The sequence below is a fragment of the Massilia sp. BKSP1R2A-1 genome, from assembly GCF_050586525.1.
Lineage (GTDB): Bacteria > Pseudomonadota > Gammaproteobacteria > Burkholderiales > Burkholderiaceae_D > Telluria.
Genome location: NZ_JBOBRE010000007.1, coordinates 1 through 226417 on the forward strand (window position 1 = coordinate 1; position 226417 = coordinate 226417).

Annotated in this window: 204 protein-coding genes, 2 tRNA genes and 2 pseudogenes (1 of these 208 cut by a window edge); 113 read left to right on the forward strand and 95 right to left on the reverse strand. The window is 64.3% G+C overall.

The annotated features are described in order from the left end of the window. Positions 1-485: 485 nt before the first annotated feature. Positions 486-2315 (reverse strand): glutamine--fructose-6-phosphate transaminase (isomerizing), encoded by a 1830-nt coding sequence (gene glmS, locus ACQ7JA_RS12100; protein ID WP_258827200.1) that lies wholly within the window; start codon positions 2313-2315, stop codon positions 486-488. A gap of 157 nt (positions 2316-2472) precedes the next feature. On the opposite strand from glmS, the gene ACQ7JA_RS12105 reads away from it, so the two are divergent. Further along, positions 2473-2943, forward strand: a complete 471-nt coding sequence (locus tag ACQ7JA_RS12105) for an Lrp/AsnC family transcriptional regulator (RefSeq protein ID WP_430897955.1) — start codon at positions 2473-2475, stop codon at positions 2941-2943. 122 nt (positions 2944-3065) lie between these two features. Here the strand turns inward: ACQ7JA_RS12105 and glmU are convergent, their stop codons facing one another. Next, complete coding sequence (gene glmU, locus ACQ7JA_RS12110) at positions 3066-4442, reverse strand: bifunctional UDP-N-acetylglucosamine diphosphorylase/glucosamine-1-phosphate N-acetyltransferase GlmU (RefSeq protein ID WP_430897957.1); 1377 nt, start codon at positions 4440-4442, stop codon at positions 3066-3068. 25 nt (positions 4443-4467) lie between these two features. Here glmU and ACQ7JA_RS12115 point away from each other — a divergent pair, with 25 nt between their 5' ends. From ACQ7JA_RS12115 to ACQ7JA_RS12135, 5 genes are all read left to right on the forward strand, one after another. Further along, entirely contained in the window at positions 4468-5361 is an 894-nt protein-coding gene (locus tag ACQ7JA_RS12115) for a DUF6279 family lipoprotein (protein WP_430897959.1), read from the forward strand. Between the two features lie 43 nt (positions 5362-5404). Next, positions 5405-6040: a 16S rRNA (guanine(966)-N(2))-methyltransferase RsmD gene (rsmD, locus tag ACQ7JA_RS12120; protein ID WP_430897961.1), complete on the forward strand. Its 636-nt coding sequence runs from the start codon at positions 5405-5407 to the stop codon at positions 6038-6040. Between the two features lie 120 nt (positions 6041-6160). Next, positions 6161-6661, forward strand: a complete 501-nt coding sequence (coaD, locus tag ACQ7JA_RS12125) for a pantetheine-phosphate adenylyltransferase (RefSeq protein ID WP_369091240.1) — start codon at positions 6161-6163, stop codon at positions 6659-6661. A 22-nt stretch (positions 6662-6683) separates the two neighbouring features. Then, positions 6684-6944 (forward strand): YfhL family 4Fe-4S dicluster ferredoxin, encoded by a 261-nt coding sequence (locus ACQ7JA_RS12130; RefSeq protein ID WP_430897963.1) that lies wholly within the window; start codon positions 6684-6686, stop codon positions 6942-6944. A 104-nt stretch (positions 6945-7048) separates the two neighbouring features. Next, positions 7049-7600, forward strand: a complete 552-nt coding sequence (locus ACQ7JA_RS12135; protein ID WP_430897965.1) for a DUF1003 domain-containing protein — start codon at positions 7049-7051, stop codon at positions 7598-7600. Positions 7601-8150: 550 nt separating this feature from the next. Here ACQ7JA_RS12135 and ACQ7JA_RS12140 read toward each other — a convergent pair. After that, the gene (locus ACQ7JA_RS12140) at positions 8151-8345 is read right to left on the reverse strand and encodes a hypothetical protein (protein ID WP_430897967.1); all 195 of its coding nucleotides are present in this window, start codon (positions 8343-8345) and stop codon (positions 8151-8153) included. A gap of 138 nt (positions 8346-8483) precedes the next feature. Here ACQ7JA_RS12140 and ACQ7JA_RS12145 point away from each other — a divergent pair, with 138 nt between their 5' ends. Next, positions 8484-9440 (forward strand): LysR family transcriptional regulator, encoded by a 957-nt coding sequence (locus ACQ7JA_RS12145; RefSeq protein ID WP_430897969.1) that lies wholly within the window; start codon positions 8484-8486, stop codon positions 9438-9440. Positions 9441-9482: 42 nt separating this feature from the next. On the opposite strand, the gene ACQ7JA_RS12150 is transcribed toward ACQ7JA_RS12145, so the two are convergent. After that, on the reverse strand, positions 9483-9938 hold the full coding sequence (locus ACQ7JA_RS12150) for an Lrp/AsnC ligand binding domain-containing protein (protein WP_005664065.1): 456 nt from the start codon (positions 9936-9938) through the stop codon (positions 9483-9485). A 224-nt stretch (positions 9939-10162) separates the two neighbouring features. Here ACQ7JA_RS12150 and putA point away from each other — a divergent pair, with 224 nt between their 5' ends. Together putA and ald are read left to right on the forward strand one after the other, a co-directional pair. Then, positions 10163-13834 (forward strand): trifunctional transcriptional regulator/proline dehydrogenase/L-glutamate gamma-semialdehyde dehydrogenase, encoded by a 3672-nt coding sequence (putA, locus tag ACQ7JA_RS12155; RefSeq protein ID WP_430897971.1) that lies wholly within the window; start codon positions 10163-10165, stop codon positions 13832-13834. A 96-nt stretch (positions 13835-13930) separates the two neighbouring features. Continuing rightward, complete coding sequence (gene ald, locus ACQ7JA_RS12160; protein WP_430897973.1) at positions 13931-15046, forward strand: alanine dehydrogenase; 1116 nt, start codon at positions 13931-13933, stop codon at positions 15044-15046. On the opposite strand, the gene ACQ7JA_RS12165 is transcribed toward ald, so the two are convergent. Both ACQ7JA_RS12165 and ACQ7JA_RS12170 read right to left on the reverse strand, forming a co-directional pair. Next, positions 15016-15810, reverse strand: a complete 795-nt coding sequence (locus ACQ7JA_RS12165) for a 5'-methylthioadenosine/adenosylhomocysteine nucleosidase (RefSeq protein ID WP_430897975.1) — start codon at positions 15808-15810, stop codon at positions 15016-15018. The genes ald and ACQ7JA_RS12165 overlap by 31 nt on opposite strands. After that, on the reverse strand, positions 15801-16160 hold the full coding sequence (locus tag ACQ7JA_RS12170) for a hypothetical protein (RefSeq protein ID WP_430897977.1): 360 nt from the start codon (positions 16158-16160) through the stop codon (positions 15801-15803). Before ACQ7JA_RS12170 ends, ACQ7JA_RS12165 begins: the two co-directional genes overlap by 10 nt. Before the next feature lie 1382 nt (positions 16161-17542). On the opposite strand from ACQ7JA_RS12170, the gene ACQ7JA_RS12175 reads away from it, so the two are divergent. The 4 genes and pseudogenes from ACQ7JA_RS12175 (at position 17543) to ACQ7JA_RS12190 (ending at position 20950) form a co-directional block, all read left to right on the forward strand. Beyond that, on the forward strand, positions 17543-19168 hold the full coding sequence (locus ACQ7JA_RS12175; RefSeq protein ID WP_430897979.1) for a GMC family oxidoreductase: 1626 nt from the start codon (positions 17543-17545) through the stop codon (positions 19166-19168). Between the two features lie 159 nt (positions 19169-19327). After that, positions 19328-19441 (forward strand): annotated as a pseudogene (locus tag ACQ7JA_RS12180) (ABC transporter ATP-binding protein); the annotation flags it as partial. A gap of 5 nt (positions 19442-19446) precedes the next feature. Then, positions 19447-20091, forward strand: a pseudogene (locus ACQ7JA_RS12185) (branched-chain amino acid ABC transporter permease); the annotation flags it as partial. A 25-nt stretch (positions 20092-20116) separates the two neighbouring features. After that, positions 20117-20950, forward strand: coding sequence for an alpha/beta fold hydrolase (locus tag ACQ7JA_RS12190; RefSeq protein ID WP_430897981.1), 834 nt, complete (start codon positions 20117-20119; stop codon positions 20948-20950). On the opposite strand, the gene ACQ7JA_RS12195 is transcribed toward ACQ7JA_RS12190, so the two are convergent. Further along, positions 20932-22089 carry an iron-containing alcohol dehydrogenase gene (locus tag ACQ7JA_RS12195; protein WP_430897983.1) on the reverse strand — a complete coding sequence of 386 codons (1158 nt, stop codon included), beginning with the start codon at positions 22087-22089 and terminating at the stop codon, positions 20932-20934. The two genes, ACQ7JA_RS12190 and ACQ7JA_RS12195, sit on opposite strands and share 19 nt — an antisense overlap. A 111-nt stretch (positions 22090-22200) precedes the next feature. On the opposite strand from ACQ7JA_RS12195, the gene ACQ7JA_RS12200 reads away from it, so the two are divergent. The 17 genes from ACQ7JA_RS12200 to ACQ7JA_RS12280 all read left to right on the forward strand — a co-directional run bounded on the left by ACQ7JA_RS12200 (position 22201) and on the right by ACQ7JA_RS12280 (position 39017). Continuing rightward, entirely contained in the window at positions 22201-22971 is a 771-nt protein-coding gene (locus ACQ7JA_RS12200; RefSeq protein ID WP_430897985.1) for a sulfite exporter TauE/SafE family protein, read from the forward strand. 190 nt (positions 22972-23161) lie between these two features. Then, entirely contained in the window at positions 23162-25093 is a 1932-nt protein-coding gene (gene mnmG / locus ACQ7JA_RS12205; RefSeq protein WP_430897987.1) for a tRNA uridine-5-carboxymethylaminomethyl(34) synthesis enzyme MnmG, read from the forward strand. Continuing rightward, positions 25090-25737, forward strand: coding sequence for a 16S rRNA (guanine(527)-N(7))-methyltransferase RsmG (gene rsmG, locus ACQ7JA_RS12210; protein WP_430897989.1), 648 nt, complete (start codon positions 25090-25092; stop codon positions 25735-25737). Before mnmG ends, rsmG begins: the two co-directional genes overlap by 4 nt. Positions 25738-25860: 123 nt before the next feature. Beyond that, positions 25861-26631, forward strand: a complete 771-nt coding sequence (locus ACQ7JA_RS12215; RefSeq protein ID WP_430897991.1) for a ParA family protein — start codon at positions 25861-25863, stop codon at positions 26629-26631. Between the two features lie 20 nt (positions 26632-26651). After that, entirely contained in the window at positions 26652-27524 is an 873-nt protein-coding gene (locus ACQ7JA_RS12220; protein ID WP_430897994.1) for a ParB/RepB/Spo0J family partition protein, read from the forward strand. Positions 27525-27851: 327 nt separating this feature from the next. Then, the gene (locus ACQ7JA_RS12225) at positions 27852-28190 is read left to right on the forward strand and encodes an ATP synthase subunit I (protein WP_430897996.1); all 339 of its coding nucleotides are present in this window, start codon (positions 27852-27854) and stop codon (positions 28188-28190) included. 1 nt (position 28191) lies between these two features. Beyond that, positions 28192-29043 carry a F0F1 ATP synthase subunit A gene (gene atpB, locus ACQ7JA_RS12230; protein ID WP_430897998.1) on the forward strand — a complete coding sequence of 284 codons (852 nt, stop codon included), beginning with the start codon at positions 28192-28194 and terminating at the stop codon, positions 29041-29043. An 86-nt stretch (positions 29044-29129) separates the two neighbouring features. Continuing rightward, positions 29130-29369 (forward strand): F0F1 ATP synthase subunit C, encoded by a 240-nt coding sequence (gene atpE, locus ACQ7JA_RS12235; protein WP_056340707.1) that lies wholly within the window; start codon positions 29130-29132, stop codon positions 29367-29369. A gap of 75 nt (positions 29370-29444) precedes the next feature. Beyond that, complete coding sequence (locus tag ACQ7JA_RS12240; protein WP_430898000.1) at positions 29445-29915, forward strand: F0F1 ATP synthase subunit B; 471 nt, start codon at positions 29445-29447, stop codon at positions 29913-29915. A 2-nt stretch (positions 29916-29917) separates the two neighbouring features. Further along, complete coding sequence (locus tag ACQ7JA_RS12245) at positions 29918-30451, forward strand: F0F1 ATP synthase subunit delta (RefSeq protein WP_430898002.1); 534 nt, start codon at positions 29918-29920, stop codon at positions 30449-30451. 75 nt (positions 30452-30526) lie between these two features. Beyond that, a complete protein-coding gene (gene atpA / locus ACQ7JA_RS12250) occupies positions 30527-32068 on the forward strand; it encodes a F0F1 ATP synthase subunit alpha (protein ID WP_258827167.1) in 1542 nt (513 codons plus the stop codon). A gap of 56 nt (positions 32069-32124) precedes the next feature. After that, positions 32125-33000 carry a F0F1 ATP synthase subunit gamma gene (gene atpG, locus ACQ7JA_RS12255; protein ID WP_430898004.1) on the forward strand — a complete coding sequence of 292 codons (876 nt, stop codon included), beginning with the start codon at positions 32125-32127 and terminating at the stop codon, positions 32998-33000. Between the two features lie 55 nt (positions 33001-33055). Beyond that, on the forward strand, positions 33056-34459 hold the full coding sequence (gene atpD / locus ACQ7JA_RS12260; RefSeq protein WP_159699287.1) for a F0F1 ATP synthase subunit beta: 1404 nt from the start codon (positions 33056-33058) through the stop codon (positions 34457-34459). Positions 34460-34486: 27 nt separating this feature from the next. After that, a complete protein-coding gene (locus ACQ7JA_RS12265) occupies positions 34487-34909 on the forward strand; it encodes a F0F1 ATP synthase subunit epsilon (protein ID WP_231059068.1) in 423 nt (140 codons plus the stop codon). A 180-nt stretch (positions 34910-35089) separates the two neighbouring features. After that, entirely contained in the window at positions 35090-35452 is a 363-nt protein-coding gene (locus ACQ7JA_RS12270; protein WP_430898007.1) for a hypothetical protein, read from the forward strand. A gap of 129 nt (positions 35453-35581) precedes the next feature. After that, positions 35582-37252, forward strand: a complete 1671-nt coding sequence (locus ACQ7JA_RS12275) for a serine hydrolase domain-containing protein (RefSeq protein ID WP_430898009.1) — start codon at positions 35582-35584, stop codon at positions 37250-37252. A gap of 103 nt (positions 37253-37355) precedes the next feature. After that, on the forward strand, positions 37356-39017 hold the full coding sequence (locus ACQ7JA_RS12280; RefSeq protein WP_430898011.1) for a serine hydrolase: 1662 nt from the start codon (positions 37356-37358) through the stop codon (positions 39015-39017). Between the two features lie 6 nt (positions 39018-39023). On the opposite strand, the gene ACQ7JA_RS12285 is transcribed toward ACQ7JA_RS12280, so the two are convergent. After that, positions 39024-39635, reverse strand: a complete 612-nt coding sequence (locus ACQ7JA_RS12285; protein ID WP_430898013.1) for a peptidoglycan recognition protein family protein — start codon at positions 39633-39635, stop codon at positions 39024-39026. A 109-nt stretch (positions 39636-39744) separates the two neighbouring features. Between ACQ7JA_RS12285 and ACQ7JA_RS12290 the strand changes: the two genes are divergently transcribed. From ACQ7JA_RS12290 to ACQ7JA_RS12300, 3 genes are all read left to right on the forward strand, one after another. Continuing rightward, positions 39745-40167, forward strand: coding sequence for a CoA-binding protein (locus ACQ7JA_RS12290; protein WP_430898015.1), 423 nt, complete (start codon positions 39745-39747; stop codon positions 40165-40167). An 83-nt stretch (positions 40168-40250) separates the two neighbouring features. After that, a complete protein-coding gene (locus ACQ7JA_RS12295; protein ID WP_430898017.1) occupies positions 40251-40841 on the forward strand; it encodes a glutathione peroxidase in 591 nt (196 codons plus the stop codon). A gap of 108 nt (positions 40842-40949) precedes the next feature. After that, positions 40950-41561 carry an OmpW/AlkL family protein gene (locus tag ACQ7JA_RS12300; protein ID WP_430898019.1) on the forward strand — a complete coding sequence of 204 codons (612 nt, stop codon included), beginning with the start codon at positions 40950-40952 and terminating at the stop codon, positions 41559-41561. 12 nt (positions 41562-41573) lie between these two features. Here ACQ7JA_RS12300 and pabB read toward each other — a convergent pair whose 3' ends face one another. Genes pabB through ACQ7JA_RS12315 form a run of 3 tightly spaced genes read right to left on the reverse strand, consistent with a single transcriptional unit; the run spans position 41574 to position 44768 of the window. Beyond that, a complete protein-coding gene (pabB, locus tag ACQ7JA_RS12305; RefSeq protein WP_430898021.1) occupies positions 41574-43418 on the reverse strand; it encodes an aminodeoxychorismate synthase component I in 1845 nt (614 codons plus the stop codon). Positions 43419-43435: 17 nt separating this feature from the next. Next, the gene (gene slmA / locus ACQ7JA_RS12310) at positions 43436-44014 is read right to left on the reverse strand and encodes a nucleoid occlusion factor SlmA (RefSeq protein WP_430898023.1); all 579 of its coding nucleotides are present in this window, start codon (positions 44012-44014) and stop codon (positions 43436-43438) included. Positions 44015-44039: 25 nt separating this feature from the next. After that, positions 44040-44768 (reverse strand): HAD-IA family hydrolase, encoded by a 729-nt coding sequence (locus ACQ7JA_RS12315; protein WP_430898025.1) that lies wholly within the window; start codon positions 44766-44768, stop codon positions 44040-44042. A gap of 42 nt (positions 44769-44810) precedes the next feature. Between ACQ7JA_RS12315 and ACQ7JA_RS12320 the strand changes: the two genes are divergently transcribed. Continuing rightward, positions 44811-45701 carry a TraB/GumN family protein gene (locus ACQ7JA_RS12320; protein ID WP_430898027.1) on the forward strand — a complete coding sequence of 297 codons (891 nt, stop codon included), beginning with the start codon at positions 44811-44813 and terminating at the stop codon, positions 45699-45701. A 24-nt stretch (positions 45702-45725) separates the two neighbouring features. Here the strand turns inward: ACQ7JA_RS12320 and ACQ7JA_RS12325 are convergent. Then, positions 45726-45800, reverse strand: a tRNA-Thr gene (locus tag ACQ7JA_RS12325). Positions 45801-45843: 43 nt separating this feature from the next. Then, positions 45844-46773 (reverse strand): acetylglutamate kinase, encoded by a 930-nt coding sequence (gene argB, locus ACQ7JA_RS12330; RefSeq protein ID WP_430898029.1) that lies wholly within the window; start codon positions 46771-46773, stop codon positions 45844-45846. A 137-nt stretch (positions 46774-46910) separates the two neighbouring features. Between argB and ACQ7JA_RS12335 the strand changes: the two genes are divergently transcribed. Then, positions 46911-47087, forward strand: coding sequence for a cysteine-rich CWC family protein (locus ACQ7JA_RS12335; protein WP_430898478.1), 177 nt, complete (start codon positions 46911-46913; stop codon positions 47085-47087). Positions 47088-47213: 126 nt separating this feature from the next. On the opposite strand, the gene ACQ7JA_RS12340 is transcribed toward ACQ7JA_RS12335, so the two are convergent. Both ACQ7JA_RS12340 and ACQ7JA_RS12345 read right to left on the reverse strand, forming a co-directional pair. Then, the gene (locus ACQ7JA_RS12340; RefSeq protein ID WP_430898031.1) at positions 47214-48380 is read right to left on the reverse strand and encodes an extracellular catalytic domain type 1 short-chain-length polyhydroxyalkanoate depolymerase; all 1167 of its coding nucleotides are present in this window, start codon (positions 48378-48380) and stop codon (positions 47214-47216) included. 21 nt (positions 48381-48401) lie between these two features. Then, on the reverse strand, positions 48402-48812 hold the full coding sequence (locus ACQ7JA_RS12345) for a CopG family transcriptional regulator (protein WP_430898033.1): 411 nt from the start codon (positions 48810-48812) through the stop codon (positions 48402-48404). Positions 48813-48935: 123 nt separating this feature from the next. Between ACQ7JA_RS12345 and ACQ7JA_RS12350 the strand changes: the two genes are divergently transcribed. The 5 genes from ACQ7JA_RS12350 to ACQ7JA_RS12370 all read left to right on the forward strand — a co-directional run bounded on the left by ACQ7JA_RS12350 (position 48936) and on the right by ACQ7JA_RS12370 (position 53067). Next, on the forward strand, positions 48936-49394 hold the full coding sequence (locus tag ACQ7JA_RS12350) for a thioesterase family protein (protein ID WP_430898035.1): 459 nt from the start codon (positions 48936-48938) through the stop codon (positions 49392-49394). 45 nt (positions 49395-49439) lie between these two features. Further along, positions 49440-50912, forward strand: a complete 1473-nt coding sequence (locus ACQ7JA_RS12355) for a UbiA family prenyltransferase (RefSeq protein ID WP_430898037.1) — start codon at positions 49440-49442, stop codon at positions 50910-50912. Positions 50913-50923: 11 nt separating this feature from the next. Next, on the forward strand, positions 50924-51118 hold the full coding sequence (locus ACQ7JA_RS12360; RefSeq protein WP_430898039.1) for a DUF1289 domain-containing protein: 195 nt from the start codon (positions 50924-50926) through the stop codon (positions 51116-51118). Between the two features lies 1 nt (position 51119). Then, the gene (locus ACQ7JA_RS12365) at positions 51120-52031 is read left to right on the forward strand and encodes an MBL fold metallo-hydrolase (RefSeq protein ID WP_430898041.1); all 912 of its coding nucleotides are present in this window, start codon (positions 51120-51122) and stop codon (positions 52029-52031) included. 85 nt (positions 52032-52116) lie between these two features. Next, the gene (locus ACQ7JA_RS12370) at positions 52117-53067 is read left to right on the forward strand and encodes an NAD(P)H-dependent flavin oxidoreductase (protein ID WP_430898043.1); all 951 of its coding nucleotides are present in this window, start codon (positions 52117-52119) and stop codon (positions 53065-53067) included. 114 nt (positions 53068-53181) lie between these two features. Here the strand turns inward: ACQ7JA_RS12370 and ACQ7JA_RS12375 are convergent, their stop codons facing one another. Continuing rightward, positions 53182-53802, reverse strand: coding sequence for a hypoxanthine-guanine phosphoribosyltransferase (locus ACQ7JA_RS12375; protein WP_430898045.1), 621 nt, complete (start codon positions 53800-53802; stop codon positions 53182-53184). Positions 53803-53883: 81 nt separating this feature from the next. Continuing rightward, on the reverse strand, positions 53884-54231 hold the full coding sequence (locus ACQ7JA_RS12380; RefSeq protein ID WP_430898047.1) for an MmcQ/YjbR family DNA-binding protein: 348 nt from the start codon (positions 54229-54231) through the stop codon (positions 53884-53886). Between the two features lie 123 nt (positions 54232-54354). Here ACQ7JA_RS12380 and ACQ7JA_RS12385 point away from each other — a divergent pair, with 123 nt between their 5' ends. The 7 genes from ACQ7JA_RS12385 to ACQ7JA_RS12415 all read left to right on the forward strand — a co-directional run bounded on the left by ACQ7JA_RS12385 (position 54355) and on the right by ACQ7JA_RS12415 (position 59542). Continuing rightward, complete coding sequence (locus tag ACQ7JA_RS12385; protein ID WP_430898049.1) at positions 54355-56199, forward strand: aminopeptidase P family protein; 1845 nt, start codon at positions 54355-54357, stop codon at positions 56197-56199. Continuing rightward, positions 56199-56465 (forward strand): hypothetical protein, encoded by a 267-nt coding sequence (locus tag ACQ7JA_RS12390; protein ID WP_430898051.1) that lies wholly within the window; start codon positions 56199-56201, stop codon positions 56463-56465. Before ACQ7JA_RS12385 ends, ACQ7JA_RS12390 begins: the two co-directional genes overlap by 1 nt. Before the next feature lie 8 nt (positions 56466-56473). After that, complete coding sequence (locus ACQ7JA_RS12395; RefSeq protein WP_430898053.1) at positions 56474-57217, forward strand: MgtC/SapB family protein; 744 nt, start codon at positions 56474-56476, stop codon at positions 57215-57217. A gap of 32 nt (positions 57218-57249) precedes the next feature. Beyond that, positions 57250-57828 (forward strand): DUF924 family protein, encoded by a 579-nt coding sequence (locus ACQ7JA_RS12400; protein WP_430898055.1) that lies wholly within the window; start codon positions 57250-57252, stop codon positions 57826-57828. A gap of 1 nt (position 57829) precedes the next feature. Then, positions 57830-58657: a Rossmann-like and DUF2520 domain-containing protein gene (locus ACQ7JA_RS12405; RefSeq protein ID WP_430898057.1), complete on the forward strand. Its 828-nt coding sequence runs from the start codon at positions 57830-57832 to the stop codon at positions 58655-58657. Positions 58658-58677: 20 nt separating this feature from the next. Next, positions 58678-59055 (forward strand): MAPEG family protein, encoded by a 378-nt coding sequence (locus tag ACQ7JA_RS12410; RefSeq protein WP_430898059.1) that lies wholly within the window; start codon positions 58678-58680, stop codon positions 59053-59055. A gap of 124 nt (positions 59056-59179) precedes the next feature. After that, positions 59180-59542, forward strand: a complete 363-nt coding sequence (locus ACQ7JA_RS12415) for a hypothetical protein (RefSeq protein ID WP_430898061.1) — start codon at positions 59180-59182, stop codon at positions 59540-59542. A gap of 12 nt (positions 59543-59554) precedes the next feature. Here ACQ7JA_RS12415 and ACQ7JA_RS12420 read toward each other — a convergent pair whose 3' ends face one another. Then, a complete protein-coding gene (locus ACQ7JA_RS12420; protein ID WP_430898063.1) occupies positions 59555-60133 on the reverse strand; it encodes a molybdopterin-dependent oxidoreductase in 579 nt (192 codons plus the stop codon). A 52-nt stretch (positions 60134-60185) separates the two neighbouring features. Here ACQ7JA_RS12420 and ACQ7JA_RS12425 point away from each other — a divergent pair, with 52 nt between their 5' ends. Next, positions 60186-60782 carry an alpha-ketoglutarate-dependent dioxygenase AlkB family protein gene (locus ACQ7JA_RS12425; protein WP_430898065.1) on the forward strand — a complete coding sequence of 199 codons (597 nt, stop codon included), beginning with the start codon at positions 60186-60188 and terminating at the stop codon, positions 60780-60782. Positions 60783-60953: 171 nt separating this feature from the next. Then, a complete protein-coding gene (locus ACQ7JA_RS12430; protein WP_430898067.1) occupies positions 60954-61526 on the forward strand; it encodes a porin family protein in 573 nt (190 codons plus the stop codon). A 60-nt stretch (positions 61527-61586) separates the two neighbouring features. On the opposite strand, the gene ACQ7JA_RS12435 is transcribed toward ACQ7JA_RS12430, so the two are convergent. The 5 genes from ACQ7JA_RS12435 to rarD all read right to left on the reverse strand — a co-directional run bounded on the left by ACQ7JA_RS12435 (position 61587) and on the right by rarD (position 66161). Then, positions 61587-61925: a hypothetical protein gene (locus ACQ7JA_RS12435; protein WP_430898069.1), complete on the reverse strand. Its 339-nt coding sequence runs from the start codon at positions 61923-61925 to the stop codon at positions 61587-61589. A 6-nt stretch (positions 61926-61931) separates the two neighbouring features. Further along, on the reverse strand, positions 61932-62732 hold the full coding sequence (locus ACQ7JA_RS12440) for an acyltransferase family protein (RefSeq protein WP_430898071.1): 801 nt from the start codon (positions 62730-62732) through the stop codon (positions 61932-61934). A gap of 104 nt (positions 62733-62836) precedes the next feature. Continuing rightward, positions 62837-63370: an REP-associated tyrosine transposase gene (locus ACQ7JA_RS12445; protein WP_430898073.1), complete on the reverse strand. Its 534-nt coding sequence runs from the start codon at positions 63368-63370 to the stop codon at positions 62837-62839. A gap of 177 nt (positions 63371-63547) precedes the next feature. Continuing rightward, positions 63548-65215: an energy-dependent translational throttle protein EttA gene (ettA, locus tag ACQ7JA_RS12450; RefSeq protein ID WP_430898075.1), complete on the reverse strand. Its 1668-nt coding sequence runs from the start codon at positions 65213-65215 to the stop codon at positions 63548-63550. Between the two features lie 67 nt (positions 65216-65282). Further along, complete coding sequence (gene rarD, locus ACQ7JA_RS12455; protein ID WP_430898077.1) at positions 65283-66161, reverse strand: EamA family transporter RarD; 879 nt, start codon at positions 66159-66161, stop codon at positions 65283-65285. Between the two features lie 165 nt (positions 66162-66326). Between rarD and ACQ7JA_RS12460 the strand changes: the two genes are divergently transcribed. The 3 genes from ACQ7JA_RS12460 (at position 66327) to ACQ7JA_RS12470 (ending at position 69071) form a co-directional block, all read left to right on the forward strand. Continuing rightward, a complete protein-coding gene (locus tag ACQ7JA_RS12460; protein WP_430898079.1) occupies positions 66327-68204 on the forward strand; it encodes a potassium transporter Kup in 1878 nt (625 codons plus the stop codon). A gap of 118 nt (positions 68205-68322) precedes the next feature. Continuing rightward, on the forward strand, positions 68323-68763 hold the full coding sequence (locus tag ACQ7JA_RS12465; RefSeq protein ID WP_430898080.1) for an FKBP-type peptidyl-prolyl cis-trans isomerase: 441 nt from the start codon (positions 68323-68325) through the stop codon (positions 68761-68763). Between the two features lie 170 nt (positions 68764-68933). Further along, entirely contained in the window at positions 68934-69071 is a 138-nt protein-coding gene (locus ACQ7JA_RS12470; protein ID WP_430898082.1) for a hypothetical protein, read from the forward strand. 10 nt (positions 69072-69081) lie between these two features. Here the strand turns inward: ACQ7JA_RS12470 and ACQ7JA_RS12475 are convergent, their stop codons facing one another. The 9 genes from ACQ7JA_RS12475 to ACQ7JA_RS12515 all read right to left on the reverse strand — a co-directional run bounded on the left by ACQ7JA_RS12475 (position 69082) and on the right by ACQ7JA_RS12515 (position 78820). Continuing rightward, positions 69082-69534, reverse strand: a complete 453-nt coding sequence (locus ACQ7JA_RS12475; RefSeq protein WP_430898084.1) for a GNAT family N-acetyltransferase — start codon at positions 69532-69534, stop codon at positions 69082-69084. Between the two features lie 40 nt (positions 69535-69574). Continuing rightward, complete coding sequence (locus ACQ7JA_RS12480; protein WP_430898086.1) at positions 69575-70567, reverse strand: histone deacetylase family protein; 993 nt, start codon at positions 70565-70567, stop codon at positions 69575-69577. A gap of 23 nt (positions 70568-70590) precedes the next feature. Beyond that, positions 70591-72189: a glutamate--cysteine ligase gene (gshA, locus tag ACQ7JA_RS12485; RefSeq protein ID WP_430898088.1), complete on the reverse strand. Its 1599-nt coding sequence runs from the start codon at positions 72187-72189 to the stop codon at positions 70591-70593. Between the two features lie 78 nt (positions 72190-72267). Next, entirely contained in the window at positions 72268-74037 is a 1770-nt protein-coding gene (locus ACQ7JA_RS12490) for a DUF885 domain-containing protein (RefSeq protein WP_430898090.1), read from the reverse strand. A gap of 72 nt (positions 74038-74109) precedes the next feature. After that, positions 74110-74937 (reverse strand): peptide chain release factor N(5)-glutamine methyltransferase, encoded by an 828-nt coding sequence (gene prmC / locus ACQ7JA_RS12495; protein WP_430898092.1) that lies wholly within the window; start codon positions 74935-74937, stop codon positions 74110-74112. Beyond that, entirely contained in the window at positions 74934-75410 is a 477-nt protein-coding gene (locus ACQ7JA_RS12500; protein WP_430898094.1) for a disulfide bond formation protein B, read from the reverse strand. The genes prmC and ACQ7JA_RS12500 overlap by 4 nt, the downstream gene beginning before the upstream one ends. Before the next feature lie 187 nt (positions 75411-75597). Beyond that, the gene (gene prfA / locus ACQ7JA_RS12505; protein ID WP_430898096.1) at positions 75598-76674 is read right to left on the reverse strand and encodes a peptide chain release factor 1; all 1077 of its coding nucleotides are present in this window, start codon (positions 76672-76674) and stop codon (positions 75598-75600) included. An 84-nt stretch (positions 76675-76758) separates the two neighbouring features. Beyond that, positions 76759-78036 carry a glutamyl-tRNA reductase gene (gene hemA / locus ACQ7JA_RS12510; RefSeq protein ID WP_430898098.1) on the reverse strand — a complete coding sequence of 426 codons (1278 nt, stop codon included), beginning with the start codon at positions 78034-78036 and terminating at the stop codon, positions 76759-76761. Positions 78037-78130: 94 nt separating this feature from the next. Then, positions 78131-78820: a response regulator transcription factor gene (locus ACQ7JA_RS12515; RefSeq protein ID WP_430898100.1), complete on the reverse strand. Its 690-nt coding sequence runs from the start codon at positions 78818-78820 to the stop codon at positions 78131-78133. Between the two features lie 188 nt (positions 78821-79008). Here ACQ7JA_RS12515 and ACQ7JA_RS12520 point away from each other — a divergent pair, with 188 nt between their 5' ends. After that, positions 79009-79557, forward strand: coding sequence for a hypothetical protein (locus ACQ7JA_RS12520; protein ID WP_430898102.1), 549 nt, complete (start codon positions 79009-79011; stop codon positions 79555-79557). Positions 79558-79604: 47 nt separating this feature from the next. Here ACQ7JA_RS12520 and minE read toward each other — a convergent pair whose 3' ends face one another. From minE to minC, 3 genes are read right to left on the reverse strand one after another with little or no spacing between them, the layout of a single operon-like run. Continuing rightward, a complete protein-coding gene (gene minE / locus ACQ7JA_RS12525) occupies positions 79605-79856 on the reverse strand; it encodes a cell division topological specificity factor MinE (protein ID WP_430898104.1) in 252 nt (83 codons plus the stop codon). A 1-nt stretch (position 79857) separates the two neighbouring features. Beyond that, a complete protein-coding gene (gene minD / locus ACQ7JA_RS12530) occupies positions 79858-80673 on the reverse strand; it encodes a septum site-determining protein MinD (protein WP_430898106.1) in 816 nt (271 codons plus the stop codon). A gap of 36 nt (positions 80674-80709) precedes the next feature. Then, entirely contained in the window at positions 80710-81498 is a 789-nt protein-coding gene (minC, locus tag ACQ7JA_RS12535) for a septum site-determining protein MinC (protein WP_430898108.1), read from the reverse strand. Positions 81499-81769: 271 nt separating this feature from the next. On the opposite strand from minC, the gene ACQ7JA_RS12540 reads away from it, so the two are divergent. Beyond that, a complete protein-coding gene (locus tag ACQ7JA_RS12540) occupies positions 81770-82948 on the forward strand; it encodes an acetyl-CoA C-acetyltransferase (RefSeq protein ID WP_430898110.1) in 1179 nt (392 codons plus the stop codon). 84 nt (positions 82949-83032) lie between these two features. Continuing rightward, positions 83033-83773 carry an acetoacetyl-CoA reductase gene (gene phbB / locus ACQ7JA_RS12545; protein WP_430898112.1) on the forward strand — a complete coding sequence of 247 codons (741 nt, stop codon included), beginning with the start codon at positions 83033-83035 and terminating at the stop codon, positions 83771-83773. A gap of 93 nt (positions 83774-83866) precedes the next feature. Here phbB and ACQ7JA_RS12550 read toward each other — a convergent pair whose 3' ends face one another. From ACQ7JA_RS12550 to ACQ7JA_RS12565, 4 genes are all read right to left on the reverse strand, one after another. Further along, positions 83867-86011: a peptidase domain-containing ABC transporter gene (locus ACQ7JA_RS12550; RefSeq protein WP_430898114.1), complete on the reverse strand. Its 2145-nt coding sequence runs from the start codon at positions 86009-86011 to the stop codon at positions 83867-83869. A 52-nt stretch (positions 86012-86063) separates the two neighbouring features. Beyond that, positions 86064-87356, reverse strand: a complete 1293-nt coding sequence (locus ACQ7JA_RS12555; protein WP_430898116.1) for an HlyD family secretion protein — start codon at positions 87354-87356, stop codon at positions 86064-86066. A 63-nt stretch (positions 87357-87419) separates the two neighbouring features. Beyond that, a complete protein-coding gene (locus ACQ7JA_RS12560; RefSeq protein ID WP_430898118.1) occupies positions 87420-88079 on the reverse strand; it encodes a rhomboid family intramembrane serine protease in 660 nt (219 codons plus the stop codon). Between the two features lie 555 nt (positions 88080-88634). Then, on the reverse strand, positions 88635-88889 hold the full coding sequence (locus ACQ7JA_RS12565) for a hypothetical protein (RefSeq protein ID WP_430898120.1): 255 nt from the start codon (positions 88887-88889) through the stop codon (positions 88635-88637). A 374-nt stretch (positions 88890-89263) separates the two neighbouring features. Between ACQ7JA_RS12565 and ACQ7JA_RS12570 the strand changes: the two genes are divergently transcribed. The 5 genes from ACQ7JA_RS12570 (at position 89264) to ACQ7JA_RS12590 (ending at position 94679) form a co-directional block, all read left to right on the forward strand. Beyond that, a complete protein-coding gene (locus ACQ7JA_RS12570) occupies positions 89264-90583 on the forward strand; it encodes an amino acid deaminase (protein WP_430898122.1) in 1320 nt (439 codons plus the stop codon). A gap of 55 nt (positions 90584-90638) precedes the next feature. After that, complete coding sequence (pip, locus tag ACQ7JA_RS12575; RefSeq protein ID WP_430898124.1) at positions 90639-91595, forward strand: prolyl aminopeptidase; 957 nt, start codon at positions 90639-90641, stop codon at positions 91593-91595. Between the two features lie 70 nt (positions 91596-91665). Further along, a complete protein-coding gene (locus tag ACQ7JA_RS12580) occupies positions 91666-92112 on the forward strand; it encodes a DUF2721 domain-containing protein (RefSeq protein WP_430898126.1) in 447 nt (148 codons plus the stop codon). Between the two features lie 36 nt (positions 92113-92148). Next, a complete protein-coding gene (locus tag ACQ7JA_RS12585; protein WP_258826710.1) occupies positions 92149-92601 on the forward strand; it encodes a hypothetical protein in 453 nt (150 codons plus the stop codon). A 44-nt stretch (positions 92602-92645) separates the two neighbouring features. Continuing rightward, on the forward strand, positions 92646-94679 hold the full coding sequence (locus ACQ7JA_RS12590; RefSeq protein WP_430898129.1) for an FAD-dependent oxidoreductase: 2034 nt from the start codon (positions 92646-92648) through the stop codon (positions 94677-94679). A 113-nt stretch (positions 94680-94792) separates the two neighbouring features. On the opposite strand, the gene ACQ7JA_RS12595 is transcribed toward ACQ7JA_RS12590, so the two are convergent. Together ACQ7JA_RS12595 and ACQ7JA_RS12600 are read right to left on the reverse strand one after the other, a co-directional pair. Further along, positions 94793-95914 carry a beta-ketoacyl-ACP synthase III gene (locus ACQ7JA_RS12595; RefSeq protein ID WP_430898131.1) on the reverse strand — a complete coding sequence of 374 codons (1122 nt, stop codon included), beginning with the start codon at positions 95912-95914 and terminating at the stop codon, positions 94793-94795. 127 nt (positions 95915-96041) lie between these two features. Continuing rightward, on the reverse strand, positions 96042-97469 hold the full coding sequence (locus ACQ7JA_RS12600; protein WP_430898133.1) for a S41 family peptidase: 1428 nt from the start codon (positions 97467-97469) through the stop codon (positions 96042-96044). A 469-nt stretch (positions 97470-97938) separates the two neighbouring features. Here ACQ7JA_RS12600 and ACQ7JA_RS12605 point away from each other — a divergent pair, with 469 nt between their 5' ends. The 3 genes from ACQ7JA_RS12605 (at position 97939) to ACQ7JA_RS12615 (ending at position 102337) form a co-directional block, all read left to right on the forward strand. Next, positions 97939-98130: a hypothetical protein gene (locus ACQ7JA_RS12605; protein WP_430898135.1), complete on the forward strand. Its 192-nt coding sequence runs from the start codon at positions 97939-97941 to the stop codon at positions 98128-98130. Between the two features lie 14 nt (positions 98131-98144). After that, positions 98145-100196, forward strand: coding sequence for a M13 family metallopeptidase (locus tag ACQ7JA_RS12610; RefSeq protein ID WP_430898137.1), 2052 nt, complete (start codon positions 98145-98147; stop codon positions 100194-100196). Positions 100197-100273: 77 nt separating this feature from the next. After that, positions 100274-102337, forward strand: a complete 2064-nt coding sequence (locus ACQ7JA_RS12615) for a M13 family metallopeptidase (RefSeq protein WP_430898139.1) — start codon at positions 100274-100276, stop codon at positions 102335-102337. 68 nt (positions 102338-102405) lie between these two features. Here the strand turns inward: ACQ7JA_RS12615 and ACQ7JA_RS12620 are convergent, their stop codons facing one another. Next, the gene (locus ACQ7JA_RS12620) at positions 102406-103587 is read right to left on the reverse strand and encodes a hypothetical protein (protein WP_430898141.1); all 1182 of its coding nucleotides are present in this window, start codon (positions 103585-103587) and stop codon (positions 102406-102408) included. 267 nt (positions 103588-103854) lie between these two features. On the opposite strand from ACQ7JA_RS12620, the gene ACQ7JA_RS12625 reads away from it, so the two are divergent. After that, complete coding sequence (locus ACQ7JA_RS12625; RefSeq protein ID WP_430898143.1) at positions 103855-104874, forward strand: glycosyltransferase family 2 protein; 1020 nt, start codon at positions 103855-103857, stop codon at positions 104872-104874. A gap of 81 nt (positions 104875-104955) precedes the next feature. Here ACQ7JA_RS12625 and ACQ7JA_RS12630 read toward each other — a convergent pair whose 3' ends face one another. Both ACQ7JA_RS12630 and ACQ7JA_RS12635 read right to left on the reverse strand, forming a co-directional pair. After that, complete coding sequence (locus ACQ7JA_RS12630; protein ID WP_430898145.1) at positions 104956-107160, reverse strand: hypothetical protein; 2205 nt, start codon at positions 107158-107160, stop codon at positions 104956-104958. 266 nt (positions 107161-107426) lie between these two features. Continuing rightward, positions 107427-108293: a c-type cytochrome gene (locus ACQ7JA_RS12635; protein WP_430898147.1), complete on the reverse strand. Its 867-nt coding sequence runs from the start codon at positions 108291-108293 to the stop codon at positions 107427-107429. A gap of 189 nt (positions 108294-108482) precedes the next feature. On the opposite strand from ACQ7JA_RS12635, the gene ACQ7JA_RS12640 reads away from it, so the two are divergent. Next, a tRNA-Arg gene (locus tag ACQ7JA_RS12640) sits at positions 108483-108558 on the forward strand. A 169-nt stretch (positions 108559-108727) separates the two neighbouring features. On the opposite strand, the gene ACQ7JA_RS12645 is transcribed toward ACQ7JA_RS12640, so the two are convergent. After that, positions 108728-109198: a hypothetical protein gene (locus ACQ7JA_RS12645; RefSeq protein WP_430898149.1), complete on the reverse strand. Its 471-nt coding sequence runs from the start codon at positions 109196-109198 to the stop codon at positions 108728-108730. Between the two features lie 917 nt (positions 109199-110115). On the opposite strand from ACQ7JA_RS12645, the gene ACQ7JA_RS12650 reads away from it, so the two are divergent. The 8 genes from ACQ7JA_RS12650 to ACQ7JA_RS12685 all read left to right on the forward strand — a co-directional run bounded on the left by ACQ7JA_RS12650 (position 110116) and on the right by ACQ7JA_RS12685 (position 116954). Then, a complete protein-coding gene (locus ACQ7JA_RS12650) occupies positions 110116-111306 on the forward strand; it encodes a phage/plasmid replication protein, II/X family (RefSeq protein WP_430898151.1) in 1191 nt (396 codons plus the stop codon). Positions 111307-111335: 29 nt separating this feature from the next. Beyond that, a complete protein-coding gene (locus ACQ7JA_RS12655) occupies positions 111336-111653 on the forward strand; it encodes a single-stranded DNA-binding protein (RefSeq protein WP_430898153.1) in 318 nt (105 codons plus the stop codon). A 312-nt stretch (positions 111654-111965) separates the two neighbouring features. Further along, positions 111966-112196, forward strand: a complete 231-nt coding sequence (locus tag ACQ7JA_RS12660) for a hypothetical protein (protein ID WP_430898155.1) — start codon at positions 111966-111968, stop codon at positions 112194-112196. Between the two features lie 190 nt (positions 112197-112386). Further along, a complete protein-coding gene (locus ACQ7JA_RS12665; protein ID WP_430898157.1) occupies positions 112387-112623 on the forward strand; it encodes a hypothetical protein in 237 nt (78 codons plus the stop codon). 2 nt (positions 112624-112625) lie between these two features. Beyond that, positions 112626-114272, forward strand: a complete 1647-nt coding sequence (locus ACQ7JA_RS12670; RefSeq protein WP_430898159.1) for a hypothetical protein — start codon at positions 112626-112628, stop codon at positions 114270-114272. A gap of 9 nt (positions 114273-114281) precedes the next feature. Further along, positions 114282-114569 carry a DUF2523 family protein gene (locus tag ACQ7JA_RS12675; RefSeq protein ID WP_430898161.1) on the forward strand — a complete coding sequence of 96 codons (288 nt, stop codon included), beginning with the start codon at positions 114282-114284 and terminating at the stop codon, positions 114567-114569. A 4-nt stretch (positions 114570-114573) separates the two neighbouring features. Then, positions 114574-115707, forward strand: coding sequence for a zonular occludens toxin domain-containing protein (locus ACQ7JA_RS12680; protein ID WP_430898163.1), 1134 nt, complete (start codon positions 114574-114576; stop codon positions 115705-115707). Further along, positions 115704-116954, forward strand: a complete 1251-nt coding sequence (locus tag ACQ7JA_RS12685; protein WP_430898165.1) for a type II secretion system protein GspD — start codon at positions 115704-115706, stop codon at positions 116952-116954. The genes ACQ7JA_RS12680 and ACQ7JA_RS12685 overlap by 4 nt, the downstream gene beginning before the upstream one ends. Positions 116955-117423: 469 nt before the next feature. On the opposite strand, the gene ACQ7JA_RS12690 is transcribed toward ACQ7JA_RS12685, so the two are convergent. After that, the gene (locus ACQ7JA_RS12690; RefSeq protein WP_430898167.1) at positions 117424-117732 is read right to left on the reverse strand and encodes a hypothetical protein; all 309 of its coding nucleotides are present in this window, start codon (positions 117730-117732) and stop codon (positions 117424-117426) included. A 200-nt stretch (positions 117733-117932) separates the two neighbouring features. Between ACQ7JA_RS12690 and ACQ7JA_RS12695 the strand changes: the two genes are divergently transcribed. Together ACQ7JA_RS12695 and ACQ7JA_RS12700 are read left to right on the forward strand one after the other, a co-directional pair. After that, positions 117933-118943: a DNA-binding protein gene (locus ACQ7JA_RS12695; protein WP_430898169.1), complete on the forward strand. Its 1011-nt coding sequence runs from the start codon at positions 117933-117935 to the stop codon at positions 118941-118943. 2 nt (positions 118944-118945) lie between these two features. After that, positions 118946-119410: a type II toxin-antitoxin system death-on-curing family toxin gene (locus tag ACQ7JA_RS12700; RefSeq protein WP_430898171.1), complete on the forward strand. Its 465-nt coding sequence runs from the start codon at positions 118946-118948 to the stop codon at positions 119408-119410. Here ACQ7JA_RS12700 and ACQ7JA_RS12705 read toward each other — a convergent pair. After that, positions 119403-120383, reverse strand: a complete 981-nt coding sequence (locus ACQ7JA_RS12705) for a tyrosine-type recombinase/integrase (protein WP_430898174.1) — start codon at positions 120381-120383, stop codon at positions 119403-119405. The two genes, ACQ7JA_RS12700 and ACQ7JA_RS12705, sit on opposite strands and share 8 nt — an antisense overlap. Before the next feature lie 239 nt (positions 120384-120622). Continuing rightward, a complete protein-coding gene (locus tag ACQ7JA_RS12710) occupies positions 120623-121678 on the reverse strand; it encodes an acyltransferase family protein (protein WP_430898176.1) in 1056 nt (351 codons plus the stop codon). 430 nt (positions 121679-122108) lie between these two features. On the opposite strand from ACQ7JA_RS12710, the gene ACQ7JA_RS12715 reads away from it, so the two are divergent. From ACQ7JA_RS12715 to ACQ7JA_RS12740, 6 genes are all read left to right on the forward strand, one after another. Continuing rightward, positions 122109-123398 (forward strand): nucleotide sugar dehydrogenase, encoded by a 1290-nt coding sequence (locus tag ACQ7JA_RS12715; protein WP_430898178.1) that lies wholly within the window; start codon positions 122109-122111, stop codon positions 123396-123398. Between the two features lie 85 nt (positions 123399-123483). Further along, entirely contained in the window at positions 123484-124545 is a 1062-nt protein-coding gene (locus ACQ7JA_RS12720) for an SDR family oxidoreductase (RefSeq protein WP_430898180.1), read from the forward strand. Positions 124546-124562: 17 nt separating this feature from the next. Next, a complete protein-coding gene (locus ACQ7JA_RS12725; protein ID WP_430898182.1) occupies positions 124563-125966 on the forward strand; it encodes a TIGR03013 family XrtA/PEP-CTERM system glycosyltransferase in 1404 nt (467 codons plus the stop codon). 85 nt (positions 125967-126051) lie between these two features. Beyond that, positions 126052-128151: an XrtA/PEP-CTERM system histidine kinase PrsK gene (prsK, locus tag ACQ7JA_RS12730; protein WP_430898184.1), complete on the forward strand. Its 2100-nt coding sequence runs from the start codon at positions 126052-126054 to the stop codon at positions 128149-128151. A 24-nt stretch (positions 128152-128175) separates the two neighbouring features. Further along, positions 128176-129537: a PEP-CTERM-box response regulator transcription factor gene (prsR, locus tag ACQ7JA_RS12735; RefSeq protein ID WP_430898186.1), complete on the forward strand. Its 1362-nt coding sequence runs from the start codon at positions 128176-128178 to the stop codon at positions 129535-129537. After that, positions 129534-130997, forward strand: coding sequence for a right-handed parallel beta-helix repeat-containing protein (locus ACQ7JA_RS12740; RefSeq protein WP_430898188.1), 1464 nt, complete (start codon positions 129534-129536; stop codon positions 130995-130997). The genes prsR and ACQ7JA_RS12740 overlap by 4 nt, the downstream gene beginning before the upstream one ends. A 4-nt stretch (positions 130998-131001) precedes the next feature. Here ACQ7JA_RS12740 and ACQ7JA_RS12745 read toward each other — a convergent pair whose 3' ends face one another. From ACQ7JA_RS12745 to ACQ7JA_RS12765, 5 genes are all read right to left on the reverse strand, one after another. Continuing rightward, positions 131002-132150: an acyltransferase family protein gene (locus ACQ7JA_RS12745; RefSeq protein ID WP_430898190.1), complete on the reverse strand. Its 1149-nt coding sequence runs from the start codon at positions 132148-132150 to the stop codon at positions 131002-131004. Positions 132151-132350: 200 nt separating this feature from the next. Then, a complete protein-coding gene (locus ACQ7JA_RS12750; RefSeq protein ID WP_430898192.1) occupies positions 132351-134108 on the reverse strand; it encodes a hydrolase 1, exosortase A system-associated in 1758 nt (585 codons plus the stop codon). A 3-nt stretch (positions 134109-134111) separates the two neighbouring features. Continuing rightward, positions 134112-134357: an acyl carrier protein gene (locus ACQ7JA_RS12755; protein ID WP_258826678.1), complete on the reverse strand. Its 246-nt coding sequence runs from the start codon at positions 134355-134357 to the stop codon at positions 134112-134114. Further along, a complete protein-coding gene (locus ACQ7JA_RS12760) occupies positions 134339-135424 on the reverse strand; it encodes a GNAT family N-acetyltransferase (protein WP_430898194.1) in 1086 nt (361 codons plus the stop codon). The genes ACQ7JA_RS12755 and ACQ7JA_RS12760 overlap by 19 nt, the downstream gene beginning before the upstream one ends. Beyond that, positions 135421-136596 carry a DegT/DnrJ/EryC1/StrS family aminotransferase gene (locus ACQ7JA_RS12765; RefSeq protein WP_430898196.1) on the reverse strand — a complete coding sequence of 392 codons (1176 nt, stop codon included), beginning with the start codon at positions 136594-136596 and terminating at the stop codon, positions 135421-135423. Before ACQ7JA_RS12765 ends, ACQ7JA_RS12760 begins: the two co-directional genes overlap by 4 nt. 142 nt (positions 136597-136738) lie before the next feature. Between ACQ7JA_RS12765 and ACQ7JA_RS12770 the strand changes: the two genes are divergently transcribed. After that, a complete protein-coding gene (locus ACQ7JA_RS12770; protein WP_430898198.1) occupies positions 136739-138322 on the forward strand; it encodes an acyl-CoA ligase (AMP-forming), exosortase A system-associated in 1584 nt (527 codons plus the stop codon). Positions 138323-138325: 3 nt separating this feature from the next. After that, complete coding sequence (locus ACQ7JA_RS12775; protein ID WP_430898200.1) at positions 138326-139564, forward strand: pyridoxal-dependent decarboxylase, exosortase A system-associated; 1239 nt, start codon at positions 138326-138328, stop codon at positions 139562-139564. 6 nt (positions 139565-139570) lie between these two features. Here ACQ7JA_RS12775 and ACQ7JA_RS12780 read toward each other — a convergent pair whose 3' ends face one another. From ACQ7JA_RS12780 to ACQ7JA_RS12860, 17 genes are all read right to left on the reverse strand, one after another. Continuing rightward, positions 139571-141082 carry a lipopolysaccharide biosynthesis protein gene (locus ACQ7JA_RS12780; RefSeq protein WP_430898202.1) on the reverse strand — a complete coding sequence of 504 codons (1512 nt, stop codon included), beginning with the start codon at positions 141080-141082 and terminating at the stop codon, positions 139571-139573. Continuing rightward, positions 141079-142326: a glycosyltransferase gene (locus tag ACQ7JA_RS12785; RefSeq protein WP_430898207.1), complete on the reverse strand. Its 1248-nt coding sequence runs from the start codon at positions 142324-142326 to the stop codon at positions 141079-141081. The genes ACQ7JA_RS12780 and ACQ7JA_RS12785 overlap by 4 nt, the downstream gene beginning before the upstream one ends. A gap of 36 nt (positions 142327-142362) precedes the next feature. Continuing rightward, the gene (locus tag ACQ7JA_RS12790) at positions 142363-143343 is read right to left on the reverse strand and encodes a polysaccharide deacetylase family protein (RefSeq protein ID WP_430898210.1); all 981 of its coding nucleotides are present in this window, start codon (positions 143341-143343) and stop codon (positions 142363-142365) included. Continuing rightward, on the reverse strand, positions 143340-144419 hold the full coding sequence (locus ACQ7JA_RS12795; protein ID WP_430898212.1) for an acyltransferase family protein: 1080 nt from the start codon (positions 144417-144419) through the stop codon (positions 143340-143342). The genes ACQ7JA_RS12790 and ACQ7JA_RS12795 overlap by 4 nt, the downstream gene beginning before the upstream one ends. Continuing rightward, on the reverse strand, positions 144416-145726 hold the full coding sequence (locus tag ACQ7JA_RS12800) for a putative O-glycosylation ligase, exosortase A system-associated (protein ID WP_430898214.1): 1311 nt from the start codon (positions 145724-145726) through the stop codon (positions 144416-144418). Before ACQ7JA_RS12800 ends, ACQ7JA_RS12795 begins: the two co-directional genes overlap by 4 nt. Positions 145727-145875: 149 nt before the next feature. After that, on the reverse strand, positions 145876-147060 hold the full coding sequence (locus ACQ7JA_RS12805) for a glycosyltransferase family 4 protein (protein ID WP_430898216.1): 1185 nt from the start codon (positions 147058-147060) through the stop codon (positions 145876-145878). Continuing rightward, positions 147057-148283 (reverse strand): TIGR04063 family PEP-CTERM/XrtA system glycosyltransferase, encoded by a 1227-nt coding sequence (locus ACQ7JA_RS12810; protein ID WP_430898218.1) that lies wholly within the window; start codon positions 148281-148283, stop codon positions 147057-147059. The genes ACQ7JA_RS12805 and ACQ7JA_RS12810 overlap by 4 nt, the downstream gene beginning before the upstream one ends. 45 nt (positions 148284-148328) lie before the next feature. Beyond that, positions 148329-150260, reverse strand: a complete 1932-nt coding sequence (locus ACQ7JA_RS12815) for an XrtA/PEP-CTERM system amidotransferase (RefSeq protein ID WP_430898220.1) — start codon at positions 150258-150260, stop codon at positions 148329-148331. Further along, positions 150248-151435 carry a TIGR03088 family PEP-CTERM/XrtA system glycosyltransferase gene (locus ACQ7JA_RS12820; protein WP_430898222.1) on the reverse strand — a complete coding sequence of 396 codons (1188 nt, stop codon included), beginning with the start codon at positions 151433-151435 and terminating at the stop codon, positions 150248-150250. The genes ACQ7JA_RS12815 and ACQ7JA_RS12820 overlap by 13 nt, the downstream gene beginning before the upstream one ends. 1 nt (position 151436) lies before the next feature. Next, positions 151437-153002: an exosortase A gene (gene xrtA / locus ACQ7JA_RS12825; RefSeq protein WP_430898224.1), complete on the reverse strand. Its 1566-nt coding sequence runs from the start codon at positions 153000-153002 to the stop codon at positions 151437-151439. Continuing rightward, the gene (locus ACQ7JA_RS12830) at positions 152993-154186 is read right to left on the reverse strand and encodes a TIGR03087 family PEP-CTERM/XrtA system glycosyltransferase (protein ID WP_430898226.1); all 1194 of its coding nucleotides are present in this window, start codon (positions 154184-154186) and stop codon (positions 152993-152995) included. The genes xrtA and ACQ7JA_RS12830 overlap by 10 nt, the downstream gene beginning before the upstream one ends. Before the next feature lie 3 nt (positions 154187-154189). Further along, positions 154190-155287: a FemAB family XrtA/PEP-CTERM system-associated protein gene (locus ACQ7JA_RS12835; RefSeq protein WP_430898228.1), complete on the reverse strand. Its 1098-nt coding sequence runs from the start codon at positions 155285-155287 to the stop codon at positions 154190-154192. Positions 155288-155317: 30 nt separating this feature from the next. After that, positions 155318-156202 carry an XrtA system polysaccharide deacetylase gene (locus tag ACQ7JA_RS12840; RefSeq protein ID WP_430898230.1) on the reverse strand — a complete coding sequence of 295 codons (885 nt, stop codon included), beginning with the start codon at positions 156200-156202 and terminating at the stop codon, positions 155318-155320. Further along, positions 156199-157230, reverse strand: a complete 1032-nt coding sequence (locus ACQ7JA_RS12845) for an XrtA/PEP-CTERM system-associated ATPase (RefSeq protein WP_430898232.1) — start codon at positions 157228-157230, stop codon at positions 156199-156201. Before ACQ7JA_RS12845 ends, ACQ7JA_RS12840 begins: the two co-directional genes overlap by 4 nt. 15 nt (positions 157231-157245) lie before the next feature. Next, positions 157246-158817: a TIGR03016 family PEP-CTERM system-associated outer membrane protein gene (locus ACQ7JA_RS12850; RefSeq protein WP_430898234.1), complete on the reverse strand. Its 1572-nt coding sequence runs from the start codon at positions 158815-158817 to the stop codon at positions 157246-157248. Further along, positions 158798-159763: an XrtA-associated tyrosine autokinase gene (locus tag ACQ7JA_RS12855; protein ID WP_430898236.1), complete on the reverse strand. Its 966-nt coding sequence runs from the start codon at positions 159761-159763 to the stop codon at positions 158798-158800. The genes ACQ7JA_RS12850 and ACQ7JA_RS12855 overlap by 20 nt, the downstream gene beginning before the upstream one ends. A gap of 22 nt (positions 159764-159785) precedes the next feature. Then, positions 159786-161318, reverse strand: a complete 1533-nt coding sequence (locus tag ACQ7JA_RS12860; RefSeq protein ID WP_430898238.1) for an XrtA system polysaccharide chain length determinant — start codon at positions 161316-161318, stop codon at positions 159786-159788. Between the two features lie 382 nt (positions 161319-161700). Between ACQ7JA_RS12860 and ACQ7JA_RS12865 the strand changes: the two genes are divergently transcribed. The 10 genes from ACQ7JA_RS12865 to pepA all read left to right on the forward strand — a co-directional run bounded on the left by ACQ7JA_RS12865 (position 161701) and on the right by pepA (position 169840). Then, the gene (locus ACQ7JA_RS12865; RefSeq protein WP_430898240.1) at positions 161701-162480 is read left to right on the forward strand and encodes a S1 family peptidase; all 780 of its coding nucleotides are present in this window, start codon (positions 161701-161703) and stop codon (positions 162478-162480) included. Between the two features lie 107 nt (positions 162481-162587). Then, positions 162588-163199 carry an XrtA/PEP-CTERM system exopolysaccharide export protein gene (locus ACQ7JA_RS12870; protein WP_430898242.1) on the forward strand — a complete coding sequence of 204 codons (612 nt, stop codon included), beginning with the start codon at positions 162588-162590 and terminating at the stop codon, positions 163197-163199. Positions 163200-163377: 178 nt separating this feature from the next. Then, positions 163378-163974 (forward strand): hypothetical protein, encoded by a 597-nt coding sequence (locus ACQ7JA_RS12875; protein ID WP_430898244.1) that lies wholly within the window; start codon positions 163378-163380, stop codon positions 163972-163974. 9 nt (positions 163975-163983) lie between these two features. After that, on the forward strand, positions 163984-164253 hold the full coding sequence (locus ACQ7JA_RS12880) for an HPr-rel-A system PqqD family peptide chaperone (RefSeq protein ID WP_430898246.1): 270 nt from the start codon (positions 163984-163986) through the stop codon (positions 164251-164253). Beyond that, positions 164250-165164: an HprK-related kinase A gene (locus ACQ7JA_RS12885; RefSeq protein WP_430898248.1), complete on the forward strand. Its 915-nt coding sequence runs from the start codon at positions 164250-164252 to the stop codon at positions 165162-165164. The genes ACQ7JA_RS12880 and ACQ7JA_RS12885 overlap by 4 nt, the downstream gene beginning before the upstream one ends. Further along, positions 165161-166252 (forward strand): nucleotidyltransferase domain-containing protein, encoded by a 1092-nt coding sequence (locus tag ACQ7JA_RS12890; RefSeq protein ID WP_430898250.1) that lies wholly within the window; start codon positions 165161-165163, stop codon positions 166250-166252. The genes ACQ7JA_RS12885 and ACQ7JA_RS12890 overlap by 4 nt, the downstream gene beginning before the upstream one ends. Before the next feature lie 76 nt (positions 166253-166328). Next, positions 166329-167081 carry a GAF domain-containing protein gene (locus tag ACQ7JA_RS12895; RefSeq protein WP_430898252.1) on the forward strand — a complete coding sequence of 251 codons (753 nt, stop codon included), beginning with the start codon at positions 166329-166331 and terminating at the stop codon, positions 167079-167081. A 240-nt stretch (positions 167082-167321) separates the two neighbouring features. Then, positions 167322-168056, forward strand: a complete 735-nt coding sequence (locus ACQ7JA_RS12900; protein WP_430898254.1) for a GNAT family N-acetyltransferase — start codon at positions 167322-167324, stop codon at positions 168054-168056. 116 nt (positions 168057-168172) lie between these two features. Then, positions 168173-168841, forward strand: coding sequence for a class I SAM-dependent methyltransferase (locus tag ACQ7JA_RS12905; protein ID WP_430898256.1), 669 nt, complete (start codon positions 168173-168175; stop codon positions 168839-168841). A 150-nt stretch (positions 168842-168991) separates the two neighbouring features. Beyond that, the gene (pepA, locus tag ACQ7JA_RS12910; protein ID WP_430898258.1) at positions 168992-169840 is read left to right on the forward strand and encodes a flocculation-associated PEP-CTERM protein PepA; all 849 of its coding nucleotides are present in this window, start codon (positions 168992-168994) and stop codon (positions 169838-169840) included. Positions 169841-169922: 82 nt separating this feature from the next. Here pepA and ACQ7JA_RS12915 read toward each other — a convergent pair whose 3' ends face one another. The 9 genes from ACQ7JA_RS12915 to ACQ7JA_RS12955 form a co-directional block, all read right to left on the reverse strand. Beyond that, complete coding sequence (locus ACQ7JA_RS12915) at positions 169923-170792, reverse strand: ThiF family adenylyltransferase (RefSeq protein ID WP_430898260.1); 870 nt, start codon at positions 170790-170792, stop codon at positions 169923-169925. An 83-nt stretch (positions 170793-170875) separates the two neighbouring features. Next, on the reverse strand, positions 170876-171547 hold the full coding sequence (locus ACQ7JA_RS12920) for an N-acyl amino acid synthase FeeM domain-containing protein (RefSeq protein ID WP_430898262.1): 672 nt from the start codon (positions 171545-171547) through the stop codon (positions 170876-170878). A 301-nt stretch (positions 171548-171848) separates the two neighbouring features. Beyond that, positions 171849-174626, reverse strand: coding sequence for an XrtA/PEP-CTERM system TPR-repeat protein PrsT (gene prsT / locus ACQ7JA_RS12925; protein ID WP_430898264.1), 2778 nt, complete (start codon positions 174624-174626; stop codon positions 171849-171851). A gap of 171 nt (positions 174627-174797) precedes the next feature. Beyond that, on the reverse strand, positions 174798-175112 hold the full coding sequence (locus tag ACQ7JA_RS12930; RefSeq protein WP_430898266.1) for a hypothetical protein: 315 nt from the start codon (positions 175110-175112) through the stop codon (positions 174798-174800). A gap of 41 nt (positions 175113-175153) precedes the next feature. After that, positions 175154-176431 carry a hypothetical protein gene (locus ACQ7JA_RS12935; RefSeq protein WP_430898268.1) on the reverse strand — a complete coding sequence of 426 codons (1278 nt, stop codon included), beginning with the start codon at positions 176429-176431 and terminating at the stop codon, positions 175154-175156. Between the two features lie 11 nt (positions 176432-176442). Next, entirely contained in the window at positions 176443-177465 is a 1023-nt protein-coding gene (locus ACQ7JA_RS12940; protein ID WP_430898270.1) for a polysaccharide deacetylase family protein, read from the reverse strand. A gap of 170 nt (positions 177466-177635) precedes the next feature. Further along, positions 177636-180923 (reverse strand): fused isobutyryl-CoA mutase/GTPase IcmF, encoded by a 3288-nt coding sequence (gene icmF, locus ACQ7JA_RS12945; protein WP_430898272.1) that lies wholly within the window; start codon positions 180921-180923, stop codon positions 177636-177638. 237 nt (positions 180924-181160) lie between these two features. After that, positions 181161-184718, reverse strand: a complete 3558-nt coding sequence (locus ACQ7JA_RS12950; RefSeq protein WP_430898274.1) for an indolepyruvate ferredoxin oxidoreductase family protein — start codon at positions 184716-184718, stop codon at positions 181161-181163. A 139-nt stretch (positions 184719-184857) separates the two neighbouring features. After that, positions 184858-185790, reverse strand: a complete 933-nt coding sequence (locus ACQ7JA_RS12955; protein ID WP_430898276.1) for a LysR substrate-binding domain-containing protein — start codon at positions 185788-185790, stop codon at positions 184858-184860. A gap of 120 nt (positions 185791-185910) precedes the next feature. Here ACQ7JA_RS12955 and ACQ7JA_RS12960 point away from each other — a divergent pair, with 120 nt between their 5' ends. Then, the gene (locus tag ACQ7JA_RS12960; protein ID WP_430898278.1) at positions 185911-187131 is read left to right on the forward strand and encodes an HD-GYP domain-containing protein; all 1221 of its coding nucleotides are present in this window, start codon (positions 185911-185913) and stop codon (positions 187129-187131) included. A 7-nt stretch (positions 187132-187138) separates the two neighbouring features. Here the strand turns inward: ACQ7JA_RS12960 and ACQ7JA_RS12965 are convergent, their stop codons facing one another. Then, the gene (locus ACQ7JA_RS12965; protein ID WP_430898280.1) at positions 187139-187909 is read right to left on the reverse strand and encodes an SDR family oxidoreductase; all 771 of its coding nucleotides are present in this window, start codon (positions 187907-187909) and stop codon (positions 187139-187141) included. Between the two features lie 26 nt (positions 187910-187935). Between ACQ7JA_RS12965 and ACQ7JA_RS12970 the strand changes: the two genes are divergently transcribed. Further along, positions 187936-188532: a 2-hydroxychromene-2-carboxylate isomerase gene (locus ACQ7JA_RS12970; protein WP_430898282.1), complete on the forward strand. Its 597-nt coding sequence runs from the start codon at positions 187936-187938 to the stop codon at positions 188530-188532. Positions 188533-188541: 9 nt separating this feature from the next. On the opposite strand, the gene ACQ7JA_RS12975 is transcribed toward ACQ7JA_RS12970, so the two are convergent. Next, complete coding sequence (locus ACQ7JA_RS12975; RefSeq protein ID WP_430898284.1) at positions 188542-189576, reverse strand: GGDEF domain-containing protein; 1035 nt, start codon at positions 189574-189576, stop codon at positions 188542-188544. 347 nt (positions 189577-189923) lie between these two features. Here ACQ7JA_RS12975 and ACQ7JA_RS12980 point away from each other — a divergent pair, with 347 nt between their 5' ends. From ACQ7JA_RS12980 to ACQ7JA_RS13035, 12 genes are all read left to right on the forward strand, one after another. Further along, the gene (locus tag ACQ7JA_RS12980; RefSeq protein ID WP_430898286.1) at positions 189924-190115 is read left to right on the forward strand and encodes a Flp family type IVb pilin; all 192 of its coding nucleotides are present in this window, start codon (positions 189924-189926) and stop codon (positions 190113-190115) included. Positions 190116-190175: 60 nt separating this feature from the next. Next, positions 190176-190697, forward strand: a complete 522-nt coding sequence (locus ACQ7JA_RS12985) for an A24 family peptidase (protein ID WP_430898288.1) — start codon at positions 190176-190178, stop codon at positions 190695-190697. Between the two features lie 188 nt (positions 190698-190885). Next, on the forward strand, positions 190886-192289 hold the full coding sequence (locus ACQ7JA_RS12990) for an ATP-binding protein (protein ID WP_430898290.1): 1404 nt from the start codon (positions 190886-190888) through the stop codon (positions 192287-192289). Continuing rightward, entirely contained in the window at positions 192286-193134 is an 849-nt protein-coding gene (gene cpaB, locus ACQ7JA_RS12995) for a Flp pilus assembly protein CpaB (protein ID WP_430898292.1), read from the forward strand. The genes ACQ7JA_RS12990 and cpaB overlap by 4 nt, the downstream gene beginning before the upstream one ends. Positions 193135-193156: 22 nt before the next feature. Then, complete coding sequence (locus ACQ7JA_RS13000; RefSeq protein WP_430898294.1) at positions 193157-194785, forward strand: type II and III secretion system protein family protein; 1629 nt, start codon at positions 193157-193159, stop codon at positions 194783-194785. Between the two features lie 8 nt (positions 194786-194793). Further along, entirely contained in the window at positions 194794-195069 is a 276-nt protein-coding gene (locus tag ACQ7JA_RS13005; RefSeq protein ID WP_430898296.1) for a hypothetical protein, read from the forward strand. 37 nt (positions 195070-195106) lie between these two features. After that, complete coding sequence (locus tag ACQ7JA_RS13010; protein WP_430898298.1) at positions 195107-196273, forward strand: AAA family ATPase; 1167 nt, start codon at positions 195107-195109, stop codon at positions 196271-196273. Between the two features lie 18 nt (positions 196274-196291). Then, complete coding sequence (locus tag ACQ7JA_RS13015) at positions 196292-197638, forward strand: CpaF family protein (protein WP_430898300.1); 1347 nt, start codon at positions 196292-196294, stop codon at positions 197636-197638. Positions 197639-197653: 15 nt separating this feature from the next. Further along, the gene (locus ACQ7JA_RS13020; protein ID WP_430898302.1) at positions 197654-198631 is read left to right on the forward strand and encodes a type II secretion system F family protein; all 978 of its coding nucleotides are present in this window, start codon (positions 197654-197656) and stop codon (positions 198629-198631) included. 13 nt (positions 198632-198644) lie between these two features. Beyond that, positions 198645-199586 carry a type II secretion system F family protein gene (locus tag ACQ7JA_RS13025; protein ID WP_430898304.1) on the forward strand — a complete coding sequence of 314 codons (942 nt, stop codon included), beginning with the start codon at positions 198645-198647 and terminating at the stop codon, positions 199584-199586. A 16-nt stretch (positions 199587-199602) separates the two neighbouring features. Beyond that, positions 199603-200703 (forward strand): tetratricopeptide repeat protein, encoded by a 1101-nt coding sequence (locus tag ACQ7JA_RS13030; protein ID WP_430898306.1) that lies wholly within the window; start codon positions 199603-199605, stop codon positions 200701-200703. A gap of 89 nt (positions 200704-200792) precedes the next feature. After that, positions 200793-201131 carry a BON domain-containing protein gene (locus ACQ7JA_RS13035; RefSeq protein WP_430898308.1) on the forward strand — a complete coding sequence of 113 codons (339 nt, stop codon included), beginning with the start codon at positions 200793-200795 and terminating at the stop codon, positions 201129-201131. Between the two features lie 6 nt (positions 201132-201137). Here ACQ7JA_RS13035 and ACQ7JA_RS13040 read toward each other — a convergent pair whose 3' ends face one another. From ACQ7JA_RS13040 to ACQ7JA_RS13050, 3 genes are all read right to left on the reverse strand, one after another. Next, positions 201138-201905: a GIN domain-containing protein gene (locus tag ACQ7JA_RS13040; RefSeq protein ID WP_430898310.1), complete on the reverse strand. Its 768-nt coding sequence runs from the start codon at positions 201903-201905 to the stop codon at positions 201138-201140. 122 nt (positions 201906-202027) lie between these two features. Continuing rightward, the gene (locus ACQ7JA_RS13045; protein WP_430898312.1) at positions 202028-202852 is read right to left on the reverse strand and encodes a glycoside hydrolase family 16 protein; all 825 of its coding nucleotides are present in this window, start codon (positions 202850-202852) and stop codon (positions 202028-202030) included. Continuing rightward, positions 202849-203709, reverse strand: coding sequence for a polysaccharide deacetylase family protein (locus ACQ7JA_RS13050; protein ID WP_430898314.1), 861 nt, complete (start codon positions 203707-203709; stop codon positions 202849-202851). The genes ACQ7JA_RS13045 and ACQ7JA_RS13050 overlap by 4 nt, the downstream gene beginning before the upstream one ends. A 602-nt stretch (positions 203710-204311) precedes the next feature. On the opposite strand from ACQ7JA_RS13050, the gene ACQ7JA_RS13055 reads away from it, so the two are divergent. The 5 genes from ACQ7JA_RS13055 (at position 204312) to ACQ7JA_RS13075 (ending at position 212274) form a co-directional block, all read left to right on the forward strand. Next, on the forward strand, positions 204312-207320 hold the full coding sequence (locus ACQ7JA_RS13055; RefSeq protein WP_430898315.1) for a TonB-dependent receptor: 3009 nt from the start codon (positions 204312-204314) through the stop codon (positions 207318-207320). 117 nt (positions 207321-207437) lie between these two features. Continuing rightward, positions 207438-209006, forward strand: coding sequence for a tryptophan halogenase family protein (locus ACQ7JA_RS13060; RefSeq protein ID WP_430898317.1), 1569 nt, complete (start codon positions 207438-207440; stop codon positions 209004-209006). A gap of 41 nt (positions 209007-209047) precedes the next feature. Beyond that, complete coding sequence (locus ACQ7JA_RS13065; protein WP_430898319.1) at positions 209048-209755, forward strand: SapC family protein; 708 nt, start codon at positions 209048-209050, stop codon at positions 209753-209755. Beyond that, positions 209739-210752, forward strand: coding sequence for a cupin-like domain-containing protein (locus ACQ7JA_RS13070; RefSeq protein WP_430898321.1), 1014 nt, complete (start codon positions 209739-209741; stop codon positions 210750-210752). Before ACQ7JA_RS13065 ends, ACQ7JA_RS13070 begins: the two co-directional genes overlap by 17 nt. 10 nt (positions 210753-210762) lie before the next feature. Then, positions 210763-212274, forward strand: a complete 1512-nt coding sequence (locus ACQ7JA_RS13075; protein WP_430898323.1) for a tryptophan halogenase family protein — start codon at positions 210763-210765, stop codon at positions 212272-212274. On the opposite strand, the gene ACQ7JA_RS13080 is transcribed toward ACQ7JA_RS13075, so the two are convergent. Further along, the gene (locus ACQ7JA_RS13080; RefSeq protein ID WP_430898325.1) at positions 212253-212864 is read right to left on the reverse strand and encodes a TetR/AcrR family transcriptional regulator; all 612 of its coding nucleotides are present in this window, start codon (positions 212862-212864) and stop codon (positions 212253-212255) included. The two genes, ACQ7JA_RS13075 and ACQ7JA_RS13080, sit on opposite strands and share 22 nt — an antisense overlap. An 82-nt stretch (positions 212865-212946) precedes the next feature. Here ACQ7JA_RS13080 and ACQ7JA_RS13085 point away from each other — a divergent pair, with 82 nt between their 5' ends. After that, positions 212947-214017, forward strand: a complete 1071-nt coding sequence (locus ACQ7JA_RS13085) for an MBL fold metallo-hydrolase (protein ID WP_430898327.1) — start codon at positions 212947-212949, stop codon at positions 214015-214017. Here ACQ7JA_RS13085 and ACQ7JA_RS13090 read toward each other — a convergent pair whose 3' ends face one another. The 10 genes from ACQ7JA_RS13090 to ACQ7JA_RS13135 all read right to left on the reverse strand — a co-directional run. Beyond that, on the reverse strand, positions 214018-215325 hold the full coding sequence (locus tag ACQ7JA_RS13090) for a sugar MFS transporter (protein WP_430898329.1): 1308 nt from the start codon (positions 215323-215325) through the stop codon (positions 214018-214020). 15 nt (positions 215326-215340) lie between these two features. Next, a complete protein-coding gene (locus ACQ7JA_RS13095) occupies positions 215341-216303 on the reverse strand; it encodes a glucokinase (RefSeq protein ID WP_430898331.1) in 963 nt (320 codons plus the stop codon). After that, complete coding sequence (locus ACQ7JA_RS13100; RefSeq protein ID WP_430898333.1) at positions 216300-218804, reverse strand: glycoside hydrolase family 3 N-terminal domain-containing protein; 2505 nt, start codon at positions 218802-218804, stop codon at positions 216300-216302. Before ACQ7JA_RS13100 ends, ACQ7JA_RS13095 begins: the two co-directional genes overlap by 4 nt. Positions 218805-218847: 43 nt before the next feature. Then, positions 218848-220215: a GH1 family beta-glucosidase gene (locus ACQ7JA_RS13105; protein WP_430898335.1), complete on the reverse strand. Its 1368-nt coding sequence runs from the start codon at positions 220213-220215 to the stop codon at positions 218848-218850. A gap of 97 nt (positions 220216-220312) precedes the next feature. Next, the gene (locus ACQ7JA_RS13110; protein ID WP_430898337.1) at positions 220313-221347 is read right to left on the reverse strand and encodes a LacI family DNA-binding transcriptional regulator; all 1035 of its coding nucleotides are present in this window, start codon (positions 221345-221347) and stop codon (positions 220313-220315) included. A 77-nt stretch (positions 221348-221424) separates the two neighbouring features. Continuing rightward, positions 221425-222489 (reverse strand): ABC transporter ATP-binding protein, encoded by a 1065-nt coding sequence (locus ACQ7JA_RS13115; protein ID WP_430898339.1) that lies wholly within the window; start codon positions 222487-222489, stop codon positions 221425-221427. A gap of 4 nt (positions 222490-222493) precedes the next feature. After that, a complete protein-coding gene (locus ACQ7JA_RS13120; RefSeq protein ID WP_430898480.1) occupies positions 222494-223360 on the reverse strand; it encodes a carbohydrate ABC transporter permease in 867 nt (288 codons plus the stop codon). Between the two features lie 32 nt (positions 223361-223392). Beyond that, positions 223393-224268, reverse strand: coding sequence for a carbohydrate ABC transporter permease (locus tag ACQ7JA_RS13125; protein WP_430898341.1), 876 nt, complete (start codon positions 224266-224268; stop codon positions 223393-223395). Positions 224269-224274: 6 nt separating this feature from the next. Continuing rightward, on the reverse strand, positions 224275-225525 hold the full coding sequence (locus ACQ7JA_RS13130) for an ABC transporter substrate-binding protein (RefSeq protein ID WP_430898343.1): 1251 nt from the start codon (positions 225523-225525) through the stop codon (positions 224275-224277). Between the two features lie 184 nt (positions 225526-225709). Further along, positions 225710-226417 carry the 3' portion of an OmpA family protein gene (locus tag ACQ7JA_RS13135; protein WP_430898345.1) on the reverse strand. The gene runs 882 nt beyond the window's last position, so 708 of the gene's 1590 nt are visible here — the last part of the coding sequence; its start codon lies beyond the right edge, outside the window; it ends in the stop codon at positions 225710-225712.

A 226417-nucleotide genomic window follows, 5' to 3' on the forward strand; every position in this document is an offset into this window, starting at 1 on the left:
ATTGGATGAACTGGACGTGCTGGAATTCGTGAAGACAGTCCACAACGAGACGCTAGTGAAGGTCTTCCACCTCTACATGCACGCCTACAACGCGGTCAAGAAATGAGAACGCCCACCACATTCGCAAACTGGTAGCGCGTCAAACACCGTCGAGAAAAGCAGAGGTGGTTCATCACATCGCCTACTGACAACGCCAGCCACAGTTCAGAAGTCCGTTGTTCATAGTCCATTTAGGGCCGGACAGCGGAGAGTCAGTATACCCCAGTGTGCGGTGCTGTTTTCTCGGGACGAACAACAGGTTCTGTTCGCGTTCCTAATTTACAGCTTCGACCAAGACAGGGTCGCGCCCACCGTGGCTTGCAAAAAGGCAGCCTCAGCACTTGGCGCTGAGGCTACTATCAAACTTTATTAGTTACTATCAGACTTTATTAGCTACTATCAAACTTTATTAGTCGGTGACATCTCGCTCGCCGGACAGGGGGGTCTTATTCCACCGTCACCGACTTCGCCAGGTTGCGCGGCTTGTCCACATCGGTGCCGCGTGCCAGCGCGGTGTGGTAGGCCAGCAGCTGCAGCGCGGCCACGTGCAGGATCGGCGACAGGTCGCCATAGTGTTCCGGCAGGCGGATCACGTGCAGGCCGTCGCCCGAGGTGATGCGCGAGTCGACGTCGGCGAACACATACAGCTGGCCGCCGCGCGCACGCACTTCCTGCATGTTCGACTTCAGCTTCTCCAGCAGGGCGTCGTTCGGGGCGATCGTCACCACCGGCATCTCTTCGGTCACCAGGGCCAGCGGGCCGTGCTTGAGCTCGCCCGCCGGATAGGCTTCGGCGTGGATGTAGGAGATCTCCTTGAGCTTCAGCGCGCCTTCCAGGGCGATCGGGTAGTGCATGCCGCGGCCCAGGAAGAGGGCGTTTTCCTTGCGTGCAAACTCTTCCGCCCAGGCGATGATCTGCGGCTCCAGCGCCAGCACCGAGCTCAATGCGACCGGCAGGTGGCGCATCATCTTGAGGTGCTCGGCTTCTTCCTCGTCGGTGAGGCGGCCGTTCACTTGTGCCAGGGTCAGGGTCAGCAGGAACAGGGCAGCCAGCTGGGTGGTGAAGGCCTTGGTCGAGGCCACGCCCACTTCCACGCCGGCGCGGGTGATGTAGGCGAGCTTGCATTCGCGCACCATGGCGCTGGTGGAGACGTTGCAGATGGTCAGGGTATGCGGCATGCCCAGGCTGCGCGCATGCTTCAGGGCGGCCAGGGTGTCGGCGGTTTCGCCGGACTGCGAGATCGTCACGACCAGGGTCTGCGGGTGCGGCACGCTGTCGCGGTAGCGGTATTCGCTGGCGATCTCGACGTTGACCGGCACCTTGGCGATGCATTCGATCCAGTACTTCGCGGTCAGGCCGGCGTAATAGCTGGTGCCGCAGGCCAGGATCAGCACGCGGTCGATTTCCTTGAACACGCCGTAGGCGCCGTCGCCGAACAGTTCCGGCATGATGCCGGTCACGCCCTCCAGGGTGTCGCCGATCACGCGCGGCTGCTCGAAGATTTCCTTCTGCATGTAATGGCGGTAAGGGCCGAGCTCGGCCGCGCCGGTGTGGGCGTGCACGGTCTTGACCTCGCGCTCGACCGGACGGCCTTCGCTATCGACGATCCAGTAGCGCGCCAGTTGCAGGTCGACGACGTCGCCTTCTTCCAGGTAGATGATCTGGTTGGTGGTGCCGGCCAGGGCCATGGCGTCCGAGGCGACGAAGTTCTCGTTCTCGCCCACGCCGACGATCAGCGGGGAGCCCTGGCGCGCGGCCACGACGCGGTGCGGTTCCTCGCGCGAGAACACGGCGATGGCGTAGGCGCCGTGCAGGCGCTTGACGGCCTGCTGGACGGTGTCGAACAGGTCGCCGTTGTACATGTGGTCGACCAGGTGGGCGATGACTTCGGTGTCGGTCTGGCTGGTGAATTCGTAGCCGAGGCCTTTCAGCTCGCTGCGCAGCTCGTCGTGGTTCTCGATGATGCCGTTGTGGACAAGTGCGATGCGCGCGTTCTCTTCGTTCGGCGAAAAGTGCGGGTGGGCATTGTGCGAGGCCGGGGCGCCGTGGGTGGCCCAACGGGTATGGGCGATGCCGGTGAAGCCGTCCAGGCGGGCTTCGCGCACCTGCGATTCGAGGTCGGCCACGCGCGAGGTGCTGCGCGAACGGGTCAGTTTGCCGTCCAGGTGCACGGCCACGCCGCAGGAGTCATAGCCCCGGTACTCGAGACGTTTCAGGCCCTCGATCAGGACTGGCGTGATGACGCGCTTGGCGACTGCACCGACGATACCGCACATGGTTGACCTCTTTAATGATTAGCAATGCAAACTATCGTAGAGCAACTACGATGAAATAAGCTTTCAGTTTCCGTAATAATTTGAAAGAATATTTCATGATTAAAGAGAGATGAAATATAATTTCAAATAATTCTCGAAAATTCTCAGTTATTTCATCATGTCAGAACGATATCCCGTCGACGATCTGGATCGTCGCATCCTGAACACGCTGCAAACTGATGCATCGCATACGAATGCCGAATTGGCTGAACTCGTCCACGTGTCACCACCCACTTGTTTGCGCAGGGTGAAACAACTGACGGACAGCGGCGTCATCGAACGCCAGGTGGCGATCGTGGCGCCGGAGAAAATCGACGCGCGCCTGACGGCCATCGTCGAGATCACCCTGGACGTGCAGGCGGCCGAGCGCATGGGCGAGTTCGAGGCCCTGGTGGCCGAAGAGGGCGCCGTGCTGCAGTGCTACCGCGTGGCGCCGGGCCCGGACTTCGTGCTGGTCGTGCAGGTGGCGGACATGCCGGCCTACCACGAACTCGCCCACCGCCTGTTCACCTCGCATGCGAACGTGCGCAATGTGAAAGCCTATTTTTCGACCCACCGCAGCAAGTTCGATACGCGCATCGCTCTGTAAATGCCTGTCGAACTTGTGGATAACTTTGTGGAATACCGGCCGGAAAAACACAGGATAAGCATGTGATTACCCTGTGTTTTTCCTGTTCTTAAGCTGTTACCAAGCTGTCGATTTCCAGTGGATTACTTCTTCACCTTCACTGGGCGGCTCCAGCCTTCGATGGTCAATTGCTTGGGACGGGAGATGGTCAGCTTGCCCGCCGGCGCGTTCTTGGTGAGGGTCGTGCCCGCTCCCAGGGTCGCGCCCTTGCCCACGGTAACCGGGGCCACCAGCTGGCTGTCGCTGCCGATGAAGGCTTCGTCTTCAATCACGGTGCGGAACTTGTTCGCGCCGTCGTAGTTGCAGGTAATGACGCCGGCGCCGATGTTCACGCGCGAGCCGACCGTGGCGTCGCCGACATAGGCGAGGTGGTTGGCCTTGCTGTGCGCGGCGACCTGGCTGTTCTTGATCTCGACGAAGTTACCCACATGGACGTCCTCGCCCAGCTCGGTGCCCGGGCGCAGGCGCGCATAGGGACCGATCTGCGACTTGTCGCCCACCACGGCCTCTTCGATGTGGCAGAAGGGCTTGATCTGGGCGCCGGCGCCGATCTTCGCATTCACCAGCACGCAGTGCGGCCCGACCGTCACGCCGTCCGCCAGTTCGACGCGGCCTTCGAACACGCAGCCGACGTCGATCGTCACGTCACGGCCGCAGATGAGTTCACCACGCACGTCGATGCGGGCCGGATCCATCAGGGTCACGCCTTTTTCCAGCAGGGCATTGGCAATGTTCAGTTGATGACGGCGCTCAAGCTCGGCCAGCTGCACCTTGCTGTTGACGCCAGCCACTTCCCATTCGGCCGACGGTTGGGCCGAGACTACCGGCACGCCGTCCGCCACCGCCTGGGCCACGATATCGGTCAGGTAGTACTCGCCTTGCGCATTGTTGTTCGACAAGGCGGCCAGCCACTTCTTGAGGTGGACGGTCGGGATGCACATGATGCCGCTATTGATCTCGCGGATCGCGCGCTCGGCCTCGCTCGCGTCCTTTTCTTCCACGATGCGCACGATCTTGCCGTTCTCGCGCACGATGCGGCCCAGGCCGAAGGGATTGGCCTGCTCGACGGTCAGGATGGCCAGTTTATCGGTGCCTGCGACCTCGACCAGGCGGCCGAGCGAAGCGGCGGTGGTCAGGGGCACGTCGCCATACAGCACCAGGGTCGGCACGCTCTCGTCGAGCTGCGGCACCGCCTGCATGACGGCATGGCCGGTACCCAGCTGAGGCTGCTGCAGGGCGGTGTCGATCGACGTGCCGGTCGCTTCGGCCAGCTTGCCGAGCATCTCAGGCACCGCTGCGCCCCCGTGGCCATAAATCACGCATAATTTACTTAAAGATAAGCTGCGGGCGGTATCGATGACGTGCTGCAACAGCGGCTTCCCCGCCAGTGGATGCAGGACTTTCGGCAAGGCGGACTGCATGCGCTTTCCCATGCCGGCGGCGAGGATCACAACGTTCATATGCGGTTCTCAAAAAGTTGATAATATGAAAAAGTTTAACACGCCAGACACCTTGTTCCAGCGCACTATTGCGCTCTGCCTGGTCGCGCTATTCGCCCTTCTTGCCGCTTGCAGCTCGGTGCGTTTTACGTACAACCAGGGCGATACCTTACTGTATTGGTGGTTGGATTCCTACGCCGATCTGGAAGGCCAACAGGCTGACATCGCCAAGCGCGACATCGATAAACTGTTCCAGTGGCATCGCCAGACCCAGTTGCGCGATTACGCGGCCCTGCTCGGGACCATGCAGCGTGAACTGGCCGGCAATCCCACCCAGGCCGACCTGATCAATATTTACAAAGAAATCCGTGTTCGCGGCGAGCGCCTGGCCGCCCGCGCCGTGCCGGAAATGACCACCCTGGCACTGTCCATCAAACCGGACCAGATCGCCGATATCGAAAGCAAATTCAACGCGAAAAACAAGGAATATCGCGAGAAATTTATCGAAGGTAGTGTGGAAAAGCGCCAGCGCGCCCGCTTCAAGAAGGCCATGGACCAGCTCGAGCTGTGGTTCGGCCGTTTCAGCAATGAACAGGAAGACGCCCTGCGCCGCACCATGAACGCGCGTCCGCTCGACAACGACGTCTGGCTGGAAGAGCGCATGTGGCGCCAGCGCCGCATCCTGGCCCTGCTGCGCAAGTTCCAGCAGGAGAAACCGCACCGCGAGCAGGCGGCAGCCCAGATCACGGCCATGCAGCGCGAACTGTTCGGACGCATGGAATCCCCCGAGCGCAAGGCCTTCTACGATACGAGCCTCGATCAGACCACGAAGTTCATCCTGGCCGCGATCCGCATCGCCACCCCGGCGCAGAAGAAGCATGCCCAGGAGCGCATGCAAGGCTGGATCAACGACTTCCAGGCACTGGCGGCAGGCAAGTAGAGCAGCGAAAGGGCGGCAGGATGCCCATGCTATAGTGCCGCCCATGCAAAAGAAGTCCTCCCCCAAGCCCCACGGGGCTCCGCGCCTGGCCCCGCGCCAGGTCCGCATCATCGGCGGCATGTGGAAACGTGCCCTGCTGCCGGTCCTCGACGCCGAAGGCCTGCGCCCGACCCCGGACCGGGTACGCGAGACCGTTTTCAACTGGATCAACCACCAGCTCGGCAGCGACTGGGACAACGCCACCTTCCTCGACCTGTTCGCCGGCTCCGGCGCCCTCGGCTTCGAAGCGGCCAGCCGCGGCGCGGCTTCCGTCACCATGGTGGACAGCCATGGCCCGGCGGCGCGCCAGCTGGAAGCGAACCGCGACAAACTGAAGGCCGGCAACGTTACCGTGCTGCGCGCCGACGCCATGACCCTGGTGCGCGACCTGGCCACCCGCGGCCAGCGTTTCGACGTGATCTTCCTCGATCCACCCTACCAGCTCGGCCTGCTTACCCAGATCCTGCCGCTGTGCCGGGCGCTGCTGAAGGACGACGGCATGGTCTATGCGGAGACTGGCGAAGCCCTGCCCTTCGAAGGCGAGGCGCCCGACTGGCTGGTCGGCTGGGACGCCATTCGCGAGGACAAGGCGGGCATGGTCTACTATTACCTGTTGGAACCGCAGGCGAGCGCGGCATAAGCGAGACATATAACGCCTGTCCTGCACAAGGATTGGGCAAAGACCGCCCCAAGCTGGGGCGGCTGCCGGATTTTCAGGCATAATGCGCGTTCTGACAGGGTGATCTCCAAGGGAGCCGCAATGGTTGTAGCCGTATATCCAGGTACTTTCGATCCGCTCACGCGCGGGCACGAGGACTTAGTGCGCCGTGCATCGGGCCTGTTCGACCGCCTGGTGGTGGGCGTGGCCGACAGCAAGAACAAGAAACCGTTCTTCTCGCTCGACGAGCGCCTGGAAATCGCCAACGAAGTGCTGGGCCATTATCCGAACGTGCAGGTCGAGAGTTTCTCGGGCCTGCTGAAGGATTTCGTGCGCCAGCACGATGCGCGCGTGATCGTGCGCGGCCTGCGCGCCGTGTCCGACTTCGAGTACGAGTTCCAGATGGCGGGCATGAACCGTTACCTGCTGCCCGATGTCGAAACCCTGTTCCTGACCCCGTCCGACCAGTACCAGTTCATCTCCGGCACCATCGTGCGCGAGATCGCGATGCTGGGTGGCGACGTGTCGAAATTCGTATTCCCCTCGGTGGACCGCTGGCTGCAAAAGAAGATTGCGGCGATCAAGGCGGCCCCGGCAGCTTGAAAGCAGTAGAAGCGAGACCAGCATGGCTCTGATGATTACCGACGATTGCATCAACTGCGACGTCTGCGAACCCGAATGCCCTAACGACGCGATTTCGATGGGCCTTGAGATCTACGAAATCGACCCGCACAAGTGCACCGAATGCGTCGGCCACTTCGAAGAGCCGACCTGCGCAGTGCTGTGCCCGGTCGCCTGCATTCCTCTGAACCCGGCCTGGCGCGAATCGCGCGAAGAACTGCAGGCCAAGTACGAACGTCTCACCGCCGCCAAGGCGGGCGCCTGACCCCCGAGCCGGCTGTCCAGCCGGCTTTTTTTATTCCTTTTTTCCATCCAGGCTGCGTGCGTGCCCGCACCTTGGCAGCCTGCCGCTGCGGCTATGCTGCCTCCATGGATGCGAAAAACGATACGGAAGAGGTGATTCCTTCTTCCGTGCATGAGCATGTCAGCACCTTGTCCGAGTTCTATGCCCGGCACGAGGAGGAACTCACGCCTGCGCAGCGCTTTGTCGAGCGGATCAGCGTCTTCCTCGGCAGTCCCGGCTATGTCGCCGGCAACCTGCTGTTTGTCGTGCTCTGGATCGCCTGGAACCTGGCAGCGCCCGAGCTCGGCTTCGACCAGTGGGACGAGCCTCCCTTCTTCTGGCTGCAGGGCCTCATTGCCATGAACGCCTTCGTCATCTCGACCACCGTGCTGATCCGCCAGAATCGCATGTCCACCCTTGCCAGCCAGCACGCCCACCTCGACCTGCAGGTGAACCTGCTGGCGGACGAAAAGACCAGCAAGATCATCCAGATGCTCGAAGAACTGCGGCGCGACCTGCCCCAGGTCGCCGACCGGGTCGACCCCGAGGCCGAGGAGCTGGCCAGGCCCACCGATACCGAGGCCGTCCTGTCCATCATCGAGGAGTCGTCCGAGCGGCTCAACTGCGAGAAGAAATGATTTTCTGACGAGCTGCTGCATGCCCGGCCTTTTTCCGGGCCTGGCTCCATACGCTCGCCTCATCTACCAACAATCCCATTGATTGGCCGCTACAATGTGAACTTCGTGGAATAACACACATTCCTCAGCAATAGGCGTTCTTTCTCCAGACATCTGCATTCATCCATATATGGAATTACGTCCCGCTGGCGAACTACAGTTCATCTGTCATACTTCATGTAACACCGCTCTTTTTTGATTTATATTCAGGTTATTTTCATTCATCATGCATTCTTCACCTCTCCTGATAAATTAAAGAGTGACTTCCCTTAGTGACTCTTTGTGATATTTGTTAAATCAAAGGAGCGAGAAAATCCGGGTGACGAAGAGTCACGAGCGACAACGCGCCAGCGGGTCAATGCGGGGCTGAACGAGGGGTGGAAATGGGATGGGGGCGGGCAATCGCCTCCCCGAAGCCGGAGACGCCTGGGAAACGGGCGAAAAAAAACGCGGCGTCCGGAACGGAGGCCGCGTCAATGGAGGAAGACGGCTGTTAGGACATTGTCCTGAATCAGAAGCGTTCGCCCAGCTGCACCTTGGGCGGGCGCGGGCGGATGGTCAAGACTGCGGCGCGGCCAATACCGACGAGCAGCGGACGGAAGAACATGGCCACGCCACCTGCCAGCGCCAGTCCCGTCGCGGTACGCAGGACATCGCCGACCGGGATGGCGGCTACGGTGGTCTGGAGGAGGGCAAGCACGTTCATGATGTGTTCGGTGTTGAGATGGCACGACTATAGTGCGATGCAACATATAAATCTAATTTTGTTCACTGATGACGATTATCCATTTCATGAATAGTTGAGGTACACTCTTGGCAACGTCCGTATTGCTAATACCTGCCCATGAGCTTCCTGACGCTTGACCTGAACCTGCTGCGCGTATTCGACGCAGTCATGACCGAGCAAAACCTCACCCGCGCCGCCGGCCACCTGGCGATGACCCAGCCGGCGGTCTCGAACGCCATCAAGCGCCTGCGCGAGAGCCTCGGCGACGAACTCCTGATCCGCACCGCCTACGGCGTCAAGCCGACCCCGCGGGCGGAAGCGCTGTGGCCGGCCGTGCGCCAGGCCCTGGCTGCGCTGGAAGCGGCGGTGATGCCGGAAACCTTCGACGTCTCCAAGGCCCAGGCGACCTTCCGGATGGCGATGGCCGACGCGACCGCGGCCCTGTGGCTGCCTTCCCTGATGCGATCGATCGAGCGCGAGGCGCCGGGCGTGAACATCCGCATGGTGCCCCTGACCACGCGCGAGCCGCGTCCCATGCTGCTGCGTGGCGACATCGACCTGGCGGTCGGCTTCTTCCCGGGCGTGGCGGCGCAACTGTCGTATGAAACCGGCTCGCCGATCCGCCATGAGCGCCTGTATTCCGGCGTCTATGTCTGCGTGATGCGCAAGGACCACCCGCTGGCCAAGGAAAAGCTGGACCTCGACACCTACTGCAAGGCCAACCACCTCCTGGTGAGCTTCTCGGGCCGCGCCCACGGCCTGGTCGACGAGGCCCTGGCCCAGATCGGCCGCGAACGCCGCATCCTCCTGACCGTGAACCAGTTCTTCACAGCAGGGCGGGTGGTGGCGAACTCCGACCTGATCACGGTGCTGCCGAAGCACCTGATGGTCTCGACCGGCATGACCGATGCGCTGGTATGGCGCGAACTGCCCTTCCAGCTGCCGGCCGTGCACCTGGACATGCTCTGGCACGAGCGCGACGGCCGCAGCCCGGCGCACCGCTGGCTGCGCAAGAACCTTGAAGCCATGGCGGAAAGCGCGGCGCCGAAGACGGGCGCGCGCAAGGTGGTGTGATCCGGAGCGGTTGGCGGAGGGTGTTCGGCTGTGCCGAACACCCTACCTGATCGGCAGCTTGGTGGTGTTCTTGACTTCTTCCATGACCGCATAGGTGTGCGTCTCACGCACACCTTTCTGCAGCAGGGTCTTGCCGAGGAATTCACGGTAGGCGGCCATGTCCTTCACGCGCGCCTTGACCAGATAGTCGAAGCCGCCCGCCACCATGTGGCATTCCAGCACTTCCGGGATCATCTGCACGCTCTGTTTGAATGCATCGAAGACCTCGGGAGTGGTACGATCGAGCACCACCTCGATGAACACCAGCAGCGACACATCGAGCAGCTGGGGATTGAGCTGGGCCGTGTAGCCCATGATGTAGCCGGACTCGTGCAGCTTGCGCACGCGTTCCAGGCAGGCGGCGGGAGACAGGTTGACGCGTGCAGCCAACTCGACGTTGCTGATTCGCCCGTCGTTCTGCAGTTCCGCGAGAATTTTCTTGCTGATCTTGTCGAGCATGGTCTGTCTCCTGCCATGTAAACATTATTCGGCCAGATTGTCGCACCAAAAACTATCTTTTGCTAGTCTGTCTTAAAAACAGAATTAATCCAGAAGATTTCCTTCTACAATCGAATCATTCCAACGTGTTCCACAGCACGCCGGCCGCTTGCAATGCGGTGCGGCGCTTTTTGCTGCGCGGCGCACGTCAGGCGAACCTTGATTCCTTTTTCTGAAGAGACACCATGCAGATTGCCGCAGCTCCGGCTTCGACCGCTTCGACGTCGACCCCGGTTTCCACTTTCGTTCCCTTCGATGCACTCAGGAGCGAAATCAAGCGCGAACAGACCCCGCTGCGCGCGGCCATCACCGCCGCCTACCGCCGCGACGAAACCGAAGCAGTGCAATGGCTGCTGGCGCAGGGCGCCAGCGCCAACGGCGATGCCTATATGCTGGCCCACCGCCTGGTCTCGAGCGTGCGCGAAAAGCGAACCCGCGCCTCGGGCGTGGACGCGCTGATGCACGAGTTCTCCCTGTCCTCGGAAGAAGGCGTGGCGCTGATGTGCCTGGCCGAAGCGCTGCTGCGCATCCCGGACAGCGAAACCGCCGACCGCCTGATCGCCGACAAGATCAGCCGCGGCGACTGGAAGAAGCACCTGGGCGAGTCGCCTTCGCTGTTCGTGAACGCGGCCACCTGGGGCCTGCTGATCACCGGCAAGCTGGTCTCGACCAATAGCGAAAAGAACCTGGGCTCGGCCCTCACCCGCCTGATCGCCAAGGGCGGCGAGCCGCTGATCCGCAAGGGCGTCGACATGGCCATGCGCATGCTGGGCAACCAGTTCGTCACCGGCCAGACCATCGAGGAAGCCCTCAAGAACAGCCGCGAGAACGAGACCCGCGGCTACCGCTACTCCTACGACATGCTGGGCGAAGCGGCGCTGACCGAGCAGGATGCGAAGAATTACTATGCCTCCTACGAGACCGCGATCCACGCGATCGGCAAGGCCTCGAACGGCCGCGGCATCAAGGACGGCCCGGGCATCTCGATCAAGCTGTCGGCCCTGCACCCGCGCTACAGCCGCGCTCAGTACGGGCGTGTGATGGGCGAGCTGCTGCCGCGCGTGCGCAGCCTGGTCCTGCTGGCCAAGCGCTACAACATCGGCATCAACATCGACGCCGAGGAAGCCGACCGCCTCGAGATCTCGCTCGACATGCTGGAATCGCTCGCCTTCGACAAGGAGCTCGACGGCTTCGAAGGCATCGGCCTGGTGGTGCAGGCCTATCAGAAGCGCTGCCCCTTCGTGATCGACTACCTGGTCGACCTGGCCAAGCGCAGCGGCCGCAAGTTCATGGTGCGCCTGGTGAAGGGCGCCTACTGGGACGCCGAGATCAAGCGCGCCCAGGTCGAGGGCATGCCGGGCTATCCGGTCTACACCCGCAAGGTCTACACCGACGTGTCGTATCTGACCTGCGCGCGCAAGCTGCTGGCGGCCAGCGACATCCTGTATCCGCAGTTCGCCACCCACAACGCGCACTCGCTGTCGGTGATCTACACCTGGGCCAAGGCCGATGGCGTCAGCAATTACGAGTTCCAGTGCCTGCACGGCATGGGCGAAACCCTGTACGACCAGGTCGTCGGCCCGCGCAAGCTCGATAAGGCCTGCCGCATCTACGCACCGGTGGGTTCGCACGAAACCCTGCTGGCCTACCTGGTGCGCCGCCTGCTGGAAAACGGCGCCAACTCCTCCTTCGTGAACCAGATCGTGGACGAGAACGTGGCGATCGACAGCCTGCTGGCCGATCCGTTCGAGCAGGCGCGCGCCTCGGCTGGCCGCCCGCACCCGGCGATCGCCCTGCCGCTGCAGATGTTCGGCGACGAGCGCAAGAACTCGGCCGGCCTGGACCTCGTCAACGAGAACATCCTGGCTACCCTCGCCGACGGCCTCGCCCGGCAGCGCCAGCACCTGGCCAATCCCCTGATCGCCGGCCCGGTCGAGGCCAGCGAACGTGCGGACGTCATCAACCCGGCCATGTCGAGCGACGTCGTCGGCCAGGTGGTCGAAGCGACCCGCGTCGACGTCGAGACCGCCCTCTCGGCAGCCAGCGCTTTTGCCGGCGAATGGGAAGCCACCAGCGTCGAGACCCGCGCCACCATCCTGGAACGCACCGCCGACCTGTTCGAACAGAACGGCACCGAACTGATGGCGCTGGCCGTGCGCGAAGCCGGCAAGTCGCTGCCGAACGCGATCGCCGAACTGCGCGAAGCGGTCGACTTCCTGCGCTACTACGCGGTGCAGATCCGCGATGCCAAAGCTGACGGCGCGCTCGGTCCCGTCACCTGCATCTCGCCATGGAACTTCCCGCTCGCGATCTTCACCGGCCAGGTGGCCGCCGCCCTGGTTGCCGGCAACGTCGTGCTGGCCAAGCCGGCCGAGCAGACCCCGCTGATCGCACACCGCGCCGTGGAACTCTTCCATGAGGCAGGCACCCCGCGCGCCGCGCTGCAGCTGCTGCCGGGCCGCGGCGAAGTGGTGGGGGCCGCCCTCACCTCGGACTCGCGCATCAAGGGCGTGATCTTCACCGGCTCCACCGAAGTGGCGCAGCTGATCAACCGTACCCTGGCAACGCGCGCCGAACAGGAAGGCATCGACATTCCGCTGGTGGCCGAAACCGGCGGCCAGAACGCGCTGATCGTGGATTCCTCGGCGCTGCCGGAGCAGGTGGTGCAGGACGTGCTGTCCTCGGCCTTCGACTCGGCCGGCCAGCGCTGCTCGGCGCTGCGCGTGCTCTTCCTGCAGGAAGACATCGCCGACAAGACCATCAAGATGCTCAAGGGCGCGATGCTGGAACTGCGCGTGGGCGCGCCGGACCGCCTGGCCACCGACATCGGCCCCGTCATCGATGCCGAAGCCCAGCGCAACCTGCTGGCCCACATCGAACGCATGCGCGCCACCGCGCGCAGCCACTATGCGCTCGAGCTGCCGGACAGCGTGACGAAGAGCGGCACCTTCGTCCCGCCGACCGTGCTGGAAATCGGCTCGCTGGCGGAACTCAAGCACGAGGTCTTCGGCCCGGTGCTGCACATCGTGCGCTACCGCCGCGCGGACCTGCCGAAGGTGATCGACACCATCAACGCCACCGGCTACGGCCTGACCCTGGGCGTGCACTCGCGCATCGACGAGACCATCGACTTCATCGTCGAGCGCGCGCACGTGGGCAACATCTACGTGAACCGCAACATCGTCGGTGCAGTCGTCGGCGTGCAGCCTTTCGGCGGCGAGGGCAAGTCCGGCACCGGTCCGAAGGCCGGCGGTCCGCTCTACCTCAAGCGCCTGCAGCGCAATGCGGCGCCCCTGATGGAGCACAGCCGCGTATTCGACGCGGGCCTGGATGCGCTGCTCGGCTGGATGCGCGACAAGGGCCACACCGAGCTGGCGACCCTGGCCCAGGGCTACGGCCGCACCGCGCTGACCCATGTCGAAGTCGCCCTGCCGGGTCCGACCGGCGAGCGCAATACCCTGGCCTTCACGGAGCGCGGCACCGTGCTGTGTGCGCCGAAAACGGCTGCCGGCCTGCTCAACCAGCTGGCCGCCGCCCTGGCGACCGGCAACCGCGCCCTCGTACTGGCCGAGCCGGGCCTGATCCCGGCCGAGCTGCCGGCGCTGGTGAAGGAGCGCGTGCGCTTCGTCGGCCAGGACGAAATCGATGCGAGCGAATTCCAGATCGCCCTGCTGGAAACGGGCCTTGCCGGCTCGCTGCGCGCCAGGCTGGCCGCCCGCACGGGCGCCATCGTCGGCATCGTCGACACCACGGCGCATGAAGGGGTGGCGCTGTGGCGCCTGGTGGCCGAACGGGCCGTCTGCGTCAACACGACGGCGGCTGGCGGCAACGCAAGCCTGATGACCTTGGGCGTGTAATGATGAACGGGGAGCGCAAGCTCCCCGTTTTGTTTTGATCGATGTAATGGAAGTTCGTAGCAGCAGCAGACACATTCTTATAAAACGGAGGTAGACATGCTGGTTGGCGTACCAAAGGAAATCAAGAATCACGAGTACCGCGTCGGGCTGACCCCGCCCTCGGTGCGCGAACTGACCTCGCGCGGCATCGAGGTCGTCGTGCAGCAGGGCGCCGGGGAGCAGATCGGGCTGTCGGACGAGCAGTACACGGCGGCCGGCGCCACCCTCGCCGGCTCGGCCAGGGACGTCTTCGGGCGCGCCGACATGATCGTCAAGGTCAAGGAACCGCAGCCGGCCGAGTGCGCCATGCTGCGCGAAGGGCAGATCCTCTACACCTACCTGCACCTGGCGCCCGATCCCGAGCAGACCGCGGCGCTGGTGAAGTCGGGCGCCGTCTGCATCGCCTACGAGACCATCACCGGGCCAGGGGGCGGCCTGCCGCTGCTCGCGCCGATGAGCGAAGTCGCCGGCCGCATGGCGATCCAGGCCGGCGCCGCCCATCTCGAAAAGTCCAAGGGCGGCATGGGCCTGCTGCTGGGCGGCGTGCCGGGCGTGGCGGCCGGCCACGTGGTCATCATCGGCGCGGGCGTGGTCGGCACCAATGCGCTGCAGATGGCGGTCGGCACCGGCGCGAGGGTGACGGTGCTCGACAAGAACATCGACCGCCTGCGCCAGCTGGACCTCGTCTACGGCAACCGCATCTCCACGCTGTATTCCAATGCGCACGCGATCGAGGAAGCGGTGCTGGATGCCGACCTGGTGATCGGCGGCGTGCTGGTGCCGGGCGCCGCGGCGCCGAAGCTGGTGACCCGCGACATGATCTCGCGCATGAAAAAGGGCGCGGTGGTGGTCGACGTCGCGATCGACCAGGGCGGCTGCTTCGAAACCTCGCACCCGACCACCCATGCCGACCCGACTTTCGTGGTCGACGGCGTGATCCACTACTGCGTGGCGAACATGCCGGGCGCCGTGGCGCGCACTTCTACTTTTGCGCTCAACAACGCGACCATCGGCCATGCCGTGGCGCTCGCCACCAAGGGCTGGCGACAAGCGCTATCCGACGACGTCCATCTGCGCAACGGCCTGAACGTCTGCCAGGGCAAGCTTACTTACCAGGCGGTGGCCAGGGATCTCGGCTATGACTACGTGCCGGCGGAGTCCCTGCTGGCTTGAAGCGGCATGTCCGCAAGATCCCGGCACATGCGCCGGGTGATGTGGAAAGCGTATTGCGCGGCCACCGATTTCACGAAACGCATGAAATCGATGGCCGCGTGTTCATTGGCATTGTCCGAAATCGTGCGCAGCACGGCGCAGGGCACGCCCAGCTCGTAGCACACCTGCGCCACCGCGGCGCCTTCCATTTCGACCGCTACCAGGCCGGGAAGGGCGTCGTTGAGGCTATTCACGTGCGCGCCATCGTTGACGAACCGGTCGCCGCTCGCCACCAGGCCGCGGTGCACACGCGGCTGGACCAGCCGGAAAGCCTGCCGTTCGCCATCCTGGATCGCTTCGAGGAAGTCGCGTTCCAGGAAGTCGTGGGCGGCGCGCGAGAGGCGCAGGGACAGGTTCTGGTCGGGCTGGAAGTGCGTCTGGCCGGTCAGCGGCACCTCGAAGCGGGGAAACAGGGGGCTGGCATCCATATCGTGCTGGACCAGCGCTTCGGCAACCACGATATCCCCGACCTGCACGCTTGCATCCCCGGCGCCGGCCACGCCCGTAAAAAGGATGTGGGTAACTCCGAACTTCTCCACAAGCGTTGTGGCGGTCATGGCGGCAGCAACCTTGCCAATTCGCGATAAAACGCACACAGCGTCGATTTCCCACAGTGTTCCTGCCCAGTACTCGCGCATGCCATGGATGAGCTTGGCGGGGCCTCTCATGGCTTCCACAAGCCCCAGCTGTTCTTCGGCCAAGGCGCTGATGATCCCTAAACGCATGTTTTTCCTGTCTTTTTAATCACTGGTCTTGCTTGTCGACGGGCTTTCGGAAGTCGACCACACGCTCCGTTTTCTCGAATCGAGGTGCATCGATGCCAACAGCCGGCCTTCCAGGAAAGCGGGCGGCGAGGAGTCGGTGCGTTCCCATCATCGCTGCGCAGGGCGATTTCCACCAGTCCCTTGGGCTCGCCACGGCTTGAATACGCCAGCAACTGTGCATAAGGAGCGGTTTGTGCACAGAGGCCGCGCGTTTCTTCGAGATATTCGTGGCGTTCTGCAGGCCGAAGTGTCATGCGCAGCGCCGGCCAGCCGGCTTGTTCAACACTTGTACAGCGTTTGATCGAGGTCATCCGTACGCCTTCGCCGAGCAGTCGCGCTTCTATTTTGCTTGTCTCAGGAGGGAGAGGCCAGAGAAAGCCGCTGCCGTAGGCCTTTTCGGCCGCGAAGTTCCAGCTTCTTGGTTAACTAAAGTATGTATACAAAGCTAGTAGTAGATAGTAAACGCGCATCTTTCTGTTGATAAGTCCGGTTTACTCCACAAGATCAACGATTTGCAGACGCGTTTACCGGCTGAACAAAGCTTGTGCGGAGCTTGAACGGAACTTGGACAAATTTTTGGCAGGCCAGGAAAGACATCGTTCTGCACATCCGGTCCTGTGGATATTCATTGGCTTTTCCACAGTTCAGCCGGGAATTTGCTGCGTCAACGCGGATTCTTCAGGTCGAGAGAAACGACAGGAGGCGGTCGCCAAGGTGCTGACAGCCGTACCTGGCGTCCCGCTGGGTGCCTGAATCTGTCTTCAGCGACGGTCGAGGTCTTCAAGTTTGTTGGCGAGCATGGTTTCTGAACGTGCTGCAGGCCAGGCAACGGGTTCGCGAATGCGTTCCTGTTTTTGTTGTTGTAGTAAACAAGTTTGTATACAAACTGGTAGTAATAGTAAACGTGCACTCCTCTGTGGATAAGGCGGGTTTTCTCCACAACGTCAACGGTTTACGGTCGCGTTAACCTGCTGGACAAGGCTTGTTTTTGAGTTGGAGGAAACTTGAACAGATTTTCGGGCTGCTAGTAGATGATCACGTTCTGCACATTCGATTCTGTGGATATCCCATCTGTTTTCCACAGGAACATGCGGGCACGCGCCGTTTTTCTACTGACCTCGGTCTGCAATGCGTGGAAACGAGCAGTCAGGCGAGCTCCTCGTTTGCTTCCAGCGTCTGTCGGTTTGATACGACGCGTCGGCAAAATTTTTTTTAAAAGAAGCACATCGAGGTTTACAAACAAAGTTTGTATACAAGGATAGTAGTAGTGGTTAACGGCCCCTCCTTCCTGTGGAAAAGATCTTGGAGGCTTTACAAATCAAGCACTTGAGCGAAGAATAAGGCGGTGCACTGCCGGCCTGGGTTCGCTTTCGAAAAAGGGGACAAGAATCGCGACCCCGCCAAAACAGGGCCGTTTTGCACAAACCGCACCTGTGGATATCCAGAACGTTATCCACAGATGGGCTCTGGGCAGGCGTTTACGATCTGGTAAGCTTGCCTCAACGAATGACGAACGAAGGGGTTTGATGGATCTCGACGCGCTGTTTCGCATGCCCATGACACGCAGGCCGAAGGACGGCGGTTTGCGTCCATTCGCTTGCGGTCCTGGCGCCGGAGCGCAGCCTTCCGAACGCTTTGGCGGCGAAGCGTGCAGGGTTTGCCTCGTCAGCGACCTGGCCGCGGGACGCTAGCCTTGGAGTCCGCTGGCGAGTACGACTACATCATCGTCGGCGCCGGCACCTCGGGCTGCGTGCTGGCGAACCGCCTGACCCGCAACCGCGACATGAACGTGCTGCTGCTGGAAGCCGGCGGCAAGGACGACTACCTGTGGATCCACATCCCGGTCGGCTACCTGCGCTGCATCGGCAATCCGCGCACGGACTGGCTGTTCCGCACCGAAGCCGATCCCGGCCTGCATGGACGCTCGCTGATCTACCCGCGTGGCAAGGTGCTGGGCGGGAGTTCCTCGATCAACGGCATGATCTACATGCGCGGCCAGCCCGTCGACTACGAGCGCTGGGCCGAGGTGGCGGGAGACGATTCCTGGCGCTGGGAGCGGGTGCTGCCGCTGTTCAAGCGCAGCGAAGACCATTATCTCGGCGCCAGCGAACTGCATGGCGCCGGCGGCGAATGGCGGGTGGAAAAGCAGCGGCTGTCCTGGGCGATCCTGGACGCCTTCCGTGAAGCGGCGCTTGAAACCGGCATCCCGAAACTCGAGGACCTGAACGCCGGCCGGGGTGAGGGATCGGCCTATTTCGAGGTCAACCAGCGCCGCGGCATCCGCCTGAATACGGCGAAGGCCTTCCTGAAGCCGGCCTCCGGCAGGCCGAACCTGACCATCATGACCGGCTGCCACGTCGAGCGCCTGCTGTTCGAGGAGACGCCCCAGGGCAAGGCCTGCACCGGCGTCCAGTTCACCGGCGGCGGCCGCGCCTTCACCGCCACGGCGCATCGGGAAACCTTGCTGGCGGCAGGGGCGGTGGGCTCGCCGCAGATCCTGCAGCTGTCCGGCATCGGCGCAGCGAGCCAATTGCAGCGCCACGGCATCGATCCGGTGGCCGATGTGCCGGGTGTCGGAGAGAATTTGCAGGACCATCTTCAGCTGCGCATGGTCTTCAAGGTACAGGGCGCGCCCACCCTGAATACCCGGGCCACCAGGCCATTCGGCAAATTCCTGATCGGGCTCGAATACGCGCTGTTCCAGAGCGGCCCGATGTCGATGGCGCCCTCGCAGCTGGGCGCCTTCGCCCGTTCCTCGCCGCAGCAGCAGGCGCCGGATCTGCAGTACCACGTGCAGCCCTTGTCGCTGGACAAGTTCGGCGACCCGCTGCACCGGTTTCCGGCCTTTACCGCCAGCGTCTGCAACCTGCAGCCGACCTCGCGCGGGCATGTGCGGATCGGGTCCGCGGACAGCTACGCGCCGCCGAAGATCACCCCGAACTACCTCAGCACCGAGCAGGACCGCCGCACCGCCGCCAGCGCCCTGCGCCTGACGCGGCGCATCGTGGCCGCGCCGGCGCTCGCGAAATACTGCCCGGAAGAGGTCATGCCGGGCCCGCAATTCCAGAGCGAGGAAGAACTGGCCCATGCGGCGGGCCTGGTCGGCACCACGATTTTCCATCCGGTCGGCACCTGCCGCATGGGGAAAGCGGACGATCCGCTGGCCGTGGTCGACGGCCGCCTGCGTGTGCGCGGCGTCGACAGGCTGCGCGTGGTGGACGCCTCGATCATGCCCTTCATCACCTCCGGCAATACGAATTCACCGACGATCATGATCGCGGAAAAGGCGGCGCAAGACATCCTGGCAGGGCAGGCCTAGGCTGGCCGTGCAAGAGCGCACAAGCGTCGTGCGCCCATGCCGCGGCTCCGGCGCGCGTACGGTAAGCCGGCCGGTTTGTGACGGCCTGGCCTTGTATGTATGATCTGGCAAGCAGTCCCCCGGTTCGGTTGAACGCAGCACCACGTGTCTGGAGAGTCAATGGCGGATGTCATCCTGGAGACAAGGCAGCTCACCAAGGAGTTCAAGGGATTCACGGCAGTCAGCGGCGTCGACCTGCGGGTCGAACGCGGCCATATCCACGTCTTGATCGGGCAGCAGCCGTTCGCTGGATGGTGTACTTCGCCGCCCTGCGTTCGCCCTTCACCCATGGCGAGGACGGCCTGCAGGGCGTGCCGCGCGGAACGCTGTTCGGCCTGGACCTGTCGGACGACCTGGCCATGTACTACCTGGTGCTGGCGATCGCCATCGGCGGCTTCGCGCTGGTGGTGCGCACCGTGCATTCGCCCTTCGGCCAGGTGCTGAAGGCGATCAAGGACAACGAGGCGCGCGCCGTGTCGCTGGGCTGCGAGGTCGACCGCTACAAGCTGCTCGCTTTTGTCCGCTCCGCCGGCCTGGCAGGGCTCGCAGGAGCCACCAAAACGGTCGTGCTGGGCTTCGAGACGCTCACCGAAGTGCACTGGACCATGTCGGGCCTGGTGGTCCTGATGACGCTCGTAGGCGGCATGGGGACGATGGCCGGCCCGGTGCTGGGCGCCTTTATCGTGGTAGCACTGGAAAACAAGCTGGGCGACGTGGGCGGCTGGCTGGCCGAACGCTCCGGCATTGCCTGGTTCGGCACCCTGGGCGAGTCGATCGGCATGGTGACGGGCCTGATTTTTATTGTCTGTGTTCTCTTGTTCCGTCGTGGTATTGTGGGGGAAATAGCTTCAAAGCTAGTGCGCGGCCGCAAGCAGGCCGCCTGAAGCGCCTTCTGCCAGTGGAGCGGACATGAACCTCGAATCCCATTTCGTCGACGTGCACGGCCTGCGCATGCATTACGTCTGCGCGGGCGATGGTCCCACCGTGATCCTGATGCACGGTTTTCCCGATACCCACGAGATCTGGCGCCACCAGATCCCCGCGCTGGCCCGGGCCGGCTACCGGGTGATCGCGCCGGACATGCGCGGCTACGGCAAGACCGACGCGCCCGAAAGCACGGGCGCCTATGCGATCGAATTCCTGTGCGCCGACATCCTCGGCCTCATGGATGCGCTGGGCGTGGAGAAGGCGGCGCTCGTCGGGCACGACTGGGGCGGCCTGGTCGGCTGGCAGCTGTGCATGAACGCGCCGCAGCGCTTCGAGCGTTTCGTCGCGATGTCGACCGGTCACCCGGCCGCGATCGCCAATGCCGGCGTGACCCAGCAGATGCGTTTCTGGTACATCCTCGGCTTCCTGATGCCGGTGGTGGCGGAACATGCGATCCGCGCCAACGACTGGTTCTTCCTGCGCCAGATGACGCGCCGCAAGGAGCAGCTGGCGATCTGGCGCGCGGCGCTGGAGCCGGAAGGGCGCCTCACCGCGGCGCTGAACTATTACCGCGCGAACATCAAATTGGGCCGGCCCCACCACTGGCGCCCGGTCGAGGTGTCCGTGATGGGCATCTGGAGCGACCGCGACCCGGCCCTCGGTGAAAAGCAGATGCTGGATTCGGCTCACCACTGCCGCGCGGGCTTTCGCTATGAAGCGCTGAGCGGGGCGGGGCACTGGATGCAGTTGTCCGCCACCGAGCGCCTGAACGCCCTGCTGCTCGACTTCCTGCCGCCCTACAAAGCCGCGGCGTAGATCGCGCGCGCATCCGCCTGCGTAAGCTCTCTCGGGTTGTTGCCGAGCAGCCGGGTCTGCAGCATGGCGTCCGCCGCCAGCCTGTCGAGGTCGGACTCCCTGATGCCGACCTGGCTGAGCATCGTCTCGATTCCGGCGATCTTCGCAATCTGCTGCATTGCAACAATCAGCGCTTCCGTGCGCGCTTCTTCGCTGCCGCTCGCATGCGGGACGACGATCGCCGCCAGCTCCGCATAGAGTCGGGCCGCTGCCGGCATATTGAAGCGCAGTACATGCGGCAGCACCAGGGAGTTCGACAGGCCGTGCGGCACGTGGAAGATGCCGCCGATGGGATAGGCCAGAGCGTGCACGGCCGCCACCGGCGCGTTCGAGAAGGCTTGGCCGGCAAGGCAGGCGCCCAGCAGCATCGCTTGGCGCGCCTCCAGGTCTTGCCCGTGCTCGCAGGCCTTGACCAGGTTGCGGGACAGCAGGCGCAACGCTTCCCGGGCCAGCGCATCCGACATCGGATTCTTCTTGTGCCTACTTGTGTACGCTTCGATGGCGTGCACCATCGCGTCGATGCCGGTGGCTGCCGTCACGGCGGGCGGCAAGCCCAGGGTCAATGTCGCATCAAGGATGGCCAGGTCGGCATACAGCTGGGGCGCGACGACGCCCATCTTGGTGGTGGCGCCGGTCGTGACGATGGCGATGTTGGTGACTTCGGAACCGGTGCCCGCCGTGGTCGGCACCTGGATCAGTGGCAGGCGTTTGCCGCTTACTTTGCCGATGCCATAGATGTCGGAGAGCAGCTGGGGTGAGGGCGCCAATACTGCGACCAGCTTGGCGACGTCCATCGAACTGCCGCCGCCGAAGCCGATCACGAGGTCCGTCTCCATCCGGCGCGCCACATCGACGGCGGCCAGGATAACCGCCTCCGGTGGATCGGCCAGCACCTCGGAAAAGACGATGGCGGACCTGCCGCTCTGCTCGAGGCTGAGTCTGGGCAGATCGAGCAGGCCTGTGCGCAGGAAGCCGGCATCGGTAACGATCAGGGGCCTGCGCGCGCCGGGGAAGCGCTCGGTGATCACATCGCCGAGGCGTCCGGCAAGGCTTGGCTCGGAGAGGAGGGTAGCCACGGTGCTGAAGGCGAAGCTGCTCATCGGATGTCTCCCTGTCGTTTTTTCCTGAGCTTACAGCATTCCCGCCCGGGTTTGGCCAGCTGTTGATGCCTCGGAGTACAATGCAGCCTCTGCATTCCTCGATGTCTTCCCATGATTGATTTTGCCTGGCTCGGCGCGGCTGCCTTTACCGCCGGCCTGGTCGACGCCGTCGTCGGTGGCGGCGGCCTGATCCAGATTCCCGCCATCTTCTCCGTCCTCCCGAAAGAAGTTCCTGCCACCCTGCTGGGCACCAACAAGTTCGCCAGCATCTTCGGTACCAGCGCTGCGGCAGTGAACTACGCGCGTCGCGTACGCGTGGCGTGGAGCACGGCGGCGCCTGCAGCTGTCGCGGCGTTCGTCCTGTCCTTCGTCGGCGCCTGGACGGTGACGCGGGTGCCGGCGGACTTTGTACGTACGCTGCTGCCCATCGTCCTCGTGGCCGTGGCGGTCTATACTTTCAAGAAGAAAGACCTCGGCGCCGTGCATGCGCCGGTGCACAGCGGACTGGCTGAGCGGTACTGGGCCATCGGCATCGGCGCCGCGATCGGCTTCTATGACGGCTTCTTCGGTCCGGGCACGGGCAGCTTCCTGATCTTCCTTTTTGTGCGCTTCTTCGGTTTCGACTTCCTCGGGGCATCGGCTGCGGCGAAGATCGTGAACGTCGCCTGCAACTTCTCCGCCTTGCTGTGGTTCGGGTATAGCGGACACATCCTGTGGCAGCTTGGCCTCATGATGGCGGTGTGCCAGGTGGCTGGATCGCTGATCGGTACGAAGCTGGCGCTGAAGCATGGCAGCGCATTTGTACGCAAACTGTTCCTGGTCGTGGTCTCGGCCCTGATCCTCAAGACGGCCTATGATGCTTTCACCAAGATAGGTTGGTGACGCTCCACGTGAAACAATGAAGCCGGGTTCGCCCGGCTTTTTTGCTTTTTGTTCCACGTGAAACATTCGCAAGCTCGTCGGCAACTATGTTCCACGTGGAACAAAATCTGTCGTTTTCGGGCCGTTGCAGAGTCCTGCAAGAAAAAAGAATCTATAATCGCGCATTAGTCTCCTCGCACCACTCCTCATCATGCTATTTCCTACTGAATTCGACGTCATCGTCGTCGGCGGCGGCCATGCCGGTACCGAGGCTGCGCTCGCGTCCGCACGCACGGGTCAGAAGACCCTGCTGCTGACCCATAACATTGAAACCCTGGGCGCCATGTCCTGCAACCCGTCGATCGGCGGCATCGGCAAGGGCCACCTTGTCAAGGAAGTCGACGCCCTCGGCGGCGCCATGGCCATCGCAACAGACGAGTCTGGCATCCAGTTCCGTATCCTGAACTCCTCGAAAGGCCCTGCCGTGCGCGCCACCCGCGCCCAGGCCGACCGTGTGTTGTACAAGGCCGCGATCCGTTCGCGCATCGAGAACCAGCCGAACCTGTGGCTGTTCCAGCAGGCCGTGGACGACCTGATGGTGGAGGGCGACCGCGTGGTCGGCGCCGTCACCCAGGTTGGCCTGCGCTTCCGCGCCCGCGCCGTGGTGCTGACCGCCGGTACTTTCCTCGACGGGAAGATCCACGTCGGCCTGCAGAATTACTCGGGTGGCCGCGCCGGCGATCCGCCCGCGCTGTCGCTGTCGAGCCGCCTGAAGGAACTGAAACTGCCGCAAGGCCGACTGAAGACCGGCACGCCGCCGCGTATCGACGGCCGCAGCATCGACTTCTCGGTCCTTAGCGAGCAGCCGGGCGACCTCGACCCGGTGCCGGTGTTCTCGGTCATGGGCAATGCCGCCATGCACCCGCGCCAGGTGCCGTGCTGGGTGACGCACACCAACGAAAAGACCCACGACATCATCCGCAACGGCCTCGACCGCAGCCCGATGTATACCGGCGTCATCGAGGGTGTGGGCCCGCGTTATTGCCCCTCGATCGAAGACAAGATCCACCGCTTCGCATCGAAAGAGTCGCACCAGATCTTCCTGGAGCCGGAAGGCCTCACGACCAACGAGTTCTATCCGAACGGGATCTCGACCAGCCTGCCGTTCGACGTGCAGCTGGAACTGGTGCGCTCGATGCGCGGCCTGGAGAACGCCTTCATCCTGCGTCCCGGCTATGCGATCGAATACGACTATTTCGACCCACGCGGCCTGAAAGCCTCGCTGGAAACCAAGGCGATCAAGGGCCTGTTCTTCGCCGGCCAGATCAACGGCACCACCGGCTACGAGGAAGCCGCGGCCCAAGGCCTGCTGGCCGGCCTGAACGCCGCGCTGCAGACCAAGGGCGAGGAAGCCTGGACCCCGGGCCGCTCGGAAGCCTACCTGGGCGTGCTGGTCGACGACCTGACCACGCAGGGCGTGGCCGAGCCTTACCGCATGTTCACCAGCCGTGCGGAATACCGCCTGTCGCTGCGTGAAGACAATGCCGACATGCGCCTGACCGAAATCGGCCGCAAGCTGGGCATCGTGGGCGACGCCCAGTGGGCGGCTTTCGAGACCAAGCGCGAAGCCATCGCCCGCGAGCTGGAGCGCCTGCGTTCCACCTGGGTCAACCCGCGCATCCTGGCTGGCGCCGAATCCGAGCGTGTAGTGGGGCAGGCGCTCGAGCGCGAGTACAACCTGGCCGACCTGCTGCGCCGCCCGGGTGTGCAGTACGACACCCTCATGACGATGACGGGCATGGAGGGACAGCCCCTGGCCGGCCCCGGCGTGGAAGACCCGGCGGTGAAGGAACAGATCGAGATCCAGCTGAAGTACGCCGGCTACATCAACCGCCAGGCGCGCGAAGTGGAGCGTCACGACCACTACGAGAACCTGAAGCTGCCGGAAAACCTGAACTACCTGGAGATCCAGGCCCTGTCGATCGAGGTGCGCCAGAAGCTCGACAAGCAGCGTCCGGAAACCCTGGGCCAGGCCTCGCGCATTTCGGGCGTGACCCCGGCGGCGATCTCGCTGCTGCTGGTGCACCTGAAAAAACGCGGTGCCAAGGGCTTCACCAATGCTCCAGCGGAGGCGGCCGAATGAGGGGTTTCGACCGCGCCGCCTTGGCGCACGTGCTGGCCGAGGGTATTGCCGAGATGAAGCTGGATGTTTCGGCAGCCCAGCAGGACAAACTGATGGATTACCTGGCGCTGATGAGCAAGTGGAATGGCGTCTACAACCTGACTTCGCTGCGCGACCCGATGCAGATGGTGACCCACCACCTGCTCGATTCGCTCGCCGCGGTGCCGGCCTTCGTGGACGCCCGCAATGTGCTGGACGTCGGGGCAGGGGGCGGATTGCCGGGCATCGTGCTGGCAATCACCAGGCCAGGCATGAAAGTGTCGATGATCGACACCGTGCACAAGAAAACCGCCTTCCTCAAGCAGGTGAAGGCGGAACTGGAGCTTTCCAACGTCACCGTGCACACGATGAAAGTGCAGGACCTCGACGTGAGCGACAAATTCGACGTGATTACTTCGCGGGCATTTGCGGACCTGAGCGATTTCCTGAACTGGTCCGGGCACCTGCTGGCCGAGGGCGGCAAATTCATTGCGCTCAAAGGCACGGCGCCGGCCGAGGAGCAGGAACGTATTCCAGCAGAGTGGCGAATCACGGACTTGCAGCCCCTGCAGGTTCCAAGGCTGGGAGCGGAACGCCACCTGGTTTTCGTAGAGCGATCCGAATAAACAGAATAAATAGAATAAATCGTATAAACAGTTTATATCGTTTATAAAATACGAACTGTTAAAATGGTTTGTACGGTATGAACGATATAGTGCCTTGTTGCTGATTCCAACGGATAGGAATAGATGGCGAAGATTTTTTGCGTAGCGAACCAGAAGGGTGGCGTCGGCAAGACCACCACCTCCGTGAACCTGTCGGCCGGCCTGGCGAAGCTCGAGCAGCGCGTGCTGCTGGTGGACCTCGACCCGCAGGGCAATGCCACCATGGGCGCCGGCATCAACAAGGCCACGCTCGCCAGCTCGATCTACCAGGTGCTGCTCGGCGAAGCCGATGTGGCCACCGCCAAGGTGCGCTCGGAAGCAGGGCGCTTCGACGTGCTGCCCGCCAACCGCGAGCTGGCCGGCGCCGAGGTCGAGATGGTCTCGCTGGAAAACCGCGAACGCCGCCTCAAGGATGCGCTCGCGGCAGTGGACAAGGACTACGACTTCATCCTGATCGACTGCCCGCCTGCGCTCTCGCTGCTCACGCTGAACGGCCTGTGCTCGGCGCACGGCGTGATCATCCCGATGCAGTGCGAGTACTACGCGCTGGAGGGCCTGTCCGACCTGGTCAACACGATCAAGAAGGTGCACGCCAACCTGAACACCGACCTGCGCATCATCGGCCTGCTGCGGGTGATGTTCGATCCGCGCATGACGCTCTCGCAGCAGGTTTCCGGCCAGCTCGAGCAGCACTTCGGCGACAAGGTCTTCAAGACCATCATCCCGCGCAACGTGCGCCTGGCCGAAGCGCCCTCGTATGGCATCCCCGGCGTCGTGTTCGATCCCTCGTCCAAGGGCGCCCAGGCGTACATCGCCTTCGGCGCCGAAATGGTCGAACGCATCAAGACTATGTAATCAAGAAAGCTGACACAGAAATGGCAACCAAGAAATTGAAAGGGCTCGGCCGCGGGCTCGACGCACTCCTCGGCGGCGACAGCCAGCCGGCCCCGGGCACCACTCCCTCCTCGCTGCCGGTGACGCAGATCCAGGCCGGCAAATACCAGCCCCGCACCCGCATGGACGAAACCTCGCTCAGCGAGCTGGCCGCCTCCATCAAGACCCAGGGCATCATGCAGCCGGTGCTGGTGCGTCCCCTGGGGGAGGGCGCACCGGTGCCCTACGAGATCATCGCCGGCGAGCGCCGCTTCCGTGCGGCCCAGATGGCCGGCCTGGAAGAAATCCCGGTGCTGGTGCGCGAAGTCGACGACCAGTCGGCCGCCGCCATGGCCCTGATCGAGAACATCCAGCGCGAAGACCTGAATCCGCTGGAAGAGGCGCAAGGCATCCAGCGCCTGATCAACGATTTCAATTTCACCCACGAGCAGGCAGCCACCGCCGTCGGCCGCTCGCGCAGCGCCGTGTCGAACCTGCTGCGCCTGATTAACCTGGCCCAGCCCGTGCAGACCATGCTGATGGCCGGCGACATCGACATGGGCCATGCCCGTGCCTTGCTCGCCGTCGACAGCGCGAACCAGATCACGCTGGCAAACCAGGTGATCGCCAAGCGCCTGTCGGTGCGCGAGACCGAGAAGCTGGTCGCGCGCGCCCTCGAGGAACAGGCCAGCCCGGCCGCCGCCGCCCGCGCCAAGGAAAAGCCGGGCGACATCGTCCGTCTGGAAGAAGAGCTGTCGGACAAGCTGGCTACCCCGGTCATGTTCAAGATGGGCGCCAAGGGCAAGGGCCAGCTCATCATCGACTTCGCCGACCTGGACATCCTGGACGGCGTGCTGGCCCGCCTGCGCGCCTGAACGGCGCCATGGATTTAACGTTTTTTGTAGGGTGGTCGGCTTCGCCGACCGCGCGTTCAACTGACGTATGCATGCCACGCAGCCATTGCTCGGGCACAGTCTGAACGCGCGGACGGCAGAGCCGTCCACCCTACTGACCCTTCGGTTAAGTAGTTGAAAATATGGAGATTTTAATATTCTTCATGTTGCTCCCATCACATCTTTACACAGCAGTTATAAGCGCGGAATCGTTTGACTCGCGTCCGTATAACCACTTATAATCCCGCTGATTCATGTAATTACCACATCGTTAACCATCCAAGTGCGCCAGCGCGAAACTATAAAAATATGCTGCGCATCGTCTCCCTGCAATTGATGGCCACGGTAGTCGCAGGCGTCATCGCCGCACTACTGGGGGGATGGTCTGCGATGTTTTCGGCAGTACTGGGCGGTTTGTGTTGTGTAGTGCCCAACGGCATCATGGCAGTAAGACTGTTCGCCAATGCGCAGCGCGCGGGCGGGGCCAGTCCTGCAACATTCTTCATCTGGGAATTTGTAAAGATCATATTGACGGTCGCGCTCCTGTTCGCGACCGCCAAGCTGTACCACGATCTGAACTGGCTGGCGCTGTTCGCCGGGTTCGTCGTGGCGCTGAAAAGTTACATCATCTTATTATTTAGGCACTGACATGACGAGTCCAAGCGTAGAAGGCGTCGCAGCAGCAGGATCGCACGCCAACCCGACCCCATCGGAGTACATCACCCACCACCTGGGCCACCTGTCGAACAAGCACCAGGATTTCGTGGTCGACTTCAGTGTCGTCAACTACGACACCATCTTCTGGTCCGTCCTGATGGGCGTGTTGGGCTGCCTGTTCATGTTCATGGCGGCGCGTAAAGCCACCTCGGGCGTGCCGGGCCGCTTCCAGGCTGCCGTCGAGATGCTGGTCGAGATGGTTGAAGACCAGTCGAAATCGATCGTCCACGGCGACCGCAGCTTCATCGCCCCGCTGGCACTGACCGTGTTCGTCTGGGTCGCCCTGATGAACTCGCTGGACTTCCTGCCGGTCGACATGTTCGCCAAAGGCTTCGAACTGCTGGGCCTGACCGACGTCTTCCCGTATCACCGCGTGGTCCCGACCGCCGACCTGAACGGCACCATCGGCATCTCGCTGGGCGTGCTGTGCCTGATGCTCTACTACGGCATCAAGATCAAGGGCCTGGGTGGCTTCATCCACGAACTGTTCGCAGCCCCGTTCGGCATCTACATGGCGCCGTTCAACCTGCTCCTGAACATCATCGAATATGCAGCAAAAATGGTGTCGCTCGGTATGCGACTGTTCGGCAATATGTACGCCGGTGAGCTGCTGTTCCTCTTGATCGCTCTGCTGGGCTCGACCGCCACCGTCTTCGGTTTCGTTGGTCAGGTGATTGCCGGCTCGATTTGGGCGATCTTCCACATCCTGATCGTGTTCCTGCAGGCATTCATCTTCATGATGCTGACGCTGGTGTATATCGGTCAGGCCCATGAAGGCCACTGATCGGCGCCGCAAGCATCGAACAGATAGTGGTTGTAAAGAAGTTGTAGTTTTTAATCTAGTTTTTAAATTAACTTTTGGAGTTACACATGACTGACCTTTCTTTTGTTGCACTGGCTTGCGGTTTGATCATCGGCCTGGGCGCTATCGGTGCTTGCATCGGTATCGCAATCATGGGCGGTAAGTACCTGGAAGCTTCTGCACGTCAGCCAGAACTGATGAACACCCTGCAGACCAAGATGTTCCTGCTGGCTGGTCTGATCGACGCGGCATTCCTGATCGGCGTCGGTATCGCCATGCTGTTCGTCTTCGCACGTCCGTTCAGCTAATCAAGCAAGCGCTTGACCTGAAGAGCCGAACCAGTCCTGGTTCGGCATCCGTGTTTCTGTAAGAAGGATAAAACCGTGAACCTTAACGCAACTCTGTTTGCCCAGTTCGCTGTCTTCTTCATCCTGGCGCTGTTCACGATGAAATTCGTGTGGCCGCCGCTGATGAAAGCGCTCGACGAGCGCGCCGAGAGGATTGCGAACGGCCTCGCCGCTGCTGACCGTGGCAAGGCTGACCTGGCTGCCGCCGAAAAGCGCGTCCAGGCCGAAATGGCTGGCGCCCGTGACGAAGTCCAGAAGCGCATCGCCGACGCTGAAAAGCGCGCTGCCCAGATCATCGAAGCAGCCAAGGCGACCGCCGCCGAAGAAGCCGCCCGCATCGTCGCTGCAGCAAACGCAGACGCCGAGCAGCAAGTGAACCGCGCCCGCGAAGAACTGCGTGGCCAGGTCGCCGCACTGGCAGTGCAAGGCGCCGAGCAGATCCTGAAGCGTGAAGTGAACGCAGCGGCCCACGCCGACCTGCTGTCGAAACTGTCGACCGAGCTCTAATCATGGCTGAACTCGCAACCGTCGCCCGCCCTTACGCCGAAGCGCTGTTCCGTGTTGCCCAGTCGGGCGACATGGCTGCCTGGTCGGCCGCTACTTCCGAACTGGGCCAGGTTGGCGCCAATCCGGACGTGCAGGCTTTCGCCGCCAACCCGAAGGTCACCGCTGCCCAGCTGGCCGACGCGATTGCGTCCCTGGTCAAGTCGCCGCTGAACGCTGAAGCGAAGAACTTTATCGCGATGCTGGCCGAAAACGGCCGCGTCAACCTGCTGCCCGAAATCGCCGCCCAGTTCGCGGCACTGAAGAACGCCAACGAAGGTGCCGCCGATGCGGACATCGTCAGCGCCTTCGAGATCTCGGGTGACCAGCTGGCCCAGCTGGTCGCTACGCTGGAAAAGAAATTTGGCCGCAAGCTGAACCCGTCGGTGACCGTTGATCCTTCGCTGATCGGTGGTGTGCGCGTGGTCGTCGGCGACGAAGTGCTCGATACCTCGGTACGCGCCAAGCTGCAACAGATGCATGTTGCGCTGGTGTCGTAATCGATAGCATCGATAGACACTCGCCGGCCACAGCGCCCTTGCCCTACGCATCAAAAACATTTGGAGTTAGCACTCATGCAACTTAATTCTTCTGAAATCAGCGAACTGATCAAGAGCCGCATCCAGGGTCTGGAAGGTTCGGCTGAAGTTCGCAATCAAGGCACGGTGATCTCCGTCGCCGACGGTATCTGCCGCATCCATGGTCTGTCGGACGTGATGCAGGGCGAGATGCTGGAATTCCCTGGCAACACCTTCGGCCTGGCGATGAACCTCGAGCGCGACTCCGTCGGCGCCGTCATCCTGGGCGCCTACGAGCACATCTCGGAAGGCGACACCGTCAAGACCACCGGCCGCATCCTGGAAGTGCCGATCGGTCCGGAACTGCGTGGCCGCGTGGTCAACGCACTGGGCCAGCCGATCGACGGCAAGGGTCCGATCGCGACCAGCCTGACCGCACCGATCGAAAAGATCGCTCCGGGCGTTATCGCCCGTGAATCGGTCTCGCAGCCGATGCAGACCGGTATCAAGTCGATCGACGCGATGGTGCCGATCGGCCGTGGCCAGCGCGAGCTGATCATCGGCGACCGCCAGACCGGTAAATCGGCTGTCGCAGTCGACGCGATCATCAACCAGAAGGGCCAGGGCGTCACCTGCGTGTACGTCGCAATCGGCCAGAAGGCATCGACCATCAAGAACATCGTCCGCTCGCTGGAACAGCACGGCGCGATGGAGTACACCATCGTTGTCGCCGCTTCCGCTTCGGAATCGGCTGCGATGCAGTACATCTCGGCCTACTCGGGCTGCGCCATGGGCGAATACTTCCGCGACCGCGGCGAAGACGCGCTGATCGTCTATGACGACCTGTCGAAGCAGGCAGTCGCATACCGCCAGATCTCGCTGCTGCTGCGCCGTCCGCCGGGCCGCGAAGCGTATCCGGGCGACGTGTTCTACCTGCACAGCCGTCTGCTCGAGCGCGCGGCCCGCGTGAACGCCGACTACGTCGAGAAGTTCACCAACGGCGCCGTCACCGGCAAGACCGGTTCGCTGACCGCACTGCCGATCATCGAAACCCAGGCAGGCGACGTCTCGGCCTTCGTTCCGACCAACGTGATTTCGATTACCGACGGCCAGATCTTCCTGGAGACCTCGCTGTTCAACGCCGGTATCCGTCCTGCGATCAACGCCGGTATCTCGGTGTCGCGCGTCGGTGGCGCCGCCCAGACCAAGGTCATCAAGGGCCTGTCGGGCGGTATCCGTACCGACCTGGCGCAGTACCGTGAACTGGCTGCGTTCGCGCAGTTCGCATCGGACCTGGACGAATCGACCCGCAAGCAGCTGGACCGCGGCGCACGCGTGACCGAGCTGCTGAAGCAGCCGCAGTTCTCGCCGCTGTCGACCTCGCTGATGGCCGCATCGCTGTTCGCCGTCAACAAAGGCTACCTGGACGACATCGACGTCAAGAAAGTGCTCCCGTTCGAACACGGCCTGCACAACTTCCTGAAGTCGAGCCACGCTGCCCTGCTGTCGAAGATCGACGAAACCAAGCAACTGGACAAGGACGGCGAAGCTGCGCTGGCCGCCGCCATTGCTGATTTCAAGAAATCCGGCGCATATTAATCGTCAAGCCGGCGCTGCCCGAGGGCGGCGCCGGTGCGCGGAAGGAGTAAGGACTCATGGCAGTAGGCAAAGAGATTCGTGGCAAGATCAAGAGCGTAGAGAATACGAAGAAGATCACCAAGGCGATGGAAATGGTCGCCGCATCGAAAATGCGCAAGGCGCAGGACCGTATGCGCGCCGCCCGTCCCTACAGTGAGAAGGTTCGTACCATCACCGCCAATCTGGCCGGCGCAAACCCGGAATACACGCACCCGTTCATGGCGCAAGCCAAGGACGTGAAGGCGAAGGCCGTGGGGTTCATCGTCGTCACGACCGACAAGGGTCTGTGCGGCGGCATGAACACCAACGTGCTGCGCCAGGTGACGATGAAGGCGCGCGAAGTGGAACAGGCAGGCAACACCGTCGAGGCAGTTGCTATCGGTAACAAAGGCCTGGGTTTCCTGAACCGCATGGGCATGAAGGTCGTGTCGCAAGCGACCCAGCTCGGCGACACCCCGCACCTGGACAAGCTGATCGGTCCGGTCAAAGTGATGCTGGACGCGTACCAGGAAGGCAAGCTCGACGCTGTCTACCTGTGCTACACCAAGTTCATCAACACGATGAAGCAGGAACCGATGGTCGAGCAGCTGCTGCCGCTGCCGGCGAAGCACCTGGAAAAGGAAGCGGGCGGCATCAGCTGGGACTACATCTACGAACCGGAAGCACAGGTCGTCATCGACGAGCTGCTGGTGCGTTACGTGGAAGCGCTGGTGTACCAGGCGGTTGCAGAAAATCTGGCGTCCGAGCAATCGGCGCGCATGGTCGCAATGAAGGCCGCGAGCGATAACGCCGGCAGCGTCATCAGCGACCTGAAGCTGGTCTATAACAAGACCCGCCAGGCTGCGATTACCAAAGAACTGTCCGAAATCGTGTCGGGTGCGGCTGCTGTCTAAGCGCCCCTGACTGATCAAGCTAAAAGAATCTAACTATATATCTGAAGGAACGAAAATGGCTGATGGCAAAATCGTTCAGTGTATCGGCGCCGTGGTCGACGTGGAATTCCCGCGTAACGCCATGCCGAAAGTGTACGACGCACTGAAAATGGAAGGCTCGGAACTGACCCTGGAAGTCCAGCAGCAGCTGGGCGACGGCGTGGTCCGTACCATTGCACTGGGCAGCTCGGAAGGCCTGCGTCGCGGCATGATCATCCAGAACACCGGCAACCCGATCATGGTTCCGGTCGGCACCCCGACCCTGGGCCGCATCATGGACGTGCTGGGCAACCCGATCGACGAGTGCGGTCCGGTCAGCCACGAGCGCATGGCATCGATCCACCGCGATGCACCGGCCTACGACGAACTGTCGCCGTCGACCGACCTGCTGGAAACCGGCATTAAAGTTATTGACCTGGTCTGCCCGTTCGCAAAAGGCGGTAAGGTCGGCCTGTTCGGCGGCGCCGGCGTCGGCAAGACCGTCAACATGATGGAACTGATCAACAACATCGCAAAAGCGCACTCGGGTCTGTCCGTGTTCGCCGGCGTGGGTGAGCGTACCCGTGAAGGTAACGACTTCTACCACGAGATGGCAGATGCCAAGGTCGTCGACCTGGAAAACCCGACCAACTCGAAAGTGGCGATGGTCTATGGTCAGATGAACGAACCGCCGGGCAACCGTCTGCGCGTCGCGCTGACCGGCCTGACCATGGCGGAAGCCTTCCGTGACGAAGGCAAGGACGTTCTGTTCTTCGTCGACAATATCTACCGCTACACCCTGGCCGGTACCGAAGTGTCGGCACTGCTGGGCCGTATGCCGTCGGCAGTGGGTTACCAGCCGACCCTGGCCGAAGAAATGGGCCGCCTGCAAGAGCGCATCACCTCGACCAAGACCGGCTCGATCACCTCGATCCAGGCCGTCTACGTCCCTGCGGATGACTTGACCGACCCGTCGCCGGCAACCACCTTCGCCCACCTGGACTCGACCGTCGTTCTGTCGCGTGACATCGCTTCGCTGGGTATCTACCCGGCAGTGGATCCGCTGGACTCGACCTCGCGCCAGCTGGACCCGCTGGTCGTCGGTGAAGAGCACTACAACACCGCGCGCGCCGTGCAGGGCACCCTGCAGCGCTACAAGGAACTGCGCGACATCATCGCGATTCTGGGCATGGACGAACTGGCGCCGGAAGACAAGCTGGTCGTCGCACGCGCTCGCAAGATGCAGCGTTTCCTGTCGCAGCCGTTCCACGTCGCTGAAGTGTTCACCGGCTCGCCGGGCAAGTACGTTTCGCTGAAAGACACGATCAAGGGCTTCAAGATGATCGCATCGGGCGAACTGGACCACCTGCCGGAGCAGGCCTTCTACATGGTCGGCACCATCGAGGAAGCGATCGAAAAGGCCAAGAAACTGGCTGCCTAAGCCGGCTTCTTCACCCTAGGGACAGACATGGCAAACACTATTCAAGTGGACGTGGTCTCGGCCGAAGAGCAGATCTTCTCCGGCCTGGCTACCTTCGTCGCGCTGCCGGGTGAAGCGGGTGAGCTGGGTATCTACCCGAAGCACACCCCGCTGATCACGCGCATCAGGCCAGGCGCCGTCCGGATCCAGACGGCAGCCGGCGGCGAAGAGTTCGTCTTCGTCGCAGGCGGTATCCTCGAAGTGCAGCCGAATGGCGTGACCGTGCTGGCCGACACCGCGATCCGCGGTGGCGACCTGGACGAAGCGAAGGCACTGGAAGCAAAGAAGCAGGCCGAAGAGCTGATGCTGAACAAGGAATCGAAGATCGACTACGCGAAAGCCCAGGCCGAAATGGCCGCGGCGATCGCGCAGCTGGCGGCGATCCAGAAGCTGCGTTCGAAAGGACGCTGATTCGCAGCATCCGCTTCTGCGGACGAAAAGGCAGCCTGCGGGCTGCCTTTTTTATTAGCAATTGTTTTGCCTCAAGTTTCAGCAGAGCGAGAATGCGACACACCGTTAGCTGGCGCACGCGTGCGTGCGGCAATCCGGCTTAGTATCGTTTCTCCAGCATGAGAGACATCGGTCCGGATCATGGTACTCCCTCCAGAACCCCGTGAGCAGCACGCCGTCGCAGCCGAAGCGCCGTTCGGCCAGACCCTCTACCGCTTCCTCTTCTTCGACTGGCTGTTCCGCGACGTGAGCCGCGCGCGCGACCTGTTCGAGCGCCATGCCGCGCGCGAGCACAACCGCCGCATGAGCCGCTACCTGCCGGTCTACATGCGGCGCTGGTCGGTGCTGGCGGGCTTCGACTTCGCGCTCGGCTTCCTGTTCGAGCGGGTGCTGTCGGCCACCATGCTCTCGGCCCTGTTCTTCACCGGCTCCTGCGTCACGCTCACCGGCATCGTCGTGATGACCGTGACCTGGCTGTTCCTGAGCAGCGCCAAGCTGTCCTGAGCGCGTCCCGTTCGCCCCCGCCGGCCAACCACTCGCCCCATCCAGGCGACCACCGGTCGGCTTCCGATTGCGGCCCCACAGGCCGCGCAAATACAGTCGGCACTCCAGAACAAGAAAGGAGTCCCGACCATGATCACCCGTAACGCCGTTTGCGCCGCCGTGCTGCTCCTGTGCCAGCCGCAGGCCGCCTTTGCTGTCGACGCCCCGCAGGACAGGGCGCCGCTCACACGCGCCGAGAAAGACCTGGCCTTCCGCCTGCACGCGACCCTCGCTCCCTACTTCCAGCCGGACGGTCCCGGCGCCGCCGTCATCGTCGTCAAGGACGGCAAGACCGTGCTGCGTACGGCCTACGGGATGGCCGACACCACGAAAGGCGTCAGGATGGCGCCGGAGATGGCGCTGCGCATCGGCTCGATGACCAAGCAGTTCACCGCGACCGCCATCCTGCTCTTGGCGGACGAAGGCAAGCTCTCGGTCCAGGATGAGATCACCAGGTACCTGCCGGACTACCCGACCCAGGGAAAGAAGATCACCATCGAGCACCTGCTGACCCATACCTCGGGCATCGTCAGCTACACCGGCAAGCCGGGGTTCTCGCAGCGCGCCCCGCAGGACACCACGGTGGCCGCCCTGATCGACTCCTTCAAGAACGATCCGATGCAGTTCGAACCGGGCAGCAGCTGGCGCTACAACAACTCGGGCTACTACCTGCTCGGCGCCATCATCGAGAAGGTGTCCGGCCAGCCTTATCACCAGTTCCTCGAGCAGCGCATCTTCGTGCCGCTCGGGATGGCGCACACGGCCTACGAAGGCTACGAGCGCAGCAAGTGGCCGAGCGCCGCCGGACACTCGCCGGCGGACAAGGGCTTCGGGCCTGCCCGGCAGCTCGGCAAGAACCAGTCCTATGCCGCCGGAGAGCTGGTGTCGACCGTCGACGACCTGGCGAAATGGGATGCCGCCGTGGGCAGCAAACTGCTCAAGCCGGCCACCTGGCAGCGCGCCTTCACCTCCTATCGCCTGACGGACGGCAAGGACAGCAACTATGGCTATGGCTGGGAGCTGAGCCTGGTGCAGGGAGAAGCGGCGATCGGCCACAGCGGCTCGACCCGGGGCTTCCGCTCCTACGGCCTGCGCATCCCGGGCAAGGGCGTCTACGTGGCGGTGCTGACCAACAGCGACGCCGGCACCGTGGTTCCCGACGTGGTGACGCGCCGCGCCACCGCCGTCGCCATCGGCAAGCCCTTCCCGGAGTTCAGGGAAGTGGCGCTGGATGCCGCCGCCCTGGATGCGGTGGCGGGCGCCTACACCTTCGGGAAGGACACCCCACGCGTGTTCCGGCGTGATGGCGAGTACCTTTCCCTGCAGCGTCCGGGGCGCGGTCCCCTGGTGCTGAAGGCGATGTCGCCCGATACCTTCTTCGTGCCGGACACGGTCGACTGGTTCGTGTTCCAGCGCGACGCGGCCGGCAAGGCTACCGGCGTCACTTACCACCAGGATGGCAGGGCGCTGGCGCACGTGCGCAGCGGCGAGGCGCCGCCCCCGCGCGTGGTGGCGAAGATTACGGATGCGGCGTTCGACGCCCACCTCGGACGCTACGAAATCCAGCCGGGCATGGTGCTGGAAGTCCAGCGCGACGGCAGCCGCTATTTCGTGCAGCCCTCCGGCCAGCGACGGCGCGAGATCTTCCCGCTGAGCGAATTCCGCTTCTTTGCGCGCGACGTCGATGCCGAGATCAGTTTCGAGGACAAGAACATGGTCTTCAAGCAGGGTAGCCGCAGCCACACCGGTCGCCGGATTTGACGTTCCAGGCCGCATAAAGCGCCTTCCGTCGCCCGGCGTTTGCCGTCCAGGCAAGCCGGGCCTATCCTTTTTCCGTCTTTACAATCAAGGAAAGGGATCCGACATGCTGCTCCGTACCGCCGTTTGCGCCGCCGTGCTGCTGCTTTGCCACCCGCAGGCAGTCTTCGCCCAGGATGCCGCCACCGCCACGCGGGCGGAGCAGGACCTGGCCAGCCGCATCGATGCCGCGATCGCCCCGTATTTCAAGGCCGACGCGCCGGGCGCCACCGTCATCGTGGTCAAGGACGGCAAGACCGTATTGCGCCGTGCCTACGGTATGGCCGATACGGGCAAGGGCGTGAAGATGACGCCGGAGATGGCGCTGCGCCTCGGCTCGATCACCAAGCAGTTCACCTCGACCGCCATCCTGATGCTGGCGGACGAAGGCAAGCTGGCGCTCGACGACGACATCACGAAGCACTTGCCGGACTACCCGGCGCGGGGCAAGAAGATCACCATCGAGCACCTGCTGACCCATACCTCCGGCATCGTCAGCTACACCGGCAAGCCGGCGTATTCCGCGACGATGACGCAGGAGATGACCGTGGCCCGGATGATCGACTCCTTCAAGAACGATCCGCTCGAATTCGAACCGGGCAGCCAGTACCGCTACAACAATTCGGGCTACTTCCTGCTCGGCGCCATCATCGAGAAGATCTCCGGCCAGAGCTATGCGGCTTTTCTGGAGCAGCGCATCTTCACGCCCCTTGGCATGAACGACACCTATTACGAAGGCTTCGGCAAGAGCCGCGCGCCGGTCGCCGCCGGCCATACCCGCGGCGCGACCGGCTTCGGCGTCGCCAGGCCGCTCAGCATGAGCCAGCCCTATGCGGCCGGTTCCCTGGTGTCCACCGTGGACGACCTGGCGCGCTGGGACGCCGCGGTTTCCGCCGGCCGCCTGTTGAAACCCGCCAGCTGGCAGCGCGCCTTCACCTCCTACCGCCTCACGGACGGCAAGCCGACCAACTATGGCTACGGCTGGGAGGTCGGCAAGGTGCAGGGCGAAGCCATGAGCGGCCATGGCGGCGGCATCAACGGCTTCACCACCCACGCGATGCGCTTGCCCGACCAGAAGGTGTATGTGGCGGTACTGACCAACAGCGACAGCGGACCGGCCAATCCGGGCCTGGTGGCGCGCAAGGCCGCTGCCATCGCCATCGGCAAGCCTTACCGGGAGTTCAGGGAAGTGGCGTTGGACGGCAGCGCGCTCGACGCCGTGACCGGCACCTACGAGGTCGAGCAGGGCGTGCAGCGGGTGTTCCGCCGCAGCGGCGACGGTCTCGTCATGCAGCGTACCGGCCGTCCGCCAGTGCCGGTGAAGCCGGCCTCGAAGGACGAGTTTTTCCTCCCGGGTGGGCTGGACTGGTTCTCCTTCCAGCGCGATGCGGGCGGCAAGGTGAGCTCCGTGACGGTGCACCAGGACGGCAATGCGCTGGTGAATCCGCGCAGCGGCGATGCGCCTGCCGCGCGCAAGGCGGTGAAAATCGCCAGTGCCGCGTTCGACGCCAGGGCAGGCCGCTACGAGCTGCGTCCGGGCTTCGTGATGGAGCTGACGCGTGACGGCGACCGTTACTTTGCCCAGGCCACCGGCCAGGGCAAGCTCGAGATCTTCCCGATGAGCGAGACCGTGTTCTTCTCCGACCAGGCCGATGCGGAGATCAGCTTCGAGGGCGATGGCTTCGTGCTGAAGCAGGGCGGGCGCAACACCCCTGCCCGCAGGCTGTGACGTGACTCAGCGGCTTCTCGCCTGTTCGCCGGCCAGGCGCAGCGCCACCTTGTGGCGGAAGTAGTCCTGCTTCACGTAGCGGTACAGGTTGGCGCCCGGGCACACGGTTTTATCGGAGTGGTCGCGGTGGCTCCTGATATCGTCCAGCGAGACCTTGTACTTCGCGGCCAGCAGCGCCATCAGCTCGACCACCGCATCGAGCTGGGCCTGGTTCGGCTCGACTTCCTCGAAATTGCCGACCACCTCGATCAGGGCGTGGCCGCTGGGGTCGTACTCGGTATTCGTGTCGCCCGCGTAATCGATCTGGCGGGCTTCGTACATGCGGCCGTCCAGGTCGATCACGTAGTGGTAGGGGATGTCGAGCCAGCCTTTGCTGGTGCGCGACCAGGTTTGCAGGCGGCGCAGGTAGGCCTGCGGGTCGGTGCCCGGCTTGAAGGGCTCGCCCTGGTGGTGCAGGGTGATCTGGGTGATCGTGTGGCGCCGCGCCTTGGTGGCGTCGGCCGGCGTGCCGCCCCACGCTGCGACGGGAACGATGGCGCGTTCGACCGCGGCCAGGGGCTCGGCGCCGTGGGCGGAGGACAGCACGAAGGCAAGGCAGAATGGCAGCAGGAGGCGCATGGACGTGTTCTAACAGGGACGAGTCTGCATCTTTCCACGATTCGTTCAGGAGCGCCAGTGCGCGATGTATATCTGATAAGCTGATGGCCACAACCACAACTTATCGATCATGCGCAGCATTTCCCACATTCTCAGCGACAGCAAGACCATCGCCATCGTCGGCCTGTCGAACAAGCCCGACCGCGCCAGCAACGAGGTTGCCGCCTACCTGCAGGGGGCCGGCTACCGCATCGTGCCGGTAAACCCGAGTTATGCCGGCGACACCATCCTCGGCGAGACCGTCTACGCCACGCTGCAGGAGGCGGCCGACGCCCTGGCGACCGGCGGCCAGCCGATCGACATCGTCGACTGCTTCCGCAAGTCCGAGGACATCCCGCCGATCGCGCGCGAAGCGATCGCCGTGCGCGCCGGCTGCCTGTGGATGCAGCTCGACATCGAGAACCAGGCCGCGGCCGATCTCGCGCGCGCCGCCGGGCTGGACGTCGTGCAGAACCACTGCATCAAGATCGAGCACCGCAGCCTCCAGGGTTGAACCGCGGCTCGCAGGGGCCGATCGCTTCCTGCGCAGGCGGCTGCGTTACAATCGTGGCATCGCCACCCTGGAATGCTGCCGCCATGTTCAAGACCTCCGCTTTTCTGCTCGCCGCCATCGCCGCCGCGAGCGTCCACCAGCCTGCCGCCGCCCAGGCGAGCGCAGCTCCCGTCGCTGCCCGTCCGGCCATGCCGGCCGCTTGCCCGGCCATCCTGAAGCAGAACTTCAAGCGCCTGCAGGACGACGCCCCGCAGGACCTGTGCCAGTACGCGGGCAAGGTGGTGCTGGTGGTGAACACGGCCAGCTACTGCGGCTTCACCAAGCAGTACGAAGGGCTGGAGAAGCTGTACGCGAAGTACGGCGGCCGCGGCCTGGTCATCCTGGGCTTTCCCTCGAACGACTTCGGCAAGCAGGAGCCGGGCAACGCGAAGGAGATCGCCGATCTCTGCTTCAACACCTATGGCGTGAAGTTCCCGATGTTCGCCAAGAGCGCGGTCACCGGCCCTGAAGCCAATCCCCTGCACGCCAGCCTCACCAAAGCCACCGGCCAGGCGCCGAAATGGAACTTCACCAAGTACCTGATCGGCCGCGACGGCAAGGTGCTGGACTACTTCCCGAGCAAGGTCACGCCGGAAGATCCGGCCCTGGTCGGCAAGATCGAAGCGGCGCTCTGAATAACCTTGATGTGATTGTGGGTATTTGATCCACATCAACGATTTTTTTGCGCTGCATCAATAAGCTTGCCTTCGTCACTGACGACAAAGACGAAAGGCAAGAAAAAGATGAAAGCAATGTTGAAGCATGTGCTGGCGGCGGTCCTCGCCGTCGCCGGTAGCCAGGCCCTGGCGCAGGACACGAACTGGCTCGTACGCGCCCGCGCGGTGCATATCGACACCGCCAATGAATCCTCTCCCCTGGCGGGCGCCGGCGCAGCCGACCGCATCCACGTCGGCACGAAGACGATCCCGGAACTGGACGTCTCCTACTTCTTCACGCCGCAGCTGGCGGCCGAACTGATCCTGACGTATCCACAGAAGCACGACGTCACCCTCGACGGCCAGCGCATCGGCAGCTTCCGCCACCTGCCGCCGACCTTGACGGCGCAGTACCACTTCGCGCCGCAGGCCAGCGTGCGTCCCTATGTCGGGGCGGGCGTCAACTACACCCGCATCTCGCGCGTGAAGCTGCTCGATGGCGCGGCCGACCTGGAGAAGGAAAGCTGGGGCCTGGCGCTGCAGGCCGGCGTCGACATCAAGCTGGATGCGCGCTGGTCGCTCAACGTCGACGTGAAGAAGGTGAAGCTGCGCAGCGACGTGCTGCTGGGTGGGGCGAGGGCGTCGGAAGTGCGGGTCGATCCGCTGCTGGTCGGCGTCGGCGTGGGCTACCGCTTCTGAGGCGGTTTCGATTTACGCTGCGGGTCCGTCGTCGACGATGACGGCGCGCAGCGGCCCGCGCAGGGCATTGCAGACGACGATGTCGTCCGCCTCTTCCAGCATCTCGCGCGTGATCACGCGCTCGCTCGCCTGCCAGGCGGGCGCTTCGAGCAGCACCGCGCGCATCACCCCCGGCAGCAGGCCGCAGGACAAGGGCGGCGTGTACCAGCGGCCGCCGAAGCGCACGAACACATTGCTGCGTCCCCCTTCCGTGAGTTCCCCCCGTTCGTTGAAGAACAGGGCGTCGAAGGCGCCGCGCGCCTCGGCCGCGCGCCAGGCCGCGTCGTAGCGGCTGCGCACGCCCGTCTTGTGGCGCAGGAAGAGGTCGCCCGAGCGGGTGGTCTCGTTCGCCAGCAGCAGCGCCACCGGCTCGTTCAGGGGCTGCAGCGGCGCGGACTGCGCCTGCATCCGGCCATCCGGCTGGACCGCCAGGCGCAGGCGGTGCAGCTGGCCCGCGCTCAAGGCCAGGCAGGTTTCGAGCAGCAGCGCGCGCGCCTCGCCCGGTTCGAAGGGATAGCCGAAGGTGCGGCAGGAGGCCGCGAGGCGATCCAGGTGCTGCTCGAGGTGGCGGCAGCCGTGTTCGAGGCTGGCGCGCAGGGTCTCGAAGATCTCGCATTCGTTGGGCAGGCTGGTCAGGAAGCGGGCCTTCAACTGGCATTCGGCGTATTCGGCCGCCGCATCGCTGTCGTAGACGATGCCGGCGCCCACGCCCAGCTCGCCGCGCCGCGTGCCGCCCTGGGGCGCGCCCAGGGCCAGGGTGCGGATCGGCACCGACAGGCAGAAATCACCAAACTGCGCGCCAAAGGCTGCGCCGTCCGACGGCGGGTCGAACCAGCCGATCGCGCCCGTATAGATGCCGCGCGGCGCCGGCTCCAGCTCGTGGATGATCTCCATGGTACGGCGCTTCGGCGCGCCCGTGATCGAGCCGCAGGGATAGAGGGCGGCGAACAGCTCCTCGAGCGTTGCATCGGGACGCAGGCGCGCCTCGACGGTCGACGTCATCTGCAGCACGGCGCCGTAGCGCTTCACCTCGAACAGGGCCGGCACCTGCACGCTGCCGGTGACGGCAATGCGTCCCAGGTCGTTGCGCAGCAGGTCGACGATCATCAGGTTCTCGGCGCGGTTCTTCGGATCCCGGGCCAGCGCCTGGCCGCGCCCGGCGTCGACCGCATCGTCGCCGCTGGCCGGCGCCGTACCCTTCATCGGGCGCGCCACCAGCGTGCCGGCTGCATGACGCACGAAGAGCTCGGGCGAGAAGGACAGCAGGGCTTCCCCGTCCGGCAGGGCCACCAGGGCCCCGTAGGGCACGCGCTGGCGCGCCCGCAGGCGCGCATACAGGGACACCAGGGGGCCGTAGGCCTCGAAGCGCAGGCGGTAGGTGTAGTTGACCTGGTAGGTGTCGCCGGCGGCGATGTAGTCGCGGATGCGGCCGATCGCCTCGGTGAACGCCGCTTCGTCGACGTTGGCGTCGATGCCGGCCACGCCGGCCGGTTCCAGGCTCGCGGCGCGGGTGGCGATCCAGGCCTCGACCTGGCTCGCTTCCATGTGCTCGCACTGTTCGAACAGCAGGACCCGGGCCAGCGGACCGTCGATCGGGTGGGCCGGCAGGTTCGCCAGGTGCGCGCCCAGTTCGTAGGTCAGGAGCGGCACCGCGTACAGGCCGCGCGCCAGCGCCGCCCCCATGTCCTGCAGCAGCTGCGGCCAGCCGGCGGTGTCCAGGCAGGACAGCGTGCCCGCGTGACGGCTGTACAGGCGCGAGCGCGCTTCGCCTTCGGCGCCGGCGTCGTCGAGCAGTGCGAAGACTTCCCGGGTGTCCATGATGCGAAGACGGTCCTTTATGCCGCCAGCAGCAGCGAGAGCTGCAGGGCCGTGCCTTCGGCCGGATTGTGCTTGAAGCCGCTCTTGGCGAAGCGGTGCCAGCGTCCCGTCACATAGCTCACCAGCAGGCTGGCGCGCGCCGCCACGTCGTCCTCGACGCCGTGGCCCTGGCTGACCGCCACCCGCAGCGCCTGGCGGCAGGCCATCTCGATGCGGTCGTAGAAGCCGTTCATGCGCGATTGCAGGCGCTCGTCCTCGCCCACCAGGGCGTCGCCGATCAGGACCCGGGTCATGCCGGGATTGTTGGCGGCGAAGCCGAGCAGCATTTGCAGGATGGCGTGGGCCTGGTCGATGCCGCGCTCCTCGCGCTCGGCGATCTGGTTGATCAGGCCGAACACGCTGGATTCGATGAACTCGATCAGGCCCTCGTACATCTGGGCCTTGCTGGCGAAGTGGCGGTACAGGGCGGCCTCGGATACCGAGAGGCGCGCGGCGAGGGCGGCCGTGGTGATCTTCTCGCCCTTCGGCTGCTCGAGCATCGAGGCCAGGGCCTGGAGGATTTGCAGCTTGCGCTGGCCTGGCTTGGTGCTTGCCATGTGATCCCTAGTGTTTGTTGTTGGTTTAGCGCAGACGGTGCAGACGCGCAGGCAACTGCCGCACGGATTTTACTTTGACATCGACGTAGCGGGGGCGTTTCAGGGTCCGCGGCAAGGCGGCACGGCCAATCGGATCGCTCATCTTGAGGTATTGGGTCACCCACACGGTGCGCAGGCCGAGACGGCTGGCGCTTTTCAGGTTGGCCAGGGTGTCCTCGACCAGGATGCAGCGGCGCGCCGCCACGCCGTGCTTGCGCAGCAGGCGGCGCAGCATCAGGCTGGACGGCTTGGGACGCAGCTGGCCGTGCACGTGCATGTGCTCGATCGCCACGTGGTGGGTGAAGTGGCGGGACAGGCCCAGGTGGCGCATCACGTCCGTCGAATAACGGGTCGGTGCATTGGTCAGCAGGATCTTGCGGCCCGGCAGACGGCGCAGCAGGGTGGCCAGGCCTTTTTCATGGCGCACCAGCTTGTCGAGCTCGCCCAGGTCGTGGGTCATGTGCAGGAAGTCGGCGCTGCACACTCCGTGGTGGCGGATCATGCCGAGCAGGGTGGCGCCATAGCGCTTCCAGTAGCCCAGGCGCGCGGCGTCCACCTCGGCCTGGCTGGCCGGCGTCACGCCATCGCCGAGCACCCGCGCGATATAGGTGTTCATATTGGCGCTAATCGCTGGAAAGATTGCATGAGATGCGTCATGCAATGTGTTATCCAGGTCGAATAGCCAGACGGGACTGGGGAGCGTAAGATTCGGCACTTTACTGCGGCACTTTACTTCAAAGCAACAAGGAGAAAAACAATGCGACGTCCGATTATAGTGGTGTTCTTCAGCCTCTTCCTGATGGCCTTCCAGGCGCTGGCGGGAGAACGGGGCGCGCTGTTCAAGGTCAGCAGCGGCGCCAATGCGCTCTACCTCTACGGCACCGTCCACGCCGGGCGTCCCGACTTCTATCCGCTCGAACCGCGCATCAAGGCGGCGATGGCGGCGGCGCCGACCCTGGCGCTGGAAGTCGATTCGACCGGCGACCAGGCGGCGATGGGCGCCACCATCATGAAGCACGGCATGTTCCCGTCCGCGGAGCAGGGCCTGGCCAGCCTCCCGGCCGAACGCCGCGAGCGCATCGGAGCCTCTCTCAGGAAGCAGGGCATCGAGCCGGCCGCCGTCGGGCAGCTGAAACCCTGGCTGCTGGTGGCGACCCTCGCGATGGTCGAAGTCGGGAAGCTCGGCTACGACCCGAAAATGGGCGTGGATGCCCACCTGGCCGGCCTGGCGAAAAGCAGCGGCAAGACCCGCATCGCCGAGCTCGAATCGATGGAATACCAGGCGGCGCTGTTCAACCGCATGCCGATCGGCGACCAGTGGACGATGCTGGAAGAGGCGCTGAACGATATGGAATCGGGCCGTCACGCACGCGAGGCGCGTGAACTGTTCGCCGCCTACGAAGGCGCCGACCAGGCGGCGCTGGACCGGGTCGCCAAGCGTCTCGAAGAAGACAATACGGTGGGCGGCAAGTTTACGCGCGACGTGTTGATGAACGAGCGTAACGGCCCGATGGCGGACAAGATCGTCTCCCTGGTCGGACGCGAAAACAATGCGGTGGTGGCGGTGGGCCTGCTGCACCTGGTCGGCAAGGGCAGCGTGCCGGAACTGCTGCGCAAGCGCGGCGTCAAGGTGGAGCGGGTGTACTAAGGGGAGGTACTACAGGGAGGGGAGTGGTGCCCTTGACGTGGATTGAACACGTGGCCTCTCCCTTACCAAGGGAGTGCTCTACCACTGAGCTACAAGGGCATTCAGGTCAATTTCCGTAGCGGAAATTTCCGCTACAAAAAATTTAGTGAGACCGGATCATAGTGCCAAAAGCCTGTTCGGTCAAGACTTCCAGCAACAAACTGTGTTCGATGCGGCCATCGATGATGTGCACGGTGTTCACGCCCGACTTGGCCGCGTCCAGCGCCGACGAGATTTTCGGCAGCATGCCGCCCGAAATCGTACCGTCTTCGAACATCTCGTCGATCTCGCGCGCCGACAGGTCGGTGACCAGGTTGCCCTGCTTGTCCTGCACGCCGGCGATATTGGTCATCATGATCAGCTTCTCGGCCTTCAGGATCTCGGCGATCTTGCCGGCGACGACGTCGGCATTGATGTTGTAGGCCTGGCCGTCCTGGCCGAAGCCGATCGGCGAGATGATCGGGATGAAGGCGTCGTCCTGCAGCGCTTTCACGACCGCCGGATTGATCGCCTCGATCTCGCCGACGAAACCGATGTCGAGGAATTCGCCCGGCTTTTCCTTGTCCGGCATCGCCATGCGGCGTGCGCGGATCAGGCCGCCGTCCTTGCCGGTCAGGCCCACGGCCTGGCCGCCGTAGTGGTTAATCAGCATCACGATGTCCTGCTGGACTTCGCCGCCCAGCACCCACTCGACCACTTCCATGGTCTCTTCGTCGGTGATGCGCATGCCCTGCACGAAGGTGCCCTGCTTGCCGATCTTTTTCAGCGCGTTGTCGATCTGCGGACCGCCGCCATGCACCACGACCGGATTCATGCCCACCAGCTTGAGCAGGATGACGTCGCGCGCGAAGCCGTGCTTCAGGCGTTCGTCGGTCATGGCATTGCCACCGTACTTGATGACGATGGTCTTGCCGTGGAAATTACGGATGTAGGGAAGCGCCTCGGCCAGGATCTGTGCCTTGATCTGCGGCGATACTTTGGTCAGATCGTTGGGCTGGTCGTCGGTATTCAAGCTGGCAAGAGTAGCGTTCATGAGGGGTCCAAATTAAATGTCGCAAGATTTTAAGGCAACAGCGTAGTCCTTGTGCTGATTATATGGCGTCTTGTTGTATTTTATTGGCCTGATGGCTACGTATCGAAACAAACTGAACAGGGGAGCATGAAGTGAGCGTGTGTATTCGTTGCGGAGCGGAATTCGGCTGCGCCATGCGTGACCGCACGTCCGAGCCCTGCTGGTGCGCGGCGCTGCCGCCCGCCGTTCCCGTTCCGCTGGAGAAGGTCGGATGCTGGTGTCCGACCTGCCTGCGTGCGCATATCGAGGCCGAGCTGGCGAAACGCTCTTCGTAGCGTGGGCGGGGGAATCTAGTCCAGTGGACTAGATTCCCGCCCACGCGTTCAAATTCCTCATGAGTTGCGACTGCGCTTCCAAACGTTGAACGCGTGGGCGGAGGACCGCCCACCCTACGGAACTCGTCACCGCTGCGTGCGAAAGAAGCGCAGCATCTCCCGGCTCGCATCCGGCCCCTTCCCATCCGTATAGCTGCCGCGCGCATTCCCGCCCGACCAGGCGTGGCCGGCGCCGTGGATCACCCAGTGCTCGGCGTGCACGCTGCCGTCGTCGTGGTGGTGGACGGTGCGCGTGAAGGCGTGGCCGTTCGGGACCTGGCCCGGTTCCACCGCCGTCTTTCGGGCGCGGCCCCGCGCCACCAGTTCCTCGCCGTTCGCGGAGTGGACCGTGGTGTCGCGGTCGCCGTGGAAGACGATGATCGGCAGGCTGCGTCCCGGCGCCTGGCTGCGCCGGAAGTCGCCCTTCATCGCGGCCAGCGCCGAGGGCAGGTCGTTCGCCGAGGCGAAGGGCAGGCCCGAATGGACGCCGACGGCGGCATACAGGTCGGGGTAGAGCGTCCCCATGATGGTCGCCATGGCGCCGCCCGCCGACAGTCCGGCCACGAAGACCTGGCGCGGATCGACCGCATGGCGGGCCATGACCTCGCGCGTGATGCCGGCGATGATCGACGGTTCGCCGCGATCGCGCTGCTGGTCGCCTTCGTTGAACCAGTTCCAGCAGCGGGAGGGATTGGCCGACTGCGACTGCGCCGGGTAGACGACCAGGCATTGCAGTTCTTCGGCCAGCGCGTTCATCTGCGTGCCATGGGCGAAATCATCCGGGTTCTGGGTGCAGCCGTGCAGCATGACCACCAGCGCGGCCGGTGCATTGCCCAGGGTGCTCGGCACATAGAGCTTGTAGTCGCGGGTGCCGGCCTCGTTGGTATGGCTGCCGCTGGTGAAGCTGCCCGGCCAGGCCGGTGCGCCGTCGTCCCGCTGTCCTGGATTGCCTCCCTGGAGCCCGCCGAATTGTTCGCGCACCGAGTCCATGGTGCGTTGCAGGTTGGCGAGCATGTCCGGCAGCGGATCGGCGGCCGCGCGTGCCTGTGGCGCATCGTGCCGGCTTTCATTGGCCGCCGCGCCCTGGGGCGGTGGGTTAATGTCGCGCATCGGTGGCGGGGTGGCGCTGCGCTGGAAAGCCGTGGCGTGCTTCATCGCTTCCTGAACGATGGCTGTCGTGTCCACCGGTCCCTTCTTCAACAGGGCCTGGGTGGCCTTGCGCATTTGCGCAAGCAAGTGCATGTTCAGTTTCATGGTTTTCCTTTGGCCGGCGCTTCAGTGGATGCGTCCGGCAAGTGCCGCCTTGACCGCGCTGCTGGCATGCAGTGCGCCGAGGACGACGATTGAATCGATGGTTTCCAGTGCCAGCTCGGCCGGCACGTCGCTGGCGATGCTGGCCATGCCGAGCACCTGGATCTGCAGCCGTTCGCCGGCAGCGCGAGCACGCTCGAGGTCGGCGCGCGTGTAATGGTGCAGGCCCAGCACCAGGCTGCGCCGCGCCACGGTCTGGCGCACCACTTCGGCATGGGCCTGCAGCTGGTTGCGGATCGCCGTGCGGATCAGGTCCGACCGGTTGGCATAAAAGCCTTCGCTCACCAGGAGATCGATCTGGCCGAGGTCGATCGGTCCCAGGTTGATCGTGATCTTTTCCGAATCTGCCGGTCTTGCCAGTTCTTGTCTCATCATGCCATCCGCTTTCTTACGCTACGCTTGCACCATCCAGCTGGATGGTCTATGGAGTGTACGCGCATGGGTGCGCAGGTCAAGCGGAATCCACCCAAATGGGCCGGGCTGCGTTAATCTGCGCACATGCGAGCAGAAATACAACTCGGCCATTGCTTCGAATGGCAGACCACCATCCCCGCGCGTGCCACCGTGCCCGAGCTCTACCACGACACGCCTTTTTGCCGCGACATGCCGGATGTGCTGGCCACCGGCTACCTGGTCGGCATGATGGAACTGGCCTGCCTGCACGGCCTGATGCCCTTCGTGGACTGGCCGCGCGAGCAGAGCCTGGGCACCATGGTGAACTTCCGCCACCTGGCGCCCACGCCCCCGGGCATGCGCCTGACCATCCGCGGCGAGGTCACCGCCGTCGAAGGCCAGCGGGTGCGCTTCCGGGTCGAGGCCTGGGACGAGGCGGAAAAGGTCTGCGAGGGCGAGCACGAGCGCTGCCTGATCGATCCTGTCCGTTTCGCGGCCAGGGTGGCGCGCAAGGCGGGCCCGGCGGAGGCCGGGCAAGGGCAGGGCGGCGCCGATCGGCGATAATGTCGGCTTGTGTTTTCTTCAACCCAGAGCGACCCTGAGCCAGCCATGCCGGATTCCCAACAGGCACACCACGCCACGTCCACCTCGACCGTCCCGCTGGTGGTCGACCTCGACGGCACCCTGACCCCGACCGATACCCTGGTCGAATCCGCGCTGCTGCTGGCCAGGCAAAGCCCGCTGTCCCTGGTCAAGCTGCCCTTCTGGCTGCTGCGTGGGCGAGAAAGCATGAAGAGCGAGATCGCGCGCCGCGTCACGATCAATCCCGACGAACTGCCCTACCGCGAGGACCTGCTCGACTACCTGCGCCAAGAGCGCAGCAAGGGGCGCGAGCTGGTGCTGGCCACCGCCGCGCACCGCGCGATCGCCGAAGGCGTGGCCGGCCACCTGGGTCTCTTCGACCGCGTGCTCGCCACCGACGAAACGCGCAACCTGAAGGGCGCGAACAAGCTGGCCGCGATCCGCGAAGAAGTCGGCACGGAGTTCGCCTACGCCGGCGACAGCGCGGCCGACCTGCCGGTGTGGGAAGGGGCGCAGGCCGCCGTGCTGGTGGGCGCGTCGAATGCCGTCGCGCGCACCGTGCGCGCCCGCCATCCGGTCGAACGCGAATTCGCGCAGCCCGCGCCTGGCCTGGCCGTGTGGAGAAAGGCGCTGCGCATGCACCAGTGGGCCAAGAACCTGCTGCTCTTCGTGCCCCTGCTCACGGCGTTTTCCTTCCTTCCCGGCGACCTGGCCCGCATGGCGCTGGCTTTCCTGTGCTTCTCGCTCGCCGCCTCCGCCACCTATATCGCCAACGACCTGTGGGACCTCGGCAACGACCGCAAGCACCCGCGCAAGCGCCTGCGGCCCTTCGCCAGCGGCGCGCTGCCCATCACCGCGGGCGTGGCGGCAGCCGTGCTCCTGCTGGCGACGAGCTTCGCGCTCGCCTTCCTCGTGAAACCCGCTTTCGCCGCCATGCTGCTGGCCTACGTGGTGCTGACCACGGCCTATTCCTGGTCCCTGAAGGAGAGGGTGCTGGTCGACGTGCTGGTGCTGTCGCTCCTGTACACGATGCGCATCGTTACCGGTTCGGTGGCGGTCGGCATCCACACCAGTTCCTGGCTGCTGGCCTTCTCGCTCTTCCTCTTCCTCAGCCTGGCGCTGGTCAAGCGTTGCTCCGAGCTGCAGCTGCTGCAGGCGCGCGGCCAGGCCAGTGCGCACGGGCGCGACTACCGCGTGGCCGACCTGGTCGTGCTGTGGCCGATGGGCCTGGCTTCGGCCCTGTGCGCGGTGGTCGTGCTGGGCCTCTTCATCAACGCGCCCGAAACCCAGGAGCGCTATGCCAGCCCGGCGCTGCTGTGGGGACTGGTGGCCCTGATGATCTACTGGCTCGGCCGCCTGTGGATCAAGACCGCGCGCGGCGAGATGGACGACGATCCGGTACTGTATGCGCTGAAGGACCGCGGCAGCCGTTACGTCGTCGTGGCCATGGTCGGCGTCGCCCTGTGCGCCTATTTTTCCGGCATCGCCGCCCATCTTTGACCTGCTTGTCGATGAACCCCGAAGAACACACCCCCGTTCCCTCGCCCTGCATCAACGTGTGCCGGATGGTCCCCGAAACCGGCCTGTGCCAGGGTTGCATGCGCACGATCGAGGAGATCGTCGCCTGGGGCAAGGCCGATGACGGCTACAAGCGTGCCGTGTGGGCCGAGATCCGCCGCCGCGAAACCGAGATCGACTGGGGCTGAGATGGCGATCCGGCTGCCCGCTTCCATGCAGGTCTTCGAACGGGGCTGGCTGTCGTCCAACAATGTGCTGTTCACCGGGCCCGACGAGACGGCGCTGGTCGACAGCGGCTACGTCACGCACGCGCCGCAGACGCTGGCGCTAGTTCGCCATGCCTTGCAGGGCCGGCCGCTCGGGCGCCTGCTCAACACCCACCTGCATTCCGACCACTGCGGCGGCAATGCGCTGCTGCAGGCCACGTATGGCTGCCACACCGCGATTCCCGCCCTCGAGGCGCCCAAGGTCACGGCCTGGGACGAGGAGGCGCTCAGCTACCGCGCCACCGGCCAGCTGTGCGCCCGTTTTACCTTCGACGCCACCGTGGCGCCCGGCGATACCCTGCAGCTGGGCGGCCTGCGCTGGGATGTGCTGGCGGCGCCCGGCCACGACCCGCATGCGCTGCTGCTGTTCTGCGCGCAAGAGGGCGTCCTGATCTCGGGCGACGCGCTGTGGGAAAACGGCTTCGGCGTGATCTTCCCCGAGCTGGCGGGGGAACCGGGCTTTCTCGAGGTCGGCGCAACGCTCGACCTGATCGCCACGCTGGATGCACGCGCCGTGGTGCCCGGACATGGGGCCGTGTTCGGGGACGTGGCCGGCGCATTGGAACGGGCGCGTGGGCGGCTCGATTACCTGAGCGCAGACCCCGTGCGCAATGCCGAAAATGCGGTCAAGGTGCTGCTCAAGTTCCTGCTGCTGGAGCGGCGGGAACTCGACCTCGCATCCTTGCCGGACCTGCTGGCATCGATTCCGCTGGTGGAGAGAGTGCGTACTCACTACCTCGGCCGCACCGCACAGGAGCTGGCGCAGTGGGCTGCCGCCGCCCTGGCGCGCGCCGGCGCCGCCCGCATCGAGGGGAGGCTGCTCCGCGACGTTTAGAGGCCAGAATCTAGCACGATCGTTCTTTTTTCAGGGCTATAATGCCCGACAGACCGTTCATCAACCTGATCACCGAAAGCTGCCCATGACCTTGCCACCCGTGCTGCAAGACCTGACCCTTCCCGTCATCGCTTCGCCGATGTTCATCGCCAGCGGTCCCGCCCTGGTGGCGGCCCAGTGCAAGGCCGGCATCGTCGGTTCCTTCCCGGCCCTGAACGCGCGCCCGGCCGAACTGCTCGACACCTGGCTCACCGAGCTGCAGGCCGAGCTGGCCGACTACCAGGCCGCCAATCCGGGGAAGAAGGTCGGCCCGATCGCGGTGAACCAGATCGTGCACCAGTCGAACGACCGCCTGGCGCACGACGTCGAGGTCTGCGTGAAGCACCAGGTGCCGATCATCATCTCCTCGCTGCGCGCGCCGCCGAAGGAGATGCTGGACGCCGTGCACGCCTATGGCGGCATCGTGATGCACGACGTGGTCTCGATCCGCCACGCCGAGAAGGCGCTGGAAGCGGGCGTGGATGGCCTGATCCTGGTGGCCGCCGGCGCCGGCGGCCATGCGGGCGCGCTGTCGCCCTTCGCCCTGGTCGGCGAGGTGCGCAAGTTCTTCAAGGGCCCGATCGCGCTGTCCGGTTCGATTGCCACCGGCGACGCCATCCTGGCCGCCCAGGCCATGGGCGCCGACTTCGCCTACATCGGCTCGCGCTGGCTGGCGACGAAAGAGTCGAACGTCAGCGACGCCTACCGCGACGCCATCGTGTCATCGACGGCGGCCGACGTGGTCTACACCAACCTGTTCACGGGCGTGCACGGCAACTACCTGAAGAAGTCGATCGTCGCGGCCGGCCTCGATCCCGACAACCTGCCGGAATCGGACAAGAGCAAGATGAGCTTCGGTTCCGGCAGCGCCAAGGCCTGGCGCGACATCTGGGGCGCGGGGCAGGGCGTGGGCCTGATGGACGACGTGCCGAGCGTGGCGGAGATGGTGGAGCGGCTGAAGGCCGAATACGCCGCGGCGCGCGCGCGCCTTTTGTAGGGTGTTCGGCTTCGCCGAACGCGCGTTCAAATCACCGGTGAGCCGCTACTGCGCATCCGGGAGTTGAACGCGCGGACGGCAAAGCCGACTAGGCGTCCCCGTCCACCCTACGAATCAATCGAGCTTCTTCGCGTCGGGAACGGGAAACTCCGGTTCCGGCTCGGCCGCGCTCAGGTCGGCCTGGCTGATCGACCACAGCCCCGGCAGGTTGCGCCAGTAGTTGTACACGTCCATGCCGAAGCCGACCACGAATTCGTTCGGCACCGTGAGGCCGATGAGGTCGGCTTTGATCGGCTTGGCGCGCTTCAGGTCCTTGTCGGCGAACACCGCGATGATGACTTCGGCCGCGCCCATGTCCAGCAGGCGCTGCTTCACGTGGGCCAGGGTCTCGCCTTCGTCGAGGATGTCGTCGACGACCACGATGATGCGGCCGGTGACGTCCTGGCGCGGAATGACCTTCCACACGATCTGGCCGCCGCGGTCGGCGTCGCCGTAGCGGCTGACGTGGATGTAGTCGAATTCGAGCGGGAAGTCGAGCTGGGGCAGCAGGCTCCCGGTGAAGACGACGGCGCCGCCCATCACGCCCAGCACCAGCGGGAAGGATTTCTCCGCATTGAAGCGGGTGTTGAGCTGCACGGCGACGCGCTTGACGGCGGCCTGCACTTCTTCGGGCGTGACGATCTGGGTGGCGCCCTCCAGCAGGGCGCGGGCACGGTCGTGGTGGTAGTCTTGCATGTTCACTCTTGGTTCAGGTTCTTGAAAGAAGGGCGGGTCGATTATGCGCCCGGCGAGGGTGCAGGGGTGTTCCGCTTGCATTCAAGCAGTGATCTCGCGCTGCAGCTTGCGGGTGAGTTTGGCGAAGACCAGCTCGTATGAGCGGCGCAGCAGGCCGGCCAGCTCGGCGTCGTCGAGCCCGGCGTCCTGCGTGACGTAGACCCACTTGGCGCGCGCCAGGTAGGGCGCGGGAATGATGCCGGGCCGGTCGGTCAGCTCGAGGAAACGGTCATCGTCGACCTTGAAGCTGAACCCCTGTGCGGGCAGGTCCTTGTTGGTGACTGCAAACATCTTGGCGCCCACCGAAAAGACGGTGTCGTTGTCCCACTTGGTATCCTCCGTGCAGCCGGGCAGGCTGCGGCAGATGTCCTTGGCCGCTTCGAAATCCATGTCGGTCTCCTGTTCTTTCGAACATTGTAGCGGATGATGTCCTGGCGCAATAAGGCAACGCGCCACGTTGGGGCATTGCGGCGTATCATACGTGGCTTGGAAAACAACCTGACCCACCAAGCCATGTCCACTCCAGTATTCGAACAAGCCCCGGTTTCCACCATTGCCCAGCGGCTCGCGGCGCTGCGCGGCGCGATGGCGCGCGCCGGCATCGACGCCTATGTCGTGCCCTCGAGCGACCCGCACCTGTCGGAATACCTGCCCGGACACTGGAAGGGACGCGAGTGGCTGTCCGGCTTCACCGGCTCGGTCGGCACCTTCATCGCCACCGCGGATTTCGCGGGCGTGTGGACCGATGGCCGCTACTGGACCCAGGCCGAGACCGAGCTGGCCGGTACCGGGATCGCCCTGATGAAGATCCCCGGCGCCGCCAGCCAGCTGCACGTGGACTGGCTGGCCGCGAACCTGGGCGCAGGCCAGACCGTGGCAGTCGACGCGCGCGTGCTCGGCCTGGCCGGCGCCCGCCTGCTCTCGGACGCGCTGACGGCGAAGAACATTCGCCTGCGCCTTGATGTCGACCTGCTCGACGAGGTGTGGAGCGAGCGTCCGAGCCTGCCGGCCGACGCCGTCTTCGAGCACCTGCCGCCCTACGCGACCATGGCGCGCGCCGACAAGCTGGCCGCCACCCGCGCCGCGATGGAGCAGCATGGCGCCGGTTTCCACTTCATCTCGACGCTGGACGACATCGCCTACCTCTTCAACCTGCGCGGCGCCGACGTCAGCTTCAACCCGGTGTTCCTGGCGCACGCCCTGATCGGCCGCGCCGATGCGACCCTCTTCGTCGGCGAAGGCAAGGTGCCGGCGGATGTCCGCGCCCGCCTGGAATCGGACGGCGTGCACCTGGCCCCGTATGCGAACGCCGCCACCGCCTTGTCCGCGCTGCCGGACGGCGCCACCCTGCTGCTCGACCCGCGCCGCGTGACCGCCGGCATGCGCGCCGCAGTAAGCCAGGGTGTGAACGTGGTCGAGGCGATCAACCCGACCACCTTCGCCAAGTCGAAGAAGCTCGAGAGCGAAGCCGTCAACGTGCGCGCCGCCATGGAACAGGATGGCGCGGCGCTGTGCGAATTCTTCTCGTGGCTGGAACCCGAACTCGAAAACGCGGGCCGTGCGCCGGATGCCCGTACGCCATTGGACGAAGTCGCGATCGACACCCACATCACGGCAAGCCGTGCGCGCCGTCCGAACTTCATCAGCCCGAGCTTCTCGACCATCGCCGGCTTCAACGCGAACGGCGCCATCATGCACTACCGCGCCGCGCAAGAGACTTGCGCGACCATCGAAGGCGATGGCCTGCTGCTGATCGACTCGGGCGGCCAGTACCTGGGCGGCACCACCGACATCACCCGCGTGATCCCGGTCGGCACCCCGTCGGAAGCGCAGAAGCGCGACTACACCCTGGTGCTCAAGGGCTTGATCAACCTCTCCAGCACGCGCTTCCCGCGCGGCACCCGCGCACCGCTGCTGGACGCCATCGCGCGCGCGCCGATCTGGGCCGCCGGCATCGACTACGGCCACGGCACCGGCCACGGCGTCGGCTACTTCCTGAACGTGCACGAAGGCCCGCAGACGATTTCGCCGGCCGTGCCGCCGGACCCGCACACCGCCATGGAGCCGGGCATGATCACCTCGATCGAGCCGGGCATCTATCGCCCGGGCCGCTGGGGCATCCGCATCGAGAACCTGGTGCTGAACGGGATTGTCGACAGCACCGAGTTCGGCGAGTACCTCGGCTTCGAGACCCTGACCTTGTGCCCGATCGACACCCGTCCGCTCGACCGCGCGCTGCTGCGCGATGACGAAATCGCCTGGCTGAACGCCTACCACGCCACCGTCCGCGCGCGCCTCGCGCCGCACGTGAGCGGCGCGGCGCACGACTGGCTGATCAAACGCACGGAGGCAATCTAGTGGCCGGCGCACGTTCCACCCGCGCCAGCGCGGCGGTCGAGCGCCTCAAGAAGCGCACCGGGAATACCGGCTACTCGATGGCGCGCACCGGCGACGGGCTGTTCTTCCTCTCCGAGGCGCCCGGCGCGCCGGCGCTGAATGCGCCGCTCGAGCTGGATGACTTCGTCGCGTTCGTGAACGGCCTCGGTCCCCAGGAGGTCAAGCGCATCAGCAAGAACGACGTCGAGTTCGAGAAGCAGCTGGTGCGCAAGAAGCCGGGAAGCTGACTACCTATATGCCTTCGCACCACCTCTTTGCCACCTACTGGTCCGAGAACCAGCTCTACACCAATGGCCTGATCCTGCTGCACCTGGCCGGGGCGCTGGCGCTGGGCCTGCTGGTCGGCTACGAGCGCGCCTACCACGGCCGCGCGGCCGGCATGCGCACCTATGGGCTGGTGTGCATGGCCTCGGCGGCCCTGACCATCCTGGCCGGCTATCCGGATTTCTGGTACGGCGGCCACGGCGGCGTGCTGGCGCCGATCGACCCGACCCGCATCATCCAGGGCGTGGTGACCGGCATCGGCTTCCTGGGCGCCGGCGTCATCATGCGCGAAGGCTTCAACATCAGCGGGCTCACCACCGCGGCCTCGATCTGGGCCTCGTCCGCGATCGGCATCCTGGTCGGCGTCGGCTTCTACATGGCGGCAATGGGCCTGGCCTTCTTCTCGGGCATGATCATGATCTACCTGAACCGGCTCGAATCCTTCCTGCCTTCTCGCCACGCGGTGGCGGTGCGGATGCGCTTCAAGCCGCAGGTGCTGCCGCGCGAGGAGGTGCTGCGCGCGGCGGCGCTCGAGCGCGGCTACGAGATCGCCGGCAGCTCGCTCACCATCGCCAGCGACGAAGGGCGCCAGGAATGGCGCTTCGTGGCGCTGGCGCTGTCCAGGAAGAGCGGGGCGCCGCTGTCCGAACTGGCCGACGAGCTGGCCAAGTTCGAGGGACTGGAAGCTTTCCAGCTGTCCCACGCACGCAACTAAGAACAACACGCTATCCAAAACGGGGTTGACCCATGCAAGCACAAGACGTACTCGATTTCTGGTTCCTGCCCGAAGGCAGCGAAGGACATGGCAAGCAGCGCATCGAATGGTTCAGGAAGGACGAGGCCTTCGACGCCCAGATCCGCGAGCGCTTCGGCGCCCTGATCCACCAGGCCGTGGCCGGCGGCCTGCGCGAGTGGGACGAGATCGGTCCGCGCGGCCTTCTTGCGCGCCTGCTGGTGCTCGACCAGTTCACCCGCAACGCCTTCCGCAACAAGCCGGAATCCTTCGGCGGCGACTTGCTGGCCCTGGGCGCGGCGCGCCAGCTGGTGGAGTCCGGCGCCCACCTGACCCTGCTGCCGGTGGAGCGCCAGTTCGTGTACATGCCGTTCGAGCACGCCGAGGACGCGCGCATGCAGGAACAGGCCGTGACCCTGTTCACCGCGCTGGCCCAGGAACACGAGGGCTTCAACGAGGCCCTCGATTATGCGCACCGCCACCGCGGCGTGATCGCCCGTTTCGGCCGCTTCCCGCACCGTAATGCCATCCTGGGCCGCGCTTCGAACCCGGAAGAGCTGGCCTTCCTGGAACTGCCCGGCTCCAGTTTCTGAGGTGGCGCCCGCATTGAACCTGGTCGGCGCCGGCCACGTCGGCCGCACGCTGGGGCGCCTGTTCGCCGCCACGGGCGCCCTGGCCGTCCAGGACGTCCTGACCCGCAGCCCGGGAAGCGCCATGGAGGCCACCGCCTTCATCGGCGCCGGCCGCGCCTGCGACGATGTGAAGCAGATGCACCCGGCCCGGGTCTGGATGCTGGCGGTGGGCGACGATGCCATCGCGCCCGCCTGCGCGGCCCTGGCAGGCAGCCAGCCGCTCGCAGGCAGCGTCGTGTTCCACTGCAGCGGCGCCAAGGCATCCACCGAGCTCGCCGCGGCGCGCGCCGCCGGCGCCTTTGTCGCCAGCGTGCATCCGGTGCGCAGCTTCGCCGATCCCGATGCGGTGGCCGGCGCCTTCGCCGGCACCTGGTGCGGCGTCGAGGGCGACCCCGAGGCGCTGGCGGTGCTCGAACCTGTCTTCGAAGCCATCGGCGCCCGGCTGGTGCGGATCGACCCGGCCGCCAAGACGGTCTACCATGCGGCGGCGGTGTTCGCCTCCAACTACCTGGTGACGGTGCTGGACGCCGCGCTGCGCGCCTATGCCGCGGCCGGGGTGCCGGAAAGCGTCGCGCGCGAGCTGGCGCGTCCGCTGGCGAGCGAAGCGCTGGCGAACGTGTTCCGCATCGGGCCCGAGGCGGCCCTGAGCGGCCCGGTGGCGCGTGGCGATGTTGCCACCGTGGCGCGCCAGCAGGACGCCGTCACCCGCTGGGATCCGGCGACCGGGCGCCTGTACGAAGCGCTGGTGGCGGCGACCCGCGACCTCGCGCGCCGCAAGCGCGGCGCCTGATTCTTACGCAAGGAGTTCCAATGTTCTTCACCGCCTGGGCCACCCTGGCCGCGCTTGGCGTCTATTTCTGGACCGGCGTGAATGCCGGCCGTTCCCGCATCCGCCACAACATCCCCGCGCCCTCGATGGACGGACCGGAAGCGTTCCAGCGCAGCCAGCGGGTGCAGGCAAATACCCTGGAGCAGTTGCCCCTGCTGTTGGTTCCCCTGTGGATGTGCGCCTGGTTCCTGGGCGACCTGTGGGCGGCCGCGGGCGGCATGCTGTGGTGCCTGGGCCGCATCGCTTATGCCCTTGGCTATTACCGCGATCCGGCGCGCCGCGAGATCGGCTTCATTACCGGCATGGTGGCCTGCGCGTTGTTAATTAGCGGCACTATTTTTGGTCTATTGCTGCGATAAACCAAAAAAGGTCAGACAAAGGGTGACAAAGTTCCCGCGTGGCAATAAGCTAGGAATTGACCAGACAAGCACTCCGCCGCGCCCTCCTGCCGCGCCGCGCGGACAAGAGGAAAAAGGAAAAACCATGCTGTTCCTGAAGAGCACCAGCGTCACCAAGGCCCCGGGTATCTATGAAGTGGACGTCGCCGCGAAGCCGCCCGGCAAGACCTTTGGCGTCTTCCTGGCGACCGATCCGGACAATCCGCCGCAGACCGTGCTGGCGGGCCTGGCCGAACTCGGCTTCAAGAATTCCCATCAGCAGAGCTATATCCACAAAGACAAGGGCAAAGTGCTGGACCTGCACTTCCAGAAGGACGGCACCGACCTGTTCAACGGTTGGAAGGCCGACGAGTGCGCCGCCAACCTGGCTGCCATCGAGGCGCTGTTCGGCAACGTCGGCGTCACCGTGACGCCGCGCGTGATGAGCCTGGCCGAAGCCTACGCCTGATTCCTGCCTGTCTCAGGCCTGTACTTCAATGTGGTACAGCGCCCAGGGGCAGGCGCCGAAACGTTCCCGAACCGGCCGCGCCGCCATCTCCGGCACCCGGTCCGCATCGTAGACCGCCCACAAGGGGCCCAGCCCGCCCAGCGCCATCGGCTGGCCGTCCAGGTGCGTCGCCACGATCATCTTCCACGTGCGTACCTGCGCCATCGGAATGGCCGCCGCATAACCGTCCACCGCACGCAAGACCACCTTCGCCGCGTCAGGCGGCTGCGCGCCGGCCAGCGCCAGCACGTCCGCCAGCAGCGGGCCGCGCAGGGCATGCGGCTTGCCGTCGTATTCCAGGGTCGGTTGGATGGAGCGCGCCGGCAGCGCCGCGACCATCGCGAAATCGAGGGCGAAGGCGCGCGGGAAGCTGAGCTTCTGCTTGAACATCATCTGGTCGCGCACCGGATCCAGGGCGCCGCGGTTGCTGCGCCGGATCTCGCCGCTGATCGTGAGCAGGGCCGGGCCGGCCGGCGATTTCGGCGTCGGCGCACCCAGGGCCGGAAGGCTGCCGGCGGCCAGCGCGGCGCCCAGGAAGTGACGTTTGTCCATGAGAAAATAGGGTGAACGGTGAAGCCGCCATCTTAGCCATGAAATTTGCACAATGGACTTATTTTCTTCAAGCACCAGCTTGACGCCGATCCCGGTCCGCGACGGCGAGCTCGGCTGGCTGGCGCAACTGCCGCTGCCCTGGCCGAACGCGGAGGTGATGGCGCGCCTGGTCGCGGAAACGGACTGGCGCCAGGAGACCATCGTGGTGTATGGCAAGCGCCACCTGCAGCCGCGCCTGAGCGCCTGGCATGGCGCGAAGGGCTACCGTTATTCCGGCTTGCAGCTTGCGCCGCTGCCCTTCACCCCCTTGCTCGATACCATTCGCCGTGCCGTGGAAAGCGCCACCGGGCGCAGCTACAACAGCGTGCTGCTCAACTATTATCGCGACGGCCGCGACAGCATGGGCATGCACAGCGACGACGAGCCGGAACTGGGCGAGGAGCCGGCCATTGCCTCGCTCAGCTTCGGCGCCACCCGTACCTTCATCCTGCGCCACAAGGCCACGAAAGAGACCCTCAAATTGCCGCTCGGCGATGGCAGCCTGCTCTTCATGGCCGGCGCCCTCCAGACCCATTGGTTGCATGGAATCAATAAGTCGAGTCGCCCCATCGGCGCGCGAATCAACCTAACTTTCCGCAAAATCAACTAATCAGCACGCTATATTCGGTATCTTTCGAGAAAATATCTAACCGATGAGTCATTAAGTTACACTTGCTTACAGTTTTTACGGCTTTGGGACGGATTTTAGATTGCTTGAGTGCTATCTTGGGCTATCGCGATTCACTGTGAATCGTGAACCAGACAAGTAAAGGATTCACGCATGAACAAGCTCATCGTTGCACTGATCGCATCCGTCGCCGCCATGTCGACAGCGCAGGCCCAGCAGACCGCACCGCGCGCTTACGTCGGCGCCGGTATCGCCAGCGCCGATCATGATTACAAGCTCTCGGGCGCGTCGAACGTCGACACCGAAGGCTGGAAGGCTTCCGGCAAGATCTTCGGCGGCTACGAGTTCAACCAGACCTGGGGCGTCGAAGCCGGCTACACCGATTTCCGCAAGTCGGACGTCAACTACAGCATCGGCGGCGCCAATGTGCGTGGCGAAACCGAAGGCCACTCCGCCTACCTGGCCGCCAAGGCAACCCTGCCGGTGAACGAACAGTTCTCGGTTTACGGCAAGCTGGGCGCGGCCCGCAACAAGAGCGAGCTGCACCTCGTCAACGCTGCCGCGAGCATGAGCCGCAGCAAGACCGAAGCCTATGGCGCCGTGGGCGCGCAATACAGTCTGAACCAGGACGTGGCCCTGATCGCCGAGTACGAACGCTACGGCAAGAGCAAGGACTTCGGCCAGAAGGCCGACGTGCTGACCATCGGCGCGAAGTACAGCTTCTAAGCGCTTCGCACAGCAAGGAAAAAAGGCCCCGCGGGGCCTTTTTGCTTTTCTGGAGCCGCTTCAGGCCAGGGGCTTGGCCGCCGGCATGCCTCCGAGCCGCCGCAGGGCCGTGCCCAGGCTGCGCAGGCCGGCCGCCGTGCGGTCCGACAGGCGCTGCTCCAGGTAGTGGTGGACCAGCGCGCCGACCGAGACGGCGATCGCCACGCTCGCGATCAGGTGGGGCCAGCCATGCGCGTCGCCCCGGATGCCGGCCGCGGCGCGGTCGAGCAGCAGGAACACGGTGGTGTGGCTCAGGTAGAGCGAGAAGGAGATCGTGCCCAGCCAGACCAGCACGGCGGGCGGCGCCAGCATGACCGTCTTGCTTGCCAGCGCCAGGACCAGCACCACGAGCGCCACCACCGCCCCTCATTTCGTCGGTCCATGGAAGTTCCACAAGCCGCTCCAAATGCCCCAGATACCGCCGCACAGGGCCAGGAAGACCAGGTGCCGCGCCAGCTTCTGCGAGCGCAGCATGAACCAGTCCTGCAGGTAGAGCCAGCCGATTGCGACGCCGGCCAGGAACTCGAGGATGATCGGGCTCGTCATCAGGTTCAGGTAGGCGAGCGAGAAGCGGAAGTTGGTCAGCACGTCGAGCGTCAGGCCGCGCTTGAACATGGGAAGGGCGACCACGGTCAGCACGATCCAGCCGGCCACGAACAGCAGGCGGGCCCGGCCCAGCAGCATGCACAGGCCGAATACCAGGTAAAAGTACATCTCGAAGTTCAGGGTCCAACCCAGCGGCAGGGTGACGTCGAAGAAGGGCGGGTGTTCGAGATTGACCGGCTGGAAGCTGATCGTCAGCAGCAGGTTCCTGATCTGCGGCCAGTCCGTGAGCCAGGCGAAGCCCCGGTTGGTGGCGGTCAGCCAGGCGCAGACGACGACGACATACAGCGGCCAGATGCGCGCGAAGCGGCGTACCAGGAAATCCAGGCTTTCCGCCGGCGTGCCGCGCGCATGGCGGGTGGTGTAGACCATGATGAAGCCGCTGATCACGAAGAACAGGTCCACGCCCATGGCGCCGGGACGCAGCAGCTGCTCGGCCAGGGGCCAGGTCGGGGTGTCGGAAAAGGTGTAACGCGCGTGGGTCAGGACGACGAGGATGACGGCAATGCCGCGCAAGGCCTGGATCCAGGCGAGTTTCGGCCGGGTGTCGGTCGAAGGGGCCATGGTGTGCACATACTGCTGGTGGGACGAGCCAGCATGATACGGATTGGAAAGGCGTGCATTGTCACACAATCCCACCGAGCAATGCACCAGGCCGTTTTTTTACGCTAGAGGCGGGCGAAACCCTGCGACTGGGGGCGGTGGACCCAGGGCGGTACGATCAGGCCGGGGCCGGGCATGGCGTATCCGGCGTTCAGGAAGCGGTGCAGGGAAGACCAGGGCCAGTCGCCAGGGGCGAGGCAGTGGCCATGGCGCACCGGATTGGTATGGGTGTAATCGATCAGGGCCGCGTATTCATCGTCGTCGCCGACCCGGTAGTGCTGATAGTGGCGCTCCCAGATGGCGCCGTCGTTCGCATCCGGCACGCAGGCCTTGCGCAGCGCCTTGGAAAAGGCGATCTTGACGGCGCGCCAGCGGCTGGCGCAGTCGTGGTCGCCCGGCGGCAGCGTCCACATCGCATGCGCATGGTCGGGCAGCACGGCCCAGGCGTCGACGTGGAAGGGCTTGCGCACGCGCGCCAGGCGCATCGCTTCGCCGAAGGCGGCAAATTGGTCGGTCAGCAGGGTGCTGCCGCGTTCGAGCAGGCGCACCGTGAAAAAGAACGTCCCGCCCGGGACGCGGTTGTCGCAATAATCGGTCATGTGTTCCGTCTGCCCACGCCGCGTTTGCGGCAACAGGCATCGCCGGCCTACTGGCCCAATCCGGGCGATTCTACACATGGTGTTTATCCGACGACGTTCCATTTCCGGAAATAAAAAACCCCGCATGCGCGGGGTTTTTCCTTTTGGAACAAGCACTTGGCGTTCTGCCAAGCGTACTCAGGTAGTGAGCGGCTTGTAGCGGATACGCTTCGGCTTGGCGCCTTCTTCGCCCAGTCGCTTCTTCTTGTCGGCCTCGTATTCCTGATAGTTGCCGTCGAAGAAGGTGACCTGCGAATTGCCTTCGAAGGCCAGGATGTGGGTCGCAATGCGGTCCAGGAACCAGCGGTCGTGGGAGATCACCATCACGCTGCCGGCGAATTCCAGCAGGGCATCTTCCAGCGCGCGCAGGGTTTCGACGTCCAGGTCGTTCGACGGTTCGTCCAGCAGCAGCACGTTGCCGCCCTGCAGCAGGGTCTTGGCCAGGTGCAAGCGGCCGCGTTCACCGCCCGACAGGTTGCCGACCACCTTCTGCTGGTCCGAACCCTTGAAGTTGAAGCGGCCGAGATAGGCGCGCGACGGCATCTCGAAGCGGCCCACGCTCAGCATGTCGGCGCCGCCGGAGACGTCGTCGAACACGGTCTTGTTGTTGGCCAGTTCGTCGCGGCTCTGGTCGACCAGCGAAACCTTCGCGGTCTGGCCGATCTTGACCTCGCCGCTGTCCGGCTGCTCTTTGCCCGCGATCATCTTGAACAGGGTCGACTTACCGGCGCCGTTCGGGCCGATGATGCCGACGATGGCGCCCGGCGGCACGGTGAAGGACAGGTTGTCGATCAGCAGGCGGTCGCCGAAAGCCTTCGAGACGTTCTTGAACTCGATGACTTCATTGCCCAGGCGCTCGGCCACGGGGATGAAGATCTCCTGGGTCTCGTTGCGCTTCTGGTATTCGTATTCGCTCAGCTCGTTGAAGCGGGCCAGACGCGCTTTCGACTTGGCCTGGCGCGCCTTCGGATTCTGGCGCGCCCACTCGAGTTCCTTGGCCAGCGCCTTCTGGCGTGCCGATTCGGTCGCTTCTTCCTGCTTCAGGCGCGCCTGCTTCTGGTCCAGCCAGGAGGAGTAATTGCCTTTCCAGGGGATGCCGTGGCCGCGGTCCAGTTCCAGGATCCACTCGGCGGCGTTGTCGAGGAAGTAGCGGTCGTGGGTGATGCCCACCACGGTGCCCGGGAAGCGCAGCAGGAACTGCTCCAGCCACTCGACCGACTCGGCGTCCAGGTGGTTGGTCGGTTCGTCCAGCAGCAGCATGTCAGGCTTACTCAGCAGCAGCTTGCACAGTGCCACGCGGCGCTTCTCGCCGCCCGACAGCACGCCGATCTTCTGGTCCCAGGGCGGCAGGCGCAGTGCATCGGCGGCCATTTCCATCTGCAGGTTCAGGTTGCCGCCGTCGGCCGCGGCGATGATCGATTCGAGGCGCTCCTGTTCTTTCGCGAGGGCGTCGAAGTCCGCGTCTTCTTCCGCATAGGCGGCGTAGACGGCTTCCAGCTTGGCTTGCGCCTCGAAAGCTTCGCCCAGGCCCGATTCCACTTCCTGGCGCACGGTCTTTTCCGGGTCGAGCTGCGGTTCCTGCGGCAGGTAGCCGATGTTCAGGCCCGGCATCGGGCGCGCTTCGCCCTGGATGTCGGTGTCGATGCCGGCCATGATCTTCAGCAGGGTCGACTTGCCCGAGCCGTTCAGGCCCAGCACGCCGATCTTCGCACCCGGGAAGAAGGACAGCGAAATATCTTTGAGAATCTGACGTTTTGGCGGGACGATTTTGCCCACGCGGTTCATGGTATAGACGTAATTGGCCATGCTTTGACTCTGGTGTTGTTTAAGGTGCACAGGATACGACAGAACCCGTTCCGGACACAGGTTTTTGTCAGGTTTTGTTTGCAAGCCGGCTGCGCCACAGGCCTTCGCCGGCAAACAGCGCGAGCGCGGCCCAGATCATCACGAAGCCGACCGCGCGCGTACTGTTGAAGGCCTCGTGGAACAGCCAGACGCCCAGCAGGAATTGCAGGGTCGGCGACAGGTATTGCAGCAGTCCAAGGATGGATAGCGGGATCTTGCGCGCGCCGCTGGCGAACAGCAGCAGCGGGATTGCCGTGGTCGGTCCAGCCGCGACCAGCAGCCAGCGGGTCGTGTCCGAGGGAGCGTTCAGGAAGGCATTCTCGCCGTGCAGGGTCAGCCACACCACGTAGCCGGCCGCGAAGGGAAACAGCACCATGGTCTCGAAGGACAGGCCTTCGAGCGCGCCCAGCGCCGCGGTCTTGCGCAGCAGGCCGTAGCCGCCGAAGGATGCCGCCAGGAACAGGGCGATCCAGGGCACCGTACCCGACTGCCAGGTGAGCCAGGCCACGCCCAGCGCGGCGATCGCGATCGCGCACCACTGGGCGGGCCGCATGCGTTCCTTCAGCAGCAGGAACCCGAACATGATGTTGACCAGCGGGTTGATGAAGTAACCCAGGCTGGCGTCGAGCACGTGGCCGTTCTTCACTGCCCAGATATAGACCAGCCAGTTGGCCGAGAGCAGGAAGCTTGATGCGACGAAACTCCAGAACACCTTCGGTTGGCGCACCAGGGCCAGCCATTTCCACTGGCGCATAACGAGCAGCACGACCAGCAGGAAGCCGAGCGACCACAGCACCCGGTGCGCCAGGATCTGCATCGGCGGCACATCGCCAAGCGCGTGGAAATAAATGGGGAACAGGCCCCAGCACAGGAAGGCGAGGGCCGCGGACAGAATACCGGCGCGCATGGGAAGAGGGGATGGATTGCTGGGTTGACATTATCCCAGATGCGCAATTTCCCTGCTGGCGCTGGTCGATTTTGCACAGGTGTATGATGACTAACGAAATGTTCTTGCAATTTTCTTGTCGATATTTTATGGTGCGCCGCACCAGAACAAAACAATGGTGCAACCTTGAGCCCTGAAAACAAGAAGAGCAGCGTCGCGGCGCTGACGCTGGCAGCCATCGGCATCGTCTACGGCGACATCGGCACCAGCCCCCTGTACACGCTGCGGGCGATCTTCGACGAGGAACACGGCCTTCCCCTCACCACCCCCAACATCCTCGGCGTCATTTCCCTGATTTTCTGGGCCCTGACCGTCATCGTCTCCCTCAAGTACGTCACGCTGGTCCTGCGCGCGGACAACCGCGGCGAGGGCGGCATCATGGCCCTGATGGCGCTGGCCACCAACTCGGTCACGAAGCAGTCGCGCTGGCACTTCCCGCTGCTGGTGATCGGCGTGCTGGGCGCGACCATGTTCTACGGCGACAGCGTGATCACGCCGGCGATCTCGGTGCTGGGCGCGATCGAGGGCCTGGAAGTGGCGGCGCCGGGCATGTCGCGCTACGTGGTGCCGCTGGCCGTGCTGGTGCTGGTGATCCTGTACAGCGTGCAGCGCCACGGCACCGCCGGCATCGGCCGCTTCTTCGGTCCCATCATGCTGGTCTGGTTCCTGGCCCTGGCCGTGATGGGCATCATCAACATCATCGAAGCGCCGGTGATCCTGAACGCGCTGAACCCGTATCACGCGCTGCGTTTCATGCTGGACAACAAGCTGCTCGCCTTCGTGGCGCTGGGCGCGGTGGTGCTGGCGATTACCGGCGCCGAAGCCCTGTACGCCGACATGGGCCACTTCGGCGGTAAACCCATCCGCATGGCCTGGTTCTTGATCGCCTTCCCGGCCCTGGTGCTGAACTACCTGGGCCAGGGGGGCCTGCTCATCATGCAGCCGGATGCGGTCGAGAATCCCTTCTTCCACCAGCTCGGCACCTGGAGCGTGATTCCGCTGGTGATCCTGTCGACCATGGCGGCGGTGATCGCCTCGCAGGCGACAATTTCGGGCACCTATTCGATGACCAAGCAGGCGATCGCCCTGGGCCTGCTGCCGCGCATGCGCATCCTGCACACCTCGGCAAGCGAGATCGGCCAGATCTATATCCCGGCCGTGAACTGGCTGCAACTGGCCGTCGTCCTGATCGCGGTGATCGGCTTCGGTTCCTCGGATAACCTGGCCGGCGCCTACGGCATCGCCGTGACCGCCACCATGATGGCCACCACCATCCTGACCTTCTTCGTGACCCGCTACCGCTTCCACCTGCCGCTGGCCGTCTGCCTGGGCGCGACCGGCTTCTTCCTGGTAATCGACATCATGCTGTTCTCCTCGACCACGCTGAAGCTCTTGCATGGCGGCTGGTTCCCGCTGCTGCTGGGCACCATCCTGCTGACCCTGATGCTGACCTGGAAGCGCGGACGCGAGCTGGTCTTCGAGAACCTGGAAAAGCATGCGATCCCGCTGGAAGCCTTCATGGAATCGCTGTTCGTGGCGCCGCCGGCGCGCGTGCCCGGCACCGCCCTGTTCCTGCGCGGGGAAAGCGACGGCGTGCCCCACGCCCTGCTGCACAACCTCTCGCACAACAAGGTCCTGCACGAACGCGTGGTCTTCCTCACGGTGCACATCCGCGAGGAGCCCTGGGTGCCGGTGGAGGAACAGGTCGAGGTGGTCGAGCTCGGCCACAACTGCTTCCAGCTCAATGTGCAGTACGGCTTCAAGGACGAGCCCGACATTCCGGGCATCCTGCGCCAGTGCGCCGGCCTGGGCCTCACCTTCGAGATGATGGAGACGTCCTTCTTCATCGCGCGCCAGACCGTGATCTCGACGCCGGGCCGCGGCATGGCGCCGTGGCGCGAGCACGTGTTCGCGATGTTGTCGCGCAATGCGCGGGCGGCGGCGGACTACTATCAGATTCCGCCGAACCGGGTCATCGAGCTCGGCACGCAGGTCGAGATCTGAATACAAAAAAATACAATCGCCGTACACACGTAGACGTATGGCTGAGGTAAGGTGCGGGGTTACGTTGTATTAACTTTTTACCCGTCACTTCCCGTACCTACCTCGCAAGGATTGTTCCATGAAGCTGAAGTTTCCCCTGATCGCCGCCTTCGTTGCCGTGTTGAGCCTGACCGCCTGCGGCGGCGGCGGTGACGACTCCCCCGGCGGCAATACCTCGGTCAGCAGCCCGGCCACCCTGACCAAGACCGACAACACCGTCGGCACCGGCGCCGAAGCGGTGAGCGGCAAGACCGTCAACGTGACCTACACCCTGTGGCTGTACGATGCCGCCAAGGCCGATCACAAGGGCGCCCAGATGGAAACCGGTCCCTTCAGCTTCAAGCTGGGCACCAATGCCGTCATTCCGGGCTTCGAGCAGGGCGTGACCGGCATGAAGGTCGGCGGCAAGCGCACCGTCGAAGTGCCGTCGAGCCTGGGCTATGGCGTGGCCGGCAGCCCGCCGAAGATCCCGGGCAATTCGGGCCTGGTCTTCGAGATCGTCCTGAACAGCGTGCAGTAAGCGGATTCGCTTCACAGGAACCGGGGCCCGTGCCCCGGTTTTTTTTCGCGCGCACGCCTGCGCTGGCGCATACGCTGCCGGGGCCGCATGGCCGATGCTGCTGGGTTTCGGTCATCCGGGTTCCTGCCATGCGCGCCTTGCTACTACTCATTTTCCTGTCAACTAGCGCGGTGTCCGCCACGCCAGCCCCGGGCGCCATGCCCGGCAGCTGCCAGGAGGTCGCGGCGCCGGCATCGCGGATTGCCCCGGACGGCTGGCTCCTGCTGGCCGCGCTCGTCGTGTGCGCGGCCGGACGCTGGTCGCGCTAGGTACGCGGCCTCAGCGCAGCATGTCGATGTGCATGATGCCGTCTTCGTCGTAAGGCGCGGAGACGGTTTCGAAGCCGAAGCCCTGGTAGAACTTTTCCAGGTACTGCTGGGCGCCGATGCGGATGCGGTGGCCCGGATGCAGGCGCTCGGCGCAGGCGATGCCTTCCGCCAGCAGGGCGCGGCCCGCGCCGCCGCCGCGCGCGCCCCTTGCGGTGATGACGCGGCCCAGCGACATCTCTTCGTACTTCACGCCGGGGCCGAGGATGCGCAGGTAGGCCGCCAGCTGGCGCTTGCCGTCGACCGTGCGCCAGCCGAGCAGGTGGTGGGCTACCGGGTCGAGGCCGTCGATATCGGGATAGAGGCAGGTCTGCTCGAGGATGAAGACGTCCTGGCGCTGGGCCAGGACCTCGTACAGGTCGGCGGGAGTGAGGTCGTTGAAATGGGAGAGCTGCCAGTCGATCATGATGCGTGTGGATGGGTTGCGGGGAGTGCGGGGGCTGCGGTCAGGCGGCGGTTTCGAAGCCTTCGAGGACGTTCACCAGGTGGGTGCCGGCGGCGGCATCCACGTGGCCAAGGCCCTCGAAGACGAAGGCGGCCGGCAGGCCGAGGTGGGCGATGCGTTCGCCGATGCGCAGGAAGTCGCCGCCGTCGAGGGCGAAGTGGGCGCCCAGGTCGCCGCCCAGCGAGATCACCAGGGCTTCGGGACGGAACATGGCCAGCTTGACGCAGCCCGTTTCGAGCGCGGCGAACCACGCCGCGCCGCTGGCGCCTGCAACCAGCGGCAGGTTCATGGTGTGATGCAGTCCCGCCCCGGCCCCGGTTTCTCCGGCGTGGCCGGCATACCAGGGGTAGGCGGCCTGCGGGTCGAGGTGGATCGAGGCGAACAGCACGTCGGCGCGTTTGTCGAAAATGTGCTGGGTGCCGTGGCCGTGATGGGGCCCGAGGTCGAGGATGGCGACGCGCTGCAGGCCGTCGTCCAGCAGGTGCTGGGCCGCCAGTGCGGCATTGTTCAGGAAGCCGCCGCCGCCGCACCAGTCGGCGCCCACGTGGCGCCCTGGTGGCTGGGTCAGGGCGAAGCTGCCGCGCTCGCCCACGCGCAGCGCATGGGCGGCATTCACCGCGCAGTCGGCGCCGGTCTTGGCGGCGGTCCAGCTGCCGGCCGTGAGCGGGGTGCGGGTATCCGAGGAATACAGCCCGGCGCGGGCGCGCAGGTCCAGTGGTTCGACGTCCTCGCGCATGCCGCGCACCGGCCAGTTCGCAGGCAGCAGCTCGCGCCTGGCGTTCTGCGGATCGCGCGCCAGCCACTCGCTCCAGGCGGTGCGGAGAAAATGCAGGTAGCGCGGCGTGTGCACCCGCTCCAGCGACACCAGCGGCACGCCATGCGGGGTGACGATGCGTCCCAGGCCGCGTCGCTCGAGGGCGGACAGCACCGGACCCAGGGCCTCGGCGTGCGCGCGGCCGGCCAGCGCGTGGTGTTCGTTGTAGAAGGTGAGCACGGGCTCCCCCGTTCGGCGCAGGATTAGTGGTGGTTACCGCACAGGGTGCTGCTGTTGTAGGCCGCGACGAAGTCGTCGAAGCTGCCGGTATCTGTCTTCTCGATGTTGTCCTGCTCGGCCAGCGAATGCGCGGCCATTTCTTCGAACAGCGCTTCCTCGGCCGGCATCAGGGGGCTGTCGCGGAAGCTTGCCGCATGCAGCTCGCTCTGGCGCAGGCCGAAGGCGCTGGCCGAACCGAGCGCGCGGATCTCGTCCAGCACGCGCGCCGACGGGGTGAGTAGCGGATTGTCGATCTTGGCCTTCTGCAGGCCGAGTGAACTTGCGTGCACACCGCTTTCGTTGTGCTCCACGTCCAGCAGCTCGGCCACCGGGCGGATGCGTTCGATCAGTTCCAGCGCCCAGTGCTTCAGCGGGACTTCGGCGCCGTCACGGGTCAGCGTGAGGTCCGGGCGGCGGCCTTCCTTGACGGTGCGCGCGAAGTTGCGGGCATGGATCTGGCTCTCATGGGCGCTGATCATCGGGCTTTCCTCCAGCGCGCAGAAGAGCAGGAAGGCGTCGAGGAAGCGGCCGGTCTCCAGGCTGATGCCGACCGGCTCGAAGGGATCGACGTCCAGGCAGCGCACCTCGATGTACTGCACGCCGCGGTTGCACAGGGCCTGCACCGGACGCTCGCCGGTACGGATCACGCGCTTCGGACGGATCGTCGAGTAGTACTCGTTCTCGATCTGCAGCACATTGGTGGACAGCTGCACCCACTCGCCATCCTTCTTGGTGCCGATCGCCTGGTAGGGTTCGTAGGGCGTGTTCACGGCCGCCATCAGGCTGGTGACGTAGCTCTCCAGGCTGTTCTCGTGCGGGCGCAGGCCGGCCTGGGCGTCGTTCTGGTAGCCCAGGTCGCTCATGCGCAGGCTGGTCGCGTAAGGCAGGTAGAGCGTGTCATCGGACAGCGTTTCCAGCCCGTGCGGGCGGCCGCGCAGGAAGCTGGTGGTCAGTGCCGGGGTGGCGCCGAACAGGTACATCAGGAGCCAGCTGTAGCGGCGGAAGTTGCGGATCGTCGCGATATAGCTCTCGGACTGGAAGTCGCGCAGGGCGTTGCGGCGCTCTTCCACGATGCCTTCGCTGGCGGCGATCAGCTGCCACAGCTTTTCCGGCAGCGAGTAGTTGTAGTGGATGCCCGAGATGCACTGCATCGCCTTCCCGTAGCGCAGCGCCAGGCCGCGGCGGTAGACGTGCTTGAGCATGCCGATGTTCGAGCTGCCGTACCAGGCGATCTCGATGTCTTCTTCAGGCGGCAGCTCGCCCGGCATCGACACGCTCCACAGGATCTCCTCGGGCATGCGCGCATGCGCGAAGCGGTGGATGGCGTCCAGGCGGTTCAGGGCCAGCGAGATGTCATGCTCGGCCGGGGTAATGAATTCCAGCAGGGCTTCGGCATAGTCGGTGGTGATGAGCGGATGGGTCAGTGCCGAACCGAGCTTGACCGGGTGCGGGGTGCGCGCCAGGTGGCCCTGCCGGTCCACGCGCAGGGTTTCGCGTTCGATGCCACGCAGGCCCTGGCCAAGCAGGGCGCGGTGGTCGTCGTCGTCGAGCAGTGCGAGGCGGCGTTGGAGTTGGTTCGACACGGTGTTTCCTTTCTTATACTGCCAATGCGGATTGGAGCAGAGAGTAACCGAAAAACGCGGAGCGCGTCGGGGACCGCCTCATTCCGGCTTGGCGGCCGTGGCGACGGCTGCAGCTGCCTCTTTTTCGCGCACGATCCAGGCCTCGACCCGGCGTCCCAGCAGGTCCAGCGGCAGCGCGCCGCCGCCGAGGATGGCGTCGTGGAAGCGGCGCAGGTCGAAGCGCGCCCCCAGGCGCTTCCGCGCCATCTCGCGCAGTTCCACAATGCGCAGCTGGCCGATCTTGTAGGCCAGCGCCTGCGCCGGCCGCGCGATGTAGCGGTCGACCTCGGCCTCGTTGTCCTGCGGTGGATTGGCCGTGTTGGCGTTCAGGTAGTCGATCGCCTGGCGCCGCGACCAGCCTTGCGCATGGATGCCGGTGTCCACCACCAGGCGCGCGGCGCGCAGCATCTCTTCGTTGAGCCGGCCGAAGCGCGAGAAGGGGTCGCCGAAGAAGCCGAGCGCCTCGCCCAGCCCTTCGGCATAGGTGGCCCAGCCTTCGCCGTAGGCATCGAACCAGCCGTGGCGGCGGAAGGCCGGCAGGTTCAGGATCTGCGCGCGCGCCACCTGCAGGTGGTGGCCGGGCAGGCCTTCGTGCAGGGCCACGCTGTCGACCTGCCACAGCGGCCGCGTCGCAAGCTGCGACACGTTCACTACCAGCGCGGCCGTGCGTTCGCTGCTGCCCCCCTCGTAATAGGCGACCGGCTGGCCCGGACCTTCCTGCGACATGGGCTTGACCGCGAGGCCGGCTTCGGGGGTCGCCGTGACGACCCGCGGCAGCCTGGCCCGGGCGCGCGCCACGGCCTTGGCGTAGCGCCCCAGCAGGCTTTCCGCGTCCTTCGGGAACAGGCGCGGGTCGCTGCGCGCAAACACCAGGAAGCGCGCCAGGTCGCCGCGAAAGCCGGTGCGCGGCACCAGGCTGGCCATCTGGGCGCGGATGCGCGCGACTTCCTTCAGGCCGATCGCGTGGACCTCGCCTGGGGCGAGCGCGGTGCCGGTGCTGGTGCGCACCAGGAAGGCGTACCACTCGGCGCCGTTCGGCAGCTGGCCGGCGCCGATGGTGTCGCGCGCGGCGGGCAGGTATTCCTCGCGCAGGAAGCTGTCCAGCCGGTGCAGGCTGGCGGCCGCCCTGGCCAGGGACGAGATGCCGTCGACGAGGAGCGCGTCGCGGGTGTCCGCATCGATCGCAGCGGGCATGCGCAGGAACGGCGCGAACAAGGGGCCTGCGGCGATGTTCTCGTGCAGCGCGTGCAGGGCGGCCGGGACCGGTTCGAGCACGACCTTCGGCGCCGTCCAGCCGGCGCGCATCCCCGCCCGCATCTGTTCGATCAGGCCGTCGACGTGGGCGGGCAGGGCATCCACGCGGCCGAGGTAGTTGCGGTAGTCGGCCTCGGTAACGAACGGCATCTGGGCGACCAGGCGCGGCAGGCGCAGCTGCAGGCCGTCCCAGGCGCTGATCGGCTGGGGATCGAAGGCGGTGAAGGCGCCCGCCGCCAGCTGGCGCTCGCGCGCGGCGATGAAGAGGTCCAGCGAGAGCTGGTCTTCCTGGCCGAGCTGCTCGCGGTCGATTTTCCGCGCATCGAGCAGGGCCTGGCGCGCATGCTCGAGCGTGGCCGCTCTCGCCTCGAGTGAGGTATCGCTCAGGTAGGCGTCGTAGCGGTGCTCGCCGATGCCGGTCGCGTACTCGGGCTGCTGGCGCAGCTGCCACTGCCACTCGCGCTCGAACAGGCGGCGCGCCTCGGGCGAGGCGGTGTCGGCGGCGGCGCACACGACAGGTGCAAGCAGGACGATCGAGGCGAACAGTTTACGCATGCGGCGCACGCAGGGCGGATAAAAGTTGGCAGAGTGGCCATTTTAACAAGACCACCCGAAGCGCCGCGCAGGCTAGGCCAGTCGGCCGCCGCTGACCCGTTCGATACCGGGCAGGTCGCGCCAGCTCTGCACCTCGGCGAAGCCGCGCGCGGCCAACAGGGCGCGCACCGCCTCGGCCTGGTCGTAGCCGTGTTCGAGCAGCAGCCAGCCGCCAGGCAGCAGGTGGGCGGGGGCGCCGTCGACGATGGTGCGCAGGGCCGACAGGCCGTCGGCATGGTCGGTCAGGGCGCCGGCGGGTTCGAAGCGCAGGTCGCCCTGGGACAGGTGCTCGTCGTGCGAGGCGATGTAGGGCGGATTGGAGGCGATCAGTGCGAAGCGTTCGTCGCCGACGGCGCCGAACCAGTCGCTGCGCAGGAAGCGCACCTGCACGCCGTTGGCGGCGGCATTCGCGCGCGCGACCTCGAGCGCGTCTTCGCTGAGGTCGAGGGCGGTCACGCCGCCGTCCCGGCGGCTGTGAGCACAGGCGACCGCGATGGCGCCGCTGCCGGTGCCCATGTCGAGCATGCGGCCACCCTGCGGCAGGCGCTCGAGGGCCAGTTCGACGATCAGTTCGGTGTCCGGGCGCGGGATCAGGACGGCCGGCGAGACCTTGAAGGGCAGGCCGAAGAACTCGCGTTCGCCGACGATGTAGGCGATCGGTTCGCCGTCCAGGCGGCGCTGCACCAGGGCAGACAGGCGCCCGGCTTCTTCTTCGGTAAGTGCCCGTTCGGACTGGGTGATCAGGCCGACGCGCGACAGGCCCAGGGCGTGGCAGAGCAGGATGCGGTTTTCCAGCGCATCGAGGGGCATTGCGGCCTGCAGCCGCTTGACGCTGGCGCCGGCGTCGATCGTAAAGCTCATGCGGGTTTCTTGCGCAGCAGGACGAAGGCCAGCAGCAGGGTCAGGATCACGAACCAGACCGCCGACCATTGCGGGATCGCGAGGCCCAGCAGCGAATCGGTGGCGCCTTCGCACAGCCCGTTGGCGCGGAACAGCCAGGGCAGGTACTCGGCGGTCGGGATCTTGTTGAGCATGGTCTCCATCGGGTCGATGCCGCAGCTGAAGCCCGGGTTGGCGATCACGTAGAGGTGCTTGCCGACCGTGACCAGGCCGCCGATCGCCGCCAGCAGCGCGAGGATCGTGCCTTCGCGGACCTTGCCGCTAATCGCCGCCACCAGGGTGCACACGCCGATGGCCAGGAACATGTAGCGCTGGATCACGCACAGCGGGCAGGGCATCATGTCCAGGATGTGCTGGAGATAAAGGGCGACCGCGATCAGCGCGAAGCTGATCGAGGAGATGGCGAACAGGATCTGGCGGGTGGAGGGCAGCATCGTCGGGTTCTTATGGGTGTTGTTCGGGACGGGTCATTCTCGCATGAAGGCTGCGAGACCACTTAATCGGTGCTTAACGCAGGGTGGTCGGCTCTGCCGACCGCGCGTTCAACTCCCGCAAGAACGGATGCGACGCGATTGTTCACGGGCCGATTGAACGCGTGGGCGGAGGACCGCCCACCCTACATCAATCGCCGAGTGCGGCCAGCAGTTCGGCCTGGTGTTCCGCTGCCAGCGCATTGGTGAGCTCCGACAGATCCCCATCCATGATGAAGTCCAGCTTGTACAAGGTCAGGTTGATGCGGTGGTCGGTCAGGCGACCCTGCGGGAAGTTGTAGGTGCGGATCCGTTCGCTGCGGTCGCCCGAGCCGATCAGGCTCTTGCGGGTGGCCGCCTCCTTCGATTGCTGCTCGCGCAGCTGCACGTCCTTGATGCGCGCCGCCAGCACCTTCAGGGCCTGGGCCTTGTTCTTGTGCTGGCTGCGGTCGTCCTGGCACTCGACCACGATGCCGGTCGGGAGGTGGGTGATGCGCACCGCGGAATCGGTCTTGTTGATGTGCTGGCCGCCGGCGCCGGAAGCGCGGTAGGTGTCGATGCGCAGGTCGGCCGGATTGATGTTCACGTCCTCGACCTCGTCGGCTTCCGGCATCACGGCGACCGTGCAGGCCGAGGTGTGGATGCGGCCCTGGGTCTCGGTGGCCGGCACGCGCTGCACGCGGTGGCCGCCGGACTCGAACTTCAGCTTCGAGTACACGCCGTTGCCGATGATGCGCACGATGACTTCGCGGTAGCCGCCCAGGTCCGAGGGCGATTCGGACACCACTTCGACCTGCCAGCGCATGCGTTCCGCGAAGCGGGTGTACATGCGCAGCAGGTCGCCGGCGAACAGGGCCGATTCGTCGCCGCCGGTGCCGGCGCGGATCTCGAGGAAGATGTTGCGCTCGTCGTTCGCGTCCTTTGGCAGCAGCATCTTCTGCAGCTCGAGGTCGAGGGCGGCCAGGCGCGCTTTCGCATCCTCGATCTCGTCCTGTGCGAACTCCTTCATTTCCGGATCCTGCGCCATCTCCTGGGCGGCAAGGATGTCGTCCTGCGCCGCGCCGTACTGCTTGTACAGGGCGACCAGGGGCGATAGCTCGGCGTGCTCGCGCGTCATCTTGCGGTAGCTGTCCATATTCGCGGTCGCGCCTTCGGACATCAGGAGTTCGTCCAGTTCGACGAGTCGGTTGGCCAGTTGGTCCAGCTTGGCCAGCATGGATGGTTTCATGGGGTGCTCGGTAGATTCGGGTAGCCGCAAGGCGGCCGGGACACGCTTTTCAGAAAAAAGCGCACGGCGAAAGGAGGATGGCCGCTAACGGCGGCCGCGGAACAGCTGCGGCAGCAGGGCTGCCAGGCGGGCGCGCTCGTCGCCCTGGGCATGGTGCAGGGCCTGTTGCGGGCCGTGCAGGAACTTGGCGGTGAGGCCTTTCGACAGCGCTTCGAGCACGGCGTCGATGTCGTCGCCGCGCGCCAGGAGTTTACGGGCGCGTTCGAGTTCGGCCAGGCGCAGGGCCTCGCTGGATTCGTGCAGGTCGCGGATGACCGGCACCACGGCGCGGTCGCCCACCCAGCTCATGAAGGATTGCACGCGCGCGTCGATGATGGCTTCGGCCTGGGCCACGGCGGCCTGGCGGCTTTCCATGCCGGTCTGGACCACCTGCGCGAGGTCGTCCACGGTGTAGAGGAACACGTCGTCGAGGCGCGCGACTTCCGGCTCGATATCGCGCGGCACGGCCAGGTCGACCATGAACATCGGACGGTGGCGGCGCGCTTTCACGGCGCGTTCCACCAGGCCGAGGCCGATCAGGGGCAGGGTCGAGGCGGTGCAGGAGATGACGATGTCAAACTGGTGCAAACGTTCGGGCAGCTCGGCCAGGCGGATCGCGCTGCCGTTGTAGCGGGTGGCCAGCAGCTCGCCGCGCTCCATGGTGCGGTTGGCGATGGTGACCGATTTCGGATTTTGGGCCGCGAAGTGGGCCGCGCACAGCTCGATCATTTCGCCGGCGCCGATGAAGAGCACGTGCTGGTCGGCGATGCGGTCGAAAATGCGCTGCGACAGGCGCACCGCGGCGGCGGCCATCGAGACGCTGTGGGCGCCGATCTCGGTGGTGCTGCGCACCTCTTTTGCGACCGCAAAGCTGCGCTGGAACAGCTGGTGCAGGTAGGTGCCCAGGCCGCCGGCTTCTTCGGCGGTGCGCACCGCGTCCTTCATCTGGCCCAGGATCTGCGGCTCGCCCAGCACCATCGAATCGAGCCCGGAGGCGACGCGGAAGGCGTGGCGCACGGCGCTGTCCTGCGGCAGCATGTACAGGTGCGGACGCAGCTCGGCGAAATTCAGGGCGTGGTAGTGGGCCAGGAACTGGGCCGAGGCGTCGAGCGGATTGGCGATGTCGCTGGCCGCATACATCTCGGTGCGGTTGCAGGTCGAGAGGATGGCGGCTTCGTCGCCGTTTGTTGAAGAACCCTGGCGCGCGAACCAGCCGCGCGCCGCCTGCACCGCCCGGCCCAGCTGGTCGGGCGCGAGCGCCAGCTGCTCGCGCAGCGAGACCGGAGCGGTCGTGTGATTCAGGCCAACGGCGAGCAGTTGCATTGGGAAAGTCGGTTCAACGGGTGAGCGTATGCACCCATTATACCCTTCTGCGGAAAGGGTTTCAGCGGACCGCCGGGGCCGGCGGCCACTGTTGTCAAGCGCCCAGCTTCTCGAGTCGGTAGCCGTAGCTGTAGACCGGCACCAGGCGGAAGCCGTTCTCCGGACGCAGGCTCAGCTTGTTGCGCACGCGCGAAACGTGGGTGTCCATGGTGCGCGAGGGCACGTCGGTGTCGCGGACCCACACGGATTCGTGGATGTAGGCACGGGACAGCGGGCGGCCGATGTTACGGAAGAACAGCAGCGCCAGCGAGAATTCCTTCTGGGTCACGTCGATGATCGAGCCATCCTTGAGCAGGCGCCCCGGACGGGTTTCGAAGGTGAAGGGACCGAACTGCAGTTGCTCGGCGCTGTTCTGGGACGGATAGGCGCGGCGCAGCAGGGCCGAGACGCGGGCCACCAGCTCGCCGCGGCGCAGCGGTTTGACGAGGTAATCGTCGGCGCCGGCGGTGACGCCCTCGATGATGTCGTCCTCGGCATTGCTGCCGACCAGGAAGACCGTGGGCGCGTTGGAGGCCAGCTTTTCCTTGGCGCGGCGCAGTACTTCCGCGCCTTCCATGTCCGGCACGTTCCAGTCCATGATCAGCATGTCCGCGTTTTCCTTGCGCAGCTGGCCGAGGCATTCTTTCGCGCTGTCAAAGGGTTGGCAGCTGTGGCCGGCAGCGCTCAGCACCTGGCAGATCAATTCTGCTTGGCTACGGTCTTGTTCCAGAACGGCAATCTTCATGGGGCATCTACTGGTCAGGTTGCCTATGTAGGAAGACTCCTACAAGGTGAAACCGAATATATCAGACTTTCACAAAATAGTGCTACGGAAAAACTTAGAATTTACATTTGGAACTAATGTTCTGTTGTGTTAATGGGACCGGCAGGCTCTTGCTACACTGCGATAAACGGTCAAGCGGGAGGCGTGTGATGTTGTTTCGACGCAAAAAGAAAGAAGTTGCCCCATCGGCGCCGCCGCTGGTCCCGGTGAGCGGTCCCGCCATCGACGCGGCGCGCGAGCGCTGCCGAGAAATGGTGCGCCAGCGCGCCCTGGTCTCGGCCGGCGTGGCGGCGGTGCCGCTGCCGGGTGTCGACATCCTGTCCGACCTCACCACCTTCACGGTGCTGGTCGAGGAAGTGAACCGGGAATTCGGCCTGAGCCAGCAGCAGATCGAGCGCCTCCATCCGCGTTTGCGCGTACTCGCTTACCAGGCGGCGGCCTCGGTCGGCGGCATGCTGGTCGGGAAGCTGGTCACGCGCAACCTGGTGCTGCAGGTTTTTAAACGCGCGGGAATCAAAATTGCGGCCAAGACGGCAGCCAAGGTGGTGCCGATCGCCGGGCAGGTGGCCTCGGCGGCAATCGGCTTTGCCCTGTTCCGGCGCATGGGCTACCAGCACGTGGAAGCCTGCGCCCAGGTAGCGCGCGAACTACAGAAGATGAAGATCGTGGATGAGGGCGGCGTCGCGCCTGTGGTATAAACAAATGCCCGCTTGAAGCGGGCATTTGTTTGTCCGAGTGAGCGGATTCAGGCGTCAGGCAGGACCACGTTCACGTCCAGCACTTCGAGGTTGCCCTTGCGGTCGAGCGAGATCTTGATGTCGTCGGCGTTGACCTTGGTGTATTTCGAGATCACTTCGATCAGTTCGCGGTGCAGGGCCGGCAGGAAGTCGGGGCCGGTGACGCTGCTGCGCTCGCGGGCGATAATGATCTGCAAGCGTTCCTTGGCGGCTGACGCGCTCTTCTTTTTCTCCGGGAACAGGAAGTTGAGAAGTGCCATATCACTTGGCTCCAAAGATGCGCTGGAACAGGCCCGGCTTTTCGTAGTTGGTGAAACGCAGCGGACGGTCTTCGCCCAGGAAGCGGGCGATCACGTCCTCGTAGGCCTCGGCCACGTCGGTCCCCTTGAAGTGGATCGCCGGGTTGCCCTGGTTCGAGGCGTGCAGCACCGATTCCGATTCCGGAATGATGCCGATCAGCGGAATGCGCAGGATTTCCTGCACGTCCTGGTAGGAGAGCATTTCGTCCGCTTCCACGCGCTTCGGCGAGTAGCGGGTGATCAGGAGGTGTTCCTTGACCGGCTCCGAGCCGCTCTGGGCGCGGCGCGACTTGGCCTGGATGATGCCGAGGATGCGGTCGGAGTCGCGCACCGAGGAGACTTCCGGGTTGGTGACGATGATCGCCTCGTCGGCAAAGGTCAGCGCCATCAGGGCGCCATGCTCGATGCCGGCCGGCGAATCGCAGATGATGAACTCGAAGCCCATCTGCACGAGCTCGTTGAGCACGCGCTCGACGCCGTCTTCGCTCAGCGCATCCTTGTCGCGGGTCTGGGAAGCCGGCAGGATGAACAGGTTGTCGGTGTGCTTGTCCTTGATCAGCGCCTGGTTCAGGGTCGCCTCGCCATTGATCACGTTGATCAGGTCGTAGACCACGCGGCGTTCGCAGCCCATGATCAGGTCGAGGTTACGCAGGCCGACGTCGAAGTCGATGACCGCGGTCTTGTGGCCGCGCAGGGCCAGGCCGCTGGAAAAGCTTGCGCTCGAAGTGGTTTTGCCCACACCGCCCTTGCCGGACGTCACAACAATAATTCGTGCCACAAATAGGTCCTTTACAAATTCAAGCGGGTCGGCGGATTACGCGCGGGACGTAGCCGGAGCCAGCGATGATATATCAAGCCGGTCGCCGACCAGCCGGATTTGCGCCGGCTGGCGCGCCAGGTCGTTCGGGAAACCGTCGTCGAAAGTACGGTACACGCCCGCGATCGACACCAGTTCCGGCTGCATGGCCAGGGCGAAGATGCGTGCCTCGGGATTGCCCGAAGCGCCCGCCAGGGCCCGGCCGTTCAGCGGCGCGTACACATGGATACTGCCGTCAGCAATGATTTCCGCACCGTTGTTCACAACGGCGGTAATGATCAGGTCGCCGCCACGCGCATAGATGCGCTGGCCGGCGCGCACCGGGGTGTCGATCACCATGGTCGACACAGGCAGGGGCGCCGGCGCCGGGGCTGCGGGGGCAGCGGGAGCGGGCGCGGGCGCAGGCGCCGGTTCGGGAGCGGCGGGCGCTGGCGCCTGCTCGCGCTCCGATGCGCGCGCGCCGCTCGAGCCGTCGTCCAGCGACAGGCCGTGGGCGCGGATCGCTTCCGCCATCTCCGGGCCGGCGCCGCGCACGGCGACCGCGTTCAGGCGATATTTCTTCAGCAAGGCTACCAGGGCCGGCCAGTCGATCGCAGTGGCCTCGTGGGCGATGGCCGCGATATCGATCACCGCGAACTCGTCCTCGAAGAAGTCCGATACCCCGCCGGTCATCTGGTGCAATGCCGCGTCGATCACGGCCGGATCGGCCGAATGCAGAATCGTCGAGATGGCGACGACCGTGGAGATCTTGATTTCGATGGGCAGCGAGGTGCGGGTTTTGAGCATATGCGGTCTGGTTGGCGTTGCGCCCGTGCATTCTACTGTGAAATTTGACCGAAAGGACAGCCGCGCACGCATCATTCCTAGTAGAAACGAGTGTTACCCGGTTGTTCAAAATATGTGCAACAACAAGGCCGCAGCCCACAGCAATGTGTGAATTAGCTGATAAGATTGACGTTGCTCAAACGAAGGGGCCGTGCTGATTTTAAGATGCATGGTTTCACGGCCCTGCCGTCTCAACAATCCCCGGCTCAAGCCGGAACTAGGGAGATTTGTTATGGAAGACGTCGTCATCGTCGCCGCCGGCCGCACCGCGGTCGGCAAATTCGGCGGTACCCTGGCCAAGATTCCTGCCGCCGAACTCGGCGCGCACGTGATCCGCCAACTGCTGGCCAAGACCGGCATCGACCCCGCCGCCGTGAGCGAGGTCATCATGGGCCAGGTGCTCACGGCCGGCGCCGGCCAGAACCCGGCGCGCCAGGCGGTCATCAAGGGCGGCCTGCCCGACATGGTGCCGGCCCAGACCATCAATATGGTGTGCGGCAGCGGCCTCAAGGCCACCCACCTGGCGGCCCAGGCCATCAAGTGCGGCGACGCCGACATCGTCATCGCCGGCGGCCAGGAAAACATGAGCGCCTCGCCGCACGTGCTCAACGGCTCGCGCGACGGCTTCCGCATGGGCGACGCCAAGCTGGTCGACACCATGATCGTCGACGGCCTGTGGGACGTCTACAACCAGTACCACATGGGCGTCACTGCCGAGAACGTCGCGCGCAAGTACGAGGTCTCGCGCGCCGAGCAGGACGAATTCGCGCTGCAGTCCCAGCTCAAGGCCGAGGCTGCACAAAAAGAAGGCAAGTTCAAGGACGAGATCATCCCGCTCGAGATCCCGTCCAAGAAGGGCGCCATCGTGTTCGACACCGACGAGTATCCGAAGCACGGCTCGACCCTGGAGGCCCTGTCCGGCCTGCGCCCGGCCTTCAACAAGGAAGGCACCGTCACCGCCGGCAACGCCTCCGGCCTCAACGACGGCGCCGCAGCCGTCATCATGATGAGCGCTTCCAAGGCGAAAGAACTCGGCCTGACCCCGCTGGCCCGCATCAAGGCCTATTCCTCGGCCGGCCTGGATCCGTCGATCATGGGCATGGGCCCGGTCTCGGCCACCCGCCTGTGCCTGCAGAAGGCCGGCTGGACCCATGAAGACGTCGACCTAATGGAAATCAACGAGGCCTTCGCGGCCCAGGCCGTCGCGGTCAACAAGGAAATGGGCTGGGATACCTCGAAGATCAACGTGAACGGCGGCGCGATCGCGCTGGGCCACCCGATCGGCGCCTCCGGCTGCCGCGTGCTGGTGACCCTGCTGCACGAGATGGTGCGCCGCGACGCCAAGCGTGGCCTGGCCAGCCTGTGCATCGGCGGCGGCATGGGCGTGGCGCTGGCGGTGGAACGCGACTGACCGCGCACCTGAAGCATTGCCCGGACGGCCGGCGGGCGGTCCGGGATGTACGAAGCAGTGACTGACAATAAACTGGAGAAGACAATGGCACGAGTAGCATTGGTGACGGGTGGCATGGGCGGCCTGGGCGAAGCGGTGTGTATCAAGCTGGCCGCGTTGGGTTACAAGGTCGTCACTACGTATTCGCCGGGGAACAAGAAGGCAGACAGCTGGCTCGGCCAGATGAAAGAGCAGGGCTATGACTTCAAGGCCTATCCCTGCGATGTGTCGGACTACGATTCGGCCCAGGCCTGCATCGCCCAGGTCCAGCAGGAAGTCGGCGCGATCGACGTGCTGGTCAATAATGCGGGCATTACCCGCGACATGACCTTCAAGAAGATGGACAAGCCGAACTGGGACGCGGTCATGAAGACCAACCTGGATTCCGTCTTCAACATGACCAAGCCGGTCTGCGACGGCATGGTCGAGCGCGGCTGGGGCCGCATCATCAACATCTCCTCGGTGAACGGCCAGAAGGGCGCCTTCGGCCAGACCAACTACTCGGCGGCCAAGGCCGGCATGCACGGTTTCACCAAGGCCCTGGCCTATGAAGTCGCGCGCAAGGGCGTGACCGTCAACACCATCTCGCCGGGCTATATCGGCACCAAGATGGTGATGGACATCCCGAGCGAAGTGTTGGAAACCAAGATCATCCCGCAGATCCCGATGGGGCGCTTGGGCAAGCCGGAGGAAGTGGCGGGGCTGGTGGCTTATCTGTCGTCGGAAGAGGCGGCGTTTGTGACGGGGGCGAATATTGCGATCAATGGGGGGCAGCACATGCAGTGATCGTCAACCTCGCACGCATACACAGCGCTTGATTTGAGAAAAACTGGCCCGGATGAGTAATCGTTCGGGCCAGTTTTTTTGCAACTGCCGTCATCAAGCTGCCTCTTTATCTTTGGGGCTTGGCTTGGTCACATCCTGAGCGACTTGACCGTTATGCAGTACGATCACACGCTCTGCCATCTGGATGGTTTCGGGCCGATGCGCGACGATAATTCGGGTGAGTGGGATTTTCTGAATGGCCGCGTTGACAGCCTGTTCATTCCACACGTCCAAGTGGCTGGTCGCTTCGTCCAGCACTAAGATTTTTGGATTCTTGTACAGCGCGCGTGCTAACAAGATGCGCTGCTGCTGTCCGCCTGATAGGCCGGTGCCGATATCGCCGACTAGAGTATTGAAGGCCATCGGCATGGCGGCGATCTCAGGCGCGATGGCAGCAAGCTCGGCGCACGTGTAGACGCGCTGCATGTCGACCAGCGGGTCAAAGAAGCTGATGTTGTCCGAGATCGATCCAGCGAACAAGGTATCGTCCTGCATCACCGTGCCCAGCATACGACGGTAATTCGACAGGCCGAGCGTATCCAACGGGACTCCCCCGATACGGATTTCACCCCTGGTCGGCGTGAGCAGGCCCAGCAGTAGCTTCATGAGCGTTGTCTTGCCGCAGCCGGAAGGTCCGGTAATCGCAACGCATTGGCCGGCTGGGATGGTGAGGTTGAGTTCACGGATGACCTCAGGCTCGCTGTCGGAATAACGGAAACTCAGGTTCTTGATATCGATCGCGGGAGTGATCTGGTTTGACTCGACTTCAACCGCGTCATCATCTCGTTCTGCTTTGGCCAGAACGATGTCAGCCACACGCTCGCCATGCAAGCGCATCATCCGCAGTTCGAACAGCTTGTCGATTAGACTAGCCATTCGCTGGCTGAACTGATCCTTGTAGCTAATGAAGGCGAATACCATCCCGACCGAGAATTCATTGCTGAGCACGGCAAGGGCGGCAAGCCAAATCACGATCACGCGCTCTCCGCTGAACAGCAGGGTATTGGACGTCTGATACGAGACGGCCAGTCTGGCGATACGCAACTGAGCGTTGAACTCGTCGGTCAGTGAATTCATCCAGCTTGAACGGCGCTCTTCGCTGCGGCCGAACAGGCGAATGCTTTGCATGCCACGTACAGTTTCTATGAAGTGGCTCTGCTGTTTCGCTGCGTGGATGATCTCTTCGGAGTTCGCATCGCGCAGTGGGCGGAACATCGCCAATCGCAACAGCGCGTACAGCAATACGGCAACGCAAGCCACTGCGGACAGCTTGGCGCTATATAGCAGCATCATGATCAGGGTGCCCAGCACCAGCACACCGTCAATGATCCCTTCGACGAATTGTGTCGTTAGGCTGGCCTGGATCTGTTGGATCGAACCGAAGCGTGACACGATGTCACCAGTATGGCGCTTCTCAAAGTAGGGCAATGGTAGCTTCAGGAGATGGGCGAAGGCATTGCCCAGCCATTGCAGGTTCAGACTTGTCGCTAGCACGGTGGTAACCCATGAGCGGACGGCACCGATCGCAGTCTGGAGCAGTACCAGGAGCAGGAAGCCGCAGCCAAGCACCGTGATTAGGTCGCGGTCCGACGCCAGGAGCGCTTCGTCCACAACCCACTGCATGTAAAAGGGCGCGATTAGGGCGCAGACCTGAAGGGCCAGACCAAGGGCCAGCACCTGGAGCAGGCTGCGACGCAGACCGACCACACGTCCCATTAACGAGATCAGGGAAAATTGCTGACGTTCTTCCTTGGCTTCGAATTGCGCACTCGGCGTCAGCTCGAGCGCGATACCGGTAAAGTGCTTGGCAAACTCTTCGATTGGCATACGCCTTTCGCCGATCGCCGGATCATGCACGACGACATGCTTGGCCGAGACTGACTTAAGTACGACAAAGTGGTTCAGGTCCCAGTGCAGGACGCAGGGCAGCTTCAGTTCAGGCAAGTGCTGGAGATCCAATTTGAGCGGGCGGGTCTGCAGGGACAAACCGCTTGCAATTGCCATCATGCCCTTCAGATTTACGCCTTTCATCGAAACGGAGAAGCGGCGACGCATATTCGAGATATCGGTGCGATGGCCCCAGTAGGTGGCGATCATGGCTAAACAAGCAAGGCCACATTCGGCTCCTTCCGACTGAAGCAGCATTGGTAACCGATGATTGCTCCAGAAAGCTAGCTGCGAAAGATTTGAAAAATTCATAGTTTGACGTCAATCACGGGTAGGAATGCCGTGAATAGGTTAGGTTAATGACTTATAGACGTCCTGACACACTAAACAGTGGTTCAAGCACCCATTCGTAGAGCTTTCGCCGCTCAAGTACGATACTGGCATCTACCAGCATACCTGAGCGTAAGGGCATTGCAGAACCGTATGCTCTAATGGTTTGTTGCCCGAGTTCAAGTCGAATCCGATATATTGGTTCTGAACTGGCTATGCCCGGAAGTGCTCCCGCTGAGGTTGGTAGTTCTTCAGGGCGAACTGAAGTAGTGGCTACTTCACGAACACGCGCTGCATGTAACCCAAACTTTTGATATGGGAACGCTTGATAGCGCAGCTCGGCAGTCATTCCTGATTTGATAAATCCAACAGCACGGGACGGAACATACATCTCAGCCTCTAAATTACTTCCTTCGGGCAGGATCAATGCGAGTAGGGTTGTGCTGCTAATACTCTGCCCAATATTCGCGGTAATAGTCGTAACTGCACCGCTCTGACGTGCCTTAATCGGAATTTCGCGTCGTGACTCATTTTCGGTTAGATCTTGTTCGAGCGTTGATATATTACGTCGCATAGAATTTTCATCGCGCAGCGCCTGCACCACAATTTCTTGGTCCTCAATTTCAGTGTTTGCAAGGTCGCGCTGCGTTGCAGAGCGAGTGCGTTCAATCTCGAGCAAACGTTGGCGCTGATCAAGGAGTTCTGCTTCTTGTTCTTGGAGCTTAGCGGTAGATATGTAATTGGTTGCTTTTAGCTCAGTAAAGCGGGCCAAGGTCTGTTCAGATAGAAAGATTCGCTGCTGTTGCATAAGTGCTTGCTGATCGAGCCGTTGAATCTCATTACGCAAACCCAAAAGCCGCTCTTGTAAAGATGCATGCCGAAGTTTGGCTTGAGCTTGGATCTGCTGTAACTCCATACGAAAGCTATCGCGACGCTGTTTTAACAATTCGGAGATAACAGTCTCAGTAGAGTGAGCTGAAACGTTACTACGTTCACTGCTCAGTACAAATAGTATTTGGCCTTCACGCACGAACTGGCCTTCTTTAATGCGAATTTCTTTAATGACTCCTGCTTGAAGTGGGAAGACCCGGATTACCCCAGAAGTTGGAACTAATAAGCCATAGATCTGTGCCTTGCGAGCAGTCTCAAAGAACAAAAAAAATAATATAATTAATAAAGTGATCGATAGAAAAAGAATCGTCATTAGAGAATGGCTAATCGGACGTGTGAGGATGACATTTCCATACTGTTGAACCGTCATATGTCTAACGGCTTGTTGACGAAATAACGTTTTTGTTGTGGAAACGGATGATTGGTCAGCAAGCATTTCATTTGGTCTTTCTTCGAGGCGCTTGATTTTGGCATTTACATTCTAGGTCTTGACTTACTTCTACCTCATGCACCTTATGCCAAAATAGACAGCACCTACTAGGAAAATTGCAGTTAGAACGAATGATAAAAGGCACGCGAAATTATTATGACGAGTGCCGTTAGGCAACAGCCCCGATCGACTTGCAAAGTTCGTATAAATCGCGCCGACTAAGAAGCCAAAGAGATGACTGTATAAGTCAATTCCGTCAAAGAGCAAATCCGATGCGATTTGTCCTACAATAATTAAAAGCAATACATTGTGTGGGATAAAAACAAAACCTATCATTTTCTCTCTGCATTTGAAATGCAGAACAGTGTAAGAGGCGATTAGACCTAGTATTCCTCCTGAGGCGCCTGCAACTATCTCAAATGGAGAAAAAATAATACTACCGACCGAGCCACCTAATGCTGAGATTAGAAGCACGTTGATAACTTTCGCTCTGCCTATAAGGATTTCGACTGGATGCAAAAAAATTCCTAGGGTAAACAGGTTAACAGCTAGGTGCGGCAAGCTAAAGTGGAGAAAGAATGCAGAAAACAGCCTGTAAAGTTCATTAGGCTGTAAAGCGCTCTTGGTTAGGCCGCCCAACTGCAAAGCAGTATTGTTTAAAGTCCCTAAGTCGTCTGAAAGCGTAACGAATGGTATTGTTAATGTGGTTGCCAAGACAATAGAAGTCATATGTGTAGCTAATGAGCTTGACAGTTTCTTTTTTTTTCGAGAATCTTCTTTCGAATTTAAGCTTTTATCTACATGTGAAACAAATTCGTCAAAATGCGTAGTGCAGGTAAACAAATTCTCACTAACAGCAATGGGCGGCTCTGTTCTTCTGATGATTAACGCGACTCTGTTCGTATTAGGTTTTCCAAATATGTCGAGCGCGGTAATATCATTGATGTGGACTTTGTAATCCCTTAGAAAGATTCTTGGGATTATGAGGTGGTAGGGTCCAATGGATATCGTCTTTAACAAAAATCGCGTAAAAAATAATCGTAAAACTGAAGTTATGCATAAGAGAACGGCCAAAGCGAAAGCTGATATTATCGATGAATAATGCCGACCGTAGTTTTCCAAGCAATATTGGACAGCGAATATTAGCCACAGGGTAGCTAGTAATCCAAGAATAAAGGTAGATCGTATTGCCGAACTTGGCCCTGTTTGCCAGGTTATTTCGTTATTCAGCATAATTTCCTCACTAAGGCGCTGAGGTTTCTCAGCGCCTTGACCGATTAGGAATTATTTCTTGACAACCTGATAGGTGCCATATGCAATCAGTAATCCCATACCGACTACTGCAACCGGAGCAGCAGCCCACGCTACGCCAACTGCAACAGCCCCCCACCCAGAGCCAAAGGTAACTGCGCCAATACTTGCAGCCGTTGCAAGAGCCGCTGCGCCTTTAGCATGAAGTCCACCGCTTACCTGATCGACTTCGTCACTAGTCAGTTCTTGGATACTGCAGATATCTTCATATTTCTTAGATGCAATCATGATAATCTCCTTTGTTGATGAGGGGCTTGTTGATAAAGAGCAAGATCAAGGGCGTTTCAACGCTTTCTTGATGAGTTAAGTGTATCCAACTCGACTCGCTTTGTAATTCCAAAATGCATTATCTATTGCTTGTAATCAATACCATTAGAAAAATTTTGTTTTTGATTAAGTGGATGTATTTTCGGCTTTCAAAAACGTAAAATTTATTGTTTTAAACCAAGATCTGCTCAGAGAATACTTCTGCGGTTGGCTGTAATTTATAATTGGCTTGTCGACTGAGCTTGCCTTCGAATTTTTTTTAACTATCATGTCTAGTTAAATAAGTAGTTCGATTGCAGCATTTAAAACATTACCGCGCTAACTGATAAAATAAAATGTGTTCGCTTCCTCGTGGTTACCTCGCCCTGTCCAGCCTCGAGGAACAGCTGCTCCCGCCCGGCACCAAGGGCTTGCCACTGACCGAATCCCTGCGCCAGGGCGCCATCGGCCTGCAGAACTGGAACGTCCTGCGCGGCGACACGTCCTTCCCGGTCGCCGTGCTCAAGGCATCGGCACTGCTCCACAACCTCGTGTGGATGCGCGACTTCTGCGCGCGTCGCGGCGCCACCCTGGCGCCGCACGGAAAGACCACGATGAGCCCGCAGCTCTTCGCGGCCCAGCTGGCCAATGGCGCCTGGGGCATCACGCTGGCCAGCGCCACGCAGGTCCAGGTGGCGCACCGTTTCAATGTGCGCCGGGTGCTGCTGGCCAACCAGTTGGTGGCGCGCGCCGACATCGAGGCCGTGCTGGCGCTGCTGCATGAGGACCCGGACTTCGAATGCTTTGTGCTGGCCGATTCGCCGGAGGGCGTGGCACGACTGTCGCAGGCGGTCATGGGACGTAAGCTGGTGCGTCCGCTGCCGGTGCTGGTCGAGCTGGGCATCGAAGGCAAGCGCGCCGGCTGCCGCACACCCGAGGACGCGCTGCAGGTGGCACGCGAAATTGCAAGAGCCGACGGCCTGGCCCTGGCCGGTATCGAAGGCTACGAAGGCTTGCTCGTGACGCAGGACCGCGAAGCCGATATCCGCGCCGTGGACGCCTTCCTGTCCCGGCTGGTGGAACTGGTGAAGACGGCCGACGCCGAGGGCCTGTTCGGCGACAAGGAGATCCTGCTGTCGGCCGGCGGCTCGTCCTACTTCGACCTGGTCGCGCGCGGCTTCGGCGGCGTGCACGGCCTGTCGCGCCCGGTGCGCGCCGTGCTGCGCAGCGGCTGCTACCTCACCAGCGACCACGGCTCCTACAAGCGCCTGCTGGCCCAGCTCGATGCGCGCGAAGCCATTGGGGAAGGCCTGCGGCCGGCGCTCGAGGTCTGGAGCATGGTGCAGTCGCGTCCGGAGCCTGGTCTCGCCATCCTCACCATGGGCAAGCGCGACGCGTCCTACGACGAGGCGCTGCCCATTCCCGTCTATACCCACCGCCCGGGCAGCGACGCCAGGGGCCCGGCCGAACTGCCGCCCGGCTGCGAGATCGTCAAGATGAACGACCAGCACGCCTATCTGCGCCTGCCGGAAGGGACGATTCGCGACGAGCTGAAAATCGGCGACCTGGTCGGTTGCGGCATCTCCCACCCCTGCACCACCTTCGACAAGTGGCAGGTGCTGCTGGCCGTGGACGACGACTACACCGTGAAGGAAGCGCTCAACACCTTCTTCTGAAAGGGCGGGGCAGTAGGCTACAATCGGTTCCTAGCCTCACCAACAAGAGCCCCGTATGCCCGCCACACCACCGTCGCTGTTCCCGCCGATCCAGCCCATCCGCCATGGCATGTTGGAGGTCGACGAGCTGCACACGATCTACTGGGAAGAAGTCGGGAATCCCGACGGTATCCCGGTGCTGTTCCTGCACGGCGGCCCGGGCGCGGGCCTGTCGCCGCAGCACCGCCGCTTCTTCGACCCGAGCGCCTACCGTGTGATCCTGTTCGACCAGCGCGGCGCCGGCAAGTCCACGCCGCTGGGCGAGTGGCGCAACAACACGACTCAGCTGCTGATCGACGACATCGAGCGCCTGCGCGCCATGTTCGGCATCTCCCAGTGGCTGGTGTTCGGCGGTTCCTGGGGCTCGACCCTGGCGCTGGCCTACGGGCAAGCGCATCCCGAACGCTGCCTGGGCTTCGTGCTGCGCGGGATCTTCCTGTGCACGAAGGCGGAGGTCGACTGGTTCATCAACGGCGTCAAGTGGTTCTACCCCGAGCTGTACGAGGAATTCGTGGCGCCGATTCCCGTCGAAGAACGCGACGACCTGCTGCAGGCCTATACCAGGCGCCTGCTGTGCGGCGATCCGGAAGTCTACTGGCCCGCCGCGCGCGCCTGGAGCCGCTTCGAAGGCCGCCGCGTCTTCCTGCTGCCGCAGCCCGAGGAAGCGTCGTCGGACGCGCTCGACCTCGGCGTCGGCCGGCTGGAATCGCACTACATGCTGCACGGCGCCTTCATGGACGAGGACCAGCTGGTGCGCGACATCGGGCGCATCGCCCACCTCCCGGCCGTGATCGTGCAGGGCCGCTACGACGTGATCTGCCCGCCGCTGTCGGCCTGGCGCCTGCATCAGGCCTGGCCCGGCGCGAAGCTGCACATGATTCCGGACGGCGGCCATGGCGCGCTGGAGACGGGGATTGCGCGCGCGCTGGTGACGGCCACCGAGCAGTTCAAGCGCCACCGCCGCTTCGATTGAGTGCAGCAGCCGCGCGCCGGCTGCTACACTTAGGCCATCACGACAACAACGACAAAACGCTATCGTGCCCATGAATATCCAGATCAGCGACATCGGCCACGTCATCCAGCTGGCGATCGCGCCGGTCTTCCTGCTGACCGGCGTGGCGACCAAGCTGACCGTGCTGACCAACCGCCTGGCGCGCATCATCGACCGCACCCGCGTGCTGGAAGACCGCCTCAAGGTCAGCCCGAACGCCGAGTTCTCCGCCGAACTCGAAACGCTGTATACGCGCTCGCACCTGATCAACACGGCGATCACCTCCAGCACCGCCTGCGGCCTGATGGTCTGCCTGGTCATCGCGCTGCTCTTCCTGGGCGATACCACCAACCTGCCGCTGGACCAGTACATCGCCGGCCTCTTCGTGGTCGCGATGGTCGGCCTGATCAGCAGCTTCGTCTACTTCCTGCGCGAGATCCTTATCGCCTCGCGCTTCATGCGCATGCAACACCTGCTGTCGCTGCAGCAGCCGCGCTAGCCGCACACCGCACACATTATCGAAACGGTTTTATTTATGCACGACTATCAACGCCCCCCGACCCTGTACCGCTACGGACCGCAGGACGAACTCGAAGCCGCGCTGCGCGGCCAGTTCCGCCTGCTGCCCGACGGCGGCTTCCTGGCACTCTCGTTCTCGACCGCCTGGGACAAGTCCCTGTTCGACGTGTTCAGCCGCGCCGAACGCTGCCTGGTGATCCACAACACCGAGGAGTTCGGCGAACGCATCCACCGCGCGGTGCAGCGCACCCTGCCCAACTGGGCCGGCATCGACGGCGAGGTCGCCTATGGCGTGCGCTCGCCGCTGGGCGCGGCCTTCTCGAAGAGCCTGGGCCTGTCGCGCGAAAAGGAATGGCAGTTCGCCTGGCGCTCGATGTCGCCGAACGCGAGCCTGAATCCGGTCGTCATCAACATCGGCAATATCGAAGGCTTCGCCGAGCTGCGCGGCCGCGAAAGCCACCTGGCCTGACAGTTTAGAAACACGCCTCCACGAAATCACGGTGTAATGCCGTGATGACGTCTACCACTTACCCCAATCTCCTCGCGCCGCTCGACCTGGGTTTCACGACCCTGAAGAACCGCGTGCTCATGGGCTCGATGCACACCGGGCTCGAAGACCGTTTCTACAACTACGGCAAGCTGGCCGCCTTCTACCGCGAACGCGCGCGTGGCGGCGCCGGCCTGATCGTCACCGGCGGCATCTCGCCGAACCGGCAGGGCTGGCTGCTGCCCTTCGGCGGCACCCTGAACTTCCTCGGCGACGTGCCGAACCACAGGAAGGTCACGCGCGCCGTGCACGAAGAGGGCGGCAAGATCCTGCTGCAGATCCTGCACGCGGGCCGCTACGGCTACCAGCCCTTCGTGGTGTCGGCATCCAGCGTCAAGTCGCCGATCTCGAAGTTCAGGCCGAAGGCGCTGGATGCCGCCGGCATCGAATCGACCATCGCCGCATACGCGCGCTGCGCGAAGTTGGCGAAGATGGCCGGCTACGACGGCGTCGAGGTGATGGGCAGCGAAGGCTACCTGCTCAACCAGTTCCTGTGCGCGCGCACCAACAAGCGCACGGACGAGTGGGGCGGCAGCATCGAGAACCGCATGCGCCTGGCCGTCGAGGTGGTGCGCCGCATCCGCGCAGCCGTCGGGCCCGACTTCATCCTGATGTACCGCCACTCGGTGCTCGACCTGGTCGAGGGCGGCAATACCTGGGAGGAAGTGTCGGCCGTGGCCAAAGCCCTCGAGGCGGCCGGCGTGACCATCCTGAACACGGGCTACGGCTGGCACGAGGCGCGCATTCCGACCATCGTCACTTCCGTGCCGCGCGCCGCCTTTGCCGAGGTGGCGGGACGCCTGCGCAAGGAGGTGAGCATTCCCGTGGTCGCATCGAACCGCATCAATATGCCGGATGACGCGGAGGCCCTGCTGGCGCGCGGCGATGCCGACATGGTGTCGATGGCGCGTCCCTTCCTGGCCGACGCGGACTGGGTCGCAAAGGCGGCGAGCGGGCGCGTGGACGAGATCAACACCTGCATCGCCTGCAACCAGGCCTGCCTCGACCACACCTTCTCGAACAAGCGCGCCAGCTGCCTGGTGAACCCGCGCGCCTGCCACGAGACTGAACTCGTGTACAGGAAGAGCGCGCGGCCGCGCCGCGTGGCCGTGGTCGGCGCCGGACCGGCCGGCCTGTCGGCCGCCACGGTGGCGGCCGAATGCGGCCACCGGGTGACGCTGTTCGAAGGAAGCGGCAGCATCGGCGGCCAGTTCAAGGTGGCCATGCAGGTGCCAGGCAAGGAGGAATTCGCCGAGACCATCCGCTATTTCCGACGCAAGCTGGAACTGACGGGCGTCGACGTGCGGCTGAACCGGCGCGTCACGCGCGAGGAATTGCTGGCCGAAGGCTTCGACGACGTGATCGTCGCCACCGGCATCACCACCCGCAAGCCGAAGATCGCGGGCATCGACCACCCGAAGGTGCTGAGCTACCTCGACGTGCTGCGCGATCGCAAGCCGGTCGGCCGGCGCGTGGCCATCATCGGCGCCGGCGGCATCGGTTTCGACATGGGCGAGTTCCTGGTGCACGATCCCGCGGTACCGCTGCCGGTGCCGAAGGCGCACTGGATGGGCGAGTGGGGCGTCGATCCCGCATCGTCCGCGCCGGGCGGCCTGGCGCCGGCCGCGCCGCCGCATCCGCCGCGCCAGGTCTGGCTCCTGCAGCGCAAGAGCACGCGTCCCGGCGCCGGCCTGGGCAAGACCTCGGGCTGGGTGCACCGGGCCACCCTGGTCAGGAACGGCGTGCAGATGCTGGCCGGCGTGCAGTACGAGCGCATCGACGACGCGGGCCTGCACATCACGGTCGGGGGCGAACAGCGCCTGCTGGAAGTGGACAATGTGGTGATCTGCGCGGGGCAGGAGAGCCTGGCGGAGCTAATGCCGGCTGAGGGAGCGAGCGGCGGGCCGCGCTTCCACAAGATCGGCGGGGCGGCGCTGGCGGCGGAGCTGGATGCGAAGCGGGCGATCCGCGAAGGTGCGGAACTCGCCGCGCGCCTTTGAATTTGTAGCGTGGGCGGGTCTCCCGCCCACGCGTTCAACGAAAGAATGGGTCTTCGCAGTGCGTCCGTCAGTTGAACGCGTGGGCGGAGGACCGCCCACCCTACGGAACCCGATTACTTCTTGCGAACGACCACGCAGCCGATCGAGTAGCCGGCGCCGAAGGAACAGATCACGCCGTTTGCGCCGCTCGGCAGGTCGTCCTGGTACTTGTGGAAAGCGATGATCGAACCCGCCGACGAGGTGTTGGCATAGGTGTCGAGGATCACCGGCGCTTCTTCCGGCGTCGCATCGCGGCCCAGCAGGGTGCGGGCGATCAGCAGGTTCATGTTCAGGTTGGCCTGGTGCAGCCAGTAGCGCGAGACGTCCTTGATTTCCAGGCCGGCGTTCTTCACCGTATTGGCAATCGTTTCGGCCGCCATCGGGCAGACTTCCTTGAACACCTTGCGGCCCTGCTGGCGGAACAGCTTGTCCGGCGCGCCGATGCCGGCTTCGTCGAAGCGGTTCATGAAGCCGAAGTTGTTGCGGATATTGTTCGAGAACTTGGTCTTGAGCTGGCTGTCCAGGATTTCCCACTGGTGGCGGCTGGTCGCGGTCTCCGCCGCTTCCACGACGACGGCGGTGCAGGCGTCGCCGAAGATGAAGTGGCTGTCGCGGTCGCGGAAGTTCAGGTGGCCGCTGGTGATTTCCGGGTTCAGCATCAGGACGGCGCGCGCGCGGCCGCTGCGCACCGCGTCCACCGCGGTCTGGATGCCGAAGGTGGCCGAGGAGCAGGCTACGTTCATGTCGAAGCCGAAGCCCTCGATGCCAAGCAGCTCCTGCACCTCGACCGCCATGGCCGGGTAGGGGCGCTGCATGTTCGAGCAGGCCACCAGCACCATGTCGATGTCGGATGCCTGCTTGCCGGCGCGGTCCAGCGCTTCGCGGGCGGCGGCCACGCACATCTCGGCCTGCAGCGAGACCTGTTCGTCGGCGCGCTCCGGAATGCGGGCCGTCATGTGGGCCGGATCGAGGATGCCCTCCTTTTCCATCACGTAGCGCGACTTGATGCCCGAGGCCTTTTCGATGAAGGCGCTGCTCGAGGGTTCCAGTGCGGTGGTGTCGCCTGCGGCGATGGCGGCGGCGTGTTCCTGGTTGTACAGTTCGACGTAGGCGTTATAGGCCGTCACCAGCTCGTCGTTGGAGATGGAATACGGCGGCGTAAACAGGCCGGTGCCGCTGATCACGACAGGTTTCATGTTCGGACTTTCAAAGGAAATAAGGGGCAACAAGGGGACATAGCCCGGAGATGCGGCGATTCTACACCCTCGCACCCGGCCTGGGAATTGGCGGTAATGACAAGCTTATAAACCCGTCAACGCCGCCTCAGCGCCCGCGCTGGGCCAGGGTCGTATCCGCCTTGAGTGCACGCTTCGACAATTGCACCTTTTCGCCCTTGAGGTGGCGCAGGGCCTGGGCCAGCTGGAAGTCGTCGGCGCTGCCGTAGTCCAGGGGTTTGCGCAGGCGCGCTTCACTGAGTAAGCGCATCTGCTCCTCGATGTCGTCGGCGCGCGTGGCTTCTTCCTTGTCGCGGTCGTTCGACAGGTGCCGTTCGAGGTCGGCTTCACGCATGCGCAGGGCGTTCAGGCCGTCTCCCTCGAGGGTTTCGTCGACCGGGAGGTCGGGCAGGATGCCGCGCGCCTGGATCGAGCGCCCGGCCGGCGTGTAGTAGCGCGCCGTGGTCAGCTTGACGGCGGCGTCGCGGCCGATCGGGCGGATGGTCTGCACCGAGCCCTTGCCGAAAGTCTGGCTGCCCATGATGGCGGCGCGCTTGTAGTCCTGCAGGGCGCCGGCCACGATCTCGGACGCCGAGGCCGAGCCGGTGTTCACCAGCACCACCATCGGCATGGACTTGAAGGCGGGCGGCAGCGTCGACAGAGGGTCGGCGCCGCTGCGCAGCATGTAGAACTCGGGGCGGCCGTAGAAACGCTGGCGCTGTTCGACCAGCTGGCCGTTGGTCGAGACGATTTCGGCATCCTTCGGCAGGAAGGCCGCGGCCACGCCGATGGCGCCCTGCAGCAGGCCGCCTGGGTCGTTGCGCAGGTCGAGCACCAGGCCCTTCATGTCCGGATTGTCGCGGTACAGGGCCTTCAGCTTGGCCGCCATGTCGTCCACGGTCGGCTCCTGGAACTGGGCCACGCGCAGCCAGGCGTAGCCCGGTTCGACCATCTTCGCCTTGACGCTTTTCTGGACGATTTCGCTGCGCGCGATGGTGAAGGAGAGCGGGGCGGGGCTGTCCTTGCGCGCGATGGTCAGCGTGACTTTGGTGCCGGGTTCGCCGCGCATGCGCTTGATCGCCTCGTCGATCGGCAGGCCCTGCACCGGCTGGCCGTCGATCCGGGTGATCAGGTCGCCTTCCTTGATGCCGGCGTGCCAGGCGGGCGAATCCTCGATCGGGGCGACGATTTCGACGTAGCCGTCGTCGCTTTCGGATATCTCGATGCCGAGGCCCACGAAGCGGCCCTCGGTGCCTTCGCGCAGCTCGCGGTAGGCGCGCGGGTCGAGGTAGGCCGAATGCGGGTCGAGCGAGGCCACCATGCCGGAGATCGCCTGCGACAGCAGGGCCTTGTCCTCGACCGGCTCGACATAGGTGGACTTGATGACCCCATAGACGTCGGCCAGCTGGCGCAGCTCGGCCAGCGGCATCCCGGCATCGACCGGCTTCTGGGCCAGGGCCGAGAACTGCATGGTGAGTGCGACGCCGGCGACGGCGCCGAGGCCGACGAGACAGGAATTCTTGAAAGTGGAGCCCATGGTTCACCCGGTTGGATGCGCATGCATGAGATGCGCCGGTCCAGTATAAACCCGAAATCTATTGGCGGCTGCGAGCTGGGCCAAACAGACCTTTGTTGCACTGCTTGTTACGGTTTTCTGAGCTTGGTAAGCAATTGTAAGAGTCCAAGCGAACGGGAGAGTGGACTCCTATAGTGAATCTCAGTTTTTCTCTCTCTCCACTTTTTGAAGTGGTCTTTGCCCGCGGCCCCCTCCGCGGGCTTTTTTATGCCCTTCTGGTGCATTTCTGTGGCAATGTTGCCGCTTGTCTATACGGCTGTTGTCACCTCCCAACACATGCATATGCCATAACGGCGCTTGCCGTGTATCGAAAAGTAAAAAAGCTTCTCCGGCCCGCCTTCGCGCTCGAAGCAGCCGCTAGAATGAATCGGCGCCCGCCTTCCGGAAAGGGCTGCGCATGACAGGGACGTCCACACTACAACAATAAAGAATGAAGAATTTCGACTCGTTCGCCTGCAGCATGGCGGTGCCCGTCCAGGGCTTCGCCTTCCATTCCGATACCACCCTTTCCACGCAGGCGCGCACCCACGCGACTGCCGGCGTGCGCCCGAAGCCTGCTTCGACGCCGCACATTCCCAGGGCCGGTCACAAGCCGGCCGTTTTCCAGCACCTTCCCAAGTAACCGAGGACCCATCCGTGAAGCGAATCCTTTTGAGCACCCTGACGCTGTCCATCGCGGCAGCCTTTGCCAACGCGGCGGACAAAGCGCCCGCCAAGCCGGCCGGCGCGCCGATCTCGGGCGTCGATACGCAGTACATCGACACCAGCGTGCGTCCCCAGGACGATTTCTTCACCTACCTGAACGGCAAGTGGCTGAAAGAGACCGAGATCCCGAGCGACAAGGCGAGCTGGGGCACCTTCATGAAGCTGCGCGACGACACCAATCCGCAGATCAAGGCCATCATCGAGGCGGCGCAGGCCGACAAGTCGGCCAAGACGGGCTCGGAAACCCAGAAGATCGGCGACCTGTACGCGAGCTACATGGATGAAGCGCGCCGTGAAGCCCTGGGCACCAAGCCGCTCTCGAGCGAGCTGCAGAAGATCCGCACGCTGAAGGACAAGAAGGGCCTGCCGAACCTGGTCGCCCACCTGTCCAGGATCGGCGTGTCGACCCCGTACGGCATCTACGTCAGCCAGGACATGCGCAACTCGACGCAGCACGTCGTGTACATCTCGCAGAGCGGCCTCGGTATGCCGGACCGCGACTACTACCTGAAGCAGGACGACGCCAAGCTGGCCGAAGTGCGCGCCAAGTACCTGGACCACGTCGAGAAGACCCTGGCGCTGGCAGGCGAAAAGGATGCCAAGGCCCAGGCCAAGGCCATCGTCGACTTCGAGACCGAGCTGGCCAAGGTGCAGTGGACCCGTGTCGAGAACCGCGACCCGGTCAAGCGCTACAACAAGATGAGCGTGGCCGAGCTGGGCAAACTGGCACCGGGCTACGACTGGAAGGCGGCCCTGGGCGCGGCCGGCGTGGGCAACAAGCTCGAGACCATCATCGTCAACCAGCCGAGCTACTTCAGCGGCCTGAACGAGGTGCTGGCCAAGACCGAGCTGTCGACCCTGAAGTCCTACTTCGAATGGCAGCTGCTGCGCGAATTCTCGCCCCTGCTGTCGAAAGCCTTCGTGGACCAGAGCTTCTCCTTCTACGGCACCGCACTGTCGGGCGTGAGCGAGCAGCCCCCGGTGTGGAAGCGCGGCGTGAACGTGGTCGAAGGCGCGCTGGGCGAAGCGGTGGGCAAGCTGTACGTGAAAGAGCACTTCCCGGCCGAGCGCAAGGCGCGCATGGAAGAGCTGGTGAAGAACCTGGTCAATGCATATGGCCAATCGATTGACAATCTCGAGTGGATGAGCCCCGATACGAAGAAGGAAGCCCGCGCCAAGCTGGCCAAGTTCACTCCGAAGATCGGCTATCCGGACAAATGGCGCGATTATTCGAAGCTGACCATCAAGCGCGATGACCTGGTCGGCAACGCGATGCGCACCGCGACCTTCAAGTACAACTACCAGCTGAACAAGCTGGGCAAGCCGGTCGACCGCACCGAATGGGGCATGACGCCGCAGACCGTCAACGCCTACTACCGCAGCACGACCAACGAGATCGTGTTCCCGGCCGCGATCCTGCAGCCGCCCTTCTTCGACATGCGCGCCGACGACGCGGTCAACTACGGCGCCATCGGCGCCGTGATCGGCCATGAGATCGGCCACGGCTTCGACGACAAGGGCAGCCAGTCCGACGGCGACGGCAACCTGCGCAACTGGTGGACCGAGCAGGACAAGGCCGCCTTCAAGGCCCGCACCGACAAGCTGGTCAAGCAGTTCAACGGCTTCTCGCCGCTGCCGGGCTATAACGTCAACGGCGAACTGACCCTGGGCGAGAACATCGGCGACAACGCTGGCCTGTCGATCGCCTATAAAGCCTACAAGCTGTCGCTGCACGGCCAGCCGGCCCCGGTGATCGACGGTCTCACCGGCGACCAGCGCTTCTTCATGGGCTTCGGCCAGGTGTGGCGCTCGAAGATGCGTGAAGCCCAGCAGATCAACCAGGTGAAGACCGACCCGCACTCGCCGGGCCAGTTCCGCGCCAACGGCACCGTGATGAACATGCCTGAGTTCTACGAGGCCTTCAACGTCAAGCCGGGCGACAAGATGTACCTCGCGCCGCAGGACCGCGTGATCATCTGGTAAGCAATCCCTGAACGATGGGGCCGGCGCAAGCCGGCCCTTCGACCTTCACGAGACCAATAACAGCAAACGGAAAAACCATGAAACGACATCTTCTGAGCGCCGCGGCGCTCCTCCTGGTGGCCTCGATGGCCCAGGCCGAATCGACCAAGAGCAGCGCCAAGGGCGCAGCCAAAGCCCCGGTGCTGTCCGCCGGCATCGCCCTCGAATACGTCGAACCGAAAGTGCGTGCGCAGGACGACTTCTTCGAGCACCTGAACGGCAAGTGGCTCAAGACCGTCGAGATCCCGGCCGACAAATCGAGCTGGGGCGCCTTCCACAAGCTGCATGACGACACCCAGCCGCAGCTGCGCGCCATCATCGAGAAGTCCGCCGCCGCCAAGGGCGCGGCCGCGGGCTCGGAAGTCCAGCTGATCGGCGACTTCTTCGGCAGCTACATGGACGAGGCGCGCCTCGAGCAGCTCGGCATCACCCCGCTCAAAGGCGAGCTGGCGAAGATCGACGCGATCAAGGACAAGTCGGAACTGCCGGCCGTGTTCGCGCACATGGGCAAGCTCGGCGTGACCTCGCCCTTCGGCTTCTACATCCACCAGGACGCCAAGGATTCGACCAAGTACGTGGCCGACCTCTACCAGGGCGGCCTGGGCATGCCGGACCGCGACTACTACCTGAAGGCGGACGACGCGAAACTGGCCGACATCCGCGCCAAGTACCAGCAGCACGTCGAGAAGATGCTGGCGCTGTCGGGCGACCAGAACGCGGCCGCGAACGCCAAGGCCATCGTCGACCTGGAAACCGAGCTGGCCAAGGTCCAGTGGACCAAGGTCGAGAACCGCGACCCGATCAAGACCTACAACAAGGTGGACGTCGCCAAGCTGGGCGAAGTGGCGCCGGGCTTCGATTGGAACGCCTGGCTGAAGGCCTCCGGCATCGCCGGCAAGGCCGACTACGTCATCGTCAGCCAGCCGAGCTACCTGAAGGGCATGGCCGAGGTCCTGAACCGCGTGCCGCTCGAGACCTGGAAGACCTACCTGCGCCTGCACACCGTGAACGGCTACGCCAGCTACCTGTCGAAAGCGTTTGTGGACCAGCGCTTCGCCTTCTTCGGCACCACGCTGTCGGGCGCCCCGCAGCTGGAACCGCGCTGGAAGCGCGGCGTGTCGACCGTCGAAGGCGCGCTGGGCGACGCGGTGGGCAAGCTGTACGTGAAGGAGCACTTCCCGGCCGAGCGCAAGGCGCGCATGGAAGTGCTGGTGAAGAACCTGCTGGCGGCCTACAAGTCGTCCATCGACACCCTCGACTGGATGAGCCCTGCCACCAAGAAGGAAGCCCAGGCCAAGCTGGCCAAGTTCACGCCGAAGATCGGCTACCCGAACAAGTGGAAGGATTACTCTTCGCTCACCGTCAAGCGCGATGACCTGGTCGGCAACGTGATCCGTTCGCGCGAAGTCGAGTACAACCGCGAACTCAATAAACTGGGCAAGCCGATCGACCGCGACGAATGGGGCATGACGCCGCAGACCGTCAACGCCTACTACAACCCTGAACTGAACGAGATCGTGTTCCCGGCCGCGATCCTGCAGCCGCCGTTCTTCGACGCGAACGCGGACGACGCCGTGAACTACGGCGGCATCGGCGCCGTGATCGGCCACGAGATCAGCCACGGCTTCGACGACCAGGGCTCGCAGTACGACGGCGACGGCAATATGCGCAACTGGTGGACCGAGGACGACGGCAAGCGTTTCGCCGAGAAGACCAAGGTGCTGATCCAGCAGTACGCCTCCTACAGCCCGCTGCCGGGCTATAACGTGAACGGCGAACTGACCCTGGGCGAGAACATCGGCGACAACTCGGGCCTGGCGGTGGCCTACAAGGCGTATAAACTGTCCCTGAAGGGCAAGAAGGCCCCGGTGATCAACGGTCTCACCGGCGACCAGCGCTTCTTCATGGGCTGGGGCCTGGTGTGGCGCGCGAAGATGCGCGAACCGGCGCAGATCAACCAGGTCAAGACCGACCCGCACTCGCCGGCCCAGTTCCGCGCCAACGGCACGCTGAAGAACCAGCCGGGCTTCTACGAAGCCTTCGGCGTCAAGCCGGGCGACAAGATGTACCTGGCGCCGAAGGACCGCGTGATCATCTGGTAATGCGAACCAGCTAGGACGCAAAAAGGGCCGCTCGGAGCGGCCCTTTTTTCATGCGGCGAGGCCGCGGCTTACAGCGCCGATTCGTAGGCGCCGATGTCGATGGTGTTCACCGTCCTGCGGGTGCTGCCCGAGGCGACGTGCTTGTACGCGGCGCCCGGCTTGAGCGAGACGCCGGTGGCCGAGGTGCCCGGGGTCGAACCGGCATTGGCCACCAGGCCGCTGGCGGTCGGACGCAGGTCCCAGGCCGCGCGGTTGACGAAGCCCGGCGCCAGGGCGCGGTAGTTGGTCTTCTCGACTGCGCCGACCTGGGTGGTCAGGATGCCTGTGCCACCGAAGATATTGTTCTGCAACAGGACCTTCTTGGTGACGCCGCTGCCGATCTTCACAAACGTGCCGCTCGAGCTGTTGTCGTTCAGGAAGGTGTTGTTGACCACGTAGAGGTCGTGCCCGGGATTGCTCGCGCCTTCCTCGCCGTAGGCCAGCAGGGTCGGGTTGTTGTTCGACGACGGCTGCTGGATCACATTGCCGATCACATAGGAGGTGCCGGCGTTCGGCAGATTGATCTCATAGCTCGGCTTGCCGGCCGCGGTGCTGCCGGTCTGGCCCGCGTTCAGGCTCGAGAAGCGGTTGTAGACGATCGTGTTGACGCGGGCGCGCGACTTCAGGTTGTGGCCGACGTGGGCGTCGTGCGAGTAGTTGTAGCGGAAGGTCAGGCTGCCGACATTGCCGATGTACAGGTTGTGGGTGTAGCCGGTGCCGTAGCCGTTGTGGCCGAACTCGCTGTATTCGATCACGATGTTGCTGTTCAGGTTGGCGCCAGTCAGGATGCCGTTTTCATTGTCATGCAGGAAGGCCGAGCGCAGGGTGAAGTTGGTGCCTTCGATGCGCAGCGCCGCGCCGTTCTGGTCAGGCACTTTCGAGCCATACATCTCGACGTTCTCGACGACGACATTGTTGCCGACCACGACCCAAGTGCCCTTGCCCATGGCGTTTTTGCCGGCGGCGTCGATCTTCGGACGGCCGTTGACGCCGCGGATGGTCAGGTTGCTTGCGTAGATGCCGCAGACGTCGCCCCTATAGGTGGTGTTGCCGGTGATCTCGACCACGTCGCCGGTCTTGGCGACGGCGAAGGCCTTGCAGGGCGTCGCATAGGTTTTGCCGGGACCGACGCTCAGGGTTGCCGCGGAAGCAGAGCTGGCGAACATGGCGAGGGCGATGGAGGCAGGAAAAATAAGGCGTTTAGTTTGCATCAAGCTTGTCCCATTTAAATGTGTCGAGGAAATTTTCTCTACGAAACATTTGTCAGCATAAAGACTGCTGCTAGGAAAAGCTGTAAGCAGATGTAAGAAAATCGAGTCTCTGCAACATATTTTGAACAAATTTTAGGCAATATTGTAGGGTAGACACGCCTTGATCCCCTCCAAATGAAAACTGCTTATTTCTATGGGATAATAAAAAGATAAGATGTGGCGAAGCAGTCATCCCGTCACTGCAGCAGGATTTATCCAGGAAAGCCTATGAGTTCAAGCAAGCAAGCCCGCCTCGACGTTACTGTCGTCATGCCCTCCTTTAACCGGTCGGCGCTGATCGTGCGCGCCTTGGACAGTGTGCGCAGGCAGTCCGCCATGCCGCATGAAATCCTGGTGGTGGACGATGCCTCCACCGATGACACCGTCGCCCAGGTCGAGGCCTGGCGCGACCGCACCGGTTTTCCGGTGCGCATTGAGCGGTTGGCGAAGAACGGCGGAGTAGCTGCTGCGCGCAACCGTGCCATGGAGCTGGCCAATACCCGCTACATTTCCTTCCTCGACTCCGACGACGAGCATTTGCCGGACACGCTGGCACGGCTGGTGTCGGCATTGGAGGAAAGTCCCGGCGCCGTGGTCGCTTTCGGTGACGCCACAAAGGTCACGCCAAGCAAACGGATTCCCCATGCCATGTTCGGCGCGAAGCTCGATATCGCCTCGATTGCCGATCCGGTAGGCGAGCCCGGACAGGGCCGCTACAGGCTGCGCGATGCAAAAAGCACGTTTCTCAAGGCGAGCCTGATCGCTACCTGTTCCGCCTGCTTCATTCGCCAGGAAGCGCTCGCGGCGGGCGGCATGCCGGTCGGTTACAAGATGGGTTCGGACTGGCTGTTCTGGCTGCGCCTGGCCCAGCGCGGAGACTTCGTGTTCGTCAATGAAGACGTGTCGCTGGTGCACCGTCATCCCGACAACCTCACCCGACCGGGCGCGGCGGCCGACACCTCGATCGCCAAGCTGGCCGGTTATACCTCTATCCTCGATGGCGCGCTGGGCATCTCCGTCGATCCCGCGCAGCGCCGCCTGGTCGAAGGCTTCGTCGACGAACGCGTCGCCCTGCTGCGTTACCAGTCCTCGCTGCTGGGCTTCGACAGCTACCGGCGCTATGCGAAACTGATCCCGGGCCGCCCGCAACAGAGCCTGGTAAGCCACCTGCTGGCGGATCCGAGGAGCGCGGTACGCTCCGTCTACTGTTCCTTCAAGCGTAAGCGCGGCAGTCATACGTCCGATTGAAACGGCTAGGCGAAAAAAAACCGGGCCCCTGAACAAGGCCCGGTTTTTCTGGCTGCCGGAACGTGGCCGGCGACTATCTCATCAGCGCGGCACGATGGCGAACTGCGGCGCCAGTGCGTAGTTCGGCTTGACCGTACGCTTCATAAACTGCTCCCAAGCCAGCTTGCCGGCGGCGCCGCTCACGGTGGCGCTATAGGCCAGGGCCGGCTGCATGTTCGACGGGTAGCCGGTGGCGGCCGAGGAATAGCCCGTCATTTCGCCCACTTTCAGCCCCAGCGAGCTGGCCATCGCCGAGCTGCCGCAGGCAAGCGAGATGAAATCGGCGGCATGGCTGGCGCGATACGCGTCCGCCATCGAGGCATACACCGGCGAGGTCGCCGAATCGCGGACGGTCATCGAATAGATCGAGCCGTCGATCCAGCAGGCGCCCGGCGCGACCATGCGGTCCACCGAAAACTTCGCCTTCCATTGCAGCAGCCTGGTTGCTTCGGTGAAGCCGAGGTCGGATGCCTGGCCGATGGCGGAGGTGAAGAAGTCGTCCTGCCATGGAGCGATGCCGGTCTTCTCGCCATACACGATGGCATAGCCGTTGACGACGATACCGAGCTTGTTTGCCTGCGGATTATCGGTGTAGTACTCGTTGAACCAGGCCAGGTTGTTGTCCAGGATCTGGGTGAAGTGCTGCTTCAGGCGATCATTGTCAGGCGTGATATAGGCAGCCTGGGCAAGGGTACGCAGGGTCCATGCCTGGCCGCGCACCTGTTCGTTCTTCACCAGGCCCTTGATGTTGTCGCGATAGCCCGGGTTCGACTGGAACACATTGTGCATGCCCCAGAACTGCAGCTCTTCCAGGAAATAATGGTCGCCGGTCAGCACGTAAGGCAGGTAGGCGAAGCCCGGCTGGTGCGAGACGTCATGGGTATATGGAGTCTTGCAGCCGGTCGACGTGGCGCAGGAAGGGAAGGCTTCGCGGGTTTTAGTGGCCGGATTGTAGGTATCGCCCGATTTGCCGATGAGCGTCATGTAGGGATAGTCGATCAGGCTGATGGGCTGCCCGGTATTCTTGTCGCGGTAGTGCGCAGAGAAGCTGCCGGCCAGCTCGGCGGTGCCAAGGGCGACGTCGCGCGCGCGCGCATCCATGCTCAGCAGGTAGGCGACGTTCCACTGGGGCAACAGGCCGATATCGCCGCGGCCTCCGGTTGACGGCATATAGGTTTCGGCACCGCCGGCCCCCATTGGTTCGGTCTTGGCGCCGGTCCAGCCGGCTTCGCTGGCGCTCAGTGCGCTTTCCGGAATGCTCAGCGACTGGTCATAGTTCGGCAGTGCGCGGCTGGCGATCAGGTAGCCGGTGTTGTGCTTGATGTTGACTTGCGGCGTAGCAGCGTTCCACCAGAAGGTCTTGCGCCAGCGCGCGTGGTGATAATGCGTCAGTGCGGACTTGGTATAGACGGCGCTGCCGCCGACAAGGACCTGCGCGTTATAGGTGAAGTTCTGGGGCGCCGGTTCATAGGCCCAGTTGTTTTCGATGGTGACATCGACGCGCGCCTTCTTGATTGCGTCGTACCAGCGAATGGCGAAGCGCGCGCTCAGGTGCGGGTGGGCGGCGCCGGAGCTGGTTTTCAGCGGGGCCGACACTTGCCATTCGCTCACGGTGGAGCCTTTCAGCCAGGTAACCGGGGTCGCGTTCTTGATCAGCTCATCCGCCGACGCGGTATAGCGTACGCTGCCGATCGTGGCGTCGAACGACGTCTTGAAGCCGGCGTTCAGCAGGGCTGCGGCGCTCGGAGCGGTCGTTGCCGTCGCTGCCGTGCGGACCAGGCTCATGGTGTGGATTTCGCCCGCGCCCAGCGAGGGCAGCACTGCCGAAATCACGGCGTGGCGCACCGAACCGTCCGGGTGCTTGGCCTTGACGTCGAGCTGCAGGGGAAGGGTGGCGCCGGTGTCGAGGCGGCCGGCGAGCGACGCGTCGGCGGCGAGATCGCCGGGGGCGAACACCTGGCCGAAGGTCACCGGCACATTGGTCTGGGCGGCGCTGGAGGTGCTTTCGAAACGCACGTCGGTGATGGCGCCGGTTTCGCCGGTATTCGTGGTCGGAGCAGGCGTCGTGGTGCCGCGGCTCTGCGGAACATACGCGGTGGCGGCCAGGGTGCGACCACTTTCGGCGCCGGAAGACAGGGTCGTGCTTTGCTGCTCGCTCGAGCCGCCGCCGCCGCAGGCGGCCAGGGCTGCACCAAACAGAACGGTGTAGGCGGCGCGAATGGTCAGGGAATGCATCGGGAGTTTCATGGAGGGAGTCTCTTCAGGAGTGGGGGCGCTGGGATGCGCCGCTGTCAGACCTAAAGGTTACGCCAGGGAAAAAAAGATTCCCAGCGGAATCTCAATTTCTGTTCCGAATTTCTTCAAAAATTCGCCCAAATGCAACGCAACATTACCCAGTTTTTAACAAATATTATTTGGCAGCAATCGTTTTCGTATTTACTTTTGATGCTTTATTGACAGCAGGCACGAAAAAAGCCCGTCATAAGCGGGCTTGATTAAAAGCAAGCAGCTGCTTACTTGGAGGCGAGCACCATGTAATCGACAGCCGCCTTGACGTCAGCGTCGGGCGCGGTCGAGCCACCCTTTGGCGGCATCACGCCGGCTTTGCCTTGGAAACCCTTGATGGCGTGCTCGTACAGGGTCGCATTGCCTTGGCCGATGCGCGCGGCCCACGCCGCCTTGTCGCCGAGTTTCGGCGCACCGGCGATGCCGGCGCCGTGACAGGCGACGCAGGCGCTGTTGTACAGGGTCTTGCCAGTGTCGGCGGAGGCGACGGCCGGAGCTGCCGGCGCGGCCGCAGGCGCAGCGGCTGCGGGAGCGGCAACCGGGGCAGCCTCGGCAGTGATGGTTGCGGCGCCAGGCGCGGCGGCTGGAGCGGGGGCGGCCGGTTCCTTGAAGGACGCGCCGCTCTTGTTGGCCAGGAAGACCACGGCGCGTTCGACTTCGAGGTTGTCGAGGTCGGGGTTGCCGCCCTTGGCCGGCATTGCGCGGATACCTTCGATCGCATGCTTGACCAAGGTGTCGTAACCCTGGGCCAGGCGGGCGCCCCAGGCGCCGTTGTCGCCCAGTTTCGGTGCGCCGGCTGCGCCGCTGTCGTGGCAGGCGGCGCAGACGGCGGCGTAAACGGCATTGCCGGCTTGCAGAACTTTCGGTGCGTTGGCGTCGACCAAGGTGAAGCCTTCTTCGGCGACCGGACGCAGGCGCTCCTGGACGGCTTCGGCGCTCTGGCTGTTGGTGCCGGCGCCAAGGAGGCGATCATTGGTAGCGAAAATCACGAGCAGGATGATGCCGATGACGATTACCAGGAAAAACCCTGCGACGGCTGCAATCAGTTGCTTGGGGGTTCGGATCAGGGATTGTTCGTTGTGTGCGTCGCTCATGATTTCCTTAATTCTATTAAAAAAACCTGCCACTACCGGCCTTTGCGACCACATGCTTTATTGCAAATGCCGTCAAGCGGCTGATTATAGTAGAAAGCTGCCGTGGTGTAACGAAATTCAATATAGGCAAGAGTTTGCCCATGGACGCGCCAAGCGAAAGACTGTATCCTTCGCATCACTTTCCCCTACGCGGCTGTAGCTCAGTGGATAGAGTATTGGCCTCCGAAGCCAAGGGTCGTGGGTTCGATCCCCGCCAGCCGCGCCATAATCTTCAGTAAAATCAATTGGTTGCACATTGCACGAGGATGCAATATGATGCACTAATTAGCGTTTTGCGGCACACTCCCTGTGCCAAATTTGTGCCAAGCCGTTGTTTTCTATGCCGTATCGATCATCGTGACCGGCACACTAGTGCACTGTGTTGCTCACTAGTGCTAAAGCGGCAGCTCTTCATCCCGATCATACTTCTGTAGGCTTTCCTCCTGGTCAGCGCGTATCCGGCCAAGGATATCAGCCTGACGTTCTAGCCTGTCTACACCTTCCTGCCACGTGTCGTATCCCTGACCCTTCTTCGCTTTGTGGCGTCGCAACTCGACCAGCTTATGAAAATACGGAGTCGCGGCGGTACGAGGCGATACACGGTCGTGCTCCCGCGTTGGATCGATATGGCCATGCATGTCATCTTCAATGCCAGTGGCTAGCCAAAAGGCGCACTCAGGCCACATGGTTGCTATCGCCTCAATCATGTCGGGATTGGGCCGTTGCCGACCGTAATAGAAGCTTTTCCAACTCTCCGCTGTGATGTTTGTCGAAGCCTCCAACTGGGCAAACTTCCCTCGCTTGTCAGTCCGGCGATCTATAAGAGCTTTCAGCCTGTCGGAAATCTTGTTAGATCCATCATCCATTTCAGTCTCCTAGTTGTGTTTCGGTATGGATTGTACTGAGTTCGTGTGATTCTCCCCCTGTTTTGTTGACTATGCACAATCTTAGTGATAGGCTACGTCTATTGAGTGTGTATTGCACACTAAATGGGGATAAAAATACATGGATACTGTGTTTGACGATAAGGATGGTGGTGCCCTGCTCTCAGTAGAGCAGCTAGCGCGTCTCATTCATAAGTCTCCAGCTAGTGTCCGGAGCGACGCTTCGAGGAACGCACGAGCGTTGCCGCCGCTTTGCCGTCTCCCTGGTAGTAAACGGCTTCTGTGGCGGAGAGAAGACGTGATGTCGTGGATCGCTCAGTTTGTGGAAGGTTCGCCTGCGCAACCAGTTCAGCCTGGTGCTGCTGCTGACACGCCTCGAAAACGTGGGCGCCCTCGCAAAACGGAACAAAGGGGATTTGCGTAATGTCGATCCACCGTGGCTCTTCTCGCCAGCGCCTCATCCCGTTGACCTCGTTTCGTCTTGTTTGTTCTGCAGGCATTCTTGTTCAAGGAAGCTCTGCGGACTTTCTAGGTTGTGTCTTCATCGCGATGGAGGCTCGGGACAGGTGGGCACCTCTGCTGCCACACAGTAATTTCCGAATCCAACTGTTCTACCCAAATCGCAAGCGTGTCTCGCCTGTCGAAGTTGCGGCTGCTTTACGAGCCCTGGCTGATCCAGAGGTTCGAAGCGCAGTTGCTCGTCGCCGGGCCAAGAGCGCAGAAATTTCGCCTGCCCGCAGCGTAGCGAGGACAGCCGAAATTTGTGCAAACGGAGGCCCGTGTTCGTCGGTTACCGTCGCCTCTGATTTTTGTCAGGCGGGCGTGGTAGCACCGCCTGACAGTCCCGATTTAGGGATTTCGGCTCTTTTACCTTGTTTAGCCTCGGGTATCTGAGTCAGATGGCTTATGACACCGTGAAACTCAGGTCACCGCCGCTCAGTCCTGCCGTTATCGAGCAAGCAAAGAACAAGTCCCTTCGTCGTTCTGGCGTAGAGATGGCGACGGGCGAAGAGCGCTACGTGCTTTTCGCGGGTGAGCTTCTTGGCTCATGGGACTCACGAATCTCAGTGATTCCGAAGGACGAACACTACGTCATTGGCAAGAATGGTCGGCCTGTCAAAGAGCGATGCGAACCATACTTGGAAATTGAAGCCTCCGTTCACAAAGTGTTTTGTGGCCATAACGTCTACGGCGGACCTACCGAGTTTAAACAGGCATGCCGCGACTTCGTCGCACTTGTTGAGGAGCTGCTTGAAACCGAACTGCCGCTCGCCGACTACTGGACGGTTCACCGTGTCGATGTGGCTTTGGTATACCGCTTGCCTAAGGCGGCTTGCAAGGAATTCTTCGACGGTATGCAGGTGATGAGCTTCCCTCGCCGGAACAGGGGATCAGCTAAATACGCGATGGCAGTTTATTTCCCTGGTAAGACGACAACAGTCAAGTTCTACCACAAGGGCACGGAATTCCAAGTGCACGATCGTAGCCGGATGCGCGGATTCTTCAATAACTTGTTCATGCATTTGCATGGAAAAAACGATCCGAAAAATTACGCGCGTGCCGAGCGCAAATTAGAAGCGTTGCAACGGTTGGCGGACAGTCGATTGCGGGCTGAGGTTGAAATCCATTCAGATAAATTTCAATACGATTTTGGGAAAAATCCGTTGGTAAAAGAATTGACGGATGCGTACTTGCAGCAGGTCTACGACAAGGAAGTAGAGAAGCTCTTGCGAGAGGGAAAACAGGCTATGGATACGGTACGTGGAAGTAGAGCAGTGCTGAGCAGGTTGAAAGGCGTATACGGGCCATCGACTGGCGCGCGTCTTTATGGATTCTGGTCGTCACTTTGTACATTGGGCGATGAGGTTACGCGAGAGCAATTCGCAAAGACAGTCTTTTACCGGAACCGGAAGCTTCTGGAAGACGCTGGTGTGTCGTGGCGAGGTACGGATGTGTTGGTCGTTGCTAACGATGGAGTTTTGCCAGCGGATTTCTCGCCGGTTCGGACGGACAAGCGGTTGTGCTACTTACCGGCGCGCAATCGTGATGGTTATCAAGTAAGCCGGGAAACGATGCGCCTTGCGGCGTGAAAGGAACTGCTGTGGCAGAAGCAAATGTGATGAAAATCGACGACAAGAAGGTCCACAACGTGATTAAAGCGATGGTCGTATTGGTGGTAGGGCGCATCGAAGGATCTAAAACTTATGAAGGCAAACGGTACACCCAGATCTTGACCCCTGCAGCTGACGCATATTCGCGTCCGCAACTGGTCGAGATTCGCAGCAAGGGGCGGCTTGGCGAAAAGGGCGAAGAAATCTCTTGTCACTGCGTCCTGGGCGGTTTCCAGCGTAAAGCTTACGAAACCAAAGATAAGCAGACCGGCGAAATCGTTAAGGTGGTCCCGGTCGAACACACACTCGATCTGGTCGAGGAATAACAGATGGCCGCGGGTACTCAGCAGATAGTGGTCGTGTGTGCATCTGGGCCAATATCGCAAGCGCCGTGCGCAAGTGGCATGGCACCGGCGACGTTCTCGGCGTATCTGATTGACCCCGCCCAGGCGGCCAATATTAACGCTCAAAACGCTCCGTTTGACTATTCCGTCGCGGCAACCATTTGGGGTTTCGCCTTTACGTTCGTTGTCGGCCTTTACCTAGTGAGTAGGTCGGCTGGCGCAATCATCGGCGCGATCCGCAGTTTGTAGTACTGGCCGGGCAGTTTCCCGGTATTTCGAAAGTAGGGGTTTCACATGAAAAAAATCATCACTCGCGGTCTGGCTGTTGTCGGTGCTGCTGCTGTTTCGTCGGTCGCTTTTGCGCAGGAAGCTGCTGCCGCTGGTCCGGACATGTCCGGCCTGACTGCCGCAGTCGACTTCGGCACCGTCACGACCGCGATCCTGGCGATTGCTGGCTTGCTGGCCGTCGTCTACGTCGCCGTAAAGGGCGCTCGTATCGGCCTGAGCATGCTGAAGGGCGGCTAATCGCCTCCGGCTGTTCCCGTGACTCGTCACAGCAATGTGTCGGGTCCGGTTTCCCTGGGGAGCCTTGCGCTCCCTTTTTTTTCGAGGATACGTCTATGACCATCAATCAGCTTTGGTATTTTGGGATTTTTCTTTGGGGCCTCGTCTCGGCTTGGGCCGTCATCCAGGGGCTGAGCGAAGGGGCCTGACCATGCTCGCTCCTTCCCTGTTCGCCTTTGGCGTCGTGCTGTACTTGGTGGCGGTCGTCGTGTGCTGGCCTACGGCTGGTGATCCGCCTTGGTGGGCGTGGCCGGTGGTCCCGCTGCTGTTCCTCTGGGTGAAGCTCTGGGACGAGCGCAGGACGGTCGCCCTGGTCGTCGGCGTGTATGGCGGTGCCGCCCTGGTGCTGTTCTTGGGCTATCGGTTCAACGTGTTCTTGTTGGGGTGAGTATGAAAAAGGTAGGTTTTGTCAAAAAGTGGTTTATGGCGGTCGTGTGCCTTACTATGCTGGTTCAGCAGCAGCAGCACGCGCTTGCGCAGGCGCAGGCCGTCGCGCCGGTTGCCAACTACGTCGTCAACCGTGCTGTTGCAGGCACCATCGCGAAGGTCGCGCTGCAGCGTGGTTTCGCCGCGAATGATCCGAGGATCGTAGTGACTATGGCAGGCGTCGGGTCCTCGATGACGACAGTCAACGTCGCGTCGACCGTGGGCGGTGTCGCCCTGGCTGTGGCCGGTGCTCCGGTGTGGCTTACGGTTCTTGGCGGGCTGGGTATCCTCGCCCTGGGAGCCGCCATCGTCGCGGGGTCTACGAGCCTCAAGGTCGACAACGGGACGGTCACCGTCGTCACTGGTGCGCCGACGTCGCCGCCGCCGTACAACCCGCCGTCGACGGACCTGCTCCCTAGTACGGACCCCGACTATCGTCGGATCGCGCAATATCTGGCTGATGGGTCCAAGCTGTATCGCTATCCGATTGACGATTCCCAGAATTGGACGTGCCGCACTGGAAAGCCCTGCGCCTCGCTGCCCGAGTTCCTTTACGCGAATGCGGGTGCTCCTGTGTGGCGTACCTCACTGTGCTTGTCCGGGGGGTCTCCGATTTCGTGCGTGAACGGCGGGCGTGGCATGGTCATCCCGTATTTCACGATGGAGGAGTTCGGGGCGCATTACTTTGACGGTGCTTTGTGGAACGGTCCTAACGGTGGTGGCAGCTATACCCGTATCACTAAGAGATTCGTCGATGTTCCGGTGCTCACCTGGGATGCTGCTGGCAACGGCTCCATCCAGGGAACGATTGAGGAGACCTACGAATGCCGCGAAGGTAGCCCGACTGGACCGTATTGCTTCGCGCCCTCGGTGTCGAGGTCGATGTTCTTTTCCAGTAACGAGGCGCAGAACCTCCAGTTCTACAAGCCGCAGTCGACCGAGCAGAAGTTCTCTTCCCTCGATGCAGCCGTGTCTGGCATGGACGCGTCCCAGAAGGCTACCAAGCTGAGTCCTGAGGTGCTCGCGCAGCTGGTCGACAAGGCGTGGCAAAACGCCGCATCGCAGCCCAACTATCAGGGCCTTCCGTACAGTGCGACTCAACCTGTGACCCCTGCGGAGGTCACCAGTTGGCAGAACGAGAACCCATCGCTGAATCCTACGTTGGGCGATTTGCTCGTGCCTGCGGTCGCTCCTGGGACCGTTGCCGTCCCGATTTCCCCCGACGTAACCTTGTCTCCAAGTCCTAATCCGGATCCCGGCACAGGCGAGCCAACACCCGCCCCGGTTGGGACGACAAATGTCAACGTGGTGAACGTTCCTACGGTCAGGGTCGAGTGGGGCGCTGATCCTGGCATCGGTGCGTCGTCGCTGGAGCAGACGCCCACCGCTTCAGCGATCCTCTCGCCGCTGCTCAACCTGATGCCTTCGCTTCGGAATTTCGCGGTGCCGGCGCACAACTCGGTTTGTCCGAAGCCGTCGTTCAGCATGTTTGAAAAGCAGATCGTCATGGAGGCCCATTGCGCGGTGCTCGATGACGTAAAGCCGACGCTGTACGCAGTCATGGGCTTCGTCTGGCTCATGCTGGGCGCGATCATCATTCTTCGGGCCTAAGGGGGTCTTATGTGGGTTTTGCTTCTCGGGGCTGTCAACACGTTGCTTGGCTTCGTGTTCCGGTCCGTCATGGTCAAGTTCGTCGTGTTCTTCGCGCTGTACTTCGTCGTCACCGAGTTCGTCGTCCTACTGGTGCCGCTGCTGCCGGACGCGTCCGGGATCGGCGGGGCGCTCGGCGGCATACCTGCTACGGTGTGGTACTTCCTTGACCTGTTCAACGTGTCCGCAGGCATCCCGATTCTGTTGTCGGCCTACGTGACGCGCTTTGCAATTCGTCGTATTCCTGTGATCGGCTAACCCCATGCCGATCAACGTCTATACCGGGCTGATGAGGTCCGGCAAGAGCTACGAGGTGGTGTCCGAGGTGATCGTGCCCGCGATCCGCAGTGGTCGACGCGTGGTCACCAACGTCGACGGCATTTCAGAGGAAAAGATTCACCAGTATCTCGCGGCCAAGAACCCGCAGGCCGACGCTACCAAGTTCGGCCGCGTGCTCCACGTGACCAACGAGCAGGTGTTCAAGGAAGATTTTTTCCCTTACTACGATGACGCCAAGGATGCCCAAACGGACACGGTGGTGCAGCCCGGGGATCTGGTGGCCATTGACGAGGCGTGGCGGTTCTGGGGCGACGGCATGAAGGTGCACAAGAACCATCGTTCGTTCTTCCTCGAGCACGGCCACTTCACCGACTCCGCCACCGGCGTCGCGTGCGACCTGGTGCTGATGATTCAGGACATGAATACGCTTGAGCGCAAGCTGAAAAGCGTGGTGGCCTTCAACTTCCGCACGCACAAGAAGGTCTCGCTTGGCCTGAACAACACATACAGCCTGACCATGTGGGAGGGCTATAAGCAGGCCAAGGGCAACAAGATTGGCAATTGGGTGCGGCGGTACAAGAAAGACGTGTTTCCGCTGTATTCCAGCTTCAAGGGCGGCGGTAAGGGCGTGCTGGTGAATGCCGACAGCAGGCAGAACATTTTCGCCAGCAAGAAGATTTGGCTGGGTCTCGTCGGCATGATCGTCGCGCTCTACGTCTGCGGGACGAATGCCTACAAGTTTTTCAACCCGCAAAGCTCCGCAGGTGCTGCCAAGGCCCCGGCGGTTGACCACAAGGGCGCACAGGGTCCGCAGGCCGGTGCTGTCGCTGTTGCGTCACCAGCTGGCCCAGCTGGTCGCCAGCAGGCTTTTAGCGAGGCGTGGCGAGTGGTGGGCACCTTCCACGCTAAAGGCCTGTCCTGGGTGGTCGTGTCCAATCAGGCCGGGGTCGTGCGGCTTGAGTCGCCTTCGCAGTTCGCTGGTTCTGGTCTGGTGCAGATCGGTGACCTCGACGGCGCCAGGGTCACCAGCTGGTCCGGCGCTGTTCCTGTTGCTCGTGGCAACACCCCATCACCGGCGCCCGCTGCGCCCGTACCCATTGGCGAGTTTGTGAAATGAAGAAAATTCTGTTGGTGTTTGTGTTCCTGCTGGCTGGCGTGGCGAGGGCCAAAGCGCCCGAGGAACAGCCTGCCCGTTTCGACTTTCGTTCGCTGGGTGTCGCCCAGGTGGTACAGCTGATCTATGCGGAGGCGTTGGAAAGCTCCTACGTCATAGACCCCGAGGTGTTGAAGGATGAGCGTGTTGTCTCGTTCCGGTACAACGGGGGCAAGCCGGGTGTCAATGCGTTCATCGCCTCGTTCTTCGATTCCCTGGGACTTGCCGTCTCGCGCCGCGGTGGAGTTGACTTTATCACGCGCAAGGCGTCCCCCCCTCCCGCGGCTGCGCCCGATGAGGAGGTGTTTGTGTACAAGCCGCGTTTCCGTGACGGCGGCTATCTGGTCGAATTGCTCGGCCCTCTGTTCAAGGGGTCGTTTACTGCCAAGAGGGGAATCCGCGCTGCCCCTGGTGACAACGGCGGGCAGCGGGTAGCACCTACCGGGTCTGCTGCCGCCATTATCGACCGGAAGAGCGACACGCTCGTGTTCAGCGGGTCGGCTGCCGAGATTGTCAAACTGCGAAAGCTGCTCGCCCAGGTCGACGCGTCGGCTGGCGATGTGTTGGTGCGTGGCGTGCTCTACGAGGTGCAGACCGGCAAGAAGGACGGTTCTGCTTTCAGCTTAGCTGTCAATCTCCTGGGTGGGAAGCTCGGGTTGAGTATCGGGTCGAACGCTGGCAGTCCCGGCGATATGCTGTTCTCGTTTAAGAACAACACCATTGATGCCGTGTTGTCGGTGCTTTCTTCCGACTCTCGTTTCAAGGCTGTATCAAAGCCCATGCTGCGCGTGTCGTCCGGTGGATCGGGTAGGTTCACCGTGGGGCAGGACGTGCCGATCCTCGGAGCGGTGTCTTACCCTGGGAATGGTCAACCTCCGATTCAGTCAGTGAGCTATCAGTCCAGTGGGGTGATATACGATGTGCAGCCAGTGATTCACGATAGTGCTATCGATGTGACCGTAATGCAACAGGTGTCAAATTTTGTCTCTACGAGCACAGGCGTCTCTAGTTCTCCAACCCTCATAAAGCGAGAGCTCAGGTCGGACTTGGGACTTGCAGATGGTGAGATCGTGGTCATGGGTGGCCTCACCGATACAAAGGACACCGATGCAAGCCAAGGCCCGTCACTCTTCCCGTCCTTTATAAGGTCTAGATCGTCCGACTCTTCCGGTGTAGAGATCTTACTGATCCTGCAGGTAACCAAGATTTAAGCAGTGGGAGTCAGATGCCGTAGGGGCTCGCGATCGCTCCCAAACAGCTGAGTTGGTGTGCGCTTTTCAGCGCATAAAGGCTGCTTTTTTCGCGATTTAACCGCCCTAGAATTTAGCGCGCTAAATTTTATGAGCTCGATCCGGTGGCCAGTTGGTGAGGGTACGGCATCTGACTCCCACTTAGCAGCCTGCGTCGCTTCGGGCTTTAGCGCGCTAAAGTACCCAACCTTGCACGTTGAGTCCAAGTAACCTTTCTCCCTGAGTTTGCGCCGACGATAGTAGCGGGGTATGGGCTGCAAGGCCCATGAAGACAGCGGCGCGTGCGTTCAGGCTTGTGGAACTGCGGCCAGTGAATATGAGTTTTGTTGGCGGTGCGCGCGCTCTGCTAGCAGCGTCAGGGAGAGTAAGGTCGAATGTCATAGCGGCCTTCTAGGCCGCGACTCCGTTTTGCTAATCGGTGAGAATGGAATCAGCTGTCTCGCCGTTTGCCGACCACTACAGCGCCTCGAGTAATAGAAAAGCCTACGTCCCCAACATAGGCCCCACCCGACTGGGTACATGACTCTGATTGACCCATTGAAATCGGAACAACGTTCACAACGTCGTAACCTTGGCGGTCGAATTCTTCGTATTTCTGAGCAAGCTGCTCGGCGAAGCTGTCAAAATCAACGTGCCGTTGTGTGTAGTAAGTGTTGGTTTCTTTGAAGATAATTCCATCTTGCTTCTTATATGTCCCAAGTGCTGCATAAAACCATTCTGCAACAAATTTCTTACTCATTTCAAACTCCGATTGTATAAAAGTCATCAATAGTTTCGCCTAGGAATCTATTGTTGCACGGCAACTTGTGGATGGTCAACATGCTGCATGATGTTCGAAAAGCGGCTTTCGAGCTACGATCCTTAGTCAAGGTCTCTAGCTCTTTTCCGTCTCGAGAGATACCATGAGGCTACTTTGAGTGTTACCTATAGAGAAACAGAATGGCACATGACCTGACAGCATCCCATAGCGACCGGCAGAACGTTCTCAACAACCGCTATGCTTGTCAAAAAGTACAGGATCACTTGGCACTGCCAGGTATCCAGTACGCCGGCGAAGTAATTTTTACCAAACACCAACTTGCTACTATCTTCTCCGTTAGCGAAAGTACGATAGAAAAGTATTTATCTACCTATGGGGATGAGCTAAAAGCGAACGGCTATACGGTACTAAAAGGTAAAAAACTCAAGGAATTCAAGGACTTAGTGGGGGATACCGTAACAGGTTACGGTACCCTCTCTCAACTTGGAATTTTTTCCTTTAGAGCAACTTTAAATTTTGCAATGTTGTTGACTGAAAGCGATGCCGCTAGGGTCATGCGTAGCCGCATTCTAGACATTGTTATCGATGTAATGGCAGAGCGAGCCGGAGGTCACACTAAATATATCAACCAGCGTGACCGCGAGTATTTGCCCGCAGCTTATCAAGAGTTTAATTATCGAAAGATGTTCACAGAAGCCCTGTCTAACTATTTAGACATGGGCCCTATGAAATTTGGCGTTTATACCAACAAGATTTACCAACTCGTGTTCCGCGAAAATGCAAGTGAATATAAAAGAATCTTAAAACTTGCCACGAATGATAATCTACGAGATACGTTATATTCGGAAGTTCTCAAAGCAATCGCTAGCATTGAAAATGGGTTGGCATGCGAGATGAAGGAAAAGTTTGATTCACTAGGTAGGAAACTCTTACCTGCTGAAGTCGATGCGATGTTGGGAGGCGCAGAGAAGAACCCTTATCTTAAACCAATAATTGAAGACGCTCGAACTAAGATGGCTAGTCGAGATAAGGGCTTCCGTGATGCTCTTCATGAAAAATTGGAAGCTTACATTCAAACTGTGCCTGAGGGTGATTTTGAACGGTTTTTAGGCGAGGCGAGTAAATCGTTGGAACAGCAACTGGCAGATCCAGAGACGCTGGAGGTGTTCAAGCGGCTTAAGGATCGTTAAAAATGGCCGACAACTTCATCTACTTTGACAAGTCGCATGCTATTGCCGTACACGATTGGATCATCGCTAACTCCGGAGGGAGGCCAGGGATGGAGAATGAAGGCCTGCTGGAAAGCCCGTTACAGATGATACAAAACGAGCTTTACTACCCAGAACTCGAAGACAAGATTACGCATCTGTTCTATTCAATCAACAAGAACCACGCTTTTTCAGACGGCAATAAAAGGTCTTGTATTGCATTAAGTGCTTACTTCCTTCAACTAAACGGATTCGGGCATGTTGTTAAAAGATTTATCATTGAGACCGAGAACGTCGCAGTATGGGTAGCAGACAACGTAATTGATCGGGAATTGCTCAAAGAAATCTTGTGTTGCTTGATTTATGAAGAGGATTGCGGCGAGGAACTAAAATTGAAAATTTTGGCTGCTCTTGATAAATCTCAACGAGAAAAAGATGGTATCAATTGAGTTTCTTTGCTAGGTCTTCTGCGCGTAGATGCGTGTAGCGTTTCAGCATATCTAACGTTTTGTGGCCTGTAATTGCAGCAACTTCCATAACATTTAAACCTTTTTCGAACAGTCGGCTCGTCGCTTCGTGACGCATGTCATGGAAGCGTAAGCCGGCGATATTCGCTCTGTGCGATTCGCAGGCTCGTTCGAAAGCCTGACTCATAGACTCTGCCTGAAGTGAGAACACGCGCCCCTCGTCTTTCTTGCCGAACTTTTGTAACGCTGCAACGGCCGTTTTAGAAAGTGGTACTGTGCGTGGAACATCAGTTTTGGTAATGGGAAGATGCGCTGTCTGCTTTTTCAAATCGATTTCTTCCCATGTTAATGCACCGAGTTCCCCTCTCCGCATTCCAGTTTCTAGCGCAACAATAATGATTGTGCGCAACTCTGCTGATTCTGTAGCGTCAAGGATTTTCGTGATTTCGGCATCGCTCACTCGACGATCACGGCCCCGTGGCTTTATTGGCTTGCGCACCTGCGCTGTCGGAAGGCCCCCAGGTAGAGCAATGTTCCACTCCATAGTCGCAGTCTTGAGTACTCGATTGAGCAGGTTAATTTCATGTATTACCGACTGCGCCCCAACGACTTGCAATCGTCTATCTCGAAACTGGGCAACTTGTGATGAAGTCAGGCTAGCCAGCCTGTAAGGACCAAACGCCTCCAACAGAGTTTTTATACGCGACTTGTCAGACTGTTCACTACGTTTGCTCGGTAGCACTTCAACTGCATACCGCGTTAAGACGTCGCTAACTAGCGTCGTTTCGGCCTCGTTGCGTGAAACAAACACCCCGCGCTCCATCTCGGACTCGATGATGGTTGCCCATCGCCGTGCTTCGGCCTCCTTGGTAAAGGTTTTGGTTTGAGTAGGGTAGCCTCGTTTGCGGATCTGAACGTGGTATTGGCCCTCGCCGCGTTTACGTATGGTCGCCATGTGAGCTCTGTAGTTAACTGAGCCGTAAGTGTGCCAAATTTGTGCCAAGAAATGGGAGAAATCTAGAGGAGGGGCCTAGAATAAGGGACTATTTTGGGCCTCCGAAGCCAAGGGTCGTGGGTTCGATCCCCGCCAGCCGCGCCACCCCATCAGTAAGCAATGGCCAGTTCCGGAACCGGACACTGGCGATCAGGCACTCCTGCCTTACTTCCCAATGTCGTTTCCGTTACGACGCCGCTTCACGTCGCAGCCGGCAGTGGGCTGCTGTCGCCGGCCGGCTTGGGCCGGCGTTTGCTATCGCCGATGAGCAGGCGGAAGGTGTCGGGCATCAGGCGCATGGCCAGCTTGTAAACCAAGGTCAGGATCGCGGTGATGAGCACCGGAGTCAGGAGCCAGAAGACCGGATAGGGAATCACTTCGGCGAAGCGCTTGTAGACCATTGAGATCACGAGCAGGAGCGGCGCGTGGGCCAGGAACAGGAAGTAGCTGTAACGGCTCATGCGCGCCAGCCAGTTCCCGAATGGGGTGAAGGCCAGCAGGGAGGCCGCCGGCCAGATCAGCGCCGGGGCCACCAGGCGCAGCATGTTCGTGTTCGCGACGCGGAAATAGATGACATAGGCGCACACGCCGAGCAGCGCGGCCAGCAGGACGGGCGCGAAACGGTCCAGTGCGCGCATGTCCCAGTTGCGGACCGCCGCCATGCCGCCGATGTAGAACACGGGGCCCATGACGTCGCGCAGCAGGAACAGGCCATCCAGGTTGAAGTAGAAGTTGACCATCACTAGCAGCATGCCGAGCCAGGCGGCGTGGCGCAGCAGCCAGCCCAGCAGCGGGGCGACGATGAACAGCGCAAGGAGGTCGCGCAGGAAGTTCAGCGGATAGTTGATCGGCGAGCCGGTCAGGCCGAATGCCGCATCCAGCCAGTCCCGGGTACTCTCGAGTCTCGCATTGCCTGCGTTGATACCCAGCAGTTCGCGCAGCAGCACCAGGCCGAGCAGGACGGAGAGGTTGAAGAAGAGGAAGGGAAGCAGGATGGAGCGCGACTTCTTTTTCAACAGCACCAGAGGATCCTGGTCGATTCCCGAGCGAAACAGGAGATAGCCGGAAATGAAGGTCAGGACTGGCACCGTGGTGCGGAACAGTGCGTGCTGGAAGAAGGCGACGAGCAGGTCGAAGGGAGCAGTGCCAACTTCTGCGATCGGAACGTAGGGAGGCGTGTGCAGGACGACGACACCGAAAATCATCAGGAAGCGAAGCATCGCGATGCGATGTTCGACGGGGTCGGTCCGATTCATGTGTGCTCAGGATGGTGGTGAATCGATCAAGTTTAACATGAAGAAATTTACATACTTGTTGTAATTGTGTCTTCTTTCTTACGATGCGGTGCCATTCGAGCCCATCGAGGCACATACTACGACCTCAAGGAAGTATAAATACATAAAATTTCCGTGTCTCAATCTTGATTGATTCCTTGCTATCAAAAAGCGGCGCACGATTCATGCTTCCTTGGAACTTGTATTTCAGAAAATGCTAATATTCTAACGTTGGTATGGATGAGCAGGGCGGCAACAGTCATGGTGACGTCATGCCAATACGCTATCGTTCTGCCTGCTTTGTTGTTACTTCCAAACAAATTTTCAGCGTGAAGTTGAGTGCACTTATGCATTCATGCTACACTGAAAGTTAGCATAATTGCAAAAATCAATTCTTTGACGGAATCCTATAATGAATGCGAATGAAGTCGTTGCGGTAGTCGGGCTGGGTTATGTCGGTTTGCCCCTGGCAGTAGAGTTCGGCAAAAAGGGACGCACGATCGGCTTCGACCTGTCGAGCGCAAAGATCGAAAACTACAAGCGCTTCGTGGATCCGACCGGCGAAGTCTCGAGCGAACAGCTGAAGGAAGCGCGCCACCTTGAAGTCACCACCGACCCGGCCCTGCTGGCCGAAGCCGACTATATCGTGGTCGCCGTGCCGACCCCGGTCGACATCGCCCACAACCCCGATTTCACCCCGCTGATCGGCGCCAGCCGCTCGGTCGGCGCGCACATGAAGCGCGGCGCCATCGTGGTGTACGAATCGACCGTCTACCCGGGCGCCACCGAAGAGGTCTGCATCCCGATCCTGGAAGAGAAGTCGGGCCTGAAGTGGAAGGAAGACTTCCACGTCGGCTTCTCGCCGGAGCGCATCAACCCGGGCGACAAGGAACACACCCTGACCACCATCCTGAAAGTGGTCTCCGGCGACGACGAGGAATCGCTCGACCGTATCGCCAAGCTGTATGAATCGGTGGTCACCGCCGGCGTCTACCGCGCCTCGAGCATCAAGGTGGCGGAAGCCGCCAAGGTCATCGAGAACACCCAGCGCGACCTGAACATCGCCCTGATGAACGAGCTGGCGATCATCTTCGACAAGATCGGCATCGACACGCTGGAAGTGCTGAAGGCCGCCGGCACCAAGTGGAACTTCCTGCCCTTCCGTCCGGGCCTGGTCGGCGGCCACTGCATCGGCGTCGATCCTTATTACCTGACCCACAAGGCCGAGATGGTCGGCTACCACCCGCAGGTGATCTTGGCGGGCCGCCGCATCAACGACGGCATGGCCAAGTTCGTGGCCGAGAAGACCGTCAAGTCGATGATCTCCTCGGGCTTCCACGTCAAGGGTTCGAAGGTCAACGTGATCGGCCTGACTTTCAAGGAAAACTGCCCGGACCTGCGCAACTCGAAAGTGGCCGACATCGTCCACGAACTCGCCTCGTATGGCTGCGACGTGCACGTGTACGATCCGCAGGCCGACGCCGAGGAAGCGCAGCACGAGTACGGCATCAAGCTGGAAAGCTGGGACAGCCTGCCGAAGGCGGATGCCCTGGTGGTCGCCGTGCCGCACAAGGAAGTGCTGGCCCTGTCGCTGGCCGATTTCCAGTCCAAGCTCAACGAGAACGGTTGCTTCGTCGACGTGAAGTCGCAGTTCGATCCGAAGGCCCTGCTGGAAGCCGGCTACTGCGTCTGGCGCCTGTAATCCGCCCAGCCCTGCACCAAGCGCGGCGCGTGTGCGTCGCGTCGACGCCGGCTTCGCGCCGGCGTGACCGAGAAAGCGTTCGAAAGTGAATAAGTTCCAAGACGTCCAGCAACACCTGCTGCAGCACCGCTACCACTGGCTCGTGACCGGTGCGGCCGGGTTCATCGGTTCGAACCTGGTCGAAGCCCTCCTGCGGCTCGGCCAGCAGGTCACCGGCCTGGACAATTTCGCGACCGGACACCGCCACAATCTCGACATGGTGCGGGCGGCCGTGAACAGCGAAGCCTGGACGCGCTTCGCCTTCATCGAAGCCGACATCCGCAACGAAGCCGACTGCGCCCGCGCCTGCGCCGGCGTGGACTTTGTCTTGCACCAGGCCGCACTCGGTTCGGTCTCGCGTTCGATCGACGATCCCCTGACCACCAACGCCACCAACGTCACCGGCTTTCTCAATATGCTGGTCGCCGCGCGCGACGCGAAGGTCAGGCGCTTCGTCTACGCCGCCTCGAGTTCGACCTACGGCGACCATCCGGACCTGCCCAAGGTCGAGGACCGCATCGGCAATCCGCTCTCGCCCTATGCGGTGACCAAGTACGTGAACGAACTGTATGCGAACGTGTTCGGCCGCAGCTATGGCATGGAATCGGTCGGCCTGCGCTACTTCAATGTGTTCGGCCCGCGCCAGGACCCGAACGGCGCCTACGCCGCAGTGATCCCGCAGTGGGTGGCGGCGCTGATTCGCAACGAGGAACTGCGCATCAATGGCGACGGCGAGACCAGCCGGGATTTCTGCTACATCGACAACGTGGTGCAGGCCAACCTGCTGTCGGCCCTGGCGCCGGGCGAAGCCGCCAACCAGGTGTTCAACATCGCCGTCAACGAACGCACCAGTCTGAACCAACTGTACGGGATGATGCGCGAGCTGCTGCGCGCGCGCTTTCCGCACCTGGAAACGCACCAGCCGCAGTATGTGGACTTCCGCCGCGGCGACGTGCGCCACTCGCAGGCCGATATCTCGAAGGCCGGCGCGCTGCTGGGCTACCAGCCCACGCACCGCATCGACGAAGGCCTGCAGCAAGCGATGGCGTGGTACGTCGCGAACCTCGCGCCATCGAGCGACACCAATGCAAAACCAAATAAGCAATAAAAATCGGGGAGGCTACCGTGTTCAGGATCTCTAACCACTACGTATCCAAGATCGTCTTTCTGCTGCTCTTCGTCGAGGTGATCGTGCTGCTGGGGGCGGCCTACGTCGGCGCCGCGCTGCGCATGCTCGAATTCGGCGACGCGGCGGCCAGTGCCCATCTCGACCACTTCTTCACCTCGGCGGTCGCCTTCACCGTGGCGATCATCTTCAGCATGAGCGCGATGGGCATGTACCAGCTCGACTTCGACGAAGGCCTGCGCCATCCCTTCTTCATGAAGCTGATGCCCTCCTTCCTGATGGGCTTCGCGATCCTGGCGCTGGTGTTCTACATGGCGCCGGAACTGTCCTTCGGCCGCGGCACCATGGCCCTGGTCTTCGTGCTGGCCGGCTTCGGCATCTTCCTGGCGCGCATGGCCTTCTTCAAGTCCTCGGAAGCGCGCTTCCTGCAGTCGCGCATCATGTTCCTCGGCGGCGGCCCGCTGGCCAAGGAGTGCAGCGAGCTGGCGCAGAAGAATTCGAACTACCACCGCTACGACATCGCCGGCTTCATCCCCAGCGCGAGCGAGGAACTGTGCGTGCCGGAGTCGAACCTGCTGAAGGTGCGCGACGGCGATTCGCTGGTGTCGCTGGCGCGCCAGTACAACGTGTCCGAGATCGTGGTCTCGGTGCAGAACCGCCGCGGCGGCTTCCCGATCAAGGAACTCCTGGACTGCAAGCTGCAGGGCATCCGCGTCACCGACGCCGCCACCTTCTTCGAGCGCGAGACCTGCCAGATCCGCGTCGATTCGCTGCAGCCATCCTGGCTGGTGTTCGGCGGCGGCTTCGACCAGAGTTTCGTGCGCACCTTCATGAAGCGCACCTTCGACCTGGTGTGCAGCACCCTGATCCTCCTGATGACCTTCCCGCTGATGCTGCTGGCGGCCCTGCTGGTGAAAATGGAAGACCGCGGCCCGGTGTTCTACTCGCAGGAACGGGTGGGCAAGGACGGCAAGACCTTCTTCGTGCATAAGTTCCGCAGCATGCGCGTCGACGCCGAGAAGGCCGGCAAGCCGCAGTGGGCCGCGCAGAACGACCCGCGCGTCACGCGCTTCGGCAACTTCATGCGCAAGACCCGTATCGACGAGCTGCCCCAGATCCTGAACGTGTTCAAGGGCGAGATGTCCTTCGTCGGACCGCGCCCCGAGCGTCCCTATTTCGTCGAGCAGCTGATCGAGGTGGTCCCGTATTACAATGTGCGCCACAGCGTCAAGCCGGGCATCACCGGCTGGGCCCAGGTCCGCTACGGCTACGGTTCCTCGGCCGAGGACGCGCTGCAGAAGCTGCAATACGACCTGTACTACGTGAAGAACAACAGCCTGTTCCTGGATGTGCTCATCCTGATCAACACGCTCAAGGTCGTGCTGTTCCGCAGCGGACGTTGATCCGCCCCTGCCCGGTGGCCGCGCCGCCGGGCGCGCCGCCTCCACCCGCAACCATCCACCCGCCCGCGCCGCCCTAGTTGACTTCATGGACGTCTCCCTGACCAGCATCGCGGCCTACAGCTACGCGCTGGTATCCGCCTGCTTCCTCGTGCTGGGCGCGCCGCTCGCGGTGCGCCAGCGGCGCCGCCACGACGTGGCGCTCGGACTGGCCTGCCTGGCCAGCGTGCTGTGGGGCGCGGCCCTGGCCTGGGAAGCCGCCTATGGCAGCATGTGGTCGTCGCTGGCCGACAGCACCGAACTGCTGCGCAATGCCGCCTGGTCGGTGTTCCTGCTGGTCCTGCGCGGCCATTTCACCGAGCCGGGAAGCCGCATGCCGATGCGCCTGCAGCCGGTGCTGGTGCTGGGCGCCCTGGTCTACATCGCCTGCCTGGCGGCCGCGGTCGGCGGCTACTGGAGCGTGGCCCATGTCCAGTATTCCGGCGCAGCGCCGATCGCGGTGCGGGTCGCCATGGCGGTGTCGGGCATGCTGCTGGTCGAGCATGTGTACCGCAACCGCACCCTGCACGAGCGCTGGGCCGTGAAGTTCGCCTGCCTCGGCATCGGCGCCATGTTCGCCTACGACTTCTTCCTGTACAGCCACACCCTGCTGTTCCGCAGCATCGACGCCGACATCTGGGCAGCGCGCGGCCTGATCAACGCCCTGACCGTGCCCCTGATCGCGGTGTCGCTGGGCCGCAGCAAGCTGTGGTCCTCGCCGCTGTCGGTGTCGCGCCGCGCGATGTTCCATTCGGCCACCCTGTTCGGCTCCGCCATCTATCTGCTGGCGATGGGCTCGGCGGGTTACTACCTGCGCTACTTCGGCGGCAACTGGGGCACGGTGATGCAGGTGACCTTCCTGTTCGGCGCCCTGATGCTGCTGGCCGGGGTGCTGTTCTCGGGCAGCTTCCGGGCGCGCCTGAAGGTCTTCATCAGCAAGCACTTCTACCGCTACAACTACGACTACCGCGAAGAGTGGATGCGCTTCACGCGCACCCTGTCGAAGCCGGGGCCGGACCTGGGCGAGCGCGCCATCGAGGCCGTCGCCGCGCTGGTGGAAAGCCCGGGCGGCGCGCTGTGGCAGCGCACCGAGGGCGGCCGCTTCGAGCCGGTCGCGAACTGGCAGGGACCGCACCTGGCGGCATCCGAGCCGGCCGATTCGGCCTTCTGCCAGTTCCTCGAAGCCAGCCAGTGGGTGGTCGACCTGCACGAATACGCGCACAGCCCGGACAAGTACGACGCCCTGGTGCTGCCCGAGTGGCTGGCCGGGTATCCGCGCGCCTGGCTGGTGGTGCCGCTGATCCTGCACGCGCGCCTGTTCGGCTTCGTGCTGCTGCAGAATCCGCGCAGCCCGGTCAAGCTGAACTGGGAAGTCATCGACGTGCTCGAGATCGCGGGCAGCCAGGCCGCCAGCCAGCTGGCCCAGCAGGATGCGGCCAATGCCCTGATGGTGGCGCGCCAGTTCGAGTCCTTCAACCGCATGTCGACCTTCGTCGTGCACGACCTGAAGAACCTGGTGCTGCAGCTGTCCCTGATGAACGCCAATGCCGCCAAACATAAAGACAATCCCGAATTCCAGGCAGACATGCTCGAGACGGTCGACTACTCGGTGCAGAAGATGAAGATCATGCTGCAAAAACTCAGCCGCAGCGAGAGTGCTGAGCAGCCGCTGGCGCTGGCGCTGGACCAGGTGGTGGAGCAAGCCGTGTCGCTGAAGGCCGCCTTCGAGCCGCGCCCAAGGCTGGAAGTCGGCGATGCCTCCTTGCACGTGCTGGCCGACCGCGAACGCCTCGAGCGCGTGGTCGGTCACCTGATCCAGAACGCGATCGAGGCCACGCCGCGCACCGGCAGCGTCACGATCCGCCTGCAGCGCGAGGGTGCGCGCGGGGTGATCGAGATCCTTGACACCGGCGAGGGCATGAGCGAGGACTTCATCCGCGAACGCCTGTTCAAGCCCTTCGACTCGACCAAGTCGGCCGGCATGGGCATCGGCGTGTTCGAGAGCCGTGAATACATCAATGAACTGGGCGGCAGCCTGGAGGTGAGCAGCACGCCCGGCGTGGGCACCACCTTCCGTGTGCTGCTGCCGCTCCATCAACAAGAAGTGCCGGCGGACGGCGGGGCGCAGCACGCCCCGCGCGCCGCCTGAGTGAAGACATCACCGAGGAACGACGTGAGCCAGACCAAACCGAAACTCTTGATCATCGAAGACGATCCCGGGGTGCAGAAACAGCTGCGCTGGAGCCTCGACGCCTACGACGTCGTGGTGGCCGGCGACCGCGAGGCCGCGCTGGCCCAGATCCGCCGCCACGAACCGGCCGTGTGCACCATGGACCTCGGCCTGCCGCCCGATCCCGACGGCGCGACCGAGGGCCTGGCCACCCTGCAGCAGATCCTGGCGCTGGCGCCGGACACCCGGGTGATCGTCCTGACCGGCAACCAGGACCATGCGAACGCCGTCAAGGCGGTCGCCATGGGCGCCTACGATTTCCACCAGAAGACCACCGAACCGGAGGTGCTGAACCTGGTGATCCAGCGCGCCTTCTTCCTGCACAACCTGCAGCAGGAAAACCGCCGCATGCAGCAGGCCCAGGCCGATTCGCCGCTGGCCGGCGTGATCTCGCGCGACCCCGGCATGCTGAAAGTCTGCCGCAACATCGAGAAGGTCGCCCCGACCTCGGCCTCCGTCATGCTGCTGGGCGAATCGGGTACCGGCAAGGAAGTGCTGGCGCGCGCCCTGCACCAGTTGTCGCCGCGCGCCAAGGAACGCTTCATGGCGATCAACTGCGCGGCGATCCCGGAGAACCTGCTCGAATCCGAACTGTTCGGCTACGAGAAGGGCGCCTTCACCGGCGCCGCCAAGCAGACCAAGGGCAAGGTCGAGCTGGCCCACGGCGGCACCTTCTTCCTCGACGAGGTAGGCGACCTGCCGATGCCGCTGCAGGCCAAGCTGCTGCGCTTCCTGCAGGAGCGCGTGATCGAGCGCATCGGCGGCCACGAGGAGATTCCCGTGGACGTGCGCATCGTCTGCGCGACCCACCAGAAGCTCAAGGAACTGTGCGCCCAGGGACGCTTCCGCGAAGACTTGTATTACCGCCTGTCCGAGATCGTGGTCACCATCCCGCCGATGCGCCAGCGCGAAGGGGACGCCGCCCTGCTGGCCCACCATTTCAAGAACAAGTTCTGCGCCGCCGAAGGGCGTTCGGCCCTGCACTTCGCGCCCGACGCGATCGCCGCGATCGAAGGCTACCAGTGGCCGGGCAATGTGCGCGAAATGGAAAACACCATCAAGCGCGCGGTCATCATGGCCGACGGGAACACCATCGTCGCCGACGACCTCGGGCTGCCGGGCGAGGGCGCCGAGGAAGAGCCGATCAACCTGCGCCAGGTGCGCGACGAGGCCGAGTACAAGGCCATCGTCAAGGCGCTGGCCCGGGTCGACGGCAATATCGTCAAGGCTTCCGAGATCCTCGGCGTGAGCCGGCCGACGCTGTACGATCTGATGGGACGGCACGGCATCAAGACCGGGGCATGAGCGGCGGGAGGCCGGCAGCAGGTAAGCGCCCGAGGCTGCTGCGCTGGCTCGCACTGCCAGGGATTGCTGCCATCGCCGCTGGCCTTGCCTGCATCTTTTTCCTGCACAGTCAGGGCATCGCGCCCCGCATCCTGGCGCCGTATATCGCCAAGCGTAGCGCGGGGCACAACAGCCTGATCACCGGCAGCGGAAAGTGGGTCGCGCAAACCCTGACCAGTGTCGATCGCGGCGAGCCTGAACCTTATCTGCTGCCACCGCTCATGTTGGGCGCTCAGGAGCGGCCGGCTGCGTTCGACATCAGCGCCCATGCGCGCCATGTGGCGACCGTCGAGGAACTGCGTGCCGCCATGGCCTCTGCACAGGCGGGCGAGGTCATCACCCTGGCTGCTGGCACCTACAAGGTGCGCAGGAAAGCGCTGGACGCGCGCAATCCGGGCAGCGCGGACCAGCCGATCGTGGTGCGCGCCGCGCAGCCCGGCACGGTCATGCTCGACATCGACACCCTGGAAGGCATCGTGGTCGCGGGGCCGTACTGGCGCTTCGAGAACCTGTGGCTACGCGGAGTGTGCCGGCGCCACGGTGCCTGCGAACATGCGTTCCATGTCGTCGGCGACGCCCACCATTTCGTCGCCGTCAACAACGTGCTGCTCGACTTCAACGCCCACTTCAAGATCAACGGCGCGCGAGGCGCCTTTCCGGATCATGGACGCATCGAAGGCAATACCTTGCGCAACGAGTCGGTGCGCAAGACCGACAATCCTGTCACGCCGATTGATCTGGTTGCGGCCAGCGACTGGGTCATCCGTGGCAACTTGATCGCCGACTTCGTCAAGCAGGGTGGCGACGGGATCAGCTACGGTGCTTTTGCCAAGGGCGCCGGCGCGCGCACCCTATTCGAGCGAAACGCCGTGCTGTGCGAACAGCGGCTACAGGGAGAACGCGGCCTGCGCGTCGGCCTGTCTCTGGGTGGCGGCGGCACCGGCAAGCGCTACTGCCGCGACGGGCGCTGTATCACGGAACAGGAACAGGGCGTCATCCGCAACAATTTAATCGCGCACTGCTCCGACGTGGGCATCTACATCAACAGCGGGGCGCGCAGCCGTATCGTCCACAACACCCTGCTAGATACCGCCGGCATTGACGTGCGCTTCCCCGAAAGCAGCGCCGACATCGAGGGAAACCTAGTGGATGGCAGCATCCGGAGCCGCAATGGCGGGCGAGTGCGCGCAGAGGACAATCTAACGACGCCGGTCGGTTTTCTCTATTTCGGGATGCACCCGCAACGCGGCCGCTTCATCGCGCCTGCGCGCCTCGACCTGCGTTGGGATGGGAAAGTCGAGCGTCGCACCGCGTCCGAGTCTACGCCGGACCTGTGCGGCAGCGTGCGGCCCGCGAGGCCGGCTTATGGTGCATTCGAAGACTTCGAAGCTTGCGGGCGTCTTGCAGGGACGGGGCGGTAAGTATTCATCTACCGCTTGTCGGCTGTTGCGTCGAAATAGACGGCAATGTATCGTCTTTAGGATGAGCCGCTTGCGCCCCATTATCGGGCAGGGTAGTTTCTCTGTCCGGATGGAAGCATGCTGCACGCTTCTCGCGGAATCTGCCCCAACGTCGATTCAAGCCGATGCGCAGCGGGTCTTCCACGAATTTAAATGACAGCGCTGCAGTCAGGATTGCCAGCGCCAGGCCGAGCAGTGTCGGAAATCCTGTCTTTTGCACCGCAGTGTAGAACGGCTGTTGCCACAAGTAGAGCGAGAAGGAACACTTGCCAAACCAAAGTAGCAATGGGCTCGACAAGGCACTCTTTGCCAGTTCTGGAAGGAAGTGCAGAAAATTCAGTGCTACCGCCAGAAGAATGGGCGCAAATACGATTTTGCCGCCCCGCATCCTGTAGGCCGAGATCAGAAACGCGCTCAACAACATCAGCAGGCACACGACAATCGTGGAAGTGCTCCGGGAGACAACCGGTTGGTAGAACAGCCGAAGCTGCGAGAGCGTTGCAGAAAACAGCAGCCCGATTGCAGCGCACTCACTACGCAAATGCCAGGGTGAGGCCCCGACGGGCGGCGAGCTCGAATAGAAGAAGTAGATCGCGACGCTGGAGGCAATACTGCTCACTAGCAGCACGCTGGCAACGCGATCACTCTTCAATGTGCGTGCGATGAGCGCCAGGATAGCAAGGAATATATAGCTGTGTTCCTCGACGTTCAGCGACCACACATTGCCAATCGGCCAGTTGTTGGACCAGATACTGATCTGATCAGGTAAATATGTTCGCAAGAAGAGTGTCGTTGCCAGCAGCTCCTCCATGGGCGCTTCGTAGGGCGACGGCTGAAAATAGCGCGCATACACATACATCCCGCTTACGAAGAGAAGAAATGCCGGGAAAACGCGTGAAAATCGCCGGAAGAAAAAATCCGGCAGCGCCACTTTCTTCACAAATAGGAGTTGGCCCATCAGGAAGCCGGAAAGGGCGAAAAACATTTGGACGCCGTAGTCGCCAATCCAAGCAACAGCCGGGCGCGGCCCGAAGTGACAAACCAGGACTGCTACAATCGCGAGTCCTCGCCACCCGTCGAGATAAGGCATGATGACAGTGCGGCGGTCTTCCATATGGTTCTCAACTCAAGCGTTAGGCGAAGGTGCGATATTACTACCAATAAGCTGGAAAACCGTCACTGAACGTATGAATTGCGTGTGGAGCGAGGTATTCAAACAACGAGCTTGACGAACCTGGCAGCCTCCGTACCGAACAGAGATACCTGCTTCAAATTGTGGCGCTCTGCCACGACTAATTTGCGAATCCGTGGCGTTCACCGAATAGAAAAACTGGGCAGCGGCGCAGCGCTTTCCTGCCTGGCATGAGCTAGTAGCCAACAGCAGGTCCAATCGCAGATGCGGTCATGCCATTCCGGGCGCGAGCAGGTGTGATCCGCTTTAGGCAGGATTTTTTGTGTCACGCGCGCTCCCCGTAACAGTTGCGCCCACTTGGAACTGACGGAGGACAATCCGCTGAATTCCTGCGCTGTCAAATCAGCACCGCTCAACATCACCAGCACTTCACCGTCGAAGTCCTGCAGGGATGCCAGCATGCGGTCCGGAAGACTTGCACGCGCCTGGGTGACCTGCCGCTTGAGGCTAAAAGCGTTCAAGGCCAGCGACATGAAGGAAGCCGCGGCGCCGCGATAGTCGAAACGCCCGCCCGCGATCTTTTTCCACAGCGCCGGGTTCAGCAGGCGCCGGCCGTAGTAGTGGCGGATGGTGGCTCTGGCGGCGCCTTCCTCGGTGCGCACCCACGGATTGAGCAGGGCCAGGCCCCGCACGCGCGCGTCGCCGGGCGCATACAGGCTCGCTGCGGTGGCGCCGTCGCACAGTCCCCATAGCGTGACCCCTTCCAGCCCCGGCACGGCGGCGAAGAAGGCATCCATGGCGGCGCGGATGTCGCCGCCGGCCAAATCGAAGGTGCGCGGTTCTCCCTCGCTGTCGCCCATGCCCCGGTAGTCGAAACGCAGCACGGGAATGCCGGCCGCCGCCAGCGCGCGCGCCAGCAGGGTGAACTGGCGGTGGCTGCCGGTGCGGACCTGGGGGCCGCCGACCACGATCAGCACGCCGTGGCGGCGCGGCCGCGCCGGTGCGTGCAGGACGCCGACTAGCCAGTCGCCTTCGCAGGCAAAGGCCAGGCCGCGTTCGGCGCCGTCGCGCACCATCCCGCCAGGGGCGCGCATCGCCACCGCCCCGGCATCGGCGCCGTAGAGGGCGCCGCCGGCGTCCAGCAGGCCCGGCGCCTCGGCGATCTCGGGCGTCTGCCAGAAGGCCGGTCCCGCCACGGGGTGGAGGTGCAGGTCGACGCCTTGCGCGCGCCAGTCTTCGGCCAGCCTGGCCACGGCGGGCGGCAGCGGGCGTTCAGGCGCGGCGAGCAGTTCGCACCAGTGGACCGGACAGCCGCGCGGCGGCATCGACGCCGCGCCGGCTGCATCGATGGCCGCCGCCAGCGCCGGGTGCAGTGCATAACCCGCCACGTCGAGCGGGATGCCGGCGGCCAGCTGCGCGCGCAGGGCCTGGGTGCTGCTGCCTTCCTTCTGCTCGTGCAGCAGCTCGCCCGCCAGGCGCAGGCGCAGGAACTGGGTCAGGAAGGCGGCGCCGTTCGTCACCGGCTGCCACAGCAGCAGGCGCTCGACCGGGTGGCTTGCCTCACGCGCGTAGTCGAGAGCGAGCAGGGCGCCCAGGCGCAGGCCCCACAGGCCGACCTCGCGCCCCGTGCGCCCCGCGAGCCAGGCGCAGGCCGCCGCCAGGTCGGCTTTCCAGCCTTCCCAGCGCGCGTCGACAAACTCTCCCGCGCTGTCGCCGCAACCCGCCAGGTCGATCTGCAGCACGGCGACGCCGCGCGCGGCAAAGGCGCGCGCCTGCAGCGCCGTCATGCGGCGCGACTTGTTCATCTCTTCGGCGAAGGGATGGACGTAGACCAGGGCGCCGCGGCAGGGACCGGCGGGCCGGTGGAACAGGCAGAACCGGGCCCCGCCCGCTGTGTCCAGGAACAGCGGCTCGGCGGGTGCGTGGCGCGGTCCCGGCATGGCTCAGGCCATCTTCGCGCTGACGAAGGCAGCCAGGCTGCCCAGCGTCTCGAAGGTGCTGGCGCTGATGTCGTCGTCGTCGATCATGATGCCGAAGTGTTCTTCGAGCGCGCCGATCAGGGTGACCACCGCCATCGAATCGAGTTCGGGCAGGCTGCCCAGCAGGGGCGAGTCGGCCTGCAGCGCCTGGCCGGCGGGGCCCAGGTTGAGTGTGTCGATCAACACGTTTTTCACTTCGTCGAGTTGCATGATGCTTCCTTTGTCTGAGCGTCGGCGGCGGGGGCGGGATTGCCGCCGCCTTTGCCCCTTCTTGCGAGCAGCGCGTGCAGGCGGGCCAGGCCCGGCCACCGGTAGTAATTCACATGGTACATAGTGCGCACATCCTCCGTCCAGCGCAGGTGCCATTCCATCACGCGGCCGTAGAACTCGATGCGCGCGAAACGGCCCTCGTCGAACAGCTGGCGGCAGGCTTCCTCGCGCATCAGGAGGGCGGGCGAAAGGCTCTTCGGCACAGCTTCATCGTAACTGGTCTTGAGGATGACGATGCAGTCGCGGTCTTCGATGCACAGGTCCATCGCCACCAGCTGCCCGCCGAACCAGTAGCGGTAGACGCTGCCGGCGCCGCGCCGGCAGAAGGCTTCCAGCATGGCGCGATAGTAGCGTCCCTGGGCATTGGCGGCATCCACCGCCGTGCCGCAGCCGGCCTTCCAGCCGGACGATTCGAGGCCCCCGTAGTCCGCCACCGCGGCCGCCATCTCTTCCGGCGCACGGCTGACCTGCAGGCGCAGCGCGACGCCGTCCTTCTCGAGCCGGGCGCGTTGTTTCTTGAGGTTGGCGCGCAGGTTCTTGCCGCGCGCATTCCAGTAGTCCTCGAAGCTGCCGGCGATCGTCACCCGGGCGGTATCGATGTAATCGCGGGTGCGGATGCGGCCCGCATCCGCAGGACGGGGCATGAGTGCGGGGTCCATCTGGGTCAGCCCCAGCACCAGGGCGAAGCCGGGCAGGGCGGCGAGCAGGGAATCGGCCAGCGGGGGAAGTGCGATTCCCGGCTGCTGCAGCCACAGGCCGAGCGGCGCCTGGGCCGGCTGGAAGGTCGACCAGGCGCCGCGTCCGCCGGGTGTCACGAGGGCCATCGCCACCGTGGCGCCGTCCTTGTTGCAGCAGGCCAGCAGCACGCGCCGGTCCGCGAATTCGGCGACCAGGGGCGCGACGAAATCCACGGCCAGCAGCGCCGACGCCCCGCTCGCCGCGTGCAGGGCCTGCCATTGCGCCCCGCATTCGGGGAAGCGCTCGGCGGGAAGCAGGGTCCATTTCATGCCGCCGCCTTGCGCACCGAATCGATCAGCCAGGCCAGCTCGTCCTCGCGCAGCTCCTGGTGGCAGGGCAGGGCCAGCACCCGGCGCGAGAGGTCCGCGCTGACGGGACAGGTGTGCACGTCCACGCCCTGCCACAGAGGATGGCCGAAGCGCACCACGGGCACGCCGGCGGCCAGCAGGCGGTCGAACAGCGCTTCGGGGTAGTCGACCAGCAGCGGATAGACCCAGGGACAGACGCCCGGCGGCAGGCCGGGGTAGAGCGCGCGCATGCCGCGCAGGCTGCCCAGGGCCGCGTCGAGGCGCGCGTAGTTCCGGCGCCGCAGCCCCGCGATGCGCGCGGCGGGCACCAGGGCCAGCAGGGTGCGGGCGAACCAGGAGGAGCGCTTGTCCAGCCAGGCCGGATCGAAGCTGTAGCTGCTGTCGGACGACGAGGGCGCCAGCGCGGCCGGCGCCGACCTGCGCTTCTTCAGCGCGCCCCACAGCCCGTCCTTGAGCTTGAGCGGCAGCCACATCGCGGCCTGGACGCCCTTGAGCCGGCGCCAGCTGAAACTGTTTTCCAGCGAGGTCAGCGCAACCTTGGCCTCGAAACCTGGACCGGCCGAGCGCAGCGCCACCGTGCCCAGCGGCCTGCGCGCCGACACCAGGGCCCCGCCCTCGTAGACCGGGAAGAATTTCATGCTGCTGGCGATGGCGTAGTCGCCGATGGCGCCGACCGGGCGTCCTTCGCGCTCGCCGATGAAAGCGTGGGCGCAGTCCTCGATCAGGGCGACTCCGCGCGCATCGCACAGGGCTCGTAGTGGCGCCAGGTCCTGGATAAAGCCGAAATAGTGGGTGACCATCACGGCGCGGGTGCGGCCGTCGATGCGGTGCGCCAGATCTATCAGGTCGGGCGCGGTGTCCGGACGGATCCTGTAGAACACGGGCGTCGCGCCCCGCCACAGCACGGGCGGGACCATCGACTGGCTGTGGTAAGCCGGCACCAGGACAGTGTCGCCCGGCCCCACGCCGATCTCGCGCAGCGCCAGGCCGATCGCGATGCGACCGCTCGTGACCAGGCGCGCCTCGCCGGCATCGAGCACGGTTGCCGTCGGCGCGAAACCGGCGCGCCGGAACGAGGCGCCGGACAGGATCGGCGCGATCGGAATGGCGGGTTTCGTGGCGGCGGAGCTCATGGACATGATTGAGTATAAACGGAGGCGTAAAAAGTTGTTCGAGAAACACGACGGGAAGCGTCGAATCGCGCGGGGAGGGGCCCCGAGCTGTTAAACTTGCGTGTTGCGCAGCGCCTTGTCCGTGCCCCTGAAAGAGCTCTGAATGCCTGACCTGATCCACGATGTCATTTTCGATTCCGCCCGCCGCACCCCAGGCGCCGAAGCGCTGGTGTACGGCGCGCACCGGCTCGACTACACCGCCCTGGCCGCCGCCGTCGACCGCGCGGCCGGCGCGCTGCTGGCCGCGGGCATCAAGCGCAGCGAGCGGGTTGCCGTCTACCTGGAAAAGCGGATCGAGAACGTGGCCGCGATGTTCGGCGCTTCCCTGGCGGGCGCCGTCTTCGTGCCGGTCAATCCCCTGCTCAAGGCCGAGCAGGTCGTCTACATCCTGGCCGATTGCGCGGTGCGCGTGCTGGTGACCTCCAGCGAAAGGCTGGCGCAGTTGGCCCCGGTGCTGAAGGCCTGCCCGCAGCTGTCCACCGTCTATGTCTGCGGCGCCGGCGCGGCCCTGCCCGAACTGCAGGGCATCGCGGTGCTCCCCTGGGATGCCGCGCAAGTGGAGCCCGCCCCCGGCGTCCCGGGAAGCCGCCGCGCGATCGACGCCGACATGGCCGCCATCCTCTACACCTCGGGCAGCACCGGCAAGCCCAAGGGCGTGGTGCTGTCGCACCGGAACATGGTGGCGGGCGCCGTCAGCGTCGCCAGCTACCTCGAAATCACGCCCGATGACCGCATCCTGTCGGTCCTGCCGCTCAGTTTCGACTATGGCCTGTCGCAGCTGAGCACCGCTTTTCTTGCCGGCGCCACCGCCGTCCTGATCAACCACCTGTTCCCGCGCGATATCGTCAAGAAGGTAGAGGAAGAACGCATCACCGGCCTGGCCGCCGTGCCGCCGCTGTGGATCCAGCTGTCCGCGCTCGCCTGGCCGGATGGATGCACGCTGCGCTATCTCACCAATTCGGGCGGCGCCATGCCGGTGGCGACCGTCGCGGCCTTGCGCGCGGCGATTCCGGACGCGCGGCTGTTCCTGATGTACGGCCTGACCGAAGCCTTCCGCTCGACCTACCTGCCGCCCGAGGAGCTCGACCGGCGTCCCGATTCGATGGGCCGCGCCATCCCGAATGCCGAGGTGCTGGTGGTGCGTCCCGACGGCAGCCTGTGCGCGCCCGGCGAGCCGGGCGAACTGGTGCACCGCGGCGCCCTGGTCGCGCTGGGCTACTGGAACGACCCGGCCAAGACCGCTGAGCGCTTCCGTCCCGCGCCCGGGCGGGATCCGGCCCTGCCGATCACGGAGCTGGCCGTCTGGTCGGGCGACACCGTGCGCATGGACGAAGAGGGTTATCTCTACTTCATCGGCCGGACCGACGACATGATCAAGATCTCGGGCTACCGGGTCAGCCCGACCGAGGTCGAAGAGGGCGCCCACGCCAGCGGCCTGGTGGCCGAGGCGGCGGCCTTCGGGGTGCCGCACCCGGTGCTGGGCCAGGCCATCGTGCTGCTGGCGGTGGCGCGCGAAGCCTCGCTCACCGAGGCCGACCTGCTGCGCGAATGCCAGCGCCGCCTGCCGGCCTATATGGTCCCTGGCCACATCGTCCTGGTCGACGGTCCCTTCCCGCGCAACCCGAACGGCAAGATCGACCGCAAGCTGCTGCAGCAATCCTATTCCACCCTGTTTGAAAGTGCCTGAGCCATGAGTAGCGGCGCCAAGCCCGTGCATGCACGGCAGACCCTGTTTCCCGTCGTCGACGGCTGCCTGACGGTCGGCGGCGTCAAGCTGGACCGGCTCGCGCAGCGCGTCGGTAGCACGCCCTTCTATGCCTACGACCGCGTTGTCCTGAGTGCGCGGGTTGCCCAATTGCGTGCGGCGCTGCCGGACGCGCTGCGCCTGCACTATTCGATGAAGGCCAACCCGATGCCGGCCCTGGTGCAGCACATGGCGAATCTCGTCGACGGTATCGACGTCGCCTCCGGCGGCGAGCTGAGGGTCGCGCTTGACACCGGCATGGCGCCCGAACACATCAGCCTGGCGGGGCCGGGCAAATCCGAGGCGGAGATGGCGCAGGCGGTGGCGGCGGGCGCCTACGTGCACGCCGAATCCGAGCGCGAGGTGCGGGTGCTGGCGCGCCTGGGCGAGCGGCTGGGCATCACGCCGCAGCTCATGTTGCGCATCAATCCGGAATTCGAGCTGAAGTCCTCGGGCATGCGCATGGGCGGCGGCGCCAAGCAGTTCGGCATCGACGCCGAAGACGCGCCGCGCGTGATGGCGCTGGCCGCCGGCCTCGGGCTGGACGTGCAGGGCTTCCACATCTTCAGCGGCTCGCAAAGCCTGAAGGCCGAGGCCATCGTCGAGGCCCAGGCCCAGACCTTCGCACTGGCGAAGCGCCTGGCGATTGAGGCGGCCAGGCCCCTGCGCCACCTGAACATCGGGGGCGGCTTCGGCATTCCCTACTTCCCGGGCGAGGCTGCGCTCGACCTGGCGCCGATCGGCGAACACCTGGCGCCGGCGCTGGAGGCCTTCGGGCGCGAGCAGCCGGGTGCCAGCGTGGCGATCGAACTGGGACGCTATCTGGTGGGCGAGGCGGGGGTGTATGTGGCGCGCGTGGTCGACCGCAAGGTCTCGCGCGGCCAGGTCTTCCTGGTCACCGACGGCGGCTTGCACCATCACCTGGCCGCTTCGGGGAATTTCGGACAGGTGATCCGCAAGAATTATCCGGTCGCGATCGGCAACCGCATGGACGCCGGCGAGCTGGAGCCGGTATCGGTGGTCGGCCCGCTGTGCACCCCCCTCGACCTGCTGGCCGAACGCATGGAGCTGGCGCATGCAGAACCGGGCGACCTGGTGGTGGTGTTCCAGTCCGGGGCCTATGGCCGATCGGCCAGCCCGGGCGGCTTCTTGAGCCACCCGGACGTGGTAGAAGTCCTGGTCTGAGGCGATTCAGGAACCGACCAGGTTGACGCGGATCCCGGCCTTGCGCAGCAGCTTCTCGAGCTGGCCGAAGGCGTGGCGCTCGGCGCCGTCCGGGCGCTTCCACAAGCGCCATACCGCATACAGCACGATCACATAGACCAGCGCGCCGACGGCCGCGCACAGCAGTAGCGCCAGCACGTAATCGAGCGAATGCTGGCGCAGGTTCAGCTGGCTTTTCACCCCGAGCACCGCCGCCGCGACGGCGCCGGAAGCGATCAGGGGCCGCACCAGCTCGCGGCAGAATTGCGTGTAGCCCAGGCCGAGGCACTGCGCGACCATGGCCTGGTTCACCGGGATCATCACGATGGCGGTGCCCAGCGAGGCCCACGCCGCGCCCATCGCACCCCAGCCGGAAATCGCCGGATACAGGACGGCGAGATAGATCGCGACCTGGATGCTGCCGATGATGGTGCTGCGCTTTGCCATGCCGAGCGCCAGGTAGACATAAGGAATGTTGGTCTGCAGGGCCTTGATCACGCCGAACACCGCCAGCAGCTGGATCAGCGGGATCGCGTCCAGCCACTTCCAGCCCAGCACCGCAGGCACGAACAGGTCGGCCACCACGGCCACCCCGACGCCCGCCGGAATCGCCACCAGCGCGATCGAGGCGATCACCTTGAGGAAGGTGTCGCGCAGCTTGTCCATGTCATGGGCTGCCTTCGCGTAGCCGGGGAAGGCCGCGCGGTTGATCGGCGCGACCAGTTCGTTCGAGGGCAGGGTCGAGATCTCCATGCCGATCGAGAACACGCCGACCGAGGGAGCGCCCGACAGGCGCGCGAGCAGGAAGGGCGCCGAGCGGTTCTGGAGGAAACCGAACAGGTTGTTAATCACCAGCCACTTCGAGGTGTGGAACAGCTCGAGCTTGGACTTCAGCGAGAACCGCGGACGGTAGGTGCTCATGTAATAGGACAGCGCCACCGACAGCGCGGTGCTCGACAGCTGGCCGATCACCAGCGCCCAGTAGTTCTGCAGCCACAGGGCGAGCGGAATGGTGACGACCAGGCTGGACATGCGCTTACCGAGCAGGAACTTGAACTCGCGGTCGAACTGCATTTCGCGGCGGAAGGCGACGGTGCCGATGTTCGAGAAGCCTTCCAGCGCGAAGCCGAAGGCCAGCGCATAGATGATGGCTTCCAGCCGCGGATCGCGGTAGAACTGCGAGGCCGGCAGGGCCAGGGCCGCCAGCACCAGGCCGCAGGCGACCGAGAAGACCACGGTGAAGGTCCAGGCCGTGTCGAACTGGTCGCGTCCCGCATTGCGGTTCTGGATCAGCTGCACTTCGAAACCGAAGGAAATCAGGAGATTCAGGGCCGAGAGCAATACCATCGACATGGCGACCAGGCCGAAGTCCTCGGGCTGGAGCATGCGCGCCAGCACGATGGTGCTGACGAGGCCGATGCACTTGTCGACCATCTTGAATGCCACCATCCAGGCGGCGCCCTTGGCGATCTGCTTGTTGATGCTGCCGTTTTCGCTCATGCTGCGGCCTCGTCGAACAAGTCGGCCAGCTCGCGCGCCTTGTGCGCGCGCGAAGCGCGCGCCACGACCTCGTCGTCGGCGATGTGGGCGCTGCCATCGCGCACCGCCGGGATGAAGCGTTCCAGGGCGGCGGCGATCTGCGCGCTGGCGTCGGGATCGACGATATCGTCGAAACCCGCGCCGCGCAGCACGGCGGCGGTTTCGCCGACCGGATCGACCAGGCCCAGTACCGGCTTGCGCGCCCTGAAGTATTCGTAGATCTTGGCCGGGATCTGGTTGTTGAACGGGGTGCCCTGGAACAGCAGCAAACCGTCGGCGGCCAGCATCTCGTTCAGCGCTTCGCGGTAGGAAAGCGGCGGCAGCACCTCGACGACGTCGTCCAGGCCGAGGGCCGTCACCTGCGCCGCGACGCCCGGAACGTCGCCGGGCGCGCGCAGGATCACGCGCAGCGATCCGGCGTCGATGCCGCCGGCGGCCTTCAGGACGGCGAGGGCTTCCAGGAAGGCGGCGGGATTGCGTCCGTTCTTGTACAGGATGCCGCTGTGCAGCAGCGTGACGCGGCGCCCACGCGCCTGCGGCGCTGTCGCTTCCTCCATCAGGCGTCCGAACTCCTCTTCGTCGAAGCCGTTTTCGATGACCCGGAACTTGGCCGGGTCGACGTTCGGGAAGCGCGCCTTGCAGGTCTCGAGGGCGCGCTGCGTGGTGAAGACCGCGAAGCTGCAGCGCTGCATGGCCTGCTTCTCGATCCAGCCGTAGATGGCGCGCTGGCGTGCGGAGGTCGGGTAGGCAGGCTGCATCATCGGATCGCGGAAGTCGGCGATCCAGGGCAGGCCCGTGAGCCGGTGCAGGACCAGCCCGATCAGGTGGGCGGTGGCGATCGGGAAGGTCGACCAGATCACGCCGGCCTGGTGGCGGCGCACCAGGCGCAGCCCGGCGACGACGCCATGCGCCAGCCAGCTCACCCAGCGGTCGGGCAGCGCCATCAGCTCCAGGTAGCGCCCGCCGAAGCCCAGGTGGCGCTTGGTGTCGAGCGCGAAGGCGCGTTGCACCACGAGGTCGCCCGGCAGGCTCGCCAGCTGCGAGTCGTTGTGCTGTTCGTAGGCGCGCGCGTTGGCGGACAGAACCAGCGCCTCCCAGCCGTGCCGGCGCAGGTACTTCGAAAAACTCAGGGTACGCTGGATGCCGCTGCTGCCCGCCTGTGGCGGAAAGTGGAAGGCGACCAGCAGCGCTGTCTTCTTCTTCATGGATGAATCACTCGCTTACAGATACTGCAAAAAAGGTCAGGCCGCCAGCCAGCGCAGCAGGCGCAGGCCGAACATCAGGGGGGTCTGGTCCCAGGGGCGGCTGCGCGCCAGCGCGTAGCGGTTGCCATGCTTCGTGATGGGCCCCGGTTCCGTGGTGAAGGCGGCGACGAAACCGGCTTCGCGCGCCATCGCGGCGTGGCGCGCGTCGAAGTCCTTGCCGGCCTTGCCGTTCGGGTAGGCGAACAGCCTGACCGGCTTGCCCAGCATCGCCTCCAGCTGCTCCTTGCCGGCCACGATTTCCCGGCGCGCTTCGTCGTCGTTCAGGCTGGTCAGGATCGGGTGCGACACCGTGTGCGCGCCGATCTCGATGCCGTGGCGGTCGAGGTTCAGGATCATCTCCGCGGTCAGCATCAGGCCGTGGGCGCCCGCGCCTTCCCCGACCATGGCGCTGAGGCTGTCGACCAGCGCCAGGCGCGCCGTCGGCGGCAGGTACTTGGACGACTCGGTCAGTTCTGCCAGCGTGGCCTTGCGCGCGTCCAGGGTATGCAGGGAATAGCTGCCCATGTCGAGGTGGCGCAGGTCGAGCTGCCCGGCCGGCAGGTGCTGCACCGCTTCGATGATGCAGTCGTTCCACATGTCGCGGTCGCCGATGTGGCCGCTCGTGACGAAGACCGTGGCCGGCAGGCCGAACTCCCGCAGCACCGGCAGCGCCAGGTCGTGCACCGAGCGGTAGCCGTCGTCGAAGGTGATCGACAGCGCGCGCGGGGGCAGCTTGCCGGCGTCGAGCGCAGCCAGGGCTGCGGACAGGGGCAGGACGTTGAAGCAGCGGGCCAGCAGAGCCATCTGCCAGCGGAAGGTCGCCACGTCCGGTTCCGATTCGAGCATCGGATCGGGGCCCGCCAGGATCCGGTGGTAGTTGACCACGCACAGGCGGTTGCCGCGGCCGGCCAGGGCGATGGCGTTGCCGACGGTGCGGATGAGGCGTTCGTTGATGCGTGAATTGTGAAGGACTGTCATTGGCGGGCGTCGCTCTGCGTTGCGGTAGACGGTATCACAGGCGCCCGGCTACGGCCGGCCGGCGGGCGGCCAAACAGGTCGGCCGGCGAACGGGGAAACAGGAAGCGTCGGGTGAGCGGCTGCTCGGCCAGGAAGCGCGCCAGCGGGACGGTCAGCAGCACCGTGGCCAACAGCGACACCGTGAACAAGGCGGCGACCGGCCAGCCGGCGGTAAAGCGCAGCAGGACCTTGTACACGCCCAGCGCCACGAAGGCGTGGAATAGGTAGACCTGCAGGCTGTACTTGCCGGCCAGCGCGAGCAAGCCCTCCAGCCTGAAGCGCGCCAGCTGGAACAGCATCAGAACCCCCGTGACCGCCTCCAGGTCGTTGATCAGGAGCGCACCGGGAGCGCGGTAATCGGCCACCATGCCGAAGCCGATCTCGTTATACAGGCCGGCGCGAATCTGTGCATGCTTGACCGCTACATAGATCGTGCCGGTGACCAGCAGGGCCGCCAGCGGCGCAATGCGCTCGAAGATCCGGCGCTGCAGCAGGACGCCGAGGTAGGCCAGCGGGACCACGTACACCGCCGGCAGCAGGCCGAGCGGCAGGTAAGGCGCGAACTCGCGGGACACGGTGCCGACGAACAGATGGGCCACGCACAGCAGCACGATGGCAATGGCCTTGCCGGTCCTGCCGCTGTTCTCGATCGCCATGCGCAGCGTGACCAGGGAGATAAAGGCGGGCAGGAACCACAGCAGCGCCATGTCAGTCACCTGCTTCAGCAGTGCCGAATTGCCGCTGTATAGGACGTGGAGCCAGCGCAGGGCCTGCTCGCCCGCGGTAACAGGCTCAACCCAGGCCACCACGATTGCCATTGCGGTCACCACCAGTAGATAGGGGAAATACAGACGGAACAGGTAGTTTAAATAGTCGCGCGACCAAGGGGCAGCTGGCCGCAGGAAAGGCATCATCAGGAAACCGACCACGTGGAAGGAAAACCCTTCGAGGAAGCCGCGGAACAGGTTGCGCGAAAACTCGTTGTGGTCCACCACAACGAGCAGCACGAGAATGCCCTTGAGCACGTTCTGATTCATCGAGCAAGCTCCTTGAGGGATGCGGGCAGGATGCGCCCCTCCAGCACGATCAGGAGGGCGAAGATGGCGAAGATCAGGTCGAAGTAGGCGAAACTGAGTGCTGCACCGCCGAGAGCGAAGGCGAAAATGCTGAGCTGCAGCATGGTGGCAAGCGAGCGGACCCAGTCCGGCGCGCCCAGCTCTTTCGCCTTGCCTGCGATGCGCGCGGCCTTGAGGAAGGCACCGCCCAAGCAGGCAACGTAAATGGCCAGGCCCACGAAGCCCTGGTTGCCCAGCACCTGGAAGTAGACGCTGTGGGCCGCGCGCGCGATCTCGGTGTTCGGCAAGGCGTCCCCGGTATAGAACCAGGAATACGAGAAGAACTGCTGCGACAGCTTCGACCAGACCGGGAAGTATTCGAGCGCCTTGAAACCGCCGCCGAAGACCGGATTCTGAACTGCCAGGATGAAGCTGAGCTTCCACGCGACCACCCGGCCCATGAAGGAAGCATCGCCGTCGGCCGACTCGATCGTGTTCATGCGCGACATCCACTCTTCCGATGCCACCATGGACAGGCCGCCAGCCAGCAGCACCAGCAGGATCAGCACCGGGATCTTGCGGTCGGTCTTGATGAAGAGGTAGGCGCCGAAGCCCGCCAGCGCGATGAAGCCGCCGCGCGACTGGGTGCCGATCACGGACGCCACCAGCAGGCACATTGTGCCGAGCAGGGCGAGCCAGAGCAGGCGCGAACGCTTGCCGTATTCACCCAGCAGGTAATAGCAGATCGGCAGCGTCATCACGAAGGCCACCGCCAGCTCGTTGCGGTCGCCGAGCACGTGACCGGTCAGTCCTTCGATCTTGTGGCCGCCGCCGCTACCAAGGAATTTCAGCCCTTCGAGATCGGCATAGAAGCCTACCGATAGCACCACGCACCACAGGAAGAAGTCGATATGCAGCTTCTTCTGCACCACCAGCAGAATGAACACGAACAGAACGATAACCTTGGCGAAGCGGTTCCAGTAGTCCCAGGAGATATCGGGAGGCGCCAGGGTCATCATGGTCGACAGCGTCGTCCACAGGAAGAACAGCAGTACCAGGCTGCCCAGGCGGCCCGGCTGGAATTTCGGCTTGTCGCGCATCGCCAGATAGCTCAGTATGGCCACACCAGTGAACAGCAGGTTGTAGCGGATGTGCGAGGCGGGGCCGTAGACCCAGGCGTTGGGGAAGAACAGCGCGGTCCAGATCCACATGCCGAGGCCGATGAAGGGCCGTTTGGCCATGAAGTAGAGCAACAGTGGCAACAGGCCCAGAAGTACCAAGTCACGCATGGATCAGCGACGCCCCCGCTTGTCTTGCTTCGGTTTCTTTCCCGATTCCGCCTCGTCGGCGCGCAATGCCCAGTAACACGCGAAGGTGACGACCAGCAGGTCGAGGGCCCAGAGTATGGATTCCATCGTGTCGGATCAGTTAGTGCCGCTTAGCACGCGAGCGCGCGCGAGGGCTGGCGCAAGCGCCGGTTGAGAATGTCCTGGAACAGGGCGATCTGCCCCGCGGTCGTATCGTCCCAGCTGAAGCGCTCCGCATAGCGGCGGGTGGCGCCGCGGTCAGGGTAGGCCGCGCGCAGGCGCGTGACGGCATCGGCCACGCCCTGCGGCGTGCGCTCGTCCATCAGGACGCCCGTCTCGGGCGCGGCGACCACTTCGGGGGTGCCGTAGACGCGGCTGGCCACCACCGGCGTACCGCAGGCCATCGATTCGAGCAGGACGTTGGCCCAGCCCTCGCGCGAGGAAGCCAGCACCAGGGCGTCGGCATTGCCGTAGTGTCCGCGCAGCTGGGCCTGGGGTACGGCGCCGAGGAATTGCACGCGCGCTTCAACGCCGAGCTCGCGCGCCAGCGCTTCCAGCATGCCGCGGTTGGGGCCGTCGCCCGCCACCACCAGGCGCACACCCGTCAGCAGGGGCAGGGCGGCGACGATCAGCTCCTGGGCCTTGACCGGCACCAGATGGCCGACCGTGAGCAGGGTGAACAGCGAGTTCGGTGTGCGCTCGATCGGGCGGAACAGCTGCAGGTCGACGCCGTTGCGCAGGGAGGTCACGCGCTCTGGCGGCACGCCGAGGGCGACGACTTCCTCGCGCAGGGCGTGGCAGACCGTGATGACGGCGTCGGCGCGATTGGCCGCCCATTTGATCATGCGGCGCGGCAGCGCGTACTGCGGCAGCAGTGTGATGTCGGAGCCGCGCGCCGTGATCACCAGCGGCTTGTTGAAGTAGCGCGCCAGCATGGCCGCGGCGACGCCGTCCGGGTAAAAATAATGCGCGTCGATCAGGTCGAAGTCATAACCTTCGTCGAGGATGCGCGCGATCGCGGGCTTTGCCGCCTGGGCCAGCAGCAGCGGGGCGACGTTCATGCCGATCTTCGGCAGCACCGGGTAGCGCGGATGTTCCACCTGCAGGCCGTGGCGCACTTCGCTCTTCGGCACCCTGGCCAGCTTCGCGTAGTCGCCGAAGCGCGGATGCTTCAAGGGGAACCAGCCGATCGGCGCGACCACGCGCGATTCGACCTGGCCGCTTGCGACCAGGTGGCGCAGGCGGGTTTCCACGAAGATTCCGTGGCCCGGTTTTTCCGTGTTGGGGAAGAGGGTGCTGAAGGTCAGGATCTTCATGCAGCCTGCGATGCGGTGGCGCGGCCGGTCAGGCGGCCGTAGATGTTCTTGTAGCGGGCAACGCTCACCGGCCAGTTGCGTTCGGTCTCCACGTATTCGCGGCCGGCCGCGCGCAGCGCCGGCCAGCGTTCCTGGGCGCGCAGCAGGGCGCCGACCTTGTCGGCCAGCGAAGCCGGATCGTCGGCCTTGAACAGCACGCCGGTCTTGCCGTCGGCGATCAGTTCCAGGTGGCCGCCCACGTCGGATGCGGCCAGGATGCGGCCCTGGGCCATCGCTTCCAGGGGCTTGAGCGGGGTAACCAGGTCGGTCAGGCGCATCGACAGGCGCGGATAGACCAGCACGTCGAGCAGGTCGTAGTACTTCTGCACCTGGTCGTGCGGCACGCGGCCGGTAAACACCACCTTGTCGGTGATGCCCAGGTCCTGCGCCAGCTGGCGCAGCTGGGCGTCCTGGGGCCCGCCGCCGACCAGCAGCACGCGCAGGTCCGGCAGCTCCTGCGCCAGCTGCGGCACGGCGCGCAGCAGGATGTCCAGGCCTTCGTAGGCGTAGAAGGAGCCGATGAAGCCGATCAGGCGCGAGCCCTGCAGGCCCAGCTTCGTCTTGAGTTCCTGGTCGGCGCTGCCGCCCACCGAGAACTTGTCGATGTCGACCGCGTTCGGGATCACGGTGACCTTGTCGGCCGGGATGCCGCGCGCGACGATGTCTTTACGCAGGCCTTCGCAGATGGTGGTGACGGCGTCGGCGCGCTTCAAAGCCCAGGTCTCCAGCGCCCGCGTGGCGCGGTAGCGCAGGCCGTTCTCGCTGCTGGTACCGTGGTCGACCGCCGCGTCTTCCCAGAAGGCGCGCACCTCGTAGACCACCGGGATGCCGAAGCGCTTGCCGGCGCGCAGGGCGGCGACCGCGTTCAGGCTGGGCGAGTGGGCGTGCAGCACGTCGGGTTTCACCACCGGGATGATCTCGGCCAGGCGTTTGGTGAGGCCGTCGATGACTTCCTTCTGGTTCAGCACGGGCAGCTTGGCCAGCGCGCTTTTCGAGCCAGGGGTGCGGTAGAAGTGCAGGCCATCCACGGTTTCCTCGAGCTGTTCGCCCGAGTTCTGCTTGGAGCCGGTGACGTGGAAGGTTTCCCAGCCGAGCGCGCGCTGTTCGCGCAGGATCGAGGCGGTACGGAAGGTGTAGCCGCTGTGCAGGGGGATGGAGTGGTCGAGGACGTGAAGGACTCGCATGTTCTTGTGGTTCCGGTTGCGCTTGTTGCGTTGTTCTGTTCTGGTTTATGCGGCGGCGGCGATGGCCGGGGCGCTGTCCTGGGCGCCGGCGCCGTTTTTGCGCAGGAAGGCGTCGAACATCAGCACCGACCACAGGGTCGTGCTGTGGTCCTTGGCGCCGGACTGGTGCTCGTCCACCATCTGCTTCAGAAAAGCCGGGTTGAAGATGCCGGTGTCGAGCAGGGCCGGATTGAGCACCGCGCGGCGCATCGCGTCCGCCAGCGGGCCGCGCAGCCAGGCCGCCAGTGGAATCGAGAAACCCTGCTTCTTGCGGTACAGGATGTCCTCCGACAGATAGGGCTGCAGCGCCTTCTTGAAGATGTGCTTGCCCTCGCCGTTGCGCAGCTTCGAACCGGACGGCAGGCCCGACACCCATTCGACGAACTGGTGGTCGAGCAGGGGCACGCGCACTTCCAGCGCATGGGCCATGCTGGCGCGGTCGACCTTGGTCAGGATGTCGCCCGGCAGGTAGGTCTTCATGTCGAGGTACTGGATCAGCGACAGCGGGTCGTCGGTCGGCGCGTTCTTCGCATAGCCGCGCATCACCTCGACCGCGCGATAGCCCTGCAGCTTCTGCTTGAAGCCGCTGGAGAACAGCTGGCCGCGGATGCGGTCGTTGTTGATCGAGACGCCGTGGAAGTAGCCCTCGGTGAGGTCGCGCGCCAGCGCCTCGAAAGTGGTCTTGGCGCGGAACATGCGCGGCGCCCAGTCGGCTTTCGGATACACGGCGCCCAGCACGCCGAAGACGGGTTTGCGCACGGCCAGCGGCAGCAGCGAGCGCACGCGGTTCTCGCCCATCGCCATGCGGTGGCGGCGGTAGCCGGCGAAGTTCTCGTCGCCGCCGTCGCCCGACAGGGCCACGGTGACGCGCTTCCTCGCCAGCTGGCAGACGCGGTAGGTCGGGATCGCCGAGCTGTCGGCATACGGTTCGTCGTAGAGCGCGGCCAGGGTGTCGAGCAGGCCGTAGTCGTCCTTGTCGACGGTCTCGCACTGGTGATTGGTCTTGTATTGCGCAGCCACCTGGCGCGCGTACTCGGACTCGTCGAATGCCGGGTCGTTGAAGGCGATCGAGCAGGTATTGACCGCGCCGTCGCTGACGCCGGCCATCATGGCCACCACGGCGCTGGAGTCGACGCCACCCGACAGGAAGGCGCCCAGCGGCACGTCCGAGATCAGGTGGCTCTTCACCGCTTCGCGCAGGCGTTCGATCAACTGCTCTTCCATCTCGCGCTCGCTCATCGCGGCGTGCGGGGCGAAGGGCACGTCCCAGTACTGTTTCGATTCCGGCACCGGCTGGCCCACACGCAGGGTGAGGGTATGGCCCGGCAGCAGCTTCTTCGCGCCCGTAAAGATGGTGCGCGGTTCCGGCACGTAGCCATAGGCGAAGTATTCTTCGACGGCCAGCGGGTCGATTTCGCGCTTCAGGTTCGGCAGGGTGAGCAGGGACTTCAGTTCGGAACCGAAGGCGAACATGCCGTCGTCAAGGACCGCGTAGTGCATGGGCTTGATGCCGATGCGGTCGCGCGCCAGGAACAGGGTCTGTTTCGGGCGGTCCCAGATTGCGAAGGCGAACATGCCGCGCAGGTGGACGACGCAGTCCTCGCCCCACTGCTCGTAGGCGTGGACGATGGTTTCGCTGTCCGAGGGCGTGCGGAAGACGTGGCCCAGGCCCTGCAGTTCGGCGCGCAGTTCGCGGAAGTTGTAGATCTCGCCGTTGAACACGAGGGCGATGGTCTCGTCCTCGTTGAACAGCGGCTGCAGCCCGGCTTCCAGGGCGATGATCGACAGGCGGCGGTGGCCGAAGGCCAGGCCGGGCTCCAGGTGCAGGTCGCCCTCCACCGGGCCGCGGTGGAACTGGCTCTCGTTCATCCGGTGCAGCAGGTGGCGGTCGATGGCGCGGCCGCCCTGCATATCAAAAATTCCAACTATTCCGCACATGGTGTGATCGCTTTTTTCGGGAGTGTCTTGGTCTGGCACAGTTCGTCGTACAGTGCGACGTAGGCGGCCAGCATGGCCTGCATGCTGTATTGCTGCTCGACGCGTGCGCGTCCTTGCGCGCCATGGCGGCGCGCCAGCGCGCGGTCCTTCACATAGGGGAGAATCGCCGCGGCCAGGGCTTGCGGGTCGCGCGCCGGCACCAGGGCGCCATTCGCGCCAGGTGTGACCAGGTCGGGGATGCCGCCCACCGCGGTGGAGACCACCGGCAGTTCGCTGGCCATCGCTTCGAGCATGGTTACCGGCGTGCCTTCGGCGATCGAGGACAGGGCGAACAGCGAGAAGCTGCGCATCACGGGCGCCACGTCGCTGCGCGGGCCGGGGAGGAAGGCGCAGTCCTGCAGGCCGAGCGCGGCCACCTGGCTTTCCAGCTGCGCGCGCAGCGGGCCGTCGCCCACCAGCACCAGGCGCAGTTTTTCATTCGGAAGCTGGCGCCGCAGCAGGGCAAAGGCCTCGACCAGGGTGGCCTGGTCCTTGACGTCCTGCAGGCGGCCCACGGTGCCGATGACGAACGCATCGGGATCGCTCTGCCAGGCTTCCGCCATGCCGGTCTCGCCGGCTCGGAAGCGTTCGGTGTCGACGCCGTTGTCGATGAGCTGCAGCTTGCGGGCGGGGATGCGCACCACCCGCTCCAGCCAGCCTTGCAGGTCGCGCGATACCGGCACGTAGCGGTCGATGACGGGCGTGAGCAGGCGGCGCAGCAGATTGTGTTTCGGGTTGACGCCTTGCGGGTCGCGCGCGTCGCGGCCGTGTTCGGCGTGGATGCGCACCGGCACGCCGGCGGCCCAGGCGGTGGCCGCGTATTCGATGGCGCCGAGGTTGTAGGTGTGCAGGATGCTCGGCTTCATGCGGCGCAGCAGGCGGAACAGGTCCGCGTGGGTGCCGAGGGCCAGGCCGGCCGGCTTGTGCAGGGCGACCAGTTCCACGTCCGGGCGCGTGATGCGCTGGGCGAAGTCGGTGTAGTCGGTCAGGCAGATCACCGCGTGGCGGTAGCGGCCGGGCGCCATGCGGTTGATCGTGTCGACCAGCAGCGTCTCCAGGCCCCCGATGTCCAGGCGGTAGATCAGGTGCGCCACCAGCGGCGGCGGCGCGAGCACACTATGCTGCACGGCGTTCATCTCAGCGTCCCCGTGCCTTCACGAGGGCGGCATCCACCGCGCCGAAGTTCTGGGCCAGGAAGGCGCGCAGGGCGGCGCGCGCCGCATCCTGGCTGTCGGCGGCCGGGGCGGCGATCGCCACCAGCGCGCCGTCGTCGCCGCGGAACTGCAGCTTGCCCTGGGCCTGGCGCAGCTTGCCCACCACATTGCTGGTCAGGTACTGGCCGTCGACCCACATCACGTGCCAGACCACCAGCTTGCCGTCGTTGCTGTGCATGACCGCTTCGCGCAGCGCCAGGCTGCGTCCGCCGGCCTGCTCGCTGCGCAGGCTGGATGCGACCGGATGGAAGGCATCCTTGTCGCCCGCCAGGCGGTTGACGGAACTGATCAGGCCCTTCTGCTTGGTCTGGTTGCGGTAGTACAGCAGCTGCAGCTGCACCGGACGGCCGTCCGGCGCCACGTAGACGCGCTTCACGCGCGCGTCCGGCTCCATGTAATGGACTTCCCAGTCGGGGAAGCCGGCGGTTTGCGGCCAGGCCACGGCCGGCTCGGCCAAGGCAACCGGTGCCGGGTTGAGGTTGGCGCGCTCGTTGACGGTTGCAAAGGCCGGCCACATGGCGGCGACCGCGACCACCGCCACGGCCATCGGCAGCAGCGCGGCGGCCTTGCCCGGGACGGCGGCTGCCTGCACCGGCGCCGGAGCGGCCGCGGCGGCAGGCTGATCGTCCTCGCGCCAGTAGCTGCCGATCCAGAACATGATGAACATGATCACGCCGAAGAACAGCCAGCCGTAGACCAGGTGGTCGACGCCGGTGGCCAGTTCCATGCCGCTCATGTGGCCGATCATCACGATGCCGTAGGCGCGCAGCCAGTTGGCCACGATCGGCACCACGATCGACAGGCCGATGAAGACGGCGCGGCGGGTGTTCGAGCGGTAGGTCAGGTAGGCGTACAGACAGCCCAGGGTGATCGAGGAGATCAGGTAGCGGATGCCGCTGCAGGCCTCGACCACCGACCAGCTGCCGGTCGGCAGCTCGAAACGGGTGCCGTTGCGCAGCACCGGGATGCCGGTGGCCTGCACCGCCCACACGGTGAAGTCGGCCGTGTAGTTGATCAGGGGCTCGACGAAGATCTCCCCGAACGGCACGGCGAACAGCAGGAACAACAGCGGGAAGGTGAATTTCGACGCCAGGCGCGGGCCGAGCAGGGTGAGCGCGGCCAGCGGGAACATCGACACGAAGGCGTACTGCATCACCACCTGCACGTCGCCCATGCGGCCGGCGAGCCAGGCGGCGCCGGCGCCGGCGAGCAGCAGCAGGCCCGGCCACCAGGGGCGCGCCGGCAGGCGCGCGAACCAGGCGCGCTGGCGCCAGATCAGGCCGAGGCTGATCGGCAGGATCACGTAGCCGTGGGCGAAGGTCTCGGAGCTGTTCCAGATCGCGACCATCGAGGCGGCCGTCTGCCAGTACAGCAGGAATGGTGCGATCAGGGCCAGCGCGAGAGCGATGGCGGAGGCTGCCGGCATCCGGATGGGGGCGGCTGCCGGCAGCGCAGTGGCGTCGACGCCGGGTGGAGGTTTCAGGAACATTCGAGTCGCTCCCCGATGCAGGCCAGGTTGCTAGGCCAGCTGTACTTGCGTTCAACCCTGGCGCGTGCGGCCAGGCCCATGGTGTTGTCCTGGCATGCCAGCAGATTCGCCACCGCGTCGGCAAAGCCGGTCGCGTCATTGGCCAGCACCAGTTCGCGGCCCGGTTCGGCCTCGATGCCCTCGAGCGCCTGGGGCGAGACGACCACCGGGGTGGCCATCGCCATCGCCTCGAGCACCTTGTTCTGGATGCCGCGCGCGATGCGCAACGGCGCCACCGCGGCGCGCGCGTGGGCGATGTAGGGGCGCACGTCCGGCACGGTGCCGGTCACGACGATGTTCGCCTGCTTGCCCAGTTCCAGCACGGCCGGGCTTGGCCGCGCGCCGACGATGTAGAAGGTAAGGTCGGGCAAGCGCGCGCGCAGCAGCGGCATCACGTCCGCGGCAAACCACTGCACCGCATCGACGTTGGGCCAGTAGTCCATGGCGCCGGTGAACACGATGGCGCGCTCTCCCTCCTTGAAGGGAGTAGCGCCGGCGGCGTCGGGCGAGAAGTAGTCGGTGTCGACGCCATTGCTGAAGAAGCCGATGCGCGCATCGCTTTCCGGGGCCAACTGGCGAAAGAGGTCCGCCTCCGGCGCCGAGACGAACAGCGAAGCGTCGTACTCGCGCGCCACCTGGCGCTCGTAGGACAGCAGCTGGCGCGCCTCGTGGCGGTACAGCCAGCTCATGGGCCAGGATTTCTTGTCGGCGTACTGGCGCCACTTATCGGAGTCGACATCGCAGAAGTCGACCACGCGGCGCGCGTTCGGGTACTTGTCGGCGTACTGCGCCATCGCCGAGGAGAACACCAGCACGCGCTCGATCTTGTGGGCAGCCACCGTCTGGTCGACCCAGCGCTGCATGCCTGCGTCGCGGTAGTAGTCGAGCGAGAGCGAGCGGTTCTTCACCAGCGCGCCGAGGCTGCGCACGCGGGCGAGCGTGGGGTTCAGGCTGGCGAAGTGGCTGCTGGCGCACATCTTTTCCACCGTCGGCACGTGCTGCCAGTCGTCGGCGTCGTCGACAAACGTCGCTAGGTGCACCCGGTAGTCGCGCGCCAGGTGCTTGAGCAGGTGATACGAGCGGATCTTGTCGCCCTTGTTGGGCGGGTAGGGGATCCGGTGGATCAGCAGGAGCAGGTCTTCCACGTCTTATCCCAGGTTGCGCACGATGTAGGGGCCGAGGAAGTTCGCCACGGGCAGCGGCAGCTTCTTCCACATCTTGATGAAGAGCTGGTACTTCGGATTCAGCGGATTGTTGTCCGGCAGCTGGTCCGATGCGTACAGCTTGTACTCGTAGGGCAGCGGCTCGGCCGTGAAGCCCCAGTTCTTCTTGAAGTCGTAGGCGCCGGTGCCCAGCTTGCTGCGGCCGTAGTCGAAGATGCGGCAGCCACGCGCGGCGGCGGCCTGCATCAGGTTCCAGTACATGAAGTCATTGCCGGCTACTTCGCGCGCCAGGTCCATGCCGCCGCCGTAGTAGGGCACCACCTCGTCGCACCAGTAGAAGGACAGCACCGAGGCCACCAGGCGGTCGTCGCTGGTGTAGATCGAGCGCACCTCGCACTCGTCGCCGAAGGTCTGCTGCAGCAGGGCGAAGTATTTTTTCGGGAATACCGGAGTACCCAGGCGCAGCACGCTGTGGGCATAGGCCTCGAACATGCGGTCGACGTTGTCTTCCACAACGCCCTTCAGGCCCAGCTTGATCCCCTTGCGCACCATGGCGCGCTGCTTGCGCGGGATGGCGTTCAGGTTCGCCTCGTCGTCCGCGCTGATCTCCTTGCGGAAGGTGACGTAAAGCTCCTTGGTATGGAAGCTCGGATCGTCGGGGTGGGCACGCTTCATGCCGCGGTATTCGAGGTGGCCGACGGCCAGCTCGCGCGCCAGCTTGTCGGCGGCCTCGTCGAGCAGGACACGGGCGTTGTCATCGGTGGCGGCCACGCCGCCGTAGACGCAGAAGGGCATGGCGCCCAGCGAGTGGCCGAACAGGCGGCTCTTGATCTCCGCGAGCGGCAGCACGCCCTGGATCTGGCCGTCCTGCTGGACGTAGTAGAACCAGGTCTTGATGCCGAAGGATTGCTCGATCACTTTCTGCCAGCCCGAGAGGTGGAAGAAGGTGGCGTCGGGGCAGGCGCGCACGAATGCGTCCCAGCGGGCGTAGTCCTGCGGTTGCAGCAGGTGGAGCGTCTGCGGACCGGTGGCCTGGACCGGGGCGGCGCGTTTGGCCTGTGCGGCTTCGATGATCGAGTTCATGCGGTGATGCCTTTGCAGTTCTGTTCGGTGCTACTGACGGTCGAGGAAGATGCGGTCCATGCGGTCCCACGCGAAATCGCGCGCCAGCTGCTCGAGGCGGCTTTCCATGCGCTTGATGTTGACGTAGTGGCGGAAGCGCGACTTGGCGTCCAGGCCTTCGGGGCGCGGCTGGCCCGGGTCGAGTTCCCAGGGGTGGAAATAGAACAGGGCCGGCTGGCGGTCTTCGCGGTTCACCTTCTGCATCATCCAGCGCGACAGGGCGTAGGGCAGCAGGCGGAAGTAGCCGCCGCCGCCGGCCGGCAGGTTCCGGCCCAGCATGTTGACGGTGGTGACCGGCACTTCCAGCAGGCCGTCCGGGCCGTGCGGATAGAAGGCGAAACGCGGCGCGTCCGGCATGCCGTAGTGGTCGTGGGCGATCGGGTAGATGCTCGAGCTGTAGCGGTAGCCGGCTTCCTGCAGGGCCTCCAGGGCCCACAGATTGGCGTGGCCGATCGAGAAGCTCGGCGCGCGGTAGCCGATCACTTCCTGGCCGCCGATGTCTTCCAGCAGCGCTTTCGAGGAACGGATGTCGTTGTCGAACTGGGCGCGGGTCTGGTCGGAGGCGCGCAGGTGGCCGTAGCCGTGGCTGGCCAGTTCGTGGCCGGCGGCGACGATCTTCTTCACCATGCTTGGGTAGCGCTCGGCGATCCAGCCCAGGGTGAAGAAGGTGGCCTTCACGCCATGGCGTTCGTAGATCGCCAGGATGCGCTCCATGTTCGCCTCGACGCGGCATTCGCGCGTGGGCCAGGAGTCGCGGTCGATGTAGGGAGCGAAGGCCGAGACCTGGAAGTAGTCCTCGACGTCGCAGGTCATGGCGTTCTTGATGCGCTCGCCGGGAGCGGGCACGGGGCGCGGAGCAGGGGCGTAGAGTTTCATTCCTGGTTGTCCATGTGCTGAGCGGCCGCGCCCTGGGGCGTGGCGACGATTTTTTTCAGGATCGACAGTACCGAGACGATCGACTTCTCGAGTCGCATCATGCGTTCGTCGAGGATTTCGACGCTGGCGGCCCTGCGCTCGCCGCTGCGCTGGTCCAGCGAGCGCAGTTCACCCGGCAGCGCGGCCGGATCCGGCTCGCCCACGGCGTCCGGCAGCTCGAATTCTTCCGAGATGTCGCGCACCACCGTGTTGATGTCGGCTTCGCCGAAGGCGTGCAGCTCTTCCAGGTAGCCCATCAGGAGCACCCGGTCCATCAGGGTATTGGTCTTGCGCGGGATGCCGCCGCTGTAGGCATAGACGGCGGCGTAGGCGCCATCGTCGAAAGACGGGTCGCCCTTCCAGCCGACCGTGGCCAGGCGGTGTTCGACGTAGGCGCGGGTTTCCTGCGCATCCATCGGGCCCAGGTGGTAGCTGGCGATCACGCGCTGGCGCAGCTGCTGCATGCCGGGGCTGTGCAGGGTGGCGCGGAATTCCGGCTGGCCGAGCAGGAAGGTCTGCAGCAGCGAGCGGTCGTCGGTCTGGAAGTTCGACAGCATGCGCAGTTCCTCGACCGTGCGCGCGTTCAGGTTCTGGGCTTCGTCGATGACGAGCAGGGCGCGCTTGCCCTGGCGGTCGACGCCGCGCAGGAACTGTTCGAGGCGGTTGAGCAGCTCGGCCTTGCTGGCGCCTTCGAAGGGCAGGCCGAAGGCGGAGACCACCATGCGCAGCGTGTCTTCCGGATCGAGGCTGGTGTTGACGATGTGGGCGGCCACGATCTGGTCGGTCGGGATTTTATTCAGCAGGTTGCGCACCAGCGTGGTCTTGCCGGCGCCGACTTCGCCCGTGATGACGATGAAGCCTTCGCCCTGCGACAGGCCGTACTCGAGGTAGGCCATGGCGCGCTTGTGGCCCTTGGAGCCGAAGAAGAAGTGGGGGTCCGGGCGGAGCTGGAAGGGCTTGGCGGACAGTCCGTAGTAGGTTTCGTACATCGTGCTCGGTCCTGCTTAGAGCTGCATGAAAAGGGTTGCCGCAAGGGCGTTCTCGGTATAGCTGCGCAGCGTGAGGCTGCCGTTGCCCTCGGTGTCGCCGCTGCGCCGGCGCAGCTCGAGCGAGCCGGTCAGGGTGCGGCCAATCTTGGTATTGAAAGCCAGGCGCAGCAGGCGCTGGCGGCTTTCGACTCCGGTGCCGAGCGATTCGCTGCGGCTGAGATCCGCGCTGCCCACCAGGCTCGAGCGCTGGCTCAGGCGATAGGTCGCCGTGGCGCTGGCGCCGTACTGACGCACATTGTTGTTGAGCGAGGCAAGCTGGCCGCCGAGCAGGGCGCTGTCGGTTTCCTGGCTCGACAGGGCGATGCGTTCGTTGCCGTACGCGCTCAGGATGGCGTTGCTGCGCAGGCCCCGGAAGGCGGCCGAGCCTTGCAGCTGCTTCTGGCGCATGTAACGGTTGGTCAGGTAGTTGACGCTGTCGGCCAGGCTGGGCGGCAGGCCGGTGGCCTGGATATAGGCTTCCACGGCTTGCCGGCGCTGCACCGGGTCCGGGATCGACGTCAGGAACAGGCGGTCGAGCAAGGCGGCGGTATCGACGGCCGACGGCAGCGTGAATTGCGAGCGGCTGTTGGTGATCGCGTCGCTGTAGCTGAGAAGCCAGACCGACTTCCGGCTGCGTATATTGGCCATCAGCGAGCCCGTCGTGCCATAGAAGTGGCGGCCGATCGACGCCTCGATCGTGGTGCGCTGGGACGGGGTCCATGAGAAACCGGTGGACCAGTTGCGGCCCGCGGTCCGTCCTCCGAGAGCCTGGTAGTCGTAACGGTCGTAGCCGACGTTCGCGGTGAGCGCGAATGAATGCAGGAGCTGGTAGCGCAGCCGGCCGCTGACGTTCTCGGTCGAGGACTCGCCGGCGAATTCCTGCTCCAGGTCCTGGCGGTTGTAGTTCACACCCCACCCGAGCTTGCCGGCGCCCGGCAGGCTGTCGAGGCTCGCGGTGACGGTATCGGCCAGGCTGTCGCCGAAGCGGCTGCGCTGGTCGCTTTCGACCGAGTCCCGGGTATAGCGCAGCGTGGCGCGCGCGCTGTGGCCGAGCTTTTGCGTCAGGTAGGGGCTGATGCGCCAGGTCCTGACCTCGGTGCTGTTCAGGTCCGAATAGGGCCGTTCCTCCGCCCGCGGGCCGAAGGCCGACGTGCTTTGTCGGCTGCGGCCGGCGTTGGCGTCGATGTACAGCAGGTCTTCGGCCAGGATGCCGCGCAGGTCGGCGCCGTACTGGGCGAAGTTGTCGCTGCGGTTGCGCTTCGATGCTTCTTTCAGGTAGAAGAACTGGCGGAAGGAGCCTGTTGCCGACACCTGCAGGCGGCGGCTGTTATGCGCCAGGGAGAACCCGGGTGTGACTTCGGAAATCAGGTCGCTGTGCTTGTCGCTCCCGCTGCGCAGGTCGACGTTGTCGGTATAGGTTTCGACGATGTTCAGCGACGGCGTGAAACGCCAGTCCGCCCAGCACGCGGGAGCCGCGAGCAGGGAGGCGAGCGCCGCGGCGAGCGGCGCGAGGCGCAGCGTCCGTCGCTCAACCGTAGTGGTAATCATACGTCTCTTCGATGCCAGGAATGTCCCTGGTCTTGTTGTAGATGAGATTGACGTTGTTGAAGCCTTCCAGCTTGTGCAGGGCTTCCTTGACGGCGTGCTGGGTCGTGGTCTGCGCCTCGACCACCACCACGATCTGGCCCATGTGGCTGGCCAGCACCCGCGATTCGCTGGTCAGCAGCAGCGGCGGCGAATCGAAGATCACGACCCGGTCCGGATAGCGGTTGGCGATTTCGGTGACCAGGCTGCTCATCGTCGAACTCGCCAGCAGTTCGGTGGCGCGCGGGGTGCTGGTGCCGGCCGGCAGGATCGACAGTGTGTCGACATTGGTGCGCAGCAAGACGTCGGACAGGTCGAGCTTGTCGTCCACCAGGATGTCCATCAGGCCGCGCTGGGCGGGCAGGCCGAGGGTGCGCAGCACCGAGGGACGGGCGACGTCGGCGTCGACCAGCAGCACCGTATGGTCGAGTTCCATCGCGATGCTCATTGCCAGGTTGATGGCGCAATAGGTCTTGCCTTCGCCCGGCAGCGAGCTGGTGATCATGATCAGGTTCGGCGGCATCTCGCCTTCGGCGCGCTCGCCGAAAGCGCGTTTGAGCAGCGGGCGCTTGATGATGCGGAATTCCTCGAGCAGGGTGGTGCGTCCGCCGGCGGCGGTGACCATGCCCATGTCGCGCATCTTCGCCAGGTCGAGGTCGACCATGCGCGGATTGGCGCGGGCGCCGCCCGCCGCGGGGGCGGCAGGGGCGGCGACGTCCGGGGCGGCGGTGTGGGCGCTGGCGGGGGCCGCGACGGCCACGGGCGCTTCCAGCACGGCGACCGGCTCACGATCCGACAGTGCCAGCGATGCATCGGCGCTGTCGGCCGGGACGGTGACGGTGACGGGGACAGCCACGGCGTTGCTACGCTGGCGGTCGATGCGGCTTGCTGCTTTTTCGATAATGCTCACGTTGACTCCTTGGGTGCGGCGCTTACAGCGACGGACGCACGAGAATGGCGGCGACACCGGCGCCATAGGTGCCGAACAGCACCAGCACCGAGGCGGCGAGCGCCATCAGGCGGCGCTTGCGGCGCACGGTCTGGCCGGCGGTCCAGTTCATGCTGATCGAGCCCAGGATCGGGACCTCGGTGGCCTCGCGCAGGGCGGCCTGGCTCAGGAAGGTCGGGCGCAGCTGGCTCATCAGGAAGGCGCCGGCCAGGCCGGCGAACAGGGCGGCGGCGAACACGGCCGAGAACAGCAGCATGCGGTTCGGGCCCGATGGCAGCGCCGGCGCGGTTGGTGGATCGACCACGCGGAAGGTCAGCATGTCCGTGGCCGAGGACAGGTCGCCCGACAGCTTGGCCGACTCGCGGCTGGCCACCAGCTTCTGGTAGTTCTCGCGGTTGACCTGGTAGTCGCGGTTCAGCTGGGCCAGCTGGGCTTCGATTTCCGGCACTTCCGCGCTCTGCGAGCGCAGGCGGGTCAGGCGCGACGAGTATTCCGCGACACGCGCCTGCAGTGAGGCCACGCGCGCTTCGGCCTCGGACAGCGAGAACTGCAGTTGCTGCTGCATCGGGCTCAGGCTGGCGCCGGTATCGACTGCCGTGCGCGGACGCTTGCTTTCCTCTGCCTTGCGTGCCTGCAGCTGTTCCAGCAGGCGGCGGTTGGCGATGATGTCCGGATGCTGCTCGGTATATTGCAGGCGCAGGGCGTCGAGGTTCTTGGTGGCGGTGGTGATGCGCGACTCGAGTTCCGGATCGATCGGGGCCGGCGCGGCGCGTTCGCCCGGCGCCGCCGGGATGCCCGCGACCTGGCGGCGGATGGCATTGCGGGCCTGCTCGGCTTCGGCCAGTTCCAGGCGCGCCTGGCTCAGGGCTTCATTGGTGCCGTTCACGCGCGAACTGAAGTCCGCGCCTTCGCTCGGCAGCATGCCCATATTGCGGATCTTGAATTCCTTCAGCGAGTTCTCGGCAGCAGCCAGCTTTTCCTCGTAGTTGCGGATCTGGTCGTCGATGAACTGGACCGCCTTTTCGGAATCCTGCTTCTTGCCGCCGAAGCTGCCTTCGACGAAGATGGTGAGGAAGGCCTGCACCACGTCCTTGCCCTGCTGGGCGCTCGGCCCGGTATAGCTGATGGTGTAGATGTCGTCGCGTTCCGTGCCGGCGATCTTGATCTGCGACGTCAGTTTCTCCACCATGGCCTCGTGTTCCTTGGGGGTGGAGGCCTTGACGTCGAGGTCGACCATGCGCATCACCCGCTCCACGTTCGGGCGGCTGATCAGCGTGCGGCGCATGAACATGACCTGCTGGTCCAGGTTCGGCATCATGGTCATGCCGGACAGCAGGGGTTTCAGGATGCTCTGGGTATCGACGTAAACCCGGGCCGAGGCCTCGTACTGATTGGGGAGCTTGAGGACGACCGCCCAGCCGCACAAGGCGACGATCCAGGTGATCACGACCGCATGCCAGCGATATTTGCCGATCGCCTTCAGGAAATTCAGGACCAGCGCTGTCAGTTCTGCCATCTTGTCAATCTCACATCAACGTCCGGAAAACCCGGACTCAACAATCATTAAACGTGTTGCATGATCGCTTGTACATCAAGCAATTGCAATTGCGCCTCGGAAAATTTGCCGCTTTCTTTACTAAATGAACCTAGTTTGCAACACAAATTCCGCCAAGCAAGACATCTCGTGCTCAAAAACCTGGCGATTTCAGCATAAAATTGCATTCTCGCAAATAAAAGTTCCTATTGAAGATTGCATTATTTTAACTTTTTCTTGTCCTGTTGTGTCTCGGAAGAGCGCCACAGGCCGACATGAACTTTGTTATTGTAGTGTTGATCAACCGAAATAGCTTGCACGATTGATTGCAAATCGAACACGTTCTTTACACGGACAATGTGATATGACGATGACAAGAAAGCGCCGCTTGCTGGCCTGCTCCTGCCTGCTGCCGGCGCTGCTGTTCGCGCCCCTGGCGCCGGCCCGGGCCGAGCTGACGAAGACGATTCCCCTGGTGAAGCGCTCGGTGGTCGGGATCGGTACCGAACTGCGCACCCGCAGCCCCGCGATCGCCTTCTTCGGCACCGGCTTCGTGGTGGGCGATGGCCGGAGCGTGGTTACCAATGCCCACGTGGTGCCGCCGGCGAGCGACGGGGCGGGCAAGGAAACCTTGGGCATCGTGATGCGCGAACGCAACGGCGTCGCCTTCCGGCCTGCGCGCCTGGTCGCAATCGACCGCGAGCATGACCTTGCCCACCTGCGAATCGAGGGCGAAGCGCTGCCGGTCCTCCAGCTCGGCGAGCCGGAGCAGGTAGTGGAAGGCGCGGCGCTGGCCTTTACCGGTTTCCCGCTCGGCATGGTGCTGGGCCTGCATCCGGCCACCCACCGCGCCACCCTGGCCGCGATCACGCCGATCGTCATGCCCTCGCTCAGCTCGCGCAAGCTGGACGCGCGCGCCATCACCCAGCTGGCGCGCTCCGGCTTCGACATCTACCAGCTCGACGGCACGGCCTATCCGGGCAACAGCGGCAGCCCGGTCTACGACCCGGACACCGGCGTGGTCCAGGCGGTGATCAATATGGTGTTCGTGAAGGGGCTCAAGGAAACGGCGATCAGTGCCCCCAGTGGCATCACCTATGCCATTCCGGTGCGCTACGTCCACGCATTATTGCAACAGAAGTGAGCACCGCACGCGATACACGTCTTTTAAGGAAATAGTCGTTATACAATACAACTCGGCCATTCATGGTAAAACAACAATTTTGAAGCTGTCGGAAGGGATTTGTGAGCATGAAGAAGATGATGAAACAGCTTGCGCTGATGCTGGTTGCCGGGCTGGCCCTGGCCGGCTGCGCCACGCCCACGCCACCGAGCGCTGCGGCGCTGGCGCCGGTCAATGCGGATTACCTGATCGGGCCGGGCGACAACGTGACGGTCACGGTCTGGCGCAATCCGGAGGTGTCGAGCTCGGTACCGGTCCGCCCGGACGGCAAGATCACGACTCCCCTGGTCGAAGACCTGCCGGCTGCCGGCAAGACCTCGACCCAGCTGGCGCGCGACATCGAGCAGGCGCTGGCGAAATTCATCCAGCAGCCGGTGGTCACCGTCATCGTCACCAACTTCGTGGGCAACTACGGCGACCAGATCCGCGTGATCGGCCAGGCAGCCCGTCCGCAGGCCCTGCCTTACCGTCGTGACATGTCGCTGATGGATGTCCTGATCACCGTCGGCGGCATCACGGAATTTGCAGCCGGCAACAAGGCCAGCATCATCCGCAACGTCGACGGCAAGCAGGAAAAGCTGAACGTGCGCCTGGATGACCTGATCCGTGGCGGCGATATCTCGGCCAATATGCCGGTGCGACCGGGCGACGTGCTCATCATTCCGGAAAGCTTCTTCTAAGGGGGGAATGCAGGGACGCTGTCGGCAATTCTTACAACACCATTAGCTTGCCCAAACGGTAAAAGGCTAAGCTTTTGATTTAGAATGAGAAATAAACGGCGTCTGCATTTGGCATAAAAATTGCTTTGCGTCATTTGTCGTTTCCCTGCCTTCATTCCGCCTCATGAAAGAACCGATCGTGACTCCTCAAGACCATCGCGCCCCTGAAACGCCAGTTTCCAGCGAACTGCCTGCTGCGCAAGCAATCGGCAGCAAGGGCGCCGCGCGCCGGCGCTTCGCCCGGACCGGTCTTGCCGGCGGCGTCATCATGACCCTGGTCAGCAAGCCGGGAATGGCGATGACCTGCACCACCGCCTCGGGCTTTGCCTCCGGACCGAACGCGAGCATTTCTCCGGGCACCTCGTGCAGCGGCCGATCGCCCGGCTACTGGTCCAAGTGGACAGGGGAGTGGAAGCGGGCTGGCCTGAACACGGATGCGAAGTTCGGCAAGATTTTTACATGTGGCAGCAACTTCACGTCGAAGCTGGCGCCGCAGACCCTGCTCGAGGTCGTCGACCAGTCCCTGGGACCCAAGCACGTCGACAAGGACAATGTGGCGCGCCACCTGGTGGCGGCGCTGCTGAACGCGCGTACCGGCAAGGTGCCGCAGCTGCCCGAGCGCGAGGTGATGGAGATCTGGGACAGCTATGCCCGGACCCAAACCTATACGCCCAAAAAAGACGTTGTATGGAACGGTGCTGACATCGTCATCTATCTGAAGAGCACGATGATGTAAGGATCGCACGTGTTGCAAGCATTCCGGGGCGCCTGGCGCCTGGTCCCCGGCCAGGCTCTGCTGCATTGCGGCGCAGACGACGAACACCTCGTTTTCAATAATCTGTCGGGTGATACCCATCTGCTCGATACGCCGGCCATGAAGGTCTTGCGAGCGCTGCAGGCCGGCCCCCTGACGCCGGCGGACCTGCATGGCCTGTGCGGTGAAACGGACGAGCCGGAGGATATCGATGCACTGCTGGCCGAACTGCAGCACCTGATGCTGGTGCAGCCTGCATGAATGTCGGCAGTCTGTCCTACCGCGCCTTGTGCGAGCGCCTGGCCGGCCCCGGCCTGCGCCTGGCCACCGGGCCTTTCGTCGCCAGCGTGCGCAGCCCCTTGCCGGCGGTGGCGGAAGGCATCGCCCTGCTGTACGGGGACTACCCCTTGGCCGACCCGGCCGGCTTCGCCGATTTCCACCTGAACCTGCGCCCCTCCGGCGGCCTGCGGCGCTGGCTGCGTCCCCAGGCGCGCTTCGACCTCGACGGCGTGGCGCCCTTCCTGCCCCTGCCCGCGGACCATGCCTTCTCGCTGTTCGAATGGGCGCTGAACTGGTGCGTCTCGAGCCGCGCCCACTATTACCTGATCCTCCATGCCGCGGTCGTGGAAAAGAACGGCCGGGCGGCGATCCTGCCGGCGCCTTCCGGTTCCGGCAAGAGCACGCTGTGCGCCGCCCTGGTCTGCCGCGGCTGGCGCCTGCTGTCGGACGAACTGGCGCTGATCTCGACGGCGAGCGGCGAACTGACGCCGTTGCCGCGTCCGGTCAGCCTGAAGAACGCGTCGATCGGACTGATCAAGGAGTTCGCGGACGATCCGGTCTTCAGCCGGCCCTCGGTCGATACCGCCAAGGGCACGATCGCGCACCTGAAGGCGCCCCTGGACAGCGTGCGGCGCGCCGCGGAAACGGCGCGGCCCGGCTGGGTCATCTTCCCGCGCTACCAGCCGGACGCCGCGCCCCGCCTGGAAGCGCTCGCCTCCACGCGCGCCTTCCTGCGCATCGCCGAGAACGCGTTCAACTACAGCCTGCTCGGTGGACAAGGCTTCGCGAGTGTCGCCCGCCTCGTCGATGCCGCACCTGCCTACGATTTCACCTACAGCGCGCTGGACGATGCAGTGGCGGCCTTCGACCGCCTGGCAGGGGAGGGCGCATGAAGGGCGTGCCGCTCCTGCTCGCCGTGCTGCGCGAACCGCAGCGCCTGGCTGCACTCGCGCCGGCCGACTGGGACCTCCTGCTGCGCCAGGCCACAGCAGCCAGGCTGGCCTTCACGCTCTACCTGATGGCGGACGAGCACGGGCTGCTGGACGCCGTGCCGGCGCGGCCCCGAGCCCACCTGGCGTGGGCCGCCGTGAGCGGCCGGCGCCACCACCAGGCCGCGCAGTTCGAAGCCAGGCAGATCGCGGATGCCCTGGCGCGCACCGGCATTCCGCTGATCCTGCTCAAGGGGTCGGCCTACCTGATGGCCGGCTTGGCCGCCTCGCGCGGACGCCTGTTTTCCGACATCGACATCCTGGTCCCGCGGGCGCGCCTGGACGAGGTGGAGGCGGCGCTGATGCTGGCCGGCTGGAAGGTGACGGCGCTCGATGCCTACGACCAGCGCTATTACCGCGACTGGATGCATGAGCTGCCGCCCATGCAGCATATGCAGCGGGGCAATACCATCGACGTGCACCACGCCATCCTGCCGCTCACGGCGCGCGTCCGCCCCGATCCGGAGAAGCTGCGCACCGCCGCCGTGGCCTTGCCAGGCCTTCCCGGCTGGCATGCGCTGGCGCCGGCCGACATGGTGCTGCACAGCGCCACCCACCTGTTCCATGACGGCGAGTTCGACAAGGGCCTGCGCGACCTGCTCGACATCCACCGCCTTCTGCAGCATTTCGGCGCCGAGCCGGGATTCTGGGAGGCGCTGCCGGCGCGCGCACGCGAGCTGGAGCTGGCCCGTCCACTCTTCTATGCGCTGCGCTACAGCCGGCGCCTGTTCGGCACCGCCATTCCCCCGCAGGTCCTGGCGGCGGCGGGCCAGGGCCGGCCCAATCCGGTTCTGCTGCGGCTGATGGATGCCTTGTTCGAGCGCGCCCTGCAGCCCGACCATGAGAGCTGCGCCGACCGCTTCACGGCCTGCGCGCGCTTTGTCCTGTACGTGCGCGGCAACTGGTTGCGCATGCCGCCCCTGATGCTTGCCCGGCACCTGTTTCACAAGGCATTCATTTCGCCGCGCTCGGCGCACGCGCAGGGTCGATAGCGCAACGGGATTGCATAAGATTCAAGAGTTGTGTTGAAATCAACATACTCCATCCTGGCCGACGCCCGAGGTATGCATGCAAGCAGCGCACATTCCCCTGAACCGTTTGCAGGCTCTACGGCAATTCCTGGCAGACGAGACGCCGGATCGGGAACTGGACCGGCAGGTCAGGCACGTGGCCGGGCTGGTCGGCGCCGCCAGCTGTTCGGTCATGCTGCTGGGCAGCCCGGGCGAAGGCGATGCTCCCATGAGCATCCAGGCCCATCACGGCCCCTTGCCTGACGCGGCGCTGCAGGCGGCGATCCGGCGCGGCGAAGGCATTTCAGGACGCGTGCTCGCCAAGGGCAGTGCGGTGCTGGTGGACGATATCGCGCAGTCCGAGTTTGCCGCACTTGCAAGACGCGGGACGGCGCTCGGCGCCAGCCTCATGAGTGCGCCGATCCGGGTCGAGGGCCGGGTCGCCGGCGTCATCAATGCCGCCAATGGCAGCGGGACGGCGCCTTTCGACGAAGCGGCGCTGTGCCTGCTCGAAGTGGCTGCTGCCTTCATCGGGAAATCCCTGCAGCTGAGTCAGTTGCGGCACCTGCTCGATTCCCGCTTCGCGCAGCTGGCGCTGTTGCAGGAGCGCGCGCCGGATGCCGATGGGGACCGCTTGTCTTACCGTAACCCCGAAGAGGTGGCCAGGATCCTGGCTCGTTCCCTGTTTCGGGAAATGACGCGCGCCGGTTTCGGATCGGCGCACATCGTCGCGGCCGCGTCCGAACTGATCGGCCAGCTGCATCAAGATATCCAACAGGAAAAAATCAAGGACAAGCGGCTTGAACTCTGACAAGCTTTTTTGGGACATGTCGGAATTCTTTACACTTGCTTGTAATATTGATAAGAACCTTATGGTGACTGCATTGTGATTATTGCCACCATCCGAGGGGGTAGAACGATACACGCGTAGTGGTTATGATAGAAAGAAATGTTGCCTGTATTAATTTATTGATACGCTGGAATACCGAATGCTATGATATAAGGCAGACCCGACTGCGGCATGCCCTGTCCATCCGCCTGGAGAATACCGATGATCGATACCGTAGTGACAGAAGAAGTCGGCCACAGCAGTACGGCTGACCGCGGCAGCGAGTCGTATTCGCCCAATATCGTCGATGTGGCCATCAATGAAAGTGTGTTTGGCATCCGCGCGGCTGACGTCGACGAACACCGCAACTCGGCCAGTATGCTCATCAGCAAGATGTACACCTGGCGTGGCTATACCGGCAATCACACTGTAGGTAAAGATCCAAACCGCATCACGCTGACGGCCACCAGCAAGGGGGAGGTGATTGGGACACTGAGCCTGAACCTGGACTCCGATGTCGGCTTGTTGTGTGACCAGGTATTCAAGGACCACATCGATCCCTACCGCGCCAATGGCGGCAAGGTATGCGAGCTTATCAAGCTGGCGATCGATCCTGGCGTGAAGTCCAAGGCGGTGCTGGGGGCCCTGTTCCATGTGGCCTTCATCTATGCCCGCGACCTGCACGGCTGCAGCGACATCTTCATCGAAGTCAACCCGCGTCACCGCCGTTTTTATGAGGCGATGCTGGACTTCGTGGTGGAATGCGAATCGCGCCCGAACCCCCGGGTCGACGCGCCGGCGGTCCTGCTCCGCGGCAATACCGCCCTGGGCACCCGCCGTATCGCCGAGGTGGCGGGGCAGGGCGACCACGCAGTCGGCGACCGCTCGCTTTTCCCCTATTTCTTCTCTCCGCGCGAAGAGGCCGGCATCATCGCCCGTCTGAAGCGTATCGGCTGAGCCCGCGCCCCCTTGCGGAGGGGGAGCTGGCCCACATCACTTGCCTGGTCTGCAGGAAGCACCTATATTCGCTGCTTCAGTTGTCCACGCTCTATTTCCACTAACAAGGACCGTCCATGACCATCGGTAAGACCCGCGACGAAATCGCCGAAGCCTATTCCTCCGAGCCATGGTGGTACGACATACGTGGCTTCTTCATCCTCACCTTCGCCTACAACAGCACGATCGGCACCCAGATGCGCTTCTTCGGCCCGAATTTCGGTCCCGATCACCTGGAAGTGGCCTGCGGCACCGGCACCCTGCTGGAAATGATCCTCAACTGGCGCCGCCGCCGCAAGCTGCCGAAGGTGAACGTGGTGGGCATCGACTATGCGCCGTCGATGCTGGCGGGCGCGAAGAAGCGTTTTGCCAAGGACCCGCAGGTCAAGGTGCAGCATGCCGACGCGGCCGACCTGCCTTTCCCGGACAACCATTTCGACACGGCCAACATCGCCAACTCGATCCACTGCTTCCCGACCGTCGACGGGGCGCTGCGCGACATCCGGCGCGTGCTCAAACCAGGCGGTACGCTGGCGGCCAATGTGCTGCTCTACCCGAGCGGTTTCGCCCCGCTGCGCTGGGCGGCGCAGAAGATCAACGATTGGGGCATTAAAAAGGGCATTTTGTACAGCCCTTTCCGCGAGGAAGACATCCGCCGCAAGATGCTCGACGCCGGCTATGAGATCGCGTCCGAGTTCAAATCGGGCAACACCTGGAATGTGGTTGCGCGTAAACCTCTTTCTTGACAGCCACATACGGCTGTCGGCGTTTTTTACACTTGAATTGTTGATTCTTCTCAAAACTTGCTAAGTGATTGATTTTAAAGGAGGGTAATGTGCTGGCACGGGCCTTGCTAGTATTGTCGTGCAAGGTTCAGACTAACCAGGAGATCAAAGATGAAAGCACTGTTTTCGAAGAAGGTCGTCGCATCGGCAATCGCCGCAATCTCGATGTTTGCCGGCGCCAGCGCGCACGCGGACGTGTTCAACCAGTTCGTCGTGAAGCCGACCGGTCCGTTCGTGACCGCTCCGTTCACCGCTGACCGCATCACCGGCGGCTATGCGGAAATCGCCACCTTCACCCCGACCAGCGCCACCGGCGGCACCTTCCAGGTCTCGCTGCGCTGGGTCGCCGGCCAGTTCATCAACAACAGCGGCTCGGACGATCCGGACGAGCTGCCGGCACTGACCACCGGTCTGGGCTTCGACTACGGTCTGTACGCCCTGTACACCGCGTCGGGCACGTTCACCACCGGCCCGAACGGCCGCGCGACCTTCAGTTTTGCTGAAGGCACCGGTAGCCTGTCGGTGTACCTCGACGACAACGTCAACACCACCTTCACGGCTCCTGCCACCGGCGCAACCGCCTACGGCCGCAACAACGCCGGCGACGACATCCTGCTGGCGACCGGCAATCCGCTGGCTGGCCAGGGCAACCTGGACCCGACCCTGAGCACCTGCTCGGGCGGCTCCGGCCAGGGCATCAACTGCGGCAGCTTCGGTTCGACCACCAGCTTCGAACTGACCGCAGCCGGCATGAACTTCTTCGTCGACCCGAGCCCGTTCTACAACCTGTCGTTCCAGTCGGGTCAGCTGAACCGCTTCACCCCGACCGGCACCCAGTCGATCAACGGCTCGCTGGACGTGGTCTTCGGTAACGAAGTGCCGGAGCCGGCATCGGTCGGCCTGCTGGGTCTGGGCCTGCTGGGTCTGGGCGCCGCACGTCGCCGCAAGCAAGCCAAGTAATCCCGCATGCCAGGATCCGGTTCGCCGGATCCTCGAAAAAAAATCCACTGTATTTCAGTGGATTTTTTTTTGCGATCCTCGTTTATTTGAACTTGCTGGCGAACTGGCGTTTGCCGATGGCGATTGCCAGCCGCTGGATCGGATGGCGGTTGCCGCCGGGACGCCAGGTTCGCTTGAGCTTGTTGCGATAGGCGTCGAATTGCATGCCGTGAGGCGCAGCCAGTACCTCTCCGCGGCCGAGGAGGATCTTCAGCGCCTCGGTGCCGATGATGCCGGCGCAAAGCTGGCAGGCCATGAAGGTGGACGGGCCACGCTGCTCGTCGAAATTCACCGACTCCGGCACCACCAGATAGGAGCGGTGCAAGCCGGCCGGCGCAAGACCGATCGCGAAGCGGATCGCCTTGTCGATGTCCGGCAGGTCGCCCCACTGGAAGTATTCTTCGAAGGTCATCTTCCCCGGCATGAAGTTCAGCAGGGCGGCCCCCATGCCCAGCGGCGCGGCGGTGGTGGCCGGCACGCCCAGTTGCGCGCAGCGCGCGAAGGTGTGGCGGCGCGCATCGAAGGCGAAGAAATCGAGGCCGTCGACATACAGGTTTGCGTCGCCCAGGAAGGCGTCCAGGTTCCGTTCATCGACGCCATCCGGGAAAACCCGGATATCGACCTCAGGATTGATGTCGCGCGCCATGCGGGCCAGTACCTCGGCCTTCGGCTGGCCGAGCGTCGACATCATTGCGCCGACCTGGCGGTTGAAGTTCGGTATGTCGAAGGTATCGAAATCGGCGATATTGAATTTCGAGACGCCGAGGCGCACCAGTGTCAATAAATGGACGCCGCCGACGCCGCCGATGCCGGCAATGGCGACGCGTTTGCCGCGCAAGACTTGCTGTTCTTCCGGGGTGAGCCAGCCGATATTGCGCGCAAACGCCTGCTCGTAGCGAAACGGGTTGTTCATCGATGGGATGCAAACAGGTGAAGGACAACTGGTGGTGCTGGTCCGGGGCCCGATGAACGGATCATCGGCACGGCCTCGTTGCGCTATCTGGAAGCGTTCTGCTCGTCCATTCGCAACAGGCGGTTGATGATACCGCGTTCCTCGCGAGGCGAAAAGAAATAAGGGTAGAGCGAACGCTCTGCACTGCCGGCGGGGGAGTCGAAGGTGCCGCCGTAACGCTCTACCTGCTCGCCGACATACTCGAGCGTCAGGTGCATCAGGTAGGCGGGCGCATTCACGCGCGGATTGATCTTCAATTCGCCCTGCTGGCGAAAACCGAGCATGCGTTCATAGAAACGGCGGTGGCGAGGATTGATCTCGATCACGACGTCGGTGCAGTCGTAGAGGTCGCGCGCATAGATCAGCGCCAGGTGAAATACGTTGGCCAGCGGGATGCGCGAACGCTCGGACAGGTCGAAGGCCAGCTTGGTGCACTCGCATAGGCGCGCGCCGCGGGCGCGGTGCTCGTCCAGGATATCCTTGAACAGTTCGTCGGCCATCAGGCCGCGCTCGGAATCGATGCCGATCGTGACGGTGCCCACCACGTCGCCACGGTCGGTCGCGGTGAGGGTGACGCGGTTGCTCTCGTCGAGAACATGACGCGTGCCGGTGCCTGCATACCCGCGACGGGCATACATCCGTTTCACCAGCATGCTGGCCGAGTTTCGGCCTTCGGCAGTATCGGTGAGACGAATTCCGTACGAATCGTCATTCACGATAAATGTCCTCGAAAGATGAGGCTGCCATAGTAACGCGATCGAAGCAGTTTGCGCGTTCGCTAGGGAAGCAGCCAATTAAGCCCGGCCGGGAGGAAGCGCAGGAATACACTGTCCCCGTGCCGAAATGATGGCAAGGGAGATTTCAGGTGGTCGCCGGGTTTTGGCTTGCCATGTCCTTACATTGAGGCATGGCTTGTGCGTCGGTTTCCGCAGCCTCTTCCTTGGAGGCATTTTCGCTGCAATGCCAGCATTGCAGCGAAATGGAAACTCGACAGTTTGGTATCAATATATTATCGAATTACAGTGTCTTGAGCAATGCGCGCGCGGCTTCGATGTCATTGAATGGCGTATTTTGTGCGAGCGCCTTGTCGATTTCTCGGCGAGCCCCCTGTTTGTCGCCGGATTTATGCAGGGCGACACCGAGGTGATAGCGGATTTCCGGTGACGCCGGCGCTTTTTCCGCAGCTTTTTGCAAGAGCGGCACGGCGCGCGCGGTATCGCCCTTCTCCACCAGCAGCCAGCCGAGGGTATCCATGACGCCCGGGTTGTCGCCGGCCAGCTTGAATGCCTGCTCGGCGGTCGCCAGCGCGCGAGGATCCTTCTCCTGCTGGTAGGCCCAGGCCAAATTGTTCAGCACGAGCGGGCTGTTCGGCGCGGTCTTGAGCGCGCGTTCCAGCACCGAGATCGCCGGCTTGTATTCCTTGCTGGCCAGGTTGGTTTCCGCAACCATCAGGGCCACGCGCACGTCCTCCGGATGCTGGGCCAGCCATTGGGCGCCGCGCGTTTTGACTTCCTTGGTCTTGCCGGCCATGCCGAGGGCCTGCAGGGTCTTGGCGAACACCTCTGGCGACGCGCCCAGCGACTGGGCTTTCTCGAAGGCTTGCGCGGCCAGGGCCGGCTTCTGCTGCGCCAGCAACACGTCGCCCTCGAGCATGTAGCCGACCGGCGCTTTCGGATCGAGCTTCTGCACGTCGCGTGCAATCTGCAGGGCTTGCTCGCCGCGGCCGGCGCGGATCGCCGCTTCGATTTGAGCCAGGCGGGCCGGGATGAAGTTCGGCTGCAGGTCCACGGCGCGTCGCAGATGCGTTGCGGCCGAGGCATCGTTCTTCATGACTTGATAGACGCCGGCGAGCCGCATCTGGGCCAGTGCCGATTTCGGCATCAGCGCCGCCAGCTTGCCGTAGGTGTCGAGAGCGCCGGCGGTATCCTTGGTCGCCATCTGGGCCTGGCCCAGCAATTCCAGTACGGCGGTATTCGTCGGATTGGCAGGCTGAAGTTTGCGCGCCAGGGTCAGCGCCTTCTGTGCCTGGTTGCTGCGCAAGTAGTGCATGCCGAGGTTGGTCGCCGGCGGCACCGCATCCGGATTGACGTTGCTGGCTTTCTCGAGCCAGGTGGTGGCTTCTTCAGGACGCTTCTGCGCCAGGGCCAGCTCGGCCAGCGCGGTCATTGCTTCGATGTTGTTCTTGTCTTTTTCCAGCACTTTCAGGAAGCGCCCCTTCGCTGCCTCCGGCTGTTTTTCCATCAGGTCCAGGCGCGCCAGGTTGGCGACCGCCGCCAGGAAGGTCGGCTGCAGCGCCACCGCCTTGTCGAAGGCGGCGCGCGCCTTCGCGGCGTCGCCCTTGGCCTGCAGGACGATGCCCTTCAGGTTGTGAACCTGCGGGTTGTCCGGCTGGCGCTGCTCCATTCCGTCGATCGTCGCCAGCGCCTTGTCAAACTGCTTCATGCCCATCTGGGTCTGGACCAGGGCGATGCTGGCTTCGGCCGATCTTGGATCGAGCGAGGTCGCCGTCTCGAGTTCCTTGAGTCCGCGTGCCTGGTCGCCCTGGGCCAGTTTCGACAGGCCGAGCGAGGTGCGCACGCCGGCCGCCTTGGGCGCCAGTTCCACCGCTTTCTCAAGGTAGCCACTGGCCTTGTCGAAGTCGCGCACCTGCATATAGGACTGGCCGGCCAGCGCCATCAGCTGCGCGTCTTCGCTGCCGTCCTTCAGCACCGGCGCCAGGGCCGCGGCCGCATCGGCAGGCTGGCTGCTCTTGAGCAGGGTCTGGGCCAGCAGCTTGCGCGCGTAGACGTTGTTCGGATTGCTCTCGATGTACTTGCGCAGGTGCTGTTCAGCCTGCTGAATCTGGCCCAGGTTCATTTCCGAAGCACCGGCCAGCAGCAGGGTCGGCATATGATCCGGCGCTACCTTCAAGATCTTCTGCAACGACTCCTGGGCCACGGAATATTTACCTTGCGTGAATTCATACAGGGCACGGGTATACGTCACCAGCAGGTTGCCCGGGGCCGCCTTCTCGGCGCCTTCGATGGCCGCCTTCGCTTCGGGGAATTTGCCGCGTGCGATTTCCACGTAGGCTTTCTCGATGAAAGCGTCGCGATGATTCGGCTTGAATTTCAGGACCTCGTTATAAGCCGCGATTGCCTCGTCCGGCCTGCCGTTCATACGATGTACCGTGCCCTGCGCCATCCACACGTCCGGGTTCTTCGGATCCTTGGCCAATGCCTGCGACAGGAAGGTTTCGGCAACCACCTTGTCGCCGCCTTGCATGGCGTGGCGCGCCAGGCCCAGCAGGGCGCCGCCGGCATTCGGGTCGACCGCCAGCGCGGCGTCGAAAGCGGCCTTGGCCTCATCCGGCTTGCCGGTCACGAGCAGGGCGTCGCCGCGCAGCGTCAGCAGCGGCGCCGAACCCTTGGCTTGCTCGGCGCTGATATCTTCCAATAATTCCTTGGCACGACCCTGCTGCATATTCGCCTTGCCGAGAATCGGCAGGACGCGCGCGGCGTCGACACCGAGCGAGCGCGCCTTGCGCAGTTCCTTGTCGGCCGAGACGGCGTCGCCCACTTCCAGGTGCAGCATGCCCAGCTGCATGCGCGCTTCGCCGTCCTCCGGGCTCTTTGCCACCGCGTTCTTCAGCTGGATCATGGCGGCCTTCAGGTCGCCCTTTTGCTGGTATTGCTTGGCTTCCGCCAGCAAGGTCGCGGTCGACTCGTTGTTGCAGGCCGTCAGGCCCGCCATGAGGAAAACGCTGGAAAGAAGGGCTGCGGAAAGCTTGTTGAGCTTGGAGGCGTGGCGCGGCATCGTGATTCCTTGTGGGTTGTCTGGAGCATCGCATATTGATGCGAATTAACTCGACAACAATAATACATGATGGATTCGTGTGCCAACGCAACAAGGATGATGGTTTGTTGCGAATTCTTCCCAACTGTTGCTCTCAAAAAAATAGCAATACGGGAAGTAGTCGGACGCGCTCTATTCCGGCGCCTCGCCCTTGCGCAGGCGGCCCAGCAGGGCCTCGACATTGTCGCCCACCGGCAGGCCGTGGCGGCGCAGCAGCTGCACGTGCAGCACGAGGTTTTCGAGCACCAGTTTGGCCGATACCGCGAGCAGTGTCATCAAGCGGTCCTCGGTGCTGAACTTCTCCATGGCGGCGGCCATCTCGCACAGGTGGGTGGCCACCAGGGTGCGCAGCTCGTCCTCGGCGAAGGGCAAGTCGGCGAAGTCGATCGGGTCTTCCTGTTCGACTTCGTGCATCAGGGCGGCAAGCTGTTCGGGCTGGATCGGCATGCGGGTCTCCGTCGTACTGGCGCGGACAGCCCCGTGAACGGCTACTTGCCGGGGGCGGCGCTGCGGCGTGGCAAGCGCGGCAGGCGAGCGGCAACGAGACTGCCCGCCTTCCTGGCCATCTGCCAGATATCGCTGAGGAAGGGGCCAGGATCCTTCAGCTCGAAGACATAGTAGCGCATGCCGGGGCGCAGGAAGTCGAGCAGGTAGTGGAACAGTTCCGGCAACGGGCGGAAGTGCAGCTTCTTGTCGGCGATGCGGTGCGGCGCCAGCAGGATGCGCAGCAGACGCTTGGTCTCGGGCAGCATGTAGCGGCAGCGCACCCCGCCCCGGTAGGGCGCGGCCGCAATGCCTTGGCCCAGCCCGAACAGTCGGTACATCAGGCTCGGGAAGCGCGCGCCGGCATGGTAGGCCAGCGGCAGGCTGCCCCAGAAACGGCCATTGATTTCCATGAGCGCCGATTCGCCCGTGTCCGGGTCGTGGCGGTACTCCACCATGGCGATGCCCTCCCATTCGAGCTCGCGTAGCAGGGCGACCGATTGCGCCATCAGGGCGGCGTGACTGTCCTGCGGGAGCGAGGCGCACATGCTGGAAAAGCCGCCTTCGGGCGGCCATTCGTGCATGCGGCGGTGCTGGAAGGTGTAGTGGGGGACGCCGTCCTTCATCAGGACGAACTGGCCCAGGCCATAACCGGGGCAGTATTCCTGGATGAGCGGATACCTGCCTGCGCGCGCATAGGGGCGCAGGTAGTCCAGCAGTTCCTGATGCGTGTGGCAGTAGTGGGTCTTGTCGAGCACCAGGCCGGCGGCGTGCAGCGCGGCCCCGACCTCGTGCGGATTGGCCCATTTCAGCACCACCGGATAGCGCAGCGTGGGCGCTACCTCATCGAGGTGGGCCAAGTCCGTCACCTGCTCGGTGCGCGGCGTGCGGATGCCTACCTTGGCTGCGGCCGCATAGGTGCGGTCCTTGTGCAGCACGCGATCCATCAGCACCTGGCTGGGGAACATGATGCGGTAGCCGCCGAGCTGCGCGCGATGGCGGTTCAGCAGCGCGATATCGTTTTCGGACACCGCAAACAGGCAGGCGGCGCCGGGCTGTCCGTCGGGAGCCGGACCCAGTTGCGCGGCGAGGTCGGCGAGCTGCTCGATCAGCGCTTGAGCCTCGCGTGGCCGCACCAGGCCGCGCTGGAGGTAGCGCGATGCCATGCCGAGGGCCTGCTCGCTGCGGCCGATGCCGATCACCGGCACGCCCTCGCGGCCGAGGTCGCGCACGATGGTCAGGCCGATCGGGGTGTCGATGCCGACGACGACGGCAGGCAGCATGGTCGGCTTCATCAGGATGCGGCGCGGCCGAGCGCCCAGCCGCTGTATTTGTCGTAGATGACCTGTTCCGCCATGCGCGGCACGCTGTGCCAGAGCGGCACGTCGAGCAGCTCGTTGCGCGCCGAGGTCTTGGCGTTGGCATCCAGGGCATGGGCGAAACCGCAGGCATCGAAGTGTTCGCTGTTGTGCTGCAGGTACTGGCACAGTTTTACCAGGCGCCGCTGGGTGACGTATTGGCGCCGCAGGTGGGTGAAGGACACGTCGCGCGAACGCACGTATTCGAAGGGGTGGGTCAGGATCACGACCATCGGAATGCCGGCGGCGCGCGCCTTTTCGAGCAGGATGCGGGTCTCGCGGAAGCTGGTGCCGGCGATCGTCAGGGCCTTCAGGTGGGTCTTGCCGGCGAAGCGCCAGTCGGCAAAGGTCAGGACCGGGCATTCGACCACCCCCTCGAGCAGGTGCTGTCCGCTGTAGAGCTTGTATTGCGGGTCGCCGCTCTGGAATACGCCCGCCGCGATATTCGAGCTGTAGGGAATGCCGACGGCCTTCAGGGCCTTGTAGAGGTTGGCGTCGTGCTGCAGATTGCCGCTGCGGAAAGCCTTGGGCTTGTCGACGCCCCAGTCGCGGAAGGTGGCGATACCCTGTTCCAGCAGGCGGACCGAATCGGCTTCGCTGCGGCCAAAGAAGTCGTCCGGACGGCGCGCCTGGCGCGCGCGCTCGCGCCAGTCCTCGTGTTCGAACAGGGTCCAGCAGGGGTGGGTGTGCAGCTGGACTTCATGGCCCTCATCGCGGATCTTTTGCGCGATCGGCCGCATCGGATCGTGCCGGAAGTAGAGGCGCTGCACGGTCTCGACAAAAAAGGTGGCTTGCACCCCGTACTGGCGGAAGGTGTCGAGCATGAAGCCCAGGCCTTCCGAACGGCCGCGGGCATTGCACCAGACGAGGGGCTCGGCCACAGGCTCGCGTCCGGCATTGCCGAACGCGCCGCCGATGCTGAATTCTGTGTCGATTGTGATGCAGACCCGGGTGCGCATGGATGACCTAATGTGATGTGCCAAGATGTTACCATGCGTTAAACCGGAAAGTGGTTCTCTTCTGTCAACTGTGTTGCAAGGTTGTGCAGAAAAAAGCAAAGATCGGCAGCGACGCCGCGGGCCGCCGCTGCTGTCAATACGCCGCCCGCGGACGCGGGCGGCGGCAGGACTCACATATTGCGGCGATACTGGCCGCCGACCTCGAAAAGCGCGGTCGTGATCTGGCCCAGCGAGCAGACGCGCACCGCGTCCATCAGTTTCGCGAACACGTTCTCGTTGTCGATCGCGGCCTGCTGCAGGGCGGCCAGCGCAGCCGGGGCCCGGTCGGCATTCCTGGCGTGGAAGGCGTCCAGGCGGGTCAGCTGCGACTGCTTCTCGTCGTCCGTGGAACGCGCCAGCTCGATCGTCGCCGGGGCGCCCGCGCCCTTCGGATTGCGGAAGGTGTTCACGCCGATGATCGGCAGGGTGCCGTCGTGCTTCTGGTGCTCGTAGAGCATCGACTCCTCCTGGATCTTGCCGCGCTGGTAGCCGGTCTCCATCGCGCCCAGCACGCCGCCGCGTTCGGCGATGCGCTCGAATTCCTGCATCACCTGCTCTTCGACCAGGTCGGTCAGCTCGTCGATGATGAACGATCCCTGGTTCGGGTTCTCGTTCTTCGCCAGGCCCCATTCGCGGTTGATGATCAGCTGGATGGCCAAGGCCCGGCGGACGGATTCGTCGGTCGGCGTGGTGATCGCCTCGTCGTAGGCGTTGGTGTGCAGCGAGTTGCAGTTGTCATAGATCGCGATCAGGGCCTGCAGCGTGGTGCGGATGTCGTTGAAGTCGATCTCCTGCGCGTGCAGCGAGCGGCCGGAAGTCTGGATGTGGTACTTCAGCTTCTGGCTGCGCTCGTTGGCGCCGTACTTGTCGCGCATGGCGACCGCCCAGATGCGGCGCGCCACGCGGCCCAGCACCGTGTATTCCGGATCCATGCCGTTCGAGAAGAAGAAGGACAGGTTCGGGGCGAAGTCGTCGATGTGCATGCCGCGCGCCAGGTAGGCTTCCACGAAGGTGAAGCCGTTCGACAGCGTGAAGGCCAGCTGCGAGATCGGGTTCGCGCCGGCTTCGGCGATGTGATAGCCCGAGATCGACACCGAGTAGAAGTTGCGCACCTGGTGGTGGACGAAATATTCCTGGATGTCGCCCATGACCTTGAGCGAGAACTCGGTCGAGAAGATGCAGGTGTTCTGGCCCTGGTCTTCCTTCAGGATGTCGGCCTGCACGGTGCCGCGCACGTTCATCAGCACCCAGTCCTTGATCTTCTGCGCTTCGTCGTCGGTCGGCTGGCGGCCGTTATCAAGCACGAACTTGTCGATCTGCTGGTCGATGGCGGTGTTCATGAACATCGCCAGGATGGTCGGGGCCGGGCCGTTGATGGTCATCGAGACCGAGGTCGATGGGCTGCACAGGTCGAAACCGTCGTACAGCACCTTCATGTCGTCCAGAGTCGCGATCGACACGCCCGAGTTGCCGACCTTGCCGTAGATGTCGGGACGCAGGGCCGGGTCGGCGCCGTACAGGGTGACGGAGTCGAACGCGGTCGACAGGCGCTTCGCGTCCATGCCGGTCGAGACCAGCTTGAAGCGGCGGTTGGTGCGGAAGGCGTCGCCTTCGCCCGCGAACATGCGGGTCGGGTCTTCGCCTTCGCGCTTGAAGGCGAACACGCCGGCGGTGTAGGGGAAGGAGCCCGGCACGTTTTCCAGCATCAGGAAGCGCAGGACTTCGCCGTGGTCTTCGAATTTCGGCAGCGCGACCTTGCGGATCGGGTTGCCCGACAGGGTCTTTTGCACCAGGCGGGTGCGGATTTCCTTGTCGCGGATCTTCACAACGTAGTCGTCGCCCGCATAGGCGGCCTGCATGTCCGGCCACATGGCCAGCAGCTTTTTCGCGCCGCCTTCCATGGCGTTGTCGCGCTCGGTAATCAGGTCGTCGAGGACGACTTCCCGGTTGGCGGCCGCCAGCATGCGCTTGGTCTCGCTCAGCTGCTGGCGCTCGCGCGCGAGCTGCACCTGCTTCTTGACGTTGCGGTGGTAGCCGCGCACGGTGTCGGCGATTTCGGCCAGGTAGCGGGCCCTGGCCGGCGGCACGATGACGTTCTTGCCGCTCGAGTACTTTTGCGAAGGCGTAGCGAGCTTGCTCGGCTCGACCTGCAGGCCGAGTTCCGCCAGCTTTGGCAGCAGGCCATGGTACAGCGCGGTCACGCCGTCGTCGTTGAAGCGCGAGGCCTGGGTGCCGTAGACCGGCATCTCGTCCGGCTGGCGGCTCCACAACTCGCGGTTGCGCTGGTACTGCTTGGCGACGTCGCGCAGCGCGTCCTGGGCGCCCTTGCGGTCGAACTTGTTGATGGCGATGAAGTCGGCGAAGTCCAGCATGTCGATCTTCTCGAGCTGGGAGGCGGCGCCGAATTCCGGCGTCATCACGTACATCGAGGTGTCCACGTGCGGCACGATGGCGGCGTCGCCCTGGCCGATACCCGAGGTCTCGACGATGACGAGGTCGAAGCCCGCCACCTTGCAGGCCGCGATCACGTCGGGCAGCGCCTGCGAGATTTCGGAACCGGCTTCGCGGGTGGCGAGCGAGCGCATGAAGACGCGCGCCTGGCCGTTCCACGGGTTGATTGCGTTCATGCGGATGCGGTCGCCCAGCAGGGCGCCGCCCGATTTGCGGCGCGACGGGTCGATCGAGATGACGGCGATGTTCAGGCGGTCGCCCTGGTCGAGGCGGATGCGGCGGATCAGTTCATCGGTCAGCGAGGATTTACCGGCGCCGCCGGTGCCGGTGATGCCCAGCACGGGCGCCTTGACCGTGTCGGCCGCTTCCACGACAGCCTTGCGCAGGCCCGGGTCGACCTTGCCGCTCTCCAGGGCGGTGATCAGCTGGGCCAGGGGACGATGGCGTTCGGCGATCTCGCCGGCGCGCAGCGCGTCGATCGAGGTCGGCGCATAGGACGAGAGATCGACGTCGCAGCTTTCCAGCATCGAGCGGATCATGCCGACCAGGCCCATGCGCTGGCCGTCTTCCGGGCTGAAGATGCGGGTGACGCCGTAGGCGTGCAGTTCCTCGATCTCGCTCGGGACGATCACGCCGCCGCCGCCGCCGAAGACCTTGATGTGGGCGCCGCCGCGCTGGCGCAGCAGGTCGATCATGTACTTGAAGTATTCGACGTGGCCGCCCTGGTAGCTCGAGATGGCGATGCCTTGCACGTCTTCGGCCAGGGCGGCGGTGACGACTTCGTCGACCGAGCGGTTGTGGCCCAGGTGGATCACTTCGGCGCCGTTCGACTGCAGGATGCGGCGCATGATGTTGATCGAGGCGTCATGGCCATCGAACAGGGAAGCGGCGGTGACGAAGCGCACCTTGTTGGCCAGCTTCGGCTGCTCCGGCAGGTCCAGTTTGGCGGCGGAAGTGATGTCGTTCATGGGTGTGGGTCCTTGGAAATCGGGAGGACAGGGGTAGTTTGCTACGGTATATGACGTTAACGTTAACGTCAAGAAGACTACGTGCCTGTGAACGTCGTTCCGGCGCAGGCCGGAACCCGAGCTTGTCGCGCGCCAATCAAATTCGGTTGGCTCGCGGCAGGGAAATTGGATCCCGGCCTACGCCGGGAGTCATAGGCGCCAGTGGCGCGTATGACGTTGTTCAGGGCCGGTGGCTACTTATGCGGCGCGGCGCTTGATGTTGCCGGACAGCAGTTCCGCCTTGCGTGCGCGGAATTCGGCAACGGCCTTTTCCTTTACGTGGCCGAAGCCGCGGATCTGGTCCGGCAGCGAGGCCAGTTCGACCGCGTCAAGGTGGTTGCCTGCATCCAGCCTCGCAATGAGGCTTTCCACCATCTCTCGGTATTCGCCAATCAGCGCGCGTTCCATCTTGCGCTCCGCGGTGTGGCCGAAGAGGTCGAAGGCGCCGCCGCGCAGACCCTTCATCTTCGCCAGCAGCCTGAAGGCGCCGAACATCCAGGAGCCGTACTGCGCCTTGACCATATGGCCCTTGGCGTCCTTCTTCGCGAACAGCGGCGGGGCGAGGTTGAACCTCAAGGCGAAGTCGCCTTCGAACTGGTCCTTGAGCTGCTCGACGAAGCGGCCGTCGGTGTACAGGCGCGCCACTTCGTATTCGTCCTTGTAGGCCATCAGCTTGGCGTAGTTCTTCGCCACCGCCATCGACAGCTTGCTGCCCAGGCCCTTGGCCGTCTCGGCTTCGCGCACGCGCTTGACCAGGTCCTCGTACACGGCCGCATACATCGCGTCCTGGTAGCCGGTCAGGTGCTCGACGCGTTTCTTGATGACGCTGTCCAGGCTTTGCGGCATCTGCACGACGATGGCTTGTGCCGGGATGGCCTGCTTCTCGACGCGCTTGAAGTCCACGGCGGCGCGGCGGCCCCACAGGAAACTCATCTTGTTCGAGGCCACGGCCACGCCATTGAGTTCGATCGCGCGCAGCAGGGCGGCTTCCGTCAAGGGGATGCGGCCCTTCTGCCAGGCGTAACCCATCAGGAAGAGGTTGGTGGCGATCGAGTCGCCCATCAGGGCGGTCGCCAGCCTGGTCGCATCGACGAAATCGACGCCCGCTTCGCCGCCAACGGCTTCCAGGATCAGCGCACGTACATCGCTAGAGGGGAACTCCCAGTCGCGCTGCTGGGCGAAGGTGCCGGTCGGCTGCTCGTGCAGGTTGACGATGGCGAGCGTGCGGCCCGGACGCATCTTGGACACCGCGTCGGCCGCGCCGGTGGTGAGGATGTCGCAGCCGAGGATCAGGTCCGCTTCGCCGGTGGCGATGCGCTGGGCGCGCAGGCGGCTCGGCGTCGCCGCGATCTTCACGTGCGAGGTGACCGAGCCGTTCTTCTGGCTCATGCCGGTCATGTCCAGCACCGAGGCGCCCTTGCCCTCGAGGTGGGCCGCCATGCCCATCAGGGCGCCGACGGTGATGACGCCGGTGCCGCCGATGCCGTTGATCAGGATGTTGTAGGGGTGCTCGACGCTCGGCAGGATCGGCTCGGGCAGCGCGCCCCAGCCATCGTCAGGGCCGTTCTTCGACACGCCGGCCTTGCTCTTCTTGAGCGCACCGCCTTCGACGGTAACAAAACTCGGGCAGAAGCCCTTGGCGCAGGAGTAGTCCTTGTTGCAGGAGGACTGGTCGATCTGGCGCTTGCGGCCGAATTCCGTCTCTTTCGGGAGGATCGAGACGCAGTTCGACTGGATGCCGCAGTCGCCGCAGCCTTCGCAGACGGCTTCGTTGATCACCATGCGCTGGTTCTGGTCCGGGAACTCTTTCTTTTTACGGCGGCGGCGCTTCTCGGCGGCGCAGGTCTGGTCGTAGATGATGACGGTGACGCCCGGCAGCTCGCGCAGCTCGCGCTGGACGTCGTCCATGTGCTTGCGGTCGTGCAGGGTGACCATCGCCGGCAGGTTCGAGCGGTCGGCATAGCGCGACAGGTCTTCGGTGACGAGGGCGATGCGCTTGACGCCTTCGGCCGCCATCTGCTGGGCGATGTGCGGCACGGACGTGGTGCCGTCGACCGGCTGGCCGCCCGTCATCGCGACCGCGTCGTTGTACAGGATCTTGTAGGTGATGTTGACCTTGGCCGACACCGCCGCGCGGATCGCGAGATACCCCGAGTGGAAGTAGGTGCCGTCGCCCAGATTCTGGAACACGTGCGGCACCTGCGAGAACGCGGCCTGGCCGATCCATGGCGTGCCTTCGCCGCCCATGTGCGTCGTCAGCTTGTTCATCTCCGGATAGATCGAGGTCGCCATCACGTGGCAGCCGATGCCGGCCAGCGCGAAGGAACCGTCCGGCACCTTGGTCGAGGTGTTGTGCGGGCAGCCGGAGCAGTAGAAGGCCGGGCGGAAGGGCGTGGTGATCGCCTTCTGCAGCACGGCGTCCTTCGCTTCCAGGAAGGCCAGGCGGGCCTTGATCAGATCGCGCGTCGCTTCGTCGGTGACGAGGCGGGCGATGCGACCGGCGATCACGCGCGCCACCTGCGCCACCGAGAAGTCGGCTTTCGGCGGCAGCAGCCAGTCGCCGCGCGGCGCGACCCATTCGCCCTTGTCGTCGAACTTGCCGACGATGTGGGGACGCACGTCGTCGCGCCAGTTGTAGAGCTGTTCCTTGAGCTGGTACTCGACGACCTGGCGCTTTTCTTCGACCACCAGGATCTCTTCCAGCCCCTGCGCGAATTCGCGCACGCCTTCCGGCTCCAGCGGCCAGATCATCGCGACCTTGTACAGGCGCAGGCCGACCTTGACGGCCATCGCTTCGTCGATGCCCAGTTCTTCCAGCGCTTCCAGCACGTCCAGGTAGGATTTACCGGAGGCGATGATGCCGAGCTTGGCGTCCGGGCTGTCGATGGTGGTGCGATTCAGTTTGTTCTCGCGGGCGTAGGCCAGGGCCGCGTAGATTTTATAGTCCTGCATCAGCGCTTCCTGGGCGCGGGCCTGCTGGCCCAGCGGCACCGAGGACAGCCTGGTGTTCAGGCCGCCTTCCGGCATCGCGAAGTCCTTCGGATACTTCACTTCGACGCGGAAAGGATCGGCGTCGACCGAGGCGCTCGATTCGACCGTATCGGCCAGGGCCTTGAAGGCCACCGCGCAGCCCGAGTAGCGCGACATGGCCCAGCCGTGCACGCCCAGGTCCAGGTATTCCTGCACGTTGCAGGGGTAGAGCACGGGGATCATGCAGGCCGAGAAGATGTGGTCGGACTGGTGCGGCAGGGTCGACGAATAGGCGCCGTGGTCGTCTCCGGCCACCAGCAGCACGCCGCCGTGTTTCGCCGTGCCGGCATGATTCATGTGCTTGAAGACGTCGCCGCAGCGGTCCACGCCCGGGCCCTTGCCGTACCACATGGCGAACACGCCGTCGTATTTGGCGGGGCCGATCAGGTCCACGGTCTGGGTGCCCCAGACGGCGGTGGCGGCCAGGTCTTCGTTCACGCCGGGGACGAACTGCACGTGGCTCGCTTCCAGGTGGCCCTTGGCCTTCCACAGGGTCTCGTCGAGGCCGCCCAGCGGCGAACCGCGGTAGCCGGACACGAAGCCGGCCGTGTTCAGGCCGGCGGCGGCGTCGCGCTCGCGCTGGATCATCGGCAGGCGCACCAGGGCCTGGATACCGGAGAGGAAGATGTTGCCGGTGCGGGCGGTGTATTTGTCGTCGAGGGTGACGGTGCTCAAGCGGGACGAAAAGTCCGGCACCGCGGTGTGCGGCGTGACGGTATCTGGCATGCGGGTCTCCATTGTGTGGTTCTGTGCAGCGCCGCCGCCGGGTAGGCAGGGCGCATATTGACCGCGTGGAGTGTAGGGATTTGGCCTCGGCTAAGCCAATAGGGAATCCGGATGGGGGTATAAGAAATTCTGATGACCGTTATTCACGCAGGCGCGCGCCGGGCCAGGCGCCGCGCGTGCACAGGTCTTCGCTCACTTCGCGCACCAGCTTTCCGATCGCGGCGGCCGCATTCGTGAGCGGGATGTTGCGCGAGGCGCAGAGCGTCACCTGGCGCGTCACCGCCGGGTCGACCACGGGCCAGGCCGCCATCGCCCCGCGTTCGATGTCCGTCAGCAGGGGCGCGACCGGCAGCAGGGTGGCGCCGAGGTCGGCCAGCAGGGCCGAGCGCAGGATGGCCAGCGAGTTGATCTCGAGGACGGCGCCGAGCGCCAGGCCGGCGCTGCTGGCGGCCTGCTCCACCAGCGGCCGGACGCCATGCTGGCGCGCCGGCAGGATCAGGGTGCTGGCCAGGGCCTCGGCCAGGCGCACGTGAGACCCTGTCGGGGCGAAGGGCGAGCCGGCGCGGCAGATGAACATCAGGTCTTCCTCGACCAGGGGCGTGCCGGTGAAGTGGCCGAGCGGGACGTCGTCGAACAGCACCGCCAGGTTCAGGCGCCCGGACTTGAGCTGCTCGGCCAGGCTGCCCGTGATCTCCTCGGTCAGCTGCAGGGTGATTTCCGGGTAGCGCTCGCGCGCCGCGCTCAGGATCGGCAGCGCCAGCGCCCCCGAGATGCTGTGCGGCAGGCCGAGCGAGACGCTGCCGGAAGGGCGGGTGGTCGACTGCACCACCGCCGAACGGGCGTCGGCCACCTGCTTGAGGATGGCCTGGGCATGCTCGTAGAAGATCTTGCCGGCGTCTGTGCTGACGACCCCGTGCGCCGAGCGGTGCAGCAGCTGGGCGCCGAGTTCCTCCTCCAGCTGGCGCAGCTGCTGGGTCAGCGCCGGCTGCGCCACGTGCAGGACCAGGGCGGCGCGCGAGAGCGATCCGTGGTCGACGATGGCAACGAAATAGCGCAGCTGGCGGAATTCCATACTTAGGAGGTGTGTTTGGTAAGCAACAATCTGTGATTATTGGAAATGTAGCGCTTACAGTGTTGCTATACTGCATTTAAATCGGCTGAAGCCGCCATTATCACAGAGCAGAGTAGCAATATGTTAAAGAAGCTTGATTCGTCGCAGCTGAAAGTGGGCATGTTCATTCATGACCTCGATTGCGGCTGGATGGAGCATCCATTCGTGCGCAACCGCTTCGTGCTTACCACGGATGAGGAAATTCACAAGATCCGCAGTGCCAAGATCCGCGGTGTCGTCATCGATGTCAGCAAGGGACTGGACATCGACGATGCGCCGACCCTGGAGCAGGCGGAAGCTGCCACCGAAGCCGAAGTGACCGCGATCGCGACCAGGCCTGTTGTCGTTACCCGCGTCTCGCTGGGCGAGGAACTGCAGCGCGCCGCCAACATCCGCAAGCAGGCCGTCGGCCTGGTGCGCACCGTGATGGCCGACGCGCGCCTGGGCAAGGCGGTCGAGCTGGACAAGGTCAGCCCGGTGGTCGAGGCCGTGACCGAATCCATCCTGCGCAATTCCGGCGCGCTGCTCGGCCTCCTGCGCATCAAGAACAAGGACGACTACACCTTCCTGCATTCGGTCAGCGTGTGCGCGCTGCTGGTGTCCTTCTGCCGCTCGCGCGAGATGGATGAGGACACGATCTACCAGGCGGGCCTGGGCGGGCTGCTGCACGACACCGGCAAGGCGCTGGTGCCGGACGCCATCCTGAACAAGCAGGGGCGCCTGACCGACGAGGAATTCGACATCATCAAGCGCCACCCGCGCGATGGCTACGACATCCTGGTGAAGACCCCGGAGATCGGCCAGATCCCGCTCGACATCACCCTGCACCACCACGAGCGCCGCGACGGCAGCGGCTATCCGGACAAGCAGGCCGAGGGCAGTATCAGTGAGCTGGCGCAGATGGCGGCCATCGTCGACGTCTACGACGCCATCACTTCGGACCGCTGCTACCACAAGGGCATGCCGGCGGCCGAAGCGCTGCGCAAGATCTACGAGTGGAGCAAGTTCCACTTCAACCCGACCCTGGCGCAGGAATTCATGCGCTGCGTCGGCATCTACCCGGTCGGCACCTTGGTGCTGCTGGAATCCGGCCGCCTGGCCGTGGTGATCGAGCCGCACGAGACCAGCCTGCTCACGCCCAAGGTGAACGTCTTCTTCAGCACCAAGAACCAGACCTACATCAAACCCCAGACCCTGGACCTGTCCAAGCCCTTCGGCTTCGGCGGCGGGGACAAGATCGTGCGCCACGAGTCGGCTGAGAAGTGGAAGGTCAACCCGCTGCAGTTCATGAATATCGCCTGAGGGGCGGCTACATTCCTCCGGCGCAGCGCAGGGTCGTCCCGGTCACGTAGGACGCGGCCGGCGACAGCAGCCACAGCACCGCTTCCGCGATTTCCTCCGGTTCCGCCAGCCGTCCCATCGGGATGGCCGGCGCGACCCGCTGTGGGCGCTCCGGTTCGCCGGCCGCGGCGTGGATGCCGGTCAGCGTCGATCCCGGCGCGACGCCGCATACGCGGACGCCTTCCGGCGCCATCTCGCGCGCGAGGCCCAGCGTGAAGGTCTCGACGGCGGCCTTGCTGGCCGCGTAGTGGACGTATTCGCGCGGGCTGCCGGTGCTGGCCGCCACCGACGACAGGTTGACGATCACGCCGCGCGCGCCGATGCGCCGGAAGGCTTCGATCGCGGCGCGGCTGCAGTGCATGACACCATGGACGTTGGTGCGGAACACCGCCTCGATGGTGGCGGGCTCGGTGTCCATGAAGGAGGCGATGCGCCCGGTGATGCCGGCGTTGTTGACCAGCGCGGTGGGCGGGCCGAGTTCCGCTTCGGTGCGCGCGAACAGGCGTGCGACCTCGGCCTGCACGGCGACGTCGGCCTGGATCGCCAGGGCTTGCCCGCCATTGGCGCGGATTGCCGCCACCAGGGCCTGCGCCGCGGCCTCGTCGCTGTGGTAATTGACCGCCACCGCGTAGCCGGCGGCGGCGGCCTGCCTGGCGATGGCGGCGCCGATGCCGCGTCCGGCGCCCGTCAGATCACGACCTTGCCCATTCCCGCCTCCCCGCTGTACGCTCGATCCCACACTATACCCAACAGCGAGGCCCGTGCATGCATCCAACGATCGAATGCTGGTTCGAGTTCGGCAGCAATTACAGCTACCTTTCCCTGATGCGCATCGAAGCGCTGGCCCTGGATGCCGGCGTGGCGCTGCGCTACCGGCCCTTCCTGCTCGGGCCGGTCTTCCGCGAACTCGGCTGGCAGAGTTCCCCCTTCGCCGAGCAGAAAGAGAAGGGCGAGTACGTGTGGCGCGACATGTCCCGGCGCGCCGCGAAGTACGGCATCCCGTTCCGGCGTCCCAGCACCTTCCCGCGCCGCGCGCTGCTGCCGATGCGGGTGGCGCTGGTGGGCGCGGACCAGGCCTGGATGGGGGAATACTGCCGCCGCATCATGCTGCAGAACTGGGCGCACGACCGCGAGATCGACGATGCCGCCGTGGTGCTTGAGGCCTTGCTGGAACTGGTCGACGACCCGCACGCGGTGCTGGCTGCGGCGGGAACGCAGGAGGTGAAGGAAGCGCTGCGTGCGCAGACGGCAAAGGCGCGCGCACTCGGCATCTTCGGTGCGCCGACCTTCATCGTGGGCGGCGAGATGTTCTGGGGCGACGACCGCCTGGAGGACGCGCTCGACTACGCACGGCGCACCTAGCGCCGCGGCTCAGAAGAATTCGGCGGTGTCGTTGGTGGCGATGGTCTGCAGCAGGCCGCCCGCCACCAGCTCGTCGTAGTGGCAGGCGCGGTTGCGGCCGTTGGCCTTGGCGAAGTACAGGGCCTGGTCGGCGTGGCCGAGCGTGACCACCGGCGAATCGGTCGCGCGGATGCTGGTGAAGCCGACGCTCACCGTCACCTGTCCCACTTGCGGGAATTCGTGCGACTCGACATTGCTGCGGAAGCGGTCGATGATCCGGCGCGCATTCTCCAGCGTCGTCGAACGCAGCAGCACCACGAACTCCTCGCCGCCGAAGCGGAACACCCGGTCCTGGGCGCGGAAGGACGACTGGAGCAGGTTGGCGATCAGGATCAGCACCTCGTCGCCGTACAGGTGGCCGAAGCGGTCGTTGACCAGCTTGAAATGGTCGACGTCGACCACGGCCAGCCACTGCTTTTCTTCAAGCCCGTGGTGGCGCCGCTCGGGCTGGCCCGGCAGCAGGGTCTCGGCGTCGCCCGCATGCAGCATGCGCGCCAGCTGGTCGTCGAAGGTCTTGCGGTTGAGCAGGCCCGTGAGCGAGTCGCGTTCGCTGTAGTCGAGCAGGTTCTGGAAATTGCGGTAGACGCTGACGATCCCGCTGACCATGTGGACCGTGTCGGCGTTGAAGCCCTGTGCGTGGGTGATCTCGAGACAGGCGCTGGCCTTGTCGCCGAACCAGATTGGCAGCCACAGGCGGCGCAGGCCGTCGCTGCCCACGCCTTCCGCGCGCGAAGCGTGGTGGTCGAGGCTCCAGGCCAGTTCGGGAAAGGCGGCGATCGGCTCGCCCGGGCTGCTGTCCTGCGGCTCTTCGGGGCAGGCCACGCCGCCGGCGCGGATGCAGGCGCGCGAACGTACGAAACGCTGGCCGCAGACCGTGGTGATCGCCAGCACCCGGGTTTGCGCGGCGCCCGACAGTTCCTGTACCGCCGAAACCACGGAAATGTCCAGCATCGTGTGATCGCGGTGGCCAGTCATGTCCACCATGTGTCTCAGCAGGGAATCCATGTCGTTTACAGAAACAAAGTCAAGCAAAAGCACGGCTCGTCGGTACCACGGGCTTGCCGCTTTTTTGAGCGGCAAAAGAGACAGCATAAATTGTTTTTGTATTGTAGGCAACTATTCTTGACAATATTTATCGTTCCTATGCGGCATTGTTGGAATGGAGCCGTATTCCTTTGTGCCGGCACAACCCATATGGGTGAAAAGCATTTCCACACGGCAAAACTTGCCCAACATCAACTTGCCGTGTGGAACTAATCGGTACAGTGAACTCACTGACAGACGCAGTCGAAAGCAGCACAACGTGGGCCCCGTCTGTCAGTAAGTCCCTCAACCACCATAAGGAGTTCGTCATGAGCACCATTACCTCCGCGATCAAGACCTTCATTGCTGATGAAGACGGTGTGACGGCCATCGAGTACGGCCTGATTGCTGCCCTGATCGGCGTCGTGATGGCAAGTGTGGCAGGCGATGTCGGTACGAAGATCAAGGATGCGTTTACCTACATCAAGGATCAGTTCGCCGACGTTCCGTCCGCGCCCTAAGCGCCCGTGCCCCCCGCGGCGCTGTCAGGCCCCGGGGGGCTTTTTTTTTTGGAGCGGATCATGGTTGTCGCACCCTATCTCGATACCCTGTTGCTACTGCTGGCCGCCGCTGCCGCGATCAACGACCTGGCCAGCCGCCGTATCCCGAATCTCCTGCTCCTGTGCGGCCTGGCCTGCGCACTGGTACTGCATGCGCTCTCGCCCAATCCCGGCGAAGCCCTGCTTTTCAGCCTGGGCGGCTTTGCTGCCGGCCTGCTGATCTTCCTTCCCTTTTACATGATGCGCGGCATGGCTGCCGGCGACGTCAAGATGATGGCCACGGTCGGCGCCTTCACTGGACCGGCCACCGCCTTTCATATCGCCATCGTGGCCTGGTGCGCCGGCGGCGCCATGGCGATCGCGATCATCGTCTTCCGCGGCCGCTTGCTGCTGGCCTTGAGAAACCTCTGGCACATTGCCCGCGGCCTCTGGCTGCGTATTCCGGCAGGCAGCGCAGCCAAGAGCGAGAGTGCCGGTTCGATGCCCTACGGCGTGGCGATCGCCGCCGGCACGATCTATGTGCTGGCCATGCGCTACAGCTGAAAACCTGCCTCTTCTTGCAAGCTTTTTGCGTGCTGTTTGCGCCTGTTTCATACCTGTTCCGCACCGGCTTGCACGCCGGATTCAACGATCCCCCTTCCTTGCTGGGCGTCAAACGGGGGGGAGGGGGTGGTGGCTAGAATCAATTTAACAAATGTAAGAAATATCCGTATCCAGCAGGAGGTTTCTTTATGGAAGCATTGTCAACATCTCCGCCGCTCACCGCTTGCGCGAGCACGCCGGGGATCGGGATCGACGTCGAACCGGTGCTGCCGCGACAGGCGCGCACGGTGCGCGACACGGGTCTCGAACCGCGCTTCGTCACCGCGCTGGTGCTCAAGACCATGCATGCGAGCGGCAAGATGGCGCTGTCGATGTTGACCGGACGCCTGCGGCTGTCGGTCGGCGTGGTGCGCGAGGTGTTGCAAGGCCTGGTCGCCGAGCAGCAGGTCGAAGTCGCCTGGTCCGGCGACAGCGACATCGACGTGCACTACCAGCTCACCGCCTTCGGCCAGCGCGCCGCTGCCGAACACCTGCTCGAATCGCGCTACATCGGTCCGGCCCCGGTCACCCTGGAGGCCTGGCGCGCCGTGGTCGAGGGCCAGTCGCTGCGCCAGCCCGATGCTCCCCGCGTCACCCCCGCCGAGCTGCAGGCCCTGCTGCTTGATGACGGGATCGAGCCGGCACTGCGCGAGCTGCTGGGGGCGGCCCTGCATTCGCGGCGTCCGCTGATGCTGTACGGCCCCTCTGGCGGCGGCAAGACCACCCTCGCGCGCAAGCTGGCGCGCCTGCGCCAGGATCCGATCGCCGTGCCTTACGCGGTGCTGGTCAAGAACGAGATCGTGCAGGTCTACGACCCGGCCCTGCATCCGGCGCCCCTGCAGGCGCGCGCGATGGAAGACCGGCGCAGCTGCGATGCGCGCTGGGCGCTGTGCCGGCGCCCGCTGGTCCACGTCGGCGCCGAGCTGTCACGCGACATGCTGGAACTGCGCCTGGACGCGGCCGGCGGCCTGCTGCGCGCCCCTTCGCACCTGCTGGCCAATAACGGCCTCCTGATACTGGACGATCTCGGCCGCCAGCGCGTGCCGGCCGCCGAGGTCCTGCACCGCTGGCTCGGCGCGCTGGAACGCGGCGTGGATCACGTGGCGGTGCCGAACGGGGCCAGCCACGCGCTGCCCTTCGACGTATCGCTGGTGCTGGCCACCAGCCTGGCGCCGGAGGCGGTGCTGGACGAATCCTGCCTGCGCCGCATCGGCTACCGGATTCCGGTCGGCCCGCTGTCCGAACAGGGCTACCGCGCGCTGGTACGGCGCCAGTGCCGGTTGCGCGGCATCGAGCCGAGCGAGGACGCGATCGATTACCTGATCCACGAGCTGCACCGCCGCACCCGGCGCGCGCTGCTGGTCGCCTGGCCGCACGAGCTCCTCGGCCGCATCGTCGATTTCGCCGGCTTCGCCGGCCAGGTTCCGCGCCTCGACTGCCCCAGCCTGGCCCGCGCCTGGAGCAGCCTGTTCTCGAACGACGCCGGAACTGAAGCGGGCGAACTCCTTTCGACACCAATGCCCGCGTCCAGCGAGCCGGGAGATACTCCATGAAGAACAAGCGTGCCGTGATCGTGATGACGCTCGCGATCCTGTTCGGCCTGGCCGCCGTGGTGCTGGCCTCGAACTGGCTCTTGAGGCAACCGGCGGCCACCAGCGGGCGCATCGTGGTGGCCGCCACCGACATCAATATCGGCCAGCGGCTCACCCCCGAGATGCTCAAGCTGGTCGAGTGGCCGGCCCACAGCGTGCCGAAAGGCGCCTTCGACGATCCGCAGAAACTCGGCGGTCGCGTGCTCAAGACCAGTATCCAGTCGGGCGAACCGCTGAGCGAAGCCAAGCTGGCGCCAAGCGGGACCCTGGGCGGCCTGTCGGCCCTGATCACCGAAGGCAAGCGCGCCATCACCGTGCGGGTGAACGACGTGATCGGCGTGGCCGGCTTCGCGCTGCCCGGCAACTACGTCGACATCATCGTCAGCACCGAGACCGAGCCGCCGCTGCAGGGCGAACAGCCGCGCCAGCAAAGTATTTCGAAGATCGTGCTGGAGCGGATCCTGGTGCTGGCGGTGGCGCAGGAAGTCAACCGCGACGAGACCAAGCCGAAGGTGGTCAATGCGGTGACGCTGGAAGTCACGCCGGAACAGGCCGAGCAGCTGGACCTGGCGCGCAGCGTCGGCACCCTGTCGCTGGCCTTGCGCAACCAGGTCGACCCGGCCGCCGCCGCGACCCTCGGCGCGACCAAGCAGAACCTGCTGCCGCCGCCGGCCCCGCCGCTGCGGCCGGTGGCGCTGCCGGTGCAGCGTCCGCGCACCCAGGTCCCGCGGCCAGCAGCAAGCCCCGCACCACGCAACTGCGTCAAGGTCATCAACGGCCTGCACACCTCGCAGGAATGCTTCTGACCTCACTACCGGGATGGATGCCATGAACAGACGTTTCTTCTTCGCACCGCTGGCCGTCGGCCTGGCCTTGGGCGCACCCCAATCCGCGGCGGCGGCCGACAATGCCGTCCCCGCGGTTGCCCCCGCCGCTGCACCCGCCAAGGCGCCGCTGCAGGCCCGGTCCGCGGCCCCCGCCAGGCCGAAGGCCGCCGGCGCGAAGGCGGCAGGCCCGGCGCCGGATGCGCGTCCGCTTGCTGCCGGCTGCAGCGGAGAGGCCGCGCGCCCGGCCGCCCTGAACCTCAATATGGGCAAGTCGACCATGCTGCGCCTGCCGGAAAAGGTGGTCCACCGCAGCGTGGGCAACCCCTCCATCGTGCAGGCCATGCTGGTGGCGCCGGACACGCTGTACATCGCGGGCGTCGACGTCGGCACCACCAATATGATCGTGCAGGGCAGGAGCGGCCTGTGCAGCGTGGTCGACATCGTGGTCGCGATGGACCCGGCCGCCCTCCAGGCAACACTCGGCACCGCCATGCCGGACGAGAAGGACATCCGGGTGCTCGCTGCCGCCGACTCCCTGGTCCTGACGGGCACCGTCAGCGATGCCGGCGCGATCGCCCGCGCGGTCGAGCTGGCCACCGCCTACGTGCGGCGCCCGGTGCGCCAGCTACCGTCCGCGGACAAGAACAACGAGACCGACGGTGTGATCCCGCTCGCCGGCACCGGCGCCAACAGTCTCGCCGGCGGCGGCGCCGGCGCGGCGGCCACCCGCGTGGTGAACATGCTGAACGTCAGCGCGCCGCAGCAGGTGCAGCTCGAAGTCAAGATCGCCGAGGTGTCCAAGACCCTGCTCGAGCGGCTCGAGACCGATACCGTCTTCCGCTTCGGTTCCGGCAGCTGGACCACCCGGCTGGTGTCGAACTTCCTGACCGGCCGGGCCCAGGGCGGCCTGCGCTTCGACAAGGACAACGGCAACCGCCTGGTGGGCGAGGCCGACAAGCAGGACGGCCTGGTGCGCGTGCTGGCCGAGCCGAATGTGCTGGCCATCAGCGGCCAGGAAGGCAGCTTCCTGGCGGGCGGCAAGTTCTTCATCCCCGTCGCCCAGGACAACAACAAGATCACGCTCGAGGAAAAGGAATTCGGCGTGGGCCTGCGCTTCACCCCGACCGTGCTGGCCGGCGGGCGCATCAACCTGAAGGTGGCGCCGGAAGTATCGGAGCTCTCGCGCGAAGGGGTGGGCGTGTCGGCGGTCGGCATCACCGGCAATGCGATCCTGCCCCTGGTGACCACGCGCCGCGCCAGCACCACCGTGCAGCTCTACGACGGCCAGAGCTTTGCCATCGGCGGCCTGGTGAAGAACAACCTGGTGGCCAACCTGAAAGGCCTGCCGATGCTGGGTGAAGTGCCCGTGCTGGGCGCCCTGTTCCGCAGCACCGACTACCAGCAGGACCGCACCGAACTGGTGTTCTTGATCACGGCGCGCCTGGTCAAGCCGATCGCCGGAAGCGGCTACGAGCTGCCGACCGACAAGGTCGGCATCCCCTCGCGCGCCGGCGTGCTGCTTGGCGGGCGCCTGGAGGGAGAGGCGCCGGCCACGAGCACGGCCGCCGCTTCCACGCCGCCGGTTGCCCCACCCGCCGCCCAGACCGCCGGCGGCTTCGAACTCAAATAGGAGCCAGCGTGAACACCGCGAAACGCTTCATCGCCCCGCTTTTGCTGACCGGCTTGCTCGCCGGATGCGCGAACTCGACCCCGCGCTGGGACGCGCAGTTCGGCGCTTCCACCCGCGCCAACCTGGCCGCCCAGGTGCTGGACCCGGCCGCAAGCCGCAACCCCAATCCCGCCATCGGGGTCGACGGCCGCGCCGCCAAGGGAGCGCACGACCGCTACCAGCGCAGCTTCGCGCAGCCGGAAAGCGCGCCGCCTCCCTTGATCATCAACACCGACGCGCGCTGAGCCGCCTTTAACCCTAGCGACCGCCACTAGACCCGCCATGAAAGCGCTCCTCATCAGCCGCGACAGCCAGTTGTACGCGGAAATCGCCTCCCAGGGGGCGGCGCGCGTGCCGCCGCTGAACCTCGGGGCCGTACGCGCCAGCCTGCGCGAGGCGCTCGACCGGCCGGAAAGCGACGCTCCCCAGCTCGTGATCGTCGACGCCACCGAGACCGAACCGTCGGAAGCCGCCTTGCTCGAGCGGCTCGGACGCCAGTATCCGGAAGCCCACCTGATGCTGCTGCTGGAGAAGCACCAGCCCGAGCTCCTGATCCACGCGATGCGCGCCGGCGTGCGCGAAGTGCTGCAGCTGCCGCTGGTGCACCGCGCTTTCCACGAATCGATGGACCGCATCTCGGCCGCCGCCGGCGTATCCAATCTGCGCGACGGCAAGGTGCTGGCCTTCATTGCCTGCAAGGGCGGCAGCGGGGCCACCTTCATCTCGACCAATTTCGGCTACGCCCTGGCCACCCTGGCCGCCAAGAAGGTCCTCCTGATCGACCTGCACGGCCAGTTCGGCGACGCTGCGCTCTATGTGTCCGACCAGAAGCCGGCCATGACCCTGTCCGACGTCTGCGCCCAGATCGCGCGCGTGGATGGGCCTTTTCTCGATTCCTGCGTGGTGCACGTCACGCCCGGCTTCGGGGTGCTGGCCGCGGCCGACGACGCGGCCCATGCGAAAGAGGCCAAGCCGGAGCACATCGACACCATCCTGCGCGTGGCGCGCCAGCACTACGACTACGTGCTGCTCGACGTCGGCCGCCAGATCGACGCCGTGTCGCTGCGCGCGCTCGACGTCACCGACACCATCTATCCGGTGCTGCAGCTGGCCCTGCCCGACATCCGCGACGCCCGGCGCCTGCTCGACATCTTCCGCTCGCTCGGCTACGTGCTGGACCACATCCGCCTGATCGTCAACCGCTACGAAAAGGGCGGCAAGCTGCGCCTGCAGGACCTGCACGCGGCCCTGGGCTGCGAAGTCGTGCACACCTTCCCCAACGACTACGTCGCCGTCACGGACTCGGTCAACCAGGGCGTCCCGGTGCTGCAGCTGTCGCGCTCGAGCGCGGCCGCGCGCAGCCTGGTCGACATGGTCGAACTGGTGACCACCCGGCGCGCGCCGGAAAGCCGCGGCCTGTTCGACCGCCTGTTCGGACGCGACGACTGAACGCCAAAGGAGAATCCCATGTCCCTGCGCGAACGCCTCTCCAGCACCACCCCGGAACGCCCCAGCGGCGCGGTGCCGCCGGAAGCGGCCAACCAGGCCTACCAGGAACTCAAGAAGCTGATGCACCAGATGATCCTGGACCGCATCGACCTCGAACGCCTGAAGCGCCTCACCGCCGAGCAGTTCAAGCACGAGCTGGCGCTGCTGGTCCAGCGCATCATCGAGGATGAGCGCATCGTGCTGAACCAGCACGAACGCCACCACCTGGTGCTCGACATCCAGCACGAGATGCTCGGCTTCGGCCCACTCGAGCCCCTGCTGAACGACCCGACCGTGTCCGACATCCTGGTCAACACCGCCAGCAAGGTTTACGTCGAACGGCGCGGCAAGCTCGAACTCACCGACATCACCTTCCACGACAACGCCCACCTGATGAAGATCATCGAGAAGATCGTCTCGCGCGTGGGCCGCCGCGTGGACGAATCGAGCCCGATGGTCGACGCGCGCCTGCCCGATGGTTCGCGCGTGAATGCGATCATCCCGCCGCTGGCGGTGGACGGGCCGCTGCTGTCGATCCGCCGTTTCGGCGCGACCCCGCTGACGGTGCAGAACCTGCTCGACTATAAAAGCCTGACCCCGCCCATGATCCGGGTGCTGGAAAGCCTGGGCAGGGCCAAGGTCAACATCCTGATCTCGGGCGGCACCGGCAGCGGCAAGACCACCTTGCTGAACCTGATCTCCGGCTTCATCCCGCCCACCGAACGCATCGTCACCATCGAGGACGCGGCCGAGCTGCAGCTGCGCCAGCCCCACGTGGTGCGCCTCGAGACCCGGCCGCCGAACATCGAAGGCAAGGGCGAGGTCACCCAGCGCGCCCTGGTTCGCAACGCGCTGCGCATGCGCCCCGACCGCATCATCCTGGGCGAGGTGCGCGGCGCCGAGGCGCTCGACATGCTGCAGGCGATGAACACCGGCCACGAAGGTTCGCTCGCGACCATCCACTCGAACACCCCGCGCGACGCGCTCTCGCGCCTGGAGAACATGGTCAGCATGGCTGGCGTGAACCTGACCGCGCGCGCGATCCGCCAGCAGATCGTGTCGGCGGTGACGGTGGTGGTGCAGGTCTCGCGCCTGACCGACGGCACCCGCAAGCTGGTCAGCCTGCAGGAAATCACCGGCATGGAGGGAGAGATCATCTCGATGCAGGAGATCTTCCGCTTCGAGCAGAGCGGGGTGGAACAGGACGGCAAGGTGAAGGGGCGCTTCAGCGCCACCGGCGTGCGGCCGCGCTTCGCCGACCGCCTGCGCATGTACGGCGTGCCGGTGCCGGAAGACAGCTTCGATCCGGACCGCATCTTCGACTAGGGATAGGTACAGAGTATGGACGCGCTGTTCTACGCATTCGTGGTGTTCCTGTTCGCCGCCGCGGTCCTCGGCATCGAGGGCGCCTACCTGTGGTGGGTGGGCAAGCACGGCGCCGCGGCGCGCCGGATCGCGCGCCGGCTGCAGGTCATGTCCGGCTCGCCGGGACGCAGCGGCGAACGGATCTCGATCCTCAAGCAGCGTCCCTACAGCCGCAACGCCGCTTTCGACCGGGTCCTGCACCGCATCGCGCTGGCGCACCGGATCGACGCACTGCTGGTGCAGGCCGGCGCCGCCCAGACGGTTGGCCAGTTCCTCGCCGTTTCAAGCGGTTGCATGGTTGCCGCGGTGCTGGTCTCGCTCGCCTGGCCGCTGCCGGTTCCCGTGCGGCTGCTGGTGGCGGTGCTGGGCTTGTCCCTGCCCTGGATCCTGCTGCGGCGCGCGCGCCAGCGGCGCCTGGTGCGCATCGAGCAGCAGTTGCCCGACGCCGCCGATTTCATCGCCCGCGCGCTGCGCGCCGGCCACTCCTTCAGCAATGTGCTGCAAATCGTCGGCAACGAGCTGCCCGAGCCGCTCAGCGGCGAGTTCCGCACCGCGCGCGAAGAGATCAACTACGGCGTGCCGATGAACGAGGCGCTGCACGGCATGGCCGCGCGCATTCCCCTGACCGACCTGCGCTACCTGATCATCGCGGTGCTGATCCAGCGCGAATCGGGCGGCAACCTGGCCGAGATCCTGGGGAATATCAGCGGCATCATCCGCGCCCGCCTGAAGCTGGTGGCGCACGTGCGCGTGCTGTCCGCCGAAGGCCGCATGTCGGCCGTGATCCTCACCGCGCTGCCCTTCGCCGTGCTGGGCGTGATGCTCGTCTCGAATCCGCAGTACGTCAGCCTGCTGTGGACCGAGCCGAAAGGCCAGCGCATGCTCTGGTACAGCGTGGGCATGCTGGTGGTCGGCGTGATCTGGCTGCGCAAGATCATCCGTATCCGTATCTGAATCCGAGGTGACCATGACGTCTTCCCAGCTGATCTTCCTGCTCGTCGTCCTGTGCGTGGTCTGCGGACTGGCCTGGCTCGGCCTGGTCCTGTTCGCGCCGCTGGCCCTGCGCGAGCGCCTGCGCCACTTCCTCGGCGCCGCCGAGCCGAGCCAGCTGGACGCGGGCAACGGCTGGGTCGAGCGCGTCGCCAGCGCCGCCAAGCCCCTGACCCGCCTGTCGATCCCGGAAGAAGGCTGGGAAAAATCGACACTGCGCACCCGCTTCATGAATGCCGGCTGGCGCAACCCGGCGGCGCCGACCCTGTATTTCGCCTCCAAGACCGGACTGGCCCTGCTGCTGCCGGCCCTCGGCGCACCCGTGCTCGTAATGTATGCGGCCAGGATCGACGGCGGCCGCATACTGGCCCTGCTGCTGGCGGCGGCCTCGATCGGCTACTACCTGCCGAACATCGTGCTGGAGCGCATCGTGCAACGGCGCCGGCGCGAAATCTTCGAGACGATTCCCGATGCCCTCGACCTGCTGACGGTCTGCGTCGAGGCCGGGCTGAGCCTGGAACGCGCGCTGGTGAAGGTGGCCAATGAAATCCATATCAAGAGCGCGGTGCTGGCCCAGGAGCTGCAACTGGTGCTGATGGAGATGCGCGCCGGCTTCAGCAAGGAGAAGGCGCTGCGCAACTTCGCCCTGCGCTCGGGCGTGGAAGACGTCGACACGCTGGTGGCCATGCTGATCCAGTCCGAGCGCTTCGGCACCAGCGTCGGCGACTCGCTGCGCGTGCAGTCCGACAACCTGCGCCACAAGCGGCGCATCCTGGCCGAGGAGCGCGCGGCCAAGATCGGCCTGAAACTGCTGTTCCCCCTGATCTTCTGCATTTTTCCCCTGCTGCTGACGGTGCTGCTCGGTCCCGCCGCGATCCAGATCTCGCGGACCCTGGGCGCGCTGCCCGGCGCCCGCTGACATCCTGGAGCCTGCCATGCGAACCCCCATCCTGCTCACCCGCCTGGCGCTGCTGGGCCTCGGCGCCAGCCTGCTGGCCTGCGCGCCGATTTCCGGCCGCGTCCCGCGCGAACGCGCCACCTCGGTCGCCGACGACGCCTACCTGACCGGGCGCAACCACCACCTGGCGCGCCGCTACGATGAAGCGCGCGCGGCCTACCAGGCCGCCCTGCGGGCCGCGCCGCAGCACGTCAACGCCCGCAACGGCCTGGCGACACTGCACGCCGAGCAGCGCGAGTTCGGGCCCGCGATCGCGCTGTGGCGCACGCTGACCGCGTCGGTGAACCTGTCGGCGGGGCCCGCCAAGGCCTATTTGTTCAGCAACCTTGGGCATGCGCTCTTCCTCAACGGCGATTACGACCAGGCCCTGGTCGCGCTCGAGAAAGCCTGCCTGCTGGACCCGCTGAACCACCGCGCCTGGCAGCTGCTCGGCGAGACCCTGCGCAAACTCGGCCAGGAAGAGCGCGCGAGCCAGATGCTGGCCCAGGCCGAGGCCCTGCGTGTCCACGATTTCCGCGCCGACTATGCCGCCGCGGGCGCCGCCTCCACGGTCGCGGCCATCGACCGCGCGGCCAGGACGCCCCAGCGCACGGAGCCGGGCTGGAACCAGCTGCAGCTGCACGTGGGCGTGGACGGCATGCTGGAATTGCGGCGCGAAGCGGCGCCGGCGGTCGCGGCGCTCCCTGCGGTGGAACGGCAGCCGGCGCCGGGGCAGGGCGCCCCGGACACCCCCGTGGTCCTGCTCGAAATCCGCAACGGCAACGGGATGCGCGGCATGGCGCGCAAGCTTGCGAGCCAGCTCGGCGCCGACGGGATGAAGGTGGCGCGTATTTCGAATCAGAAGGGGTTTGGGGTGCGGCGCACCCGGGTCGAATACGAGCCGGCCTACCGCGCGCAGGCCGAGCGACTGGCCGAGCGTTTCGGCGGCGCCGAACTGGAAGAAGTGGCGCGCTGTGCACCCGCCAACCTGCGCGTGGTGCTGGGCCGCGACGTGGCGCGCCGCGGATTCGCGCTCCGGCCCGCCATGCCTCTACCAGACACGGCCGGGCCGCGCATTGCGGCGAACAAGGCTTCCTGAAAAAGGTCCGGCGCACGTTTGTTCGGCATCAAACGCCAAACCTTGCCTCCCGAGAGAATGGGCTGGTCCGCCTTCTCTCGGGAGTCGCCATGAACCTGCTATCGCGCATCCGGAACGTCCGCGCCCAACTGATTCTTGCCGGCCTGGTGCTGGCCATCCTCAGCGCCTGCGCACCTAGCGGTACGCATCGCGGCACCGGCGAATACATCGACGATGCCGCCATCACCAGCCGTATCAAGACATCCTTCGCCACCTCACCGGAGGTCAAGGCGACTGAGGTCCAGGTCGAAACCTTCCGAGGTACGGTCCAGCTCAGCGGCTTTGTCGATTCTTCCGAGGCTGCTTTGCGCGCTGCGCAGATCGCACGCGAGACGCCGGGCGTGAAGGAGGTGCGCAACAGCATGGTAGTCAGGGAGCCGCGCCAGTAACAAGGCTTACTTCCAGGCGACCTTGCCCATGCCGCTGGTGTTGGCGCGGCGGCTGGCCGGCTTGCCGTAGACCGTGGCCGAGCCCATGCCGCTCAGGTCGACCTCGGCCGCACGGCTCGCATGGACCGTCGCGCCACCCAGGCCGGACATGTCGAGGTCGACGGTTTCCGCGCGCAGGTTCTGCGCCTCGAGGCTGCCGACGCCGGCCAGCCTGGCGTGCAATGCCTTGCTCTCGCCGCTGACATTGATGCGGCCGGCGCCGCGCAGGCTCAGGTCCAGGCGCTCGGTGCGCACGCCGTTGAGGGTCAGGCCGCCCACGCCGCCCAGGCTGGCGTCGATGGCGCGGTAGTTGCCATTCATCGTGACCGCGCCGGCGCCGTCGAGGGCCACGCGCAGGCTGTCGCCCGAGAAGCCGGTGACGGCCGAGGCGCCCACGCCTTCCGAGCTGAACTCGGACAGCTTTGGCACCGTGAGTTCGGCGCGCAGTTTCTCCTGCATCTCGCCGCGGCGGTTGTTCAGGGACTCGGTATCGATTTCCAGGGTGTCGCCACGCTGCGAGGTGGTGATGCGCTGCACGTAGCGCTTGTCGCCCGACACGACGAGGGAAGGGGTATTGCCCTGACGGATCACCAGATCGACCACGCCGCCCAGCTTCACCTTGGTCACGCGGGCGTCCACCGTGCGGGTCTCGCGCACGACCTCGTCGGCCAGTGCGGGGGCGGCAAGCAGGGCGAGGGCGGTGGCGAAAGCGGCGGGCTTCAACAGGGTTTTCATCGTGTTCTCCGATTGAGTGGTGATGCAAACAGGATAGGCCGAAGCCGGCCGAGTCCCCCGCCGATTGCGATGAACTGCACAATCGGCGGTCTGGAGCGCTAAAAACCGGGGTAGCAGGACCTCTACTTCTCCGCGCCGCTGCGGCGGTACACCCGCACCCAGTCCACCAGCATGCGCTGGGGCAGCACCGTCGTGCCGTCCGGATTGCCGGGCCAATAACCGCCGACGGCCAGGTTCAGCAGCATGAAGAAGGGCCGCTCGAAGACCCATTCGCCCTTGACCAGGTCGGGCCGTGCCGTATGAAAGTGGACGCCGTCGCGGTACCAGCGGATCTCGCCGGCTTCCCATTCGACCGCGAACACATGGAAATCGTCCGCATACTTGCCCTTCTCTAACCGCGAAGGGCCGCCGTAGGCCTTGTCGCCCGAATAGCCCGACCCATGCACGGTGCCGTGCACGATATCCGGCTCCTTGCCGATGTTTTCCATGATGTCGATTTCGCCGCTGCGCGGCCATCCGATCTTGCCGATGTCCGCGCCCAGCATCCAGAAGGCCGGCCAGATGCCCTGGCCCTGCGGCACCCTGATGCGCGCTTCGAAGCGCCCGTGCATCTGTTCCATCAGGCCGGCGGTCTTGATGCGCGCCGAGGTATAGGCATTGCCGCCATACGCTTCGCGGCGCGCTTCGATGACGAGCATGCCGTTCTCGACCCGCAGGTTCTCTGGCCGGTCGGTGTAGTGCTGCAGCTCCGCATTGCCCCAGCCATGGCCGCCCGCCTCCGGCAGCCATTTGGCGCGGTCGAGCGTGGCGCCGTCGAACTCGTCGCTCCAGGCCAGCGTCCAGCCGGCCGTGCGGGCGGAAGCCGGCGCGTCCGGGGTGGCGCAGCTGGCTAGGCCGAGGGCGAGCAGTGCGGCGGACAGGGCGAGGGAAAGGCGAAGAGATTTCATGGTGCTCCTGGTGGTGTGGAGGCGGGTTTGAGGCGGGCCTGTTCGCGCCGCACATGCTGCATGATGTTGAGGAAGGTATCGGTCCAGAACAGGCGGCGGTTCGCGGCGAGGAAGCGCAGCAGTTCCTCGTGGGCCTGGGAGGACACGCCGAGGTAGTCGCCGCCGATGCCGTGGAAGGTGAAGTTGACCATCGTGCCCTGCCGCGCCGCCTGTTTGACGATCGCAATCAGCTGGGCGCCGCTCACGCCGCTGGGCGCGAGCACCGGCACGGCGTAAGGGTCGAGCCTGTCCATCGCCTCGACCACGCCGCCGTTGCTGCCGACCTTGATGGCGACAAAGTCCGCGCGCACCCCCGGCAGGTAGTCGCGCCCGCCGGCCAGCGTGTCGCCGCAGGGCGCCGTATAGGTCCGCTCCGCGCGGCCGTCGATGGCCGTCAGCATGGTGTTGGCCAGCAGCACCTGGTCGCGCATCTGTTCCGCGCTGGTGGTGTCGAGGTTGCGGTGCGCTTCGACCCAGTCGCGCTCCGGCTTGCTGCGCGCGCACTGGTGGAACAGGCTGTGATTGCCGAGCTCGTGCCCGCGGCGCGCAGCGTCCCGCCAGGCCGCCATGCGCCGCGCCACCGAAGGGTTCGACAGCTGCAGGTAGAAGCTGGCGCGGATGCCATGGCGGTCGAGGGCGGGCAGGGCGTTGTCGAGCTGGGAATCGAGGGCGTCGTCGTAGGCGAGGCTGACGGCGGCGCGGGCGCCGTCCGGCCAGGCGAAACGCTGTTCCGGCTCGGCCGCGGGCGCCGCACCGGGGCGCAGGCCTGCGAATAGCAGGCCGGCAAGCAGGGTAGCGGCAAGAACGCGGTGTGCCACGGCACCGGGTCGTCCTGCGTGTGCACCGCCTCCTCCCACATGCCGCATCCGCGCCTCTTTCGTCTGAATTTGGAAACGTTACCAGATTGTCAAGCCGACTATAGCACCGCCGATTTTGCGATGTCAATGCCGGTACGTTCGGCGCATATGGGTGCAAAAGCCTGCATTTCGCAGGGCGGCTTCGATGGTGTTGCAAATCAGCCGCACTTCGCATCAAACCCGTATGGAATATTCCGTTGACAATTTTTTTTGCTAACCCTAATATTCAGACAAATGATATGGAAACGTTTCCATGCAACAGACGGATTGCTGAACAACGACTGCATACCGGACAAAGAGAAATGAACGAGCGCAAGGCGCCAGGTTTTGAAGCAATCCCGACAGCGAGGACATCGGCCCCGGCCGCATGTCCTCGCTGCGCCGCATGGAAGCGCCCGTGCCGGACCGCGAGGCGAGGAGGTGCCCAGGCTTAGGGAGTGACAGCGAAACGAGAGCTGGAACAGCATGACCGCCGGCAGCGTGCAGCCACAGGAGCCGGCAAAGGTAGTGGAGACACCGTTGGATGGGTGACGGTTAAAAACTTAAAAAAACAGGAGAGCACCATGTATTACCCGAAGGCGAAACAGACATTGATGAGCCTGGCAGTAGCCAGCGCATGCGCGGCGTTCATGCCGGCTTATGCCCAGGAGGTCGCCTCGACCCCGGGCGCGGCCGCCACCATCGACCCGGCCCAGCAGGAGGCAACCTCGCCATCCTCGCCCGCCGGCGTCCAGACCGTCGTCGTCACCGGCCTGCGCGCCAGTCTCGAATCGTCGATGAACCTCAAGCGCAATGCGCAGGGCTTCGTCGACGGCATCGTCGCCGAAGACATCGGTAAATTCCCGGATACCAACCTGGCCGAATCGCTGCAGCGCATCAGCGGCGTATCGATCGACCGCAGCATCGGCGAAGGCTCCAAGGTCACCGTGCGCGGCGTCGGCCCCGACTTCAACCTGGTGCTGCTGAACGGCCGCCAGATGCCGACCTCGAGCCTGGGCGACCGTCCGGGACGCGCCTATGACTTCGCCAACATCGCCTCGGAAGCGGTGTCTCAGCTGCAGGTCTACAAATCGGCGCGTGCCGAAACCCCGACCGGCGGCATCGGCGCCACCATCAACGTTTTGACGGCGCGCCCGCTGTCGCGTCCAGGCCTGCAGGCCAGTATCGGCGTCAAGGGTGTGTACGACCAGTCGGTCGAGAATCTGCCGAAGGACATCACCCCGAGCGACAAGCTTACCCCCGAGATTTCGGGCATCTACAGCAATACCTCGGCCGACGGCAAGTTCGGTATCGGCCTCTCGGCCAGCTACCAGGAGCGCAACCTGGGCTACAACCAGGCCGGCGTGACCAGTGGCTGGAAGGGCCCGTTCCGCGGCGACGAGAATAACTGGGGCACCATTCCCCAACCCGGCACCGCGGGTTCGGAAAACATCACCAACCGTCCGAAGCCGGGCGACCTGTACCAGGTGCCGCAAAACCTGAACTACAACATGAGCGGCATCCAGCGTCAGCGCACCAACGGCCAGCTGGTGCTGCAATACGCTCCGTCCAAGGCGCTCACCACGACGCTGGATTACACCTATTCCGAGAACAAGATCCAGACCAAGAAGAACGACGTGTCGGCCTGGTTCAACTTCGGCCCTTCGTCGAGCAGCTGGACCAACGGTCCGGTCGCCGCACCCCTGGTCTATACCGAGATCATCAATCCGGCGACCAGCGACATCGCGATGGGCGCGGCGGACTTCGCCACCAAGACCCAGAACAAGTCGCTGGGCTTCAACGCCGCATGGCGCGTCAACAGCGACGTGCGCTTCGAGCTCGATGCCCACAAGTCGACCGCCGAATCGGTGCCGGACAGCCCCTTCGGTTCCGCCAATACCCTGGGCACCGCCAGCTTCAGCCGCGGCACCACCAGCGTCGATTTCTCGAAGGACTTCCCGGTCCTGAGCATCCAGGGCGCCGACTTCCAACGCGCGCCGCAGCAGGTGACTGGATCGGTGTTCGAGAACGGCTACGTCAGGAGCGAGATCAAGCAGGTCCAGGCGCACGGCAGCTGGAAGATGCTGGAAGCGTCCGAACTGAAGTTCGGCCTGGCCACCACCGACGTCAACAACCGCTCCGCCTTCTCGGTGCAGCAGCGCGACACCTGGGGCGGCGCGACCAATCCGTCCGACTACCCGGCCAGCGTCTTCCATGCCGAGAGCCTGCGCCAGTACTTCGACAACATCGACGGCAGCGACAACCCGAACCTGTTCAACACCTTCTATACCTTCAACTTCGACCAGGTTCGCCAGCTGGCGGCCAAAGCTTCGGGCCTGCCCAACCTGTACCTGCCGAAGACCACCTACGACACCGACCAGCGCACCCGGGAAAAATCGAAGAGCCTGTATTTGCAGTTCAATACTGACTGGGACTTCGCGATGCCGGTCCATACCTCGGTCGGCGTACGCTATGAAAAGACCGACGTCACCTCGACCGCGCTGGTGCCGATCGCGACCACCATCAGCTGGGTGTCGCAGAACGAGTTCCCCGTGGGCTTCGGCGCGCCGTCCTTCACGACCCTGACCGGCAAATACCATCATGTGCTGCCGAGCTTCGATGCCGACATCGATCTGCGCTCCGACATGAAGGGCCGCTTCAGCTACGGCGAAACCATCGGCCGTCCGCGCTACGACCAGCTCACCGGCGGCCAGGTGCTCGACACCCTGGCGCGTGTCCAGGGCGGCACCGGGCGCCAGGGCAACCCGGGCCTGCTGCCGGTCAAGTCGAAGAACATCGACCTCGCCTATGAGTGGTACTACGCCAAGTCGAGCTTCGTATCGCTCGGCCACTTCCGCAAGAACCTGGAAAACTACGCCGGCCAGTCGCAGGTGATCGCCCAGCCTTTCGGACTGCGTACCCCGGTGGGCGGCGCCTACTGGAACGCGGCGATCGGCGGCGGTTGCGCCGCGACCGACCTGACCTGCATCCGCAACTACATCCTGCGCAATTTCAATGGCCGTCCCGGCGTGACCCGGGGTGCCGACGATTCGGCCGGCAATGCTACCGGCACCATCGTCGGCCAGCCAAACGATCCGGTCGCAAACTTCCAGATCACCAGCTACTCGAACCAGAAGGCGGCCCGCCTGCGCGGCCTCGAATTCAACGTGCAGCACATGTTCGGGGCGTCCGGCTTCGGTGTGTCAGCCAACTATACCTACGTGAACTCGGGCCTGAAGTACAACAACGCCAGCATCGGCGAGCAGTTCGCCCTGGTCGGCCTGAGCGACTCGGCCAACCTGGTGGGTATCTTCGAGAACGAGAAGTGGAATGTGCGCGCGGCCTACAACTGGCGCGACAAATTCCTGTCCTCGACCTTCGACGGCTCGGGCCCGAACCCGAACTACGTCGAGGCATACGGCCAGTTCGACCTGAGCATCGGCTACAACATCAACAAGAACCTGACCCTGCAGTTCGAGGGCATCAACCTGACCGACGAGACCAAGCGCGTCCACGGTCGCAACGAGCGCCAGGCGCTGTACGTGGAGCAGTCCGGTCCGCGCTACATGCTGGCTGCCCGCTACAAGTTCTGACCCCGTGCCGGTCCGCGCCAGCGGACGGCGGCCTGCTGGAAGACCTGTCTTTTCCCTTGTCTTCCAGCAGGGTTTTCTGAGTTAGACTTGCCCAGTATCTGTTTTCTTGGAACAAATATGGTGAGCACCACCATCCGGCATGTCGTGATCGCAGGCGGAGGCTCGGCCGGATGGCTGACGGCCGCCACGCTCGCCTCCGGCCTGCAGACCGAAGAGCGGGGCGGCCTGCGCATTACCTTGATCGAGTCGCCCGACGTACCCATTATCGGCGTGGGCGAGGGCACCTGGCCGACCATGCGCGACACGCTGCGCGCGGCCGGCTTGTCCGAGTCCGCCTTCATGCGTGAGTGCGACGCCGCCTTCAAGCAGGGATCGCGCTTCAACCGCTGGGTCACCGGCGCACCTGACGAGCATTATTTCCACCCCTTCGTGCTGCCGCAGGGCTGGGGCGACGCCGACCTGGCCGGTGGCTGGCTCGCACGCCATGGCGACATGCCCTTCGCGGAACTGGCCAGCTACCAGCCGCACCTGTGCCTGCAGGGCCGCGCGCCCAAGCAGGCGGCCACGCCTGAATTCGCGGCCGTGGCCAACTACGGCTACCATCTCGACGCTGGCAAGTTCGGGGTCTTCCTGAAGAAACATTGCCTGGAGCAACTCGGCGTGCACTACGTGCCGGACCATATCACCGGCGTCGTGCCGCACGAGAATGGCGATATCGCGGCCCTGCGAACCAGGGAGCACGGCCTCCTCCCAGGTGATCTGTTCGTCGACTGCACCGGCATGCAGTCGCTGCTGCTCGGGAAGCACTTCGGCGTCGCCTTCCTGCCGCAGCGCGGCGTGCTGTTCAACGATACCGCGCTGGCCGTGCAGGTGCCGTACGCGAGCGCGGACGATCCGATCGCCTCGCAGACCAGCGCCACGGCGCAGGATGCGGGCTGGATCTGGGATATCGGCCTGCCGACCCGGCGCGGCATCGGACACGTCTACTCCAGCGCGCATACGTCGGATGAGCAGGCGCAGGCCGCCCTGCGCGCCTATGTGCGCGCCAGCGGCGGCCCGGATGACGTGGTCCCGCGCAAGCTGAGCTTCGAACCCGGATACCGCGAACGCTTCTGGCACCGCAACTGCGTCGCCATTGGACTGTCGAGCGGCTTCATCGAGCCGCTGGAGGCATCGGCGCTGGCCATGGTCGAACTCGCGGGGGCCATGCTGCTCGAAGAGATGCCGCCCACGCGCGCCGAGATGGATCTCTGCGCGCAGCGCTTCAACACCGTTTTCACCTACCGCTGGGAGCGGGTGATCGATTTTCTCAAGCTGCACTACGTGCTCAGCCGCCGCACGGGCGGCGCCGACCCGCACGGCTACTGGCGCGACAACCGCGAGACCGTGCCCGAGCGCCTGGCTGGATTGCTGGCGCTTTGGCGCCACCGGCCCCCCTCGCGCCTGGACTTCGACCGTATCCAGGAAGTCTTTCCGGCAGCGAGTTACCAGTATGTCCTGTACGGCATGGGCTTCCGGCCCGAGCCCGGCGTGGCGCGGCGAGCGCGCCCGGGCGAACCCGGCGTGCAAGACGCGGACGCCTTTTTCCGTCAGGCCGCCGAGCTGGCGCGCCGCATGCTCCCGGCGCTGCCCGACAACCGCGGCCTGCTGGCGCATATCGTGCGCCACGGCCTGCCGCGCGCATGACACCACCACGCGACGACGACAACCATCAAGAGACACACACCATGACCAAGCCGGTACTGCTGAACAATATCGATCACAAGGACCTGCGCGTGATCACACGCCGCGGCGCCGATCTCGGCGACGAGCGCGCCTTCGCCCCGACCTTTCCGGACGAGTTCCGCTCCTTGCAGGCGCATTACCCGATCGTGTTCCGCAAGGCGGACGACGGCACCTTCGAACCGATCGCCCTGTTCGGCTTCGAGAACGACGAAAACCTGTTCCTCGAGGGCCAGGAATGGCAGGCGACGACGGTTCCGCTGCTGGTCGAACGCCTGCCTTTCCTGATCGGCCAGAACGGCGATGAGCTGACAGTGCACATCGACCTGGATAACCCGCGCGTCAGCACCACCGAGGGCGAGCCGGTGTTCCTGGCGCATGGCGGCGTGTCTCCCTACCTGGACCACGTGAATGCGATGCTGCTGGCGATCCACGAGGGCATGCGGTCGAACGCAGCTTTCACCGACGCCCTGGCCAGGAATGAGCTGCTGGAAGGATTTGCGCTGGACATCACACTCGACGACGGTTCGCAGCACCGTCTCGGCGGCTTCTATACCGTCAACGAGGAACGCCTGGCCCAGCTTCCCGCCGCCGCCATCGACAGCCTGCACAAGGCCGGCTTCCTCGGTCCGATCTATTTCCAGATCGCGTCGATGTCGAATTTCCGCTCCCTGATCGAGCGCAAGAACTGCCGCCATGCTGCCGGCCGCTAGACCGATCCGCGAGATCGGCGGCCTGGCCCCGCGCGACCTCGGCCCCGAGATCCTGGCCTCGACCGAACCGCTGCTGCTGCGCGGCCTGACGGCAGCCTGGCCCATGGTCGCGGCCGCCCGCGGATCGAGCGCCCAGGCCGATGCCTATCTGCGCCGCTTCTACCGCGACGCCACCGTCAACGCCATGCTGGGAGCGCCGGAGATCGACGGGCGCTTCTTCTACAACGAGGCGATGGACGGTTTCAACTTCGCGCCGGTGCGGGTGCGCCTCGACAAGGTGCTGGACGAGCTGGCGCGCTATCGGGGCGCCGACCAGCAGCCGGCCATCTACGTTGGTTCCACCACGATCGAGACCTGCCTGCCGGGCTTTCATGACGAGAACCCGATGGACCTGGGCGGACGCGACGCCCTGGCCAGCATCTGGATCGGTAACCGCACCCGCATCGCGGCCCACTACGACCTGCCGGACAACCTGGCCTGCGTGGTGGCCGGCCGGCGCCGCTTTACCCTGTTTCCGCCGCAGCAGGTCAACAACCTGTATATCGGCCCGCTCGACCTCACTCCGGCCGGCCAGGCCATCAGCCTGGTCGACTTCCACCGCCCCGACCTGGCGCGCTTTCCGCGATTCGCGCAGGCGATGGAGCAGGCCCTGGCGGCCGAACTGGAGCCGGGCGACGCCCTGTTCATTCCCAGCATGTGGTGGCACCACATAGAAGCACTGGGCGACTTGAATGTGCTGGTCAACTATTGGTGGCGCCAGTCGCCGGAATACATGGACACCCCGATGAACGCGCTGATGCACGCGCTGATGAGCGTGCGCGATCTGCCGCCCGAGCAGCGCAAGGCCTGGCAGGAGCTGTTTCGTCATTACGTGTTCGAGGCGGACGGCGCTACCGCGGCGCACATCCCGGAAGCGGCGCGCCGGGTCCTGGCCCCAATGGACGGCGACGCCGTGCGCACCATCCGCGCCCAACTACTCAAACGCATGAACCGCTGAAGGAGCCAGCATGGACAAAGGTATCAACAGGGTCGGCATGGGCAAGCCGGTGCGCCGCGTCGTCATCGCGGGCGGCGGCACCGCCGGCTGGATGGCCGCGGCCTGCATTTCGAAGATCCTGGGCAAGCGCCTCGACATCAAGCTGGTCGAATCCGACGAGATCGGCACCGTGGGCGTGGGCGAAGCCACGATCCCGACCCTGCTGAACTTCCACAACCTGCTGGAGATCAACGAGCAGGAGTTCATGGCCGAGACCAAGGCGACTTTTAAACTCGGCATCAGCTTCGAGAACTGGCGCAATGTGAAGGAGGACTACATCCACTCCTTCGGCCTGACCGGCACCGACCACTGGACCGCGGGCTTCCAGCACTTCTGGCACAAGGGCCGCGAGCGCGGCCTGGCGGGGGACTACGGCGACTACTGCCTGGAGCTGCGCGCTTCGCAAGAGAACAAGTTCGCCCACCTGCCGCGCCAGGGTTTGAACTACGCCTACCACCTGGACGCGAGCGCCTACGCGCGCTACCTGCGCAGGTTCAGCGAACGCTTCGGGGTGCAGCGCATCGAAGGCAAGATCGTCGACGTCACCACCAGCGCGCTCACCGGCCACGTGCGCTCGATCACCCTGGACTCGGGCGCGGACATCGAGGGCGACCTGTTCATCGACTGCACCGGTTTCCGCGGCCTCCTGATCGGCCAGGCGCTCGGCGTCGAGTACGAGGACTGGTCGCAGTGGCTGTTCAACGATAGCGCCGCGGCGCTGCAGACCACCTCCGTGGGCGACGCGGTGCCGCTGACGCGCTCGATCGCCCACGCCTTCGGCTGGCAGTGGCGCATCCCGCTGCAGCACCGCGTCGGCAACGGCATCGTGTTCTCGAGCCGCTATGTGGAAGAGGAGCAGGCGGTCAAGGCCTTGATGGACAACATCGCGGGCGAGCCCCTGATGAAGCCGCGCGTGATCAAATTCACGCCGGGCCAGCGCAAGCAGGTGTGGAAGGCGAATGTGGTCGCGGTGGGACTGTCGAGCGGCTTCCTCGAACCGATCGAATCGACCAGCATCCACCTGATCCAGCGCAGCATCCTGCGCCTGATGCAGATGTTCCCGAACGAGGGCATCATGCAGACCGATGTCGACGAGTTCAACCGGCAGGCCGCGACGGAGGTGGAGCACATCCGCGACTTCATCATCCTGCACTACAAGGTCAACAACCGCATCGACGCGCCCTACTGGGTCGACGCGCGCAATATGGCGGTGCCGGCAGCGCTGCAGCACCGCATCGACCTGTTCCGCGAGACCGGCCGCGTGTTCCGCTTGCCGAACGAGCTGTTCGCCGAGAACTCCTGGGTGCAGGTGATGCTGGGGCAGGGCATCATGCCGCTGCAGCACCACCAGACGGCCGACCTGATGGGTGACGAGGAGCTCTCGCACTTCCTCGGCGGGATCAAGGGGCAGGTCGACCGCACCGTGGCGGGACTGCCTTCTCACCAGTCCTACGTCGAGCGCTACTGCGCGGCGCCGAAGTAAGAGAGGAACATCGACACCGCCGCCTCGATCACGGGTTCCTGCTGCGCGGAGCCCAAGGGGGCGGCGCCCATCGCCACCTGCGGCCAGAAGGCGAAAGCCTTCACCTGGCCCTGCAGCATGGTGGCGGCGAAGACCGGATCGCCGGCTTTCAGTTTTCCATCCGCCTGGGCCGCCCGGATCCAGGCGGTCACCCCTTCTTCACGCTCGTTCAGGCGCGCGAATACCGGCAGCGCGCGCTCGGGCGCGTGGATCGCTTCCGAAATCGCCACCCGCGCCAGGTCCAGGAAGTCCTGCTGTTCCAGGGTGCGCATCTTCAGGCGCAGCAGCTCGCTGAGCTGTTCGCGCAAGGGCAGGTCCGGGCGGTAGGGGAGTTCCAGCAGCTCGGCGCTGGCCTGGAACAGCTGCACGATGGTTTCCGCGAACAGTTCTTCCTTGCTGGGGAAATGGTTGTACACCGTGCGCTTCGATACCTCGGCGACGGCAGCGATGCGGTCCATGCTGGTCGCTTCGAAACCGTTCGCACGGAATTCGGCAGCCGCGGCTTTCAGGATGGCGTCGCGCTTGAGGTCGGTGAGGCGGGGAGGGGTCATACACATATTCTACACCCGGCAGTTTACTTTTCCAAAAAGTGAAACTACACTGTGTAGTGTACATCTGACGGATCGAGATCCCATGCGCCTCCTCTTTGCCACCCTTTTTCTTGGAATTGCCGCCATCATGAGCTATTGCACCCTTGCCAGCGCGGCTCCCGCGCACACCGAGTCGCCCCAGTTCGCGGAAGGAAAATTCCGCAATCCCGTCCAGATGCGCGAGCACAGCCTTGGAGAGATGGCGCGCCTGTGGTGGAACTTCATGTTCCACAAGCCGCAGGGCACCATGCCGACAGCCGCGATTCCAGTGCGTGCGCTCACGCAGGCCGAGCTGCTGGCGGCGCCGGACAACACGCTGTACCGCCTCGGCCACTCGACCATGCTGGTCAAGCTCGGCGGCGCCTTCTACCTGACCGACCCGGTGTTTTCGGAGCGCGCCTCGCCCGTGCAGTGGGCCGGCCCCAAGCGCTTCCACGCGCCGCCGATCTCGATCGACGATCTCCCGCCGATCAAGGCTGTCATCCTCTCGCACGACCACTACGACCACCTCGACCACGCGGCAGTCCTCGCGCTGGCGGCCAAGACCGAGCACTTCCTGGCGCCCCTCGGCGTGGGCGACCGCCTGGTCGAGTGGGGCATCGACCAGGCCAAGGTGCAGCAGTTCGACTGGTGGCAAGGGACGCAGATCGGCGGCGTGCGTGTCGTCGCGACCCCGTCCCAGCACTTTTCGGGGCGATCGCTGAACGACCGCAACTCGACGCTATGGGCTTCCTGGGTGATCCAGAGCGACGAGCTGCGCCTCTTCTTCAGCGGCGACACCGGCTATTTCGACGGCTTCAAGGAGATCGGCCGCCGCTACGGCCCCTTCGACGTCGCGCTGATGGAAACCGGCGCCTACGACAAACAGTGGCCGGACGTGCACATGCAGCCGGAAGAGACGCTGCAGGCCTTCCTCGATGTGAAGGGCGCCTGGCTGCTGCCGATGCATAACGGGACCTTCGACCTGGCCCTGCACCGCTGGCAGGACCCGTTCGAGCGCATCGTGGCGCTGGCCGAGGGCAAGGGCGTGAAGCTGGCCACGCCGGAGATGGGGGAAGCCCTGAACCTCAAGGCCCCCCAGCCCGGCAGCCAGTGGTGGAAGTCGGTGGAATAATCAGGCCGCCACCGGCTGCTTGTGCAGGTTGGCGTACTTCACGCCGAAGTAGAGGATGAAGAGGTAGCACACGGCCGGCACCATGAAGGAGGGCTGCAGGCCGATGGTGTCGGCGAACATGCCTTGCACGAAGGGGATGACGGCGCCGCCGACGATGGCCATGCACAGGATGCCCGAACCCTGGCCGGTAAACTTGCCCAGGCCATGCAGGGCCAGGCTGAAGATGGTCGGGAACATGATCGAGTTGCACAGGCCGACCGCGACGATCGCCCACTTCGCCACCGAGCCCTCGCCGAAGGTCGCGGTGAGCACCAGCACGATGGAACCCAGCGCCGTGACGGCCAGCGACTTGCCCGGGCTGATGTAGCGCATCGCGGCAAAGCCGATGAAGCGGCCGACCAGGGCGCCGCCCCAGTACAGGCTGACGTAGTGGGCGGCGTCCGCGTGGCTCAGGCCCGCGATATTGCCCTCGCCGAGGAAGTTGATCAGGAAGCTGCCGATGCTGACTTCCGCGCCCACGTAGAGGAAGATCGCGACCGCGCCCAGCACCAGGTGGCGATAGGCCATCGCGCCGCCCTTGCCGTCGACCGCCGGCTGGCCGTCTTCCGCGTGGTCGATCTTCGGCAGCTTGGCCAGGGCGAACAGCACCGCGAGGATGGCCAGCGCCGCCGCCAGCGCAAGGTAAGGGCCCTGCACCGTTGCCGCCTCGAGCGCCTTGTGCGCGGCCTGCTCGGCGGCCGGCAGGGCTGCCAGCTGGTCGGCGCTCAGGGCCACGGTCGACAGGATCAGGATGCCGCCCAGCGCCGGCGCCACCGTGGTGCCGAGCGAGTTGAAGGCCTGGGTCAGCGTGAGGCGGCTCGAGGCCAGGCGCGCCGGACCGAGCACGGTCACGTAGGGGTTGGCCGCCACCTGCAGGATGGTGATGCCGCTCGCCAGCACGAAGAAGGCGAACAGGAAGAGCCCGTAGCCGCCCTTGGAGGCCGGGTAGAACAGGGCGCAGCCGGCCGCTGCGATCATCAGGCCGGTGACGGCGCCGTTCTGGTAGCCGATTCTACGGATCAGGGCGCCGGCCGGCAGCGAGACGATGAAGTAGGCGCCGAAGAAGCAGAACTGCACCAGCATCGCCTGCAGGTAAGTCAGGGTGTAGATCGACTTCAGGTGCGGGATCAGGACGTCGTTCAGGGAGGTCAGCAGCCCCCACATGAAGAACAGGATGGTGACGATGACGAGCGCGCCGGTGTGCGGGTTGTGCTCGGCCTCGGGGAGGTGCGCCAGCGGCGGCGCCTGGTTCTGGGCGGTACTTTGCATGATGTCTCCGTGTTGTTATTGCTGCGATGCGACGTGGTCGGCGAGCATGGCGGACACGCCGCGCAGGGCCGGATACTGTTCGGTGATCAGGTAGGTGGGGATGCGCGCCAGGTAGGGACTGAGGCGGCCCTTGTCCTCGAAGCGCGCGCGGAACTGCGATTCCGTGAACAGCCTGCCCAGGCGCGGCACGATGCCGCCGCCGATGTACATGCCGCCGGTGGCGCCGAGGGTCAGGGCGACGTTGCCGGCCACGCTGCCCAGGATGGCGCAGAAGGCCTCGACCGTGCGCCGGCATTCCGGCGAAGAGCCGTCCAGCGCCGCCCCGGTGATGGACGGCGCATCCTTGCGCACGCCGGTCAGCGCCCAGTGGATCAGCTCCAGTCCCATCCCCGACAGCAGGCGTTCGGCGGACACATGGCCGTATTCGCCCCACAGCGCTTCCAGGATCGCGACTTCATCCTTGTTGGCCGGCGCGAAGCTCACGTGGCCGCCTTCGCTGGCCAGCGCGATCCAGCGTTCGCCCGCCGGGATCACGCCCGAGACTCCCAGGCCAGTGCCGGGGCCGATCAGGCCGATCGGACGGTTCGGCAGTTCGAGGCCGCCGCCAATGCGCTCGCGCCCGTTCTCTTCCAGATGCGGCAGCGACATCGCCAGCGCCGCGAAATCGTTCACCACCAGCAGCGTTTCCAGGCCCTGCTCGACGCGCAGGGCTTCGATCGAGAAGCTCCAGTGGTGGTTGGTCATGCTGACCCGGTCTTCCTCGACCGGATTGGCGATCGCCAGCGCCGCGTGGCGCAGGCCGTCAACCGCCAGGCCGCGGCTTGCCGCCTTGCCAAGATAGGCGCGCATGGCGTCGCCCAGGGTGGCATGGTCGGCGCAGGCCAGCACCTCGATGTCCGCAAAGGCGCTCTGCCCCGGTTCCTGCAGGGCGAAGCGGGCATTGGTGCCGCCGATGTCGGCGAGCAGGCGCAGGCTCATTTCAGTTCCTCGCACTTCACGGCGCCCGCCTCGCTTGCCGCGCCGCCGGCGATCTCGATATTGGCGAAGGCGGCGGCGAAGGCCGCATCGCTGGTCACGCTGAACGGCGCCTCGACTTTCGCCAGATCCGTGCCCCTGGCCTGGAAGCAGGACAGTGGAATGTGCACGACCTGCTTGCCCTTGCCGGCCAGGCGGGTGAACAGGGCGGTCGCATCGACCGTGCCGCTGCCCATCGCCATGGTGACCTTGCCTGCTGGCGCCCTGGAGACGATGGTGTCGAAACGCAGCGCCGCATCCTTGCCGGCCGCCGCCGGCAGCACCATGGCGCGCGCGCCGCGCGCTTCGATGGTGGCCGGGCCGCTCCAGGTGACCAGCTTGGCATCCTGCTGGGTGTTCACCTGCGAGGTCTGCACGGTGACGCCCGGCAGGCTGAAGGTCGAATTCAGGTCGGCGCCCAGCACCAGCTGCTGCTGGCCGCTCTTCAAGGTCAGCGGGAAGCTCGCGCGGTCGGCCTGGCTGAACACGGGGAAGGTGTTGCTGATGCCGCAGCCGCCGGCGGGATAGGTCGCGTCCAGCTTGCCGACCTTCGAGCCGGTGGCGGCCTTCAGGCCGTAGCCGTAGGCAAACAGGGGCGCGTAATTCTTGTCGCCGACATTCAGGTCGGTCTGGCAGGCCGACTTCGGCCAGGAGAAGGGCAGCTTGCCGGTGAATTCATGGCGTTTCGGGCCGGCGACCAGCAGGTCCGACACGCCCTTGCCCTCGGTGCCCGGCAGCCAGGCCGCCACGAACACGTCCGACAGGTTGAGCAGGTCGTTCACGAAGAGCGGACGGCCAGAGACGAAGACGGTGACCACGGGCTTGCCCTTGCCGGCGACGGCCTGCAGCACGGCGAGGTCTTCCGGATGGCGGCCCGAGTGGCGCAGGGTGCCGTTGGGGCCGATGTCGCCGTCGCCTTCCGCATACGGACGCTCGCCCACCACGGCCACCACCACGTCGAACTTCGACACGTCGACACCTTGCGCGTCGAGGCTGAAGGTGACGTTGTTGCTGCCAGCCGCTTCGCGGATGCCGGCCAGGATGGTGTCGCCGTTCGGGAAGTCGGCGTTGACGTTGGCGGTGCCCTGCCAGGTGATCGACCAGCCGCCGGTCTGGTTCGACAGGTCGTCCGCGGTCTTGCCGACCACGAGGATCTTCTTGCCGCGCGCGATCGGCAGCACCGGCTTGTCGTTCTTGATCAGGACCAGCGACTCGCGCACGGCGCGGCGCGCCAGCTCGCGCGGCTGCATGGCCTCGTCCTTGCCCGCGTAGGCGTTCTGGGCGGGGCTCTTGTCGAACAGGCCGGCGCGCAGCTTGACGCGGATGATGCGGGTGACGGCATCGTCGATGCGCGACATCGGGATCTCGCCGCTCTCGACCTGCTTGATGGTGTTGGCGATGAAGGCTTTCCAGTCGTCCGGCACCATGATCATGTCGTTGCCGGCATTGATGGCGGCGGCGCAGCTGTCGTTGCGGCAGCCGGGCACTTCGCCATGGCCGTTCCAGTCGGTGATGACGAAGCCGTCGAATCCCATTTTCGTCTTCAGCACGTCGGTCAGCATGACGCGGCTGCCGTGCATCTTGCCGTAGTCGGTGCCGGTCGCCACGTCGTTCCAGGAATTGAACGAGGACATGACGGTCTGCACGCCGGCCGCCAGCGCCGGGTAGTAGCCGGCGCCGTGGATGTTGATCATCTGCGACTTGGTTGACTTGTTGACGCCGCGGTCCTTGCCGTGTTCGGTGCCGCCGTCGCCGATGAAGTGCTTGGCGGTGGCCACGGTGTTGGCATCGTCCTTCAGCATGCCCTGCATGCCGCGCACATAGGCGCCGGCATAGCTTTTCACGATGTCCGGATTTTCGGAATAGCTTTCGTAGGTGCGTCCCCAGCGGTCGTCGCGCACCACGGCCAGGGTCGGGCCGAACACCCAGGCGATGCCGCTGGCGCGCGTGGCCTTCGCCGTGGCCGCGCCGATTTCCTCGAGCAGCTTCGGATTGCGCGCCGCGCCCAGGCCGATGTTATGCGGGAAGAGGGTGGCGCCAAACACGTTGTTGTGGCCGTGGACCGCGTCGGTGCCCCAGATCACCGGCACCTTGATCGCCATGTCGGTGGCCATCGACGCATCGTGGTAGCGCTGGGCCAGGGCCAGCCATTCGGCCGCCTTCGCATGCTTGTTCCCGTTCGGCCAGCTGCCGCCGCCGTTGAGCACCGAGCCGAGGTAGTAGCGCTTGACGTCTTCGGGCGTCGCGGTCTTGATCTCGGGCTGGGTCATCTGGCCGACCTTCTGGGCCAGGGTCATCTTGCCGACAATCTCGGCGACGCGCTTCTCGAGCGCCGCATCCTTCGCGATCGGGCTGGCGATGCGCGGCCAATCGGCCAGCTGGCCACTCGTTTGCGCGAAGGCGCTAGCGGGGAAGGCGAGTGCGACGGCGAGCGCCAGCACGGGATTGCGAAGGATTGGTGTCATGAGTGTCTCGCTATTCGTTTTATTGTGGGTTCTGGCGTATCGCTTATTCGCCGCGCAGGAAGCTGCGGTACCACTTGCCGCTGCTCTTCAGGCGGCGCTGCTGGGTGGCGTAGTCGATGTGGGTCAGGCCGAAGCGCTTCAGGTAGCCCTCCGCCCATTCGAAGTTGTCGAGCAGGCTCCAGGCGAAATAGCCCTTCACCGGTACGCCATCCTTGATCGCCGCGCGCAGCGCGGCCAGGTGGGTCGCTAGGTACCGCCGGCGCTCGACGTCGTCGATCTCGCCATCCGCATTCACCTCGTCCGTGTAGCAGGAGCCGTTCTCGGTGATGTACATCGGGCCAGGGTGGTAGTCGTTCTCGATGCGGTGCAGGAGTTCGGCCAGGCCCTGCGGCGCGACTTCCCAGCCCATGGCCGTGGTTTCCATGCCTTCGGCGGGCGGCAGCACGCGCGCGCCCAGCGGCGCGTGGTGCGGGTCGTTCTGGATGGTCTCGGGGAAGTAGTAGTTCACGCCCAGGAAATCGGTCGGCACCGCGATGGCTTCCAGGTCGCCCGGTTCCATGGTTGGTGCGGCGTCGCCGATGATGTCGAGCGTGGCCTGCGGGTAGCCGCGGCCGTACAGCGGATCGAGGAACCAGCGGTAGCGCAGGCCGTCGTGGCGCGCCATCGCGGCCAGGTCTTCCGGCGAATTGCTGGCCGGGCGCACCGGGTGCAGGCTGAGGGCGATGCCGGCTTTTGCGTTCGGGACGTTCGCGCGGATCAGCGGCACCGCCTTGCCGTGCGAGAGCAGCACGTGGTGGGCCACTTGCAGCGCGGTCTTGAAGTCGGTATTGCCCGGTGCATGCCAGCCTTCGAAATTGCCGATGATCGAGGTGCACCAGGGTTCGTTGTGGGTGATCCAGTGTTGCACACGGTCGCCCAGGCGGCGCGTCATGGCGTCCACGAACGCCAGGTAGGCGTCCACCGTGGCGCGCTCGTTCCAGCCGCCGCGGTCTTGCAGGAATTGCGGCAGGTCCCAGTGATACAGCGTGGCCCAGGGCTGCAGGCCGCGTTCCAGCATGCCGTCCACCAGGCGGGAGTAGAAATCCAGACCCTTTTCGTTCGGCTTGCCGCCGACTTCCGAGAAGATGCGCGGCCAGGCGATCGAGAAGCGGTAGGCGTTCAGGCCCATGTCGCGGCCGATGTCGAAGTCTTCCGGCCAGCGGTGGTAGTGGTCGCAGGCGACCAGGCCGCTGGAGCCATCCTTCACCTTGCCCGGGGTGGCGGCGAAGCGGTCCCAGATCGACTCGACCCGGCCGTCCTCCTGGCCCGCGCCTTCGATCTGGTAGGAAGAGGTGGCACAGCCCCACAAGAAGTCGGGGGCGAAATCGCCGCGCTGCGGGGCGGTCGGCTCGGTGGCGTTTGCTGTTGTCATGGTGTGTATGTGTGAAGACCTGATGCAAGAATATTTGGAAAGCTTTCCAACTGCAAGCTAAAAAAAAGGCCGCGTCACGGCCATGCTGCGTGCAGCCTCATTTTTTACGGCTCCGCGACGTCGTCGTCGGCAGCTTCGCCAGCGAGGCGCGCAGGGTGACGCTGACCGGGAAGGTGCGCGACACCGGGCGCTGCAGGTCGTAGCAGCGGTTCAGGAGGGCGTTGATGCCGTTGAGCGTCATCTCGCGCCAGGGCATGTGCACCGAGGTCAGGCGCGGGGCCGAGAAAGCGGCGCTGGGCGTGTCGTCGTAGCCGATCACCGACAGGTCGCGCGGCACGCTGATGCCGGCTTCCTGGAAGTAGGACAGGGCGCCCACGGCCATCTCGTCGTTGGCGCAGAACAGGGCGGTGCACTTGTGGCCGGATTCGATCAGCTCCTTGGCCGCGGCCCAGCCGCCGGCCGGCGAAAAGTCGCTTTCCGCCACCCACAGCTTGCTGGTGTCGATGCCGCCTTCCTCCAGCTCGCGCATGAAGCCGTCGACGCGGGCCACGTTGTCGCTCAGGGCCGCCGGGCCGGAGATCACGCCGATGTCGCGGTGCCGGTAGTCGAGCAGGGTGCGCGCGGCCAGGCGTCCGCCCAGTACGTGGTCGACCGTGAAGCACTGCTCGGGCATCGCGCGGAATTCGTGGTTCAGCGCCACGATCTGCCGCTGCTTGGCGCCGAGGCTGGCCAGGTCCTCGTCGGCGAGGGCGCTGGTCATCATGATGATGCCGTCGCAGCCGCGTTCGATCAGGAACTCGATGCCTTCCATCGCCTGGCGGCGCGCGTCGCCCAGGCCCACGCCGAAGGCCACCACCATGTGCAGGCCGGCGGCGCGCAACTCGGTGTCGATGATCTGCAGGATCGGGGTGTAGAAGGTGCCGCTCAGGACCGGGATGTAGACGCCCACCATGCGGCTGGTGCCCGACAGCAGGGCGCGCGCCGCGTGCGAGGGGCGGAAACCCAGCTCGTCGATCGCCTTGCGCACCTTTTCCAGCGTGGCGGGCGAAACCGAGCCCTTGCCGCTGACCACGCGCGAGGCGGTGCCCAGGCCGACGCCGGCGAGACGTGCTACATCCTTGATGGTTGCCACTAATGGTCCCTGATCGATAAACGGTTTATTCGAAAACACTGAAGCATACTGCATTCATCCGACACTGGCACCTGTCTTCACAGGCGCCGGCCGCTGCCCGGCTCGAACAGCGAGACCCGCGCCGCATCGATGTCGAAGCGCACCGCCTGGCCTGGCGCAAGCCGGCGCGCGTCGTGCACGATGGCGGACAGGGCGTGGCCGCCGCAGTCCAGCCACACGACCTGGTGGTTGCCCATCGGCTCGACCAGGGTCACGCTTGCCTGCAGAGGACCATCGTCCTGCAGGTGGATGTCCTCCGGCCGTACCGCCAGCTCTACTTTTCCGGAAGGCGCAACGCAGTCCGGGGCCAGGGTGAGCTGCAAGGCGCCGGCACTGAAGCGGCGCTGCACGTCGAGGGTGCCGTCGAGGCTACCCTCGACGAAATTCATCGAGGGCGAACCCAGGAAACCCGCCACGAAGCGGTTGGCCGGGCGTTCGTAAACCTCGGCCGGGGTGCCGATCTGCTGGATGCGCCCGCCCTGCATCACGACGATGCGGGTGGCCAGGGTCATGGCTTCGGCCTGGTCGTGGGTCACGTAGATCATGGTCGAGCCGAGCGCCGCGTGCAGGAGCTTCAGTTCGCGGCGCAGCTCGGCGCGCAGCTTGGCGTCCAGGTTCGAGAGCGGCTCGTCGAACAGGTAGACGCCGGCCTCGCGCACCAGCGCGCGTCCGATCGCCACGCGCTGGCGCTGGCCGCCCGAGAGCTGGGCGGGCTTGCGGTCCAGGAGCGATTCGAGCTGCAGCATCTCCGCCGCACGCTGCACACGGCGGGCGATCTCCGCCTTCGGCGCGCCGGAAATGCGCAGGCCGAAGGACATGTTCTTCTCGACCGTCATGGTCGGGTAGAGGGCATAGGACTGGAACACCATGCCGATGCCTCTTTCACTCGGGTCGGCGTAACTCATGTCGCGTCCGCCGATCTCGATGGCGCCGTCGGCCAGGTCGATCAGGCCGGCGATGCTGTGCAGCAGGGTCGACTTGCCGCAGCCGGAGGGTCCCAGCAGCACGAGGAATTCGCCCGGTTCGACCTGCAGGTCGAGGTCGCGGATGATCTGGTTGCTGCCGCGGGTGATGCACAGTTTGCGCAGGTGGACGTTCGACATGTGCTTAACCTTTCACTGCGCCGGCGGCGATACCGCGCACGAACCAGCGTCCCGAGATGAAGTAGATCGCCAGCGGCACCGCGGCCGTCAGGATGGTCGCGGCCATGTTGACGTTGTACAGGCGCGTGCCGGTGGTGGTGTTGATCACGTTATTCAGCTGCACCGTCATCGGCGCATTGTCGCGGCCCGCGAACACCAGGCCGAGGATGTAGTCGTTCCACACGCCGGTCACCTGCATGATGGCGGCGACCACGACGATGGGCAGCGACATCGGCAGCATCACCTGCAGGAAGATACGCCAGAAGCCGCCGCCGTCGATGCGCGCGGCCTGGAACAGCTCGTGCGGCACCGAAGCATAGTAATTCCGGAACAGCAGGGTCATGATCGGCATGCCGAAGATGACGTGCACCAGCACGATGGCGGGCAGGGAACCGAAGACGCCGGCGCGCGCCATCATCCACACCAGCGGATAGATCATGACCTGCACCGGGATGAAGGCGCCGGCCAGCAGCACGCCGAACAGGACGTTGGCGCCGCGCGGCTTCCAGAAGGACAGGGCGTAGCCGTTGACGGCGCCCAGCAGGATCGGGATGACGGTGCTCGGCACCGTGATCGCCACCGAATTCCAGAAGCCGCCACTGACCTGGTTCCAGGCGCTCTGCCAGGGCTCGGTCGTAGCAACGAGAGGCAGGGCGAACACATTGCCGCTCCTGATCTCGTCCATCGACTTGAAGGACGTGATGATCATGACGTACAGCGGCAGCAGGAAGTACAGCGCGGCGCTGAACAGAAATGCGTAGACGCCGATGCGCGCGGCGCTCAGGCGGCGTTTGCGACGCGCGGCGGGAACGAGAGGGGCGTCGAAGCGCATCGTGGGGGCGGGCGCTTCCAAGGTGGTCTGGCTCATGCGCGTTTCCTCCGGCTGCGTGCGTAGGCATAGGGCGCCAGCAGGGCCAGCACCGGAATGAGCAGGGTCACCGCGCCGGCCGAGGCCAGGCCGATGTTCGAGCGCAGGAACAGGTGGTCCATGATGAACTTGGCCGGCACTTCGCTGGCCGTGCCGGGGCCGCCGCCGGTCATGGCCACCACCGCATCGTAGAGTTTCACCACGGCGGTGCACAGCAGCAGGAAGACGGTGGCGACCGTCGGCCCCAGCATCGGCAGCACGATCTGCAGGTAGACGCGCCAGCTTGGCACGCCATCCAGGCGTGCGGCCTTGTAGATCTCCGGGTCGACCCCGCGCAGTCCCGCCAGCATCATCGCCATCACCAGGCCCGACGCCTGCCAGACGGCGGCGATGACGATGGTGTAGATGACCATCTCCTGGTCGATGATCCAGTCGAAGCGGAAGTCCGTGAAGCCGAGCGACTGCACCGCGCCTTCGATGCCGGCGCCGGGCGCCAGCATCCACTGCCACACCAGGCCGGTGGCGATGAAGGACATCGCGTAGGGGTAGAGGAAGACGGTGCGCAGGAAACCTTCGCCGCTGACGTTCTGGTCGATGAAGGCGGCCAGCAGGAAGCCCAGCACCATGCAGGCGATGATGAAGCAGATGCCGTAGACGGCCAGGTTGTTCAGCGAGAGCAGCCAGCGCTCGTTGTCGAACAGGCGCACGTACTGGGCGGCGCCGATGAAGTTATCCGACGCGAAGGTGCGCGAGGCGGTCAGCGAGGTCTTGAAGGTCCACAGCGCGGCGCCGATGTAGGCGACCAGCACGGTCAAGGCCATCGGCAATAAAGCGATGTGGGGAGTGATCCTGTTGGCGCGGAAGGCAAGCATGGCGGGTCAGTATTTGAGTGCGTTGGCGATGCTCTTCTGGGCCTTCTCGACCGGCATACTGGTGTTCCAGTAGGCAGTCAGCACGTCCTGCATGGCGCCGTTCTGGTCCGGCGTCAGGTAGACCTCGCTGACGCCGGCCTGGCGCGTGCGGTCCTTCATGATCTCGAGGCCCTTCTGCGCGCACAGGTCGAGTTCCGCGGCATCGACGTCGGTGCGCACGGGGATCGAGCCTTTCAGTTTGCTGAAGCCCACCTGCAGGACCGGCTGCGAGACCACATTCGCCAGCAGCTGCTGGGCGCGCACGGTCTTGCCGTCGTCCGTCTTCGGGAAAACGAAGACGTCGCCCTGGATCAGGTAGGGCGTCGAAGGGCCGAGGCCCGCCATGCAGCCGTAGTGCTGGCCCGCGATCTGACGCGCATTGGTGAATTCGCCCTTGGCCCAGTCGCCCATCACCTGGAAGCCTGCCTTGCCACTGATGACCAGGGCGGTGGCGTCGTTCCAGTTGCGGCCCGGCGAGCCCGGGTCGACATAGGATTTCAGGCGCTTGAAGGTGAGCAGCACGTTGCGGAAGGCCGGCCCGAGCAGAGTCGCCTGGTCGCGGTCGCGGAAGGCCTTCAGGTACAGCTCCTTGCCGCCCATATTCGCGAGGATGGCCGAGAACAGCACGTTCTCCTGCCAGGACTGGCCGCCGTGCGCCAGCGGGATGATGCCGGCCGCCTTCAGCTTGTCGAGGGCGGTGAAGAATTCGGCCATGCTGGCCGGCTCCTTGTCGATACCGGCCTTCTTGAAGGCTGGCTTCGAATACCAGAACCAGGTCTGCATGTGGATGTTCAGCGGCACCGCATAGTAGTGGCCGCCCACCTTGATCACGTCGATGATGGGCGGGGGCAGCATCTGGTCCCAGTTCTGCGCGCGGGCGACGGTGTCGACGTCGTTGAGCATCCCCGCTTCGATCACGTCGAGGAACTGCTTGGAGGTGTTGAACTGGGCCGCCGTGGGCGGGTTGCCGCCGACGATGCGGTTGATGGTGACGGCGCGGGACTGGTCGCCGCCGGCGATCGCGGTATCGATCCAGACGCCGCCGGCCTGCTGGTAGGCCTGGGCCACCTGCTTGACCGCGGCCGACTCGCCGCCCGAGGTCCACCAGTGGATGACCTCGGCTTTCGGCGCCTGTGTGGCCGACGCCGACGCGGCGAGCGCTGGCGCAGAGACGCACAGCCATGCGCAGGCTGCCGCCAGGGTGCGTACTGTGGACATCGTGTCTCCGTTATTCGCCATTTATTTTTGGTACGTTGGAAACGTTACCATCGGCTTTGCCCGACTATAGCACCGGGTGAAATCTCGGTCAAACAAATATTGCAATCAGGATTTTGGCACAGTTTCTGTGTTCACCCGACAAGTTTTAGACGGTGGTGCAGGCGAGTTCCTGAGTCAGGCGCTGTTAATCCTCGCTTGATGAAACGATGCGTTTGTCCCGTCTATACGTGACTCGCACCTCGACCCGGCGGTTGGGCTTGTTGCAGCGATCGAGTTCATACGCCGAAATGTCCTTCGCTTTCACGCACTGCACTTTGGGTTCTCTACTTCCATATCCTTCGGAACGAACGATCACCGGCGCGCCAACAGCGTCGTCCTTCGGTGTTTTACCTTTCTTGTCCTCGTTCCGAACCGTATTGAACTGGGCATCGAGCTGCTGCTTGATTGCCGCCGCGCGCCGCTCGGAAAGAATCTGGTTATCGATTGGCTTCCCGTCCGGGCCAGACGCGATGCGCCGTGGATCGCTATGTCCGCGAACGACGATCTTCTCGGGTTGACCGAAACTGCTGATCGACTTTGCTAGCGCGTCGATCCGTTTCTTGGCGTCGCTATCAAGCTCATGTGTGCCGGTATCGAACAGGAGATCGCTGGGAAGGTCAAAGCACGGATCGAGTGGGGGGCTACTGCGGATGATGTTCATCGACTTGGTGTCAAACTTGAGCGTGGCATGGCCTACCGTCGGTTGAGGATCGAACGGCGCCCTGCGGATCTCCTTGTGAGAAGCAAACCTCACCAGAGAGTGTTCCCCGACGCCGGTCCACAAGACCTCTGCGCCGTGAACAAGCAGGCGGTTCGGCTGGGGACGCCGGCAATCAACCAATGGGCGCCCTAC

Bases quoted from the DNA above. Each gene is read 5' to 3' on its own strand.
- glmS (WP_258827200.1), bottom strand. From the start codon at position 2,315: ATGTGCGGTATCGTCGGTGCAGTCGCCAAGCGCGTCATCACGCCAGTC.
- ACQ7JA_RS12105 (WP_430897955.1), top strand. From the start codon at position 2,473: ATGTCAGAACGATATCCCGTCGACGATCTGGATCGTCGCATCCTGAAC.
- glmU (WP_430897957.1), bottom strand. From the start codon at position 4,442: ATGAACGTTGTGATCCTCGCCGCCGGCATGGGAAAGCGCATGCAGTCC.
- ACQ7JA_RS12115 (WP_430897959.1), top strand. From the start codon at position 4,468: ATGAAAAAGTTTAACACGCCAGACACCTTGTTCCAGCGCACTATTGCG.
- rsmD (WP_430897961.1), top strand. From the start codon at position 5,405: ATGCAAAAGAAGTCCTCCCCCAAGCCCCACGGGGCTCCGCGCCTGGCC.
- coaD (WP_369091240.1), top strand. From the start codon at position 6,161: ATGGTTGTAGCCGTATATCCAGGTACTTTCGATCCGCTCACGCGCGGG.
- ACQ7JA_RS12130 (WP_430897963.1), top strand. From the start codon at position 6,684: ATGGCTCTGATGATTACCGACGATTGCATCAACTGCGACGTCTGCGAA.
- ACQ7JA_RS12135 (WP_430897965.1), top strand. From the start codon at position 7,049: ATGGATGCGAAAAACGATACGGAAGAGGTGATTCCTTCTTCCGTGCAT.
- ACQ7JA_RS12140 (WP_430897967.1), bottom strand. From the start codon at position 8,345: ATGAACGTGCTTGCCCTCCTCCAGACCACCGTAGCCGCCATCCCGGTC.
- ACQ7JA_RS12145 (WP_430897969.1), top strand. From the start codon at position 8,484: ATGAGCTTCCTGACGCTTGACCTGAACCTGCTGCGCGTATTCGACGCA.
- ACQ7JA_RS12150 (WP_005664065.1), bottom strand. From the start codon at position 9,938: ATGCTCGACAAGATCAGCAAGAAAATTCTCGCGGAACTGCAGAACGAC.
- putA (WP_430897971.1), top strand. From the start codon at position 10,163: ATGCAGATTGCCGCAGCTCCGGCTTCGACCGCTTCGACGTCGACCCCG.
- ald (WP_430897973.1), top strand. From the start codon at position 13,931: ATGCTGGTTGGCGTACCAAAGGAAATCAAGAATCACGAGTACCGCGTC.
- ACQ7JA_RS12165 (WP_430897975.1), bottom strand. From the start codon at position 15,810: ATGCGTTTAGGGATCATCAGCGCCTTGGCCGAAGAACAGCTGGGGCTT.
- ACQ7JA_RS12170 (WP_430897977.1), bottom strand. From the start codon at position 16,160: ATGACCTCGATCAAACGCTGTACAAGTGTTGAACAAGCCGGCTGGCCG.
- ACQ7JA_RS12190 (WP_430897981.1), top strand. From the start codon at position 20,117: ATGAACCTCGAATCCCATTTCGTCGACGTGCACGGCCTGCGCATGCAT.
- ACQ7JA_RS12195 (WP_430897983.1), bottom strand. From the start codon at position 22,089: ATGAGCAGCTTCGCCTTCAGCACCGTGGCTACCCTCCTCTCCGAGCCA.
- ACQ7JA_RS12200 (WP_430897985.1), top strand. From the start codon at position 22,201: ATGATTGATTTTGCCTGGCTCGGCGCGGCTGCCTTTACCGCCGGCCTG.
- mnmG (WP_430897987.1), top strand. From the start codon at position 23,162: ATGCTATTTCCTACTGAATTCGACGTCATCGTCGTCGGCGGCGGCCAT.
- rsmG (WP_430897989.1), top strand. From the start codon at position 25,090: ATGAGGGGTTTCGACCGCGCCGCCTTGGCGCACGTGCTGGCCGAGGGT.
- ACQ7JA_RS12215 (WP_430897991.1), top strand. From the start codon at position 25,861: ATGGCGAAGATTTTTTGCGTAGCGAACCAGAAGGGTGGCGTCGGCAAG.
- ACQ7JA_RS12220 (WP_430897994.1), top strand. From the start codon at position 26,652: ATGGCAACCAAGAAATTGAAAGGGCTCGGCCGCGGGCTCGACGCACTC.
- ACQ7JA_RS12225 (WP_430897996.1), top strand. From the start codon at position 27,852: ATGCTGCGCATCGTCTCCCTGCAATTGATGGCCACGGTAGTCGCAGGC.
- atpB (WP_430897998.1), top strand. From the start codon at position 28,192: ATGACGAGTCCAAGCGTAGAAGGCGTCGCAGCAGCAGGATCGCACGCC.
- atpE (WP_056340707.1), top strand. From the start codon at position 29,130: ATGACTGACCTTTCTTTTGTTGCACTGGCTTGCGGTTTGATCATCGGC.
- ACQ7JA_RS12245 (WP_430898002.1), top strand. From the start codon at position 29,918: ATGGCTGAACTCGCAACCGTCGCCCGCCCTTACGCCGAAGCGCTGTTC.
- atpA (WP_258827167.1), top strand. From the start codon at position 30,527: ATGCAACTTAATTCTTCTGAAATCAGCGAACTGATCAAGAGCCGCATC.
- atpG (WP_430898004.1), top strand. From the start codon at position 32,125: ATGGCAGTAGGCAAAGAGATTCGTGGCAAGATCAAGAGCGTAGAGAAT.
- atpD (WP_159699287.1), top strand. From the start codon at position 33,056: ATGGCTGATGGCAAAATCGTTCAGTGTATCGGCGCCGTGGTCGACGTG.
- ACQ7JA_RS12265 (WP_231059068.1), top strand. From the start codon at position 34,487: ATGGCAAACACTATTCAAGTGGACGTGGTCTCGGCCGAAGAGCAGATC.
- ACQ7JA_RS12270 (WP_430898007.1), top strand. From the start codon at position 35,090: ATGGTACTCCCTCCAGAACCCCGTGAGCAGCACGCCGTCGCAGCCGAA.
- ACQ7JA_RS12275 (WP_430898009.1), top strand. From the start codon at position 35,582: ATGATCACCCGTAACGCCGTTTGCGCCGCCGTGCTGCTCCTGTGCCAG.
- ACQ7JA_RS12280 (WP_430898011.1), top strand. From the start codon at position 37,356: ATGCTGCTCCGTACCGCCGTTTGCGCCGCCGTGCTGCTGCTTTGCCAC.
- ACQ7JA_RS12285 (WP_430898013.1), bottom strand. From the start codon at position 39,635: ATGCGCCTCCTGCTGCCATTCTGCCTTGCCTTCGTGCTGTCCTCCGCC.
- ACQ7JA_RS12290 (WP_430898015.1), top strand. From the start codon at position 39,745: ATGCGCAGCATTTCCCACATTCTCAGCGACAGCAAGACCATCGCCATC.
- ACQ7JA_RS12295 (WP_430898017.1), top strand. From the start codon at position 40,251: ATGTTCAAGACCTCCGCTTTTCTGCTCGCCGCCATCGCCGCCGCGAGC.
- ACQ7JA_RS12300 (WP_430898019.1), top strand. From the start codon at position 40,950: ATGAAAGCAATGTTGAAGCATGTGCTGGCGGCGGTCCTCGCCGTCGCC.
- pabB (WP_430898021.1), bottom strand. From the start codon at position 43,418: ATGGACACCCGGGAAGTCTTCGCACTGCTCGACGACGCCGGCGCCGAA.
- slmA (WP_430898023.1), bottom strand. From the start codon at position 44,014: ATGGCAAGCACCAAGCCAGGCCAGCGCAAGCTGCAAATCCTCCAGGCC.
- ACQ7JA_RS12320 (WP_430898027.1), top strand. From the start codon at position 44,811: ATGCGACGTCCGATTATAGTGGTGTTCTTCAGCCTCTTCCTGATGGCC.
- argB (WP_430898029.1), bottom strand. From the start codon at position 46,773: ATGAACGCTACTCTTGCCAGCTTGAATACCGACGACCAGCCCAACGAT.
- ACQ7JA_RS12340 (WP_430898031.1), bottom strand. From the start codon at position 48,380: ATGAAACTGAACATGCACTTGCTTGCGCAAATGCGCAAGGCCACCCAG.
- ACQ7JA_RS12345 (WP_430898033.1), bottom strand. From the start codon at position 48,812: ATGATGAGACAAGAACTGGCAAGACCGGCAGATTCGGAAAAGATCACG.
- ACQ7JA_RS12350 (WP_430898035.1), top strand. From the start codon at position 48,936: ATGCGAGCAGAAATACAACTCGGCCATTGCTTCGAATGGCAGACCACC.
- ACQ7JA_RS12355 (WP_430898037.1), top strand. From the start codon at position 49,440: ATGCCGGATTCCCAACAGGCACACCACGCCACGTCCACCTCGACCGTC.
- ACQ7JA_RS12360 (WP_430898039.1), top strand. From the start codon at position 50,924: ATGAACCCCGAAGAACACACCCCCGTTCCCTCGCCCTGCATCAACGTG.
- ACQ7JA_RS12365 (WP_430898041.1), top strand. From the start codon at position 51,120: ATGGCGATCCGGCTGCCCGCTTCCATGCAGGTCTTCGAACGGGGCTGG.
- ACQ7JA_RS12370 (WP_430898043.1), top strand. From the start codon at position 52,117: ATGACCTTGCCACCCGTGCTGCAAGACCTGACCCTTCCCGTCATCGCT.
- ACQ7JA_RS12375 (WP_430898045.1), bottom strand. From the start codon at position 53,802: ATGCAAGACTACCACCACGACCGTGCCCGCGCCCTGCTGGAGGGCGCC.
- ACQ7JA_RS12380 (WP_430898047.1), bottom strand. From the start codon at position 54,231: ATGGATTTCGAAGCGGCCAAGGACATCTGCCGCAGCCTGCCCGGCTGC.
- ACQ7JA_RS12385 (WP_430898049.1), top strand. From the start codon at position 54,355: ATGTCCACTCCAGTATTCGAACAAGCCCCGGTTTCCACCATTGCCCAG.
- ACQ7JA_RS12395 (WP_430898053.1), top strand. From the start codon at position 56,474: ATGCCTTCGCACCACCTCTTTGCCACCTACTGGTCCGAGAACCAGCTC.
- ACQ7JA_RS12400 (WP_430898055.1), top strand. From the start codon at position 57,250: ATGCAAGCACAAGACGTACTCGATTTCTGGTTCCTGCCCGAAGGCAGC.
- ACQ7JA_RS12410 (WP_430898059.1), top strand. From the start codon at position 58,678: ATGTTCTTCACCGCCTGGGCCACCCTGGCCGCGCTTGGCGTCTATTTC.
- ACQ7JA_RS12415 (WP_430898061.1), top strand. From the start codon at position 59,180: ATGCTGTTCCTGAAGAGCACCAGCGTCACCAAGGCCCCGGGTATCTAT.
- ACQ7JA_RS12420 (WP_430898063.1), bottom strand. From the start codon at position 60,133: ATGGACAAACGTCACTTCCTGGGCGCCGCGCTGGCCGCCGGCAGCCTT.
- ACQ7JA_RS12425 (WP_430898065.1), top strand. From the start codon at position 60,186: ATGGACTTATTTTCTTCAAGCACCAGCTTGACGCCGATCCCGGTCCGC.
- ACQ7JA_RS12430 (WP_430898067.1), top strand. From the start codon at position 60,954: ATGAACAAGCTCATCGTTGCACTGATCGCATCCGTCGCCGCCATGTCG.
- ACQ7JA_RS12440 (WP_430898071.1), bottom strand. From the start codon at position 62,732: ATGGCCCCTTCGACCGACACCCGGCCGAAACTCGCCTGGATCCAGGCC.
- ACQ7JA_RS12445 (WP_430898073.1), bottom strand. From the start codon at position 63,370: ATGACCGATTATTGCGACAACCGCGTCCCGGGCGGGACGTTCTTTTTC.
- ettA (WP_430898075.1), bottom strand. From the start codon at position 65,215: ATGGCCAATTACGTCTATACCATGAACCGCGTGGGCAAAATCGTCCCG.
- rarD (WP_430898077.1), bottom strand. From the start codon at position 66,161: ATGCGCGCCGGTATTCTGTCCGCGGCCCTCGCCTTCCTGTGCTGGGGC.
- ACQ7JA_RS12465 (WP_430898080.1), top strand. From the start codon at position 68,323: ATGAAGCTGAAGTTTCCCCTGATCGCCGCCTTCGTTGCCGTGTTGAGC.
- ACQ7JA_RS12475 (WP_430898084.1), bottom strand. From the start codon at position 69,534: ATGATCGACTGGCAGCTCTCCCATTTCAACGACCTCACTCCCGCCGAC.
- ACQ7JA_RS12490 (WP_430898090.1), bottom strand. From the start codon at position 74,037: ATGCGTAAACTGTTCGCCTCGATCGTCCTGCTTGCACCTGTCGTGTGC.
- prmC (WP_430898092.1), bottom strand. From the start codon at position 74,937: ATGAGCTTTACGATCGACGCCGGCGCCAGCGTCAAGCGGCTGCAGGCC.
- ACQ7JA_RS12500 (WP_430898094.1), bottom strand. From the start codon at position 75,410: ATGCTGCCCTCCACCCGCCAGATCCTGTTCGCCATCTCCTCGATCAGC.
- prfA (WP_430898096.1), bottom strand. From the start codon at position 76,674: ATGAAACCATCCATGCTGGCCAAGCTGGACCAACTGGCCAACCGACTC.
- hemA (WP_430898098.1), bottom strand. From the start codon at position 78,036: ATGCAACTGCTCGCCGTTGGCCTGAATCACACGACCGCTCCGGTCTCG.
- ACQ7JA_RS12515 (WP_430898100.1), bottom strand. From the start codon at position 78,820: ATGAAGATTGCCGTTCTGGAACAAGACCGTAGCCAAGCAGAATTGATC.
- ACQ7JA_RS12520 (WP_430898102.1), top strand. From the start codon at position 79,009: ATGTTGTTTCGACGCAAAAAGAAAGAAGTTGCCCCATCGGCGCCGCCG.
- minE (WP_430898104.1), bottom strand. From the start codon at position 79,856: ATGGCACTTCTCAACTTCCTGTTCCCGGAGAAAAAGAAGAGCGCGTCA.
- minC (WP_430898108.1), bottom strand. From the start codon at position 81,498: ATGCTCAAAACCCGCACCTCGCTGCCCATCGAAATCAAGATCTCCACG.
- ACQ7JA_RS12540 (WP_430898110.1), top strand. From the start codon at position 81,770: ATGGAAGACGTCGTCATCGTCGCCGCCGGCCGCACCGCGGTCGGCAAA.
- phbB (WP_430898112.1), top strand. From the start codon at position 83,033: ATGGCACGAGTAGCATTGGTGACGGGTGGCATGGGCGGCCTGGGCGAA.
- ACQ7JA_RS12550 (WP_430898114.1), bottom strand. From the start codon at position 86,011: ATGAATTTTTCAAATCTTTCGCAGCTAGCTTTCTGGAGCAATCATCGG.
- ACQ7JA_RS12555 (WP_430898116.1), bottom strand. From the start codon at position 87,356: ATGCTTGCTGACCAATCATCCGTTTCCACAACAAAAACGTTATTTCGT.
- ACQ7JA_RS12560 (WP_430898118.1), bottom strand. From the start codon at position 88,079: ATGACTTCTATTGTCTTGGCAACCACATTAACAATACCATTCGTTACG.
- ACQ7JA_RS12565 (WP_430898120.1), bottom strand. From the start codon at position 88,889: ATGATTGCATCTAAGAAATATGAAGATATCTGCAGTATCCAAGAACTG.
- ACQ7JA_RS12570 (WP_430898122.1), top strand. From the start codon at position 89,264: ATGTGTTCGCTTCCTCGTGGTTACCTCGCCCTGTCCAGCCTCGAGGAA.
- pip (WP_430898124.1), top strand. From the start codon at position 90,639: ATGCCCGCCACACCACCGTCGCTGTTCCCGCCGATCCAGCCCATCCGC.
- ACQ7JA_RS12580 (WP_430898126.1), top strand. From the start codon at position 91,666: ATGAATATCCAGATCAGCGACATCGGCCACGTCATCCAGCTGGCGATC.
- ACQ7JA_RS12585 (WP_258826710.1), top strand. From the start codon at position 92,149: ATGCACGACTATCAACGCCCCCCGACCCTGTACCGCTACGGACCGCAG.
- ACQ7JA_RS12590 (WP_430898129.1), top strand. From the start codon at position 92,646: ATGACGTCTACCACTTACCCCAATCTCCTCGCGCCGCTCGACCTGGGT.
- ACQ7JA_RS12595 (WP_430898131.1), bottom strand. From the start codon at position 95,914: ATGAAACCTGTCGTGATCAGCGGCACCGGCCTGTTTACGCCGCCGTAT.
- ACQ7JA_RS12600 (WP_430898133.1), bottom strand. From the start codon at position 97,469: ATGGGCTCCACTTTCAAGAATTCCTGTCTCGTCGGCCTCGGCGCCGTC.
- ACQ7JA_RS12605 (WP_430898135.1), top strand. From the start codon at position 97,939: ATGAAGAATTTCGACTCGTTCGCCTGCAGCATGGCGGTGCCCGTCCAG.
- ACQ7JA_RS12615 (WP_430898139.1), top strand. From the start codon at position 100,274: ATGAAACGACATCTTCTGAGCGCCGCGGCGCTCCTCCTGGTGGCCTCG.
- ACQ7JA_RS12620 (WP_430898141.1), bottom strand. From the start codon at position 103,587: ATGCAAACTAAACGCCTTATTTTTCCTGCCTCCATCGCCCTCGCCATG.
- ACQ7JA_RS12625 (WP_430898143.1), top strand. From the start codon at position 103,855: ATGAGTTCAAGCAAGCAAGCCCGCCTCGACGTTACTGTCGTCATGCCC.
- ACQ7JA_RS12630 (WP_430898145.1), bottom strand. From the start codon at position 107,160: ATGAAACTCCCGATGCATTCCCTGACCATTCGCGCCGCCTACACCGTT.
- ACQ7JA_RS12635 (WP_430898147.1), bottom strand. From the start codon at position 108,293: ATGAGCGACGCACACAACGAACAATCCCTGATCCGAACCCCCAAGCAA.
- ACQ7JA_RS12645 (WP_430898149.1), bottom strand. From the start codon at position 109,198: ATGGATGATGGATCTAACAAGATTTCCGACAGGCTGAAAGCTCTTATA.
- ACQ7JA_RS12650 (WP_430898151.1), top strand. From the start codon at position 110,116: ATGGCTTATGACACCGTGAAACTCAGGTCACCGCCGCTCAGTCCTGCC.
- ACQ7JA_RS12655 (WP_430898153.1), top strand. From the start codon at position 111,336: ATGAAAATCGACGACAAGAAGGTCCACAACGTGATTAAAGCGATGGTC.
- ACQ7JA_RS12660 (WP_430898155.1), top strand. From the start codon at position 111,966: ATGAAAAAAATCATCACTCGCGGTCTGGCTGTTGTCGGTGCTGCTGCT.
- ACQ7JA_RS12665 (WP_430898157.1), top strand. From the start codon at position 112,387: ATGCTCGCTCCTTCCCTGTTCGCCTTTGGCGTCGTGCTGTACTTGGTG.
- ACQ7JA_RS12670 (WP_430898159.1), top strand. From the start codon at position 112,626: ATGAAAAAGGTAGGTTTTGTCAAAAAGTGGTTTATGGCGGTCGTGTGC.
- ACQ7JA_RS12675 (WP_430898161.1), top strand. From the start codon at position 114,282: ATGTGGGTTTTGCTTCTCGGGGCTGTCAACACGTTGCTTGGCTTCGTG.
- ACQ7JA_RS12680 (WP_430898163.1), top strand. From the start codon at position 114,574: ATGCCGATCAACGTCTATACCGGGCTGATGAGGTCCGGCAAGAGCTAC.
- ACQ7JA_RS12685 (WP_430898165.1), top strand. From the start codon at position 115,704: ATGAAGAAAATTCTGTTGGTGTTTGTGTTCCTGCTGGCTGGCGTGGCG.
- ACQ7JA_RS12690 (WP_430898167.1), bottom strand. From the start codon at position 117,732: ATGAGTAAGAAATTTGTTGCAGAATGGTTTTATGCAGCACTTGGGACA.
- ACQ7JA_RS12695 (WP_430898169.1), top strand. From the start codon at position 117,933: ATGGCACATGACCTGACAGCATCCCATAGCGACCGGCAGAACGTTCTC.
- ACQ7JA_RS12700 (WP_430898171.1), top strand. From the start codon at position 118,946: ATGGCCGACAACTTCATCTACTTTGACAAGTCGCATGCTATTGCCGTA.
- ACQ7JA_RS12705 (WP_430898174.1), bottom strand. From the start codon at position 120,383: ATGGCGACCATACGTAAACGCGGCGAGGGCCAATACCACGTTCAGATC.
- ACQ7JA_RS12710 (WP_430898176.1), bottom strand. From the start codon at position 121,678: ATGAATCGGACCGACCCCGTCGAACATCGCATCGCGATGCTTCGCTTC.
- ACQ7JA_RS12715 (WP_430898178.1), top strand. From the start codon at position 122,109: ATGAATGCGAATGAAGTCGTTGCGGTAGTCGGGCTGGGTTATGTCGGT.
- prsK (WP_430898184.1), top strand. From the start codon at position 126,052: ATGGACGTCTCCCTGACCAGCATCGCGGCCTACAGCTACGCGCTGGTA.
- ACQ7JA_RS12740 (WP_430898188.1), top strand. From the start codon at position 129,534: ATGAGCGGCGGGAGGCCGGCAGCAGGTAAGCGCCCGAGGCTGCTGCGC.
- ACQ7JA_RS12745 (WP_430898190.1), bottom strand. From the start codon at position 132,150: ATGGAAGACCGCCGCACTGTCATCATGCCTTATCTCGACGGGTGGCGA.
- ACQ7JA_RS12750 (WP_430898192.1), bottom strand. From the start codon at position 134,108: ATGCCGGGACCGCGCCACGCACCCGCCGAGCCGCTGTTCCTGGACACA.
- ACQ7JA_RS12755 (WP_258826678.1), bottom strand. From the start codon at position 134,357: ATGCAACTCGACGAAGTGAAAAACGTGTTGATCGACACACTCAACCTG.
- ACQ7JA_RS12760 (WP_430898194.1), bottom strand. From the start codon at position 135,424: ATGAAATGGACCCTGCTTCCCGCCGAGCGCTTCCCCGAATGCGGGGCG.
- ACQ7JA_RS12765 (WP_430898196.1), bottom strand. From the start codon at position 136,596: ATGAGCTCCGCCGCCACGAAACCCGCCATTCCGATCGCGCCGATCCTG.
- ACQ7JA_RS12770 (WP_430898198.1), top strand. From the start codon at position 136,739: ATGCCTGACCTGATCCACGATGTCATTTTCGATTCCGCCCGCCGCACC.
- ACQ7JA_RS12775 (WP_430898200.1), top strand. From the start codon at position 138,326: ATGAGTAGCGGCGCCAAGCCCGTGCATGCACGGCAGACCCTGTTTCCC.
- ACQ7JA_RS12780 (WP_430898202.1), bottom strand. From the start codon at position 141,082: ATGAGCGAAAACGGCAGCATCAACAAGCAGATCGCCAAGGGCGCCGCC.
- ACQ7JA_RS12785 (WP_430898207.1), bottom strand. From the start codon at position 142,326: ATGAAGAAGAAGACAGCGCTGCTGGTCGCCTTCCACTTTCCGCCACAG.
- ACQ7JA_RS12790 (WP_430898210.1), bottom strand. From the start codon at position 143,343: ATGACAGTCCTTCACAATTCACGCATCAACGAACGCCTCATCCGCACC.
- ACQ7JA_RS12795 (WP_430898212.1), bottom strand. From the start codon at position 144,419: ATGAATCAGAACGTGCTCAAGGGCATTCTCGTGCTGCTCGTTGTGGTG.
- ACQ7JA_RS12800 (WP_430898214.1), bottom strand. From the start codon at position 145,726: ATGCGTGACTTGGTACTTCTGGGCCTGTTGCCACTGTTGCTCTACTTC.
- ACQ7JA_RS12805 (WP_430898216.1), bottom strand. From the start codon at position 147,060: ATGAAGATCCTGACCTTCAGCACCCTCTTCCCCAACACGGAAAAACCG.
- ACQ7JA_RS12810 (WP_430898218.1), bottom strand. From the start codon at position 148,283: ATGCGAGTCCTTCACGTCCTCGACCACTCCATCCCCCTGCACAGCGGC.
- ACQ7JA_RS12815 (WP_430898220.1), bottom strand. From the start codon at position 150,260: ATGTGCGGAATAGTTGGAATTTTTGATATGCAGGGCGGCCGCGCCATC.
- ACQ7JA_RS12820 (WP_430898222.1), bottom strand. From the start codon at position 151,435: ATGAACGCCGTGCAGCATAGTGTGCTCGCGCCGCCGCCGCTGGTGGCG.
- xrtA (WP_430898224.1), bottom strand. From the start codon at position 153,002: ATGTTCCTGAAACCTCCACCCGGCGTCGACGCCACTGCGCTGCCGGCA.
- ACQ7JA_RS12835 (WP_430898228.1), bottom strand. From the start codon at position 155,287: ATGAACTCGATCATCGAAGCCGCACAGGCCAAACGCGCCGCCCCGGTC.
- ACQ7JA_RS12840 (WP_430898230.1), bottom strand. From the start codon at position 156,202: ATGAAACTCTACGCCCCTGCTCCGCGCCCCGTGCCCGCTCCCGGCGAG.
- ACQ7JA_RS12845 (WP_430898232.1), bottom strand. From the start codon at position 157,230: ATGTACGAAACCTACTACGGACTGTCCGCCAAGCCCTTCCAGCTCCGC.
- ACQ7JA_RS12850 (WP_430898234.1), bottom strand. From the start codon at position 158,817: ATGATTACCACTACGGTTGAGCGACGGACGCTGCGCCTCGCGCCGCTC.
- ACQ7JA_RS12860 (WP_430898238.1), bottom strand. From the start codon at position 161,318: ATGGCAGAACTGACAGCGCTGGTCCTGAATTTCCTGAAGGCGATCGGC.
- ACQ7JA_RS12865 (WP_430898240.1), top strand. From the start codon at position 161,701: ATGACGATGACAAGAAAGCGCCGCTTGCTGGCCTGCTCCTGCCTGCTG.
- ACQ7JA_RS12870 (WP_430898242.1), top strand. From the start codon at position 162,588: ATGAAGAAGATGATGAAACAGCTTGCGCTGATGCTGGTTGCCGGGCTG.
- ACQ7JA_RS12885 (WP_430898248.1), top strand. From the start codon at position 164,250: ATGAATGTCGGCAGTCTGTCCTACCGCGCCTTGTGCGAGCGCCTGGCC.
- ACQ7JA_RS12890 (WP_430898250.1), top strand. From the start codon at position 165,161: ATGAAGGGCGTGCCGCTCCTGCTCGCCGTGCTGCGCGAACCGCAGCGC.
- ACQ7JA_RS12895 (WP_430898252.1), top strand. From the start codon at position 166,329: ATGCAAGCAGCGCACATTCCCCTGAACCGTTTGCAGGCTCTACGGCAA.
- ACQ7JA_RS12900 (WP_430898254.1), top strand. From the start codon at position 167,322: ATGATCGATACCGTAGTGACAGAAGAAGTCGGCCACAGCAGTACGGCT.
- ACQ7JA_RS12905 (WP_430898256.1), top strand. From the start codon at position 168,173: ATGACCATCGGTAAGACCCGCGACGAAATCGCCGAAGCCTATTCCTCC.
- pepA (WP_430898258.1), top strand. From the start codon at position 168,992: ATGAAAGCACTGTTTTCGAAGAAGGTCGTCGCATCGGCAATCGCCGCA.
- ACQ7JA_RS12915 (WP_430898260.1), bottom strand. From the start codon at position 170,792: ATGAACAACCCGTTTCGCTACGAGCAGGCGTTTGCGCGCAATATCGGC.
- prsT (WP_430898264.1), bottom strand. From the start codon at position 174,626: ATGCCGCGCCACGCCTCCAAGCTCAACAAGCTTTCCGCAGCCCTTCTT.
- ACQ7JA_RS12930 (WP_430898266.1), bottom strand. From the start codon at position 175,112: ATGCCGATCCAGCCCGAACAGCTTGCCGCCCTGATGCACGAAGTCGAA.
- ACQ7JA_RS12935 (WP_430898268.1), bottom strand. From the start codon at position 176,431: ATGCTGCCTGCCGTCGTCGTCGGCATCGACACCCCGATCGGCCTGACC.
- ACQ7JA_RS12940 (WP_430898270.1), bottom strand. From the start codon at position 177,465: ATGCGCACCCGGGTCTGCATCACAATCGACACAGAATTCAGCATCGGC.
- icmF (WP_430898272.1), bottom strand. From the start codon at position 180,923: ATGAACGACATCACTTCCGCCGCCAAACTGGACCTGCCGGAGCAGCCG.
- ACQ7JA_RS12950 (WP_430898274.1), bottom strand. From the start codon at position 184,718: ATGCCAGATACCGTCACGCCGCACACCGCGGTGCCGGACTTTTCGTCC.
- ACQ7JA_RS12955 (WP_430898276.1), bottom strand. From the start codon at position 185,790: ATGGAATTCCGCCAGCTGCGCTATTTCGTTGCCATCGTCGACCACGGA.
- ACQ7JA_RS12960 (WP_430898278.1), top strand. From the start codon at position 185,911: ATGTTAAAGAAGCTTGATTCGTCGCAGCTGAAAGTGGGCATGTTCATT.
- ACQ7JA_RS12970 (WP_430898282.1), top strand. From the start codon at position 187,936: ATGCATCCAACGATCGAATGCTGGTTCGAGTTCGGCAGCAATTACAGC.
- ACQ7JA_RS12975 (WP_430898284.1), bottom strand. From the start codon at position 189,576: ATGGATTCCCTGCTGAGACACATGGTGGACATGACTGGCCACCGCGAT.
- ACQ7JA_RS12980 (WP_430898286.1), top strand. From the start codon at position 189,924: ATGAGCACCATTACCTCCGCGATCAAGACCTTCATTGCTGATGAAGAC.
- ACQ7JA_RS12985 (WP_430898288.1), top strand. From the start codon at position 190,176: ATGGTTGTCGCACCCTATCTCGATACCCTGTTGCTACTGCTGGCCGCC.
- ACQ7JA_RS12990 (WP_430898290.1), top strand. From the start codon at position 190,886: ATGGAAGCATTGTCAACATCTCCGCCGCTCACCGCTTGCGCGAGCACG.
- cpaB (WP_430898292.1), top strand. From the start codon at position 192,286: ATGAAGAACAAGCGTGCCGTGATCGTGATGACGCTCGCGATCCTGTTC.
- ACQ7JA_RS13000 (WP_430898294.1), top strand. From the start codon at position 193,157: ATGAACAGACGTTTCTTCTTCGCACCGCTGGCCGTCGGCCTGGCCTTG.
- ACQ7JA_RS13010 (WP_430898298.1), top strand. From the start codon at position 195,107: ATGAAAGCGCTCCTCATCAGCCGCGACAGCCAGTTGTACGCGGAAATC.
- ACQ7JA_RS13015 (WP_430898300.1), top strand. From the start codon at position 196,292: ATGTCCCTGCGCGAACGCCTCTCCAGCACCACCCCGGAACGCCCCAGC.
- ACQ7JA_RS13020 (WP_430898302.1), top strand. From the start codon at position 197,654: ATGGACGCGCTGTTCTACGCATTCGTGGTGTTCCTGTTCGCCGCCGCG.
- ACQ7JA_RS13025 (WP_430898304.1), top strand. From the start codon at position 198,645: ATGACGTCTTCCCAGCTGATCTTCCTGCTCGTCGTCCTGTGCGTGGTC.
- ACQ7JA_RS13030 (WP_430898306.1), top strand. From the start codon at position 199,603: ATGCGAACCCCCATCCTGCTCACCCGCCTGGCGCTGCTGGGCCTCGGC.
- ACQ7JA_RS13035 (WP_430898308.1), top strand. From the start codon at position 200,793: ATGAACCTGCTATCGCGCATCCGGAACGTCCGCGCCCAACTGATTCTT.
- ACQ7JA_RS13040 (WP_430898310.1), bottom strand. From the start codon at position 201,905: ATGAAAACCCTGTTGAAGCCCGCCGCTTTCGCCACCGCCCTCGCCCTG.
- ACQ7JA_RS13045 (WP_430898312.1), bottom strand. From the start codon at position 202,852: ATGAAATCTCTTCGCCTTTCCCTCGCCCTGTCCGCCGCACTGCTCGCC.
- ACQ7JA_RS13055 (WP_430898315.1), top strand. From the start codon at position 204,312: ATGTATTACCCGAAGGCGAAACAGACATTGATGAGCCTGGCAGTAGCC.
- ACQ7JA_RS13060 (WP_430898317.1), top strand. From the start codon at position 207,438: ATGGTGAGCACCACCATCCGGCATGTCGTGATCGCAGGCGGAGGCTCG.
- ACQ7JA_RS13065 (WP_430898319.1), top strand. From the start codon at position 209,048: ATGACCAAGCCGGTACTGCTGAACAATATCGATCACAAGGACCTGCGC.
- ACQ7JA_RS13070 (WP_430898321.1), top strand. From the start codon at position 209,739: ATGCTGCCGGCCGCTAGACCGATCCGCGAGATCGGCGGCCTGGCCCCG.
- ACQ7JA_RS13075 (WP_430898323.1), top strand. From the start codon at position 210,763: ATGGACAAAGGTATCAACAGGGTCGGCATGGGCAAGCCGGTGCGCCGC.
- ACQ7JA_RS13080 (WP_430898325.1), bottom strand. From the start codon at position 212,864: ATGACCCCTCCCCGCCTCACCGACCTCAAGCGCGACGCCATCCTGAAA.
- ACQ7JA_RS13085 (WP_430898327.1), top strand. From the start codon at position 212,947: ATGCGCCTCCTCTTTGCCACCCTTTTTCTTGGAATTGCCGCCATCATG.
- ACQ7JA_RS13090 (WP_430898329.1), bottom strand. From the start codon at position 215,325: ATGCAAAGTACCGCCCAGAACCAGGCGCCGCCGCTGGCGCACCTCCCC.
- ACQ7JA_RS13095 (WP_430898331.1), bottom strand. From the start codon at position 216,303: ATGAGCCTGCGCCTGCTCGCCGACATCGGCGGCACCAATGCCCGCTTC.
- ACQ7JA_RS13100 (WP_430898333.1), bottom strand. From the start codon at position 218,804: ATGACACCAATCCTTCGCAATCCCGTGCTGGCGCTCGCCGTCGCACTC.
- ACQ7JA_RS13105 (WP_430898335.1), bottom strand. From the start codon at position 220,215: ATGACAACAGCAAACGCCACCGAGCCGACCGCCCCGCAGCGCGGCGAT.
- ACQ7JA_RS13115 (WP_430898339.1), bottom strand. From the start codon at position 222,489: ATGTCGAACGTCCACCTGCGCAAACTGTGCATCACCCGCGGCAGCAAC.
- ACQ7JA_RS13120 (WP_430898480.1), bottom strand. From the start codon at position 223,360: ATGCGCTTCGACGCCCCTCTCGTTCCCGCCGCGCGTCGCAAACGCCGC.
- ACQ7JA_RS13125 (WP_430898341.1), bottom strand. From the start codon at position 224,268: ATGCTTGCCTTCCGCGCCAACAGGATCACTCCCCACATCGCTTTATTG.
- ACQ7JA_RS13130 (WP_430898343.1), bottom strand. From the start codon at position 225,525: ATGTCCACAGTACGCACCCTGGCGGCAGCCTGCGCATGGCTGTGCGTC.